At 60.4% G+C, this 228,328-nt stretch carries 202 protein-coding genes, 2 tRNA genes, 2 pseudogenes and 1 riboswitch (1 of these 207 cut by a window edge); of the genes and pseudogenes, 94 read left to right on the forward strand and 112 right to left on the reverse strand.

The window, feature by feature from the left end; translation table 11 throughout:
• Positions 1–229: 229 nt before the first annotated feature.
• Both AEQ67_RS20665 and AEQ67_RS20670 read right to left on the reverse strand, forming a co-directional pair.
• Positions 230–1,723 (reverse strand): CoA-acylating methylmalonate-semialdehyde dehydrogenase, encoded by a 1,494-nt coding sequence (locus tag AEQ67_RS20665; RefSeq protein ID WP_059405687.1) that lies wholly within the window; start codon positions 1,721–1,723, stop codon positions 230–232.
• Between the two features lie 77 nt (positions 1,724–1,800).
• Entirely contained in the window at positions 1,801–3,150 is a 1,350-nt protein-coding gene (locus AEQ67_RS20670) for an aspartate aminotransferase family protein (protein WP_059405688.1), read from the reverse strand.
• Between the two features lie 125 nt (positions 3,151–3,275).
• On the opposite strand from AEQ67_RS20670, the gene AEQ67_RS20675 reads away from it, so the two are divergent.
• From AEQ67_RS20675 to AEQ67_RS20700, 6 genes are all read left to right on the forward strand, one after another.
• The gene (locus AEQ67_RS20675) at positions 3,276–4,196 is read left to right on the forward strand and encodes a LysR family transcriptional regulator (protein ID WP_059405689.1); all 921 of its coding nucleotides are present in this window, start codon (positions 3,276–3,278) and stop codon (positions 4,194–4,196) included.
• Positions 4,197–4,395: 199 nt separating this feature from the next.
• Positions 4,396–5,046: a TetR/AcrR family transcriptional regulator gene (locus AEQ67_RS20680; protein WP_059405690.1), complete on the forward strand. Its 651-nt coding sequence runs from the start codon at positions 4,396–4,398 to the stop codon at positions 5,044–5,046.
• Positions 5,047–5,053: 7 nt separating this feature from the next.
• Positions 5,054–5,635 carry an IMPACT family protein gene (locus tag AEQ67_RS20685; RefSeq protein WP_059405691.1) on the forward strand — a complete coding sequence of 194 codons (582 nt, stop codon included), beginning with the start codon at positions 5,054–5,056 and terminating at the stop codon, positions 5,633–5,635.
• A gap of 601 nt (positions 5,636–6,236) precedes the next feature.
• Entirely contained in the window at positions 6,237–7,802 is a 1,566-nt protein-coding gene (locus AEQ67_RS20690) for an ABC transporter ATP-binding protein (protein ID WP_059405692.1), read from the forward strand.
• A gap of 11 nt (positions 7,803–7,813) precedes the next feature.
• Positions 7,814–8,920, forward strand: coding sequence for an ABC transporter permease (locus tag AEQ67_RS20695; RefSeq protein WP_059405693.1), 1,107 nt, complete (start codon positions 7,814–7,816; stop codon positions 8,918–8,920).
• On the forward strand, positions 8,920–9,846 hold the full coding sequence (locus AEQ67_RS20700; RefSeq protein WP_059405694.1) for an ABC transporter permease: 927 nt from the start codon (positions 8,920–8,922) through the stop codon (positions 9,844–9,846). The genes AEQ67_RS20695 and AEQ67_RS20700 overlap by 1 nt, the downstream gene beginning before the upstream one ends.
• Positions 9,847–9,886: 40 nt before the next feature.
• Here AEQ67_RS20700 and AEQ67_RS20705 read toward each other — a convergent pair.
• Positions 9,887–10,326 (reverse strand): annotated as a pseudogene (locus AEQ67_RS20705) (hypothetical protein).
• A gap of 82 nt (positions 10,327–10,408) precedes the next feature.
• Here AEQ67_RS20705 and AEQ67_RS20710 point away from each other — a divergent pair.
• The 3 genes from AEQ67_RS20710 (at position 10,409) to AEQ67_RS20720 (ending at position 13,087) form a co-directional block, all read left to right on the forward strand.
• Positions 10,409–10,759, forward strand: a complete 351-nt coding sequence (locus tag AEQ67_RS20710; RefSeq protein ID WP_059405883.1) for a MerR family transcriptional regulator — start codon at positions 10,409–10,411, stop codon at positions 10,757–10,759.
• A gap of 25 nt (positions 10,760–10,784) precedes the next feature.
• Entirely contained in the window at positions 10,785–11,471 is a 687-nt protein-coding gene (locus tag AEQ67_RS20715; RefSeq protein WP_059405695.1) for an SDR family oxidoreductase, read from the forward strand.
• A gap of 257 nt (positions 11,472–11,728) precedes the next feature.
• Complete coding sequence (locus tag AEQ67_RS20720) at positions 11,729–13,087, forward strand: 8-oxoguanine deaminase (protein ID WP_059405696.1); 1,359 nt, start codon at positions 11,729–11,731, stop codon at positions 13,085–13,087.
• Between the two features lie 122 nt (positions 13,088–13,209).
• Here the strand turns inward: AEQ67_RS20720 and AEQ67_RS20725 are convergent, their stop codons facing one another.
• A complete protein-coding gene (locus AEQ67_RS20725) occupies positions 13,210–14,298 on the reverse strand; it encodes a calcium:proton antiporter (RefSeq protein ID WP_059405697.1) in 1,089 nt (362 codons plus the stop codon).
• Positions 14,299–14,615: 317 nt separating this feature from the next.
• Here AEQ67_RS20725 and AEQ67_RS20730 point away from each other — a divergent pair, with 317 nt between their 5' ends.
• The 3 genes from AEQ67_RS20730 (at position 14,616) to AEQ67_RS20740 (ending at position 17,837) form a co-directional block, all read left to right on the forward strand.
• Positions 14,616–15,698: a BMP family ABC transporter substrate-binding protein gene (locus tag AEQ67_RS20730; RefSeq protein WP_059405698.1), complete on the forward strand. Its 1,083-nt coding sequence runs from the start codon at positions 14,616–14,618 to the stop codon at positions 15,696–15,698.
• Positions 15,699–15,836: 138 nt separating this feature from the next.
• Positions 15,837–16,802, forward strand: a complete 966-nt coding sequence (locus tag AEQ67_RS20735; protein ID WP_059405699.1) for a 2-oxoglutarate and iron-dependent oxygenase domain-containing protein — start codon at positions 15,837–15,839, stop codon at positions 16,800–16,802.
• A gap of 81 nt (positions 16,803–16,883) precedes the next feature.
• Positions 16,884–17,837 (forward strand): adenosine deaminase, encoded by a 954-nt coding sequence (locus AEQ67_RS20740; protein WP_059405700.1) that lies wholly within the window; start codon positions 16,884–16,886, stop codon positions 17,835–17,837.
• Positions 17,838–17,949: 112 nt separating this feature from the next.
• Here AEQ67_RS20740 and AEQ67_RS20745 read toward each other — a convergent pair whose 3' ends face one another.
• From AEQ67_RS20745 to AEQ67_RS20755, 3 genes are all read right to left on the reverse strand, one after another.
• On the reverse strand, positions 17,950–19,332 hold the full coding sequence (locus tag AEQ67_RS20745; protein ID WP_059405701.1) for an MFS transporter: 1,383 nt from the start codon (positions 19,330–19,332) through the stop codon (positions 17,950–17,952).
• A gap of 129 nt (positions 19,333–19,461) precedes the next feature.
• Positions 19,462–20,196 carry an ArsR/SmtB family transcription factor gene (locus AEQ67_RS20750; RefSeq protein ID WP_059405702.1) on the reverse strand — a complete coding sequence of 245 codons (735 nt, stop codon included), beginning with the start codon at positions 20,194–20,196 and terminating at the stop codon, positions 19,462–19,464.
• Between the two features lie 278 nt (positions 20,197–20,474).
• Positions 20,475–21,404 (reverse strand): LysR family transcriptional regulator, encoded by a 930-nt coding sequence (locus tag AEQ67_RS20755; protein WP_059405703.1) that lies wholly within the window; start codon positions 21,402–21,404, stop codon positions 20,475–20,477.
• Positions 21,405–21,521: 117 nt separating this feature from the next.
• Here AEQ67_RS20755 and AEQ67_RS20760 point away from each other — a divergent pair, with 117 nt between their 5' ends.
• The 3 genes from AEQ67_RS20760 to AEQ67_RS35995 all read left to right on the forward strand — a co-directional run bounded on the left by AEQ67_RS20760 (position 21,522) and on the right by AEQ67_RS35995 (position 23,180).
• On the forward strand, positions 21,522–21,815 hold the full coding sequence (locus AEQ67_RS20760; RefSeq protein WP_059405704.1) for a putative quinol monooxygenase: 294 nt from the start codon (positions 21,522–21,524) through the stop codon (positions 21,813–21,815).
• A 32-nt stretch (positions 21,816–21,847) separates the two neighbouring features.
• A complete protein-coding gene (locus AEQ67_RS20765) occupies positions 21,848–22,861 on the forward strand; it encodes a zinc-binding alcohol dehydrogenase family protein (protein ID WP_059405705.1) in 1,014 nt (337 codons plus the stop codon).
• A gap of 148 nt (positions 22,862–23,009) precedes the next feature.
• Entirely contained in the window at positions 23,010–23,180 is a 171-nt protein-coding gene (locus tag AEQ67_RS35995) for a hypothetical protein (RefSeq protein WP_177333666.1), read from the forward strand.
• An 8-nt stretch (positions 23,181–23,188) separates the two neighbouring features.
• On the opposite strand, the gene AEQ67_RS20770 is transcribed toward AEQ67_RS35995, so the two are convergent.
• Together AEQ67_RS20770 and AEQ67_RS20775 are read right to left on the reverse strand one after the other, a co-directional pair.
• The gene (locus AEQ67_RS20770) at positions 23,189–24,385 is read right to left on the reverse strand and encodes a multidrug effflux MFS transporter (RefSeq protein WP_059405706.1); all 1,197 of its coding nucleotides are present in this window, start codon (positions 24,383–24,385) and stop codon (positions 23,189–23,191) included.
• 212 nt (positions 24,386–24,597) lie between these two features.
• The gene (locus AEQ67_RS20775; RefSeq protein ID WP_059405707.1) at positions 24,598–24,795 is read right to left on the reverse strand and encodes a cation transporter; all 198 of its coding nucleotides are present in this window, start codon (positions 24,793–24,795) and stop codon (positions 24,598–24,600) included.
• 147 nt (positions 24,796–24,942) lie between these two features.
• On the opposite strand from AEQ67_RS20775, the gene AEQ67_RS20780 reads away from it, so the two are divergent.
• The 3 genes from AEQ67_RS20780 (at position 24,943) to cueR (ending at position 28,305) form a co-directional block, all read left to right on the forward strand.
• Positions 24,943–25,326 (forward strand): hypothetical protein, encoded by a 384-nt coding sequence (locus tag AEQ67_RS20780; RefSeq protein WP_059405708.1) that lies wholly within the window; start codon positions 24,943–24,945, stop codon positions 25,324–25,326.
• A 175-nt stretch (positions 25,327–25,501) separates the two neighbouring features.
• Positions 25,502–27,895, forward strand: a complete 2,394-nt coding sequence (locus AEQ67_RS20785) for a heavy metal translocating P-type ATPase (protein WP_059405709.1) — start codon at positions 25,502–25,504, stop codon at positions 27,893–27,895.
• Complete coding sequence (cueR, locus tag AEQ67_RS20790; RefSeq protein WP_059405710.1) at positions 27,892–28,305, forward strand: Cu(I)-responsive transcriptional regulator; 414 nt, start codon at positions 27,892–27,894, stop codon at positions 28,303–28,305. Before AEQ67_RS20785 ends, cueR begins: the two co-directional genes overlap by 4 nt.
• Here the strand turns inward: cueR and AEQ67_RS20795 are convergent.
• Both AEQ67_RS20795 and AEQ67_RS20800 read right to left on the reverse strand, forming a co-directional pair.
• Entirely contained in the window at positions 28,259–29,473 is a 1,215-nt protein-coding gene (locus AEQ67_RS20795; RefSeq protein ID WP_059405711.1) for an MFS transporter, read from the reverse strand. The two genes, cueR and AEQ67_RS20795, sit on opposite strands and share 47 nt — an antisense overlap.
• Positions 29,474–29,657: 184 nt before the next feature.
• Entirely contained in the window at positions 29,658–30,551 is an 894-nt protein-coding gene (locus AEQ67_RS20800) for a PA4780 family RIO1-like protein kinase (RefSeq protein WP_059405712.1), read from the reverse strand.
• 456 nt (positions 30,552–31,007) lie between these two features.
• Between AEQ67_RS20800 and AEQ67_RS36825 the strand changes: the two are divergent.
• Both AEQ67_RS36825 and AEQ67_RS36830 read left to right on the forward strand, forming a co-directional pair.
• A pseudogene (locus tag AEQ67_RS36825) lies at positions 31,008–32,096 on the forward strand (HAMP domain-containing protein); the annotation flags it as partial.
• Between the two features lie 129 nt (positions 32,097–32,225).
• The gene (locus AEQ67_RS36830; RefSeq protein WP_442965663.1) at positions 32,226–32,954 is read left to right on the forward strand and encodes a methyl-accepting chemotaxis protein; all 729 of its coding nucleotides are present in this window, start codon (positions 32,226–32,228) and stop codon (positions 32,952–32,954) included.
• Positions 32,955–33,056: 102 nt separating this feature from the next.
• Here AEQ67_RS36830 and AEQ67_RS20810 read toward each other — a convergent pair whose 3' ends face one another.
• Entirely contained in the window at positions 33,057–33,848 is a 792-nt protein-coding gene (locus tag AEQ67_RS20810; RefSeq protein WP_059405714.1) for an AraC family transcriptional regulator, read from the reverse strand.
• Positions 33,849–33,932: 84 nt separating this feature from the next.
• Between AEQ67_RS20810 and AEQ67_RS20815 the strand changes: the two genes are divergently transcribed.
• Positions 33,933–34,955: a bile acid:sodium symporter family protein gene (locus tag AEQ67_RS20815; RefSeq protein ID WP_059405884.1), complete on the forward strand. Its 1,023-nt coding sequence runs from the start codon at positions 33,933–33,935 to the stop codon at positions 34,953–34,955.
• Here the strand turns inward: AEQ67_RS20815 and AEQ67_RS20820 are convergent.
• On the reverse strand, positions 34,942–36,219 hold the full coding sequence (locus AEQ67_RS20820) for an acetyl-CoA C-acetyltransferase (RefSeq protein ID WP_059405715.1): 1,278 nt from the start codon (positions 36,217–36,219) through the stop codon (positions 34,942–34,944). The genes AEQ67_RS20815 and AEQ67_RS20820 overlap by 14 nt on opposite strands.
• Positions 36,220–36,484: 265 nt before the next feature.
• Here AEQ67_RS20820 and AEQ67_RS20825 point away from each other — a divergent pair, with 265 nt between their 5' ends.
• Complete coding sequence (locus AEQ67_RS20825) at positions 36,485–37,837, forward strand: 3-oxoacyl-ACP reductase (RefSeq protein ID WP_059405716.1); 1,353 nt, start codon at positions 36,485–36,487, stop codon at positions 37,835–37,837.
• Positions 37,838–37,839: 2 nt separating this feature from the next.
• The gene (locus tag AEQ67_RS20830) at positions 37,840–38,694 is read left to right on the forward strand and encodes a MaoC family dehydratase (RefSeq protein ID WP_059405717.1); all 855 of its coding nucleotides are present in this window, start codon (positions 37,840–37,842) and stop codon (positions 38,692–38,694) included.
• A gap of 684 nt (positions 38,695–39,378) precedes the next feature.
• On the opposite strand, the gene AEQ67_RS20835 is transcribed toward AEQ67_RS20830, so the two are convergent.
• From AEQ67_RS20835 to AEQ67_RS20850, 4 genes are read right to left on the reverse strand one after another with little or no spacing between them, the layout of a single operon-like run.
• Positions 39,379–39,936, reverse strand: coding sequence for a DUF4136 domain-containing protein (locus tag AEQ67_RS20835; protein WP_059405718.1), 558 nt, complete (start codon positions 39,934–39,936; stop codon positions 39,379–39,381).
• Positions 39,937–39,990: 54 nt separating this feature from the next.
• Positions 39,991–40,605: a DUF4136 domain-containing protein gene (locus tag AEQ67_RS20840; RefSeq protein ID WP_059405719.1), complete on the reverse strand. Its 615-nt coding sequence runs from the start codon at positions 40,603–40,605 to the stop codon at positions 39,991–39,993.
• Between the two features lie 12 nt (positions 40,606–40,617).
• The gene (locus tag AEQ67_RS20845) at positions 40,618–41,367 is read right to left on the reverse strand and encodes a methyltransferase domain-containing protein (protein ID WP_059405720.1); all 750 of its coding nucleotides are present in this window, start codon (positions 41,365–41,367) and stop codon (positions 40,618–40,620) included.
• A complete protein-coding gene (locus AEQ67_RS20850; RefSeq protein WP_007951009.1) occupies positions 41,367–41,669 on the reverse strand; it encodes a MazG-like family protein in 303 nt (100 codons plus the stop codon). The genes AEQ67_RS20845 and AEQ67_RS20850 overlap by 1 nt, the downstream gene beginning before the upstream one ends.
• Before the next feature lie 298 nt (positions 41,670–41,967).
• On the opposite strand from AEQ67_RS20850, the gene AEQ67_RS20855 reads away from it, so the two are divergent.
• Positions 41,968–42,261 (forward strand): hypothetical protein, encoded by a 294-nt coding sequence (locus tag AEQ67_RS20855; protein ID WP_059405721.1) that lies wholly within the window; start codon positions 41,968–41,970, stop codon positions 42,259–42,261.
• Between the two features lie 71 nt (positions 42,262–42,332).
• Complete coding sequence (locus AEQ67_RS20860) at positions 42,333–43,685, forward strand: MATE family efflux transporter (RefSeq protein ID WP_059405722.1); 1,353 nt, start codon at positions 42,333–42,335, stop codon at positions 43,683–43,685.
• Here the strand turns inward: AEQ67_RS20860 and AEQ67_RS20865 are convergent.
• From AEQ67_RS20865 to AEQ67_RS20895, 7 genes are all read right to left on the reverse strand, one after another.
• The gene (locus AEQ67_RS20865; protein ID WP_059405723.1) at positions 43,679–44,554 is read right to left on the reverse strand and encodes an alpha/beta hydrolase; all 876 of its coding nucleotides are present in this window, start codon (positions 44,552–44,554) and stop codon (positions 43,679–43,681) included. The two genes, AEQ67_RS20860 and AEQ67_RS20865, sit on opposite strands and share 7 nt — an antisense overlap.
• Positions 44,555–44,572: 18 nt before the next feature.
• Complete coding sequence (locus AEQ67_RS20870; protein WP_059405724.1) at positions 44,573–45,355, reverse strand: DUF4123 domain-containing protein; 783 nt, start codon at positions 45,353–45,355, stop codon at positions 44,573–44,575.
• Positions 45,352–46,668, reverse strand: a complete 1,317-nt coding sequence (locus AEQ67_RS20875; RefSeq protein WP_059405725.1) for a contractile injection system protein, VgrG/Pvc8 family — start codon at positions 46,666–46,668, stop codon at positions 45,352–45,354. The genes AEQ67_RS20870 and AEQ67_RS20875 overlap by 4 nt, the downstream gene beginning before the upstream one ends.
• A gap of 233 nt (positions 46,669–46,901) precedes the next feature.
• The gene (gene speA / locus AEQ67_RS20880; RefSeq protein WP_059405726.1) at positions 46,902–48,815 is read right to left on the reverse strand and encodes an arginine decarboxylase; all 1,914 of its coding nucleotides are present in this window, start codon (positions 48,813–48,815) and stop codon (positions 46,902–46,904) included.
• A 214-nt stretch (positions 48,816–49,029) separates the two neighbouring features.
• A complete protein-coding gene (locus AEQ67_RS20885) occupies positions 49,030–49,401 on the reverse strand; it encodes a translation initiation factor Sui1 (RefSeq protein ID WP_059405727.1) in 372 nt (123 codons plus the stop codon).
• Positions 49,402–49,742: 341 nt separating this feature from the next.
• Positions 49,743–50,300: an NUDIX hydrolase gene (locus AEQ67_RS20890; protein ID WP_059405728.1), complete on the reverse strand. Its 558-nt coding sequence runs from the start codon at positions 50,298–50,300 to the stop codon at positions 49,743–49,745.
• 3 nt (positions 50,301–50,303) lie between these two features.
• The gene (locus AEQ67_RS20895; RefSeq protein WP_059405729.1) at positions 50,304–51,371 is read right to left on the reverse strand and encodes a DUF2333 family protein; all 1,068 of its coding nucleotides are present in this window, start codon (positions 51,369–51,371) and stop codon (positions 50,304–50,306) included.
• A gap of 433 nt (positions 51,372–51,804) precedes the next feature.
• Between AEQ67_RS20895 and AEQ67_RS20900 the strand changes: the two genes are divergently transcribed.
• From AEQ67_RS20900 to AEQ67_RS20965, 14 genes are all read left to right on the forward strand, one after another.
• The gene (locus tag AEQ67_RS20900; protein ID WP_059405730.1) at positions 51,805–53,475 is read left to right on the forward strand and encodes a GGDEF domain-containing protein; all 1,671 of its coding nucleotides are present in this window, start codon (positions 51,805–51,807) and stop codon (positions 53,473–53,475) included.
• A 52-nt stretch (positions 53,476–53,527) separates the two neighbouring features.
• Positions 53,528–55,474: a methyl-accepting chemotaxis protein gene (locus tag AEQ67_RS20905; protein WP_059405731.1), complete on the forward strand. Its 1,947-nt coding sequence runs from the start codon at positions 53,528–53,530 to the stop codon at positions 55,472–55,474.
• A gap of 168 nt (positions 55,475–55,642) precedes the next feature.
• Positions 55,643–57,382: a protein-disulfide reductase DsbD gene (locus AEQ67_RS20910; protein ID WP_059405732.1), complete on the forward strand. Its 1,740-nt coding sequence runs from the start codon at positions 55,643–55,645 to the stop codon at positions 57,380–57,382.
• A 131-nt stretch (positions 57,383–57,513) separates the two neighbouring features.
• Positions 57,514–57,966, forward strand: coding sequence for a type II 3-dehydroquinate dehydratase (aroQ, locus tag AEQ67_RS20915; RefSeq protein WP_059405733.1), 453 nt, complete (start codon positions 57,514–57,516; stop codon positions 57,964–57,966).
• Between the two features lie 48 nt (positions 57,967–58,014).
• A complete protein-coding gene (gene accB, locus AEQ67_RS20920; RefSeq protein WP_054044024.1) occupies positions 58,015–58,476 on the forward strand; it encodes an acetyl-CoA carboxylase biotin carboxyl carrier protein in 462 nt (153 codons plus the stop codon).
• Between the two features lie 17 nt (positions 58,477–58,493).
• Positions 58,494–59,852 carry an acetyl-CoA carboxylase biotin carboxylase subunit gene (gene accC / locus AEQ67_RS20925; protein ID WP_017336341.1) on the forward strand — a complete coding sequence of 453 codons (1,359 nt, stop codon included), beginning with the start codon at positions 58,494–58,496 and terminating at the stop codon, positions 59,850–59,852.
• Positions 59,853–60,125: 273 nt separating this feature from the next.
• Complete coding sequence (prmA, locus tag AEQ67_RS20930) at positions 60,126–61,004, forward strand: 50S ribosomal protein L11 methyltransferase (RefSeq protein ID WP_059405734.1); 879 nt, start codon at positions 60,126–60,128, stop codon at positions 61,002–61,004.
• Positions 61,005–61,034: 30 nt separating this feature from the next.
• Entirely contained in the window at positions 61,035–62,240 is a 1,206-nt protein-coding gene (locus AEQ67_RS20935) for a DUF3426 domain-containing protein (protein ID WP_059405735.1), read from the forward strand.
• Between the two features lie 185 nt (positions 62,241–62,425).
• Complete coding sequence (gene dusB, locus AEQ67_RS20940; protein ID WP_059405736.1) at positions 62,426–63,436, forward strand: tRNA dihydrouridine synthase DusB; 1,011 nt, start codon at positions 62,426–62,428, stop codon at positions 63,434–63,436.
• Entirely contained in the window at positions 63,433–63,753 is a 321-nt protein-coding gene (fis, locus tag AEQ67_RS20945; RefSeq protein ID WP_007907419.1) for a DNA-binding transcriptional regulator Fis, read from the forward strand. The genes dusB and fis overlap by 4 nt, the downstream gene beginning before the upstream one ends.
• 81 nt (positions 63,754–63,834) lie before the next feature.
• On the forward strand, positions 63,835–65,442 hold the full coding sequence (purH, locus tag AEQ67_RS20950) for a bifunctional phosphoribosylaminoimidazolecarboxamide formyltransferase/IMP cyclohydrolase (RefSeq protein ID WP_059405737.1): 1,608 nt from the start codon (positions 63,835–63,837) through the stop codon (positions 65,440–65,442).
• Between the two features lie 172 nt (positions 65,443–65,614).
• Positions 65,615–66,910 carry a phosphoribosylamine--glycine ligase gene (gene purD / locus AEQ67_RS20955; RefSeq protein WP_059405738.1) on the forward strand — a complete coding sequence of 432 codons (1,296 nt, stop codon included), beginning with the start codon at positions 65,615–65,617 and terminating at the stop codon, positions 66,908–66,910.
• Between the two features lie 99 nt (positions 66,911–67,009).
• Entirely contained in the window at positions 67,010–69,787 is a 2,778-nt protein-coding gene (locus tag AEQ67_RS20960; protein WP_059405739.1) for a hybrid sensor histidine kinase/response regulator, read from the forward strand.
• Between the two features lie 64 nt (positions 69,788–69,851).
• On the forward strand, positions 69,852–70,448 hold the full coding sequence (locus AEQ67_RS20965; RefSeq protein WP_059405740.1) for a MarC family protein: 597 nt from the start codon (positions 69,852–69,854) through the stop codon (positions 70,446–70,448).
• A 50-nt stretch (positions 70,449–70,498) separates the two neighbouring features.
• Here AEQ67_RS20965 and AEQ67_RS20970 read toward each other — a convergent pair whose 3' ends face one another.
• The 6 genes from AEQ67_RS20970 to AEQ67_RS20995 all read right to left on the reverse strand — a co-directional run bounded on the left by AEQ67_RS20970 (position 70,499) and on the right by AEQ67_RS20995 (position 76,764).
• Positions 70,499–71,338 carry a hypothetical protein gene (locus AEQ67_RS20970; protein WP_152974886.1) on the reverse strand — a complete coding sequence of 280 codons (840 nt, stop codon included), beginning with the start codon at positions 71,336–71,338 and terminating at the stop codon, positions 70,499–70,501.
• Between the two features lie 139 nt (positions 71,339–71,477).
• The gene (gene cobJ / locus AEQ67_RS20975; RefSeq protein ID WP_059405742.1) at positions 71,478–73,175 is read right to left on the reverse strand and encodes a precorrin-3B C(17)-methyltransferase; all 1,698 of its coding nucleotides are present in this window, start codon (positions 73,173–73,175) and stop codon (positions 71,478–71,480) included.
• Positions 73,175–73,906 carry a precorrin-2 C(20)-methyltransferase gene (locus tag AEQ67_RS20980; RefSeq protein ID WP_017336332.1) on the reverse strand — a complete coding sequence of 244 codons (732 nt, stop codon included), beginning with the start codon at positions 73,904–73,906 and terminating at the stop codon, positions 73,175–73,177. Before AEQ67_RS20980 ends, cobJ begins: the two co-directional genes overlap by 1 nt.
• Positions 73,906–74,532 carry a precorrin-8X methylmutase gene (locus AEQ67_RS20985; RefSeq protein ID WP_059405743.1) on the reverse strand — a complete coding sequence of 209 codons (627 nt, stop codon included), beginning with the start codon at positions 74,530–74,532 and terminating at the stop codon, positions 73,906–73,908. Before AEQ67_RS20985 ends, AEQ67_RS20980 begins: the two co-directional genes overlap by 1 nt.
• Positions 74,532–75,932, reverse strand: coding sequence for a precorrin-3B synthase (gene cobG / locus AEQ67_RS20990; protein WP_082377931.1), 1,401 nt, complete (start codon positions 75,930–75,932; stop codon positions 74,532–74,534). Before cobG ends, AEQ67_RS20985 begins: the two co-directional genes overlap by 1 nt.
• 73 nt (positions 75,933–76,005) lie before the next feature.
• Positions 76,006–76,764, reverse strand: coding sequence for a hypothetical protein (locus tag AEQ67_RS20995; RefSeq protein ID WP_059405744.1), 759 nt, complete (start codon positions 76,762–76,764; stop codon positions 76,006–76,008).
• A 266-nt stretch (positions 76,765–77,030) separates the two neighbouring features.
• On the opposite strand from AEQ67_RS20995, the gene AEQ67_RS21000 reads away from it, so the two are divergent.
• From AEQ67_RS21000 to ureC, 18 genes are all read left to right on the forward strand, one after another.
• Positions 77,031–78,242 (forward strand): bifunctional cobalt-precorrin-7 (C(5))-methyltransferase/cobalt-precorrin-6B (C(15))-methyltransferase, encoded by a 1,212-nt coding sequence (locus AEQ67_RS21000; RefSeq protein ID WP_059405745.1) that lies wholly within the window; start codon positions 77,031–77,033, stop codon positions 78,240–78,242.
• Positions 78,235–79,332, forward strand: a complete 1,098-nt coding sequence (locus AEQ67_RS21005) for a cobalt-precorrin-5B (C(1))-methyltransferase (protein ID WP_059405746.1) — start codon at positions 78,235–78,237, stop codon at positions 79,330–79,332. Before AEQ67_RS21000 ends, AEQ67_RS21005 begins: the two co-directional genes overlap by 8 nt.
• Complete coding sequence (locus AEQ67_RS21010; protein ID WP_059405747.1) at positions 79,329–80,063, forward strand: cobalt-precorrin-6A reductase; 735 nt, start codon at positions 79,329–79,331, stop codon at positions 80,061–80,063. The genes AEQ67_RS21005 and AEQ67_RS21010 overlap by 4 nt, the downstream gene beginning before the upstream one ends.
• Before the next feature lie 299 nt (positions 80,064–80,362).
• Positions 80,363–80,761: a DUF2946 domain-containing protein gene (locus AEQ67_RS21015; RefSeq protein ID WP_059405748.1), complete on the forward strand. Its 399-nt coding sequence runs from the start codon at positions 80,363–80,365 to the stop codon at positions 80,759–80,761.
• Between the two features lie 48 nt (positions 80,762–80,809).
• Positions 80,810–81,289, forward strand: coding sequence for a copper chaperone PCu(A)C (locus tag AEQ67_RS21020; protein WP_059405749.1), 480 nt, complete (start codon positions 80,810–80,812; stop codon positions 81,287–81,289).
• A gap of 21 nt (positions 81,290–81,310) precedes the next feature.
• Positions 81,311–81,751 (forward strand): DUF2946 domain-containing protein, encoded by a 441-nt coding sequence (locus tag AEQ67_RS21025; protein WP_059405750.1) that lies wholly within the window; start codon positions 81,311–81,313, stop codon positions 81,749–81,751.
• Positions 81,752–81,875: 124 nt separating this feature from the next.
• Positions 81,876–83,255 carry a PepSY-associated TM helix domain-containing protein gene (locus AEQ67_RS21030; RefSeq protein ID WP_059405751.1) on the forward strand — a complete coding sequence of 460 codons (1,380 nt, stop codon included), beginning with the start codon at positions 81,876–81,878 and terminating at the stop codon, positions 83,253–83,255.
• 452 nt (positions 83,256–83,707) lie between these two features.
• Positions 83,708–84,973, forward strand: a complete 1,266-nt coding sequence (gene urtA, locus AEQ67_RS21035) for an urea ABC transporter substrate-binding protein (RefSeq protein WP_059405752.1) — start codon at positions 83,708–83,710, stop codon at positions 84,971–84,973.
• A gap of 128 nt (positions 84,974–85,101) precedes the next feature.
• Entirely contained in the window at positions 85,102–86,604 is a 1,503-nt protein-coding gene (urtB, locus tag AEQ67_RS21040) for an urea ABC transporter permease subunit UrtB (protein WP_059405753.1), read from the forward strand.
• Positions 86,604–87,683, forward strand: a complete 1,080-nt coding sequence (urtC, locus tag AEQ67_RS21045; RefSeq protein WP_059405754.1) for an urea ABC transporter permease subunit UrtC — start codon at positions 86,604–86,606, stop codon at positions 87,681–87,683. Before urtB ends, urtC begins: the two co-directional genes overlap by 1 nt.
• Positions 87,680–88,549: an urea ABC transporter ATP-binding protein UrtD gene (gene urtD, locus AEQ67_RS21050; protein ID WP_059405755.1), complete on the forward strand. Its 870-nt coding sequence runs from the start codon at positions 87,680–87,682 to the stop codon at positions 88,547–88,549. Before urtC ends, urtD begins: the two co-directional genes overlap by 4 nt.
• Before the next feature lie 105 nt (positions 88,550–88,654).
• Positions 88,655–89,353, forward strand: coding sequence for an urea ABC transporter ATP-binding subunit UrtE (urtE, locus tag AEQ67_RS21055; protein ID WP_059405756.1), 699 nt, complete (start codon positions 88,655–88,657; stop codon positions 89,351–89,353).
• Positions 89,354–89,383: 30 nt separating this feature from the next.
• Complete coding sequence (locus AEQ67_RS21060) at positions 89,384–90,223, forward strand: urease accessory protein UreD (RefSeq protein WP_059405757.1); 840 nt, start codon at positions 89,384–89,386, stop codon at positions 90,221–90,223.
• Positions 90,224–90,351: 128 nt separating this feature from the next.
• Positions 90,352–90,654 carry an urease subunit gamma gene (ureA, locus tag AEQ67_RS21065; protein WP_033055605.1) on the forward strand — a complete coding sequence of 101 codons (303 nt, stop codon included), beginning with the start codon at positions 90,352–90,354 and terminating at the stop codon, positions 90,652–90,654.
• Between the two features lie 9 nt (positions 90,655–90,663).
• Positions 90,664–91,197, forward strand: coding sequence for a GNAT family N-acetyltransferase (locus AEQ67_RS21070; protein ID WP_059405758.1), 534 nt, complete (start codon positions 90,664–90,666; stop codon positions 91,195–91,197).
• Between the two features lie 6 nt (positions 91,198–91,203).
• Positions 91,204–91,737, forward strand: coding sequence for a GNAT family N-acetyltransferase (locus tag AEQ67_RS21075; protein WP_059405759.1), 534 nt, complete (start codon positions 91,204–91,206; stop codon positions 91,735–91,737).
• Positions 91,737–92,042, forward strand: coding sequence for an urease subunit beta (locus AEQ67_RS21080; RefSeq protein WP_059405760.1), 306 nt, complete (start codon positions 91,737–91,739; stop codon positions 92,040–92,042). Before AEQ67_RS21075 ends, AEQ67_RS21080 begins: the two co-directional genes overlap by 1 nt.
• A gap of 129 nt (positions 92,043–92,171) precedes the next feature.
• Complete coding sequence (ureC, locus tag AEQ67_RS21085) at positions 92,172–93,872, forward strand: urease subunit alpha (protein WP_059405761.1); 1,701 nt, start codon at positions 92,172–92,174, stop codon at positions 93,870–93,872.
• Between the two features lie 247 nt (positions 93,873–94,119).
• On the opposite strand, the gene AEQ67_RS21090 is transcribed toward ureC, so the two are convergent.
• Positions 94,120–94,515: a DUF6124 family protein gene (locus tag AEQ67_RS21090; RefSeq protein ID WP_059405762.1), complete on the reverse strand. Its 396-nt coding sequence runs from the start codon at positions 94,513–94,515 to the stop codon at positions 94,120–94,122.
• 502 nt (positions 94,516–95,017) lie between these two features.
• Here AEQ67_RS21090 and AEQ67_RS21095 point away from each other — a divergent pair.
• Positions 95,018–96,148 carry a sensor histidine kinase gene (locus AEQ67_RS21095; RefSeq protein ID WP_059405763.1) on the forward strand — a complete coding sequence of 377 codons (1,131 nt, stop codon included), beginning with the start codon at positions 95,018–95,020 and terminating at the stop codon, positions 96,146–96,148.
• Between the two features lie 242 nt (positions 96,149–96,390).
• Complete coding sequence (locus tag AEQ67_RS21100) at positions 96,391–97,230, forward strand: RHS repeat-associated core domain-containing protein (RefSeq protein WP_059405764.1); 840 nt, start codon at positions 96,391–96,393, stop codon at positions 97,228–97,230.
• Positions 97,231–97,278: 48 nt separating this feature from the next.
• Here the strand turns inward: AEQ67_RS21100 and AEQ67_RS21105 are convergent, their stop codons facing one another.
• The gene (locus tag AEQ67_RS21105; protein ID WP_059405765.1) at positions 97,279–97,584 is read right to left on the reverse strand and encodes a chaperone modulator CbpM; all 306 of its coding nucleotides are present in this window, start codon (positions 97,582–97,584) and stop codon (positions 97,279–97,281) included.
• 23 nt (positions 97,585–97,607) lie between these two features.
• Positions 97,608–98,555 carry a DnaJ C-terminal domain-containing protein gene (locus AEQ67_RS21110; RefSeq protein WP_059405766.1) on the reverse strand — a complete coding sequence of 316 codons (948 nt, stop codon included), beginning with the start codon at positions 98,553–98,555 and terminating at the stop codon, positions 97,608–97,610.
• Positions 98,556–98,851: 296 nt separating this feature from the next.
• On the opposite strand from AEQ67_RS21110, the gene AEQ67_RS21115 reads away from it, so the two are divergent.
• Positions 98,852–100,126: an Hsp70 family protein gene (locus tag AEQ67_RS21115; protein ID WP_059405767.1), complete on the forward strand. Its 1,275-nt coding sequence runs from the start codon at positions 98,852–98,854 to the stop codon at positions 100,124–100,126.
• 142 nt (positions 100,127–100,268) lie between these two features.
• Here AEQ67_RS21115 and AEQ67_RS21120 read toward each other — a convergent pair whose 3' ends face one another.
• The 3 genes from AEQ67_RS21120 to AEQ67_RS21130 all read right to left on the reverse strand — a co-directional run bounded on the left by AEQ67_RS21120 (position 100,269) and on the right by AEQ67_RS21130 (position 102,685).
• Positions 100,269–101,282 carry an AI-2E family transporter gene (locus tag AEQ67_RS21120; protein ID WP_059405768.1) on the reverse strand — a complete coding sequence of 338 codons (1,014 nt, stop codon included), beginning with the start codon at positions 101,280–101,282 and terminating at the stop codon, positions 100,269–100,271.
• Positions 101,283–101,521: 239 nt separating this feature from the next.
• A complete protein-coding gene (locus tag AEQ67_RS21125) occupies positions 101,522–101,827 on the reverse strand; it encodes a PsiF family protein (protein ID WP_059405769.1) in 306 nt (101 codons plus the stop codon).
• A 63-nt stretch (positions 101,828–101,890) separates the two neighbouring features.
• The gene (locus AEQ67_RS21130; protein WP_059405770.1) at positions 101,891–102,685 is read right to left on the reverse strand and encodes an AraC family transcriptional regulator; all 795 of its coding nucleotides are present in this window, start codon (positions 102,683–102,685) and stop codon (positions 101,891–101,893) included.
• Positions 102,686–102,781: 96 nt separating this feature from the next.
• On the opposite strand from AEQ67_RS21130, the gene AEQ67_RS21135 reads away from it, so the two are divergent.
• Complete coding sequence (locus AEQ67_RS21135) at positions 102,782–103,669, forward strand: DMT family transporter (protein WP_059405886.1); 888 nt, start codon at positions 102,782–102,784, stop codon at positions 103,667–103,669.
• Between the two features lie 89 nt (positions 103,670–103,758).
• Here AEQ67_RS21135 and AEQ67_RS21140 read toward each other — a convergent pair whose 3' ends face one another.
• From AEQ67_RS21140 to AEQ67_RS21150, 3 genes are all read right to left on the reverse strand, one after another.
• Complete coding sequence (locus AEQ67_RS21140) at positions 103,759–104,649, reverse strand: esterase/lipase family protein (RefSeq protein WP_059405771.1); 891 nt, start codon at positions 104,647–104,649, stop codon at positions 103,759–103,761.
• Positions 104,650–104,757: 108 nt separating this feature from the next.
• The gene (locus AEQ67_RS21145; RefSeq protein WP_034149667.1) at positions 104,758–105,063 is read right to left on the reverse strand and encodes a DMT family transporter; all 306 of its coding nucleotides are present in this window, start codon (positions 105,061–105,063) and stop codon (positions 104,758–104,760) included.
• Entirely contained in the window at positions 105,064–105,702 is a 639-nt protein-coding gene (locus AEQ67_RS21150; protein WP_059405772.1) for an FMN-dependent NADH-azoreductase, read from the reverse strand.
• A gap of 104 nt (positions 105,703–105,806) precedes the next feature.
• Here AEQ67_RS21150 and AEQ67_RS21155 point away from each other — a divergent pair, with 104 nt between their 5' ends.
• Positions 105,807–106,751 (forward strand): LysR substrate-binding domain-containing protein, encoded by a 945-nt coding sequence (locus AEQ67_RS21155; RefSeq protein WP_161807481.1) that lies wholly within the window; start codon positions 105,807–105,809, stop codon positions 106,749–106,751.
• Positions 106,752–106,886: 135 nt separating this feature from the next.
• Positions 106,887–107,417, forward strand: a complete 531-nt coding sequence (locus AEQ67_RS21160; protein WP_059405774.1) for a ferritin-like domain-containing protein — start codon at positions 106,887–106,889, stop codon at positions 107,415–107,417.
• Positions 107,418–107,519: 102 nt separating this feature from the next.
• Here the strand turns inward: AEQ67_RS21160 and AEQ67_RS21165 are convergent, their stop codons facing one another.
• Positions 107,520–109,595, reverse strand: a complete 2,076-nt coding sequence (locus tag AEQ67_RS21165; protein ID WP_059405775.1) for an AsmA family protein — start codon at positions 109,593–109,595, stop codon at positions 107,520–107,522.
• A gap of 387 nt (positions 109,596–109,982) precedes the next feature.
• On the opposite strand from AEQ67_RS21165, the gene AEQ67_RS21170 reads away from it, so the two are divergent.
• From AEQ67_RS21170 to AEQ67_RS21200, 7 genes are all read left to right on the forward strand, one after another.
• Positions 109,983–110,495 carry a hypothetical protein gene (locus AEQ67_RS21170; protein ID WP_059405776.1) on the forward strand — a complete coding sequence of 171 codons (513 nt, stop codon included), beginning with the start codon at positions 109,983–109,985 and terminating at the stop codon, positions 110,493–110,495.
• A gap of 172 nt (positions 110,496–110,667) precedes the next feature.
• Positions 110,668–111,300 carry a TetR family transcriptional regulator gene (locus AEQ67_RS21175; RefSeq protein WP_059405777.1) on the forward strand — a complete coding sequence of 211 codons (633 nt, stop codon included), beginning with the start codon at positions 110,668–110,670 and terminating at the stop codon, positions 111,298–111,300.
• Positions 111,301–111,600: 300 nt separating this feature from the next.
• A complete protein-coding gene (gene ureE, locus AEQ67_RS21180) occupies positions 111,601–112,101 on the forward strand; it encodes an urease accessory protein UreE (RefSeq protein ID WP_059405778.1) in 501 nt (166 codons plus the stop codon).
• A complete protein-coding gene (locus AEQ67_RS21185; RefSeq protein ID WP_059405779.1) occupies positions 112,098–112,772 on the forward strand; it encodes an urease accessory protein UreF in 675 nt (224 codons plus the stop codon). The genes ureE and AEQ67_RS21185 overlap by 4 nt, the downstream gene beginning before the upstream one ends.
• 37 nt (positions 112,773–112,809) lie before the next feature.
• Positions 112,810–113,424, forward strand: coding sequence for an urease accessory protein UreG (ureG, locus tag AEQ67_RS21190; RefSeq protein ID WP_059405780.1), 615 nt, complete (start codon positions 112,810–112,812; stop codon positions 113,422–113,424).
• 40 nt (positions 113,425–113,464) lie between these two features.
• Complete coding sequence (locus tag AEQ67_RS21195) at positions 113,465–114,037, forward strand: HupE/UreJ family protein (RefSeq protein WP_059405781.1); 573 nt, start codon at positions 113,465–113,467, stop codon at positions 114,035–114,037.
• Positions 114,038–114,217: 180 nt separating this feature from the next.
• Positions 114,218–115,345, forward strand: a complete 1,128-nt coding sequence (locus AEQ67_RS21200) for an AGE family epimerase/isomerase (RefSeq protein ID WP_059405782.1) — start codon at positions 114,218–114,220, stop codon at positions 115,343–115,345.
• Positions 115,346–115,455: 110 nt separating this feature from the next.
• Here AEQ67_RS21200 and AEQ67_RS21205 read toward each other — a convergent pair whose 3' ends face one another.
• The 9 genes from AEQ67_RS21205 to amaB all read right to left on the reverse strand — a co-directional run bounded on the left by AEQ67_RS21205 (position 115,456) and on the right by amaB (position 126,671).
• Positions 115,456–116,361, reverse strand: coding sequence for a cation diffusion facilitator family transporter (locus tag AEQ67_RS21205; protein ID WP_059405783.1), 906 nt, complete (start codon positions 116,359–116,361; stop codon positions 115,456–115,458).
• Positions 116,362–116,536: 175 nt separating this feature from the next.
• Complete coding sequence (locus tag AEQ67_RS21210) at positions 116,537–117,304, reverse strand: SDR family oxidoreductase (protein ID WP_059405784.1); 768 nt, start codon at positions 117,302–117,304, stop codon at positions 116,537–116,539.
• 1,019 nt (positions 117,305–118,323) lie between these two features.
• Positions 118,324–119,040 carry an ABC transporter ATP-binding protein gene (locus tag AEQ67_RS21220; RefSeq protein ID WP_059405786.1) on the reverse strand — a complete coding sequence of 239 codons (717 nt, stop codon included), beginning with the start codon at positions 119,038–119,040 and terminating at the stop codon, positions 118,324–118,326.
• Positions 119,037–119,912, reverse strand: a complete 876-nt coding sequence (locus AEQ67_RS21225) for an ABC transporter ATP-binding protein (RefSeq protein ID WP_059405787.1) — start codon at positions 119,910–119,912, stop codon at positions 119,037–119,039. Before AEQ67_RS21225 ends, AEQ67_RS21220 begins: the two co-directional genes overlap by 4 nt.
• Positions 119,909–121,192, reverse strand: coding sequence for a high-affinity branched-chain amino acid ABC transporter permease LivM (gene livM / locus AEQ67_RS21230; RefSeq protein ID WP_059405788.1), 1,284 nt, complete (start codon positions 121,190–121,192; stop codon positions 119,909–119,911). Before livM ends, AEQ67_RS21225 begins: the two co-directional genes overlap by 4 nt.
• Positions 121,193–121,195: 3 nt before the next feature.
• A complete protein-coding gene (locus AEQ67_RS21235) occupies positions 121,196–122,110 on the reverse strand; it encodes an ABC transporter permease subunit (RefSeq protein ID WP_059405789.1) in 915 nt (304 codons plus the stop codon).
• Between the two features lie 170 nt (positions 122,111–122,280).
• A complete protein-coding gene (locus AEQ67_RS21240) occupies positions 122,281–123,414 on the reverse strand; it encodes a branched-chain amino acid ABC transporter substrate-binding protein (protein ID WP_059405790.1) in 1,134 nt (377 codons plus the stop codon).
• 365 nt (positions 123,415–123,779) lie between these two features.
• Positions 123,780–125,063 carry an L-pipecolate oxidase gene (gene amaA / locus AEQ67_RS21245; protein ID WP_059405791.1) on the reverse strand — a complete coding sequence of 428 codons (1,284 nt, stop codon included), beginning with the start codon at positions 125,061–125,063 and terminating at the stop codon, positions 123,780–123,782.
• 117 nt (positions 125,064–125,180) lie between these two features.
• The gene (gene amaB, locus AEQ67_RS21250) at positions 125,181–126,671 is read right to left on the reverse strand and encodes an L-piperidine-6-carboxylate dehydrogenase (RefSeq protein WP_059405792.1); all 1,491 of its coding nucleotides are present in this window, start codon (positions 126,669–126,671) and stop codon (positions 125,181–125,183) included.
• Positions 126,672–126,854: 183 nt separating this feature from the next.
• Between amaB and AEQ67_RS21255 the strand changes: the two genes are divergently transcribed.
• The 3 genes from AEQ67_RS21255 (at position 126,855) to nadE (ending at position 130,062) form a co-directional block, all read left to right on the forward strand.
• Entirely contained in the window at positions 126,855–127,766 is a 912-nt protein-coding gene (locus AEQ67_RS21255) for a LysR family transcriptional regulator (protein ID WP_059405793.1), read from the forward strand.
• A 228-nt stretch (positions 127,767–127,994) separates the two neighbouring features.
• Positions 127,995–129,230, forward strand: coding sequence for a nicotinate phosphoribosyltransferase (gene pncB / locus AEQ67_RS21260; RefSeq protein WP_059405794.1), 1,236 nt, complete (start codon positions 127,995–127,997; stop codon positions 129,228–129,230).
• Positions 129,231–129,234: 4 nt separating this feature from the next.
• Positions 129,235–130,062: an ammonia-dependent NAD(+) synthetase gene (gene nadE / locus AEQ67_RS21265; RefSeq protein ID WP_059405795.1), complete on the forward strand. Its 828-nt coding sequence runs from the start codon at positions 129,235–129,237 to the stop codon at positions 130,060–130,062.
• Positions 130,063–130,237: 175 nt separating this feature from the next.
• Here nadE and azu read toward each other — a convergent pair whose 3' ends face one another.
• A complete protein-coding gene (azu, locus tag AEQ67_RS21270; protein WP_059405796.1) occupies positions 130,238–130,684 on the reverse strand; it encodes an azurin in 447 nt (148 codons plus the stop codon).
• A 343-nt stretch (positions 130,685–131,027) separates the two neighbouring features.
• On the opposite strand from azu, the gene AEQ67_RS21275 reads away from it, so the two are divergent.
• Together AEQ67_RS21275 and AEQ67_RS21280 are read left to right on the forward strand one after the other, a co-directional pair.
• On the forward strand, positions 131,028–131,615 hold the full coding sequence (locus AEQ67_RS21275; protein ID WP_059405797.1) for a TIGR00730 family Rossman fold protein: 588 nt from the start codon (positions 131,028–131,030) through the stop codon (positions 131,613–131,615).
• 68 nt (positions 131,616–131,683) lie between these two features.
• On the forward strand, positions 131,684–131,872 hold the full coding sequence (locus AEQ67_RS21280) for a hypothetical protein (RefSeq protein ID WP_007947526.1): 189 nt from the start codon (positions 131,684–131,686) through the stop codon (positions 131,870–131,872).
• Positions 131,873–132,090: 218 nt separating this feature from the next.
• On the opposite strand, the gene AEQ67_RS21285 is transcribed toward AEQ67_RS21280, so the two are convergent.
• From AEQ67_RS21285 to rnr, 11 genes are all read right to left on the reverse strand, one after another.
• A complete protein-coding gene (locus AEQ67_RS21285; RefSeq protein ID WP_059405798.1) occupies positions 132,091–132,981 on the reverse strand; it encodes a transglutaminase family protein in 891 nt (296 codons plus the stop codon).
• Positions 132,981–135,467 carry a circularly permuted type 2 ATP-grasp protein gene (locus AEQ67_RS21290; protein ID WP_059405799.1) on the reverse strand — a complete coding sequence of 829 codons (2,487 nt, stop codon included), beginning with the start codon at positions 135,465–135,467 and terminating at the stop codon, positions 132,981–132,983. The genes AEQ67_RS21285 and AEQ67_RS21290 overlap by 1 nt, the downstream gene beginning before the upstream one ends.
• A gap of 88 nt (positions 135,468–135,555) precedes the next feature.
• The gene (locus tag AEQ67_RS21295) at positions 135,556–138,831 is read right to left on the reverse strand and encodes a transglutaminase family protein (RefSeq protein WP_059405800.1); all 3,276 of its coding nucleotides are present in this window, start codon (positions 138,829–138,831) and stop codon (positions 135,556–135,558) included.
• Between the two features lie 900 nt (positions 138,832–139,731).
• Entirely contained in the window at positions 139,732–142,035 is a 2,304-nt protein-coding gene (locus tag AEQ67_RS21305) for a YgiQ family radical SAM protein (protein ID WP_059405802.1), read from the reverse strand.
• A gap of 215 nt (positions 142,036–142,250) precedes the next feature.
• On the reverse strand, positions 142,251–143,645 hold the full coding sequence (dnaB, locus tag AEQ67_RS21310) for a replicative DNA helicase (RefSeq protein ID WP_059405803.1): 1,395 nt from the start codon (positions 143,643–143,645) through the stop codon (positions 142,251–142,253).
• Positions 143,646–143,766: 121 nt separating this feature from the next.
• Positions 143,767–144,213, reverse strand: a complete 447-nt coding sequence (gene rplI, locus AEQ67_RS21315; RefSeq protein WP_003197251.1) for a 50S ribosomal protein L9 — start codon at positions 144,211–144,213, stop codon at positions 143,767–143,769.
• A gap of 19 nt (positions 144,214–144,232) precedes the next feature.
• Positions 144,233–145,126 carry a hypothetical protein gene (locus AEQ67_RS21320; protein WP_059405804.1) on the reverse strand — a complete coding sequence of 298 codons (894 nt, stop codon included), beginning with the start codon at positions 145,124–145,126 and terminating at the stop codon, positions 144,233–144,235.
• 36 nt (positions 145,127–145,162) lie between these two features.
• Positions 145,163–145,393, reverse strand: coding sequence for a 30S ribosomal protein S18 (gene rpsR / locus AEQ67_RS21325; RefSeq protein ID WP_002551829.1), 231 nt, complete (start codon positions 145,391–145,393; stop codon positions 145,163–145,165).
• Positions 145,394–145,421: 28 nt separating this feature from the next.
• Positions 145,422–145,844: a 30S ribosomal protein S6 gene (gene rpsF / locus AEQ67_RS21330; RefSeq protein WP_003217491.1), complete on the reverse strand. Its 423-nt coding sequence runs from the start codon at positions 145,842–145,844 to the stop codon at positions 145,422–145,424.
• A 303-nt stretch (positions 145,845–146,147) separates the two neighbouring features.
• Positions 146,148–146,909, reverse strand: a complete 762-nt coding sequence (gene rlmB / locus AEQ67_RS21335; RefSeq protein ID WP_059405805.1) for a 23S rRNA (guanosine(2251)-2'-O)-methyltransferase RlmB — start codon at positions 146,907–146,909, stop codon at positions 146,148–146,150.
• A complete protein-coding gene (rnr, locus tag AEQ67_RS21340) occupies positions 146,906–149,539 on the reverse strand; it encodes a ribonuclease R (RefSeq protein ID WP_059405806.1) in 2,634 nt (877 codons plus the stop codon). The genes rlmB and rnr overlap by 4 nt, the downstream gene beginning before the upstream one ends.
• A gap of 226 nt (positions 149,540–149,765) precedes the next feature.
• Between rnr and AEQ67_RS21345 the strand changes: the two genes are divergently transcribed.
• The 4 genes from AEQ67_RS21345 (at position 149,766) to AEQ67_RS21360 (ending at position 152,951) form a co-directional block, all read left to right on the forward strand.
• A tRNA-Leu gene (locus tag AEQ67_RS21345) sits at positions 149,766–149,852 on the forward strand.
• 166 nt (positions 149,853–150,018) lie between these two features.
• Positions 150,019–150,105: transfer RNA gene (locus AEQ67_RS21350), tRNA-Leu, on the forward strand.
• 270 nt (positions 150,106–150,375) lie between these two features.
• Complete coding sequence (locus AEQ67_RS21355; protein WP_059405807.1) at positions 150,376–151,386, forward strand: extracellular solute-binding protein; 1,011 nt, start codon at positions 150,376–150,378, stop codon at positions 151,384–151,386.
• Positions 151,386–152,951, forward strand: a complete 1,566-nt coding sequence (locus tag AEQ67_RS21360; protein WP_059405808.1) for an ABC transporter permease — start codon at positions 151,386–151,388, stop codon at positions 152,949–152,951. The genes AEQ67_RS21355 and AEQ67_RS21360 overlap by 1 nt, the downstream gene beginning before the upstream one ends.
• A 119-nt stretch (positions 152,952–153,070) precedes the next feature.
• Here the strand turns inward: AEQ67_RS21360 and AEQ67_RS21365 are convergent, their stop codons facing one another.
• The 12 genes from AEQ67_RS21365 to AEQ67_RS21420 all read right to left on the reverse strand — a co-directional run bounded on the left by AEQ67_RS21365 (position 153,071) and on the right by AEQ67_RS21420 (position 168,073).
• The gene (locus AEQ67_RS21365; protein WP_059405809.1) at positions 153,071–155,005 is read right to left on the reverse strand and encodes a methyl-accepting chemotaxis protein; all 1,935 of its coding nucleotides are present in this window, start codon (positions 155,003–155,005) and stop codon (positions 153,071–153,073) included.
• A 149-nt stretch (positions 155,006–155,154) separates the two neighbouring features.
• Positions 155,155–156,444 carry an adenylosuccinate synthase gene (locus AEQ67_RS21370; RefSeq protein WP_059405810.1) on the reverse strand — a complete coding sequence of 430 codons (1,290 nt, stop codon included), beginning with the start codon at positions 156,442–156,444 and terminating at the stop codon, positions 155,155–155,157.
• A gap of 54 nt (positions 156,445–156,498) precedes the next feature.
• On the reverse strand, positions 156,499–157,686 hold the full coding sequence (locus AEQ67_RS21375; protein WP_059405811.1) for an ATP phosphoribosyltransferase regulatory subunit: 1,188 nt from the start codon (positions 157,684–157,686) through the stop codon (positions 156,499–156,501).
• Positions 157,687–158,001: 315 nt separating this feature from the next.
• The gene (hflC, locus tag AEQ67_RS21380) at positions 158,002–158,871 is read right to left on the reverse strand and encodes a protease modulator HflC (protein WP_059405812.1); all 870 of its coding nucleotides are present in this window, start codon (positions 158,869–158,871) and stop codon (positions 158,002–158,004) included.
• A complete protein-coding gene (gene hflK, locus AEQ67_RS21385) occupies positions 158,871–160,043 on the reverse strand; it encodes an FtsH protease activity modulator HflK (RefSeq protein ID WP_059405813.1) in 1,173 nt (390 codons plus the stop codon). The genes hflC and hflK overlap by 1 nt, the downstream gene beginning before the upstream one ends.
• Before the next feature lie 96 nt (positions 160,044–160,139).
• The gene (gene hflX, locus AEQ67_RS21390) at positions 160,140–161,441 is read right to left on the reverse strand and encodes a ribosome rescue GTPase HflX (protein WP_059405814.1); all 1,302 of its coding nucleotides are present in this window, start codon (positions 161,439–161,441) and stop codon (positions 160,140–160,142) included.
• 12 nt (positions 161,442–161,453) lie between these two features.
• On the reverse strand, positions 161,454–161,714 hold the full coding sequence (hfq, locus tag AEQ67_RS21395) for an RNA chaperone Hfq (protein WP_007902656.1): 261 nt from the start codon (positions 161,712–161,714) through the stop codon (positions 161,454–161,456).
• Positions 161,715–161,809: 95 nt separating this feature from the next.
• Positions 161,810–162,781, reverse strand: a complete 972-nt coding sequence (gene miaA / locus AEQ67_RS21400; RefSeq protein ID WP_059405815.1) for a tRNA (adenosine(37)-N6)-dimethylallyltransferase MiaA — start codon at positions 162,779–162,781, stop codon at positions 161,810–161,812.
• Positions 162,781–164,691, reverse strand: a complete 1,911-nt coding sequence (mutL, locus tag AEQ67_RS21405; RefSeq protein ID WP_059405816.1) for a DNA mismatch repair endonuclease MutL — start codon at positions 164,689–164,691, stop codon at positions 162,781–162,783. The genes miaA and mutL overlap by 1 nt, the downstream gene beginning before the upstream one ends.
• Positions 164,688–166,115 carry an N-acetylmuramoyl-L-alanine amidase gene (locus tag AEQ67_RS21410; RefSeq protein ID WP_059405817.1) on the reverse strand — a complete coding sequence of 476 codons (1,428 nt, stop codon included), beginning with the start codon at positions 166,113–166,115 and terminating at the stop codon, positions 164,688–164,690. The genes mutL and AEQ67_RS21410 overlap by 4 nt, the downstream gene beginning before the upstream one ends.
• The gene (gene tsaE / locus AEQ67_RS21415) at positions 166,116–166,586 is read right to left on the reverse strand and encodes a tRNA (adenosine(37)-N6)-threonylcarbamoyltransferase complex ATPase subunit type 1 TsaE (RefSeq protein WP_059405818.1); all 471 of its coding nucleotides are present in this window, start codon (positions 166,584–166,586) and stop codon (positions 166,116–166,118) included.
• Positions 166,574–168,073, reverse strand: a complete 1,500-nt coding sequence (locus tag AEQ67_RS21420; protein WP_059405819.1) for a bifunctional ADP-dependent NAD(P)H-hydrate dehydratase/NAD(P)H-hydrate epimerase — start codon at positions 168,071–168,073, stop codon at positions 166,574–166,576. Before AEQ67_RS21420 ends, tsaE begins: the two co-directional genes overlap by 13 nt.
• Before the next feature lie 63 nt (positions 168,074–168,136).
• Between AEQ67_RS21420 and queG the strand changes: the two genes are divergently transcribed.
• Entirely contained in the window at positions 168,137–169,225 is a 1,089-nt protein-coding gene (queG, locus tag AEQ67_RS21425; protein ID WP_059405820.1) for a tRNA epoxyqueuosine(34) reductase QueG, read from the forward strand.
• Positions 169,226–169,244: 19 nt separating this feature from the next.
• Here queG and AEQ67_RS21430 read toward each other — a convergent pair whose 3' ends face one another.
• From AEQ67_RS21430 to orn, 3 genes are all read right to left on the reverse strand, one after another.
• Positions 169,245–170,309: a Fic family protein gene (locus AEQ67_RS21430; protein ID WP_059405821.1), complete on the reverse strand. Its 1,065-nt coding sequence runs from the start codon at positions 170,307–170,309 to the stop codon at positions 169,245–169,247.
• 170 nt (positions 170,310–170,479) lie between these two features.
• On the reverse strand, positions 170,480–171,091 hold the full coding sequence (locus AEQ67_RS21435; RefSeq protein WP_059405822.1) for a trimeric intracellular cation channel family protein: 612 nt from the start codon (positions 171,089–171,091) through the stop codon (positions 170,480–170,482).
• Positions 171,092–171,310: 219 nt separating this feature from the next.
• The gene (gene orn, locus AEQ67_RS21440; protein ID WP_059405823.1) at positions 171,311–171,853 is read right to left on the reverse strand and encodes an oligoribonuclease; all 543 of its coding nucleotides are present in this window, start codon (positions 171,851–171,853) and stop codon (positions 171,311–171,313) included.
• Between the two features lie 107 nt (positions 171,854–171,960).
• Between orn and rsgA the strand changes: the two genes are divergently transcribed.
• The gene (gene rsgA / locus AEQ67_RS21445) at positions 171,961–172,992 is read left to right on the forward strand and encodes a small ribosomal subunit biogenesis GTPase RsgA (RefSeq protein ID WP_059405824.1); all 1,032 of its coding nucleotides are present in this window, start codon (positions 171,961–171,963) and stop codon (positions 172,990–172,992) included.
• A 157-nt stretch (positions 172,993–173,149) separates the two neighbouring features.
• On the opposite strand, the gene AEQ67_RS21450 is transcribed toward rsgA, so the two are convergent.
• Positions 173,150–173,419, reverse strand: coding sequence for a hypothetical protein (locus AEQ67_RS21450; protein ID WP_059405825.1), 270 nt, complete (start codon positions 173,417–173,419; stop codon positions 173,150–173,152).
• Between the two features lie 618 nt (positions 173,420–174,037).
• Here AEQ67_RS21450 and AEQ67_RS21455 point away from each other — a divergent pair.
• Positions 174,038–174,460 (forward strand): hypothetical protein, encoded by a 423-nt coding sequence (locus AEQ67_RS21455; protein ID WP_059405826.1) that lies wholly within the window; start codon positions 174,038–174,040, stop codon positions 174,458–174,460.
• Positions 174,461–174,579: 119 nt separating this feature from the next.
• Here the strand turns inward: AEQ67_RS21455 and motB are convergent, their stop codons facing one another.
• Complete coding sequence (gene motB / locus AEQ67_RS21460) at positions 174,580–175,602, reverse strand: flagellar motor protein MotB (protein ID WP_059405827.1); 1,023 nt, start codon at positions 175,600–175,602, stop codon at positions 174,580–174,582.
• A gap of 162 nt (positions 175,603–175,764) precedes the next feature.
• Complete coding sequence (gene motA, locus AEQ67_RS21465) at positions 175,765–176,616, reverse strand: flagellar motor stator protein MotA (protein WP_059405828.1); 852 nt, start codon at positions 176,614–176,616, stop codon at positions 175,765–175,767.
• A 166-nt stretch (positions 176,617–176,782) separates the two neighbouring features.
• Here motA and AEQ67_RS21470 point away from each other — a divergent pair, with 166 nt between their 5' ends.
• From AEQ67_RS21470 to AEQ67_RS21485, 4 genes are all read left to right on the forward strand, one after another.
• On the forward strand, positions 176,783–178,321 hold the full coding sequence (locus AEQ67_RS21470; protein WP_059405829.1) for an HDOD domain-containing protein: 1,539 nt from the start codon (positions 176,783–176,785) through the stop codon (positions 178,319–178,321).
• Between the two features lie 42 nt (positions 178,322–178,363).
• Positions 178,364–179,179 carry a rhodanese-like domain-containing protein gene (locus tag AEQ67_RS21475; protein WP_059405830.1) on the forward strand — a complete coding sequence of 272 codons (816 nt, stop codon included), beginning with the start codon at positions 178,364–178,366 and terminating at the stop codon, positions 179,177–179,179.
• An 18-nt stretch (positions 179,180–179,197) separates the two neighbouring features.
• Entirely contained in the window at positions 179,198–180,058 is an 861-nt protein-coding gene (asd, locus tag AEQ67_RS21480; RefSeq protein WP_027922000.1) for an archaetidylserine decarboxylase, read from the forward strand.
• Positions 180,059–180,266: 208 nt separating this feature from the next.
• A complete protein-coding gene (locus AEQ67_RS21485) occupies positions 180,267–182,033 on the forward strand; it encodes a hypothetical protein (RefSeq protein WP_059405831.1) in 1,767 nt (588 codons plus the stop codon).
• A gap of 145 nt (positions 182,034–182,178) precedes the next feature.
• Here the strand turns inward: AEQ67_RS21485 and serB are convergent, their stop codons facing one another.
• Positions 182,179–183,393, reverse strand: coding sequence for a phosphoserine phosphatase SerB (gene serB / locus AEQ67_RS21490; RefSeq protein WP_059405832.1), 1,215 nt, complete (start codon positions 183,391–183,393; stop codon positions 182,179–182,181).
• Between the two features lie 135 nt (positions 183,394–183,528).
• Between serB and AEQ67_RS21495 the strand changes: the two genes are divergently transcribed.
• Entirely contained in the window at positions 183,529–185,049 is a 1,521-nt protein-coding gene (locus tag AEQ67_RS21495) for an AhpA/YtjB family protein (protein ID WP_059405833.1), read from the forward strand.
• Between the two features lie 391 nt (positions 185,050–185,440).
• Here AEQ67_RS21495 and AEQ67_RS21500 read toward each other — a convergent pair whose 3' ends face one another.
• From AEQ67_RS21500 to AEQ67_RS21540, 9 genes are all read right to left on the reverse strand, one after another.
• A complete protein-coding gene (locus tag AEQ67_RS21500; RefSeq protein WP_059405834.1) occupies positions 185,441–186,154 on the reverse strand; it encodes a PqiC family protein in 714 nt (237 codons plus the stop codon).
• A gap of 176 nt (positions 186,155–186,330) precedes the next feature.
• The gene (gene parC, locus AEQ67_RS21505) at positions 186,331–188,598 is read right to left on the reverse strand and encodes a DNA topoisomerase IV subunit A (protein WP_059405835.1); all 2,268 of its coding nucleotides are present in this window, start codon (positions 188,596–188,598) and stop codon (positions 186,331–186,333) included.
• A 7-nt stretch (positions 188,599–188,605) separates the two neighbouring features.
• On the reverse strand, positions 188,606–189,130 hold the full coding sequence (locus AEQ67_RS21510) for a retropepsin-like aspartic protease family protein (RefSeq protein ID WP_059405836.1): 525 nt from the start codon (positions 189,128–189,130) through the stop codon (positions 188,606–188,608).
• Complete coding sequence (locus AEQ67_RS21515; protein WP_059405837.1) at positions 189,127–190,116, reverse strand: esterase-like activity of phytase family protein; 990 nt, start codon at positions 190,114–190,116, stop codon at positions 189,127–189,129. Before AEQ67_RS21515 ends, AEQ67_RS21510 begins: the two co-directional genes overlap by 4 nt.
• Positions 190,116–192,020, reverse strand: a complete 1,905-nt coding sequence (parE, locus tag AEQ67_RS21520) for a DNA topoisomerase IV subunit B (RefSeq protein ID WP_059405838.1) — start codon at positions 192,018–192,020, stop codon at positions 190,116–190,118. The genes AEQ67_RS21515 and parE overlap by 1 nt, the downstream gene beginning before the upstream one ends.
• A gap of 42 nt (positions 192,021–192,062) precedes the next feature.
• Positions 192,063–192,671, reverse strand: coding sequence for a YqiA/YcfP family alpha/beta fold hydrolase (locus AEQ67_RS21525; protein WP_059405839.1), 609 nt, complete (start codon positions 192,669–192,671; stop codon positions 192,063–192,065).
• Between the two features lie 192 nt (positions 192,672–192,863).
• On the reverse strand, positions 192,864–193,679 hold the full coding sequence (gene cpdA, locus AEQ67_RS21530; protein WP_059405840.1) for a 3',5'-cyclic-AMP phosphodiesterase: 816 nt from the start codon (positions 193,677–193,679) through the stop codon (positions 192,864–192,866).
• Between the two features lie 126 nt (positions 193,680–193,805).
• Positions 193,806–194,258 (reverse strand): DUF1249 domain-containing protein, encoded by a 453-nt coding sequence (locus tag AEQ67_RS21535; RefSeq protein WP_046819863.1) that lies wholly within the window; start codon positions 194,256–194,258, stop codon positions 193,806–193,808.
• A complete protein-coding gene (locus AEQ67_RS21540) occupies positions 194,249–194,866 on the reverse strand; it encodes an NUDIX domain-containing protein (protein ID WP_059405841.1) in 618 nt (205 codons plus the stop codon). Before AEQ67_RS21540 ends, AEQ67_RS21535 begins: the two co-directional genes overlap by 10 nt.
• Positions 194,867–195,079: 213 nt before the next feature.
• Between AEQ67_RS21540 and AEQ67_RS21545 the strand changes: the two genes are divergently transcribed.
• A complete protein-coding gene (locus tag AEQ67_RS21545) occupies positions 195,080–195,826 on the forward strand; it encodes an RsiV family protein (RefSeq protein WP_059405842.1) in 747 nt (248 codons plus the stop codon).
• Here the strand turns inward: AEQ67_RS21545 and cytX are convergent.
• Both cytX and thiC read right to left on the reverse strand, forming a co-directional pair.
• On the reverse strand, positions 195,795–197,087 hold the full coding sequence (gene cytX, locus AEQ67_RS21550; protein WP_059405843.1) for a putative hydroxymethylpyrimidine transporter CytX: 1,293 nt from the start codon (positions 197,085–197,087) through the stop codon (positions 195,795–195,797). The genes AEQ67_RS21545 and cytX overlap by 32 nt on opposite strands.
• A gap of 148 nt (positions 197,088–197,235) precedes the next feature.
• On the reverse strand, positions 197,236–199,125 hold the full coding sequence (gene thiC / locus AEQ67_RS21555) for a phosphomethylpyrimidine synthase ThiC (protein ID WP_059405844.1): 1,890 nt from the start codon (positions 199,123–199,125) through the stop codon (positions 197,236–197,238).
• Between the two features lie 163 nt (positions 199,126–199,288).
• Positions 199,289–199,394, reverse strand: a riboswitch (TPP riboswitch).
• A gap of 193 nt (positions 199,395–199,587) precedes the next feature.
• On the opposite strand from thiC, the gene AEQ67_RS21560 reads away from it, so the two are divergent.
• A complete protein-coding gene (locus AEQ67_RS21560) occupies positions 199,588–201,021 on the forward strand; it encodes a TolC family outer membrane protein (protein WP_059405845.1) in 1,434 nt (477 codons plus the stop codon).
• Between the two features lie 113 nt (positions 201,022–201,134).
• Here AEQ67_RS21560 and waaA read toward each other — a convergent pair whose 3' ends face one another.
• Positions 201,135–202,412: a lipid IV(A) 3-deoxy-D-manno-octulosonic acid transferase gene (gene waaA / locus AEQ67_RS21565; RefSeq protein WP_059405846.1), complete on the reverse strand. Its 1,278-nt coding sequence runs from the start codon at positions 202,410–202,412 to the stop codon at positions 201,135–201,137.
• An 11-nt stretch (positions 202,413–202,423) separates the two neighbouring features.
• Positions 202,424–203,326 carry a LysR family transcriptional regulator gene (locus AEQ67_RS21570; protein ID WP_177333668.1) on the reverse strand — a complete coding sequence of 301 codons (903 nt, stop codon included), beginning with the start codon at positions 203,324–203,326 and terminating at the stop codon, positions 202,424–202,426.
• A 103-nt stretch (positions 203,327–203,429) separates the two neighbouring features.
• Here AEQ67_RS21570 and AEQ67_RS21575 point away from each other — a divergent pair, with 103 nt between their 5' ends.
• The 4 genes from AEQ67_RS21575 (at position 203,430) to AEQ67_RS21590 (ending at position 206,925) form a co-directional block, all read left to right on the forward strand.
• Positions 203,430–203,762, forward strand: coding sequence for a DMT family transporter (locus AEQ67_RS21575; protein WP_008027887.1), 333 nt, complete (start codon positions 203,430–203,432; stop codon positions 203,760–203,762).
• A gap of 177 nt (positions 203,763–203,939) precedes the next feature.
• Positions 203,940–205,115, forward strand: a complete 1,176-nt coding sequence (locus tag AEQ67_RS21580; protein ID WP_059405847.1) for an NAD(P)/FAD-dependent oxidoreductase — start codon at positions 203,940–203,942, stop codon at positions 205,113–205,115.
• Positions 205,112–205,924, forward strand: a complete 813-nt coding sequence (locus tag AEQ67_RS21585; RefSeq protein ID WP_059405848.1) for an aldo/keto reductase — start codon at positions 205,112–205,114, stop codon at positions 205,922–205,924. Before AEQ67_RS21580 ends, AEQ67_RS21585 begins: the two co-directional genes overlap by 4 nt.
• A gap of 32 nt (positions 205,925–205,956) precedes the next feature.
• Positions 205,957–206,925, forward strand: coding sequence for a hypothetical protein (locus AEQ67_RS21590; RefSeq protein WP_059405849.1), 969 nt, complete (start codon positions 205,957–205,959; stop codon positions 206,923–206,925).
• A gap of 102 nt (positions 206,926–207,027) precedes the next feature.
• Here the strand turns inward: AEQ67_RS21590 and hldE are convergent, their stop codons facing one another.
• From hldE to AEQ67_RS21615, 5 genes are all read right to left on the reverse strand, one after another.
• Positions 207,028–208,452, reverse strand: a complete 1,425-nt coding sequence (gene hldE / locus AEQ67_RS21595; RefSeq protein ID WP_059405850.1) for a bifunctional D-glycero-beta-D-manno-heptose-7-phosphate kinase/D-glycero-beta-D-manno-heptose 1-phosphate adenylyltransferase HldE — start codon at positions 208,450–208,452, stop codon at positions 207,028–207,030.
• Between the two features lie 102 nt (positions 208,453–208,554).
• A complete protein-coding gene (cysC, locus tag AEQ67_RS21600; RefSeq protein ID WP_059405851.1) occupies positions 208,555–209,160 on the reverse strand; it encodes an adenylyl-sulfate kinase in 606 nt (201 codons plus the stop codon).
• Positions 209,153–209,857, reverse strand: coding sequence for a sulfotransferase family 2 domain-containing protein (locus AEQ67_RS21605; protein ID WP_059405852.1), 705 nt, complete (start codon positions 209,855–209,857; stop codon positions 209,153–209,155). Before AEQ67_RS21605 ends, cysC begins: the two co-directional genes overlap by 8 nt.
• Before the next feature lie 190 nt (positions 209,858–210,047).
• On the reverse strand, positions 210,048–211,856 hold the full coding sequence (gene msbA / locus AEQ67_RS21610) for a lipid A export permease/ATP-binding protein MsbA (protein ID WP_059405853.1): 1,809 nt from the start codon (positions 211,854–211,856) through the stop codon (positions 210,048–210,050).
• Positions 211,857–211,871: 15 nt separating this feature from the next.
• On the reverse strand, positions 211,872–213,044 hold the full coding sequence (locus AEQ67_RS21615) for an O-antigen ligase family protein (protein ID WP_059405854.1): 1,173 nt from the start codon (positions 213,042–213,044) through the stop codon (positions 211,872–211,874).
• A 151-nt stretch (positions 213,045–213,195) separates the two neighbouring features.
• On the opposite strand from AEQ67_RS21615, the gene AEQ67_RS21620 reads away from it, so the two are divergent.
• Entirely contained in the window at positions 213,196–213,762 is a 567-nt protein-coding gene (locus tag AEQ67_RS21620) for a toluene tolerance protein (protein ID WP_236710389.1), read from the forward strand.
• On the opposite strand, the gene AEQ67_RS21625 is transcribed toward AEQ67_RS21620, so the two are convergent.
• From AEQ67_RS21625 to AEQ67_RS21695, 14 genes are all read right to left on the reverse strand, one after another.
• The gene (locus tag AEQ67_RS21625; protein ID WP_059405856.1) at positions 213,757–214,851 is read right to left on the reverse strand and encodes a glycosyltransferase; all 1,095 of its coding nucleotides are present in this window, start codon (positions 214,849–214,851) and stop codon (positions 213,757–213,759) included. The two genes, AEQ67_RS21620 and AEQ67_RS21625, sit on opposite strands and share 6 nt — an antisense overlap.
• A gap of 48 nt (positions 214,852–214,899) precedes the next feature.
• On the reverse strand, positions 214,900–215,661 hold the full coding sequence (locus tag AEQ67_RS34110) for a hypothetical protein (protein ID WP_082377929.1): 762 nt from the start codon (positions 215,659–215,661) through the stop codon (positions 214,900–214,902).
• 56 nt (positions 215,662–215,717) lie between these two features.
• Positions 215,718–216,674, reverse strand: coding sequence for a glycosyltransferase family protein (locus AEQ67_RS21640; RefSeq protein ID WP_059405859.1), 957 nt, complete (start codon positions 216,672–216,674; stop codon positions 215,718–215,720).
• A complete protein-coding gene (locus AEQ67_RS21645) occupies positions 216,671–218,101 on the reverse strand; it encodes a PIG-L deacetylase family protein (protein ID WP_059405860.1) in 1,431 nt (476 codons plus the stop codon). Before AEQ67_RS21645 ends, AEQ67_RS21640 begins: the two co-directional genes overlap by 4 nt.
• 8 nt (positions 218,102–218,109) lie before the next feature.
• A complete protein-coding gene (locus AEQ67_RS21650; RefSeq protein WP_059405861.1) occupies positions 218,110–219,006 on the reverse strand; it encodes an antimicrobial resistance protein Mig-14 in 897 nt (298 codons plus the stop codon).
• Positions 219,006–220,136, reverse strand: a complete 1,131-nt coding sequence (locus tag AEQ67_RS21655) for a glycosyltransferase (RefSeq protein ID WP_059405862.1) — start codon at positions 220,134–220,136, stop codon at positions 219,006–219,008. Before AEQ67_RS21655 ends, AEQ67_RS21650 begins: the two co-directional genes overlap by 1 nt.
• Entirely contained in the window at positions 220,120–221,877 is a 1,758-nt protein-coding gene (locus AEQ67_RS21660) for a carbamoyltransferase family protein (RefSeq protein WP_059405863.1), read from the reverse strand. The genes AEQ67_RS21655 and AEQ67_RS21660 overlap by 17 nt, the downstream gene beginning before the upstream one ends.
• 227 nt (positions 221,878–222,104) lie before the next feature.
• Positions 222,105–222,983 carry a DUF3800 domain-containing protein gene (locus tag AEQ67_RS21665; RefSeq protein WP_059405864.1) on the reverse strand — a complete coding sequence of 293 codons (879 nt, stop codon included), beginning with the start codon at positions 222,981–222,983 and terminating at the stop codon, positions 222,105–222,107.
• Between the two features lie 70 nt (positions 222,984–223,053).
• Positions 223,054–223,389 carry a YceK/YidQ family lipoprotein gene (locus AEQ67_RS21670; protein WP_059405888.1) on the reverse strand — a complete coding sequence of 112 codons (336 nt, stop codon included), beginning with the start codon at positions 223,387–223,389 and terminating at the stop codon, positions 223,054–223,056.
• Positions 223,390–223,628: 239 nt separating this feature from the next.
• Positions 223,629–225,080, reverse strand: coding sequence for a lipopolysaccharide kinase InaA family protein (locus AEQ67_RS21675; protein ID WP_059405865.1), 1,452 nt, complete (start codon positions 225,078–225,080; stop codon positions 223,629–223,631).
• Complete coding sequence (locus tag AEQ67_RS21680; RefSeq protein ID WP_059405866.1) at positions 225,080–225,832, reverse strand: lipopolysaccharide kinase InaA family protein; 753 nt, start codon at positions 225,830–225,832, stop codon at positions 225,080–225,082. The genes AEQ67_RS21675 and AEQ67_RS21680 overlap by 1 nt, the downstream gene beginning before the upstream one ends.
• On the reverse strand, positions 225,829–226,563 hold the full coding sequence (locus AEQ67_RS21685; RefSeq protein ID WP_059405867.1) for a lipopolysaccharide kinase InaA family protein: 735 nt from the start codon (positions 226,561–226,563) through the stop codon (positions 225,829–225,831). The genes AEQ67_RS21680 and AEQ67_RS21685 overlap by 4 nt, the downstream gene beginning before the upstream one ends.
• Entirely contained in the window at positions 226,563–227,369 is an 807-nt protein-coding gene (gene rfaP / locus AEQ67_RS21690) for a lipopolysaccharide core heptose(I) kinase RfaP (RefSeq protein WP_059405868.1), read from the reverse strand. Before rfaP ends, AEQ67_RS21685 begins: the two co-directional genes overlap by 1 nt.
• Positions 227,369–228,328, reverse strand: the 3' portion of a protein-coding gene (locus AEQ67_RS21695) for a glycosyltransferase family 4 protein (RefSeq protein WP_059405869.1). 162 nt of this gene lie beyond the right edge of the window; 960 of the gene's 1,122 nt are visible here — the last part of the coding sequence; its start codon lies beyond the right edge, outside the window; the stop codon is at positions 227,369–227,371. The genes rfaP and AEQ67_RS21695 overlap by 1 nt, the downstream gene beginning before the upstream one ends.

Below are 228,328 nucleotides of genomic sequence, written 5' to 3' on the forward strand. Positions count from 1 at the left end.
TCTTTCAACTCCTGCCAGGCTTCGATGAACTGAAGCAACCTGCTGCCGAAAACTGCGTAACTCTTTGTTTTCCAAGGAGTTTTCCGTTTCGACTGCGCCGGAAGTGGGGCGAATTATAGACACTCAGAATTTGCCGTCAACACCTAATTTCACAATTCTGTCATATAGGGCAAAAAAGCCCCGAAAACGCGAAGGCCGGCCCCAAGGGGCCGGCCTTCTTCCCTTCTACTTACAAGCTAGGGAATGCGAATTGCGAAGCTTCGTGGCTCGCACGCTGCGGCCAGCGCTGGGTGATGGCCTTGCGCCGGGTGTAGAAACGCACGCCATCCGGACCATACGCATGCAGATCGCCGAACAGCGAACGCTTCCAGCCACCAAAGCTGTGATAAGCCACTGGCACTGGCAGCGGTACGTTAACGCCGACCATGCCGACTTCGATCTCGTCGCAGAACAACCGCGCCGCTTCCCCATCGCGGGTAAAGATGCAGGTGCCGTTGCCATATTCGTGATCGTTGATCAGCTTCATGGCTTCTTCCAGGCTGTTGACCCGAACGACGCACAGCACTGGCCCGAAGATCTCTTCTTTATAGATGCGCATCTCTGGTGTGACGTTATCGAACAGGCAGCCACCCAGGAAGAAACCTTCCTCATGACCCGCCACGCTCAGACCACGACCATCGACCACCAACGATGCACCAGCCGAAACGCCGTCTTCTATATAGCCACTGACCTTGTCACGCGCCTGACCGGAAACCAGTGGCCCCATGTCCAGACCGCAGGTCGTACCGGCACCGATTTTCAACGCCTTGATCTGCGGCGTCAGTTTGGCCACCAACGCATCCGCCACCTGGTCACCGACGCACACCGCCACCGAGATCGCCATGCAACGCTCGCCGCAGGAACCATAGGCCGCGCCCATCAGTGCGCTGACTGCGTTATCCAGATCCGCATCCGGCATCAACACCGCATGGTTCTTCGCCCCGCCCAGCGCCTGGACGCGTTTGCCGCGCTTGGTGCCTTCGGCGTAGATGTATTCGGCAATCGGCGTCGAGCCGACAAAGCTCAGTGCCTTGACTTCCGGCGCTTCAATCAGCGCATCCACCGCAGCCTTGTCGCCGTGCACCACGCTCAACACGCCTTTAGGCAGCCCGGCCTCGATCAACAGCTGAGCGATCAACAGCGTGGAACTTGGATCACGTTCCGACGGTTTGAGGATGAAGCAGTTGCCGCAGACGATCGCCAGTGGATACATCCACAGCGGCACCATGGCCGGGAAGTTGAACGGAGTAATGCCAGCGACCACGCCCAGCGGCTGGAAGTCCGACCAGGCATCAATGTTCGGGCCGACGTTACGGCTGTACTCGCCTTTGAGAATTTCCGGCGCCGCACAGGCGAACTCGACGTTCTCGATACCGCGTTTCAGTTCACCGGCAGCATCTTCCAACGTCTTGCCGTGTTCTTCGCTGATCAGTTGCGCGATGCGCGCTTCGTTCTGCTCCAGCAGTTGCTTGAAGCGGAACATCACCTGCGCACGTTTGGCCGGCGGCGTGTTGCGCCAGGCCGGGAATGCAGTCTTGGCCGAGTCGATGGCTTTCTGGATGGTTTCGCGGCTGGCCAATGGCAGCTTGTGGATGACCTGGCCGGTAGACGGGTTGAACACGTCAGCGGTACGACCTTCTTCGGTCACCAGCTCGCCATTGATCAAATGCGGGATAACGCTCATGCGCAGCTCCTGAAAAATTGTTCACAGGCGCCCGTCAAAGGGCGCCTGTTTTTTATAGAGGGATATAGAAGAAGAAATCAGTCAATCTTGTTCAGCACTTCGCCGACCGCGTCGAACAGGCGATCAAGGTCTTGCGGCTTGCTGTTGAAGGTTGGGCCGAACTGCAGGGTGTCGCCGCCGAAGCGCACGTAGAACCCGGCTTTCCACAGCGCCATGCCCGCCTCGAACGGACGCACGATGGCATCGCCGTCACGCGGTGCGATCTGGATCGCACCGGCCAGGCCGTAGTTACGGATGTCGATGATGTTCTTCGAGCCTTTCAAGCCATGCAGCGCATTTTCGAAATGCGGCGCGACTTCGGCCACGCTCTGCACCAGGTTTTCCTTTTGCAGCAGATCGAGTGCGGCCAGGCCAGCGGCGCAAGCCACCGGGTGCGCGGAATAGGTGTAGCCGTGCGGGAATTCCACCGCGTACTCAGGCGTCGCCTGGTTCATGAAGGTCTGGTAGATCTCGGAGCTGGCAATCACCGCGCCCATCGGGATCGCGCCGTTGGTGACTTGCTTGGCGATGCACATCAGGTCCGGGGTCACGCCGAAGGTATCGGCACCGAACATTTTGCCGGTACGACCGAAACCGGTGATCACTTCGTCGAACACCAGCAGGATGTTGTGCTGATCGCAGATCTCGCGCAGACGCTTGAGGTAACCCTGTGGCGGAACCAGCACGCCAGCGGAACCGGCCAAGGGCTCGACGAACACGGCGGCGATGTTGGACGCGTCATGCAGTTCGATCAACTTCAGCAGTTCATCGGCCAGGGCGATACCACCCAGCTCCGGCATGCCACGCGAATATGCATTGCTCGCCAGCAAGGTGTGCGGCAGGTGATCGACGTCCATCATCGCCTGACCGAAGATTTTGCGGTTGCCGTTCACACCGCCAAGGCTGGTGCCGGCGATGTTCACGCCGTGGTAACCACGGGCGCGGCCGATCATTTTGGTCTTGGTGGCCTGGCCTTTCAGGCGCCAGTAAGCGCGGACCATCTTCACGGCGGTGTCCGCGCACTCGGAACCCGAGTCGGTGAAGAACACGTGATTCAGATTGCCCGGAGTCAGGTCGGTGATTTTCTCGGCCAGCTGGAACGACAGCGGGTGGCCGTACTGGAAGCCCGGCGAGTAATCCAGGGTGCCCAATTGTTTGGCGACCGCTTCCTGGATTTCCTTACGAGTGTGCCCGGCGCCGCAGGTCCACAGACCGGACAGCGAGTCATAGACCTTGCGGCCCTTGTCGTCGATCAGCCAGCTGCCTTCCGCCGCCACAATCAGTCGCGGGTCGCGCTGAAAATTACGGTTGGCGGTGTAAGGCATCCAGTGAGCATCGAGCTTGAGCTGGCTGGCCAGGGAAGACGGGGCGTTTTCGGGCAAGTTCATGGGGCAAAACCTCGCAGGGCAATGAGCGACATGGAGATGAAAAGCGTTCTTGCAGCTAAATTGCCACGGGGATAAAGTCGGTGAAATCCAACTCTTCTAACGTTCAGTCAGGCATTCACTAAACTATGAGCAGCCGTCGACCCGATCCACTGGCGCAAGTCAGCGACTTTGATATCCGCCTGTTGCGGATTTTTCGCAGCGTGGTGGAATGCGGCGGTTTCTCCGCGGCGGAATCGGTGCTGGGGATCGGTCGTTCGGCCATCAGCCAGCAGATGAGCGACCTTGAGCAGCGCCTCGGTTTGCGCCTGTGCCAACGCGGTCGCGCCGGGTTTTCCCTGACTGAAGAAGGTCGCGAGGTCTATCAATCGGCGTTGCAGCTATTGAGTGCGCTGGAAAGTTTTCGCACTGAGGTCAACGGCCTGCACCAGCATTTGCGCGGCGAATTGACCATCGGCCTGACCGACAACCTGGTCACCCTCCCCCACATGCGCATCACCCACGCCTTGGCGCAATTGAAGGAGCGTGGCCCGGACGTGCAAATTCAGATCCGCATGATCGCGCCCAATGAAGTCGAGCAAGGCGTGCTCGATGGTCGCCTGCATGTCGGCGTCGTGCCGCAAGCCAGTGCACTGTCGGGGCTGGAATATCAGCCGCTCTACAGCGAACGCTCGCTGCTGTATTGCGCGGTCGGCCATCCGCTGTTTTATGTCGACGACAAACAACTGGACGACGAGCGCCTCAACAGCCAGGACGCCATCGCCCCGACCTTCCGATTGCCCGCCGAGATTCAAGCGCATTACCAGGCGCTCAATTGCACCGCCAGTGCTTCCGACCGGGAAGGTATGGCGTTCCTGATCCTGACCGGGCGCTACATCGGTTACCTACCGGATCACTACGCCGCCCTTTGGGTGCAGCAGGGCCGACTGCGCGCGCTGAAACCCAAAGCGCGGTTTTATGACCTGAGCCTCGCGTCGGTCACCCGCAAGGGTCGTCGCCCGCATTTGGTGCTGGAAAGTTTCCTCGAGAGCCTGGCCGCTACACGCTGAAAAACTGTAGGAGCCGAGCTTGCTCGCGAAGGCGGCTTAACATTCAACATTAATGGTGACTGACACGCCGCCTTCGCGAGCAAGCTCGGCTCCTACAGGGATTGTGGGAGGCAGGTTTTATTGCGTCAGGACTTGTCTGGAGCCTGTGGGTGCGCTATCAACGCACTGGTTGCACCCACCTACCTGTTCGGAAGTGCCTATGACCTTTGAAGTCCCAGCTCACGGCGGCAAACCTGCCAGTCGCATTCGTCAGAAGAACGAAGAGACCATCATCAAAGCCGCCGAAGACGAGTTCGCCCGTCACGGGTTCAAAGGCACCAGCATGAACACCATCGCCCTGAATGCCGGGTTGCCCAAGGCAAACCTGCATTACTACTTCACCAACAAACTCGGTTTGTACGTGGCGGTGTTGAGCAACATCCTCCAGTTGTGGGACAGCACCTTCAACCCCCTGACCGCCGACGACGATCCGGCCGAAGCATTGACGCGATACATCCGCGCCAAGATGGAATTCTCCCGTCGCCAGCCGCAAGCCTCGCGGGTTTTTGCCATGGAAGTCATCAGCGGTGGCGAATGCCTGACCGAATATTTCAACCAGGACTATCGCGCCTGGTTCCAGGGCCGCGCGGCGGTGTTCCAGGCGTGGATTGATGCCGGCAAAATGGACCCGGTCGACCCGGTCAACCTGATCTTCCTGCTGTGGGGCAGCACCCAGCATTACGCCGATTTCGCCACCCAGATTTGCCGTGTCACCGGGCGCACCAAGTTGACCAAGCAAGACATGGAAGACGCCGGCGACAACCTGATCCGCATCATTCTCAAGGGCTGCGGCCTGACGCCTGCTATCTAAGACTCTTATGCCTTTTACCCTCAGCGGCTTTTGTGAATACCGCGAAGAAATTCGCAAAAGCCGCTTCATCACCTTCGCCGCGCCGATCAGCACACCCGCTGAAGCCCAGGCATTTCTCGAACAGCACAGCGACCTGAATGCCTCGCACAATTGTTGGGCGTGGAAGTTCGGCGATCAATACCGCAGCAACGATGACGGCGAGCCTGGCGGCACGGCGGGCCGGCCTATCCTGGCAGCAATCGAAGCGCAGGACTGCGACCAGGTCGCGGTACTGGTGATTCGTTGGTATGGCGGCATTCAACTGGGCACCGGCGGGCTCGCCCGGGCGTACGGCGGCGGTGCCAATAAATGCCTGCAAGGGGCGCCGAAGGTTGAGTTGATCAGTCGGGTGCCGGTGAGCTGCGCCTGTGCGTTTGGCGAGTTGGCGTTGGTGAAGCTTCGGGTGGCGGAACTGGGTGGGCTGGTTGTGCGAGAGGATTTCACCGCCAACGGGGTTGAACTGCAATTGGCTGTTGGCGAAGGGCTGATTGAAACATTGCAATTGCAGCTGGCGGATTTGAGTCGTGGGCGCATTCTCTTGGAGCGGTAAAAACTAGATCAAAAGATCGCAGCCTCGTTTTACTCGACAGCTCCTACAGGGATTGCAGTTGCCGGAAGCTGCGATCTTTTGGGGCATTAGTGATTTTCTGTGCGCTCCACACTTGCCCACATCTGCTGTGCACCCGGCTGTGGATAACCTGAGCACATACGGCTGTAACCCTTCTGTCATGCGGCTTTGCGGGCTTTGTTCATTTTTCGTCCAATCCACTATCGAAATTGCTAAATCCACGTAAAAACATAGAGTTAGAGCGGTTTATCACCTTTAGAAGATAGCCGCCCAGTGCTTATGCCCGACCTTTGAGCTTGCGCACAAATACTGTGGAGCAATCTGTGGATAACCCGTTCATGGCTGTCGCCGCACCATGTCCGGCATGGCTTTCGAGCGGTTGCTCGTTTTTTGATCAAATCATCACGGGCAAAAACCGAGCCTGATCAACGGCTTTGCTCTCTATTGGTGCCTGACTCCGAATCGACGAGGCGCCAAGCCGCTTGCTCAACGCCTCGGCTGATAAGTCTTTGCAGCTTTCCTGACTCAATGGCCAGGAAATTGCTTTATCCACAGGCATCAACTCAGTCGACTCGAGCCTGTCATGCCCATCTCCGTGCCGATCCCCGATCAAACACCTCGTCTGCAACTGCGCAACATCAGCAAACGCTACCCCGGTTGCCTGGCCAACGACGCCATCGACCTGAGCATTGCCCCCGGTGAAATCCACGCGCTGCTGGGTGAAAACGGCGCGGGCAAAAGCACGCTGATGAAGATTATCTACGGCGTCACCCACGCCGATTCGGGGGAAGTGCTTTGGCAAGGGCAACGCGTGTCCCTGCGCAACCCGGCCCAGGCTCGAAGCCTGGGGATCGGCATGGTGTTCCAGCATTTCTCGCTGTTCGAAACCCTCAGCGTGGCGCAGAACATTGCGCTGGCAATGGGCGCGGCGGCCGGTACGCCGAAACAGCTGGGGCCGAAAATCCGTGAGGTATCCCGGCGCTACGGCATGGCGCTGGAGCCGGAGCGACTTGTCCACAGCCTGTCCATCGGTGAACGCCAGCGGGTAGAAATCATTCGTTGCCTGATGCAAGACATCCGCCTGCTGATTCTCGACGAACCGACCTCGGTGCTGACGCCGCAGGAGGCCGACGAATTGTTCGTCACCCTGCGTCGGCTGGCGGCCGAGGGCTGCAGCATTCTGTTTATCAGCCACAAGCTCGCTGAAGTCCGCGCGCTGTGCCACAGCGCAACGGTATTGCGCGGCGGGCGAGTGGCCGGGCATTGCGTGCCGGCCGAGTGCACGGATCAGCAACTGGCGCGGTTGATGGTCGGTGAAGCGGCCGAGCTGATAGCGGACTATCCGAAGGTCATGGGCGGCGATGCTTTTTTGAACGTGATCGGCTTGTCCTGGCACAACCCGGACCCGTTCGGCTGCTCGCTGAAAGACATCGACCTGGAAGTACGCAGCGGCGAAATCGTCGGCATCGCTGGCGTGGCCGGCAATGGCCAGGATGAATTGCTCGCCTTGCTCAGCGGCGAAGAACGCCTGCACCGCAACGAGGGCAGGACGATCAGTTTCGGCGGCCAACCTGTGGCGCACTTGCGCCCGGATGCTCGACGCAAACTCGGCCTGGCGTTCGTCCCCGCCGAACGTCTGGGGCATGGCGCGGTGCCGGAATTGAGCCTCGCGGACAATGCCTTGCTCACGGCATTTCAACAGGGATTGGTGAGCAAAGGCCTGATCCAGCGAGGCAAGGTTGAAGCCCTGGCCGAACACATCATCCACCGCTTCGGGGTCAAGACACCCGATGCGCAAACACCCGCCCGCAGCTTGTCCGGCGGTAACTTGCAGAAATTCATCCTCGGCCGGGAATTCCTCCAGCAGCCGAAACTGTTGGTAGCCGCGCACCCGACCTGGGGCGTGGACGTCGGTGCCGCCGCGACCATTCACCGCGCGCTGATTGCCTTGCGCGATGCCGGCGCGGCGATCCTGGTGATCTCCGAAGACCTCGACGAACTGTTCCAGATTTGCGATCGACTCGGTGCCTTGAGCAGCGGCCGACTGTCGCCGCTCAAGGCGACAGTCGACACGCGACTGATCGACGTCGGCGGCTGGATGGCCGGCCAGTTCGATGCCCCTCAATTACCCGCGTCCGCAACGGTTTAACGGAGTTACCCATGCTGCTTTCTCTCGAACCCCGTGGCCAGCAATCACGCCTGATGTTGTGGTGCTCGCCGTTGCTGGCGGCGGTCCTGACACTGGGCTGCGGCTCGCTGCTGTTTATCGCTTTGGGCCACGACCCGTTGCTGACCTTACACACGCTACTGATCGCGCCGATCAGCGACGTGTATGGTGTCTCTGAATTGTTGGTCAAAGCGTTGCCGATTCTGCTCTGCGCGCTGGGGCTGGCCGTGGCCTATCAAGCGCGGATCTGGAACATCGGCGCCGAAGGTCAGTTGCTGCTCGGCGCGTTGGCCGGCAGTGCGTTGGCGGTGAATATCATCGACATGCAAAGCCGCTGGGCGTTGGTGTTGATCCTGTTCACCGGCACCCTGGCCGGCGCGGCGTGGGCCGGGTTGACGGCGTGGTTGCGCACGCGCTTCAACGCCAACGAAATCCTCACCAGCATTATGCTCAATTACATCGCCCTGAACCTGCTGCTGTTCTGCGTGCATGGACCGTTGAAGGATCCCGCCGGGTTCAACTTCCCGGAGTCGGCGATGTTTGGCGATGCCAGCCGGTTGCCGTTGTTGATCGAAGATGGTCGGGTTCACGCCGGGGTGTATTTCGCCCTGCTCGCGTTGGTGGCGGTGTGGGTGCTGCTGCAGAAAAGCTTCATCGGCTTCCAGATCAAAGTGCTCGGGCTGGACAAGCGTGCGGCCGGTTTTGTCGGCTTTCGCGAGAAGCGCTTGATTTGGCTGGCGCTGTTGATCAGCGGTGGTTTGGCCGGATTGGCCGGGGTCTGCGAAGTTACCGGACCGATCGGCCAATTGGTGCCGCAGGTTTCACCGGGCTACGGCTATGCGGCGATCACCGTGGCGTTTCTCGGCCGGCTGAATCCCATCGGCATTCTGTTTTCCAGCCTGTTGATGGCGCTGCTGTACATCGGCGGCGAGAGCGCGCAGATGAGCATGAATCTGCCGCAAGCGATCACTCAATTGTTCCAGGGAATGATGCTGTTTTTCCTGCTGGCCAGTGATGTGCTGATTCTCTACCGACCGCGCTTGAACCTGCGCTGGGCGCGCCGTGCGCCAACCACCGCCGTACACGCAGGAGCCCTGTGATGGATATCGATCTGCTGAGCAATATTTTCTACGCCATGGTCCGATGCGGAACGCCGTTGCTGTTGGTCGCGCTCGGTGAATTGATCTGCGAGAAAAGTGGCGTCCTCAATCTGGGGCAGGAAGGCATGATGCTGTTTGGCGCGGTGATCGGTTTTATCGTCGCGCTGAACAGCGGCAACCTGTGGCTCGGGGTGTTGCTGGCGATGTTGGCAGGGATGCTGCTGTCATCGTTGTTTGCGTTGGGCGCGCTGGTGTTCAACGCCAATCAGGTGGCCACCGGGTTGGCGTTGACGCTCTTCGGCGTGGGCCTGTCGACGGTTGGCGGCGCGGCGTGGGTCGGTAAACCGCTGGCGGGCTTCGAGCCGGTGGCGATTCCTTATCTGAGTGAAATCCCGCTGATCGGGCGGATGCTGTTTGCCCAGGATTGGCTGGTGTATCTGTCGTTCGTGGTGTTTGCGCTGGTGGCCTGGGTGATTCTGAAAAGCCGTGTCGGGCTGATGATTCAGGCCGTCGGGGAAAACCCGGACGCGGCAAGCGCGATGGGTTTGCCGGTGTTGGCTGTGCGTACCTTGGCGGTGTTGTTTGGCGGCGCGATGGCTGGATTGGCCGGGGCTTATCTGTCGCTGGCGTACACGCCGATGTGGGCGGAGAACATGAGCGCCGGGCGCGGGTGGATTGCCTTGGCGCTGGTGGTGTTTGCCAGTTGGCGGGTGTGGCGGTTGCTGCTGGGGGCGTATCTGTTCGGGCTCGCCAGCATCCTGCATTTGGTGGCGCAGGGGTTGGGGCTGGCGATTCCGTCGAGCCTGCTGGCGATGCTGCCGTATGTGGCTACGATTGTGGTGTTGGTACTGTTGTCGCGGGATGCGCTGCGGACGCGCTTGTATGCGCCGGTGTCGTTGGGACAGCCGTGGCAGGGCGGGCATTAGGCGGTGGCCGGGCGGGCCTCTTCGCGGGCAAGCCTCGCTCCTACAGGGTTTGCGTCGCTCTTGTAGGAGCGAGGCTTGCCCGCGATGAGGCCCTGACAGGCAACACCTGAACCACGCCCCACGCCAATTCAAAGAACAGGAAAATCACCAACAACGAACTGCCACCATGAACCAAGGCATAGAGTTGCCAAGTGGCAAACAGGAACGCCCCGCCGCGTCATACCGCCCAAACACCAGCTGCGGATCACGAATCCGCAACACCGCCCACACGCACACAATCGATCCCAACAGATTCGCCATCAGCATGTGCATCGGCTCAAACACCGGCAACTCCCCCGGCAGGTTGAAAGCCTGACTCACATTCACCAACAACCCATGCAAGGCCGCAAAACTCCACGGGGTAATAAACGCTGCCGTGACGATTAGGTCATACCACGCGCTGCCGCGCACCAGTTGCCGATATTGCGCAGAAGTCCACATCGCTCTTGCTCCAGAAAATCAGGGAGCAACAAGGCTAAAGCCTGGAGTATGCTCCAGGGTCAAGCCCTCTCGAGACGTCATGATGCGCATCGGTGAATTAGCCTTGGCCAGCGCCGTCAGCCGCGACACGCTGCGCTTCTACGAGCAGCGCGGATTGATCGCGGCGCCACGCAGCGCCAACGGTTATCGCGACTATCCGCCGGACATGGTGCAACTGGTGCTGTACATCAAGACCGCTCAACGGCTGGGCTTTACCCTCGGCGAGATCGGCAACAGCGTCGCCGCGTTGTGGCAGTCGCCCGATTCGGACAGCGCCGTCACGCAATTGCTGCAAGACAAGCTCAAGCTGATTGAAACCCGCATGGACGAACTCGGCGCGCTGCGTCACGAGTTGCAGCAACGCATCGGGCAACGCTGCCCATTGAATCCGTGATCCTCATTTATCAAGGAAGCCACTCATGTCTATGGCAAAAACCGCACTCATCATCGGCGCCTCCCGGGGCTTGGGCCTTGGGCTGGTGAAAACCCTGCTGGCCGACGGCTGGCAAGTCACCGCCACCGTGCGCAACCCGCAGAACGCCGAAGCCTTGCAGGCCCTGGGCAAGGTGCGGATCGAAAAACTCGACATGGATGATCAGCAGGCGGTCATCGCCCTCAGTCAACAGCTCAAGGGTGAAATGTTTGACCTGTTGTTCGTGAATGCCGGGGTCAAGGGGCCGGAGGTTCAGACGCCGGGGGGCGCGACGCTGGCCGAAGTCGGTCAGCTGTTCTTCACCAACGCGGTGGCGCCGATCAACCTGGCCCAGCGTTTTGCCGGGCAGATTCGTCCAGACACTGGCGTGCTGGCGTTCATGAGTTCGGTGCTCGGCAGCGTGACCATGCCGGACGCGCCGGAGCTGGCGTTGTACAAGGCCAGCAAGGCTGCGCTGAACTCGATGACCAACAGTTTCGTCACGCAGTTGGGCGAGCAGAAGCTGACGGTGCTGTCGCTGCATCCAGGTTGGGTGAAGACCGACATGGGCGGTGAAGGCGCGGATATCGATGTGGAGACCAGCACGCGCGGGTTGGTTGATCAGGTGAATGCGTATACCGGCAAGGGTGGGCATCACTTCGTGAACTACCGGGGTGAAACCATTCCCTGGTAACCCCGCAATACCCTGTAGGAGCGAGGCTTGCCCGCGAAGGCGGTGTCTCATGCAACATCGATATCGACTGACACTCCGCCTTCGCGGGCAAGCCTCGCTCCTACAGGTCAGGCGTCGGGTCCGAGAGAGTCGGGCTTGCCCGCGACGCGCTTTTGTTTGAAACTTCGCACCTCGCCTCCCCGGCGACCCTGGATCAGCAGACAGGGTAATCACTGAGCTGGCAACCCTGAACCCAACTTTCAGAGGAGCCGGCCAACATGCCTGCGACCCGTACCTGGTTAAAAAATCCCCTCGCCATTTTCACGGCCAATGCGCTCGATGCCCGTGGCGGCCTGGTGCTGCAAGACGGTTTGATCGTCGAAGTGCTCGCCGCTGGCCAGCAACCTTCCGCGCCCTGTGGACAAATCTTCGATGCCCGCGAGCATGTGATCCTGCCGGGACTGATCAACACCCATCACCATTTCTACCAAACCCTGACCCGCGCCTGGGCGCCGGTGGTCAATCAGCCGTTGTTTCCGTGGCTGAAAACCCTGTACCCGGTCTGGGCACGCCTTACCCCTGAAAAACTCGCCCTCGCCAGCAAAGTCGCGTTAGCCGAATTGCTGCTGTCCGGTTGCACCACGGCGGCCGATCACCATTACCTGTTTCCCGAAGGCCTGGAAAATGCGATCGACGTACAAGTCGAGAGCGTGCGCGAACTGGGCATGCGCGCCATGCTCACGCGCGGCTCGATGAGCCTCGGCGAAAAGGACGGCGGTCTGCCACCGCAGCAGACCGTGCAGGAAGGCGAAGTGATCCTCGCCGACAGCCAACGCCTGATCGCCGAGTACCACGAACGCGGTGATGGTGCGCAAATCCAGATCGCCCTGGCGCCGTGCTCGCCGTTCTCGGTGACGCCGGAAATCATGTCGGCCAGCGCCGATCTGGCGAATAAACTCGACGTGCGCCTGCACACGCATCTGGCGGAAACCCTCGACGAAGAAGATTTCTGCCTGCAACGCTTCGGCCTGCGCACCGTGGATTATCTGGACAGTGTCGGCTGGCTCGGACCGCGCACCTGGCTGGCCCACGGCATCCATTTCAACCCGGACGAAATCGCCCGCCTCGGCGCCGCCGGCACCGGGATCTGCCATTGCCCGAGTTCGAACATGCGCCTGGCTTCCGGCATTTGCCCGACGCTGGATCTGACCGCAGCGGGCGCGTTACTGGGCTTGGGCGTGGACGGCTCGGCGTCCAACGATGCCTCGAACATGATGCTCGAAACCCGCCAGGCGCTTTACATTCAGCGGCTACGTTACGGCGCGGAGAAGATCACCCCGGAGTTGGTCTTGGGTTGGGCGACCAAGGGTTCGGCGAGTTTGTTGGGGCGTAGCGATATCGGTGAGCTGGCGGTGGGCAAGCAAGCGGACCTGGCGTTGTTCAAGCTCGATGAACTGCGTTTCTCCGGCAGTCATGATCCGGTGTCGGCGTTGCTGTTATGCGGCGCGGATCGGGCGGATCGAGTGATGGTCGGTGGCAAATGGCGGGTGATTGATGGGCAGGTCGAGGGGCTGGATCTGAAAGGGTTGATTGCCGATCACAGCCAGGCGGCTCGGCAGTTGATCAGCGGCACCTGACACAACACCAACCAAATGTGGGAGCGGGCTTGCCCGCGATAGCGGTTTGTCAGCCAACAGAGATGTTGAATGTGATGGCCTCATCGCGGGCAAGCCCGCTCCCACAGTGTTATGTGTTGGGTTCAGAGACCGAGCAGCGACAACATGATGAACGTCGCAAACAGCACAAAGTGGGTCATGCCTTCGATGGCGTTGGTTTCGCCATCGTTAAGGTTGATTGCACTAACGATCAAGGTAAGAAAAATCATCACCGTCTGCACCGGAGTCATCGCCATCTGGAACGGCTGACCGGTGTAGAGCGCCATCGCTTCCATCACCGGCACGGTCAGGATCACCGTCGACAGCGACGCGCCCATGGCGATGTTGACCACCGACTGCATGCGATTGGCCAACGCCGCCCGCAACGCGGTCAGAATCTCCGGCGCCGCGGAAATCGCCGCCACCAGGATCGCCGTGATCACCGGCGGTGCGCCCGTCCCTTCCAGCCCCAGATCAAGGGTCTTGGACATCACTTCGGCCAATGCGCCAATCACCACCACACCGAACACCAACGTGCCGATGCTCAGGGCCAGATTGATCGGCGGCGGTTCTTCGGCGGGTTCTTTTTTGCGGCGCTTTTCCGGGTAGCTGTAGCTGAAAAAGTAACTGTGCGGGCCGACTTGCATGCGCAGGAACAAGGTGTAGAGCACGACCATCGCGCCGATGGTGAACGCCGAATACATCTTCCAGTTGGCCTCGGGGATGAACTCCGGCACCACCATGGAAACGCCCATGGCGGTGAGGATCATCACGCTGTAGCTGCGCGCCGAATCATCGTTGTACGACTGTTCGCCGTGCTTGATCCCGCCCATCAACGCAGCCAGGCCGAGGATGCCGTTGATGTCGAGCATCACCGCCGAATAAATCGTGTCACGCACAAGGGTTTTTGAGGCTTCGTTGCTCATCATGATCGCCAGGATCACCACTTCCACCAGCACCGCCGCCAGGGTCAGGATCATCGTGCCGTAGGGGTCACCGACTTTTTCGGCGAGCAGTTCGGCCTGATGGGCGACGCGCATGGAGGCGGCGACGATGAAGGCGATCAGCACCAGCCCGGATACCAGCGCGATGGGCTGGCCATTGCTGAGCATCCAGTGCTCCATCGGATAGGCGACGACGGCAGCGATCAGGGCCAGCAGCAGAAAACTTTCTTGCTTGAGGAGTGTGAGCATTGCGGGCCTTTTTGCCGAGTGGGGCGAAATCAGTGTGGTGAGCTACTGACTGCGGGGCGGCGCTAACGTTTCGTTACACCTTAGCGCACCAGTGGATGGCAGCAGTGCCAGGCCGTGCACTTTTATTGGCCTTGCGGGCCTCTTCGCGGGCAAGCCTCGCTCCTACAGGTCCAGTGCCAGTCTCACGGATTACGCAAAACCTGTAGGAGCGAGGCTTGCCCGCGAAGGCCGTTACACGGTTTCAGCCATTTGTTGTCCTGTTGGTCAGTGATTTGCATTGGCCTTGCCAACCTCACAACAACATGGAGTTCGAATTCATGCACAAACGTCCGTTGAAGAAGCTGCTTGGCGCTGTTGCGGCGGCTATCGGTCTGAGCGCCAGCCTGAGCGCCAGCGCCGCCGACCCGCTGAAAGTCGGCTTCGTTTACATCGGCCCGATCGGTGATCACGGCTGGACGTATCAGCATGAACAGGGGCGCAAAGCGCTGGCGGAAAAATTCGGTTCACAGATCACCACTAATTACGTGGAGAACGTCGCCGAAGGTGCCGACGCCGAACGGGTGATCCGCAACATGGCCAAGGACAAGTACGACTTGATCTTCACCACCTCCTTCGGCTACATGAACCCGACCCTGAAAGTCGCCAAGCAATTTCCCAAGGTGACCTTCGAACACGCCACCGGCTACAAGCAGGACAAGAACCTCGGCACCTACCTGGCGCGCACCTATGAAGGTCGCTATGTCGGCGGTTTCCTCGCGGCGAAAATGACCAGGACCAAGAAGATCGGCTACGTCGCATCCTTCCCGATCCCGGAAGTGATCCGCGACATCAACGCCATTCAACTGGCCCTGAACAAGTACAACCCGGGCACCGAGATCAAGGTGGTGTGGGTCAATTCCTGGTTTGATCCGGGCAAGGAAGCCGATGCCGCCAACGCATTGATCGATCAGGGCGTGGACGTGGTCTTCCAGCACACCGACAGCCCGGCGCCGATTCAGGCGGCCGAACGTCGCGGTGTGTACGCCGTGGGCTACGCTTCCGATATGGCCCACTTCGGGCCGAAAGCGGTGCTGACGTCCATCGTCAACGACTGGGGTCCGCATTACATTCAGGCGACTCAAAGCGTGCTCGACCATGTGTGGAAGTCGCAGGATTACTGGGGTGGTCTGGAGGAGAGTACGGTTGAGCTGCCGATCAGCGACCTGGTGCCGGTTGCGGTGAAAACCGAAGCCGAGCAGATCATCGCCGATATCAAGAGTGGCGCCTTCCACCCGTTCACCGGGCCGATCAAGGATCAGGCGGGCGTCGAGAAAATCCCGGCCGGCGTAAGCGCGACCAATGCGGAACTGGCATCGATGAATTACTACGTCGAAGGCATGAAGGCTGACATTCCGAAGTAATTCCTTCCAACAAAACAATACCTGTGGGAGCGGGCTTGCCCGCGATGACGGCGGCACATCCAGCAATGATGTAACTGACACACCGCTATCGCGGGCAAGCCCGCTCCCACAGGACCTTCAGCGCTTATAGGGTTGAGTATGACCAGTCTGCCAATCATCGACATCGCCCCGCTCTACAGCGATGACCAAACCGCCTGTCAAGCCGTCGCCACACAAATCGACCATGCCTGCCGCGAATGGGGGTTTTTCTATATCAAGGGTCACCCGATCAGCCCATCACGCATCGATGCCGTGCTCGGCAGCGCCAAACGTTTCTTCGCCCTGCCCGCCGCCGAAAAACTCAAGATCGACATCACCCAGTCCCGTCACCACCGCGGCTACGGCGCAATCGCCACCGAGCAACTGGACCCGAGCAAACCCAGCGACCTGAAAGAAACCTTCGACATGGGCCTGCACTTGCCCGCCGACCACCCCGAAGTACTGGCGGAAAAACCGCTGCGTGGCCCTAACCGCCATCCGACGCTGCCGGGCTGGGAACCGCTGATGGAGCAGCACTACATCGACATGCAGGCTCTCGCGCAAACCCTGTTGCGCGCGATGACGCTGGCACTGGGCATCGAGCGCGATTTTTTCGACCCTCGCTTCGTTGAGCCGGTCAGCGTGCTGCGCATGATTCATTCCCCGCCGCGCCACACCGCCAGTTCCACTGAGCAGCAAGGCGCCGGCGCTCACACCGATTACGGCTGCATCACGCTGCTGTATCAAGACGCCGCCGGTGGTCTGCAAGTCCGAAACGTAAAAGGCCAATGGATCGACGCGCCGCCCATCGACGGCACCTTCGTGGTCAACCTCGGCGACATGATGGCGCGCTGGAGCAACGACCGTTACCTGTCGCCGCCGCACCGGGTGATCAGCCCGCGGGGCGTGGACCGTTACTCGATGCCGTTCTTCGCCGAGCCGCATCCCGATACGGCCATCGAATGCCTGCCCGGTTGCCAGGATGAACAACACCCGGCGAAGTATCCGGCCACCACCTGCGCACAATTCCTGCTCTCGCGCTTCGCCGACACTTACGCTTATCGACGGGAGCAGGAAGCCGTGTGATGAACCTGCTGGTCAGGTTTTACCAATTGTTGCGTCGAGCATCTGTAGAATGCCGTCATTGCACCTGATGAGATTTCAACTATGTACGACTGGCTGAACGCCCTGCCCAAGGCAGAACTGCACCTGCACCTGGAAGGCTCGCTGGAGCCCGAGTTGCTGTTCGCCCTGGCGGAACGCAACAAGATCGCCCTGCCGTGGAGCGACGTCGAAACCCTGCGCAAGGCGTACGCCTTCAACAACCTGCAAGAGTTTCTCGACCTGTATTACCAGGGCGCCGACGTGTTGCGCACCTCTCAGGATTTCTACGACCTGACCTGGGCCTACCTGCTGCGTTGCAAGGCGCAGAACGTGATCCACACCGAACCGTTCTTCGACCCGCAGACCCACACCGACCGTGGCATCCCGTTCGAAGTCGTGCTTAACGGCATCGCCGCTGCGTTGAAGGATGGCGAGCAGCAACTGGGCATCACCAGCGGTTTGATCCTGAGCTTCCTGCGCCACTTGAGCGAAGAAGAGGCGGAGAAAACCCTCGACCAGGCGCTGCCATTCCGTGATGCGTTTGTGGCTGTCGGTCTGGACAGTTCCGAGATGGGTCACCCACCAAGCAAGTTCCAGCGTGTGTTTGATCGTGCCCGTCACGAAGGCTTCCTGACCGTCGCCCATGCCGGTGAAGAAGGCCCGCCCGAGTACATCTGGGAAGCCCTCGACCTGCTGAAAATCCAGCGCATTGACCATGGCGTGCGCGCCATCGAAGACGAGCGTTTGATGCAGCGGATCATCGACGAGCAGATCCCGCTGACCGTGTGCCCATTGTCGAACACCAAGCTTTGCGTGTTCGATCACATGTCCCAGCACAACATCCTCGACATGCTTGAACGTGGCGTGAAAGTGACGGTGAATTCGGATGACCCGGCGTACTTCGGTGGGTACGTCACCGAGAACTTCCATGCGCTGTATACCGATCTGGGCATGACCCAGGACCAGGCCAAGCGCTTGGCGCAGAACAGCCTGGATGCGCGGTTGATCAAACCGTAAGACCACCAATGTAGGAGCTGGCTTGCCAGCGAATGCGGTTTCACATTCGACATCAATGTTGAATGTGATGGCCTCTTCGCTGGCAAGCCAGCTCCTACAGGGGGGTTGGTGATCAGGCGATGGGTGTGGCCTCAGACAGTTCTTCCAGCGTCTTACCCCGCGTCTCCATCCCGAACACCCACACCACGCCCGCCGCAATCGCAAAACACATCGCGCCCAGCGCAAACACTCCGCCCTGCCCGGTCATCGGGAACACCAACCCGGTCACCAACGGCCCAAGCAACGAGCCCACGCGACCGATTGCCGAAGCGAAGCCCGAGCCCGTGGCCCGCGCCGACGTCGGGTACAACTCCGGGGTGTAGGTGTAGAGCACCGCCCACATGCCGAACAGGAAAAATTGCATCAACAGCCCCGAGGCGATCAGCAGGCTGACATTGCCGCCAAACACCGCACTCTGACCATAAAGAAACGCCATCACCCCGCCTCCCAGCAGGGTTACCACGCACACCGGTTTACGCCCCCAACGCTCGACCAGCCAGGCCGCCATCAGGAAACCGGGAATCCCGCCAAGGGAAATCAGCACGGTGTAATACACCGACTGGGTCACGGCGAAACCCGACTGTTGCAGCAGCGCACTGAGCCACGACGTCAGGCCGTAGAAACCGAGCAAGGCAAAGAACCAGACACTCCAGATCATCATCGTCCGCTGGCGGTACAGCGGCGACCAGATCTGCTGCAACGCGGAGAAGAAGGTGCCCGGCGTACTCGCCACGTGCGGCAGTCGAATCGGCTCTGGCAAATCCGGGCGTCCCAGCGAAATTCGGACCTTGCTTTCGATACCGAGCAACACCTTGTCCGCCGCGTCATGCCGCCCGGCCTGTTCCAGCCAACGCGGAGATTCCGGAATGAAAAAGCGGATCGCCAGGACAAACACCGCCGGCACCGCCAGGACCAGGAAGATGTCGCGCCAGCCAATCACCGGCAACAGGAAGTACGACAGCAGCCCGGCCGCGACGAAACCCAGCGGCCAGAAACCGTCCATCAACGCGATATAACGACCGCGCCCTTTGGCTGGAATCAGCTCGGACAGCATCGACTGAGCGATGGGAAACTCCATGCCCATGCCGATCCCCAAGAGGATGCGGAACAACGTCAGGGTTTCGACGTTTTGCGCCGTGGAACACAGGTAGCTGGCGATGCCCCACAATACGATGCTCCACTGGAACACTGGTTTGCGTCCAAAGCGGTCGGCCAGCATGCCGGACAATGACGCCCCCACCACCATGCCGAAAAAACTCGAACTGGCCAGCAACCCGGCCTGCGCCGTACTGAGGCCGAATTCGGTTTTAATCGAGCCGAGCAGGAACGTCATCATCGCCAGGTCCATGGAGTCGAAGAAAAACGCCAGGGCAATGATGATGAAAATAATCCGGTGATAACCGCTGATGGGCAGCCGTTCCAATCGTTCTGCCGCGCTGAAGCCTCGTGTTTCCATGCCACATCCCCCCAATCCGAAAGTCCCTGGATCGAGTGTGCGCGATAGCCGCCACGGGCTGTTGCTGGATGCGACCTGGCCACAACCCTGAACGACGCCCGAGCGCTCGGACGTCGATCTTGAAGGTGTCTACAACGCCATTTCCAGCTCGTTTTCCTTGGCAAAACGATTAATTTCACGCTGCCCCGCAGCGGAGGTCTGCAAGGCACGCGAATCGTTGGGCAGGCTCAACCAGCCGGACTGCATGAACAACTGCAGCAACGCCGCCCCCAGTGAGCCGCCCATGTGCGGGCGTCTTTCGCTCCAGTCAGGGCACGCGCAGGCGACCTTGCCGTTGCGATGAGCCAGCGCCTGGATGTACACACCGCGTGCCGCCAGTTGCGTAGCGCCCTTGTGCGTGATCGTGACCCGCTGATCGAACTGCTCGATCCAGCCCGCATCCAGCAGACGCTGGTAGAGATCGGCGGCCAGGGTGCCGCCCAAATGATCGTCACAGAGCCTGGCGCGCAACAATGACGAAGGCGCCGCCGGAGGTTTGGCACTGGGTGCCGTGCGATTGAAAATGTCCGGGAGTTGCCGTGGCGTACTGGCCAGGGTGGCGCTGGCCAGTGCCTCTATTGCGGCGCCGACTTCGGGCGCGGCCAGTCGAAAAAACCGTTTGCGCCCGCGCGCCTCGACTTTCAACAGACCTCCCGCGGACAAACGCCCCAAGTGTGCACTGGCCGAAGAAGGTGACAGGCCGGCCAACAATGCCAGCTCTTCGGTTTGTCGCGCCGAGCCGTCCATCAAGGCCCACATCATTGCGCTGCGCTTTGGGTCAGCCAGCAACGTGGCGACCTGACTGATGCAAGGTGCATGTTCCATGTATTCACTCCCTGTTGAATCGTTTCGTCTACTGCTCAGAGACATCTTGACCAGTAATGTGTCGTCGGCCAAGACGTGCAATCCGCCATAAGCCTGGGCAAAGCCTCTCACTCACACAGGCCATTGCTTCGCAGCTGTGGCGAAGGTCCAGGGTTGCAAGATCGACGGTGCGTACATGAGGCGGGCGCTAGTATAAGCGGGTTAACCGCCGGTTCTTGCCCACGGGAAAACCATTGCTGCTGATAGTTCCTGAGTGAAATTTCGCTTTTTACCTGCGACTAATGATCGATACCCGATAACGGCGGAAATTGACTGCTTAAACGAGCGCATCGGCTGGCAAGCATTTCCCGCAACAGGTTCACCGGCTTACTCAATTGTGCGCGATGGGCGCACAACAAATTCAGCGGTGCGCGCTCACACAGCAACTCCGGCATCAGCACTTTCAAGCGACCGGCCAGTACATCGGCGGCGACATCGAGCCAGGATTTGTAGGCGATCCCTGCACCCGCCACCGCCCACAGACGCACCACATCGGCATCGTCACTGAAACGATCACCGCTGACCGTCAGGCTGACCTCGCGCTTGCCGTCGTGGAAACTCCAGTGATCGTGGACGCGGCTGCCAAGCATGAACAGCAGGCAATTATGCTGGGCCAGTTGCTCCAGTTGCCGCGGCTCGCCCTGCCGGGCCAGGTATTCGGGTGATGCGCAGAGCACGCGACGGTTGTGCGGGGCGATGGGCAACGCCACCAGGCTTGAGTCTTCCGGCTCGCCGTAACGCAGGGCAATGTCCACCGGCTGGCGGAACAGATCGGCGATACGGTCGCCGAGTAGCAAGCGCACGGTGAGTTTCGGATGCTCACGCTGAAACTCGTCCAGCCACGGCAACAGCAGGTTGCGCCCGAAGTCCGAAGGCGCCGACAGCTGCAAAACCCCGCTGACCTGGTCCTGGCCGCTGGCCAACAACCGTCGGCCCTCATCGAGGTTGCTCAGGGCCGCCCGGGCGTACTCGAGAAATCCCTCGCCTTCGGCGGTGAGGCGCAGGCTGCGGGTCGAACGGGCGAGCAAGCGGGCGCCAAGTTGCTGGTCGATACGCTTCAACGCCGCACTGGCCCCCGCCGGCGACATGTCCATGCCACGCGCTGCCGCCGACAGGCTGCCCAGGTCCGCCGCCCGGACAAACAACTGCAAATCATCGAAACGAAGCATCTTCGGCCCTGATTATCAAAAAAATATTGAAAGAGACTGCTCTTTTAGCGGGTTTTATCTTGCGAAGAAATAACCAATCATCTGCTCCATCGAAATCACCCGTTCCCGGAGTCGACCATGTCCCAGCCGTTTACCGCTATTGCCACCCTCATCGCCAAAGACGGCCAGCAAGATGCCCTCGAACAACACCTGCGAGCGCTGCTGGAACCGACCCGCGCCGAAGCCGGTTGCGGTCAATACGACCTGCATCAGGACCTCGCCAACCCTCTGGCCTTCTACATGATCGAAAAGTGGAGCAGCGACGAAGCCCTGCAAGCCCATGACGCCAGCGCACATATCCAGAACTTTCGCGCCAAGGCCGGGGACTTTCTCGAACACTTCGATCTCAAGCGCCTGCGTACCGTGGCCTGATCCTTCCTTTATTACTTTTTCGGAGTTCCCTTATGAAAGCCATTGCCTACTACGCCTCCCTGCCGATCAGCGACGAGAAATCCCTGCAAGACATCGAACTGCCAGAACCGGTGGCCGGTCCGCGTGACCTGCTGGTCGAAGTCAAAGCCATTTCGGTGAACCCGGTGGACACCAAGGTTCGCCAGAACGTCCAGCCCGAAGGGGGCGCGGCGAAAGTGCTGGGCTGGGACGTGGCCGGGGTGGTCAAGTCGGTCGGCAGTGAGGTGACGCTGTTCAAGGCCGGCGACAAAGTGTTCTACGCCGGCTCCATCGCCCGCGCCGGCGGCAACAGCGAACTGCACGTGGTGGATGAGCGGATCGTCGGCCATATGCCGAAAACCCTCGGTTTTGCCGAAGCCGCTGCGCTGCCGTTGACGGCCATCACTGCGTGGGAACTGCTCTTCGAACGCCTGCAAGTGCGCGAAGGCAACACCGATGAAGGCCAGAGCCTGCTGATTGTCGGCGCGGCCGGCGGTGTCGGCTCGATCCTCACGCAACTGGCCCACCAGCTCACCGGGCTGAAAGTCATCGGCACCGCGTCCCGCCCACAAACCCAGAGCTGGGTGCGTGAACTGGGTGCCGACCTGGTGATCGATCACAGCCAGCCGTTGAGCGAAGCGTTGAAACGCGCCGGCCTCGATCAGGTAACCCACGTTGCCAGCCTGACCCAGACTGATCATCACCTGGACCAATTGGTCGAGGCGTTGGCGCCACAAGGCAAGCTGGCCTTGATCGATGATCCGAAGGCGCTGGACGTGACCAAGCTCAAGCGCAAGAGCCTGTCGCTGCACTGGGAGTTCATGTACACCCGCTCGCTGTTCGAAACCGCCGACATGATCGAGCAACACAAATTGCTTAACCGCGTGGCCGGGCTGATCGATGCCGGGACGTTGAAAACCACGGTGGGCGAGCACTTCGGGACCATCAACGCGGCTAACCTGCGGCGTGCTCATGAGCTGCTGGAAAGCGGAAAGTCCAAAGGCAAGATCGTGCTTGAAGGGTTCTGAAATAGATTGAAACAGTGTCGTCCGCCCGGACGACACCGTCAGTCCGAGAGTTGACCGTTGTCACAATGGTGATCGTATTCGGGGTCTACAATCGAAACTCCGCGGCACCATCTTTACAGAACATCTTTTACGAGAGGAGAGCTCAGCAATGAAGATCCTGATAAAAGAAGTGGCAACATCCTGCTGGCAGGTCCGCCTGGACCAACACGCCGTGACGTTCCGTAGCGAAGCCGAAGCGCGTGCCTTCACCCGCACCCTTGAAGCGCGCCTGCAAGCCCCTCATCAAATTCCCGTCCAGCAGCAGCGCGCTGCTGGCTGAGGCCATCCTCAGACCTGGGCTTGTGCCAGTGCCCGGGCATTTTGCAAACGCCGGGTGAGCATCGCGACGCTCACCACCAGAATTCCGCACAGGCTGATGACCATGGCCATCGGCACGGCGCTGCCATCGTGTAAAACCCCCACCAGCGCCGCAGCCCCGGCCGCGACGCTGAATTGCAGGCAACCGAGCATCGCCGACGCGCTGCCGGCCCGGGCGCCCTGCCCGTTCATCGCGCAGGCCGAGGCGTTGGGGAGAATGCAACCCAGGCTGGCGATGCAGACAAACAGCGGAATCAGCAACGGCCATAGCTGCTCGGTGTGCAATGCACTGACCGCGAGCAGCGCCAGGCCGCCACCGACGTAAATCCATACCGTGCGCGCCAACAAAAACGCCGGGCCACGCTTGGCCAGCAGTCGCGCGTTGACTTGCGCCACCAGAATGAACCCCGCCGCGTTGGTGCCGAACAGCCAGCCGAAATGCTCGGCCGGTACGCCGTACAGCTTGATGAAGACGAACGGTGAACCGGCGATGTAGGCAAACATCCCGGCGATGGCGATGCCGCCGGTCAAGGCGTGGCCGAGGTAGATCGGGTCCGACAGCAAGCGACCGTACTGACGCAGCGCCCCCGACAAGGGTTGACGCGGCACATGGGCCGGCAGACTCTCCGGCAGCCCGAACGCCACAGCCAACCCGGCCGCCGCACTGAAACCGGTCAGTACGAGAAAGATCGACTGCCAGCCCGTGGTGTTGACCAACAGTCCGCCGAGCATGGGGGCCAGAATCGGCGCCAGCCCCATCACCAGCATCAATTGCGAGAAGACCTTCGCCGAACCCACCGCATCGCATTTATCGCTGACCACCGCCCGCGAGATCACCATCCCCGCGCAACCACCCAGGGCCTGAACGAAACGCGCGCCGATCAGCCATTCCAGATTCGGCGCAAAGGCGCAGGCCACGGACGCAACGGTGAATAAACCGACGCCGGTCAGCAAGGGAATGCGTCGCCCGAAACGATCCGCCACCGGGCCGTAAGCCAGCTGACCAAGGGACAACCCGAGGAAATACGCCGCCAGGGTCAACTGGACGTGTTTTTCATCGGTGCCGAACGCGAGCGCCATCGCCGGGAACGCTGGCAGATAGAAATCGATCGCCAGCGGACCGAAAGCGCTCAAGGCGCCAAGAATCAGAATGGTACGGAAGTTCATCGGGCATCCCGTTGGACAAAGGTCGGCAGCCCGACAGTCTAGCCGCGCATCGACGCCTTGAACATTCCGATAGGTCGCTAACTAATAAAAAACCCCGGCAAACCACCGAACCTGTAGGAGCCGAGCTTGCTCGCGAAGGCGGCGCAACATTCAACATCGCATTGACTGTTCCACCGCCTTCGCGAGCAAGCCCGGCTCCTACAGAAATCGGCTCAGGCGACTTTGGCGGCGTAGCCTTCTTCGGTGATCGCGGCGATTACCTGCTCAGTGGTCAGCGCACTCTCGACACCGACTTCTTTTGCAGCCAGATCGACCCGCACACTGGCGGCCGGGTCCTTGGCTTGCAGCGCCTGAGTGATGGCTTTGACGCAGTGACCGCAGGACATGCCTTCAACGTTGAACACTTGCATGGGATGACTCCTTGAGTGAGGTTGCCTGCAGTCTCGAGCTTGCCACCATGGCAAGGTCAAGTTCTGCCGCAAACTGCCGGGCTGGCAATCGTCGTCGCGCTCGGCCAAGCTGCGTCCATCAATGACTCGACCTCAGGAGATTCAGCCATGCGCTGGTCAGCTCTCAGCCTGTTTGGCTTCCTCAGCCTTTTCGCCGCCGTGCCCTCGGTCAACGCCGCCGGGGAGGACTATGGCGTGCTGATCATTTCCCGCGAGCGCCTGGAAGTGTCGACCAACTGCGAGATCGGTGTGTACATCCAGGATCAGTTGTCGGCGCGGTTGTTCCAGGAACAGAGCGCGTCGTTCAACCTGCCGCCGGGTAATGTGTCGCTGCGCTTGAAGCTGCTGCCGGGTCAGGCGCCGGGTTGCAATCCGGGCATGCTTGCACCGGGTTCGCAGAACATCCTGCTCAAGGCCGGGGATGTGCTGAAGTTCCGGATTGCGATGACGCAAGAAGGGATGTACCTCAAGCCTGCCGCCCTGGAATATTGAGCCGGTAAAAAGATCGCAGCCTCGTTGCACTCGACAGCTCCTACAGGGGATACGAAACCTTGTAGGAGCTGTCGAGTGCAACGAGGCTGCGATCTTTTGATCTGAATCATGGCGCTTGACCTTGCCCGCATGGCAAGGTTGATCCTGTAGATATCTTCTACAGGGAGCGTGACCGATGTCCGAATCCACCACTTTCGATCTGCCGATTGCCGGCATGACCTGCGCCAGTTGCGCCGGGCGTGTCGAGCGTGCCTTGAGCAAAGTCATCGGCGCCAGTGCTGTCAGCGTCAACCTGGCCACTGAACAGGCCCGGGTCCAGGCGCCCAGCGACAGTCTGCCGGCCTTGATGGACGCCGTGCAGCAAGCCGGCTACAGCGTGCCGCAACAGAGCCTGGAATTGAGCATCGATGGCATGACCTGCGCGTCGTGTGTCGGCCGGGTCGAACGGGCGCTGGCCAAAGTGCCGGGGGTGAAAAGCGTCAGCGTCAACCTGGCCAACGAACGCGCCCACCTCGAACTGCTCGGTCAGATCGATCCGCAAACCTTGATCGCTGCCGTGACCAAGGCCGGTTACAGCGCCAGCGTCTGGGAAGTCGAACACCCGCAAACCGACAATCAACAAGCCCGTCTGCACCGTGAGCGCTGGGTCTTGATCATGGCGATCGCCCTCGCCTTGCCGCTGGTGTTGCCGATGTTGCTACAACCGTTCGGCGTGCACTGGATGCTCCCGGCCTGGGTGCAATTTGCCTTGGCCACACCGGTGCAATTCATCTTCGGTGCGCGCTTTTATGTGGCCGCCTGGAAAGCCGTGCGCGCCGGTGCCGGCAATATGGATTTGCTGGTCGCCCTCGGCACCAGCGCCGGTTACGGCTTGAGTCTTTACCAATGGGCCACCGCCGCCGGGGGCATGCCGCACCTGTATTTCGAAGCCTCTGCGGTGGTCATCGCCTTGGTGCTGCTGGGCAAATACCTGGAAAGCCGCGCCAAGCGCCAGACCGCCAGCGCCATTCGCGCCCTCGAAGCCTTGCGCCCGGAGCGGGCGATTCAAGTGATCGACGGCCGCGAACAGGATGTCGCCATCAGTGCGTTGCGCCTCAACGACCTCGTGATGGTCAAACCCGGTGAACGTTTCCCGGTCGACGGTGAAGTGGTCGAAGGCCAGAGCCACGCCGACGAAGCGCTGATCAGCGGCGAAAGCCTGCCGGTGCCCAAACAACCTGGTGACAAGGTCACCGGCGGCGCGATCAATGGCGAAGGCCGGTTGCTGGTGCGTCCCCAGGCGCTCGGCGCGGAAACCGTGCTGGCGCGCATCATCCGTCTGGTGGAGGACGCTCAAGCCGCAAAAGCGCCCATCCAGAAACTGGTGGATAAAGTCAGCCAGGTCTTCGTACCCGTGGTTCTGCTGCTGGCCTTGGCCACCTTGATCGGCTGGTGGTTGTATGGCGCGCCGATAGAAACGGCATTGATCAACGCCGTCGCGGTGCTGGTGATCGCCTGCCCTTGCGCACTGGGGCTGGCCACGCCGACCGCGATCATGGCCGGCACTGGCGTCGCAGCGCGCTACGGGATTTTGATCAAGGACGCCGAAGCGCTGGAACGTGCGCATGAAGTCAGCGCGGTGGTGTTCGACAAGACCGGTACGCTGACCTCGGGTGCTCCGCGCATCGCGCATCTGAGCGCCATCGACACTGACGAAGCCACCCTGCTGCAAATGGCCGGCGCCCTGCAACGCGGCAGTGAACACCCGCTGGCGAAGGCGGTGCTGGATGCTTGCGCCGAACGCGGTTTGAACGTGGCCGATGTCACCGACAGCCAATCGCTGACCGGGCGCGGCATTGCTGGCTCGTTAAAGGGTCGTCGGTTGGCCTTGGGCAATCGTCGCCTGTTGCAAGAAAGCGGTTTGAGCGCAGGTGAATTGGCTGACTCGGCAACAGCCTGGGAAACCGAAGGCCGGACCCTGTCCTGGCTGATCGAACAAAGCCCCGAGTCGCGAGTGCTGGGCCTGTTTGCCTTTGGCGACACGCTCAAACCCGGCGCCCTGCAAGCCGTTCAACAACTCAGCGCACGGAACATCAGCAGCCACCTGCTAACCGGCGACAACCGTGGCAGTGCCAAAGTGGTGGCCGAGGCACTGGGCATCAGCGATGTCCACGCCGAAGTGCTGCCAGCCGACAAAGCCGCCACCGTCGCCCTACTGAAGAAAACCGGGGTGGTCGCGATGGTCGGCGATGGCATCAACGACGCCCCGGCCCTGGCGGCCGCCGATATCGGCATTGCCATGGGCGGTGGCACCGACGTGGCCATGCACGCGGCCGGGATCACCCTGATGCGCGGCGATCCACGGCTGGTGCCGGCGGCGCTGGAAATCAGCCGCAAGACCTACGCGAAGATTCGCCAGAACCTGTTCTGGGCCTTTGTCTACAACCTGATCGGTATTCCGCTGGCAGCCTTCGGCTTCCTCAATCCGGTGCTGGCCGGCGCTGCCATGGCGTTGTCGAGCGTCAGCGTGGTGAGCAATGCGCTACTGTTGAAAACCTGGAAACCCAAGGATCTGGAGGACACCCAATGAACATCGGCCAAGCGGCCCGCGAAAGCGGCCTGAGCGCAAAGATGATCCGTTATTACGAGTCCATCGGTTTGCTCAAGGCCGCCCATCGCACCGACAGCGGGTATCGGATCTATGGCGACGACGACCTGCACACCCTGGCGTTTATCAAGCGGTCGCGGGATCTGGGTTTCTCACTGGAAGAGGTCGGCAAACTGCTGACCCTCTGGCAGGCCCGCCAGCGCGCCAGTGCCGACGTGAAGGCGTTGGCCCGCCAGCACATTGACGAGCTCAATCAGAAAATCCTCGAACTCGGTCAGTTGCGCGACACCCTGCAGGACCTGGTCGAGCATTGTCATGGCGACCATCGCCCGGACTGCCCGATTCTCAAGAACCTTGAGTCTGGCTGCTGCGCCGCACCCGCTCGCCCCTGATGGCCAACCCCTTCACCACCAGCAACGTGGTGAGGGGAATGCCGTGGAACAGCAGCACCACGGCACCCGGCGTCCACCACGAATAGAACGGCGCGGCGATCAGCATGCCGACGCCGAACCCGGTCATTTGCAGCAGGGTCAGGAAGCTGAAAATCGGCAAGCGCAGGCTGTCCGGCTCACGTTGCAGACGCGACATCAGGCCGACTTCCGAAAAGCCGTCGCCCAATCCCGCCGGCAACGCAAACAGCAGCAAACCGTAGAGCGTGTGCTGCTGGAACATCAGGATGAAGCCGCAGGACATCAGCAACACGCCGAAGAAGAATCGCCGCTCCAGGTTCACGTTGTCCGAGCCTTTCAGGCGGCTGGCGATCCGCGCACCGATGAGTTTGCCGCTGGCCCAGACCGCCAGCATCAGCCCCAGCGTGGTGCTGGCCGACTCGGGTGTCAGCCATTTGGAAATGATCGGGAAACCCACGTTGTGCGCAGCGCTGCCAAGGGTGTCGGCCATGGCGACCGCGAGCATCGCGGCCACCACCGGTGTGCTGCGCAAGCCTTGGCGCAGGGCTGACCACTCTCCCCGCTGATTGGTTGAATCGACACTGGGCGCGGGCTGGGAAAACCGCAGCGGCACAATGAACAGCGCCGCCAGCAGATACGTGACGACGTTCAACGCGAACACCGTTTCAAAGCCGAACGCCGCCACCAACAGCCCTGCCACCAGACTTCCACCGACCATTGCCGCTGAAGACGCCGAGGTGATCCAGGCGTTGGTCTTAAGCAAGTGTTCGCCGTCGATCAAGTGTGGCAACTGGCTGTTGAGGCCAATGGCGAACATCGAATTACCGAACCCCAGGCCGAAGGCGATCACCGGTAGCAGCAGTGCTTGTTGCGCGACTGGCAACACCAGCAACAGACCCAGCAACACAGCACGCAGGATATCGAAGGCAATCAGCGGCAGGCGCCCGGTCCAGCGCCGGTAAAAAGTGGTGCCGATGAGACTGGCAAAAATGCCTCCGCCGACGCGGCTGGCGAGAAAGATGCCGACGCTCATGGCGCTGTTGCTGAGCAAGTAGACGTAAGTGGCCAGGGCGACCATGTTGAGGAAGGCACCGAAGTCCGAGATCAGACGGGCGCAAATGATCAGTTGAGCGTTGCGGGTGGAGTTCACATTCAATCCTTGAGTGTGGGTAGAGGCTGCACTGTAGGAGCGAGCTTGCTCGCGATGGTCGTCAACGATAATGCGGTGAGCCTGACACGGCGCGGTGTTCTCGGGTTTTTCGCGAGCGAGCTCGCTCCTACAGGGTGTGGGGGTTACGAAAAACCCGGCCGAAGCCGGGTTTCTGATTAACCGATCACTGCATCCAGGGCGGAGGCGGTTCTTCGGTTTTGCCTGGGGGCGCGTCATCAGCGGCGCGCACCGCTTGCTTGCGCTCTTCATCGAGGCGTGCAGCCTCGATTTCGCGCATGATCCCGCCAACGTCGGCGATCTCTTCCGGCTCGTCGAACTCGCCGGTCAAGAGGCTGGCCGGGTGCAAGGTGCCGGCTTCGTACAACGCCCACATTTCCTTGGCGTACTTGGTCTTTTTCAACTCCGGCGCAAACCGCCCGAAGTAGGACGCCATGTTGCCCACGTCCCGCTCCAGCATGTTGAACGCGTGGTTGTTGCCCGCCGCGTCGACTGCTTGCGGCAAGTCGATGATCACCGGGCCGGTCGGGGTCAGCAGCACGTTGAACTCGGACAAGTCACCGTGCACCAGGCCGGTACACAACATCAGCACGATCTGCGAGATCAGGAACGCGTGATACTCGCGCGCCTGGTCCGGTTCCAGCACCACGTCGTTGAGACGCGGCGCGGCATCGCCGTACTCGTCGGCCACCAGTTCCATCAGCAACACGCCTTCCAGGAAGTCGTAAGGCTTGGGAACCCGCACGCCAGCACCGGCCAAACGGAACAACGCCGCTACTTCGGCGTTCTGCCAGGCGTCTTCGGTTTCTTTCTTGCCGAACTTGGAACCCTTGGCCATCGCCCGGGCCTGACGGCTGTTGCGTACCTTGCGGCCTTCCTGATATTCGGCCGCCTGGCGGAAACTGCGTTTGTTCGCCTCCTTGTAGACCTTCGCGCAACGTAGCTCGTTACCGCAGCGCACCACATAAACAGCTGCTTCTTTACCACTCATGAGTGGGCGCAGCACCTCGTCGACCAGACCGTCCTCGATCAGGGGTTCAATGCGTTTTGGAGTCTTCATCAGCTTTTATTGTGGGTCCTTTATTACCAAACACGCGAAAGTCATTCGTTATACGGCAATCCACTCATTCGGGGGAGGGGTTGCCGACCTATGAACGCTGCCATGAACATCTAGAAGCACACAATGTGCCGGAAAAACCCGGCAAACCCACCGCCCGTCATCCGCCGTGCAGAATCATAGCTGAGCCTGTGTCACGTGTTGCTGTAGGGCTTTGAGGGCATTTGCGACAGAAGCTGACACCTCAATTCATACCCTTCGTAGGATTTTTCTCAATAAGCCTCAATTTCCGCCTCCAGCAGCCGAAGTCCTCAGTGACAGAGTGATTTGTCCGACAATCGTTTCGACAGAAAACAACGATGGCGCACCAGGGAACCCGGTGATCAAAAACGTTTACGGCTGCCAATAATCCGCGAGTCATCTGCACTGCGTGGGCCTACAAGAAAATCTGGAGCGCGGATGAACATCAAACAGAAGTTGACCTGGGCGTTTGCAATCATCGCCTGCCTGCCGGTGGTGCTGGTCGCTACCCTCGTTGTGCTGAACTTGCGCAGTGATGCCAAGGACGAATTCGTCGACAGCAGCGGCCGCGAAATCCGTCAGGTCAGCAATGCCATGCAGCTGTTCTTCGACGGCATCAGCCAGAACGTCGAATACCTGGCCAAACAACCGCTGATCAAGAACTCGGATGACAGCCTCAAGACTTACATGAGCGCCAACGCCGAGAGCATTCCTCAGGGCGAGATGGACAAAAAGATCTTCGGCTTCCTGCAGGACCTGGGTAACGCCCATCCGTCCTATGCCTACGCCATCATCGGTACTGCCGCCGGCGGTTACGTGTCGTGGCCGGACGATGCCAAGCTGGCCAACTACGATCCGCGCCTGCGCCCCTGGTATAAGGCGGCCCAGGCCAAACCGGGCAAGCCGTTCCGCACCGAGGCTTACTACTGGGCCGAAAATGACACGTCCTACGTCAGCACCGTACGCACCGTCGACAACAAGCTGGGCACCAACGGCGGCGTGGTCAGCATCGACGTGTCGCTCAAACAGATGACCGAACTCGTCAAACAGATCAAGCTGGGTGAAAGCGGTTACCTGATGCTGCTGGAAAACTCCGGCACCGTACTGGTCGATCCGAAGCAACCGGAACACAACTTCAAGGCACTGAGCAGCCTGGGCGAAGGCTATGCACAACTGGCCAAGGCCGGCAAAGGCCTGGTCGAAGTCGAGCTGAACGGTGAGCGCTACATGGCCAACGTCTGGCCGTCGGAGCAATTGGGCTGGACCTTCATCGGCCTGATCAAACAGAACGACGTAATGAGCGCCGCGACCCAACTGACCTGGTTGATCGCGATCATTGCCGCCGTCCTGGCAGCCATCTTCGCCGTTGTGGGTGCCAGTTTCGCCAGCGTCATCGTGCGGCCGATCCGCAGTGTGGCCGATGGCCTGGAAGGCATCGCCCAAGGTGAAGGCGACCTGACCAAGAACCTGCAAATCCGTGGCAGCGACGAAACCGCGCAACTGGCGAACTGGTTCAACCAGTTCCTGGCGGCGATTCGCAACCTGATCCAGAGCATCGGCGGCGCCGCGACCAAGATCCTCGCCACCTCCAAGAGCTCGACCCAGGTCTCCAGCGACATGGCCGAAGCGGCCGGGCGCCAGCGTGAAGCGGTGGACATGGTGTCCACGGCCTTCCACGAGATGGTCGCCACCGCCAACGAAGTCGCACGCTCTTGCAGCCAGGCGGCGGAATCCGCCGACAGTGGCCAACGCCAGGCGCGCGAAGGTCAGCAGCAGATTGATGCGGCAGTGACCAGTGTCGATCGCCTGAGCCAGGAAATCGAACAGTCGGCCCAGTCGATGCAACAACTGGAACGCGACAGCAACGACATCCAGTCGATCCTCGGGACCATCCGCTCGATCGCCGAACAGACCAACCTGCTGGCGCTGAACGCGGCCATCGAAGCCGCGCGGGCCGGTGAGCAAGGTCGCGGTTTTGCGGTGGTGGCGGACGAAGTACGGGCGCTGGCCAAGCGCACGGCGGATTCCACGGCGGAAATCGACGGCCTGCTCGGCAACCTCGCCAAGCGCACCAGCCAGGTGACGCAGCAGATGCATGCGAGCCTGGAAGTGTCCCAGCAATCGGTGACCCGCATCGGCGAAGCGCGCAGCAGCTTTGGCTTGATTCGTGAGTCGGTGGATGTGATTCGCGACATGAACACGCAGATCGCCACGGCGGCGGAACAACAGCATCAGGTGGCCGAAGACATCAATCGGCACATCAGCCAGATTCATGGTGATGCGCAGTTGGTGGCGGAACTGGCGAACTCGGCGCGGCTGGATTCGCAGAGCCTGGCCGGGTTGTCGAATGAGCTGGATGGGTTGGTTCGGCGGTTCAGGACCTGATCCTCAATCCCGGTGGCCGCATCGCGGCCAATCGCGGGCAAGCCCGCTCCCACAGGGTTTTGCACTGTCCTTGTGGGAGCGGGCTTGCCCGCGATGAGGCCGTCACTGTTTGAACAACTCTCCCGGGGTAAACCCGAACAAACTCTTGAACGCCGCAATAAACGCTGACGTCGAGTCATACCCGCAAGACAGCGCGGCATTGGTCACGCTGTCGCCCTCCTCCAGCAAACTCAACGACGACAGCAGCCGCATCCGCTGCCGCCACCCTCGAAAGCTCAAGCCTGTCTCGCGCTGAAACAAGCGCATCAAGGTCTTCTCCGACGTCCCCAACCGCTGCGCCCATTCCTGCAAGGTCACGTTGCGCTCCGGGCTTTCGATCAGTTCGTTGCACAACCCCAGCAACCGCTGATGTCGCGGCAACGGCAGGGAAAAGCCGACCTCCGGCAAACTCGCCAACTGATCCAGCAGCACATTCACCAGCCGCGACTCCTGGCTGTCGCCTTGCGGGTATTCCACGGGCAGCAGGCAAAAACTCTTGATCAGCTCCCGCGCCAACGGCGTCACTTCCAGCACCCGGCAACGCCCGTCCGCCCATGCGCAATCCTCGCGGCGCACATACAGGCTGCGCATCTCGGCGCGCATCGAGGTCACGACCTGATGCTCCAGATCCGCCGGAATCCAGATCCCCCACTGCGGCGGCGCAAAGAAACTGCCCTCGGCCGTGTGCACACCGAGCACGCCGCTGATGGCGTAGGAAAACTGTACCCAGTCGTGACGATGCGGCGGCGTCCACGAACCGGCGTTCAGGCTTTCCGCACGGGCATACAGCGCACGCGGCAACGCCGACAGCGTCGGAATCGTCCGTTCGAGGGAAATTTGTCCGTTAGTCGGCATTGATTGGCCTTATGTCGCAAGACGGCTGACAAGGCCGACGTTAGGCTAAGTCACCATTTCTTACAAATGTATTCGGTGCCTGTCATGCATGCCTTCAAACACCTCAAACGCGTCGTCACCGACTGGTTCTTGTGCGGCATGCTGATCGCCACGCTGCTGTCGTATTTCTTCCCGAGCTTCGGCGCCACCGGCGGTGGCATGCATGCCGAGTACGTGATCAACATCGGTGTGTTCCTGGTGTTCTTCCTGCACGGGGTCAACCTGTCCAGCGAGCAGATCAGCCAGGGTTTGAAAAACTGGAAGCTGCACGTCATGGTCCAGGGTTTCACCTTTGCGGTGTTTCCGCTGATCTGGCTGCTCAGCGACAAGCTGCTCGGTTCGCACATTCCTTCGCTGCTGATGCTTGGTTTCCTGTACCTCTGCGCCCTGCCCTCGACCATTTCATCTTCCGTGGCCCTGACCGGCAGCGCGGGCGGTAACGTGCCGGCGGCGATCCTGAATGCGAGCCTGTCCAGCGTGCTGGGGATTTTCATTACGCCGTTACTGGTGAGCTTCGTGGTCGGCAGCGGGGCGGGTGGCATCGACCTCGGTTCAACCCTGCTCGACCTCTGCGCCATGCTGTTGTTGCCGCTGGTGCTCGGGCCATTGGTGCGGCCGGTTTTCGGCCAGTTTTTCGCCCGGCACCAGCGCTACACCTACGTCGTCGACAAGCTGGTGATCCTGCTGCTGGTGTACGCGGCGTTCTGCAATTCGATGGCGTCGGGGGTGTGGCAGCAACAGGGCGACAGCGTGATTCTCACCGCGCTGATTGGCAGTGCGATGCTGCTGGCGGTGATCCTGTGGATGACCACCCGCACCGCGCGCGCCTTGAAGTTCAGCCAGGCCGATGAGATCGCGGCCGTGTTCTGCGCCAGCAAAAAATCCCTGGCGGCGGGTGCGCCGATGGCGGCGTTGATCTTCGGTGCCAACCCCGGCCTGGGGCTGATCCTGCTGCCGATCATGATCTACCACCCGTTGCAGCTGATCGTCTGCTCGGTGATGGCCGAGAGTTACGCCAACCGCAAACACACCGTGCCGCAGGATGCCGAACTGCTCAGCGCTCGATAATCGCCGTCACGCCCTGGCCACCCGCGGCGCAGATCGAGATCAACCCTCGACCCTTGCCCGCCGCATCAAGCAACTTGGCCAGGTTGGCGACAATGCGCCCACCCGTAGCGGCAAAGGGATGCCCGGCGGCCAGTGAGCTGCCTTTGACATTGAGTTTGCTGCGGTCGATGGAACCCAGCGGCGCGTCGAGGCCAAGGCGGGTTTTGCAATAGTCCGGGTCTTCCCAGGCCTTCAACGTGCAGAGCACCTGTGCGGCGAAGGCTTCGTGGATTTCGTAGTAATCGAAGTCCTGCAAGGTCAGGCCATTGCGCGCCAGCAAGCGTGGCACCGCATACACCGGCGCCATCAACAGGCCCTCGGCGCCGTTGACGAAATCCACCGCCGCCGCTTCGCCATCGCGCAAATACGCGAGGATCGGCAAGCCGCGTTCCTTCGCCCATTCCTCACTGCCCAGCAGCACCAGCGACGCACCGTCGGTGAGCGGCGTGGAGTTGCCGGCGGTCATAGTGCCCTTGGCACTTTTCTCGAAGGCCGGTTTCAGTGACGCAAGCTTTTCCAGGGTCAGGTCCGGGCGCAGGTTGTTGTCGCGGGTCAGGCCGAGGAACGGCGTCATCAAATCGTTGTGCCAGCCCTCGGTGTAAGAGGCGGCGAGCTTTTGATGACTCTCCAGCGCCAGTTGATCCTGCTCGGCGCGCGGAATGTTCCAGGTCTGCGCCATCAACTCGCAGTGTTCACCCATCGAAAGGCCGGTGCGCGGTTCGCCGTTGCGTGGAAATTCCGGGATCAAATGACGCGGGCGTACCTGCAAAAAGGTTTTCAGTTTGTCGGCGGTGGTCTTGGCGCGATTGGCTTGCAGGAGGATTTTGCGCAGGCCTTCGTTGATGCCGATCGGCGCGTCGGACGTGGTGTCGACGCCACCGGCGATGCCGCAATCGATCTGGCCGAGGGCGATTTTATTCGCCACCAACAATGCCGCTTCAAGACCGGTGCCGCAGGCTTGCTGGATGTCGTAGGCCGGAGTGGTCGGCGACAGTCGTGAGCCGAGCACGCATTCTCGGGTCAGGTTGAAGTCCCGCGAATGCTTGAGCACCGCCCCCGCCGCCACTTCGCCCAGGCGCAGGCCGTGCAGGTTGAAGCGTTCGATCAAGCCTTCGAGCGCTGCGGTGAGCATCGCCTGGTTACTGGCGGTGGCGTACGGCCCGTTGGAACGGGCGAAGGGAATACGGTTACCGCCGATAATCGCGACGCGGCGCAGCTGAGTCATGAAAAGCTCCTGATGAACTATCTGAAAGTCGACGCAATCCCTGTGGGAGCGGGCTTGCCCGCGAAAGCGTTGGGTCAATCAACACCGATGTTGGATGTGCCGGCCCCATCGCGGGCAAGCCCGCTCCCACAGTGAATGCATTGCCACACAAATCCACCGATCAAACTAATCTGCTTTGATCAAGCGTAGGCCTAATCTCATGGATCGAACGACTGATCGCCATTCGTGGTCCACACTTTGAACCCCAGCTGCTGGAGCGCGTTCCATGTCTGACCGCTATGTCGACTTCGCCAATTCGTCCATCGGCCATCGTTTGGTCGGGGCCCTGGGTCTGCCGTCGCCGGTTCGGCTGGAGCGCTGGCAAGCCGGCCGGCTGCGTCCCGTCGAAGGGGCGCTGTTGAGCGGCGGCGGCCCGCTGGCGGAGAAAGTCAGCGCCTTCGCCAACCGCCTGACCGACGCGATTTACAGCTACGGCGCCGAGCCTTCACTGGCGACGGCCTGGATTCCCGGCCACGGCCCCAAGCTCAAAGCCGTGGTGTTCGACGCCAGTGACCTGGTGCAGACCGATCAGCTCAAACAGCTGCGCGAGTTCTTCCAGCCGTTGATGAAAAACCTCGATCACAGCGCGCACCTGGTGATTCTCGGGCGTGCGCCGCAGACTTTGAGTGACCCGTTCGCCGCCAGCGCCCAACGCGCACTGGAAGGCTTCAGCCGTTCGCTGGCCAAGGAACTGCGCAGCGGCGGCACCTTGCAGCTGATCCAGGTCGGCGAAGGGGCCGAGGATCAACTGGAAGGCCCGTTGCGGTTTTTCCTCTCGCCGAAAAGCGCGTTCGTCTCCGGACAGGTGATTCGCCTGGAGGCCTGCGACACCCAAGTGACGGACTGGACTCGCCCACTCTCCGGGCGCAAGGCATTGGTCACTGGCGCCGCACGCGGCATCGGTGCCTCCATCGCCGAGACCCTGGCCCGTGACGGTGCCGACGTCATCCTGCTCGACGTGGCACCGGCCAAGACCGACCTCGAAGCCCTCGCCGCACGCCTCGGCGGGCGCAGCATCACCCTCGACATCTGCGCCGAAGACGCTGCCGCACAGCTGATCGAACAGTTGCCCGACGGCATCGACATCGTGGTGCACAACGCCGGCATCACTCGGGACAAAACCCTGGCCAACATGACCCCGGAATTCTGGGACGCGGTGCTCGCGGTCAATCTCAATGCGCCGCAAGTGCTGACCAAGGCCCTGCTCGACAGCGGCACTTTGAGTGACAACGCCCGAGTGATTCTGCTGGCGTCCATCAGCGGTATCGCCGGCAATCGCGGGCAAACCAATTACGCCGCGAGCAAGGCCGGGCTGATCGGTCTCGCCGAGGCCTGGGCGCCGCTGCTCAAGGAGCGCGGCATCAGCATCAACGCGGTCGCGCCGGGCTTCATCGAAACCCAGATGACCGCGCACCTGCCCTTCGGCTTGCGCGAAGCCGGTCGGCGCATGAGTTCGCTGGGCCAGGGCGGCTTGCCGCAAGACGTTGCCGAAGCGGTGGCGTGGCTGGCGCAACCGGGCACAGGCGCGTTCACCGGGCAAGCGCTGCGGGTGTGTGGACAAAGTGTTTTGGGGGCTTAGGCATGATTACCGATTGGCACACACTCAACCGCGAACCGAGCCTGCCACCGCTGTACGCCAGGGCCGCAACGCGCCGCAAAATCACCGGCACTACCCTGCCCGACTCGGGTTTGCGTTGCTGGCTCAACGTCGATCCGCAACGTTTGGCGGCCTATCGCAACGTCTGTGGTTTTGCCGACAACGGTTTGCTGCCGCCGACCTATCCACACATCCTCGCGTTTGCCTTGCAGATGCAATTGCTCACCGCCAAGGAATTCCCGTTCCCGCTGCTGGGGCTGATCCACCTGAGCAATCGCATCCGTGTGCTACGGCCCATGGGCGGTGTCAATCGTGTGCGGGTCAGCGTGCAGGTGCAGAACCTGCAACCCCATGCCAAGGGTGCAACGTTTGATCTGGTGACCACCCTCGATGATCAGTTGGGGCCGCTGTGGGAAGCTGAAAGCCGGATGTTGTGCCGTGGGGTAAAACTCGAGGGCGAGCCGGTCGAAGAAATGCTGGCCTCGACACTGGCAATGACAGAAGTGGCCCACTGGAAAGCGCCGTCAGACATTGGCCGGCAGTACGCCAAAGTGTCCGGCGACTACAACCCGATTCACCTGAGCGCCCTCAGCGCCAAACTCTTCGGATTCCCGACGGCGATTGCCCATGGGTTGTGGAACAAGGCACGCACCCTGTCGGCGCTTGCCGACCATCTGCCGACGGCGAATGTCGAGATTGAAGTGCAATTTCGCAAACCGGTGCGGTTGCCGAGTGAGGTGACGTTGATGGCCAGTGCGGCAGGGTCCAGTGGGGATTTGCAGTTGTTGGGGGCGGGCGACATTGAACATATGGTTGGGCATTGGCGGCCGGTTGCGTGAGTGTTTGGCGGGGGGATTTTGGCGCCTGTCAGGGCGCCTTCGCGAGCAAGCCCGCTCCCACATTTTGAGTGGTGTGTATCATTGAGGGATTGCCAGGATCGAAGGCCATCATCGCGAGCAGGCTCGCTCCCACCTTTGGACCGGGTGTACCCGCGAGAGATTTGCCGGTTCGAATGACGCCATCGCAGGCAAGCCAGCTCCCACAGTTTGAGCGGTGTGCATCTGTGAGGAATTGGTCGGGACGAAGGCCGTCTTCGCGGGCAAGCCTCGCTCCTACGGAAAATCAAAAGCACAGCGCCGTACCGCTTCGCTTCCCACCACTCATCAGGCCGAGCGTTAGCTCGCCTTCAGCTTTTGATTTTGATCCACCCGCCCCTTCGGGAGGCTGAGTGCAGGTGTTCATCTGGGGGCAGGCGCGTAGCGCCGTTCGACGCAGTCGAACACATCGAGAGGAGGTCGTCGCGAAGCAGACCGGAGGCGATGCGCCCAGATGAATACCGGAGCGAAGGAACGCCGAGCCTAAGCGAGGGGCCGGACGCCGGGGCAAGACTTTTTGGTTCCTTTTGTGGCGTCTGACAAAAGGGACTCGCCGTAACGGCGAAACCCTAAGCCGCCGTTACCGCAGCAACGGATATACACCCAAATCACCCAAGAGCCTGGTCGGCCCACAGGCCGCCAAGACACTCACTTAGGAGGATAGTTAGCCAATATCCGCCCGACCGTTTCACGTATCGCCGTGCTGCGATCAGACGGGTTCGGTGTGCGGCTGAGCATCTGCTCGTCACTGCCGCGCCACACCAGTTTGCCGTCCTTGCCGTCGAGCAGGTCAATCTGGATAGTCGCCACCTTGTAGCTGACATTGCGGGTTTCGTTGTACATCGGCGCGCCCCAGTAGCCGTTCCATGGATTGCCCCAACCGCCGCCGTAGTTGGTGGTCACTTGTTGCTGGCGCTCTTCGACGATCAGGTAGGTCTGCACGCTCAAATCGCCTCGGGTGCCGGCAGCGGCAGGACGCAAGCCGCGCTGATCGAGTTGATCGGCAACCGATTGACGGACGCGTTGCTCGGTCAGGTCGCTCTTGATCCGTGGGTCATCGGGGCGATATTGCAGGGCGGGTTCTTTCCAGCTCCAGCTGCGATAGGCGGCGAAGTCGCGGCTGGCGTCAAAGTCATGGTTGACCTGGTTAGCGGCGCAGGCACTGAGCAGCACGGCCACAGCCAGTAAAGCGAGACGGCGGAACATGATTGTTCTCCGATTGAAGACATGAACCTGCACAATGCTTCTCAACTACAGAAGCTAACTAGGAGGATACGCCGACATTGCCTTTTCGACAGCCTCCCTGATGGCATCCATACGCTGACTTTCAGTGCCCCGATTGCTGGTTTCGCCACTGGCGCTCCACACCGGTTGGCCGGTGCCGGCGTCGAACATATTCACCTGCACCACCACGACCTGTTCTTGATAAGTGCGAACGATCGGCACCGTGTTGTACATGCCATAACCGCTGCCGTAACGGTTGTAACCGCCATAACCACCGCCGTAGTAACCGTAGTCGTCCTGAACCTGGCGCAAACGGGTTTCCAGGTGCAAATCGGCGCTGACAAACAGGTCCGCCGGACGGTTGTCGTGCAGCGGGCGCAAGCCGCGTTGATCGAGGGCATTGCTCACCGCTTCGGCGACCTGCGCCGAGTCCGCCCACGCAGTGCCCGGCGGCAGGTGCCCGTTGAGCCAGGCCCAGCTGCGATAGCGCCCATAGTCACGCGGCGGTGCCGGGTAGGCGCTGCGGTCGAAGGTGCTGGCCGCTTGTGGCGGCGCCGGTGGCAATGGGTTGGAGGTCGCCACATAAGGGTTATCGCCCTGGCAGGCCGCCAACCCCAGGCAGATCACCAGTAACCCTGAACGAGTTTTCATTTCACGCTCCAATCAGACCGGCCGACAGATCCAGTGCAAGTAGCGCCCAAGCCCGGCAAAGCTCGGGTGACGACGGTGGGCGAGCTCCATTTCCAGCAAGTCCACCAACTCGGCGCGGGCCTGGAATTCCACCGGCATGTAGTCGTGAAAAACCCGCACCCCACTCTGAGTTTCGACCTGCCACAGGCCTTCAAGTTGCGCCGCCAATTCACGTGGATCGAGGGGCTGCTGCGGGGTCAGGCTCTGCTTCTCGCCGGCCATGTCGTTCTTGCGCATTTTGCGGAAGTGGCCCTTGAGCAGGTTGCGGTAGATCAGCGCATCGCGGTTGTAGAACGCCAGCGACAACCAGCCGTCTTTTTTCGTCAGTTGATGCAAAACCGGCAGGATCGCGTGGGGTTCGGCCAGCCATTCCAGCACGGCATGACACAGCACCAGGTCGTAAGGTTCGGTGAGCTGACCGAGCAAATCCTGCCATGGCGCCTGAATGAACGTAGCGGTCTGCCCGGCGTCGGCAAAGCGCTGGCGAGCGCCCTCAAGCATCGGCTCGGCAGGTTCGGCCAGTGTGACGTCATGACCGCGCTGGGCCAGCCACAACGACATGTGGCCAAGGCCGGCGCCGATGTCGAGTACGCGTAACGGTCGGTCCGGCAGGGTTTCGGCCAGGTCGGCCTGAAGTACCGCCAGGCGGATCGCGCCTTTGGCACCGCCGTAGATTTTTTCGGCGAAGCGGGTCGCCAGTTGATCGAAATGACGGTCGCTCATCAGCTGAACCTCCGTTCGCTGTCCGCGAGTTTGCTGCGCACCACTTCATTCATGTCCAACCCCAACTCGCTGCACAGGAGCAATAGATAAAGCACGATGTCGCCGACTTCCTGCCCGGCGTGGGCGAGTTTGTCCGCCGGTAACTGACGTGACTGGTCTTCGGTCAGCCACTGGAAGATCTCCACCAGCTCGGACATTTCCACGCTGGCGGCCATGGCCAGGTTTTTCGGGCTGTGAAATTGCCGCCAGTCATTGCGGTCACGAATGGCGTGCAGGCGTTCGGTCAGTTCAACAAGGTTCATCGGGCTCTCCTGAAGGCGTATAGCTTCGTGGGGATCCTCAATCAAGGCAAGGTCTATGTAGCAGCTGCCGAAGGCTGCGTTCGGCTGCGTAGCAGTCGCCAATCCGGTATCCCCATTCAACCTGGAAAACCGCGCCGCCTGATTTGACGACTGCTTCGCAGCCGAACGCAGCCTTCGGCAGCTGCTACATGGTTCTTGCGCCATAATCAGAAGATCGCAGCCGTCGGCACCTCCTACCGGGAACTCGACACCGCGACAATGGCCCAATCGCCATCACACTCATCAGGACGATCCTCACATGCAGGTAGAAAGCTTTTTCGAATGGCTCGGCCAGGCGCTCGGTTCGGTCATCCGGTTCATCGTTGATGGCCTCAGCGGCTTGTTCAATCTGCTAAGCCATGCGGGCAGCAACTTTGTCGAAGGGATGTCCCGTGCGCTGGGTATGGACACCTCGATCATCAACATCATCGCGTTGATCCTGGGGTTGATGCTGTTGTGGTCGGCGATTCGGGCGTTCATGAATGCGTCGATCATCATGGGGATCATCTGGTTGCTGTTGGGGCTTTGGCTGTTGAGCTGGATTATTCATTAACAGCACAAACCCCTGAGGGAGCGGCAGAGTTCAAATGTGTCGCTACAATGCCCGCTCCCCAAGGAGCCTGCATGTCCACCAACCTGATTGCCGACTGGCGCGACCGCCCGACCCATCGTCGGGTCTGGGCGCTGGCCGCGCCGATGATTCTCTCGAACATTTCCGTACCGCTGGTGGCGCTGGTCGACAGCACCGTCATCGGTCACCTGCCCCACGCCCATCAGTTGGGTGCTGTCGCAGTCGGCGCCAGTCTGTATACCTTTCTGGCCTGGGCCATGGGTTTTTTGCGCATGGGTTCCACCGGGTTCGCCGCCCAGGCTGCCGGGCGCGGGGATGGTGCGGCGCTGCGGCAGATTTTGCTGCAGGGTCTGTTATTGGCCATGGGCCTGGCCGTTGTGTTGGGAGCGCTGGGTGTACCGTTGAGCGGCGTCGCGCTGCACTTCATGCAACCCTCGGCAGAGCTGGACCAACTGACCCGCGAATTCTTCCACACCCGGCTGTTCGGCCTGCCGGCCGCATTGGCCAGTTACGCATTGGTCGGCTGGTTCCTCGGCACACAGAACGCCCGGGCGCCGCTGGCGATTTTGCTGAGCACCAACCTGGTCAATATCGCGTTGAACCTGTGGTTCGTCCTTGGGCTGGAATGGGGCGTGGTCGGTGCCGCCCGGGCCTCGGTGATCGCCGAATGGACCGGCGCCCTGATCGGCCTGCTGATGACCCGCAAGGCCCTGCGCGCTTACCCCGGCGACATCGCCTGGGCCGCGCTGGCGTTGTGGCAGAGCTGGCGACCGCTGTTGGCGGTCAACCGTGACATCTTCATCCGCAGCCTGGCGCTGCAATCGGTATTTTTCCTGATCACCGTGCAGGGTGCGCGGTTGGGCGATGCCACCGTTGCCGCCAACGCGCTGCTGCTCAACGGCCTGCTGCTGACCGCTCACGCGCTCGATGGTTTGGCCCACGCCGTGGAAGCCTTGTGCGGGCATGCCATCGGCGCGCGTGATCGGGAGGCGCTGCGCCGCTCATTGGTGGTGGCCTGCGGCTGGTCGTTGCTGGCGAGTCTGGGTTTTGCCGTGTTGTTCCTGTTCGCCGGGCATCTGTTTATCGAGATGCAGACCAACATTCAAAGCGTGCGCGACACCGCGTTCATCTACCTGCCCTACCTCGCCGCGCTGCCACTGATTGCGGTCTGGAGTTACCTGCTAGACGGGCTGTTCATCGGCGCCACACGCGCCCGGGAAATGCGCAACGGCATGCTGCTGACGGTGGCTCTGCTGCTACCGTTCGCCTGGGCGCTACAAGGTTTTGGCAACCATGGGCTGTGGATAACGTTCTTGTTGTTCATGTTGCTGCGCAGCCTGACCCTGGGCGCGTTCGCCTGGTTTCTGCGCAAGAACGACGGCTGGTTCGCAGGCCGCGCTCACTGAGTCGGCGTGGTTCTAACGAAGGCCGTGACCTGATCCAGCACCGGCGCCAGACCGCGCATCGGTCGGGACAGCGTCGCCACCAGCGTGGCGTGGCCGGTGCGGGAGAAATACAGGTCCTGTACCGGCACGCCCGCCTCGCGCAACTTGAGTGCCAGCCCACCGGTGTTGCGAGTCGGGTTGACCACATCATCGTCCCTTGAGGCCATCAACAAGGCCGGCGGTGCACCGCGCGTCACATGGTTGATCGGCTGTGACCGGGGCGGTGAATCCGGCCAGAAGAACACCGGGCGAACTTGTGGATTCTGGATCGGCAGAAAGTCATAAGGTCCGGCCAGACCGATCCAGCCGCTGAGGTTGTGCGGCGACATCCCCACCGCGCCCAGTAACCCGGGGTCGAGCGCCAGCATCGCGACGTTGTAGGCGCCGGAACTGTGGCCCATCAGGTACAGGCGCTGCGGGTTGCCGCAATACTGCCGAATGTGTTCATGGGTCCAGGCCACGGCCCGGGCGCCATCCTCGAGAAACAGCGGATAACGCACCTGTGGATACAACCGATAATCCGCCAGCACCGCAACGATTCCCCGGGACGCCAGCGCCTCGCCGACAAAGCCGTAATCGCCGCGTGAACCGCTGTTCCAGCTGCCACCGTAGAAAAACACCACCACGGGAGCGTTTTGCATGGGATGGCGTGGCACATACACATCGAGTTTTTGCCGCGGATCACTGCCATAGGCAATGCCCTCGGTCTTGTCGAAAGTCCCGTCGGGGGTCAGGGCATTGAGCATTTTCAGCGGTGAGCACGCCGTCGTCGCGGCCAGTAAAACGCCGACGATTGCCACGCTGATCAGCCGCTGGAATGTGCTCGCCATCGATGTCGAACCTCGGGCTCAGGGTTGATCGTTCTGCCACCGGTTGCGCAGGCTGTCGAGACGCTCCTGCTGGGTCAGGCCCGCCAATGACCGCACAAGCACAGCGCCGGGGTACTGCAAGCGTAGCCATAACCAGCCGTCGAGCACCGGGCGTTCACTGAAGCCCAGCGCCAGCCCTTCCTGCACATGGGCCCATAGCGTGTTGTAATCGGTCGCGGTGGACAGGCTCCAGCGCCAGGTGTGCTGCTCCAGCAAGCAGGTTTGCAGTTTTTCCAGTTGACGGGGGCTAAGACTTTCTTCGACCGCCAATGGGCTGACGGCAAGCCCCGGGTTGAGCAACTGCTGCCAGCCCTGGCTGCCGATTGCGCGGTCGGCCCAGGTCCCGCCGAACCAGCGCAACTGACTGATCGGCCCCAGCCAGCGACTCAGTTCCCGGGCATCGCAGGCATCGAAAAAGTAACTGGCGGTGTGTGGGTTGTAGTAACTCAGCACGGCCCGGTGATGCAGGCCGAAACTGACCGTGAGCATGCACCGCAAATGCGCCAGCAGCTCCGATGACGAAGCCTCGCTGAGCAGCAACAAGCCACGCCAGATGTGCGCTTCGCTGTGGCATAAGCCGGTCACCGCGGGGCATGTCCGCAGGTCGATCAGGGCTGGCCCGTGTTCGCGCAATACATGCAGCTCCGTGCCTTCGAACAACCAGAACCACCGTGCCTGCGCAAACGCTTGTTGCAGCATCGCACCCGCCTGCGGCGCACCCGGTACATCCAGCAATAGCCATTGCGCAGGCCTGCCGATCATGCCGCACCGCTCCGGCCAAATCCCATTACCGCCCGGCAGGTGCAGTGCGCCTGCGCGCAATGGTTAAAGCTGCCGCCGCCGGGTAACAGACACAGCAACATCAAGGGCTCGCCCGATTGCAGCCATTGCGCCAAGCCATCGACAGCCAGAACCGCCTCGGTCGCGGGCACCTCAGCCTTTTCGACAGACGTCGAACTATGAAAAATGCCGCTGATCAGCGGTTGATCCGGATCACCCTCGACAAAACTCACCACCACCTCCGCTCCCCCGCTCAACGGCGAAACGTGTACCCCTTTGAGTTCCGCGGCCAACGGCAGCCAACAGTGGCTGGGCGTCGCGCCCTCGCCCTGATAGAGCCAGTCAAATTGCACGGCAACCGGTCTGGACGGATCGGGGCGTGATTCATCGACGTCGACCACCCAGGCGCGTTGCAGGCTGTGCATCCTTGGTTTCACCGCCACATGAGGCACAGCGAAAGGCACTTCCCAGTGGATCGCGCGAAGCTGGTTGCTGTAGGGGGTTACCGGGTCGTGGTTGCCTTGATGCTCGACATGGGTCAGCAGCCAGAGATGATTCCACTCGGCGACCGGATGACCGGACAACGGCATCAGCCGGCCACTGCGCAGCGTCGTCAGGTCGGTGCGGCCTTCGGCACTTTGCGCCGTTGCATCAACGCATCCCTGAAGCGAGAACTGACGCACCGCCGGTTGCTCGCTTTCGACCTTGAATACCGCGTTTTCGCCGAGGCGAAAAGTCCCCTGCCCTTCACCGAAGACCACGCAGTGTCCGCGTGCGCCGTGCTCGAAGTGGTAGTGGATTTTCTCCTCGGCGCACAGGCGCTGGAGAAATTGCAGATCCGATTCCCGGTACTGCGTACAGAAATCACGGGGTGGATACTCGCCACTCAATTCAAAGCGCCGCTGCTTGCCGGCAATGCCGTGTTCCCTGAGTACCTGACTGAGGATATCCGGCACTGAGCGGGTGCTGAAGATCCGCTGGCTGAAACGCTGTGAAAGGCACGCCAGCTTCGGGCCCAGCCGCACGTGGCAGAGCCTGTCATTTGGGCCGTGATCGCGCGGGACGAGCGCATGCAATTGTCCGTGGAAGCCGTCTCCCACTGGCCCGATGTGCAAAAAGGCCGAACGGTACAGCAGGCTTGCAAGGTCGAGCGCGGGGTCTTTGATCAACAGATCCACATCGAACACGAACGGTTCGCTGATGGCTTCTCTACCGGTAAAGGCCAGAACCTCAAAGGCGTCGGGCAGACCTGCTACGTCCAGACGAAATGAAGGCTCGTTGACTGGATCGAACATCGGCGATTCTCTACAGGAGGGACGGCCGGGGATTCTCGCTGAGAGACATGGCCGAGTAGAGTGCCGAAGTACAACTTAGGAAATGGCCTACGCGAAAAGAAGACCATATGGCTTGGATCGCCGGGAGCGTAGGGCGTTTCGCTTGGAAAGAGAGAGTCACCGCACCAGGTCATCTGAAATTTCCGCAGCGTGCGGAACATTTTCAGACAACCTGATGGCAGCGACGACTTACCTCAAGAAGACAGGTAAGACGAACGGGTCAGGCCCAGACGCAAGGCATCGAGGAACTGGGTGCGTTCGGCGGCCGTGATGCGGGCGCTGGCGCACTTGTCACGGTAGTGGGTCATCAGCTCTTCCGGCGACAAATGCACGTAACGCAGCATGTCTTCGATGGTGTCGTGGGTTTCGATACCCGCGTGGTACACGCTGCCGTCCGCATTCTGGTAGATGTTCACTGAGTCGGTGTCACCGAACAGGTTGTGCATGTCGCCGAGAATTTCCTGGTAAGCGCCGACCAGGAAGATCCCCAGCAGGTAGTCTTCACCCTCGTTCAGCGCGTGCACCGGCAGACTGGTTTCGATGCTCTGCTCGTCGACGTACTGCTTGATCTTGCCGTCGGAGTCGCAGGTCAAATCCTGCAGCACCGCACGACGCAGCGGCTCTTCGTCGAGACGGTGCAGCGGCAGGATCGGCAGGACCTGGCCGATGGCCCAGGTGTCCGGCAGGCTCTGGAACACCGAGAAGTTGCAGATGTATTTGTCGGCAAGCTTGTCGTTGAGTTCGTCCAGCACCTGGCGGTGGGAACGCTGACGGGCTTTCAACGAGTTGTGCAGGCGACGGCACACGGCGAAGTAGCATTGCTCGGCCAGGGCTTTCTCGGCCAGGGTCAGCTTGCCATCGGCGTATTGGGTCGCCACATCGCTCATGTAGTGAGTGGCGCGCCAGTAGGTCTCGGTGACCATTTCGATGTCGGTCGGACCCAGCAGGTCCACCAGCCACTGCACGGTTTCCGGCAGTGCTTCCTTGTTCTCGATTTGCGGCACGTCGTCGTTGTGCTTCTCGACGTCGGTCACTTGCACCACCAGCATGGCGTGGTGCGCGGTCAGGGAACGGCCGCTCTCGGAGAAAATGTTCGGGTGCGGCAGGCTCTGCGCGTCGCAGAATTCCTTGAGCATCCCGACCACGACACCGGCGTAATCGTCCATGTCGTAGTTGATCGAGCTGGCGTTACGCGAGTGCGTACCGTCGTAGTCCACGCCCAAACCGCCGCCGACGTCGATGTGATCCACCGGCAGGCCGAGGTTGCGCAATTCACCGTAGTAACGGATCGCTTCCTTGAAGCCGTGCTGGTAGTCCGCCAGGTTGGCGATCTGCGAGCCCATGTGGAAGTGCAGCAGGCGAATGCCCTGATCCAGGCCCGCCGCGCGGAAACGCTCGACCACCGACAGCAGTTGCGCCGCCGACAGACCGAACTTGGATTTCTCACCGCCCGTGTCGGCCCACTTGGATGAGGCCAGGGACGACAGGCGCACGCGCAGGCCAACCTGAGGCTTGACCTTCAGCGACGCGGCTTCTTCGATCACCAGCTCAACTTCGGATTCTTTCTCGATCACGATGAACACGTTGTGGCCGAGTTTCTGGCCCATCAGCGCCAGACGAATGAACTCGCGGTCCTTGTAACCGTTGCAAACGATGGTGCCGCCCTTCGGCGCCAACGCCAGCACGGCCAGCAGCTCAGGCTTGGAGCCGGCTTCCAGGCCGATGGACACGTCCTGGGTGGCGATGATGTTTTCGATCACCGCTTCTTGCTGGTTGACCTTGATCGGATACAGCGCGGTGTACTTGCTCTGGTATTCCAGACGCTCGATGTTGGCATCGAACGCACCCGTCAGCTGACGCACGCGGTCCTGCAGGATGTCCGGGAAACGCACCAGCAATGGCAAGGACAAGCCGCTCTTGCGCAGCTGGTCGACTTGCTCGAAGAGATCGATAGGCGAACTGGTCGGACCGTTCGGGCGAACTTCGACGCGACCGGCGTCATTGATCGCGAAATACCCGGCCCCCCAATGGCGGATCCCGTAAACACTGCGGCTGTCCGCAACTGTCCATTGGCTGCCATCGTCTTTACGTGTGCGTCGTACGGACATCGAAGTCCCCTATAAAGAAGTCATAGTGCGTCGCCTGAGTTCAGGCCGGCGCAGTCTAAAGAATGAAAATGACGGTTCGTCAACGAGGGGATAGACCTCGCCGACCGCGGTGAGTTTAGAAACCAGTCAGAACAGGCTCTGTGAAAACCATGTAGACGACGCCAGGCCTGTTGTCAGGACCGGATCAAGCCGAGGGTGGTTTTCACAGAGGCTGCTAGCCGCCGGACTTCTTCGCTTTGAAACCGAGTTTGATCAGCTCGCTCAAGAGTAGCTCGACATGATCGCCCTGGATTTCGATGATTCCGTCTTTCAACGCCCCGCCCGTCCCGCAACGTTTCTTCAACGTCGTGGCCAGGTCCTTGAGCGCGTCTTCGGCCAACGGCACGCCGGTGATGGTGGTCACCGTCTTGCCGCCACGGCCCTTGCTTTCGCGACGCACGCGAGCGATGCCGTCGCCGGCCGGGATAACGGTCTGTTTGCAGATACAGGCGTCCACCGGTTTACTGCAATCCGGGCAATGACGACCTGCGTCGGTGGAAAATACCAGGCCACCAAGGGCGGCGAAGGATGCGGCTTTTTTGGCCACCGGCAATCCTCTTGGGAGGACAAAGACTGGTCGCGGCACTTGGGCAAGTGCCATCGACCGCGAAGCCCCACTCAGGCAGGGGCAGCGCTACTGAACCGTTATACATCGGTGCATGAGCGTAGGAATGTAGGAGCGTAGGAGCTGTCGAGTGCAACGAGGCTGCGATCTTTTGATCTTGCTTTTAAAAACAGAATCAAAAGATCGCAGCCTCGTTGCACTCGACAGCTCCTACGACCCCTACGGCTCCTACATTCCTACAACAAGCAATGCCGGTTCAGTTTGAAAAGGTCGCGCAGTGTAACGGCAAAAAGCCGACTTGCTAAGAGCCAATCGGCGCCAATTTATGCCTCTTTTGCGACGTCTTGCCCACGAGCCCGAAGATAGCGCTTCAACGCAGCCAGAGAGTCCGGGCAGTAAGGCTTTTGCTGGATTTCGAGCATGACCTGGTCGATGGCGATAAAGCGGGCCTCGAGCACTTCTTCCGGTTGCAGGATCAACGGACCATCCCACACCGCCGAAAACGCCGAACACCAGAGGCGATTCCCGGTGTCTTCAAAGAAGAAATGGTCATGGGCGGTCAGTTCCACGCCGCTCACCCCCAACTCTTCCTCAAGCTCACGGGCCGCCGATTCGGCGTAGGTTTCGCTGGCGAGCACCATGCCTCCGGCCGCCACGTCCCAGAAACCGGGATAAATCGCTTTGCTCAGGGTGCGCCGATGTACACAAAGCTCACCGGCCGAATTGAACAGCATTATATAAGTGCCGCGCCCGATCAGCCCACGCTCGCGCAGGTCTGAGCGGACCAGAGCGCCGAGCAGGTTGTCCTGCTCGTCGACCCAGGCGATCTGTTCGGCATCCGAAGCCGCGCGATGGGCGGCTTCTCTGGCGCTATCGACCATGACTCAGCCCTGATTGAGCAGTTGACGCAAATCGATCACCGCGGCGTTGGCCCGGGAAATGTAGTTGGCCATGACCAGCGAGTGGTTGGCCAGCACACCGAAACCGCTGCCGTTGAGGATCATCGGGCTCCACACCGGTTCTTGCGACGCTTCCAGTTCACGAATGATCTGGCGCACGCTGACCGTGGCGTTCTTCTTGGCCAGCACATCGGCGAAGTCGACTTCGATGGCGCGCAGCAGATGAGACAAGGCCCAGGCTTGACCGCGGGCTTCATAGAACACGTTGTCGATCTGCATCCACGGGGTTTCAACGATTTCTTCGTCAACCTGCGGCACCTGACCCGGAGCCACGACTTCAGTTTTCAACGCGGTATTGAGCTTGACCCGGCCAACACTGGCCGACAGCCGTTGCGACAACGACCCCAAACGAGTCCCGACATCGCCCAGCCAGTTGTTCAGGTTGTCGGCGCGAGCATAGAACAGCGCGCTCTTCTGGTTCGGATCGGACAGGCGTGCCTGATAACGACTCAGGGAATTGATGCCTTCTTGATATTCGGACTCACTGGACGGCAGCACCCAGCTTTTATTGTCGAAGTTGAAACGCGGTTCAGCCTTGGCCAAATCAGCGTCTTCGGTGGACTGCGACTGGGAACGGGCGAAGTCTTTACGCAACGCACGGCTCAAATCACGCACCTGGACCAGCACGCCATATTCCCAGCTCGGCGTGTTGTCCATCCACAGGCCTGGCGGGAACCGGTCGTTGGAAATATAGCCACCCGGCTTAGTCAGCAACGTACCGGCAACGGTCTTGAGGGTTTCGACCGTGGTGTAGCCGATGACCATCTGCTTGCCTTCTTTCTCGGCGGCCAGTTGGGCATTTTGCTGAACCGGGAACAAGGCAGGCTCCTGACTCCAGTACCAGCCCAGGGCAATCGCCACCAGCAGATAAAGGCCGATCAGAGTGGCCAGCGCCCGGCTGAACAACAGGCCGCCAAAATAACTGCGGGTGGCCGATTTCGGTTCAGCAGCACGTTCAGGCGCACTGCCCGCGCGGTTCTTCCAGTCCAGCATGGCGATATCCTTTCAATCACTTGAGTTCATCGGTTCGACCACAACCCTACGCCATCGTGCCTCGTTTGCCGCGCATTAATCTGCGCGCAGCAACGAGCCACACAATCGCATCGTCGACGCGACACTATAAATGAAGCGCACACTTTGTAGCAGCTGGCGAAGCCTGCGTTCGGCTGCGAAGCAGTCGTAAACTGAGCGCGAGGTAATCCTGAAAGACCGCATTGCCTGATTTCACGACTGCTTCGCAGCCGAACGCAGGCTTCGCCAGCTGCTACAGGTAGACGCACAGCCCTGCACTATCCGACTGCCTGGTCACAAACTGAATGGCGTCGCATTACAGATTATTGACGTACGACACTCATCCCATACAAAAGAGGTGCTAGCATAGAGCCACCAGTCGACCTCAGCATGCACCCTAACTAGTAGTCAGGATATGACCGAGCCAGAAGACCCCAGCCGTGAGCGCCTCAAGCACCACTTTGCCCAGCGGGTAATTCATCAGGCACGTCAAATTCTTGAGATCTGGCAACGCCTGCAACGCAGTGAGTGGTCCACCACCGACCTATCGGAACTGAGCGAGGCCAACCTGCGCCTGCTGCGTTTTGCCGAGCGCTTCGAACAACCGGAACACACCCAACTGGCGCGCCACATCGGCCAGTCGCTGGAGGCTGTCGACGCCAATCGCGGACGCCTGAGCAGCGGACTGATCACTGACCTCAATCGCTTGATGCAGCGCCTGTCTCGCACCGGGCTGCGTCATGGCGACCAGCTCGAGCAAACCTTCCTGCCGCCACTGCGCAAGCCGATCTACGTGATGCTGCAGGATCACGACCGTGCCGAGCGCCTGGCCAAGCAACTGGAATTCTTCGGGCTCAGCGCCCAGTCCCTGGACAGCGTAGCGGCGTTCCGCTCTTCGATGGTCGAACGCTTGCCAGCGGCGATCGTCATGGACGTGGACTTCAGTGGCACTGGTATCGGCCTGAAACTGGCCGCCGAGGCCCAGATTGGTCTGGATGAACCCTTGCCATTGCTGTTTTTCAGCCTGCACGAAACCGACACACCGACCCGACTCGCCGCCGTGCGTGCCGGTGGCCAGGAGTTTCTGACCGGCACCCTCGAAGCCTCGAGCCTGCTGGAGAAAATCGAAGTCCTGACCTGCGTCGCCCAGTACGAACCTTATAAAGTGCTGATCATCGACGACTCGCGCGCCCAGGCGCTGCACACCGAACGCCTGTTGAACAGCGCCGGAATCGTCCCCCGGACTTGGACCGAGCCGACCCAGGCGATGGCCGAACTGGCGGATTCCCAGCCGGACCGGATCATCCCCGACATGTACATGCCGGCCTGCACCGGTACTGAACGGGCCAAGGTGATCCGCCATAACGACCGATACGTCAGCGTGCCGATCATTTACCTCTCGGCCGAAGACGACCTGGACAAGCAACTCGACGCCATGAGCGAAGGCGGCGACGACTTCCTGACCAAACCGATCAAGCCGCGCCACCTGATCACCACCGTGCGCAACCGCGCGGCACGGGCACGCAATCTCAAGGCACGGATGGTCCGCGACAGCCTCACCGGGCTGTACAACCACACGCACATTCTGCAATTGCTCGAAGACTGCAGCTTCCGCGCTCGCCGCGAAGACAAGCCGTTGAGTTTTGCGATGCTCGACATCGACCATTTCAAACGGGTCAACGACAGCCACGGCCATCCCATGGGCGATCGGGTGATCAAGAGCCTGGCGCTGTTCCTCAAGCAACGCCTGCGCAAGACTGACTTCATTGGCCGTTACGGCGGCGAAGAATTCGCCATCGTCATGCCGGACACGGATCTCGAATCGGCCTATAAAGTCCTGGATGAAATCCGTCAGCGCTTCGCCGAAATTCACTACCCTGCTCAGCCCCAGGACTTGTGGTGCACCTTCAGTGCCGGGGTGGTCGAGTTGTGCGAAAACACCGACGGTCTGATGATGGCCAGCCAGGCAGACGAGGCGCTGTACCGCGCCAAACATGCCGGACGCAATCGCGTGCAAGCCGCGCGAACGTCAAAGCAAAGTGCCACCTTTTCATCGGAAACGACCCTCTCGGTCATAACCCTGTAACACAAACGCAATAACTTCAGGCGCTTACCATTCTGCCGTTGGTAGACCCGCGATGCGCCTGAAGCTGCTGACCAATCTCAATACCCTCCTTTTAGTCGCCGTCTGCGTGGCCCTCGGCGCGACCCTTTGGTGGTCGCAAAAAGCCCTGGAGCGCCCTTATCTGTTGATGGAGCGTTACCTGGGTTTGTCTCAACAATTCCAAAACGAAGTCGCGCGCAACATCGAGGATTACCTCGCCAGCGGCGATGCCCTGCGCCTGAGCAGCGCCAGCCAGGCCATCGACAGTCTGCAAAAGCAACTCGGCGAACTGCCACCGGCATTGGCCGAAAGCCTGCGTCCGAGCCTGACCAACCTCAATGAATTCAGCAAAACCGACCTGCTCGCCGCCGGCAAACTCGCAGGCGACCCGCAGGCATTGCTGCTGCAAGCCGAACGGGAACTGGGCGCCAGCCTCGATCAGCTCAGCCAATACGCCAGCGCCAACGGCGCCTACCTGACGCCATTGCTCGCCGCGTCCCAGCACCTGGGCAAACTGTCTCTGGCCCGGGACAAACTGGTCAGCAGCGGTCGCAGCGAACTGGCCGCCGATGTCGAGCGTGAAGTCGGCAACATCCGCTCCCAGGCTGAGCTACTGGAGGCCTTGCCGTTGCTGGGTGTGACCAGCAGCAGTGAATCGAACACGGATGATTTCGCGGCGATGATGGGCCTGGAGAACACTGAAAAAACCGTCGCCGAAGACGCAGGTGTCGGCCTCAAGCGTGAACTCAACAGCCTCCTCACCCGCTACCCGGCCGAGCTGACGCGCACCCGCGAACAGATCCAGAAACGCGCCGACCTGAGCGCAGCGACTCACCTGAAAATCACCGCCGTGCAGCAGGCCATCGCCGGGCTGGAACCGGTGGTTCGCGCCCAGCACGGGCAGATCCAGAGCGAAGTGCGGCTGATGCAAGGGCTGATGATCGGCCTGATTCTGCTGATCGCGCTGCTCATCGATACCCTGCAACGACGCCTGGCCCGAACCCTGACCAACCTGGCGCCGGCGCTCTCGACCTGGGCCGAAGGCGACTTCAGCCGGGACATTGAATTGGGCAAGACCAATCGCGAACTGCATGATATCCAAGCCTCGCTCAACCGCTTGCGCGCCTATCTGGTGGACCTGGTGGGGACCATTCGCCTCAACGCCGAGCAGGTCGCCGGCAGCAGCCGCACCCTGGCCGAGCTGAGCAACGACCTGCACAGCGGCGCCGAACATCAGGCCGGCGACACCGCACTGATCCGCGATTCCCTCGGCGAACTGGAAGCGACCATCCAGCAAGTCGCCGGTGATGCCAGCCAGGCCGCCGATGCCAGTCGCCATGCCGGGCTGGCGGTGGAGCATGGGCAGAAAGTCATCGGCCTGAGCCTGACCGGCCTGCATGCGCTGGTCGGCGAAGTGCAAGGCAATGCGCAGATGATCGAGCACCTGGCCGAGGAGTCGGCCACCATTGGCGGCGTGTTGACGGTGATTCGTTCGATTGCCGACCAGACCAACCTGCTGGCCCTGAACGCGGCTATCGAAGCGGCCCGCGCCGGGGAAATGGGCCGGGGGTTTGCGGGGGTGGCTGAGGGAGTTCGCTCAGTGGCGCAACGCACCGCCGGCGCCACAGCGGAAATCCAGACCTTGATCGCCGGTCTGCAACCCGCCGCGCGGCAATCGGTGGAAGGCATGCGCGCCCAGGTCGAACATGCCGAGGCCACCGCTAATCAGGCGCAAGCGGCCGACGGCGCGCTGGATAAAATCGTCGGCGCGATCCAGACCATTTCCGACACCGCCGTGCGCATTGCCGATGTCACGGCCCAGCAGAGTGGCGCTGTCAGCGAAATCCGTGATCACAGTGAGCGGATTCACCAATTGGGCGGGGATAACCTGCTGCGCATCGGCCAGGGGCGTGAGCAAGGGGAAAATTTGTTGGTGTTGGGCGGGCGGTTGCATACAGCCGTTCAAGCCTTCCGCGTCTGACAGACCGCCGCAACCCTGTAGGAGCGAGGCTTGCCCGCGAACCAGGCGACGCGGTCTTTCAGGCAAACCGCGTTATCGTTCTTCGCGGGCAAGCCTCGCTCCTACAGTCGGGGGCAATCCGCACGACTGTCCGCTATCATGCCCCCAACTCCGATACGCGAGATTGTCATGCGCCGTTTGCTTTGCCTGCTGCTTTTAATGCTCGCCCTGCCGGCCACCGCCGCCGGGTTGCTGGAGAGTCGGCCCAGTTCCACCCTGGGCTCGATCAACAACAGCGCCGACTTCCTGCCGGTGCGCGAAGCCTTTCAACTGAGCCTGGTAGAAAGCACGCCGCAATCGATCAAGCTGCGTTTCGTCGCAACCGAGGGTTACTACCTCTATCGCCATCGCTTTCAATTTCGCGCCGATCCCGTCGATGTCAGCCTGGGCACGGTGCAACTGCCCAAGGGTGAACAGAAGCACGACGAGTACTTCGGCGACGTCGAGGTTTACCACGGCATTCTCGACGTAGAACTGCCGCGCACCGATCCACGTGCCTTCACCCTCGCCGTGACGTATCAGGGCTGCGCCGACAAAGGCCTGTGCTATCCGCCCGAGACCGAACGCCTGAGTATCGACGGCACCGGCAGCGCCACAACAAGTTGGGGCTGGCGAGAACTCGCACTGTTTTTCCTCGCCGGGATCGGCCTGACGTTCACCCCTTGCGTACTGCCGATGTTGCCAATCCTGTCCGGCGTGGTCTTGCGTGGTCAGGTCGGTGGTTTGCGCGGTTTCAATCTGTCCCTGGCTTACGTGCTGCCGATGGCTGCGTGCTTCGCCCTGCTGGGGGCGTTGATGGGGATGTTCGGCGCGCAGCTCAATCTTCAGGCGCGACTGCAATCAGCCTGGGTGCTGGTGCCGTTCGCCTTGTTTTTTGCGGTGTTTGCCCTGGCGATGTTCGGCGTCTTCGAACTCAAGTTGCCGCACGCCATCAGCAGTCGGCTGGACCGTATCGCCGGCCGCACCGAAGGTGGCTCATTGTGGGGCGCAGCCGTGCTGGGCGTGGTTTCGAGCCTGCTGGTTTCGCCCTGCGTCTCGGCGCCGCTGGCCGGCGCGCTGCTGTACATCAGCGCCAGCGGCGATGCGCTCGGCGGCGGATTGAAACTGTTCATGCTTGGCCTCGGCATGGGTGCGCCGTTATTGCTGGTGGCCACCGGCGGTGCCGCCTGGCTGCCGAAAAGCGGGCCGTGGCTGATCTATGTGAAAAACGCTATTGGCGTGTTGTTGCTGGGGCTGGCGATCGGTCTGCTCAGTCGAATCATGCCGGGCCAGATCACCTTGCTGCTGATCGGCTTGCTGTCCGGTGGAGTCGGGTTGTTCATGGGCGCGCTGGAGTTCGTCTACAAACCGCCGCGAAAACGCCTGGGGCAATTGCTCGGGATGTTCCTGCTGTTTTACGCGCTGGCCTGCTGGTATGGCGCGTTCAGTGGCCAGACCGATCCGCTGAACCCGATTGGCCAGCCGCGCATCGTCACGAGCAGCGGACAATCGCAGGACAGTAGCAACTGGCAAACCATCAGCACGCCCACCGAACTGGATCGCGTCCTCGCCGAAGGCAAAATCTCCGGCATGCCGCTGCTGCTCGACTGGTATGCCGACTGGTGCATCAGCTGCAAAGTCATCGAGCATGAGGTACTAAACGACGCCAAGGTCGTCGAACGCCTCAAGGGCTATCGACTGATCCGCTTCGACATCACCGCCAGCAACGCCGAACAACGCGCTCTGCTCGATCGCTACAAACTGTTCGGCCCTCCGGCATTGATGTTTTTTGGCAAAGACGGCGTCGAACGTGCGGATGTCCGGGTCATTGGCGAGATCAACGCCACGGACTTCGCCGAACGTGTTTCGAAAGCAAATGACCGGATTTAATCGCTCGGTCATATATTTCGCGCAAACATCGGCTATCGTGCTGGCTATTGCATAGAACTGGACAGTCACAAAGGCTTTGCGGCATAGTCGCCGGGTTCTGACAATTGCACACAGATAACAAGGAACAGCAGATGGCGACGCTACTGGTTCTGCACGGACCCAACCTGAACATGCTCGGCACCCGCGAACCGGGCACCTATGGCGCTACGACGCTGGCGCAGATCAACCAGGACCTGGAACGCCGTGCCCGTGAAGCCGGCCACCATCTACTGCACCTGCAAAGCAACGCCGAGTATGAATTGATCGATCGCATCCACGCTGCCAGCAGCGAAGGTGTGGACTTCATTGTGATCAACCCAGCAGCTTTTACGCACACAAGTGTCGCATTACGTGACGCGCTGCTGGCGGTGAGCATCCCATTCATCGAAGTGCATTTGTCTAACGTGCACAAACGCGAACCTTTCCGCCATCACTCTTACTTCTCCGACGTTGCGGTGGGAGTGATCTGCGGCCTTGGCGCCAGCGGTTACCGACTGGCCCTGGAGGCCGCGCTAGAACAGCTTGAAACACAGGCAACGACTTGAACTACAAGCGTTAAACGCCCCTGACCGACCCTTGGGAGTTGATGATTCATGGATATCCGTAAAGTTAAGAAACTGATCGAATTGCTGGAAGAGTCCGGCATCGACGAACTCGAGATCAAGGAAGGCGAAGAGTCCGTACGCATCAGCCGCCACAGCAAGACCCCGGCTCAGCAGTATTACGCACCGGCTCCAATGCATGCTCCGGCGCCAGCGCCTGTTGCTGCTGCCCCGGTTGCCGCTGCCGCGCCTGCTGCTCCGGCCGCGCCAGTGCTGAACGGCACCGTTGCCCGTTCGCCGATGGTCGGTACGTTCTATCGCAAATCCTCGCCGTCCTCGCCGTCCTTCGTTGAAGTGGGCCAGACCGTGAAGAAAGGCGACACCCTGTGCATCGTTGAAGCGATGAAGATGATGAACCACATCGAAGCTGAAACCAGCGGTGTGATCGAATCCATCCTCGTCGAAGACGGCCAGCCGGTTGAGTACGACCAACCGCTGTTCACCATCGTTTGAACCGCGGAGAAACTTTGATGACTGCGAAGTTGGAAAAAGTTCTGATCGCCAACCGCGGTGAGATTGCCCTGCGCATCCTGCGCGCCTGCAAAGAGATGGGCATCAAGACCGTCGCCGTTTACTCAAAGGCTGACAAAGAGCTGATGCACCTGGGCCTGGCAGACGAATCCGTCTGCATCGGTCCGGCCTCGGCCGCCCACTCTTACCTGCACATTCCGGCAATCATCGCGGCCGCTGAAGTGACTGGCGCTACCGCCATTCACCCAGGCTACGGTTTCCTTGCGGAAAACGCCGACTTCGCCGAACAGGTGGAAAACTCCGGCTTCGCGTTCATCGGCCCGAAAGCCGACACCATTCGCCTGATGGGCGACAAGGTATCGGCCAAGCACGCCATGATCGCTGCAGGCGTTCCAACCGTTCCGGGTTCCGACGGCCCGCTGCCGGAAGACGAAGAAACCGCTCTGCGCATTGGTCGCGAAGTCGGTTACCCGGTGATCATCAAAGCCGCTGGCGGCGGCGGTGGTCGCGGCATGCGCGTTGTGCATAAAGAAGAAGACCTGATCTCCTCGGCGAAACTGACCCGCTCCGAAGCGGGCGCGGCGTTCGGCAACCCGATGGTCTATCTGGAAAAATTCCTGACCAACCCACGTCACGTGGAAGTCCAGGTGCTTTCCGATGGCCAGGGTCATGCGATCCATCTGGGAGACCGCGATTGCTCGCTGCAACGTCGTCACCAGAAGGTTCTCGAAGAAGCGCCGGCACCGGGCATCGACGAGAAAGCTCGCGCCGAAGTCCTCGCTCGCTGCGTCAAGGCGTGCATCGACATCAACTACCGTGGCGCAGGCACTTTCGAGTTTCTGTACGAGAACGGCGCGTTCTATTTCATCGAAATGAACACCCGCGTTCAGGTTGAGCACCCGGTTTCGGAAATGGTCACCGGCATCGACATCGTCAAGGAGATGCTCAGCATCGCCGCTGGCAACAAGCTGTCGTACACCCAGGAAGACGTCGTCATCCGCGGTCACGCACTTGAATGCCGGATCAACGCCGAAGACCCGAAAACCTTCATGCCAAGCCCGGGCACGGTCAAGCATTTCCACGCGCCAGGCGGCAACGGCGTTCGCGTCGATTCGCACCTGTACAGCGGTTATGCCGTTCCGCCGAACTACGACTCGTTGATCGGCAAGCTGATCACCTACGGCGCAACCCGTGACGAAGCCCTGGCGCGCATGCGCAATGCGCTGGACGAAATCGTTGTCGACGGGATCAAGACCAACATCCCGCTGCACCGCGACCTGGTCCGCGACGAAGGCTTCTGCAAAGGTGGAATCAACATCCACTACCTGGAACACAAGCTGGCTGGCGACAAGCACTAAGCTTTAGCCCGATCAACAAAGCCGCCTTCGGGCGGCTTTGTTGTTTCTGGACATTTCATATCATCCGCAACAACCCCCTGTAGGAGCGAGGCTTGCCCGCGAACCAGACGCTACGGTTCTGCAGGCTTACCTTGTCATCGTTCTTCGCGGGCAAGCCTCGCTCCTACGAAGAGCATGCATCCGCCTTATCGTCTTCTACCGCGCGCTCGCGTAAACTTGCGCGCTTCTCGCAGCCCGCTAGGCTGCAATCAATATTTTTCAAAGGTGCCCGCCATGCCTTGGCTGCAAGTCCGTCTCGCCATCAGCCCAGAACAAGCCGAAACCTACGAAGACGCTTTCCTTGAAGTGGGCGCCGTATCGGTGACCTTTATGGACGCCGAAGATCAGCCGATTTTCGAACCGGAACTCAATACCACCCCGCTGTGGTCCCACACGCACCTGCTGGCGCTGTTCGAAGGTGGCACCGAGCCCGCCAGCGTGCTGGCCCACCTTGAGTTGCTGACCGGTAGCCCGCTGCCCGAGCATCACAGCGAAGTCATCGAAGACCAGGATTGGGAACGCAGCTGGATGGACGATTTCCAGCCAATGCGCTTCGGTCAACGCCTGTGGATCGTCCCAAGCTGGCACGCCGCCCCTGAACCCGACGCTGTGAACATTCTGCTGGACCCGGGCCTGGCGTTCGGCACCGGCACCCACCCGACCACTGCGCTGTGCCTGGAATGGCTCGACGGTCAGGACCTGAAAGACTGCAACGTCCTGGACTTCGGTTGCGGCTCGGGGATCCTGGCGATTGCCGCCCTGCTGCTGGGTGCGAAGGAAGCCGTCGGCACCGACATTGACGTGCAGGCGCTGGAAGCATCCCGCGACAACGCCGGGCGCAATAACATTGCCGAAGCACTGTTCCCGCTGTATCTGCCGGAAGATCTGCCGCAGGTTCAAGCCGACGTATTGGTCGCCAACATTCTGGCCGGCCCACTGGTTTCCCTGGCGCCGCAATTGTCCAGCCTGGTCAAGCCGGGCGGCCGTCTGGCGCTGTCGGGCATCCTCGCCGAGCAAGGTGAAGACGTCGCCAAGGCCTACGCTCAGGACTTCGATCTGGACCCGATCGCCAATCGCGATGGCTGGGTGCGCATCACTGGCCGTCGGCGCTAGAATGGGCGCCTGCATAAACCGGATCGCCGCATGACCGACAGCTTCGTCACCCAGTGCCCGCATTGCCAAACCAGCTTCCGCGTCAGCCATTCTCAATTGAGCGTGGCCCGTGGAGTGGTTCGTTGCGGCTCGTGCTTGCAGGTGTTCAACGCCGCCAAGCAGTTGCTTGAGCAACGGGTCGGCAAAGATGCGCCCGCGCCGGTGGCCCCGGCCATTGTCGAGCAACCGGAACAGCGCGCCATCAGCCAGAAGCAATGGACCGCCGCCGAACTGGATCTGGACAGCCTCGATCTGGACGAAGAACTCGCCCGTCTCGAACAGCGGGAAATCCAGCCGACCACGGAATTCGGTCGGCACCGCGAAGACAGCCTGAGCGCGCGACGCGATCACGCCGAGACCGAAGAGCCCTGGTCCGACAGCCTCTTCAGTGAATCGGCTGCCGATCGTGCACAGGCGGCTGAAGATGACTTGCCGGAACTGGAGCTTGAACCGAGCAATCACGAGCGCACCGAACCTTCGCTGTCCCTCGAACCGGTGGAACTCGACGATGAGCCGCAGCCACCACAGTTGCGCCTGCACGACCCACTCGACGCCCCGCTGCATCACGAACGCCTATCGGCGACCGACGAGATCGACGACGACCTGCCTTCGATCGAGCCCCTGCGCAAGAAGCGCGAACCGGCTGTCCGCGTGGAAGCGTTGCACGACCTGACCGACGACCCGCTGCAACTCGATTGGCAAAAACGCCGCTCACCCTGGGGTCGCCGGTTTTTCTGGGTGCTGCTGATTGTGCTTGGCGCCGCCGCGCTCGCCGGCCAGTACGTTGCCTACCACTTCGACGAACTGGCGCGTCAGGACCAGTACCGTCCGTGGTTCCAGCAACTGTGCCCGCAAATCGGCTGCACCGTGCCGTCCAAAGTCGACATCGCGAAAATCAAAAGCAGCAACCTGGTGGTCCGCAGCCACCCGGACTTCAGCGGCGCACTGGTGGTCGACGCGATCATCTACAACCGCGCCCCGTTCTCCCAGCCCTTCCCGCTGCTGGAACTGCGCTTCGCCGACCTCAACGGTCACCTGATCGCCAGCCGTCGCTTCAAGCCCGGCGAGTACCTCAACGGCGATCTCGAAGGCATGGCCGAAATGCCACCACAAACGCCGATCCACATCGCACTGGACATTCTCGACCCAGGCGCGAAAGCCGTGAACTACAGCCTGAGCTTCCACTCACCCGAGTGAAACGCTTCAGTGTTACGGCTTTGACGGCACATTTCTGACAGAGACCGCTCAGACCAAACCGCTGGCGATAACAGAATAACTGTTCAGATTTTGTTCAATTCAGCCTTTATCCAGTCATCGAGAGCGGGTATCATGCCAACCCTTTTTCGAACTCTCATGATCCGGCCCCACAACAGGGAAGTCCTATGTCGGCGGTACGCATCGGTCCATACACATTGCACAACGGCTTGATCCTCGCCCCCATGGCGGGCGTCACCGATCAACCCTTTCGTCAGCTGTGCAAGCGATTGGGCGCAGGGCTAGTAGTCTCGGAAATGGTCACCAGCGACATGAGTTTGTGGAACACCCGCAAGTCGCGCATGCGCATGATCCACGAAGGTGATCCCGAGCCACGCTCGGTACAGATCGCCGGTGGTGATGCACAGATGCTGGCGGATGCGGCCCGGGCCAACGTCGAACTGGGCGCACAGATTATTGACATCAACATGGGTTGTCCGGCGAAGAAGGTCTGCAACAAGGCCGCCGGTTCCGCACTGTTGAAGGATGAAGCACTGGTCACCGAGATCCTGCAGGCTGTCGTGGCCGCGGTTGATGTGCCGGTCACCCTGAAGATCCGTACCGGCTGGGACCGGGACAACAAGAACGGCCTGACCGTGGCGAAGATCGCCGAGCAGGCAGGCATTACGGCGCTGGCGGTGCATGGCCGCACCCGTGCCGATCTGTACACCGGTGAAGCCGAGTACGACACCATCGCCGCGATCAAGCAGGCAGTGTCGATGCCGGTCTTCGCCAACGGCGATATCGATTCGCCAGAGAAGGCCCGGTACGTGCTCGACGCGACCGGTGCCGATGGCCTGTTGGTAGGCCGGGCTGCCCAGGGGCGGCCATGGATTTTTCGTGAGATCGACCATTTCCTGCGTACCGGCGAGAAACTCCCGGCGCTGGAGCTGATCGAGGTGGAACGCATTCTGCTAGAGCATCTGGCTGCGCTACACGTTTTCTATGGAGACGTGATGGGCGTACGCATTGCTCGAAAGCATGTGGGCTGGTATCTCGCAACCTTGCCGGGCGCCAGGGAGTTTCGCGCCCACTTCAATCGTTTGGAAGATACGGAAGCACAATGCGCCAACGTTCAGGGCTTCTTCGCCGAACGTTATAAGAGCCTGGCAGGGGACGGAGAGTGGGTGGCCGCATGACGATGATGACCGAGACTTTAGTGAGTGGAACAACACCCGTGAGCGACAACGTGAATTTGAAACAGCACCTCAATACGCCGAGCGAAGAAGGTCAGACCCTTCGCGGGAGTGTCGAGAAGGCGCTGCACAATTATTTCGCCCACCTTGAGGGCGCTGCCGTCACGGATGTGTACAACCTGGTGCTCTCCGAAGTCGAGGCTCCCCTGCTCGAGTGCGTGATGAATTACGTCAAGGGCAACCAGACCAAGGCCAGCGAGCTGCTCGGGCTGAACCGAGGCACGCTGCGCAAGAAACTCAAGCAGTACGATTTGCTGTAAGCATTCAATCAAACCAGAAAGGCGCCCGCGTAAAACCGGTCGCCTTTTTTGCTGACTCCTTTGCTTTTGATGGAAATTGAAATGACCGACCAGACTACCCGCCTGCCGATCCGCCGCGCCTTGATCAGCGTTTCCGACAAGACCGGGATCCTCGAATTCGCCAAAGAGCTTGAAGCCCTGGGCGTCGAGATCCTCTCCACCGGCGGGACGTTCAAGCTGCTGCGCGACAACGGTGTTGCTGCAGTGGAAGTCGCGGACTACACCGGTTTCGCAGAAATGATGGACGGTCGGGTGAAAACCCTGCACCCGAAAATCCACGGCGGGATCCTCGGTCGTCGCGGTATCGACGACGCGATCATGAACGAGCACGGCATCAAGCCGATCGACCTGGTTGCGGTCAACCTCTACCCGTTCGAAGCAACGATCTCCAAACCAGGCTGCGACCTGCCGACCGCTATCGAGAACATCGACATCGGTGGCCCGACCATGGTTCGTTCGGCAGCGAAGAACCACAAAGACGTGGCCATCGTGGTCAATGCCAGCGATTACGCCAATGTGCTGGAAGGCCTCAAGGCCGGCGGCCTGACCTACGCTCAGCGTTTCGACCTGATGCTCAAGGCCTTCGAACACACCGCGGCCTACGACGGCATGATCGCCAACTACATGGGCACCGTGAACCAGGCGGCTGAAACCCTCAGCACCGAAGGCCGCAGCGAGTTCCCGCGCACCTTCAACAGCCAGTTCGTCAAGGCTCAGGAAATGCGCTACGGCGAGAACCCGCACCAAAGCGCGGCGTTCTACGTGGAAGCCAAACCGGCCGAAGTCGGCATCGCCACCGCGACCCAACTGCAAGGCAAAGAGCTGTCGTACAACAACGTGGCCGACACCGACGCCGCGCTGGAATGCGTGAAGAGCTTCGTCAAGCCAGCCTGCGTGATCGTCAAGCACGCCAACCCGTGCGGCGTGGCCGTGAGCCCGGACGCCGAAGGCGGCATCCGCCAGGCCTACGAACTGGCCTACGCCACCGACACCGAATCGGCATTCGGCGGCATCATCGCGTTCAACCGCGAACTGGATGCAGAAACCGCCAAGGCGATCGTCGAGCGTCAGTTCGTCGAAGTGATCATTGCCCCGAGCGTCAGCGAAGAAGCTCGCGCCATCGTCGCTGCCAAAGCCAACGTACGCCTGCTGGCCTGCGGCGAGTGGTCGGCTGATCGCGCTGCTGCCTGGGACTACAAACGCGTCAACGGTGGCCTGCTGGTGCAGAGCCGCGACATCGGCATGATCAGCGCCGATGACCTGAAAGTCGTGACCAAACGCGCCCCGACCGAACAGGAAATCAACGACCTGATCTTCGCCTGGAAAGTCGCCAAGTACGTTAAATCCAACGCCATCGTCTACGCCAAGAACCGCCAGACCATCGGTGTCGGCGCTGGCCAGATGAGCCGCGTGAACTCCGCGCGTATCGCTGCGATCAAGGCTGAACACGCCGGTTTGCAGGTGGCAGGCTCGGTAATGGCCTCCGACGCGTTCTTCCCGTTCCGCGACGGTTTGGACAATGCGGCCAAGGTCGGCATCACTGCAGTGATCCAGCCGGGCGGCTCGATGCGTGACAACGAAGTGATCGCAGCCGCTGACGAAGCCGGCATCGCCATGGTCTTCACCGGCATGCGCCACTTCCGTCACTGATTGTTGCTCTTGTAGGAGCGAGGCTTGCCCGCGAAAGGGCCGCCGCGGTGCATCAATGAAACCGGGGTGATGCCTTCGCGGGCAAGCCTCGCTCCTACAGGTTCGGTGTATGGCAGATGCAGGCACCCCGCGGGGTGCCTTCCAGAATTAGCGTCATCCGAGGTTTTTTGAAATGAATGTTTTGATCATTGGCAGCGGTGGCCGTGAACACGCCCTGGCCTGGAAAGTGGCTCAGGATCCGCGCGTGCAGAAAGTTTTCGTGGCCCCCGGCAACGCCGGCACCGCCATTGAAGCCAAGTGCGAGAACGTCGCCATCGACGTGCTGGCCCTTGAGCAATTGGCCGATTTTGCCGAGAAAAACGTTTCCCTGACCATCGTTGGCCCGGAAGTGCCGCTGGTGGCGGGCGTGGTTGATCTGTTCCGCTCCCGCGGCCTCGATTGCTTCGGCCCGACCGCTGGCGCCGCGCAACTGGAAGGTTCGAAAGCCTTCACCAAGGACTTCCTGGCTCGCCACAAGATTCCGACCGCCGAATACCAGAACTTCACCGAGATCGAGCCAGCCCTGGCTTATCTGCGTGAAAAAGGCGCGCCGATCGTGATCAAGGCCGATGGCCTGGCCGCCGGCAAAGGCGTGATCGTCGCCATGACCCTGGCCGAAGCCGAAGACGCCGTGCGCGATATGCTGGCGGGCAATGCGTTCGGCGAAGCCGGTTCGCGCGTAGTGATCGAAGAGTTCCTCGACGGCGAAGAAGCCAGCTTCATCGTCATGGTCGACGGCAAGAACGTATTGCCGATGGCCACCAGCCAGGACCACAAACGCGTCGGCGATGGCGACACCGGTCCGAACACCGGCGGCATGGGTGCCTACTCCCCGGCGCCAGTCGTCACCAGCGAAGTGCACAAGCGCGTCATGGACCTGGTGATCTGGCCGACCGTGCGCGGCATGGCCGAGGAAGGCAATGTCTACACGGGTTTCCTGTACGCCGGCCTGATGATCGACAAAGCTGGTAACCCAAAAGTTATCGAATTCAACTGCCGTTTCGGCGACCCTGAGACCCAACCGGTGATGCTGCGCTTGCAGTCGAGCCTGGTGTTGCTGGTCGAAGCAGCCTTGGCGCAAGCCCTGGACAAGGTCGAAGCGCAATGGGATCCACGTCCGAGTGTCGGTATCGTGCTGGCCGCAGGCGGCTATCCTGGCGACTACGCTAAAGGCGTGGCCATCAACGGTCTCGATGCTGCCGCGGCACTGGAAGGCAAAGTCTTCCACGCCGGTACTGCGCTCAAGGACGGTCAGGTGGTAACGGCCGGTGGTCGGGTACTGTGCGCCACGGCCATGGGTGCCAGCGTCGATGCTGCCCAGCAGCAGGCTTACAAGCTGGCAGCCAAGATCGACTGGGAAGGCTGTTTCTATCGCAAGGACATTGGCTACCGTGCCATTGCCCGCGAGCGTGGTGAAAATCAGGAATAGACCCGCCATTCGGCGAGGCAAGGGCGTTGGGCCCTTGCCGGACTATTCGGGCGCCGCGCATAGTTATATTCTGGCATCAACCTACGAAGGGATTTCGCCGTGCGCTGGCTCAGGATTGCCATAGGTTTAACCGTCACTCTGCTGACCTTGCTCTGCATGCTCCCGGCCCAGGCCGCGCAAGGCAGTGGCTGGGCGGTATTGCTCGACGAACAGGGCGACCTGCAGCTGAGCGACATCCGTTCTGCTCGCTACACCAATCAATTCAGTCCCATTGACCTCGACCGCCTCACCGCAGCCGAGCCCGAGGGTGCGTTATGGCTGCGTTTCAGGCTAGCGCCCGGCAAGCACGAACAATTGCTGCGGGTATTCGCTCCAGACCTGTCGCACTTCAATCTGTATGTGCTGGACAACGATACGCTGATCGAGCAATTGAACACCGGCACCCAGCAGCCCCAAGGCGAGCGACCACTGCCCAGCAGCGACTTCATGGTGCCGTTGCCGCAAAGCGACAAACCCCTCGACGTTTACCTGCGACTGGTCTCCGATCACCAGTTGAGGCCCTTTATCACCCTGCAATCGGCGGTCACGACCGCAGCCAACCAGAATCAGACGCTGATCTACGGTCTGTTGTTCGGCTGCATCGGCATGCTGATCCTGCACAACCTCATCCGTTACGCCTACACCCGTTCGCGCAGCAGTCTCTGGCTGGCAAGCTGCGAAGCACTGCTGATGCTCAGCCTGGCGCTGCTGCTGAACCTGGTGGGGCCATGGTTGCCGAACTGGCACGCGATACAAACACCCGGCGCTTACCTCGCCTTGCTGATGACCGCACCGTGCGGCCTGATGTTCGCCTATCGTTTCTTCGCACCGCTGGGCCCGCACCCGCTGAACAAAGTGCTGCTGGGTGACATCCTGTTCATCATTGTCTGCGGCCTGCTGCTGCTGTTCGTCAACACGCTGCCGCTGAACATCATTACCTACGCGCTGGTCGCCCTCGCGGGCCTGACCATGTTGTTCGTCAGCGCCTTTCACTGGCAGAAAGGCTATCGCCCGGCGCGGCTGTTCGTGGCGGCCATGGTGGTGTTCAACCTCGGGACGCTGATTATCCTGCCGGCCCTGCTGGGGCTGACCCTGATTGAACCGCATGGCCTGATTACCACCTTGCTGGCGTTCATCTGCATCAGCGGCCTGCTGATGAGCATTGCCCTCAGCGAACGCCAGCGCAGCATCACCGAGGACCGTTTCAGCGTCAGCCGTGACCTCGCGGCCAGCAACGCCGAGATCAACGCCAAGGCCGAATTCCTGGCGAAGATCAGCCACGAAATCCGCACGCCGATGAATGGCGTGCTGGGCATGACCGAGCTGCTGCTCGGCACACCGCTCTCGGTCAAGCAGCGCGACTATGTGCAAACGATCCACAGCGCCGGCAATGAACTGCTGACCCTGATCAACGAGATTCTCGACATCTCCAAGCTTGAATCCGGGCAGATTGAGCTGGACGATGTGCAGTTCGATCTCAATGCACTGATCGAAGATTGCCTGAGCATCTTCCGCGCCAAGGCCGAGCAGCAGAACGTCGAGCTGATCAGCTTTATCCAGCCGCAAGTCCCGCGGGTCATCAGCGGTGACCCGACGCGCTTGCGCCAGACCTTGCTGAGCCTGCTGGAAAACGCCCTGAAGAAAACCGACGAAGGCGAAATCCTGATCGTCGTCGCCCTGGACGAACGCAGCGCCAAGCCGCGCCTGCGCATCGCCGTGCAGGACAGCGGCGAACCCATGGATGCCGAAGAACGCGACGCACTGATGCACGCCGAACTGCACAGCAAAAACTTCCTCTCGGCCACTCGCCTGGGCGGTAATCTGGGGCTGGTGATCGCCCGTCAACTGATTCGCTTGATGCACGGGGAATTCGGCATCAAGAGTGGCAGCAGCCAGGGCAGCACCTTGTGGCTGACCTTGCCGCTGGACCCTGACCGCCTCGAACACCCGACCTCCGACCTCGATGGTCCGCTGCAGGGTGCACGGGTGCTGGTGGTGGACGACAACGACACTTGCCGCAAGGTGCTGGTGCAACAGTGCAGTGCCTGGGGCCTGAACGTCAGTGCCGTAGCGTCCGGCAAAGAAGCGCTCGCGCTGCTGCGCACCAAGGCGCACCTGCGCGACTACTTCGACGTGGTCCTGCTGGACCAGAACATGCCTGGCATGACCGGCATGCAACTGGCGGCCAAGATCAAGGAAGACCCGAGCCTGAACCACGACATCCTGCTGATCATGCTCACCGGCATCAGCAATGCGCCGAGCAAGATCATCGCGCGCAACTCCGGGATCAAACGCATCCTCGCCAAACCGGTGGCCGGCTACACCCTCAAGACCACGTTGGCGGATGAACTGAATCAGCGCAACAAAGGCCTCACCGTGTCGCCGCACCTGCCCACCGGCCCGACCCTGCCGGTGAAGGTCCCCAGCGACTTCCGCATCCTGGTGGCCGAAGACAACAGCATCTCGACCAAGGTTATTCGTGGCATGCTCGGCAAACTCAACCTGCAGCCGGACACCGCCAGCAATGGCGAAGAAGCCTTGCAGGCAATGAAAGCCCAGCGTTACGACCTGGTGCTGATGGATTGCGAAATGCCGATCCTCGACGGCTTCTCGGCGACCCAGCAATTGCGTGCCTGGGAAGTCGGCAACCAGCGGGTTCGCACCCCTGTGGTGGCGCTGACCGCACACATCCTCGCCGAGCATAAAGAACGCGCGCGTCAGGCCGGCATGGACGGGCACATGGCCAAGCCGGTCGAGCTGTCGCAGTTGCGCGATCTGATCGAGCACTGGGTTGCCCAGCGTGATCAGCAGAACCGCGCGGCGACTCAAACGTCCTGAGCCGACAGACCCCGCAGCGCCTGATAGACTCCCCCTCGACTTCCCTCGCCAGTGAGCTTGCACCATGCTCCACGTGTTGTTCAGCGTTTACCTGAAGATGCTGGTGCTCTACAGCCCATTCTTCGTTTTGTCCTGCTTCATCAGCCTTACCCGCGGCTATTCGCGCAAGGAACAACGTCGGCTGGCCTGGAAAGTGGCGACCGCCACGCTGGTCTCCAGCGTCTTGCTGTATTTGTTCGGGCGGGTGATTTTCAGTGTCTTCGGCATCACCGTGGACGCGTTCCGCATCGGTGCCGGCAGCGTGCTGTTTATCTCGGCGCTGGGCATGGCCCAGGGCAAGTCGGCGGTGCAGACCGACAACGTGCAACAGGACGTGACTATCGTCCCGCTCACCATCCCGCTGACGGTCGGCCCCGGCACCATCGGCGCCTTGCTGGTGATGGGCGTGAGCCAGCCGCACTGGGACGACAAGCTCACCGCGATCATCAGTATTGCCCTGGCCAGTTTCACGGTCGGCGTGGTGCTTTACCTGTCCAACCGCATCGAGCGCATTCTCGGCGACCAGGGTTTGCAGATTGTCAGCCGCTTGATGGGGTTGTTCGTCTGCGCACTGGCGGCGCAGATTATTTTCACCGGGGTGAAGGGGTATCTGGTGCCATGACGGCGCCACAAAAAGGCGAGAACTTCGAGCCCCGAAGTTCTCGCAAAGATTTACAGCGGAGTCTTGAAGTACGCCAGCCGGCTCTTGTCGACCTCTGACTGAATAATATCCTTGACCACGTTATAAGCTCGTCGATTCAACGTCCGACGTGTAGCGGCGTTATACAGCCTGATGTCTTCTTTTCGAAACTTGAAAAACAACACTTTGGTAATTATCTCGCGGGACTCCATTTGCATGGCACATGCAATCATCGTAGGCCGGCCTCCCAACGAAACACAGGGAACGGCCTGGAAGTTTGCGGCTTTGTTCTTTTTGCTTTTAAGTTCCACCAACTTGATCGCCCCGTCATTTTTCTCCAGAGCATTAAAGGCTGCAGAGATCAACGGCAGAATTTGCAACTTATCGGCGCCTGCGACCAGCGCGATAATCTTCAGGGCCGCCTCATCCAACGTGAGATCAACTTCCTGACTGACGTACTCCTTGTACGGGTCGTTCACGGTCGGCCAACCGCAATTCGTCACTGCCTTGCTGTACTCGCCATACCACTCACGACGCTGGGTTTCACGATTGAACAGTTTGTCGGCACGGATTTCCGCATAAAGAATCGTGTCATCGAATGCCTGGCGATCATCCTCCGACAATGCTTGATCGTAAGCAGCGACAGTCGAACCCAAAACGGCAGCCGACTCACCGCCGGCTGTTTCAGAAAGACTGCTTAGGTGTGCCATGCGTTTTCTACGCGTTAATACTGTCGGCGCCTCGGTCAACCCAAAATACTTCAGCTGCGCCGCATAGTCGAAAGTTGCATCAATAGTTGCGCTTGCATTCATCTTGATCACTACCCTGTTATTAATAAAGCCTGCTTCATGCAGACCACTAGAACCTAACAACCAGATCTTCCACAGTCAAACCGGTAGAACATCAATGTTATTTAAAATATTTCGCAAAGCCGATAGCGCTCGCCACTAACAAGCCAACAGCAAAGTATTTAATTTGATATGGCCGGCATTGCGCCGGCCACTCATTAATTTACGGCTTGTTGCCATACCAACGCGGCGTGTACACCCACTCCCCACCGTCTGCACGGGGAAACACACACGTGGTCGAGGACCCGATAAGGACCATGGTGCGCATATCCACCTGATCGGGGGTCAATTGCCCCAGGGTGGTGACCCGCATGGTCTGCCCTGGACGACCGATATCGCGGCCCAGCACAACGGGCGTGTGAGGGAGGCGATGCTGCGCGACGATCTCCAGCGCACGACCTAATTGCCAGGGTCGCGAGCGGGAAATCGGATTGTAGAAAGCCAGTGCCAGATCCGCTTCGGCGGCCAGGTCCAGACGCTTCTCGATGATCGACCAGGGCTTGAGGTTGTCCGACAGCGACATTACGCAGAAGTCATGCCCCAGCGGCGCACCGGCCTGGGCAGCCGTCGCCAGTGATGCCGAGACGCCCGGCAAAATCTCCAGATCGACGTTGTGCCAGTTGGCATCCGTGGACTCGTGCAAGGCTTCCAGCACGGCGGCAGCCATGGCAAAAACCCCCGGATCGCCAGACGATACCACCACTACCGACCGCCCTTGGGCCGCCAGTTCAAACGCATGACGGGCTCGCTGCATTTCTTCGCGATTGTCGGTGCAGTGCATCACTTGATCAGCACGGAATGGCCCGGCCATGCGCACATAAGTCTCGTAGCCCAGCACATCATTGGCGCGAGCCAGCTCCGCCTTCACCGCCGGCACCATCAGCTCGGCAGCACCCGGCCCCAGACCAATCACTGCCAGCCGCCCGCGCGGGCGACCGATCGTTAATGGGTCAAGCGGCTGCTCGGCAACCGCGATGGAAATCTCGTCGTCGCCGTAGAAGGCAGCTGGCTGTTCGGTAGCACGGCGAGCCAGCGCCCGAACGCTCTCTGCGCCGGCAGCAAATCGCAACGGCACACCCAACTCCAGCGCGGCTTCACGTAGCCCCGGGCTGGCCAGTTCAGTGTCGGCGGCCAGCAAGCAGGCCACCGATTGCACGGCAATTTTCGCTTGATGCAAAGCTGCTCGAATCGAGCCCGGCAGATTCGCCACGTCACCACTCACCGCGACCAAGACATTGCGCGGGTAGATCATCAATTCGTTGGCCGCCGGCTCACGCTCGGCATGGCCGACATGAACCGTCAGCCGCGCCTGTGGATCTTCAGGCAACTGCGCTTGCGCCAACCACGGCGCCGCACCTTCGATGCGCACCGTTTCACCGGCCAGCAGATCGGAAACGAAACGCTTGCCCAGCTCCAGATCCCCCAAGGCATAACCGCTGGGTGGATTGAGCAGGCAGGTGCCAAAACGCAACTCACCGCTGGTGGTGATGGCGGCAACCACGTCGAGATGGGCGGCAATCTCCCGCGCCAGCACGTTCACGCCACCCAGGCCACCGAGCAGCGGCACCACCGCACTGCCGTCTTCGGCCACCACCAGCACCGGCGGCTCGGCACCTTTCTCCAGCAGCAGTGGCGCCAGCGTGCGAATCACAATCCCGGCCGCGCACAGGGCGATGATCGGCGTGTCCTGCTGATACAGCTCGCGCAGGGTCGCGCCGAACTCGCGATAGACGCGGTCCGCGCCGTCGACCCGCTCTGCCAATCCGTGAATCAGTGAACCGGGGTACACCTGCTGAATTTTGCGCGCAGTGGCAAGGCTGCCGTTACCAAGAATGACAATCGCCGGAGCATTAAGGGCCATCAGCCTTGCCACCTTTCACCCGGAACGATGATCAACGAGAAGTACGGTGAAGACATCGGCTCGACCTGATCCAGCGGCACGATCTTTTGATTGGCCATGGTTGCACGTTCGACGTACAGCGCCCGCTCGGCCAGGCCAAGCTCTTCGAGCACCTGACGAACCTTGGGGAAGTTGCGCCCCAGTTTCATGATCACTGCGGCATCGGCATCCGCCAAACGCCGCTTGAGGTCGTCGTGCGGCAACACACCAGACAACACCGACAGGCTCTGGTTGCGATACACCAGCGGCGCACCGAGTACCGAAGCACCGCCGAGCATCGAGCAAACGCCCGGCACGACTTCGGCTTCATAGCGTTCAGCCAGGCGATCGTGCAGGTACATGTAGGAGCCGTAGAAAAACGGATCACCTTCGCAGATCACCGCCACGTCACGGCCCGCATCGAGATGCGCGGCGAGTTCTTCACCCGCGGCGTCGTAGAAATCGCTGATCACTTGCTCGTAGGACAGCGGAGCCGGCAACGCCTCGGTGGTCACCGGGTAAACCAGCGGCAGCAAGGTTTGCGCGTCCTGCAAATGCGCTTCGATGATGCCGAAGGCATTGCCCTTTTTACCCTTGGCCACGAAGTACGCCACCACCGGCGATTCGCGCAGCAGGCGCAGGGCTTTGACGGTAATCAGTTCCGGATCACCCGGGCCGACGCCGAGGCCGATCAAACGTCCAGGTTGCTGCATCATTCGATCTCCGTGGCGAGGGCATTGACGGCAGCCGCGGCCATGGCGCTACCGCCCAACCGGCCTTGCATGATGACGAAGGGCACGCCGCGACTGTCTGCCGCCAGCATAGCCTTGGACTCTGCAGCGCCGACAAAGCCCACCGGAAAACCGAGGATCAGCGCCGGTTTCGGCGCGCCGGCGTCGAGCATTTCCAGTAGATAAAACAACGCGGTTGGCGCGTTGCCAATCACCACAACGCTGCCTTCCAGATGTGGGCGCCACAGTTCCAGCGCCGCGGCGGAACGGGTGTTGCCCAGCTCACGAGCGAGGTCTGGAACGCTTTCATCACGCAGGGTGCAGATGACCTGATTGTTCGCCGGTAAACGCGTGCGGGTCACGCCTTCGGAGACCATCCGCGCATCACACAAAATCGGCGCACCGGCGGCCAGCGCCTCGCGCCCGGCCTTGCCTGCGCCTTCGGAGAATTGCAGGCCGTCAATCGCATCGACCATGCCGCAGGCATGAATCACGCGCACGGCGAGTTTTTCCAGATCGGCCGGGATGCGCTCGAGGTTGGCCTCGGCGCGAATGATCGCGAAGGAGTTGCGATAGATATCCTGACCGTCGCGGATGTAATCAAGCATCAAAAAGGGCTCCGTGAGCGGGCGTCGAGCAAGGCGCCGACCGCTTCAATAGTAAGGTTGCGTGCGTGCAGGGCGCCGAAACCCGGCTGCCCCGCTTCGCGAAAATAGAGGTCGTAGTGACCGGGACTCACGGCCAGCAGCGTGACGGGCGCGACGTGCGCGGCGGCGCAGGAACGCGGGCAACCGGACAGGTGCACGCTCAGCTCAGTGTCTTTTTGCTGCAGCAATGCGGCCAGTTGCAGCCCATCGTTTTTGGTGTCGGCCCGCGATTTTTCGCAGCCAGCCGAGCCGGTGCAAGCGATGACCCGCGCCAGCGTCTGCGCGGGAGAGCAAAGCCATCCAAGTTGCTGCAAGCGCTCGCAGACGTGCGGCGCATCACGCTCGCACAGGTTGGGCAGCAGCAACCCTTGCCATGGCGTGAATCGCAACGTGCCGTCGCCGTACTCATCGGCCAGGCTGGCGGCACCTCTGAGCATCAGCGGATCGAGCCGACCAAGAGGCGCGACGGTGCCGACATAGACTCGGCCACGAATACGTTGCTGGTGGATACCCAAGTGCAGCGACTGCGTGTCGACACGACGACACCCGTTGCCAACAGCCACCGGCGCAACGCTCAGGCGCTCCGTCAATTGCGCCAGAAAATCAGCCGCCGGGTACTCGGCCAGCAGGTGACGCATGCGTGTCTGGTCGTTGCGGGCCAGGTCGAGGAACAGCTCAAGAATCTTGAATACCAGTTCATGCCCAAGGGCCAGGGGCACGGCGGCCAAGGGCGGGTCGATCGGGCTTCCCGCCAGACCAAACGCCAGCATCATCCGGCCTTCCACCTCGGTCGCGGACAGCCACACGTCATGGTGATGTTCGAGCATCGCCAACGCCTCACCGGCGTCGAGTTGCACGGCAAACTTGGCGGACAATTGATGAAAGCGTTGGTGACTTTGCAAGCTGGCGAGTATTTCCTCGGCCAGCGGACGAATGTCGACCAGCATGTGCCGATCAATCCCGGCACAAGGGCTCAACATCAGGTTGCGCACATCATCGCCGCTGACGGTCGACGATCCCAGTCCGGCGCCCACCAGCCGCTCGACCAGCGCAGCATGTGCCTCGCCGATGCCGCGAATCTGCAGGTTGGCGCGATTGGTCGCTTCGATGACACCGCCGGCGAACTGCTGCGCAGCCTCAGCGACTGCCCTGGCCTGGGCACTGCTGATCGAACCACCGGGCAACTTGATACGACAGATCCCGCCGTCCAACGCCTGGACGACACGAAACAACCCCGGACAAGCCGAGGGGCGCGCAGTCTCTACGAGCGGCGGTACAGAGGGTGATGTGTTCAAGGTGAACCCGTGCAAAGCACTTCCTGGGCGGAGGCCGCGTATTATGCCTGCTTTGCAACGGGGTATGAAAAGCTTGTCGGACGACCAGAGCATTCACTGCCACGGCGCAAGACCCTGCCGAATGAATGCCGGTCCCTCGTCAAATCCGCATGAGATAGTCGCGGCTGCGCTCGGTAATCTTGGCCCGCATCGCGGCGGCCACCTGACCGAAGCGCTTTTTGTCCAGCGTAAACGCCCCATAGTGCTGAACCAGCGTGACCTCGTGATCCAGCCACTTGATGAATAGAAACTGCTCCGGAATCACTTCTGCGTCATACCAGGAGTGCAACAGCATGAGGGTCAGTTGACCCTTGGCATCATAGGCACAGGGCATCGTTTGAAAATGCCGACTGCGCTCCCGCCCACTTTTTTGCGCGAACAGGATGGATGCCTGCAGATTGTCTTTCAACGACTTGAACGCCTCCATCGCAGCGTCGTACACAGGCACGCTGACGTTGGGTTTCAATGTTTCAAGGATCGCACTGGTGATTGGCTCATACAGTACGGTCAGCTGGCTTTCGAGCATGACTGGGCGTTGATGTATCCAGCCGAGATTCCATAGGCCCAGCGTGTAATGCTGCAACCACTCATACCATTGGGTTTCGCGGTTATAGCGCGTGTCGGTGTATTGCTCGAGGTAAAGCGCGCAGTCCAGCACGGCCTGTTCATCGTCTTCGGACACAGGCCCTGCGACGGCGACAATTGAGCTACCCGCCACGGATGCACGAACGTTGGTGGAGGTGCTGGCGGCCAGTGTGCGTGGTGTGGCGTGCGGGCCTCGCGCGTCAGGTGCAGGGAGCAGTCCAAGAAAGGCCAGGCGCTGCTCCAGCATCGGATATTCCATAGAGGTGTCAAACATAAAATTCCTTTTTATATAATTAAACTCAGTATTGGTTACTACATTTTCAAACTAACCAAACATGGCGCCCTACAACACCTTCGATATGGCACAAGATATTTAACGCCGCACAACTTAGTTCACCTTTTACCCGCCATACATCCTCCCAATCCGGCTTCCCGCCAGTACGCGGCATGCGTGAAAAACAGCGCAGGCGCGGTATCATCCCGCGCAGGCCCGAACCCGGTGACAACCCCTGCGGTGGGCGTTTTTTTGAGGAGCACGCAGTGACACCCTGGCTGACGGTAGTAGGCATCGGTGAAGACGGTTTCAAGGGTCTGGGCAAGAACGCCCGGCACGCGCTGCTGCGTGCCTCACGGATCTTCGGTGGCCAACGGCATCTGGATTTGCTGCCGCCGTGCATTCGTGGCGAGCGCCAACGCTGGCCAAGCCCGTTTTCCGTAGAGCCAGTCATGGCTTTGCGTGGCGAACCCGTCTGCGTGCTAGCCAGCGGCGACCCGATGTTTTTCGGCGTGGGCGCCAGTCTTGCGCGGCAATTGTCCTGCGACGAAATGCTGATCCTGCCGGCGCCCTCCTCTTGCTCTCTCGCCGCCGCGCGACTGGGCTGGTCGTTGCAGGAGGTGGTAACGCTTTCGGTGGTCGCCCGCCCCATTGCCGCACTCAACGCGCAATTGTTCAGCGGCGTGCGTTTGCTGGTGCTCTGCAACGACGGCCAAAGCCCGGCCGCGATTGCGGCGCTTTTACGTGAGCGCGGTTTCGGTCCAAGTCGCCTCACGGTGCTGGAGCACTTGGGCGGCGCAGCCGAACGACGCATCGACGGCATCGCCAACGACTGGAGCGATCCGGTCATCGCTGATTTGAATCTGATCGCCATCGAGTGCATCGCCGAACCGAATACGCCGCGCCTGTCACGCCTGGCCGGCCTGCCGGACGTTGCGTTCAGGCACGACGGCCAACTGACCAAACGTGACGTGCGCGCCATCACCCTTGCCCGCCTCGCCCCGACACCCGGTGAACTGCTGTGGGACGTCGGCGCTGGCAGTGGTTCGATCGGCATCGAATGGATGCGCGCGCATCCGAGCTGCCGGGCGTTGGCCATCGAGGCGGATGAAGGGCGACAACAATTGATCGAGCACAACCGCGACGCCCTCGGCGTGCCCGGCCTGCAACTGATTCGCGGCAGCGCGCCGCAAGCCCTCGCCGGGCTCGAACGCCCGGACGCGATTTTCATCGGTGGCGGCGTCACCCGCGACGGTGTGCTGGACGCGTGCTGGGCTGCACTCAAACCGGGTGGCCGGCTGATCGCCAACGCGGTCACGCTGCAAAGTGAAACGACCTTGATGGCCTGGCGTGAGCGGCACGGCGGCGAGCTGACGCGTATTCATATCGCTCAAGCCCAGCCGTTGGGCGACTTCGATACCTGGCGCCAGGCGTTGCCGATTACTGTGCTGGACGTGGTCAAACCCTTCGATGCGTGACGAAACCGCTGAACAACCCGCACCGCTGCGCAGCGGCCTGACCACCGGCAGCTGCGCCACCGCCACCAGCCTTGCGGCCGCTCGACTGTTGCTGTCCGGGACGAGTTCGGACGCCGTGGAAATCGTCCTGCCCAAAGGCAAGCAGGTGCAGATGCGACTGGAGTTCTGTCGGCTGTTGGATGACGGCGCCGAAGCCGGAACCCTCAAGGACGCCGGCGACGATCCGGACGTAACTCACGGTGCCCTGCTCTATTCCCGCGTGCGATTGAGCGACGAGCCGGGCATTCGTTTCAACGCGGGTCGAGGTGTCGGCACAGTCACCCGACCAGGTTTGGTACTGGGCGTCGGCGAACCGGCAATCAATCCGGTGCCGCGCAAGATGATGACGGATCACCTGATGCTGCTGGCCGAAGAGCTCGATTATCGCGGCGGTTTCGAGGTCACGGTGAACGTCGAGGGCGGCGAGGCGCTGGCGTTGAAAACCATGAACCCGCGACTGGGGATCCTCGGCGGACTGTCGATTCTCGGCACCAGCGGCATCGTCCGGCCGTTCTCCTGCGCGGCTTACATTGCCTCGATCCATCAGGGCATCGATGTGGCCAAAACCAACGGTTACCTGCACATCGCTGCGTGCACCGGCAACGCCAGCGAAGACACCATGCGCCAGGTCTACAACCTGCCGGAAATCGCCCTGATCGAAATGGGCGACTTCGTTGGTGCGGTGCTCAAACACCTGCGCAAAGTGCCGGTGGCTAAACTCAGTATTTGTGGTGGCTTCGGCAAGATCAGCAAACTGGCAGCCGGGCATATGGATTTGCACAGCCGGCATTCGAGCATCGACCTGCCGCAACTGGCCGAATGGGCGGCTGCGGTCGGCGCTGATGAGGGGTTGCAACAAAACATCCGCGAAGCCAACACCAGTCAGCAGGCGTTGGCCATGGCCAGCGCCGTCGGGATCGCCCTCGGTGATGCGGTGTGTCAGCACGCGCTCGACTTCGCCCGCAGCGTGGTCCCGGCGCAGGTGCAAGTGGAAGTCTTTGCCATCGATCGCCAAGGCGGGATTGTCGGCCACGCAGGAGCTTTTCAATGAAGCGCATTTTGTTGCTGGGCGGCGTGACTGAGGCCTTGGCCATTGCCAGAACCCTTGGGCCACACCACATCTACAGCCTGGCCGGCGTCGGTCGCGTGCCGACGGACCTGACCTGCGAGGTTCGCGTCGGTGGCTACGGCGGCGCTGAAGGGCTGGCACAGTTCATTCGCGATCAAGGAATCGATCTGCTGCTGGACGCGACTCACCCCTACGCCGCACAAATCAGTCAGAACGCCGCGACAGCCGCGCAATTGACCGACATTCCTTGCTGGGTACTCCGGCGCCCGGCGTGGCAACCCCAGCCCGGGGATGACTGGCGGGAAGTCAGCGACTGGGCGGAACTGATCGACGCCTTGAAACCCTTCCGCCGACCGCTGTTCACCCTGGGCCGCGAACCGTTGCAGCACCTGGATGAAATCCCCCCGGAGCAATTCTGGACCTTGCGCGCATTGGAGGTTTATCCGGGTAACGAGCGTTGTGAAGTGATTGGCGCACGTGGACCGTTTCTGATTGAGGATGAGCGCGAGCTGTTTGAACGGCGGCAGATTGATGTGCTCATCAGCAAGAACAGCGGGAGTACCGCGACCGAGCCGAAGCTGGAAGTGGCGCGGGAGCGTGGGGTGCCGGTGGTGGTGTTGAAGCGGCCGGTGTTGCCGGGGGTTGAGCGGGAGTTTGGCTCGGTCACAGACGTGCTGACTGCCCTGACAGCAGAATCAATACAAAACCTGTAGCAGCTGGCGAAGCCTGCGTCCGGCTGCGCAGCAGTCGTCAATCCGGCTTGCACGGTATGTCTGATGTACCGCGTGTTCTGATTTTACGACTGCTGCGCAGCCGAACGCAGGCTTCGCCAGCTGCTACAAAAATGTGTGGGGCCTGGGCTGGACGGTACTGGCAATCTGGAATTCGCGACTATCATGAAGGCTATGAAAGCCTCGCGCTGCGACACCACACCGCACGCGGTCTTTTTACTTATCGGCACTGATCAGGCTAAATAGCCGCGCCTGATCGCCCACCCACCGGATTTTTGTCTATGTCCCGACAACGGCTCGCAATTGCCTGGATCGCCTGCTTCGCAGTGCTGTTCAATCTGCTCGCCATGCCGATGTCCGGAGCGATGGCGCAGACGGCGAAATCGCCCGCCGAACAATTGTTGTGGGGCAGTTTCTGCTCGTCCAGCGGGACGAAGATGGTGGCGATTTCCCTGGGCGATATCGAGCAGAAAGCGCCGCAGAGCGACGATCATTCCAACATGCAGCATTGCTGGTGCTGCTCCGGCTCCGCACCATTGGTAGCGTTGCCAAATCATGTTCCGCAGTTGTATTTCGCACGTTTCGAAGCCAATCGAAGCCTGCCTCCCACCGCTCTCGATACCCCGACACCGCGCCAGCAATGGCCGAGCCTCAATCCTCGCGCCTCCCCTCTGGTGTGATTTCTTCGCGCAATCGACCTGCGTTTTGAATCGCTCTGGAGAACTGCCATGTTGAACAAACTCATCGTTCTGGCCGCATTGCTGCTGCCTGCCTGCTTAGCCAATGCCCACCAATACAAGGCCGGCGAGCTGCAAATCGCTCACCCCTGGTCGCAAGAGTTGCCGCCCAATGCGCCGACCGTTGCGGCGTACTTCGTGATTCACAACGAAGGCAAAACCGCCGACCGACTGCTCAGTGTCGACTCGCCAATTGCTGACGTTGCCCAGCTGCACGAACACATCATGCAAAACGACCTGATGAAAATGCAGCAGGTGCCCAGCGTGGAAATCCCCGCCGGTGGCGAAGTCACGTTTGCGCCGATGGCCTACCACGTGATGCTGCTAAACCTGAAGGACCGCAGCCTGCTGAGCGACGGCAAGCGCTTCCCGCTGACGATGCATTTCGAGAAGGCCGGTGACGTAACGGTCGAAGTGTCGGTGCAGAAGCAGGCGCCGGACGCCATGCAAGCGCACGTGCACACTCAGTAATCAGCAGAGCTGAATACGCCCATGCGCCCGCTTAGCGCCAGGTCATCCACATACCGTCGTCAGCCATCAAGCCTGACGCGCGGCAGCTGGATCAGCCTGTTCGCCATGTTGATGATCTTTATCGGCCCGCTGATTTCCCAATCGATGCCGATGGATCAACGCGCCTCGGCGCTGATGCAAGTCTCCATGAGCATGGACATGTCGGCACTGGAGCACGCCGAACATGGCGCGCAACCCGACGCCGAGCACTGCCCGCCAACAGCTTCACATCATGCGCTCTGGGAAAAATGCGGTTATTGCAGCCTGCTGTTCAACTGCCCGGCGCTGACCGGTGGTGTGTCGTTCGCTGCCTTCGACACCCCGCCCGCCAACACCTTCACTACCCCATCCCCTCGCCTGGGTCATGCCCGGCAAACCTTCTTCCCCGGTGCCCGCACCCGCGCCCCGCCGATCATCGCGTAAACACTGTTTGCCCCTATTAATGTCGCCTGGCACACCGCATTCGCGAGCAAGCTCGCTCCTACAGGGGTGTGCAGCGACCGTGAACCCATAACTAAAAAATCCGAGCAACAGCGGAGCACACGTGATGAAACAGCCCAAAGTGAATTTCTACAACCTGGCGTGGCGCTGGCATTTCTATGCCGGTCTGTTCGTTGCGCCATTCATGGTGATGCTGGCCCTGACCGGTGTCATTTACCTGTTCAAACCGCAACTCGATCCGTTGATGTACGGCAGCCTGATGAACGTCCCGGCCGGGCATCACAGCCTGCCGGCCGACGACCTGCTGAAACGGGTCAAAGCGGCTTATCCACAAGCAACGATCAAGCAGTACCTGCCGCCGGTCAACGCCGAACGCAGCGCTCAATTTGTCGTGCTCAATGCCGGCAATGAACTGAACGTGTTCATCGATCCGTACCAGGGTGACATCCTCGGCGAGCAAGACGCCAAGAAGAATCTGCAAGCGGTTGCGCGAGCGATTCACGGCGAATTGATGATCGGCACGGTCGGTGATCGGCTGGTAGAACTGGCCGCCGGCTGGGGCGTTGTGCTCGTAGTCTCCGGGGTGTTCTTGTGGTGGCCGCGCGGCCAGGCAGCCGGCATCTTGTGGCCACGTTTGAGCAGTCGCGGTCGAGTGCTCTGGCGTGACCTGCACGCGGTGACCGGGTTCTGGGGCGCGTCGTTGCTGTTGGTGATGTTGCTCAGCGGCATGACCTGGACCGGTTTCTGGGGCAAGCAATACGCGGGCGTCTGGAACGTATTCCCGGATGCGATGTGGAATGACATGCCCAAGTCCGACGTCGAGGCCCGCAGCCTGAACAGCGCCACTCGCCAGACCGTGCCCTGGGCCATGGAAAACACGCCGATGCCGATGTCCGGCGATCACGCCGAACACATGAACCACGGCGGCGCGCCAGCCGGCCCTGCGGCACCGACCATCAGCCTGCAAGACGTGCAAAACATCGCCGAGCGAAGCATGGTCGAACCGGGCTACAGCATCACCTTCCCGACCACCGCGACCGGCGTGTTCACCATCGCAGTATTCGCTGACGATCCGCGCAACGACGCCACCCTGCATATCGATCAGTACACCGGCGACGTTCTCGCCGACGTGCGCTACGAGCAGTACGGCACCGTCGCCCGCGCCACGGAAATCGGCGTGATGCTGCACGAGGGCAAGATGTTCGGGTTGTTCAATCAGATCATCGTGCTGCTGATCTGCCTGATGATTTTGCTCAGCGCCGTCAGCGGTGTGGTGATCTGGTGGAAGCGTCGTCCGCAGGGCAAACTCGGAGTGCCACCGCTGCGCCATGACCTGCCGAAATGGAAAACCGCGATGGTGATCATGTTTGGCTTGGCGGTGGCGTTTCCGTTGGTGGGCGCCTCGCTGGTTGTGGTGTGGTTGCTGGATCGGCTACTGCTGTCGCGTTTCAATCGGCAAACTGAATCGGCCTCAACGTCATTGTGAGTCTGACGAGATGCGCGGGGCTGAAGGAACGGTAAACCTCCCGCGCGTCACACTGGCAACTCAGGTTTCCTTCGGGCAAGCCCGGATCGATCACAACAGTTGTGTACGACATGAATCCTGTAGGAGCTGCCGAGTGAAACGAGGCTGCGATCTTTTGATCTTAAAAAATCAAGATCACAAGATCGCAGCCTCGTTTCACTCGGCAGCTCCTACGGAAAATGCGATCGGGCTCCACCCCCGCGTTGATTGCAACCCTTCGCCCCGATGTGGCGCATCCTGACGCACCACCGCCCCAGCCTCGTCCTCTTATGGTGCGCCCTCTAAACCGCGCAACCGCTCTAATACGACATTTCCCTGCCTTTTGCCGACCAGGCACAGCCCTTGCTAAAGACCCTTCAGTAGTCCGCATCTGCCAACCAAGAAAAACTTCTAACGTTCATGGAGATCGCACAATGAAGCGTCGCAGCTTGATCAAGGCTTTCACACTCACGGCATCCATTGCCGCGATGGGCATGACCTGGACTGTCCAGGCCGCCGAGACCATCAAGGTCGGTATTCTGCATTCGTTGTCCGGCACCATGGCGATCTCCGAAACGTCACTCAAAGACATGGCGTTGATGACCATCGACGAGATCAACGCCAAGGGCGGCGTGAACGGCAAGATGCTCGAACCGGTGGTGGTCGACCCGGCCTCGAACTGGCCGTTGTTCGCCGAGAAAGGTCGTCAGCTGCTGACCCAGGACAAGGTCGCGGTGGTGTTTGGTTGCTGGACGTCGGTGTCGCGTAAATCGGTCTTGCCGGTGTTCGAAGAACTCAACGGTCTGCTGTTCTACCCGGTGCAATATGAAGGCGAAGAGATGTCGCCGAACGTGTTCTACACCGGCGCCGCGCCGAACCAGCAAGCGATTCCGGCGGTGGAATACCTGATGAGCGAAGAAGGCGGCAGCGCCAAGCGTTACTTCCTGCTCGGCACCGATTACGTCTACCCGCGCACCACCAACAAAATCCTGCGCTCGTTCCTGCACTCCAAAGGTGTGGCCGACAAGGACATCGAAGAGGTCTACACCCCGTTCGGTCACAGCGACTATCAAACCATCGTCGCCAACATCAAAAAATTCTCGGCCGGTGGCAAGACCGCGGTCATCTCCACCGTCAACGGCGACTCCAACGTGCCGTTCTATAAAGAGCTGGCCAACCAAGGCCTCAAAGCCACCGACGTGCCGGTCGTGGCGTTCTCGGTGGGCGAAGAAGAACTGCGCGGCATCGACACCAAACCGTTGGTGGGCAACCTCGCGGCGTGGAACTACTTCGAATCGGTCGAGAACCCGGCGAACAAGAAATTCGTCGCCGACTGGAAAGCCTACGCCAAGAAACACAACCTGCCGGGCGCCGACAAAGCGGTGACCAACGACCCGATGGAAGCCACTTACGTCGGCATCCACATGTGGGCGCAAGCGGCAGAAAAAGCCAAGTCCACCGACGTCGACAAAGTCCGCGAAGCCCTCGCCGGCCAGACCTTCGCCGCGCCGTCCGGCTACACCCTGACCATGGACAAGACCAACCACCATTTGCACAAGCCAGTGATGATCGGCGAGATCCAGGCCGACGGTCAGTTCAACGTGGTGTGGCAGACCGAAGGACCGATCCGCGCCCAGCCGTGGAGCCCTTTCATTCCGGGCAACGACAAGAAGCCGGAATATGCGGTGAAGAGCAACTAAAGCCACCTGTTCGCATTCACACAAAACCTGTAGGAGCTGGCTTGCCAGCGAAGGCGTACTGACTGACGCCAAAAGCTTCGCTGGCAAGCCAGCTCCTACAGGGTCCGCGCATGACCAGGACATTTGATATGCCCACTGCCCTTTACCGTCTGATTCTCGCCATCGCGCTGTTGCTGCCGATGGCCGCCCATGCCGGCGATGCCGAAGACTTCGTCGCGGCCAATCCCATGCAGCAAGCCAAACTTCTGGAAGCCTGGGCCGCGCAGCCCGATCCGGCTCGAATCGAGCTGATCAACGCCCTGCAACAAGGCGAGTTGACCGTCGACGGCCAGCCGAAAACCCTGCGCCTGAATAACCGCCTGCGAGGCCTGATCGACACCGCGCTGGCCAGCCACCAACTGCTCGCCGCCGACGCCAAAATCCGTCTGGCCGCCGCGCAGCAATTACAGAAAAGCGCCAAGCCGGCGCAGCTGAAATTCCTCGACCTGCAACTGGCGGGTGAAAAAGATCAAAGCGTTCATGCCGCGCTGAGCCTGGCGCTGGCCCATTTGCAACTGGTGGACAGCGACCCGGCCGTGCGCCTCGCCGCTGTGCGCCTGCTCGGTGAAACCGGCGCCCCGTTGGCTCGCACCCGCCTCGAAAGTCTGCTGGAGCCGGGTGTCGAAATCGATGCCGGTGTGCGCACCGCCGCCGAAACCAGCCTCGCGCAGGTCAAGCGCAAACTGCTGATCGGCGAGATGCTCGGCCAGGCCTTCAGTGGCATGTCCCTCGGCTCGATTCTACTGTTGGCAGCGTTGGGCCTGGCGATCACCTTCGGCCTGCTCGGCGTGATCAACATGGCCCACGGCGAGATGCTGATGCTCGGCGCGTACTCGACGTACGTGGTGCAGCTGATGTTCCAGCGCTTCGCGCCGCAAGCCATCGAGTTCTACCCGCTGATTGCGTTACCGGTGGCGTTTTTTGTCACGGCCGCCATCGGTATGGCGCTGGAACGCACGGTGATCCGTCACCTCTACGGCCGCCCGTTGGAAACCCTGCTCGCCACCTGGGGCATCAGCCTGATGCTGATCCAGTTGGTGCGGCTGGTGTTCGGCGCGCAGAACGTTGAAGTGGCCAACCCGGCGTGGTTGTCGGGCGGGATTCAAGTGCTGCCCAACCTCGTGCTGCCGTACAACCGCATCGTGATCATCGCCTTCGCCCTGTTTGTGGTGGTGTTGACCTGGCTGCTGCTGAACAAGACGCGCCTCGGCTTGAATGTGCGCGCCGTCACCCAGAACCGCAACATGGCCGCCTGCTGCGGCGTGCCTACCGGGCGCGTGGACATGCTCGCCTTCGGCCTCGGCTCGGGCATCGCCGGCCTCGGCGGCGTGGCGCTCAGCCAGATCGGCAACGTCGGCCCGGACCTCGGCCAGAGCTACATCATCGACTCGTTCCTGGTGGTGGTGCTCGGTGGTGTCGGGCAGTTGGCCGGTAGCGTGCTGGCGGCGTTCGGGCTCGGCATCGCCAACAAGATTCTCGAACCGCAGATCGGTGCGGTGCTCGGCAAGATCCTGATCCTCGCGCTGATCATTCTGTTTATCCAGAAACGTCCGCAAGGCCTCTTCGCACTGAAAGGACGGGTGATCGACTGATGAACCAGCCCCTGATGCTCACGGCCACGCAAAAGGCCGGCCCCAAAGTCACGATCGCCGTCGGCGCGGTGATCCTTGTTTTGCTGTTGGCGCTACCGTTGATGTCGCTACTGTCGCCCGTCAGCGTTTTCCACGTCTCGGCTTACACACTGACGTTGGTGGGCAAGATTCTTTGCTACGCCATCGTTGCCCTGGCGCTGGACCTGGTTTGGGGTTACGCCGGTTTGCTGTCTCTCGGCCATGGTCTGTTCTTCGCCCTCGGTGGCTACGCGATGGGCATGTACCTGATGCGCCAGGCCTCGGGCGATGGCTTGCCGGCGTTCATGACGTTCCTGTCGTGGACTGAATTGCCGTGGTACTGGACCGGCACCAGCAGCTTCCTCTGGTCGATGTGCCTGGTGGTGCTGGCGCCGGGATTGCTGGCGCTGGTGTTCGGCTTCTTCGCCTTCCGCTCGCGGATCAAGGGCGTGTATTTCTCGATCATGACCCAGGCCCTGACCTTCGCCGGGATGCTGTTGTTCTTCCGCAACGAAACCGGGTTTGGCGGCAACAACGGCTTCACCAACTTCCGCACCATACTCGGCTTTGGCATCACCGAACCGGGCACTCGCGCGGTGCTGTTTTTCGCCACGGTGGTGTTGCTGGTGGCGAGCCTGTTCATCGGCTGGCGCCTGGCGCAAAGCAAATTCGGCCGGGTGCTGACGGCGCTTCGCGATGCGGAAAACCGCCTGATGTTCTGCGGCTACGACCCGCGTGGCTTCAAGCTGTTTGTCTGGGTGCTGAGTGCGGTGTTGTGCGGTTTGGCCGGTGCGCTGTACGTGCCGCAAGTCGGGATCATCAACCCGAGCGAAATGTCGCCGACCAACTCCATTGAGGCGGCGGTCTGGGTCGCACTGGGCGGGCGCGGCACGCTGATCGGCCCGTTGCTGGGTGCCGGCGTGGTCAACGGCATGAAGAGCTGGTTCACCGTAGCCTTCCCCGAATATTGGCTGTTCTTCCTCGGCGCCCTGTTCATCGTCGTAACCTTGTACCTGCCCAAAGGCGTGATCGGTCTGCTGAAGAAAAGGGGCGAACAATGAGAATCACACCAACGGCGGAATTCATGCTCGAACCAGCCTTTTTCCCAGTGGAACCCAACAAGGACGCCGGCACCAGTCGCGATACGATCGGTCTCGGCCAACGCGCCGGCCCAGGCCTGAACACTCGCCACGGCACGATCCTCACACTTGAAGACATCAGCGTCAGCTTCGACGGTTTCAAGGCGCTGAACAATCTGAACCTGTACATCGGCGTCGGTGAACTGCGTTGCATCATCGGCCCCAACGGCGCGGGCAAAACCACGCTGATGGACGTGATCACCGGCAAGACTCGCCCCAGTCACGGCAAGGCCTGGTTCGGCGAAACCCTGGACCTGACGCAGATGAGCGAAGTGCAAATTGCCCAGGCCGGCATTGGCCGCAAGTTTCAGAAGCCGACGGTGTTTGAAGCGTTGAGCGTGTTTGAAAACCTGGAGCTCGCACAGAAGACCGACAAGTCGGTGTGGGCCAGCCTGCGGGCTCGCCTGACGGGCGAACAACACGATCGCATCGCCGAGGTGTTGGAGACCATTCGCCTGACCACCTCGGTCAATCGCCCGGCAGGGTTGTTGTCTCACGGGCAAAAGCAGTTTCTGGAAATCGGCATGTTGCTGATGCAAGACCCGCAACTGCTGCTGCTCGATGAACCGGTGGCGGGCATGACCGACGCCGAAACCGAATTCACCGCCGAGTTGTTCAAAAGCCTGGCCGGTAAGCATTCGCTGATGGTGGTGGAACACGACATGGGCTTCGTCGGCTCCATCGCCGACCACGTCACCGTGTTGCACCAGGGCAGTGTGTTGGCGGAAGGGTCGCTGGAACAGGTGCAGGACAACGAGCGCGTGATCGAGGTTTATCTCGGAAGATGATTTAGCTCCCGTAGGAGCGAGGCTTGCCCGCGAAGCTTTTGGCGGCCTTGAGGTCCCCTTCGCGGGCAAGCCTCGCTCCTACAAGGGATTGAGGAGATTTTGAAGATGCTGCACGTTGACAAGCTGCACCAGTACTACGGTGGTAGCCACATCCTGCGCGGCCTGACGTTTGAGGTGAAGGTCGGTGAAGTCACTTGCCTGCTCGGGCGCAACGGTGTGGGCAAGACCACCTTGCTCAAATGCCTGATGGGTTTATTGCCAGCGAAAGAAGGCTCGGTGAACTGGGAAGGCAAACCGATCACCACGTTCAAGCCGCACCAACGGGTGCATGCCGGGATCGCCTACGTGCCCCAGGGTCGGGAAATCTTCGGTCGGCTGACGGTGGAAGAAAACCTGCTGATGGGCCTCTCACGATTTCCCGGTGCCGAAGCCAAGGAAGTCCCGGCATTCATCTACGAGCTGTTCCCGGTGTTGCTGCAAATGAAGCAACGACGCGGCGGAGACTTGTCCGGTGGCCAGCAGCAACAACTGGCCATCGGACGAGCGCTGGCCAGTCGACCACGCCTGCTGCTTCTCGACGAGCCCACCGAAGGCATCCAGCCGTCGGTGATCAAGGAGATCGGCGCGGTGATCAAGAAGCTCGCGGCCCGTGGCGACATGGCGATTTTGCTGGTGGAGCAGTTCTACGATTTCGCCGCCGAACTGGCTGATCAATACCTGGTGATGTCCCGGGGTGAGATCGTGCAGCAAGGGCGCGGCGAAAATATGGAAGCCGAGGGTGTGCGCGGACTGGTTACGATCTAATCTGCAGCGTCCTGACGATAATTAGAAACCATGAATCTACCCATTCCCACTGCCCTGTTTACCCCTAGCTGGCACGCCGAGCTGGAACTCGGCTACGCGCGTTTCGGCGACAGCACGCGCCCGGTCCTGCGCCGGCATAAAGGCCCGCTGCGGGTGCAGAAGCACCTGTATGCCGAAGGCCCTGAAGTCTGCCAACACATCATCGTGCATCCGCCGGGCGGGATTGCCGGCGGTGATCGGCTGGACATCTCGGCCAGCGTCGGCTGCGATGCCTGGGCACAAATCACCAGCCCTGGCGCGGCCAAGTGGTATCGCGCCGCCGGCCCCGCTTATCAGCAGCTGACCTTGAAAGTAGCGGCCGGTGCGACACTGGAATGGCTGCCACAAGAGACGATCATTTTCAGTAGCGCCCAGGCTGAACTCAGTACGTCCATCGACCTTGAAGGCGATGCCCGGCTGTTCTATTGGGACGTCGTGGCGCTGGGTCGCCCGGCCAGCGGCGAGCGTTTCGACCTCGGGCATTTCCAGGCGCAACTGAACATCCGCCGCGACGGCCAGTTGCTCTGGCACGAACGCCAGCGCATTGTCGGTGCTGATGGTTTGCTCGATTCGCCGATTGGCCTGGATGGGCAACCGGTGTTTGCGACGTTGCTGATGACCGGGGAGATCGATAGCGATTTGCTGGAAATCTGCCGCTCGCTGCCCAATGACGTGCGCGGGGATTTGACCCAGTTGCCGGGGCTGTTGGTGGCTCGATGCCTGGCCAGTGAGGCGCTTTTGGCACGCGGCTGGCTAATTGATTTATGGCGATTGCTCCGGCCGGCGTTGCTCGGCCGAGGAGCCGTGCCCCCCAGAATATGGAGCACCTGAACACATCCCTCCGTAGGAGCGAGGCTTGCCCGCGAAGCTTTTGGCGGCCTCAAGGTCCCCTTCGCGGGCAAGCCACGCTCCTACACAGGTTGAGTGACCCTTTTAACTGCCGATTATGGATTCCAACGATGGACCTGACCCCACGCGAAAAAGACAAGCTGCTGATCTTCACCGCCGGCCTCGTCGCCGAGCGGCGTTTGGCGCGCGGCGTGAAACTCAATTACCCGGAAGCCATGGCGTACATTTCCGCCGCGCTGCTCGAAGGCGCTCGTGACGGCCGGACCGTCGCCGAGTTGATGCACTTCGGCACCACCCTGCTCAGCCGCGAACAAGTGATGGAAGGTATCCCGGAAATGATCCCGGAGATCCAGGTCGAAGCGACGTTCCCCGACGGCACCAAACTGGTCACCGTTCACCAACCGATCGCCTGAGGCCGCGCCATGACATACGACATTCGCGATGCAGTGCACGCCGACCTGCCGGCGATCCGCGACATCTACAACGACGCCGTGCTCAACACCACGGCAATCTGGAACGAACAGGCCGTGGACCTCGGCAATCGCCAGGCCTGGTTCAGCGCCCGGCAAGCCCAGGGTTATCCGATTCTGGTGATCGTCGACGGCGACAACACTGTGCTGGGCTACGCTTCATTTGGTGACTGGCGGCCGTTCGACGGTTTCCGTCATACCGTCGAGCACTCGGTGTACGTGCGCAGCGACCAGCGCGGCAACGGTCTCGGCCCACAGCTGATGACCGCGCTGATCGAACGCGCCAAACGCTGTGACAAGCACATAATGGTCGCCGCCATTGAAAGCGGTAATGCCGCGTCCATTCGCCTGCATGAACGGGCCGGTTTCGTCACCACCGGGCAGATGCCCCAAGTGGGCACCAAGTTTGGCCGCTGGCTGGACCTGACTTTCATGCAACTGACCCTCAATCCTGGCGCGGCGCCGCCGCCCGCCCACAAGGAGTAACTCTCGATGAACGCCGCCCAACTGCGACGCGTCAATATTGAAAGCTTTGCGCACTATCGTCAGGGTTTGATTGACCTGCTGCTCGACGCCGTCGGCTATGGCGCCAGCGTCGGGTTCATGGCCAATCTGGACGCGACCCAGGCCCGCGCCTATTTCGATGACGTTCAGGACAACCTGAACAAGGGCAACGTGCTGCTGTGGGTGGTGGTCAAGGACGAACAGGTACAGGCCAGCGTGCAACTGACCCTGTGCCAGAAGGCCAACGGCCTGAACCGCGCCGAAGTGCAGAAACTGCTGGTGCGTGAACACGCGCGTCGTCGTGGCCTGGGCCAACAGTTGATGAGTGCTTTGGAACAAGCCGCCCTCCAGCACAAGCGCGGCATGCTCTACCTCGACACCGAGGCCGGCTCCCCCGCCGAAGATTTCTACAAAGCCCTGGGCTACACCAAGGCCGGTGAACTCCCCGACTACGCCTGCGACCCGAGCGGCCAGTACAAACCGACCGCCCTTTACTACAAGATTCTCCAAGGAGCCCATTGATGATTCCCGGTGAATACCAGATCCAGCCCGGCGACATCGAACTCAACGTAGGCCGTCGCACCGTCAGTGTGAAGGTGGCCAACAGCGGCGACCGGCCGATCCAGGTCGGCTCGCATTACCACTTCTTTGAAACCAACGACGCCCTGCCCTCCGCCCGCGCCGCCGGCCGCGGCATGCGCCTGACCATCCCCGCCGGCACCGCCGTGCGCTTCGAACCGGGGCAGAGCCGCGAGGTCGAGCTGGTCGATCTGGCCGGGCATCGCCGGGTGTTTGGCTTTGCCGGGCGGATCATGGGCGACCTGTAATTTATTCGCTGTCTGTACTGGCCTCTTCGCGGGCAAGCCTCGCTCCTACAGGGGAATTCGTCACCTTGTAGGAGCGAGGCTTGCCCGCGAATGCGATCTCAAATCCAAACTAATTCTCAAGGCATGTACATGAAGATTTCCCGTCAAGCCTACGCCGACATGTTCGGCCCCACCGTTGGCGACAAGGTCCGCCTGGCCGACACCGAACTGTGGATCGAAGTCGAAAAAGACTTCACCACCTACGGCGAAGAAGTGAAATTCGGCGGCGGCAAAGTCATCCGCGATGGCCAGGGTCAAAGCCAGTTGCTGGCTGCCGAGGTCGTCGACACCCTGATCACCAACGCCCTGATCATCGACCACTGGGGCATCGTCAAGGCCGACGTCGGCCTCAAGGACGGGCGCATCGCCGCCATCGGCAAGGCCGGTAATCCGGACATCCAGCCCAACGTGACCATCGCGGTCGGCGCCAGCACCGAAGTCATCGCCGGTGAAGGCATGATCCTCACCGCGGGCGGCATCGATACACACATCCACTTCATCTGCCCGCAGCAGATCGAAGAAGCGCTGATGAGCGGCGTCACCACCATGATCGGCGGCGGCACCGGCCCGGCCACCGGCACCAACGCCACCACCTGCACCTCCGGCCCATGGCACCTGGCGCGCATGCTCCAGGCCGCCGACGCGTTTCCGATGAACATCGGCTTCACCGGCAAGGGCAACGCCAGCCTGCCGGAACCGTTGATCGAACAGGTCAAGGCCGGCGCCATCGGCCTCAAGCTGCACGAAGACTGGGGCACCACCCCGGCGAGCATCGACAACTGCCTGACCGTGGCCGATCAGTACGACGTGCAAGTGGCAATTCACACCGACACCCTCAACGAATCCGGCTTCGTCGAAACCACCCTCGCCGCCTTCAAGGGCCGCACCATCCACACCTATCACACCGAAGGCGCGGGCGGCGGGCATGCCCCGGACATCATCAAGGCCTGCGGTTTCGCCAACGTGCTGCCGAGCTCGACCAACCCGACCCGGCCATTCACCCGCAACACCATCGACGAACACCTCGACATGCTGATGGTCTGCCACCACCTGGACCCGAGCATCGCCGAGGACGTGGCGTTTGCCGAAAGCCGCATCCGCCGCGAGACGATTGCCGCCGAAGACATCCTCCACGACCTCGGCGCGTTCTCGATGATCAGCTCCGACAGCCAGGCCATGGGCCGCGTCGGCGAAGTCATCACACGCACCTGGCAAACCGCCGACAAAATGAAAAAACAGCGCGGCCCGCTGCCTCAGGACGGCGAAGGCAACGACAACTTCCGCGCCAAACGCTACATCGCCAAGTACACCATCAACCCGGCAATCACCCACGGCATCAGCCATGAAGTGGGCTCGGTCGAAGTGGGTAAATGGGCTGATCTGGTGCTGTGGCGCCCAGCGTTTTTCGGGGTCAAACCGACGTTGATTCTCAAGGGCGGCGCCATTGCCGCCAGCCTGATGGGCGACGCCAACGCCTCGATTCCAACGCCGCAACCGGTGCATTACCGCCCGATGTTCGCCAGCTACGGCGGCTCGCTGCACGCCACCAGCCTGACGTTTATCAGCCAGGCTGCACAGGAAGCGGGCTTGCCTGAAGCCCTCGGGTTGAAGAAGAAAATAGCCGTGGTCAAAGGCTGCCGCGAGGTGCAGAAAACCGACCTGATCCACAATGATTACCTGCCGAACATCGATGTCGACCCGCAGACCTATCAGGTCAAGGCCGACGGTGTGTTGCTGTGGTGCGAACCGGCGGATGTGTTGCCGATGGCGCAGCGGTACTTCCTGTTCTGAGCTGCGTCCGCCCCTGTAGCAGCTGTCGAGCCTGCGGGGCTGCGTCCGTCTCTGTAGCAGCTGTCGAGCCTGCGAGGCTGCGTTCGGCTGCGAAGCAGTCGTAAAACCTGAGAGCGAGGTGTATCTGAAACACCGCATTGTCTGATTTTACGACTGCTGCGCAGCCGAACGCAGCCTCGCAAGCTCGACAGCTGCTACAGGGCCGGACGCAGGCTTCGACAGCGGCTACAGGGATCGCGTTTCGGCATTACGCCGATCGGGTTTGTTGTTTGGCGAGTATTGCCGCCATTTCCGGTTCATCCAGATGATCCAGCGCCTTATCCACCAACAAATGCACCCCATCAGCCATGCGGCTCAGCGCCAGGGCCACGGAGCGGCTTGAGCCTTGCACATGGTCGGCGAGGTTGGCGGCAATGGCACTGATGGACAGCAGATCTTCCGAAGCGTTGGCCAGCAGTGATTCAGTGTTGACGTCCGTGCAGACGCTGAAGAGCTGGCCTTTGCGTTTCGGTGGTTTCTTTTCGCTGGGCGGGAAGTGATGGTCGAGGGCGCGCTCGGCGGCTTCGTGGAGCTTGTTGGAGTCGAGGGATTCGTAGGGCGAGGCCGGATCGGTGTCCGGTGGATTCGGTGTGTCTTTGAACATAATTGAAACTCCGATGCTATTTGAAAAGGAGCCCTCATCCTCTCGCTACCAAACGAAGGGTGGCGGCCATACGAAGGTTGGTAGACCGGGCATCGTAACCGGCGCCCCCGAAGGGACCCTGCGCATGGCCACCATAAAACACAGCCCCAAGACAGGGCCGAACAAGGTGACGCTACGCGTCGATGCAACAGGTCTACCAAACCCGATCGCTGTTTTTCAGCGACACGGAAACGATATGCCCAGACACAAAGACGCACAAGCCAGCGGATTCTGGCGCAGCTGTAGGCAACGGCACAAGGTTTTGTAGCTTTCATCAAGTAACGTTGAGGCGGTTTAAACAAGCGCCGCCAAATAGCGTTTAATCCGCGAAGATGAACACCTATACACGATGAAACGTTGAAAAAATCGAGGAAGTATCCGACGGCATCAGCGGTCGTGTATTTCTCGCCAAAGGGGCTACTATTCGATTCGCTGTCCTTCGACTCAAGTTCAGGTAACCACCATGCGTCTTTCCGAATTCATCGTGCAACAGGTTGATCGCATCGTCGATGAGTGGGAGCAGTTCGCCAAAACCATCACCCCCGCCGCCGAATCCATGGACCGCGCCGCGCTGCGCGACCACTCAAAATCGATTCTGCTGGCCGCTGCACGGGACATGAGCAAACCCCAGACCGCCAGCGAGCAACTGGCCAAGGCCCGTGGCGAAGGCCCGGAAAAAACCCCGAGCCTGGACGAGGCCGGCGCCAGCCACGGTGAACTGCGCCATACCGTAGGGTTCGACCTGGTGCAGATGACCAGCGAATTCCGTCACCTGCGCGCCTGCGTGATTCGCCTGTGGGTCAACAGCCTCGAATCCCCGGACATGTCCTATTTCCAGGACATGATCCGCTTCAATGAAGCCATCGACGAAGCCCTCGCCGAATCCACCGCCGCCTATGCCGAGCAGGTCAATCGCTCGCGGGACATCTTCCTGGCGATTCTCGGCCACGACCTGCGCGCCCCCCTGCAAGCGGTGAGCATGTCCACTGAAATGCTGATGCGCAAAACCACCCTCGAAGGCGACGCACTGATGTGTGCGAACCACATCAAGCGCGGCACCCGGCACATGGCGATGATGGTCAGCGATTTGCTGGAATTGGTGCGCAGTCGCCTGGGCAAGAGCCTGCCGATCGAACCGGCCCCGATGGACCTGGCCGAGGCGGCCCATGAGGCGATAGCCCGGGCCTGTGCCGGTCAACCGGAATGTGCTCCGACGCTTGATATCCAGGGTGATACTCGGGGGGTGTGGGACCCGCGAAGACTCGATCAGATGCTGCAGAACCTGATCGGCAACGCGTTGCAGCATGGCTCGAGCAAGCGCGAGGTCACCTTGACCCTCATGGGCGATACCGACAGCGTTCGACTGACCGTGCACAACGACGGCATACCGATTCCGGCAGACGCTATCGCGACGATTTTCGATCCGCTGGTGCGCAGCGCCGACGAAGAACTGGGCGAACCCACCACGAGCCTCGGTTTGGGTTTGTTCATCGTCAAGGAAGTGGTCAACGCCCATCAAGGGACGATTGAAGTCAGTTCCAACGAAACCGAAGGCACGATGTTCACAGTGGTGCTGCCCCGCAACGCCCTGTAGGAGCTGTCGAGTGAAACGAGGCTGCGATCTTTTGATCGTGACCTTCATCGGTATCCCTGGCGCCAAACATCAAAAGCCAGATCAAAAGATCGCAGCCTCGTTGCACTCGGCAGCTCCTACAGGACGCGGTGTAGCTGTTTGTCGGTGGTCGACCTATCAGTTCTGATAGTTCCCAATGCTAGGCTGATCGAGTAAAACTGGAGGCCTGATCATTCGAAGAATTCGATAGGGAAGGCCTCGTCATGCCCCGTTCACAGGTTGATGATCGTCACGACTTGCGCCAGTCACGCACCGTATTGCTGGCAACCGATAAACAAAGCTCGGTCATCGCCAAACTCGCGGGGGATAAGCCTGGCGCCATCGCTTACACCGCCTACGGACAGCAGTCTGCGCAGCAGCAGGTTGTGGTTGGGCTGGGATTCAACGGTGAGCTGTGCGAAGCGCGTCTCGGCTGGTATTTGTTGGGCAATGGCTATCGTGCTTACAACCCGACATTGATGCGTTTTCATAGCCCGGACAGTTTGAGTCCGTTTGGGAAGGGGGGATTGAATGCGTATATGTATTGCGCGGGGGATCCGGTGAATTTTTCGGATCCGACAGGACATATGCTCAAGAGCCTAGTAAGCGCTCTTAAAATAAAACCGAACAAAGGTTTAACCAGTTCACCCAGCACGTCGAGCTTAAGCCCTCTCATTCCGAATGCCGCTAAAGCAATTCCATCTAAGACCGCCTACAAAACTATCCAAGCACAGACCAAGGAGGTTCAAAAATACGAGGTTAAGGATATAGGGCCTTGGAAACGCACTGAAACACCTCCGCCAATTCCACCAAAGAAACAGCTGCCTCGTTTTAATGACACAGGAGGACAGGTAAGCATCGCCAGCACAGCTTCCGATCAACCACCTATTGAAATCTGGCATAGCAGACCATTTGTATTCCCTGAACCGCCGCTCCCTGCCTCACGAGAACTTCCGGGTGGCCCTACGCGTTTTTACAGTTTCAGGAATGGCAACTTGAGCAGTGTGGAAAAAATATCAATGAGTGACATCCAAAAAAAAATCGAAGCCGCGAGAAAAAATTAGGAATGTGGTCGTCAGCATTGACGACCGCGGTCCCCGCAAGCCCGATCCCTACTCCACCACCAACCGTCCCAAACGCTGCTTCAACATCCGGTTCTCCGCCCGCAGCTGCTGGACCTCTTCCAACAAGTCCAGCGCCAGCGCCACACCTTCCCACTCCAGTTCCAACTCCCGACGCAGCTTGGCGGCACGCTTGGCCAGCACCAGCTCATAGTCGGTGAACCGCCAATCCTTGGGCTGTGTGCCCTGAGGTTCGAGGATGCCGTGTTCGACGATTTCGATCACGTAGACGTCCGACAGGTCGGTCGCCTCACAGAATTCTGCCATGTCCAGTTGAACGATCAGGGGGTTGCTCATGATGGGCTACTCCGTCTCTGGGATCAGAAGTTTTCTCGCGGGTTGAACGCGGCTTTTTCGGCCAGTTCCTGCCACAGCGCCTTGACCTCATCGCTGCTGGTTTTGGGCATGACGGCCTTCAGTTGCACGAACAGGTAGCCACGCTCGCCGGCCTTGTTCAGCAGGCCGTGGCCCTTGGCGCGCATGCGCTGGCCGTTCTGGCTGCCGGCCGGGACCTTGAGGTTGATCTTGCCGGTGAGGGTCGGCACCGCGACTTCCGTACCCAATGCCAACTCCCAGGGAGCCAGGGGTAAGGTAATGATCAGGTTCTCGCCTTCGACGTCGTATTTCGGATGCGGCGCAAAACGAATGATCAGGTACAAATCGCCATTGGCGCCGCCACCGACACCCGGTGCGCCCTGCCCCTTGAGGCGGATGCGCTCGCCGTCGGCCACGCCGGCCGGGATTTTCACGTTCAGGCTTTTGCTGGTGTTGCTGACATGCTGGCCGGCAGCGTTGTACTGCGGCACCTGGAAGGTGACCTTCTTCGATTCGTTCGAGAGGGTTTCTTCCAGAAAAATTCCGAGTTCCATTTCCACGTCGTGCCCTCGACGTCCGGTGCTGCGACGCGACTCTCCACCCCCAAAACCGGGGCCACGGTTGCCGAAGATCGAACTGAAGAAGTCCGAAAAATCACCTGTGTCCTGACCTCCGCCGAAGCCACCGGCACCACGCCCCTGCCAACCTGGCGGGCCCTGGAACGGTTGGCCGTGCTGGCCGTATTTGCGCAAGTCGTCGTATTCGGCGCGCTTGTCGGCGTTTTTCAACGCTTCATAGGCTTCCGAGGCATCCTTGAACTTGGCTTCGGCGTCCTTTTCCTTGCTGACGTCGGGGTGGTATTTGCGCGCCAGCTTGCGATAGGCGGCCTTGATCGCCTTATCGTCCGCTGTCGGCTCCACGCCGAGAATCTTGTAATAGTCTTTGAAGTCCATCTAAGGATCACCATCCGTTATCGATATCGCGCCACCACCGGCAGCATGCGCTTGTTACCAGCCGCTAGGTTGACCGATCTCAAGGTTGTGACCGGGCAGCGCATCAGAAGTTTATCGGCAGCAGGTGGCGGTTCTTGCGACCGCCGGATGGCTGCCAGGGCCAATGCAGACAAGTTTGGGGCAAAGGATAGTCTTTCAAGGCGCTAATAGCTGAGATTTAGCGGATAGTCGGCCTTCGAATATTCGCCGCACTGACATACACTGCGCGGCCGTTTTTTAACCGGAACTCGATAGACATGAAAAACGCATCTCCAGCCCGTGCCTGTGGTATCGACTTCGGCACGTCCAACTCCACCGTCGGCTGGCTGCGCCCCGGCATGGAAACGCTGATCGCGCTGGAGGACGACAAGATCACGCTGCCCTCGGTGGTCTTTTTCAATATGGAAGAACGCCGCCCGGTGTACGGCCGGCTGGCGCTGCACGAGTACCTGGAAGGCTACGAAGGCCGGCTGATGCGCTCGCTCAAGAGCCTGTTGGGTTCCAAGCTGATCAAGCACGACACCAGTGTCCTCGGCACGGCAATGCCGTTCAAGGACCTGCTCGGGCTGTTTATCGGTCAATTGAAGAAGCGTGCCGAGACTGCCGCCGGTCGAGAGTTCGACGAAGTGGTGCTGGGCCGACCGGTGTTCTTCGTCGATGACGATGAAATGGCCGACCAGGAAGCCGAAAACACCCTGGTGGACGTGGCCCGCGCCATTGGTTTCAAGGACGTGTCGTTCCAGTACGAACCGATTGCGGCGGCGTTCGACTATGAGTCGACCATCGAAAAAGAAGAGCTGGTACTGATCGTCGACATCGGCGGGGGTACGTCCGACTTCTCGCTGGTGCGCCTGTCCCCTGAGCGCCGCACCCACGACAACCGTCACGATGACATCCTCGCCACCGGCGGCGTGCACATCGGCGGGACCGATTTCGACAAGCAATTGAGCCTGCAAGGCCTGATGCCGCTGTTCGGCTACGGCAGCCGCATGAAGAGCGGCGCCTACATGCCGACCAGCCACCACATGAACCTGGCGACCTGGCACACCATCAACTCGGTGTACTCGCAGAAGTCGACCCTGGCACTGGGCAGCATGCGTTACGACATCGAAGACACCGGCGGCATCGATCGCCTGTTCAAGCTGATCGACCAGCGCGCCGGTCACTGGCTGGCCATGGAAGTGGAAGAAACCAAGATCCAGCTGACCCACGCCGACAGCCGTCATGTGCCGCTGGACCGCATCGAGCCGGGGCTGAGCGTGGAGCTGAGCCGGGCGCTGTTCGAATCGGCCATCGACAACCTGCTGGAGCGCGTGCGCAACAGCGTGACCCAGCTGCTGACCGACGCCAATGTGCGGGTCGATCAGGTGGATACGGTGTTCTTCACCGGTGGTTCGAGCGGGATTCCGGCGCTGCGCAACAGCGTCTCGGCGATGTTGCCGAATGCGCGGCATGTGGAAGGGAACATCTTTGGCAGCATCGGCAGCGGGTTGGCGATCGAGGCGATGAAGCGTTACGGCACGATGGATTGACCTGAAACCGAGTCGCCCCCATCGCGGGCAAGCCACGCTCCCACAGGATTTGCGTCGTTCGCCGGCATTGAGTACGGCACAAAACCTGTGGGAGCGGGCTTGCCCGCGATAGCGTCAGATCAGGCGATACCTATCTGCCAGATCAAACCATCCCCACCAGCTTCAACTCACTCTTCAGGTACGCGTAATAAATCGGCCCCGCCACCACCCCCGGCAGGCCGAACGCGGCCTCGAACACCAGCATTGCCAACAGCAACTCCCACGACTTGGCACTGATCTGCCCGCCGACGATGCGCGCGTTGAGGAAGTATTCGAGCTTGTGGATAAAAATCAGGTAACCCAGCGCCGCCACTGCCACCCAGATCGACAGCGACAGGCCGACGATGGTGATCAGGGTGTTCGACATCAGGTTGCCGATCACCGGCAACAAGCCGAGCAGGAAGGTCAGCACGATCAGGGTTTTGGTCAGCGGCAGCTTGATGCCGAACATCGGCAGGACCACCGCCAGGAAGATCCCGGTGAAGAAGGTGTTGAGCAGGGAAATCTTGATCTGCGCGAACACGATGTTGCGAAACGCCTGGACCAGCAGGTGCAGCCGGTCAAACAGCGCGGCGGCCAGCGGCTTGCGCTTGGTCACGTCGGGCACTCGCTGCAAGGCAATGATCGCCCCCAGCACCATGCCGATCAGCAGCGTCACGAACATGTGCGCCGCGTCCTTGCCTACCAGTTGCAAGTCGCTGAGGTGTTTGCTCAGCCAATCGCCGATGGCCACGCGGAATTCGGCGGCACTGGCCGGCAGATAGGCGTCGATGAACGGCGGCAATTGCCCGCGCGCGCGGTCGACCACGTGCATGAACTTGTCGAGCGACGCGCCGGGGTTTTCCGCTTCGTGCAGCAGAAAGCTGATGGCGCCGGCGAAGATCAGTGTCAGCACGCTGACCACTAACGTCCCGAGCAACGCCACCGCCAGCCAGCGCGCACGCCGACCTTCGATCAGCCGCTGCAATTGCGGGGTGAGCATGTTGACCAGTTCGAACACCAGCAGCCCGGCCAGCAGGCTGGGCAGCAGGCGCAGCGGAATCACCAGCAGCAGCCCGCCGAAAATAATGATCCAACTGATTAGCAGCAAAACGTGACGCTGAGAAAACGTTGGCATACAGCCTCAAAACGAACGGCGTAAAAGGATTGGCAGTCTGCCAGCGTTCCGGTGCCAGCACTAGGGATTGTGGTGGTCGACCTTAGTGGGGCTTTTCACCGCTCTCTCGGGCCTCATCGCGGGCAAGCCCGCTCCCACAGGGATCTCGGATGTCTGCACATTTTTTGTTCAGACGGATGCCATGTGGGAGCGGGCTTGCCCGCGATGAGGCCAGTAGGGTCACCGCAAATTTCCCCTACTTATTTGTTCTTCAGGCAATTACTCATGAACGCCTTGCGCTCATCGCCCTTCAAGGCTTTGGTGGCGGCGTCGGCGTTGCAGGTTTTCATCTTCTCTTGCTGCGGGGTCAGGGTTTTCGCGTCATTGGCGGCCGGCGCCGATTTCAGGCACGTGCTCATGAATGTCTTGCGCTCATCGCCCTTGAGGCTTTTTGCGGTAGCGTCGGCGTTGCAGGTGGTCATTTTGTTCTGTTGGGCCGTGGCGGCGAAGCCCTGGGAGCAGAGCAGCAAGCCGATCATCAACAAAGGGACACGCAACATCTTCATGGAGTTTTCTCCTTTTACCGCACCGAGGGGCACGGCCTCGTTGTGCAGTGTAGACAAAGCCTGTTACACCTTCCTGCCCTCAAGGTGGCTGCGGCGATACTGCTCCGGCGTGCACCCGGCCTGACGCTGGAACATCGCGATAAACGCCGAGCCGGTGCTGTAGCCCATGTCGAAGGCGATTTCCTGGATGCTGCGGTGGCTGTCCAGCGCTTCAATCGCCGCGAGAAACCGCAAGCGCTGGCGCCACTCACCAAAACTCATGCCCAACTCGCGCACGAATTGCCGCGCCAGGGTGCGTTCGCTGACATGGATCTGCACCGCCCATGCCGACAAGGGCCGGTTATCCCCAGGCTCGGCCTGCAAGGCTTCGAGTATCCCGAGCAGCCCGGGACTGGTGGCGTAAGGCAAATAACACTCATGCACCGGCGCCTGTTGCAGCTGATCCACCAACACCTGGGCCAGACGTTTGTCCGCGTCCTGCTCGGGAATCTTCACGTCCCGGGCAGCAAAGTCTTTGAGGATCGCTTTGAGGATGTCGCTGATGGCCAGGGTGCAGGCCTGTTGCGGCAGATCGCGGCACAACGGCGGATCCAGACACACCGCGCGGTAGTTGATCGGCTGGTTGCTGTAGAAACTGTGTTCGGTCTGCGGCGGCACCCACACCGCGTATTGCGGCGGCGACATGAAGCGGCTGCCGCCGATTTCCATGTGCAACACGCCGTGGGCCGAATACTCCAGCGTGCCCCACGGATGCCGGTGAGCCGAGGCAAAACGGTGCGCGTCAAAATCGGCATAGCGGAAGTACACCGGGGCCGGCAGTTGGCTGAAATCCAGCAGGTCGATGTGTTTACTGGTCATGCTGTCCGTCATCAGGGGCCGATTGTCTGGATCGAAGTATAGGCTTGTATCCAGACAGGCGATAATCACCCCTCATTAATGTTCTGGTTTTATCCGATGCAATACGCTTATCCCCTGCTGGCCATTTTCATCTGGGCCGGCAATACCGTGATCACCAAAATGTCGGCCGGGGCGATCTTCCCCGCCGAGATCGGTTTCTACCGCTGGCTGCTGGCCGGTGTTTTATTCACGCCCTTTATGCTCAAACCCGTAATCACCCATTGGCCGCTGATCCGCCCGAACCTGGGCAAGATTTTCATCCTCGGCGTGCTGGGCATGGCGGTCTATCAGAGCCTGGCGTATTTCGCCGCGTCCCTGACCTCGGCCACTAACATGGGCATCATTCTGTCGTTGATGCCGTTGATGTCGTTGGCCATGGCGATTATCAGCCTCGGCCAGCGCCTGACTGCCGGCGCATTGGCCGGTGCGGTGCTGTCGTTTGCGGGGGTGCTGGTGGTGGTGTCGTCCGGCAGCCTCGCCACGCTGCTGGAGCACGGGGTGAATCTGGGCGATGCGATGATGCTGATCGCAACCCTGGCCTACGCGATCTACAGCACCCTGCTGAAAAAATGGCAGCTGCGTTTGCCGCCGCTGGTGTTGTTGTATTTGCAGGTGCTGGTGGCGGTGGTAGTGTTGTTTCCGCTGTTTCTGTTCTCACAGAAAACCGGCCTGACCTTGCGCAATATTCCGCTGGTGCTCTATGCCTGCCTGCTGGCTTCGATGATTGCGCCGTTGGCGTGGATGCAAGCGGTGGTGCGCCTTGGGCCGAGCCGGACCACGCTGTTTTTCAATCTGCTGCCGCTGATTACTGCGCTGATTGCGGCGGTGGTGCTGCATGAGCAGTTGGCGCTGTATCACTTGGTGGGTGGGATGTTTACGTTGGGTGGGGTGATTCTTTCTGAGCGCTGGACGACGGTGTTGGGCAGAAAGATAAGTGTTGCCTGATCTGACGCCTTCGCGGGCAAGCCTCGCTCCTACAGGTATTACCAAACCCTGTGGGAGCGTGGCTTGCCCGCGATGAACGATAACGCGGTCTAAACCCCTGCAGCCTTTAACCGCGCCGCATGCTCGACAAACAACCGAATCGGCTCCGCCCCCTTGCCCACCAACCCCAGCGACTGATTGACGATATCGAAGTGATCCATCGGGTACTCATCGCCGATCACCGTCCCCAAGTGCGAGCTGTAACGCCCGACCATCCCGTCGCAATGCCCGGTTTCGCGAACGAAGGTCCTGGCAAACAACCGGCAACTGCGATTAGTCCCGTCGAACAGGTTGCGCCCGCGATCAGTCTTGCCCGGCTGCAACGTCCCGGACCAGGAGTAATAACGCACGCCGTTGACCTCTTCCGGCCCATGCCCGCCCCACGTCTGCGGCAAGCCCTGTGGATAACGCTGGTTGAACAGCGCCACGCCTTCCGTCGTCAGCGAATGATGGGAGGCATGGATATCCACCGGCAGCTTCGGCCCGCGATAGCCGGTTTCCAGCAGGCTCATCAGCGCCGCGATCCAGCGCAGCAAAACGCTCAGGATCCGCCCCATGGCGCTGTCTCCCGGATAGTGTTTGTGCAGGTAATCCGCCAGCTCCGACCCATGATTGGGCCCGGCCACCGAAGTAACCGAGGCGACCCGGTCCGGGCGTTTGGCCGCTGCATAGCGGGCGGTCAACGAGCCTTGGCTGTGGCCAATCAGATTGACCTTCTCGGCCCCGGTTTCCCGGAGGATTTCCTCGATCCGCGCCAGCAGTTGCTCGCCGCGCACTTCGCTGGAATGCAGCGGCGAGACCTGCACCGCGATCACCGTGGCGCCACCCCGACGCAACGCGGCAATGATCCCGTACCAATACGGGTAGAGCAGCAGGCGGATAAACCCGAGCATTCCCGGGACCAACACCAAGGGGTAACGCGTGGCGGAACCTTGCGACATGGGTGAACGTCCTTGTGATCGATGAGGTGACGCAAGGCTGAATGCAAGACACCCGCCAAGCATCGTCACCGAAGATGACAACTCGACGACCAGTTTATGACATCCGCCCTATTTCAGCCCCACCACGCCCGCCACGATCAGCCCGACCGACACCAGTTTGACCGCTGTCAGGCTTTCACCGAGCAGCGCGAAGCCAAGAAACACCGTGCCCAGTGAACCGATGGCGGTCCAGATCGGGTAGGCAATGCTCACCGGCAATTCGCGCATGGCCAGGGTCAGGAAATAAATCCCGCCCACTGCCGCCACGACGGTGATCAGCGACGGCCAGAGCCGGGTGAAGCCTTCGGCGTATTTCATGCCCATGGCGAAGGTGACTTCGAACCCGGCGGCGATCAGCAAAAACAACCAGGCCATCTAGAACTCCCTGGCCAGCGCCAGCAATCGCTGCTCGGCTTCGGCCGCCGAAATCGCGAAGGTGCGCTCGGCGGACTCTTCACCCTCGGCGGCGACCACGGTGACATCGGTGATGCCGATGAATCCCAGCGCGGTGCGTAATAGCGGATCGGCGTGGTTCAGGGCTTCCAGCTCACCTCCTGGCCCGAAACCGGATCCGCCGCGACTGGTGACGATCAGCGCCTTCTTGCCCAGCACCAGTGGCTCGTATTGGGCGACGCCATTGTCGAGGGTGTGATTGAAGGTCAAGCCGAGCCGTACGATCTGATCGATCCAGGCCTTGAGGCCGCTGGGCACGCTGAAGTTGTGCATCGGCGTGGAAATCACCAGCACGTCATGACCGAGCAATTCGCCCACCAGCTCATCACTGAACGCCAGGTCAGCCTGCATCGACAGCGGGCGGGCATCGGGCTCCGGGTAAAACGCGGCGGCGACAAACGCCTCGTTGACCGGCGGAATCAACGCTCGGCCGACTTCGCGACGCGTCAGATGCGACTGAGGATTGAACGTCTGCCACGCCGACAGAAACACTTCGGCCAAACGCCGTGAATGTGAACGGTCGCCACGGGGACTGGCGTGAACGGCAAGAATTCTGCTCATCTGAATCTCCTGAAGGACTAAACTGCTTGTGGCTTGCAGCTTGAAGCTCTTAGCGGCCTGCCTTCAAATGAGTAGAAATCAGTCTGGATGAATCCATTTCATCCATGGAGTGTTCAATGTTTGCTTCGCTGCCACTGACCGCCCTGCGTGCCTTTGAATCCGCCTCGCGCCTGCTGAGCTTCAAGGCTGCCGCTGAAGAACTCGCGGTGACGCCGACGGCGGTGTCCCATCAGATCCGTTCGCTGGAGAGTTGGCTGGGTGTGCCGCTGTTCGAGCGACTGCCCCGGCAAGTGCGCCTCACCGACTGTGGCGAGCGGCTGTTCCGCAGCCTGCACGGTGCTTTTCTGGAAGTGGCGCAAAGCGTCGACACCTTGCGCCCGCAACGCAGCGGCGCGAGCCTGACGATCTCCACCACGGCGGCCTTCGCCGCGTTATGGCTGGTGCCGCGCCTGGGACGGTTCTACGCCCGGCACCCGAACATCAGCCTGCGGCTCGACACCCATTGCGAGGTCATCGATTTGCATCAGGACGCCAGCGTCGATCTGGTGGTGCGCTACAGCCTCGATGACTACCCGAACCTTTATGGGTTGTGCCTGTTCGATGAATCGTTCGGGGTCTATGGCTCGCCGGAGCAAGTGGCGCTGGCCGCCAGTCGGACACCGACGTTGATCAGCGTGCGCTGGCACAACTCCAAACTGTACGCCCACGGCTGGGAAGCCTGGTGTGCGCAGTCCGGCGAGGCTTGGCTGACAGGACAACCGGCCGTGCGTGAATACGACGAAGAGCATTACGCCCTGCAAGCGGCGATTGCCGGGCAAGGCCTGGTGCTGGCGAGCAATATTCTGGTGTCCGAGAGCGTGGCCAGCGGGTTGCTCGTGGCTTATCGGGGTGATGTTCAGGTCGATGGCGCCGGGTACGCCGCGCTGTGTGTACCGGGTCGCGAGCGACATCCGCCCGTCCGCGCATTTTTTGCGTGGTTGCAGGAGGAAGCTCGATTGTCTGGTCTATTGCCAAGATCGCAGCCTTCGGCACAGCACATTCCCCTGTAGGAGCTGGCGCTGCCTGCGATCTTTTCGATTGCCAAAATACTTAAAACTTTTCGCGACGCTCATCACTCACACCTTAAGTAGCGATCACGTCCTCAGAGGCGTGACGCCAACCGGATTAGCCTCCAGGAGATCGAGATGAGCGACATGCATTTGTCTGATGTAACCACCCTCCGCGAACGTGCCCGCAAGAACGTCGAGAATGGCGCCGTGACCGAAAGCTACAGCGCCGACCGTGAAGAAGTGCTGCGCCTGCTCAACGCCTCGCTGGCCACCGAACTGGTCTGCGTGTTGCGCTACAAGCGCCACTACTTCATGGCCAACGGCCTGAAAGCCCAGGTCGCCGCCGACGAATTCCTCGAGCACGCGACCCAGGAAGCCGAACACGCCGACCGTCTGGCCGAGCGTATCGTGCAACTGGGCGGAGAACCGGAGTTCAACCCTGACCTGCTGTCGAAAAACTCCCACGCCCAATACGTGGCCGGCAATTCACTCAAAGAGATGGTCTATGAAGACCTGGTCGCCGAGCGCATTGCCATCGACAGCTACCGCGAGATCATTCAGTACGTGGGCGAAAAAGACCCGACCACCCGGCGCATCTTCGAAGACATCCTGGCCCAGGAAGAAGAGCATGCCGATGACATGGCCGACCTGCTGAGAGATATGTAGCGCCAGATAGACCGCCATCGCGGGCAAGCCTCGCTCCTACAGGTCACTACAAAACCTGTAGGAGCGAGGCTTGCCCGCGAAGAGGCCCTCAAATCCACCCAACTACTTGGTGGGCTTGACGGTCACCGGCGCCTTGCCCGCCTTCATCTGCTCCAACAACGGCGCACACTGATTCGGCTCACCCCCACTCGGCGCCACCAGCGCCAGCAACCCCGCCGCCGGCGCGGCAATCACACCCAACGCCACCATCCCCGCCCCACGCAGCAACAGCGGCACCGCTTTCACACCGGCATCAGGCTTGATGAACTTGCCCCGCACATACAGCGGCGACCGCAGCGAAATCAACCGCCAGCCTTTCGATTCCGGAGTAATGGTCAGGTCCAGCTGCTCGGTGGCCATGTTCGCCGTGCCATCGATATAAATGATCGCGTTCTCGGTATCGAAGACAAACAGCCGTGTGGTCGCCAGACCGGTCTTGATGTCGAAGTCGGCCGCCGCGCAATTGATCTTCACTTCCTTGTCGCCAAAGATCCTGCCGACCACATAGTTGCCAACGTTGAGCCCGGCCAGCTCCATCAACTCTCGGCTGATCGCGCCGTCGTTGATCAGCATTTTCAGATTGCCATTGGCACTGCCCAGCAATTTGGCCACCGAGTTGCCGCGCCCCGTGATGTCGGCATCGCCATTGAGTTCGCCGAAACTGGTTTTCATCGGTTCGAAAGTCGGGAACAGTTGCTTGAGCTTGAACTTGCGCGCGGTCAGTTTGGCCCGGCCTTCCAGTGGTTCGGTGTGACCGTTCAAGCGAATCTGCGCATCCAGCGTGCCGCCGGCCACGCCGAAGCGCAGTGGTTCAAGGCTGAGCACACCGTCAGTCAGTATCAGGTGGGTATAAAGGTCTTTGAACGGCAGCTTTTCGCTATGGACGATGCGCTTGCCGGTGAATTCGACATCGGCGTCCATATCGCGCCAGCGATCAGTCTTGAACTCTTCGACCGGCAACACCTTGTCCGCTGGCTGCTTGCTTTCACCGCCACGGGCCTTTTGCTTAGCGTTGGAGTCGGCGCCGATCAGCGGTGCGAGGTCGGCAAACAGCAGTTGATTGGACACCAGCGAGCCGCTGAGTTTGGGCCGTGGCTGGCTGGCGACGTAGGCCAGGCTGCCATGGATGTCGCTCTCGCCGATCTTGCCATTGAACTCTTCATAGCGAAATTGCGCGCCTCCCGCCTCGTGCAGCTTGGCGATCAGATGACCGTCGGTGGCATACGGCGGCGTGTCCGGCAGGGTTACGCCGGTCAGCGGATATAGATTACCCAGGCTGCTGCCAGCCAGTTTCAGGCGCAAATCCAGAGCACCGAGGTTCAGCGGATCGGTCAGGGTGCCGGCCAGTTCGACGCTGGTATCGGCAATCTTCACCTGGGCCTGGAGCGGAAACGGCTTGGCGGCGTCCTGCAGCGCCAACAGGCCGCCGACCTTGCCGTCGCCAGCCAGTTTCTGACCGTGGTATTGGCCTTTGACCTTAATGGCAAACGCGTAATCCTGCGGCGCGGCGCCCTTCTCCAGCGCGCTTTTCGCCGCTTTGTCGCCCACGATGTCGCTGAACGGAATCGGTTTGCCCAGCGGGTCGATGATCAAGTCGAGCTGAGTCTTCAGGTTCTGGTCGTCGAGGGTGACGTGGCCCTTGTCGAAGCCAATCGCGCCGATGTCCACCACCCACGGTGAAGGCTCGGCGTTCGGGTCTTTCGGGTCGAACTTGAAGGTCCAGTTGGCGCGACCATCGGCCAAACGCTGCAAATCGGCATTGGGTTCGGTGAGATCGATACGCGGGATCACCACGCGCTGGGCCAGCAAGGCCAGGGGCGAGATGCGCAGCTCGACACGCTTGAGGGTGACCATCTGCGGTTGCTTCGACCAGTCAGGGTTGCCCAGGCTCAGGTCTTCGGCCACTACATGCGGCCACGGCACCCAGGCACGCCAGCCGCCTTCATCGAGTTCGCGCCGCCAGACCACCGCCAGGTTGCCATTGATGGCGAACGGACGGTGCAGCTCTTCGGACACTTTGGCATTGAGCGGTGGTTTGATCCGGTTCCAATCGAAGAACACGATGACCAGAACCAGCACGGCCAGCAGGACAACCAGACTGGCAAAGGTCCAGACAGCAATTTTACGAGTGCGCGTCATTGCACAGGGCTCCTGATACGACTGAGCGCCCTGACTGCGACGCACGTGTGAAACGTTAGGCCAGAACCGGCCTGCCATGGAATCTACGACTGAAAAACGGCCCGCAGGTTTAATCGAAACAGCGCTTAACGCTCAAATAATCGGCAGGGAACACCTTGCCCTCCGAATCGAGCGTTACCGCACCCGCACTTTTGCGAGGCGCGAGTGGGTCGAAAATACCCACGTCGGCGCAAAAACCTCCGCCGGAAACGCCCGTTCTAGAGCCTTTCAACGGAACAATCAATTCCGTTGATTATTACCATTGCGTTTATGAACTTTTATATCGACTTATCGAGAGTAGCATTGCCCTCGTACCCACTTTATCGCCCTCCTACGGAGCACCCAATCATGAAACGCCAATTACTGCTTAGCCTTACCCTCTCTCTTCTAGCCAGCTCTGCTTTTGCACTGCCAGCGGCTGACCAGGCAACCCCACAAGTGAAATCCACCCACTCGGTGTTCAGCCAAACCGTCGCCGAAGGTGGTAATGATCGCCTGAAAGAAAAAGGCCTGATCACTCAAGATGGTTCGGACCGCACTCCACAAGGCCAATCGTTGGCTGCCGATGGTTCCGACCGCACTCCACAGGGCCAAACCCTGGCGGCTGACGGTTCCGATCGCACCCCACAAGGCCAAACCCTGGCTGCCGACGGTTCCGACCGCACTCCACAAGGCCAAACCCTGGCTGCCGACGGTTCCGACCGCACTCCACAAGGCCAAACCCTGGCTGCCGACGGTTCCGACCGCACTCCACAAGGCCAAACCCTGGCTGCCGACGGTTCCGACCGCACTCCACAAGGCCAAACCCTGGCTGAAGGTGGTGGTGACCGTGTAATCGAACGCAACAGCGGCCTGAGCTAAGCGTATGGCGGCCTTGAAAAAAAGCCCAATCCCCGGATTGGGCTTTTGACTTTAAAGCGTTTGACCTTGTAGAAGTCGCACTTCCCCGCGTGATCCCCTCGATAGTCGTTCGACGCCGGCAAAGCCGATTTGCTAGAGTGCGCCGCTGTCTTATCCAGAAAACACCTTTGCGATGCTGCCCCGCGCCGAACAGAAACAACAGACCCGCACCGCCTTGATGGACGCTGCTCGCCATTTGATGGAATCCGGCCGAGGATTCGGCAGCTTGAGCCTGCGCGAAGTCGCGAAAACCGCCGGGATCGTACCGACCGGTTTCTACCGCCACTTCGCCGATATGGACGAGTTGGGCCTGGTGCTGGTCAGCGAAGTCGGTCAGACCTTCCGTGAAACCATCCGCCTGGTGCGCCACAACGAGTTCGTCATGGGCGGCATCATCGATGCCTCGGTGCGTATTTTTCTCGACGTGGTGTCAGCCAATCGCTCGCAGTTCCTGTTTCTGGCCCGCGAGCAGTACGGCGGTTCGCTGCCGGTGCGCCTGGCCATCGGCCGCTTGCGCGAAGACATTAGCTCCGACCTCGCGGCCGACCTGTCGCTGATGCCAAAACTGCAACACCTGGACATCGCCGGCCTGAGCGTCATGGCCGACCTGATTGTCAAAAGCGTGTTCGCGACCTTGCCGGACATCATCGATCCGCCGGCTGAAGCGCTGCCTGAGCACCTGACACCTCAGGCAAAAATCACTCAGCAGCTCAGGTTCATATTCATCGGGCTCAAGCATTGGCAAGGCCTGGGCAGCACGGAATAACACGCACAACACCGACCTGTAGGAGCTGGCTTGCCAGCGAAGACGGCCTTTCGGTCGATAAAGATGCCGCCTGACCCACCGCTTTCGCTGGCAAGCCAGCTCCTACAAGGGATTTGCGGCGTTGCGCACAATGTGGAGCACGCCGTGCGCCGTCATTTGGTGCGCCCGCTAATGCCATGCACCGAATTGACGCAACAATCTGAAACACCATCTAAGTTCCTACAGGCATTTCCTACAGATCGCCCGATTGGCAAGCCCCTTGCTCTAGCCTGACTATCGTCCATTGCTGGAAGCCTTCCGATGCTGGTGATTCATCGCAGAATCGACCCTCAACCTGTCTGGGCCGCCGAGTTGCACCTGAACTTCGAAGCCCGGAGCAAAAGCCGTTTGCGCTGTTTCAGTGCCGAGGGGGAAGACGTCGGGTTGTTTTTGGAGCGCGGCCAGCCGCCGTTGTATGCCGGCGAATGCCGGGAGGCCGGGGCCGGCCGCACCGCCCGCGTCTGCCCCCGCCCCGAACAACTGCTGCACGTCACCTGCCCCAATGCCTTCGAACGGACCCGCGCCGCCTATCCCCTGGGCAACCGCCACGTCGCCCTGCAAGTCGGTGACGGCTGGTTGCGCCTGCTCGACGATTACGTGCTCAAGGCAATGCTCGAACACCTGGGCGCCAGCCCCGAGAACATTGAAGCCCCGTTCCAGCCGGAACACGGCGCCTATGGGGGTGGCCATCCCCATTCGCGCCATGGCGAAGAAGATTTCAACTCCCCGCCGAAACTGCACCAGTTCGGCGTACGTTTATGAACCCCGCCTGGGCACTGCTGCGTCTGGCCAGTCCGCAACTGCCGATTGGCGGCTACAGCTATTCCCAAGGTCTGGAAATGGCAGTGGATAACGGCCGGGGGAATGATGCAGGCAGTGCGCGCCGCTGGATCAGCGACCAGTTGCTGCTGAACCTGGCTCGGTTCGAAGCACCGTTGCTGCTCGCCCATTGCGTGGCCGCGTCCGAGGAACACTGGGGCGAACTGCTGCAGCGCTGCGAAGAACACCGCGCCAGTCGGGAAACCCGCGAGCTGCATCAGGAAAGTCGGCAAATGGGCTATTCGTTGCAGCAACTGCTCAACGGTTTGCCGGAACTGGATGCGCCGGCCCGCGCCTTTCTCGAACAACGCCCCGAGCCCCCCCGGGCCCTCGGCGGGGCACTGGCCGCCCGCGCCTGGAATATCAGCCCGCAAGATGCGCTGGCCGCCTGGCTCTGGAGCTGGCTGGAAAACCAATTGGCGGTGTTGATGAAAACCCTGCCGCTGGGCCAGCAAGCCGCACAGCGCCTGACCAGCGAACTGCTGCCGCTGCTGCAACAAGCCCAGCAGGACGCCAGCCGAATCAATCCCGAACACTATGGCAGCGCCGCTTTCGGCCTGTCCCTGGCGTGCATGGCCCATGAGCGCCAGTACAGCCGACTGTTCCGTTCCTAGGGCCTTTTATTTTGGGCCTTTTATTGTGGAGAAGCACATGAACACACAACCTCTGCGCGTCGGCATCGGCGGCCCGGTCGGTTCCGGCAAAACCGCCCTGACCCTGGCCCTGTGCCTGGCCCTGCGCGACCGCTACAACCTGGCCGTCGTGACCAACGACATTTACACCCGCGAAGACGCCGACTTTCTGGTGCGCAACGAAGCCCTGGCGCCGGAGCGGATCATCGGCGTGGAGACAGGTGGCTGCCCGCACACGGCGATCCGCGAAGACGCTTCGATCAACCTCGAAGCCGTGGATCAATTGAACCGGCGCTTTCCGGGTCTGGACCTGATTCTGGTGGAGTCCGGCGGCGACAACCTCTCGGCGACCTTCAGCCCGGAACTCTCCGACCTGACCATCTATGTGATCGATGTCTCGGCCGGCGACAAGCTGCCGCGCAAGGGCGGGCCGGGGATCTGCAAATCCGATTTGCTGGTGATCAATAAAGTCGACCTCGCGCCGCTCGTAGGCGCTTCGCTGGAGATGATGGACAGCGACACCCAGCGCATGCGCAACGGCAAGCCGTTCGTCTTCAGCAACCAGAAAACCGGCCTGGGCCTGGAAGAAATCATCGCGTTCATCGAGCGCCAGGGTTTGCTGACCGCCGCCTGACTCTTTATTAACAAGAAGTTATCAACAAGGAAGCTTATCCATGACACTTAAACGCATTCTGGGCGCCATGGCCCTGCTGCTGACCCCGGCCATCGCCTTCGCCCACCCTGGTCATGGCGATAACGGCTTGATCGCCGGCATCAGTCACCCGATCGGTGGCCTCGACCATTTGCTGGCGATGGTGGCCGTCGGTTTGTGGGCCGCGCAGCAGAAAGGCGCGGCGCGCTGGGCGTTGCCGTGCACTTTTGTCGGCATTATGTTGATCGGCGGAATTCTCGGTTTTGAAGGGCTGAACCTGCCGGCGCTGGAAAGCGGGATAGCGGCGTCGGTACTGGCGTTGGGGCTGGCGGTGGCGTTGGCGGTGCGTCCGCCGTTGAGCTTGGCGGTCGGTGCGACGGCGTTGTTTGCGTTGTTCCATGGCGTGGCGCATGGGTTGGAGCTGCCTGAGATGTCGAGCCCTTGGGCGTATGCCGCAGGGTTTGTCGCGGCGACGGCGCTGTTGCATGCGGCCGGTTATGCGATGGTGCGAGTGCTGCCTCAGGCGGCGGCGCCGTTGGTTAGGTTGGCGGGGGCGGCTTCGGCGGCGACTGGGGTGTGGTTGCTCGCAGGCTGAAAGCTTTATTGGCTTTGATGGCCTCTTCGCGGGCAAGCCTCGCTCCTACAGGGTCAGACGACGGATAACCTGTAGGAGCGAGGCTTGCCCGCGAAGGCGGCCTATCAGGCATCACAGCTCCCAAGCCGTCCTCTCTGCTACCATGTCGCGCAATCGCCCCTGCCGTGACGACGCCAGCCAATGCCGCATGCTTCCCGCTCCGCCTCCCAGCCTGAATTGACCGCCCTGTTCGCCTCGGTGCAACAGCATTTCCAGGACGTGATCGTGCCACTCTGGCAAGTCCCCGGCTGGAATGCCGACATGGCGCTGCCCTTTGAGGCACTGGACGCCGAGCATCAACCGCTGCCGCCTCAACGCTACCGGGCCATGGCCTGCGCGCGGCAGCTGTATGTGTTTTCCAGTCTGATCGGCCAAGTGCCGGCCGCCGAAGAGCGCGCTGCGGCGCTGTTCCGCTCTTTGCAGCAACATTTCCACGATGGCGAACACGGTGGCTGGTTCTACAGCATCGACCCACAGGGCGCGCCGCTGGATCAGCGCAAAGACCTCTACACCCACGCGTTTATCCTGTTCGCCTGTGCCCACTACTGGGACAAAGTGCGCGAACCGCTGGTGGAATCGGTGCTCAACGCCGCACTGGAAGTGGTTGCGCAGCGCTTCGCAACGGGCGACGGCCTGTACGAAGCCAGCCTCGACCGTGATTGGTCATCACTGAACACCGGGCCACTGCAAAATCCACTGATGCACCTGGCGGAAGCCTTCCTTGCCACGCTGTCGGTACGCGAAGACATTGCCGTACAAGGTGCGCTGGTCGAGTTATGCACAGCCATGCAGAAGTGCTTTATCGATCCACAACACGGCGTGTTGATGGAAAAGCCGCTGGGGGCTGTGGATAACTGGTTTGAACCGGGGCATCAGTTCGAGTGGTATTTCCTGCTGGAATCTTCGTCGTTGCTGCGCGGCTCGCCACTGCACGCGTCTCTGGAGCGTGCGTTTGCGTTCACCGAACAGCTGGGCGTCGATTCGCAGACCGGTGCTATTCGGGCGATGCTCGATCTGGATGGCCCTCCCAAAGACGCTACCCAAAGAATCTGGGCCCAGGCCGAATACCTGCGGGCACTGACCTTGCGACCGGATAGCGAGACTTCAGTGCTGCGCCAGTTGCAGGCGTTGCAGCAGCGTTTTCTGCATGCCGGGGGCTGGTATGAGTGTCGGGATGAGCGCGGTGACGTGAGCCGTCGGGACATGCCTTCGACCACGCCTTATCACTTGGCTACGTGCTATCGCGGGTTGGTCGATTATCTAGCTTGATACCGAAAAGATCGCAGCCTGCGGCAGCTCCTACATAGACCGCATTCCCCTGTAGGAGCTGCCGAAGGCTGCGATCTTGGCGATCAAACGCCCACCGGCAATCTCAAGGATCAGGCAATCCACTTCCGGTCCCCGGTAAAACTGATCGTCAGCCATCTCGCCGCATCGGGCTTGCCAAGCTTCGTGGAAATCTCCTCGCGCAGGCGGTCCAACTGCCCGACGCTCTCCAGCCGGTAATCCGCCGGCAACACCACATGAATCTCGATGAAACGCGCGCGCCCGTGCTTCTGCACGTAGGAAACGTAGTCGTCGAAACCATGCTCGATGGTTGCCGCGTCCATTACCTGGCGCACCTTGTCGTCCAGTTGATCCGGCGCAATCCCCAGTACATCGCGCAAGGCCGGGCCGAGGATTTTGAAGGCCGGTGCGAGCATGCTCAGGGCCAATAGAATCAGGATCAGCGGGTCGACATACACCGCCCACTGGCCATAACCCTGTGACTTGAGCAGCAGCGCAGTCAGAAAACTCACCAGCAGGCCCACCGACAGCATCGCGTCCACCAGCCAACTGATGTTGTCGAACTGGATCAGCGTTGATTTGAGCTTGCGATTGCGGTGGCGGACGTAGAAGAAATACGCGAACTCGACAACGGTAAACACCGCCGCGTAGATGATCACCAGTCCGAGCTCGATCTCGCGGCCACCATTGATGATGCCGAACACACCGTTGAGAAAGGCGTAGATGGCGATCAGGAACAGGAAGCTGCCTTCGATCAGCAGCACCATCGGCTCCAGGTGCCAGAAGCCAAACTGGAAGCGCTGGTTACTTTCCTTGGCGATCAGCTTGGCGGTGATCAGCATCAGGACTTTGATAAAGGTCGCGATCAGCGAAAAAAAGCCATCGAACAGGATGGATTGGGCGCCCGAAATAAAACCGGTGACAATCCCGGCGATCGCCACGGCGAGCATCAGGATGGTCGATTGTTTGAGCAGTGACTGCTCACCTCGGTTACTCACGTAGCCTCCTCTGAAAACCTTGAAACCGCTGGGTGCGGTGGGGTCGTTGGGCGAGGAGTTTAGCTTATGAAGTGTTTTGCCTGTGCTGGCCCCTTCGCGGGCAAGCCTCGCTCCTACAGGGGTACGCATTCCTCTGTAGGAGCGAGGCTTGCCCGCGAATAGCCGTTACGCGGTCTTACGGCTTGGCATTGCGCTCAATGGCAAACCCGCTCCAGGTCTGGCTCACCGGCATCAGCTCCAGGCTGTTGATGTTGATGTGCGCCGGGGCGTTGAGCACCCAGAAAATAGTATCGGCAATGTCCTGCGGCTGGATCGGCTCGGCCCCGGCGTAGGTCGCGTTGTAACGCTCCTGGTCACCGGCGAAACGCACCAGCGAGAACTCGCTCTCGCACAAACCTGGCTCGATGTTGCTGACGCGCACGCCAGTCCCTTGCAGGTCGCAGCGCAGGTTCAGCGAGAACTGTTTAACGAACGCCTTGCTCGCGCCATACACATGGCTGCCCGGGTACGGGTAGCTGCCGGCGATGGAACCCAGGTTGACGATACTCGCGCCACGACCATGGGCGATCAGGCGCGGCAACAGCAGACGAGTGCTGTACATCAGGCCTTTGATGTTGGTGTCGACCATCGTGTCCCAATCGTCGAGGTCGCACTTCGGTGCCGGGTCGACGCCCAAAGCCAGGCCGGCGTTGTTGATCAGCCCGCGCAGTTTGGCGAAGGACGGTGGCAGGTTGGCAATCGCTTCCTCCATGGCCTTGCGATCACGCACGTCGAGTACCAGGCCATGGACTTCGGTCTGCTTCGACAACTCCGCGCACAGGGCATTGAGGCGCTCTTCACGACGGCCTGTCAGCACCAGTTTCCAGCCAGCCTCGGCAAAACGACGGGCACAAGCTTCACCAAAACCGGACGTCGCGCCGGTAATAAACAGGGTGTTGGACATCGTGTTCTCCTTGCTTCGGCTGACGGGCAGCCATTGGAATAGAAAATCAGCTGGCAGCATGCCCGGCCCGGCTTCTACCGGCAACTGGCGCTACGCAATTGGACGCCGCCAATTACCTGTAGCAGCTGGCGAAGCCTGCGTCCGGCTGCTCAGCAGTCGTAAAGCCAGAGCACGCGGTTATGCAGTTGAAATGAAGTCGACTGGATTACGACTGCTGCGCAGCCGGACGCAGGCTTCGCCAGCTGCTACAGGGACCTTGTTGCTGTACAAAAAACGATCATATTGTTGGACGCCTTGTTCGCCGTGGCCTGCAGCCATGTACACGCACCTTATCCACAGGCCGGTCCACAGTTTCCGGGGGCAAGTGGAAAAGCTGAAACCCGCTGTGTACAAGGCTTTGCGAGCTATTTTGAAATTTTTTTGCTTGACCCTCAACAGCCTGCTGTGTAGCCCCAAGGCAATTTGCACGATTGAAGGTGAAACCGACGATGGCTCCAAGCCAGTAACTACGGCCTTCAGCCGAGTCTTTCCAGAGTTTAACCACAGACTTATCCACAGGCTGCCGTGACTTATTTCACCTCGCTTTCATCGCCAACAAAAAGGTTGACAAAGCCAGCTCAAGGTTCAGCAAAAACGCCTGATCAAAAAACAACCACATCTCTGGAAGCCACGGTTTAAAAGGCTCTCAGCCAGCTACTCCCACGTTATTCACAGCCAGCTCCACAGCAAACGGGGACAAGTCAAAACCGTGACAAAACAACTATTTGCAGCGGCTTTATGTCGCGGTTTGAGAGCTTGTGAATATTGTTTTCCACAATTTCCCGAAAGCACACCACTCGTCCCTGTAGGAGCGAGCTTGCTCGCGATTGACGTCAACGAAAACGCGAGCATTCTGGATGAATGCGTCGTTCTGGAGACCGTCGCGAGCGAGCTCGCTCCTACAAGGGGATTGTGGTGAATTGGGGGTGTAAAAAAGCCCCGGCGATTGCTCGTCGGGGCTTTTGATTGGAACAGCGAACTCAGTGTCCGCCGAGATAAGCGTTACGCACTTCCTCGTTGACCAGCAGTTCCTTGCCGGTGCCCGTGATGCGGATCTCGCCGTTAACCATCACGTACGCCCGGTCCGACAGCTTCAGGGCGTGGTTAGCGTTCTGCTCCACCAGGAAGATGGTCATGCCGGTTTTCGCCAGTTCCCGCAGGGTCGCGAAGATCTGTTTCACCACGATCGGCGCCAGCCCCAGGCTCGGTTCATCGAGCAGCAGCAATTTGGGTCGGCTCATCAGTGCACGGGCGATGGCGAGCATTTGCTGCTCGCCGCCGGACATGGTCATGGCCCGCTGGGTGCGCCGCTCTTCGAGCCGTGGAAACAGCTCGAACATGCGCTGCATGTCTTCCTTGGCGTACTTGTCGCCAATCGGAATGGTGCCCATCTGCAGGTTTTCCTCGACGGTCATGTCGGGGAACCCCCGCCGGCCTTCCGGCGATTGAGCGATGCTGTGAGACGCGATGTAGTGGGACGACTTGTGGGTGATATCCACACCCTGATAGATGATCTGCCCGTCCGCCGCCCGCGGCTGACCGAAGATCGACATCAGCAGCGTCGACTTGCCGGCGCCGTTTGAGCCGATCAGGCTGACGGTCTCCCCTTCATTGATGTGCAGCGAAACTTTTTTCAGGGCCTGGATCGGCCCGTAAAACACATCCAGTTCCTTGAGTTCGAGGATGGGTTGGCTCATAGCACCACTTCCTCTTCATCAGCGCCCAGATAGGCCGCAATCACTTTCGGATCGTTACGGATTGCATCGGGGCCGCCCTCGGCGATAACGATGCCGTGGTCCAGCACCACGATGTGGTCGGAAATGCTCATTACCATGCCCATGTCGTGTTCGATCAGCACCACGGTCAGATCGTGCTCATCGCGCAGCAGCCGGATCATCGCGCTCAGCGCTTCGGTTTCCTGAGGGTTGAGGCCGGCAGCCGGTTCGTCGAGGCAGATGATCTGCGGACGGGTGCACATGGCCCGGGCAATTTCCAGACGGCGTTGCTGCCCGTAGGACAGTTCACCGGCCAGGCGGTTGGCGCAGTCCACCAGGTCCACCACTTCCAGCCAGTAGAACGCGTGGTCCAGCGCATCGCTTTCGGCCTTGCGGTAACCCTTGGTGTTGAGGATGCCCGCCAGCATGTTGCGGTTGACCCACATGTGCTGGGCCACCAGCAGGTTTTCCAGCACCGACATTTCCTTGAACAGGCGAATGTTCTGGAATGTCCGCGCCAGGCCGGCACGGTTCACCAGATGAGTGCCGCCGAAGGCCTTGTAGAACAGCCGGCTGGCGAAGGATTTCGGCGAGACGAAATCGACCGGTTTGAACGATTCGCCCAGCAGCTTGATGACGTTGGTCTTCTCGCCGCGAATGTTCAGTTCTATCTTGCCGCCGGAGGCCTTGTAGAAACCGGTCAGGCAGTTGAACACCGTGGTCTTGCCGGCGCCGTTGGGGCCGATCAGGGCGAAGATCGAGTTGCGGTGGACTTTCAGGCTGACATCGCTCAACGCCTTGATGCCGCCGAAGTGCATCATCAGTTTCTCGACCGAGAGTACGACTTCGCTCATGGCGCTACTCCTTTACGCGGGGTCACACCGGTACGGCTGATCCGAATCAGGCCGCGCGGTCGCCAGATCATCATCAACACCATCAGGATGCCGAACAGCAGCACGCGGTATTCCGCGAAGCCACGCAGCAGTTCCGGGGCGACGGTCAGTACGAAGGCCGCAATCACCACGCCGATGGTCGAGCCCATGCCGCCGAGTACCACGATGGCGAGGATCAGGGCCGATTCAAAAAAGGTAAACGAGGTCGGGTTGACGAAACCCTGGTAAGTGGCGAAGAACACGCCGGCCAAACCGGCAGTCGATGCACCAATGGTGAACGCCGAAAGCTTGACCAGTACGTGGTTCAGGCCCATGGAACGGCAGGCGATTTCGTCTTCACGCAAGGCTTCCCAGGCACGGCCGACCGGCATGCGGGTCAAGCGATGCTTGATGTACAACACGGCCAATACCACCAGGAACAACACCGCATAGATGAAGTAATACTTCACGTCCGGGTTGTAGGCGATGCCGAAAAACTCATGGAACGGTACACCGCCATCCTTCGCTCTTTTGCCGAACTCAAGGCCGAAGAAGGTTGGCAACGGAGCGGCCATCCCATTCGGGCCACCGGTCAGGGAGAGCCAGTTGTTGAGGATCAAGCGGATGATTTCACCGAAACCCAGGGTCACGATCGCCAGGTAGTCACCGTGCAGGCGCAGCACCGGAAAACCGAGGATGCAACCGGCAAGCCCTGCCGTGATCGCCGCCAGCGGCAGCACCGTCCAGAAACCCAGGCCGAGGTATTGATAACCGAGCGCCAGGCCGTAGGCACCGATGGCGTAGAACGCCACGTAACCCAGGTCGAGCAGGCCGGCCAAACCGACCACGATGTTCAAACCCAGGCCCAGCAACACATAGATCAGCCCGAGGATGACCACGCCCAGCAGGTAGGAGTTGGAGAAGAACGGGAACACCACGGCTATAACGATCACCAGAGGGACGATCCAGCGCAACCGGGATTTGTAATCAGGCGGCAGAACATGAACCCCGGAACCGGTGCTTTCAAAACCCTCGAGAATTCTCAGGCCCTTGGGCGTTTGCAGGAACAGGCTCAGGGCAAAGCGGCCAGCCATGACGATAGCGACAATCCATGCCACGCGAGTCGGCTGCAGGTTGAAGCCATAGCCGTCGAGGACGATGCCGACAATCGGGCCGAACACAATCAGGGCGACCAGGCCGGCGAGAATCGCGTCAACCAGACTTCTTTTGATATCAATGGTTTTTTTAGTGGTTGAAGACATCGCTTACACCTTCGACACAAGAGGACGGCCGAGCAGGCCTTGGGGCCGAAAGACCAGAACGAGAACGAGCAGCGAGAAGCTGAAAACGTCTTTGTAGTCCGAGTTGACCAGACCTGAGAACAGCGATTCGGAGATCCCGAGGATGATCCCGCCGAGCATGGCGCCAGGTAGCGAGCCAATGCCGCCGAGTACCGCGGCAGTGAACGCCTTGATGCCGATGACGAAGCCTGCGTAGAAGTCGAACGTGCCGTAGTTCATGGTGATCAGCACGCCGGCCAGGGCCGCCATCGCTGCACCGATGATGAACACATAGGAAATCACGCGGTCGGTGTTGATCCCCAGGATCGAGGCCATCTTGCGGTCTTGCTGGGTGGCGCGGCACATGCGGCCGAGCTTGGTGTACTTGATGACGTAGGTCAGCAGGGCCATCCCGGCAAACGCTGCGACCAGAATGAAGATCTTGGTGTAGGTGAGCTGGACGAAGCCGGTCCCGACTTCAACTCGCCATGCACCGGTAAGCAGTGTAGGTACACCCTGTTGACGGGCGCCCTGGGCGATCTGTGCATAGTTTTGCAGGATCAGGGAAATACCGATGGCGCTGATCAGCGGAGCCAGTCGGGTGGAGTTACGCAGCGGTTTGTAGGCGACGCGCTCGATGACCCAGCCATACACCGCCGTGACGACGATGGTGAAGACCAGTGTGCCAAGCATCAGCAGAGGGAAGGATTCAATACCGAAGTATGCCAGCAGAGCCAGACTGATCGCCGCGAGGTACGCAGAGATCATGTAAACCTCGCCATGGGCGAAGTTGATCATGCCGATGATGCCATAGACCATTGTGTAGCCGATGGCGATCAGGCCATAGACCGACCCGAGGGTCAGGCCGTTGACCAGTTGCTGCAGGAAAATACCATCCATAACGCAATCTCACACATTTGAGAGACTGCACAGAAGCCGGGTGCGACGGACCGGGGTTCAGCCGCCGGCGCAACACGGTTGTGTGCAGCTCTACGAGAAAAGACAGGTACTGCACGGACATGTTCTTCGAATCCCCGACGCACAAGGCGTCGGGGAATCAACCGCTCATATCACTTCTGTTTTTCCAGTTGGTGGTATTTGCCGTCCTTGTCCCACTGGTAAACCACGTAGTCGGAGATCTTCAGGTCGCCCTTGGCGTCCCAGGTCTTCTCGCCCATCACGGTTTGTACCTTGTTGGCTTTCAGCCATTTGGCAGCGTCTTCGCCCTTGTTGGACTTGGCGCCATTGAAGGCAGCGGCCAGGGTCTGGACCGAGGCGTAGGCGTACAGGGTGTAGCCTTCAGGCTCGGTGCCTTTTTTGCGGAACTCGTCCACGACCGTCTTGCTGTCTGGCAGCAGGCGCGGGTCGGCACCGAAGGTCATCAGCACGCCGTCGACGTATTGCGGGCCGCCAGCGGTGGTCACCAGTTCGTCGGTCACGATGCCGTCATCGGACATGAACTTCACGTCTTTCAGGCCTTCGGTACGCAGTTGTTTAACCAGTGGACCGGCTTCCGGGTGCAGACCGCCGAAGTAGACCACGTCGGCACCGGCCGCACGGATCTTGGTCACTACGGCGCTGAAGTCTTTCTCGCCGCGGGTCAGGCCTTCGTACAGCACCGGCGTCACGCCGCGCTTGACCAGCTGAGCCTTGGTGGCATCCGCCAGGCCTTGGCCGTAGGTGTCCTTGTCGTGCAGCACGGCAACTTTTTTGCCCTTGAGCACATCAACGATGTAGTCGCCGGCGACGATGCCTTGCTGGTCATCACGCCCGCACATACGGAACATGGCGCTCAGGCCGCGTTCGGTAACGGCCGGGTTGGTGGAACCTGGAGTGATGGCGATGATGCCCGCTTCGTCGTAGATCTCGGAGGCCGGGATCGTCGACGAGGAGCAGAAGTGACCGACCACACCGGCAACTTTCTGGTTGGTCAGGTCCTTGGCGACCGTCACAGCCTGTTTCGGTTCGCAGGCGTCATCGCCCTTGACCAGTACGATTTTTTCCCCGTTTACGCCGCCCGCTGCGTTGACCGCATCGGCCGCAGCTTGTGCACCCTTCATGTACTGCTCGCCAAATGCCGCGTTGGCGCCTGTCATCGGGCCCGCCACACCGATTTTCACATCAGCCTGTGCAAACGCAGAAACACCCAACGCAGCTGCCACTGCGAGGGCCAGAAAGCCTTTCTTGTAAAACGTCTGGGACATGAGGTGGTGCTCCAAGGTTTTTTTTTAGTTGGCACTGCGACTTCTCCGAATGCTCAGAGCAAGGGCCGTGCCATCGGTTTTTTATTCTGAAAAAAGTCACTGCTTTATTGTTATTTTGACTGTTTCGAGCCCATTTTCATTGGGCGTGCAACCGTCTAAACCGCGGAAGGTGAAACCATTTATTTTAAAAGGCGCAACCCTCGTGCGCCATCATTGCAACCGCGGCGCCAAACGGCGTGCAACCAGCCTGTAACAGCGTACGTCACCGAAGTGCACACTGCTGGTGCGGAACTGCTACAACCCGCACCTTTTACAGGCTAGTCGCTGCGCCGAAAAGCGCCGCTTCCAGCAACAAATTTCAACAATCAAATAACGATCCGCAAGCACTGGCCTGCGTGATACAGCGAGAACCCGGCTTCGTACAGACAGCTGCGCAATCCTGCGCCAGCCAGTGGCTGCATGGGTGCGAAAGGAATCGGTAGCGCTTGCGGATTTCCGTTACACAAGTAATCGGCAAAGGCTTTCCCCACTACAGTGCCAGTGGTAACGCCCCGCCCGTTATAACCGGTGACTGCCACTAAACCGGGCGCCGGTTCGAACAGGCGCATCAAATGATCGGGGGTGAAGGCGATGCAACCGGTCCAGGTGCATTCCCATTCCACCGGTTTGAGGTAAGGGAAATAGTGCTGCTGAACCCGATCGGCCCAGGCCTTGAGGAACCAGGTGGGTTTCTGATTGCCATTGCCCAGGCTGCCGAGCAACAGACGGCCATCCTTGTCGCGACGAATGCTACTGAGTACCTGACGGGTGTCCCAGGAACCCTGGCCACCGGGAAGGATTTGCTGCGCGGCGTCTTCGGTCAGCGGCACCGACGCCACCTGATAGTAGTAACCGGGGAAGAAATTGCGCCGCAATTCCGTCCAGTCACCTTCGGTGTAAGCGTTGGACGCGATCACCACTTGCTCGGCCAGCACCGAACCCTGAGCGGTTTGTACCGACCAGCGCTGGCCCTGACGCTCAAGTCGGGTCACCGGAGAATGATCGAACAATTGACCGCCGAGGCCGATGGCCGCTTTGGCCAGCCCCGTGGTGTAGGCCATCGGGTTAATCGTGCCGGCACGTCGATCAAGCAGCGCGGCGGCAATTTTCTTGGTGCCCGTCGCTTGCTCGCAGGCATGCCCTGTCAGCAGTTCAACCGGGGCGCCGCGACGTTTCCATTGTGCTTCACGACTGCGCAAGTCGGCTTCGCCGCGGGCGTTGTGCGCCATGTGCAGCGTGCCTTCGCGGCGCAACTGGCAATCGATGTTGTATCTGTCGACCAGGCTGAACACCAGGGACGGTGCTGCGCCCAGCATGCGGTTGAGCTGGCTGCCAACCGCTTCGCCGAAACCGGCTTCGATCTCGTCCGGTGGAATCCACATGCCGGCGTTGACCAGCCCGACATTGCGCCCCGAACCACCATGACCGGCGCGATGCGCTTCCAGCACACACACGCTTTTGCCCTGTTCCAGCAAATGCACCGCCGCCGACAGCCCGGTGAAACCGGCGCCGATGACGCAGACATCCACCTTCACCTCGCCCTTGAGCGCCGAGTTGTCGGGCCTTTGCGGCGTCAGTTTTTCCCACAGACACTCTTCGCGTAACGGCATTGCCAGACTCCAACAGAAACCTAACAAACAACAAAGCAAAAGCTTCGCGGGCAAGCCTCGCTCCTACAGGGATCACATTAAACCTGTAGGAGCGAGGCTTGCCCGCGAAGGGGCCTATCAGTCGAACGTAATGCCCTGAGCCAACGGCAACTCCAGCGAATAGTTCACGGTGTTGGTCTGACGGCGCATGTACCCGCGCCATGCATCCGACCCGGATTCACGACCACCGCCGGTCTCTTTCTCGCCACCAAACGCGCCGCCAATTTCCGCGCCGCTCGGGCCGATGTTGACGTTGGCGATACCGCAATCGCTGCCCACATCCGACATGAACTGTTCGGCTTCACGCACGTCGGTGGTGAAGATGCACGAGGACAGGCCTTGCGGCACCGCGTTGTTCAGACGCAGGGCTTCGGTGAAATCCTTGTAACCGACGACGTACAAGATTGGCGCGAAGGTTTCGTTGCAGACCACGTCGCTCTGCTCAGGCATTTCAACGATGGCCGGCGAGACGTAGTAAGCGTTGGGGTATTTGTCTTCCAGCTGACGCGTGCCGCCGAATACCCGGCCGCCTTCGCTCAAGGCTTGTTCCAGCGCGTCCTGCATGTTTTCGAAGCTGTGCTTGTCGATCAGCGGACCGATCAGATTGCCCTCAAGCGGGTTGCCGATGCGGACCTTGGAGTAGGCAGCCTTGAGGCGGGTGACGATTTCATCCTTCACCGACTCGTGGGCAATCAGGCGACGCAGGGTGGTGCAACGCTGACCGGCCGTGCCGACGGCGCTGAACAGGATGGCGCGAACGGCCATGTCCAGGTCGGCGCTTGGGCCGAGGATCATTGCGTTGTTGCCGCCCAGTTCCAGGATGCTGCGAGCGAAGCGTGCGGCAATTTTCGGTGCCACTTCGCGGCCCATGCGGGTGCTGCCGGTGGCGCTGATCAGCGCGACACGCGGGTCATCGACCAACGCTTCGCCAGCATCGCGACCGCCGATGATGACTTGACTCAGATGCGGAGGGGCATCACTGAAATTCTTCAACACGCGGTCGAACAGCGCCTGGCAAGCCAGTGCGGTCAACGGAGTTTTTTCCGACGGTTTCCAGATCACCGGGTTACCGCAAACCAGCGCCAGCGTGGTGTTCCAGGCCCAGACCGCCACCGGGAAGTTGAACGCGCTGATCACGCCGACGATGCCCAGCGGGTGCCAGGTTTCGCGCATGTGGTGGCCAGGACGCTCGGAAGCGATGGTCAAACCATACAGTTGACGGGACAGACCGGCCGCGAAGTCGCAGATGTCGATCATTTCCTGCACTTCACCCAGGCCTTCCTGAGTGATCTTGCCGGCTGCCCAGGAGACCAGCTCACCGAGGTCGGCCTTGTATTCGCGCAGGATGTCGCCCAGTTGGCGCACCAATTCGCCACGGCGCGGAGCCGGGACCTTGCGCCACAGTTCGAACGCATGATCTGCACGACTGATGTGCTGCTCGACTTCAGCGGCACCTTCCCAGTTCACGGCGGCGATCTGGCTGCCGTCGATAGGCGAATGCACCGGCACTTTGCCGTTCTGGTACAGGGCCGGGTTCACACCAAGACGATCAAGCAATGCGGCAACCATGGGTCACTCCTCGAGCAAAAAACAGAAAACGTCCAGCCGGAAAATCACAGCTGATCAGACCTGTAGTTTTAGCGCCCCTGAGGTTACCCAACAAACGACCTTTAAGAGAGATATCATTCCGTTTATTCATGCTGCGAATCTGCCGGTACAAAAAGCAGAGAGAAATAAGAAAAAGGACCACCCATGCTGAATAAACGCTACTTGCCGTCGATCACCGCGCTGCAGTGTTTCGAGGCTGTTACACGGCATTTGAGCTTCACCCGGGCCGCCGAAGAGCTGAACCTGACCCAGAGCGCCGTCAGCAAACAAGTCGCGCAACTCGAAGAGTTGTTGCAGCACCTGCTGTTTCGCCGGGTGCGTCGACGCCTGCAAATGACCCCGGCCGGCGATTTGTACCTGGTGGAAGTACGAAAAATCCTCACGCAGGTCGAGATGTCGACCCATTACCTGCGCTCCTACGGCGGTGAAACCGAAGTCTTGCGTGTTTCAACGCCCCCGACCTTCGGCGCGCGCTGGCTGGTCCCACGCTTGAAGGGCTGGCGCCTGCGGCATCCGTCGATCCATCTGGACCTGTGCAGCGAGCAAGAGGCCGACGACCTGCTGCAAGGTCGCAGCGACCTGGCGTTCTATTTTGGCCAGGGCTCACGGCCCGGCACCGAATGCCTGAAACTGTTTGGTGAAGAGCTGGTGCCGGTCTGCGCCCCCGGCAGCCTGCCGGACACGCCGTTCACCGACCCGACGCAACTCACCGACCTGGTCCTGCTGCAAAATGCCTCGCGGCCCCAGGCCTGGCACGACTGGTTCGACAATCAGGGCTACCACACCGAACACAGCTACCACGGCCCGCGTTTCGAAACTTTTTATATGTGCATCCGCGCAGCGCAAGTGGGCTGCGGCGTGGCGCTGCTGCCACGGTTTCTGGTGGAAGAGGAATTGGCCGACGGCAAACTGGTCATTCCCTGGCAGCATGCCATGCCCAGTTCCGACGCCTATTACCTGGCGTACCCGGAGCACTCGGCGGAAGTGCCCAAGGTGCGGGATTTTGTGAAGTGGATGCTGGAGCAGGTCGACAGCCCGGACACACCGAAAACTTGAAGCGCCACACACCCCTGTGGGAGCGGGCTTGCCCGCGATAGCGTCAGTAAATCCAACATTTATGTGGCTGACTGATTGCTATCGCGGGCAAGCCCGCTCCCACAGGGGTGTGCTGCGATCTAAAAAAACGCTGGCAATCCCCACCATTGATATGCGCCACTAGCGCCATTCATTGAAACAGCTGCAACGCCGCGGCCACGCGCCGCGACCAGCCTGGAGATACCCGTTATGAGCGAGAGCGTGTTTGGCGATCGCATCGTGCAGAACCTGCTCGACACCGACTTCTACAAACTGACGATGATGCAGGCGGTGCTGCACAACTACCCTAACGTCGAAGTCGAATGGGAGTTTCGTTGCCGTAACAGTGAGGATCTGCGCCCGTACCTCGCGGAGATCCGTTTCCAGATCGAGCGCCTGGCCGAGTTGAGCCTGAGCGCTGACCAGCTGAGTTTCATGGAACGCATCAGCTTCATGAAACCGGACTTCCTGCGTTTTCTCGGGCTGTTCCGCTTCAACCTGCGCTACGTCCACACCGGCATTGAAAACGGCGAGCTGTTCATCCGCCTGCGCGGGCCGTGGCTGCATGTGATTCTGTTCGAAGTGCCGCTGTTGGCGATTGTCAGCGAGGTGCGCAACCGCTATCGCCACCGGGAGGTCGTCCGGGAGCAGGCCCGCGGGCAGCTCTATCGCAAATTCGACGGGCTGACCGCCAATGCCGGCAGCGACGAATTGTCCGAATTGCAGGTAGCCGATTGCGGCACCCGCCGGCGCTTTTCGTACCGCGTGCAGGAAGAAGTGGTGAACGTGCTCAAGCACGACTTCCCCGGGCGTTTCGTCGGCACCAGCAACGTGCACCTTTCCCGCGAATTGGACATGAAACCGTTGGGCACCATGGCCCACGAGTGGATCATGGCTCACCAACAACTCGGCCCGCGACTGATCGACAGCCAGATTGCCGCCCTCGATTGCTGGGTCCGCGAGTACAGAGGCCTGCTGGGGATCGCCCTCACCGACTGCATCACCACCGATGCCTTCCTCGGCGATTTCGATCTGTATTTCGCCAAGCTCTTCGACGGCCTGCGCCACGACTCCGGGGATCCGGTGATCTGGGCCGAAAAAGCCATCGCTCACTACCACAAGCTCGGCATCGATCCGATGAGCAAGACGCTGGTGTTCTCCGACAGCCTGACGCTGCCCAAGTCGCTGGAAATATTTCGCGCATTACGCGGTCGGATCAATGTCAGCTTTGGCATCGGCACCAACCTGACGTGCGATATTCCGGGTGTCGAACCGATGAGCATCGTGCTTAAAATGGCCGCCTGCAACGGCCAACCGGTGGCAAAGATCTCCGATGAGCCTGGCAAGACCCACTGCAAAGACCCGAATTTCGTCGCCTATTTGCGACATGTTTTCAAAGTACCTGCCGCCCTTTCCAGCACATCAAGCATTACTAGCAAGGAGTGAATTCATGCAAGCCGAACAGCGTGAGATTGCTGAGCAGCTCAAGGTTCAACCGCCGTTCGCCGACCAGGCCGCCCTCAAAGCTGAAGTCGCCCGGCGGATTACGTTCATCCAGGATTGCCTGGTCAATTCCGGGCTCAAGACCCTGGTGCTCGGCATCAGCGGCGGCGTCGATTCCCTGACCGCCGGCCTGCTGGCCCAGCGCGCCATGCGCGAACTGCGCGAGCGCACGGGTGACGACAGCTACAAGTTCATCGCCGTGCGCCTGCCGTACGAAACCCAGTTCGATGAACACGACGCCCAGGCGTCGGTGGATTTCATCGCCCCGGACGAGCGCCACACCGTGAACATCGGCCCGGCGGTCAAATCCCTGGCCAGTGAAGTCGTCGCTTTCGAAGGCAAGCAGGCGGTCTCGGTGGATTTCGTGCTCGGCAACACCAAGGCGCGGATGCGCATGGTCGCCCAGTACACCATCGCTGGCGCAGCCAATGGCCTGGTGATCGGCACTGACCACGCGGCGGAAGCGGTGATGGGTTTCTTCACCAAGTTCGGTGACGGCGCCTGCGACCTGGCACCGCTGAGCGGTCTGGTGAAAAACCAGGTTCGGGCCATCGCCCGCAGCTTCGGCGCGCCGGAATCGCTGGTGGAAAAAATCCCGACGGCGGACCTTGAAGACCTCGCGCCGGGCAAACCGGACGAAGCGTCCCACGGCGTGACTTACGCCGAGATCGACGCGTTCCTGCACGGCGAGCCGGTGCGTGAGGAAGCGTTCAAGATCATCTGCAATACGTACAAAAAGACCCATCACAAACGCGTGATGCCGTTTGCGCCTTGATCCATGAGTGAATTAAAAAGCCCGCTGAAGCGTTGAGCTTCTGCGGGCTTTTTCTTTGGCTTAAGCATTTATCGATGCTACCGGCCTCATCGCGGGCAAGCCCGCTCCCACATGGACACCACTGAACCTGTGGGAGCGGGCTTGCCCGCGATGAATGTTAACGCGGTGAACCTGCTTACTTCAGGGTCACAGTGCCTTTCATCATCGAGATGTGGCCAGGGAACGAGCAGAAGAAGCCGTAGGCTTCGCCGGCAGCCAATTTCGACACATCGAAGGTCACCGAATCGGTTTCCTTGGCACCAATGATTTTGGTGTGAGCGATGATGCGCGCGTCACCTTCCGGCAAGTAGTTCTTGTCGATGCCTGCGGCCAGGCCAGCGGTGGCGATCGGCTGCATATCAGCTTCTTTGCTCAGCACCCAGTTATGGCCCATGACGTTTTTCGGCAGGCTGCCGGAATGGGTCAGCTCAACGGTGAAGGTCTTGCAGCTTTTGTCGATTTCGATGGCCTTGGTGTTGAAGGACATCTGATCAGTAGAGTCGACAGTGACCTTGCATTCAGCAGCCATCAATTGACTGCTGGCCAGCGTCAGCAGGGATACCGCAACAAGTTTGGCAAACATGGTGAATCTCCAAGGCAGGGTTAACAAAAGTGCGAATGGACAGAAGACTGCCTGAAAACTTCGCAAGTTCCTATGACCTGAATCAAAAATTGTATACAACTTTCGGGCTATGACACCTATCGAAACAATCTACCAGCCAGACGTCTAGGGCGGCCCTATCATCAGGTCGTCATCACTCATCTGGAGCGCCAGTCATGTCCATCAATAGCCTGTTGTGCAGTTTGCTCGCCGCCTACGCCTGTGGCGCCAGTGGCACCTACGAAACCCCCAAGCGCGAAGTTTAGCCCTTGGAACGCCGCTTGCCTGCCTTTACTCTGTGGCGATACCGACCATGGAGTAAGGCATGTCTTTAGCGTCCGTTTGTGTATTTTGCGGTGCCAGCACCGGCACCAACCCGGCTTATCGTGAAGCGGCTGTCGCCTTGGGGCGAGCATTGGCCGAGCGCAAGCTGACCCTGGTCTATGGCGGCGGCGCCGTCGGCCTGATGGGGGTCGTTGCCGATGCCGCCCTGGCGGCCGGCGGTGAAGTGATCGGGATCATCCCGCAAAGCCTCAAAGACAAGGAAATCGGCCACAGCGGCCTGACCCGCCTGGAAGTCGTCGACGGCATGCATGCGCGCAAGGCGCGAATGGCAGAACTCAGCGACGCGTTTATCGCCCTGCCCGGCGGCCTCGGCACGCTTGAAGAACTGTTCGAAGTCTGGACCTGGGGCCAGCTCGGTTACCACGGCAAACCGCTGGGTTTGCTCGAAGTGAACGGTTTCTACAGCAAACTGACCGGTTTTCTTGATCATATCGTCGGCGAAGGCTTCGTTCGCGAAGCGCACCGTGACATGCTGCAAGTGAGCGAATCGCCGCAAACCCTGCTCGATGCCCTGGACGCCTGGCAGCCGACAGTGGTGCCCAAGTGGACGGAGCAAAAACCCAGCTAACGGCTCGGCACCGATACAGGGCAGAATATGCGCCGCTCAACCTCACCTTCGACCCCAGAGGATCGCCCATGGCTAAACCTAATTATTCCTTCGCCAAACGTCAGAGAGACTTGGCCAAGGAGCAGAAGAAAGAGGAAAAGCTTCAGCGCAAGAAAGCTACAGCTGAAGAAGAAGCAGCAGCACTGAACCCGGATGCCGAAGGCGAAGTGGCTACAGACGAAACTGAAGCACCGAAAGATCAGGCGCCCGACGCCTGAGACCCTCAGGGCCCGATGATCTGATCAGGCCCACCGGATCTGTGTCCAGGGTCAGCAGTTTCGCTGCTGCCCCTCACAGGCCAACCCTGAAAATCCCCACATTCCCCCTGTAGGAGCTGGCTTGCCAGCGATGGTCGTTAACGATAACGCTCCACGCCTGACACCCCGTGGCGCTCTCGGGTTTTTCGCGAGCAAGCTCGCGCCTACAGAAGTTTTAGTTAATCCAGTGGCATTACGGTGACGCGGACTTCCGGGTCGTGGTTGCCGCCGCCCAGGATCACCCCGCGCAATGGCGAGACGTCGGAAAAATCCCGGCCCCAGGCCAGGGTGATGTGTTCCAGCGCCGGTTGTACGTTATTGGTCGGATCGAAATCGACCCAACCCAGCACCGGGCAAAACACCGAGACCCAGGCATGTGACGCATCGGCACCGATCAGCCGAGGCTGGCCGGGCGGTGGCTGGGTCAGCAGGTAGCCGCTGATATACCGGGCAGCCAATCCACGAGAACGCACGCAGGCGAGCATCAAATGAGCGAAGTCCTGGCAAACGCCGCGTCGGCGCTCCAGCACTTCCACCAACGGCGTCGCCACTTGAGTCGCCTCCGCATCGAAGGTGAATTCGCTGAAGATCTTCTCCATCAAGGCCTGAACACCCAGTAACAACGGCCGCCCCGCAGGGAAACAACTTTCCGAGAACTCGACAAAGTTGCGTTTCAAATGCACGTAGGGCGATTCGAACCGGTAGCGGCACGCTTCCAGCAAAGCAGGACTTAGCGGCTGACTGCTGTAGGTCAGCGCGTTGCGGGTGTCTTCCCAGGCCGGTGATTGGTTGAAATCAAGCGTGGGCCGAGCCAGCACTTCGACGGTGAGCCGAGCGTTGACCAGCAACTCATCATGCGGCCGTTCGAACGCCAACCGGGTCAGCGGGTTGCCGAACACATCCAGCTCATCCCGACGCGAGGTCGGGTCGGGGCTGATCTGCAATTGCTGCTCGGTGCAGCGCTGCCAGGCACAGGGGCGCGGCCATAGGTGCGCCAGTTGCTGAGCCAGGGACACCGGGCTGTCGTAGTGGTAGTGGGTATCGTGGAGAATCTGGTAATGGGCGCTCATCAGACGGACACCGTGCGCTGGCTGACATCATCGACATGGGCGAAATGGCGCAAGGCCAGGCGATCCGACACCTGGCCACTGGCATCGGCGATCTCTTGCAGCAGATCAGCCAAGCCTTCGACGGCGGCGCGGACGCTGGTTTCGCCGAACAACGGGTTTTCCAGACAGCCCAGGTCGAAGCGCGCCAGTCGCTCCACCAGGTATGGAAGGCCTGCTTCACGGGGCACGCCAAAGTCGTCGTTCAAGCGTTTGAGCGTGCGGGTCACCAGCTTCAACTGGAACAACACCGCGTGAGGGTTCTGTTCGTCGAGCAACAACAGGTCCAGCACCGGGATCAACTGCGCCACCGCCAGATATCGCGAGCGATAGGTGATGCTGCTGTTGCCCAGCTCCAGCAGCCATTCGAGGCCGGCCTGATCGAAAGCCCCGGCACCACGCAGAAACGCCGCCAGGCTCGCGCTGAGAAACTGCAGGCGTTCGATCCGGCGGCCGATCATCAGGAAACGCCAGCCTTCGTCTCGGGTCATGTCGTCCAGGGCAAAACCGGACAGCGCCGCCAGGGACATCACCAAGCGGTTGAGGAAATCCATCAGCTCGCCAAAATCCGGCTCATCGGTTTCCAGCTCCATGGCCTCGCGCTGCAACTCCACCAACGCCTGCCAGTTTTCCCGTGAGAGCTTGCCGCGCACCTGCGAGGCCGCCCACTGCAAGCGTTGCAGATTGGAGCGCAAGCTGAACGGCCAGTCATCGCCGAGCAACGCCGCCAGCAACCGTTCGGGCAACTCGCCTTCATCAGGCAACAGATTCAGGCGCTCGCCCAGATCGACCGCCGCCAGCAAGGCTTGCGGGTCATCGCCATCGACGTAGCGCGCCAGCATGATCCGCAGCAACCGCGCGCTGTCATCGCAACGCTCGCAATAGCGGCCGAACCAGAACAGGTTTTCCACCACCCGCGACGGCAGATACGGATCACGTCGCACCAGATCATGTACGCCAATCGTGCGCTGGGTTTTCCATTGCTCGCCACTCGGCGGACGATCCCCCAGCACCCAGGTGTCCTTGCTCGCGCCGCCGCGCTGCATCGACACCACTTCAGCGTCAGCTTCGGCGGCTACCCGGGTCAGGCCGCCGGGCAATACCCGATAACCGTCGCGACTGGCCACCGCGTACACGCGCATGCCGATGGCCCGGGGTTGCAGTTGACCGCCCTCGGCTTGCCAGATCGGCGCCTGAGACAATTGCGCGAGTTCTTGCGCGACATAGGCGTAAGGGCGAGCCTGCATGCGCTCGGCCAGGATTTGGCGCTGTTTTTCGCTCAAATCGCGTCCAAACACAGGCGTAAAGCTCTGCGACGGAAAGGCCGGTTTGATCAGCAGTTCCGGAAGTTTTTCCAGCGCCTGCGCCAGTACGGGTTCTTCACCACACCACCAGGTTGCAATGGACGGCAGGATCAGTTCTTCGCCGAACAGGAATTGATTGATCCGGGGCAGGAAACCCAGCAACCCCGGCGACTCCAGCACGCCGCTGCCAAGGGCATTGGCCACCAGCACTCGCCCCTGCCGCACAGCTTCGAGCAGGCCCGGCACGCCAAGGGCCGAGTCGGTGCGCAGTTCCAGCGGGTCGCAAAAGTCATCGTCGAGCCGGCGCATGATCGCGTGAACCCGGCGCAGGCCGCTCAATGTTTTCAGGTAAACCGTGGCGTCCCGGACGGTCAGGTCGCCGCCCTCCACCAGTGGATAACCGAGCTGGCGCGCCAGGTACAAATGCTCGAAATAGCTTTCGTTGAAACGCCCCGGCGTCAGCAACACGATGAGTGGCGCTTCGTCATCGCTCGGCGCCTGACGGGCGAGCGTCTCTTGCAGCGTGCGGAAGAACCCGGCCAGATGCTGCACCTTCAAATCGCGGTACAACTCGGGAAAGGCCCGGGACACGATGGTGCGGTTTTCCAGCGCGTAACCGGCACCGGACGGCGCTTGCGTCCGATCCGCCGTCACCCACCAGCGACCGTCGGGTGTGCGCGCCAGATCCACGGCATACAGATGCAGAAAAGCCCCGTCGGGCGGCGTGATGCCCTGACACGGCCAAAGGAAGTTGTTGTGACCGAACACCAGTTCAGCCGGCAGCAAACCTTCGGCGATCAACCGTTGCGGCCCATACAAGTCCGCCAGCACTGCGTTGAGCAAGCGTGCCCGTTGGGCGATGCCGGCCGACAGGTGCTGCCATTCATCAGCGGCAATCACATGGGGCAGCAGGTCCAGTTCCCACGGCCGATCGGCGCCCTTGGGGTCGGCGTAGACGTTATAGGTCACGCCGTTTTCCTGGATCTGCCGGGTCAGCAGCGCCTGACGCTGCGCCAGTTGCGCTGGCGTGCTGCGTTGCAATTGGTCGAACAGCCGACGCCAGTGCAGGCGCACCGCGCCGCTGTCGTCGAGCAGTTCGTGATAAGTGCCCGCCGTCAGCGGGTAGCGGTCTAGCAGGTCAGGCATGGAAAGCTCGGCAGACAGCAAGGAACGGTCAGACTAACGCAGGCTCATGACGCCCGGATATACGAAAAATCCGAGCGTCGCGTACGGTTTAGAAACGTCGTAAATCGAGAGTGAACGGTAGCTCGTCGTTCATTTCGAGAATCGGTATAGGAAGTTTCCCAGGGGTGTGTCCGATACGGAAGAAACGCGCCATTCGCCGACTCTCGGCCTCATTGGCGTTCACCGGCAGACTGTCGTAGTTGCGCCCGCCCGGATGGGCGACGTGGTACTGACAGCCGCCCAGCGAGCGTCCCATCCAGGTGTCGAGCAGGTCGAACACCAGTGGCGCATGCACCGGTATCGTCGGTTGCAGGCAGTTGGCTGGTTGCCAGGCGCGGAAACGCACACCGGCGACAAATTCGCCGACTCGCCCGGTCGGCTGCAATGGCACCGGAATGCCGTTGCAGGTCAGCAAATAACGCTGCGGCGCCAGGCCGGAGAGTTTGACCTGCAAGCGTTCCAGGGACGAGTCGACGTAACGCACCGTGCCACCGACGGCGCCCTCCTCGCCCAACACGTGCCAAGGCTCGAGCGCCTGACGCACTTCCAGTTCGATGCCGCTGACCGCGTAATCGCCGACCTTGGGAAAACGGAACTCCAGATGCGCCGCAAACCACTCGGCCCGCAGCGGATAACCGGCCGCGTTGAGGTCGACGATGACGTCGGCGAAATCCTGCTCGATAAAGTGCGGCAACAGGAAGCGGTCGTGCAGTTCAGTGCCCCAGCGCGCCAGTTTTGGCGGCGCATAAGGCTCGCGCCAGAAGCGCGCGACCAACGCCCGCAACAACAATTGCTGAGCCAGGCTCATGCGTGCGTGGGGCGGCATCTCGAACGCTCGCAACTCCAGCAATCCAAGGCGCCCGGTGGCGCCATCCGGCGAGTAGAGCTTGTCGATGCAGAACTCGGCGCGGTGCGTGTTGCCGGTGACGTCGATCAGCAGGTTACGCAGCAGCCGATCCACCAGCCATGGCGCGCACTCCTCGCCTGGCTCGGGCATTTGCGCAAAGGCGATTTCCAGCTCGTACAGCGCATCGTTACGCGCTTCATCGACGCGTGGCGCCTGGGACGTCGGGCCGATGAACAGTCCGGAAAACAGGTAGGACAAAGACGGGTGGTTATGCCAGTAACTGATCAGGCTGCGCAGCAGATCGGGACGCCGTAGAAACGGTGAGTCAGCCGGCGTCGCGCCACCCAGTACGAAATGGTTGCCGCCGCCGGTGCCGGTGTGCCGGCCATCGATCATGAATTTCTCGGTGGTCAGTCGTGTCTGGCGCGCTTCTTCGTAGAGAAATTCCGTGCGTTCGACCAGTTCGTCCCACGTCGCGGACGGCTGAACGTTGACCTCGATCACGCCCGGATCAGGCGTGATACGGAAATTGCTCAGGCGCGGATCGCTCGGCGGCTCGTAGCCCTCCAGCAACACCGGGCAATGCAATTCTTCGGCAGTGGCCTCGATCGCGCTGACCAGTTCCAGATAATCCTCGACCCGCTCCAGTGGTGGCATGAACAGGTACAACCGGCCTTCCCGCGCCTCGGCACAGAACGCCGTGCGGGTTAGCCAGTCGGCGGATTCGTCGATCTTCGGTGCACGCTCCTCGGCAACCGCTGCGGCGCCTTGGCTCTGCAGTTGCGCCGTGCCCGGCAGTGCAGGGAACTCCTGATTCGGGTCCACTGGGTGAATGAACGGGTACTCCGCCGCTTTCACCCAAGGCTGCGAGCCGAGCGGCAAGCGATAGCCCAAGGGCGAATCCCCCGGCACCAATCGGCAATGCTCTTCACGCAGATACCAGCGGCCGCTCTGCCATTGATCACCTTTGGCGGTGCGCGCCAGCGGCAAGACCTGGCCGATCACCTTGTCGAGGCCCTGACTGAAGACTTTGCGCAGGCGTGCACGCTCCAGCGGTTCTTCCAGACGCGAGTCTTCGGCGCTGACGTTTTGTGGCAAGGTGCCTTCGCGCCAGAGGTAATAGAAATTGTCTTCGTAGGCCGGGAACACAAACCGCGTGGGAATTTTCAGGCGCTCGGCGACACTCGCCAGAAAACGCCCGGCCAGCTCACCGTTGGCACCGTAGTCTTCGTGCTCATCGGCGATCAGCGCACTGTTGTGCCAGATCGGCACGCCATCGCGGCGCCAGTAGCCATTCAGCGACCAGCGCGGCAGTTGCTCGCCGGGATACCACTTGCCCTGGCCGAAATGCACCAGGCCTTTGGGCGCGTAGTGCTTGCGCATGCGCTGGAACAGTTCGGCGGACAGACGACGTTTGTCCGGTCCGAGGGCTGCGGTGTTCCACTCGGCGCCGTCCGGGTCATCGATGGACACGAACGTCGGCTCGCCGCCCATGGTCAGGCGCACATCGCCTTCCAGCAAGTCGGCATCGATCTGCCGGCCCAAGGCCTGGATCGCCAGCCACTGGTCTTCGGTGTAGGGCTTGGTGACTCGCGGCGCTTCCCAGATCCGCTCCACGGACATTTCGTGGGTGAACTCGCACTCGCACGGTTCCACCAGGCCGCTGATCGGTGCCGCAGAGGACGGATCGGGACTGCACGCCAACGGAATGTGTCCTTCACCGGCAAACAGCCCTGACGTCGCGTCCAGGCCGATCCAGCCTGCGCCGGGCAAATAGACCTCGCACCAGGCGTGCAGGTCGGTGAAGTCCACCTCAGTGCCTGACGGGCCATCGAGGCTTTTGACGTCGGCGGTGAGTTGAATCAGGTAGCCGGAGACGAAACGCGCTGCCAGACCGAGGTTGCGCAGCAATTGCACCAGCAACCACGCCGAATCGCGGCATGAACCGGAGGCATGTTCGAGGGTGTGTTCGGGCGTCTGCACGCCCGGTTCCATACGAATCAGGTAGCCGATGTCTTCGCTCAGGCGCTGATTGAGCGCGACGAGAAAATCCACACTCGGCAGCGGCGTACGGTCGATGCCTTCCAGATACGCCTGGAACTTCGGCGTCAGCGGCAAGGTTTCCAGATACGGCGCCAGCTCTTTGCGCTCATCTGCGGCGTAGGCGAAAGGGATCTTTTCGGCGTAGGGCTCGAGGAAGAAGTCGAACGGATTGAAGACCGCCATCTCCGCCAGCAGATCGACTTCGATCCGCAGTTCAGAAGTTTTCTCCGGGAATACCAGACGCGCCAGGTAGTTGCCCTGGGGGTCTTGCTGCCAGTTGATGAAATGCTGCTCGGGCGAGACTTTCAGCGCATAGGACAAAATCCGCGTGCGACTGTGGGCCGCCGGGCGCAGGCGAACGATCTGCGGACCGAGCTCGACGGCGCGGTCGTAGCGGTAATGCGTGACGTGGTGCAATGCGACATGTATCGACACGGCGTGCCTCCTGCGAGCCTTAAGCGTATTCGAAAGCGCGCAAGACTTATGCCATCCAGCAGGGCTGGCGCTTTCACAGATTTGCTTAGGGCAGTACAGCACCAAAATCGGGCGATGCAGGAATTTGATTTGGGACGATTGCACGAATATGTGGCGAGCGCATGATCTGCCACTGCACAGGCTCCCTGTAGGAGCTGGCTTGCCAGCGAAGCTTTTGGCGGCAAGACGGACGCCTTCGCTGGCAAGCCAGCTCCTACAAAAGCCTGTTCCTTCAATGATGGTCCGCAGAATGCAAAACGCCAACCCGAAGGTTGGCGTGCACGCCCTCCTGTAGGAGCTGGCTTGCCAGCGAAGCTTTTGGCGGCAAGACGGACGCCTTCGCTGGCAAGCCAGCTCCTACAAAAGCAACCTCATCGACCCCGAAATGCAAAACGCCAACCCGAAGGTTGGTGTGCACGCCCTCCTGTAGGAGCTGGCTTGCCAGCGAAGCTTTGGCGGCAGGAAGGACGCCTTCGCTGGCAAGCCAGCGCCTACAAAAGCCTGTGCCTTCATTGATGGTCCGCAGAATGCAAAACGCCAACCCGAAGGTTGGCGCGCACGCCCTCCTGTAGGAGCTGGCTTGCCAGCGAAGCTTTGGCGGCAGGACGGACGCCTTCGCTGGCAAGCCAGCTCCTACAAAAGCCTGTTCCTTCATTGATGGTCCGCAGAATGCAAAACGCCAACCCAAAGTTGGTGTGCACGCCCTCCTGTAGGAGCTGGCTTGCCAGCGAAGCTTTTGGCGGCAGGAAGGATGCCTTCGCTGGCAAGCCAGCTCCTACAAAAGCCTGTGCCTTCATTAATGGTCCGCAGAATGCAGAACGCCAACCCGAAGGTTGGCGTTCTGTTCAGCTCAAGCGAGGCTTAGCGTGGCACGACCGGCTTGCGCGCAGGTTTTGGGCCTTTGCCTTTGGCTGCGTCCTTGCGCTCCTTGGCCGCCTGCTGGTTGCGGGCGAATGCCGCCGCCTTGGCCTGTTCACGCTTGTCCCACGGATTGCCGCCATCACTGGCGCGCGGTGGCAGGCCGGTGTGCTGGGTCAGGATCTTGGTGGTCTTCTCACCGGCCACTTTATGGCTGCCAGCCGGCGTCGAGTTCTTGCGACGGGCGCTCTGGTAGCTGTCAGTCGCCGGCTGATGCAGCGGGATCAACTGGGTCTTGCCCGGCCCGATCAGGTCGGCGCGGCCCATGCGGGTCAGCGCTTCACGCAGCATCGGCCAGCCTTTCGGGTCGTGATAACGCAAGAACGCCTTGTGCAGGCGACGCTGCTCTTCGCTCTTGACGATGGTCACGGCGTCGCTCTTGTAAGTCACCTTACGCAGCGGGTTCTTGCCCGAGTGGTACATCGCGGTGGCGGTGGCCATCGGCGACGGGTAGAACGCCTGCACCTGGTCGGCACGGAAACCATTGCCCTTGAGCCACAGGGCCAGGTTCATCATGTCTTCGTCGGTGGTGCCCGGGTGGGCGGCGATGAAGTACGGAATCAGGTACTGCTCTTTGCCGGCTTCCTTGGAGTATTTCTCGAACATGCGCTTGAACTTGTCATAGCTGCCGATGCCCGGTTTCATCATCTGATTGAGCGGACCTTCCTCGGTGTGTTCCGGGGCGATCTTCAGGTAACCACCGACGTGGTGGGTCACCAGCTCTTTGACGTACTCCGGCGACTCGACCGCGAGGTCGTAGCGCAGGCCGGACGCGATCAGAATCTTCTTCACACCCGGCAAGGCACGGGCGCTGCGATACAACTGGATCAGCGACGAGTGATCGGTGTTCAGGTTCGGGCAGATACCAGGGAACACGCACGAAGGCTTGCGGCACGCGGATTCGATTTCCGGGCTCTTGCAAGCGATGCGGTACATGTTCGCGGTCGGGCCGCCGAGGTCGGAAATGACGCCGGTGAAGCCTGGGACCTTGTCGCGGATCTCTTCGATCTCGCGAATGATCGACTCTTCGGAACGGTTCTGGATGATCCGGCCTTCGTGCTCGGTGATCGAGCAGAAGGTGCAGCCGCCGAAGCAGCCACGCATGATGTTCACCGAGAAACGGATCATGTCGTAGGCCGGAATCTTTTCCTTGCCATACGCCGGGTGCGGAATGCGCGCATAGGGCATGCCGAACACGTAGTCCATTTCTTCGGTGGTCATCGGAATCGGCGGCGGGTTGAACCAGACGTCGACTTCGCCATGCTTCTGTACCAGCGCACGGGCGTTGCCCGGGTTGGTTTCCAGGTGCAGCACGCGGTTGGCGTGGGCATACAGAACGGCGTCGCCACGAACTTTCTCAACCGACGGCAGACGAATCACAGTCTTGTCGCGGGTCATTTTCGGACTGGCCAGAATCTGCACGACCTTGGCTTCGCTCGGGTCTTCAACCGGGCCCTTTTCCTGCTCGATGGCGCAGGCCTGGGTGTCCTGGGTGTTCACGTACGGGTTGATGATCTTGTCGACCTTGCCCGGACGGTCGATACGCGTGGAGTCGACTTCGTACCAGTCTTTGGGCGTGTCACGACGAATGAACGCGGTGCCGCGCACATCGGTGATGTCTTCGATCTTGTGCCCATAGGACAGGCGCTGGGCGACTTCGACGATCGCACGCTCGGCGTTGCCGTAGAGCAAAATGTCGGCGCAGGCGTCGATCAGGATCGAGTTGCGCACCCGGTCCTGCCAGTAATCGTAGTGGGCGATGCGGCGCAGGGAGGCTTCGATGCCACCGAGGACAATCGGCACGTTCTTGTAGGCTTCCTTGCAGCGCTGGCTGTAAACCAGGCTCGCGCGGTCCGGACGTTTGCCCGCCAGGCCACCGGGGGTGTAGGCGTCATCGGAACGGATTTTTTTGTCGGCGGTGTAGCGGTTGATCATCGAGTCCATGTTGCCGGCCGCGACGCCGAAGAACAGGTTCGGCTCACCGAGCTTCATGAAGTCGTCTTTGGACTGCCAGTTTGGCTGGGCAATGATCCCGACGCGGAAGCCTTGCGACTCCAGCAGCCGGCCAATGATTGCCATGCCAAACGATGGGTGGTCGACGTACGCATCACCGGTGACGATGATGATGTCGCATGAATCCCAGCCAAGCTGATCCATCTCCTCCCTGCTCATCGGCAGGAATGGCGCTGGACCGAAACATTCGGCCCAGTACTTGGGATAGTCAAATAACGGCTTGGCTGTTTGCATGACGATGACCGGTGTTGAGATGAAAAATCGCGGGCGCGGAATATAGCACAAAAAATAACCAATTCCGACGGCTATGGTCGGAAATTGGTGGCGACCCCATTCGCGGGCAAGCCTCGCTCCTACAGGTCATGTGTTGTTCGCGCAATCGTGGTTCAACACATGACCTGTAGGAGCGAGGCTTGCCCGCGAAGAGGCCGGCCCAGACGCCGAATAACTTACTCGTCGTCGAAATTGTAGCTACCCGGCGCCAGGTTTTCGAAACGGGTGTACTTACCGATGAACGCCAGTCGCGACGTACCGATCGGGCCGTTCCGCTGCTTGCCGATGATGATCTCGGCGATGCCCTTATGCTCGGTTTCCGGGTGATACACCTCATCCCGGTACACAAACATGATGACGTCAGCATCCTGCTCGATCGCTCCGGATTCCCGGAGGTCGGAGTTGATCGGGCGTTTGTTCGGCCGTTGCTCCAGGGAGCGGTTGAGCTGGGACAGCGCCACCACCGGGCAGTTGAATTCCTTGGCCAGGGCCTTCAAGGAACGGGAGATTTCGGAAATCTCGTTGGTCCGGTTATCGCCGCCAGAACCCGGGATCTGCATCAACTGCAGGTAGTCGATCATGATCAGAGCAATGTCGCCATGCTCACGCACCAGGCGTCGGGTCCGCGCGCGCATTTCCGACGGGCTGATACCCGCCGTATCGTCGATGAACAGCTTGCGGTCGTTGAGCAGGTTGACCGCCGAGGTCAGACGCGGCCAATCGTCGTCGTCGAGGCGACCGGCACGGACCTTGGTCTGGTCGATCCGGCCGAGGGACGACAACATACGCATGATCAGCGATTCGCCTGGCATCTCCAGCGAGTAGACCAGTACGCACTTGTCGCTGCGCAGCACGGCGTTTTCCACCAGGTTCATCGCAAAGGTGGTTTTACCCATGGACGGACGGCCGGCGACGATGATCAGGTCGGACGGTTGCAGGCCACTGGTCATCCCGTCGAGGTCGGTGTAGCCGGTGGACAGGCCGGTAATGGCGTTGTCGGTGTTGAACAAGGTGTCGATGCGATCAATGGCCTTGGTCAGCAGGTCATTCACACTCACCGGGCCGCCGGTTTTTGGCCGGGCCTCGGCGATCTGGAAGATCTGCCGCTCGGCTTCGTCGAGAATCTCTTCCGCGGTGCGGCCTTCAGGGTTGAAGGCGCTGTCGGCGATCTCGGTAGCGATGCCAATCAGTTGCCGCAGGGTCGCCCGCGCGCGAACGATTTGCGCATAAGCCTTGATGTTGGCGACAGACGGCGTGTTTTTCGCCAGTTCACCGAGGTAACCAAGACCACCGACTTGCGAGGTCTGACCTTCTTTGTCCAATTGCTCGGCAAGGGTCACGACGTCGATCGGTGAGTTCCGGTCGGCCAGTTTGGCGATCGCGCGGAAGATCAAACGGTGGTCATGCCGATAGAAATCGCCGTCCGAGACTTGATCGAGCACGCGTTCCCAGGCGTTGTTGTCCAGCATCAGACCACCGAGCACGGCCTGTTCGGCCTCGATGGAATGCGGAGGCACCTTCAGGGAAGCGGTTTGCAGGTCATATTGCTCAGGAGCGGAGATATCGTTCATGGCCACTTGGAATTAGAGGTGAAAATCAGGAACTGCAGAAAGACAAAGGGCACGACCTGTAAACAGGATCGTGCCCGATGTTACCGGCAAGCACCCGAGGGTGCCAGCCGACAAGTGCTGCTTAAGCTGCTACCACGACAACGCGTACGGTGGCTTCAACTTCGGCGTGCAGGTGCACGGCTACGTCGAATTCGCCTACGTTGCGGATGGTGCCGTTCGGCAGACGAACTTCGCTTTTTGCAACTTCAACGCCAGAGGCGGTCAGTGCATCAGCGATGTCGTGAGTACCGATCGAACCGAACAGCTTGCCTTCGTCACCAGCGGTGGCAGTGATAGTCACTTCCAGCTCAGCCAGTTGGGCGGCACGGCTTTCAGCCGAAGTTTTACGATCAGCTGCAGCTTTTTCCAGCTCAGCGCGACGCTCTTCGAACGCAGCCAGGTTGGCAGCGGTCGCAGCGGTAGCTTTGCCGTATGGCAGCAGGTAGTTACGACCGTAACCAGCCTTAACGTTCACTTTGTCACCCAGGTTGCCCAGGTTGGTGACTTTTTCCAGAAGGATCAGTTGCATGTGAAAATCCTCTTAACTTTTAACCTTCACCGTTCGCGCTATCGGCATCTTTCGGTGCCGAACGACCGCGAAAATCAATCAGGCTGTCGACGATGGCCAAGACCACCAGCAACGGATAGATCAGCTGCATAAACAGCAACAGCGTGACGTACAACCCCACCAGCCAGAACCTGGCCAGTCGCTTTTGCGCCACCAGCCCATGAATCAGGGCCAGCCCGGCGAATACCAGCGGTACACTGCACAACGGCGTCAACATGGCCATCTGTGGACCGATATTCGGCCCCAGAAGCATGAACGCCAGCAGCAACATCGCCGGCCCCAGCGGGAATCGGATGGCGCGAAACTCGCGACCAAAACCACCCGGGTTGTACAACAACGCCTGCCAGTAGCGCCCGACAATCAGGCTCAGCACACTGACGATTTGCAACAAGGCCGCAATCAGGCCGGTCAGGACCGGTGCAATCAGGGACGCAAAATGCGCTTGCTCGTCTGCCGACAACTTCTCGTAGACATCACCGAGTAGCGACGGCATGACTTTTATCAACGCCTGCGCCAGCATCTCGATTTGGGGACCAAAAGCCATCCCCAGCACCACTGAAAACACCACTCCCATCGCTATGCTGACCAGCAGCACGCGGTTCCAGGACTCACTTGCGCGCAAAACCAACGCAAGGCTCCAAGACCCCAGCAACACCAGAAGTGAGCGTGGGTCATCGGCGTAAAGCCACCAGATCAATGCCGGCAGCAGTCCCAGAGCAAGAACGCTCGAGGCGTCCTTCAATCCGCGCCGCAGGAGCACGAAGCATCCAGCGGCAGCACCCAACCAATACAACAACGGCAATGCTGCGCATCCAGCCACTACCAGAGTGGCCTGCATACGGCCGCGCATGATGAACTCAGCTAAGGCACGCATGCTTTCAATCCTTTGCTACGTGTCGACTGCCCGGTCTCAGCGGCCGTGGCTGTCGGTGTAGGCCAGCAGGGCCAGGAAGCGGGCGCGCTTGATAGCGGTGGCCAGCTGACGCTGATAACGTGCTTTAGTACCGGTGATACGGCTTGGAACGATTTTGCCGGTCTCGGATACATAGGCTTTCAGAGTGTTGAGATCTTTGTAATCGATCTCTTTCACGTCTTCAGCGGTGAAGCGGCAGAATTTACGACGACGGAAGAAACGTGCCATGTAATAGGCTCCTCAAAAGGTCCGTGGATTACTCGTCAGCGTTATCGCTGTTGTCGCTGTCATCACTATCAGCGCTTTCAGCGCCTTCGTGCTCAGGACGGTCGCGACGCTCACGGCGCTCACTGCGGTTTTCTTCAGCCTTGAGCATCTCGGATTGGCCGGTAACGGCTTCTTCGCGACGGATGACCAGGTTACGGATCACTGCATCGTTGTAGCGGAAGTTGTCTTCCAGCTCGGCCAGGGCCTTGCCAGTGCATTCAACGTTCAGCATCACGTAGTGAGCCTTGTGAACATTGTTGATTGCGTAGGCCAGTTGACGACGGCCCCAATCTTCCAGACGGTGGATTTTGCCGCCGTCTTCTTCGATCAGCTTGGTGTAACGCTCAACCATGCCGCCGACTTGCTCGCTTTGATCCGGGTGGACCAAAAAGATGATTTCGTAATGACGCATGAATGCTCCTTACGGGTTGTAGCCTGCCGCTCAAAAGCGGTCAGACAAGGAGTGAATGACACTTATGGACTTGCTTGCGATAGACACATGCGTGCCTGCCGTCACAGCAAGGGGCGCAATTGTAGAGAAGGGACAGGAGAGGTGCAAGGCAATTGGTGATTATTTGAACAACCACCAATCCTCATCCACACACAAAACACTGTGGGAGCGGGCTTGCTCGCGAAGAGGGCATAACATTCAACATTGATACTGAATGTTAAACCGCCTTCGCTGGCAAGCCAGCTCCTACAGGGAGGTGTTCTATCAGGTTTTTTTGGTGGCGGCTTTGACGCTGCGTTGGCGCTGGGCCTCGAACAGGCACACGCCAGTTGCCACGGAAACATTGAGACTGCTGACGCTGCCGGTCATCGGCAGGTGCACCAGATAGTCGCAAAGGTCGCGAGTCAGGCGGCGCATGCCGCTGCCTTCGGCGCCCATGATCAGGATGGTAGGCCCGGTCATGTCTTGCTGATACAGACTCTGCTCAGCCTCGCCCGCCGTACCGACGACCCACAAGCCACGCTGCTTGAGCTTTTCCAAGGTGCGCGCCAGGTTGGTCACGGCCACCAAGGGAATCACTTCCGCCGCGCCACAGGCCACTTTTCGTACCGTCGGGGTCAGGGTGGCTGACTTGTCCTTCGGCACGATCACCGCCAACGCACCGGCCGCATCGGCCGAACGCAGGCAAGCACCGAGGTTGTGCGGATCGGTCACGCCGTCGAGCACCAGCAGCAGCGGTGCGCCTTCGGTGCGATCGAGCAGCTCATCGAGCATCGCCTCGCCCCAGACCTGGCTCGGACTCACGTCCGCGACCACGCCTTGGTGCACGCCTTCAACCCACGCATCCAGTTCACGACGCTCGGCGTTGCCGACGGCGACGCGATTTTCGTTCGCCAGCGCGATCAGCGTTTGCACGCGAGGATCGCTGCGGCCTTCGGCCAGCCAGATCTGCTTGACGCGCTTAGGGTGATGACGCAGCAACGCCTCTACCGCGTGTACGCCGTAGATTTTTTCCAGATTACTCATGACTTGGCCTTAGGTTTACGCACCCCGCCGCTTTTGGCGGCTGGAGCAGAACCCGCTTTTGGCGGGCCTTTACGGTGTTTGCTCGGTTTTGCTGGCTTGCCGCCGGGAGCCTTGTCAGGCGCCGACCGTCCGGTCTTTCCCCCAGACGCCGCTTTACCGCCGCTTTTCGCTTCAGACAACAACGCCTGCTTCAATTCACGGCTTTTGCGCAGCTCGGCATTTTTCGCCGCCGCATCGCTCGGGCGATAGGCTTCGACAGCTTTTTCCTTGGCAGGACGACGACCGGTTTTCGCCGGTGCCGGCTCTGCGGCTGTTTTTGCAGCAGCAGGTGCAGCGGTTTCAGTCCCGCGTTTCTTACGACCGATCGGCGCGCTGATGGTTTTTTCGGCCATCTCGAAGTCGATCTTGCGCTCGTCGAGGTCAACGCGCATCACGCGCACTTCAACGGTATCGCCAAGACGGAAACTGCGACCGGTACGCTCACCGGCCAGGCGGTGATGCACAGGGTCGAAGTGGTAGTAATCGCCCGGCAGCGCGGTGACGTGCACCAGGCCTTCGACGTAGATATCAGTCAGCTCGACGAACAGGCCAAAACCGGTCACGGCAGTGATCACACCCGGGAACGACTCGCCCACGCGGTCTTTCATGAACTCGCACTTGAGCCAGTTCACGACGTCGCGGGTCGCTTCGTCGGCACGGCGCTCGCTCATCGAGCACTGTTCGCCGAGTTGCTCCAGAGCCGCTTCGTCGTACGGGTAGATGCGCGCTTTCGGAATGGTCATCGCGCCGGCACGACGAACGTGCGGCGTGTCTTGCTTGGAATGGATGACGCTGCGGATCGCCCGGTGCGTGAGCAAGTCCGGGTAGCGGCGGATCGGCGAGGTGAAGTGGGTATAGGCTTCGTAATTCAGGCCGAAGTGGCCCTGGTTATCGGCGCTATAAACCGCTTGGCTCAACGAACGCAGCATGACGGTCTGGATCAGGTGGAAATCCGGACGGTCCTTGATGCTCGCCAGCAATGCCTGGTAATCCTTCGGCGACGGGCCGTCCTTGCCTTTGTGCAGGGACAGGCCGAGCTCACCGAGGAAGGCGCGCAGTTTTTCCAGACGCTCCGGCGGCGGGCCATCGTGGACGCGATACAGCGCAGGGATTTCGTGCTTTTTCAGGAATTCGGCGGTGGCCACGTTGGCCGCCAGCATGCATTCCTCGATCAGCTTGTGCGCATCGTTACGAACGGTCGGACGGATTTCGGCAATCTTGCGCTCGGTGCCGAAGATGATCCGGGTTTCCTGCGTTTCGAAATCGATCGCGCCACGCACATGACGGGCCGCCAGCAGAACCTTGTACAGCGCATAGAGCTGCTTGAGGTGCGGCAGAACGTCGTTGTACTCACCACGAAGCTGACGCGCCTCGGTGAGTTTCGGCGTTTCCAGCATCGCGCTGACTTTGTTGTAGGTCAGGCGGGCGTGGGAGTGAATCACCGCTTCGTAGAAGCAGTAGTCGGTCATCTCGCCGGATTTGGAGATGGTCATCTCGCAAACCATGGCCAGGCGATCGACGTGCGGGTTCAGCGAGCACAGGCCGTTGGACAGTTGCTCAGGCAGCATCGGCACGACGCGCTCGGGGAAGTACACCGAGTTGCCGCGGACCTGGGATTCGTTGTCCAGGGCCGAACCGATCTTCACGTAGCTGGAGACGTCGGCAATGGCCACGTACAACTTCCAGCCGCCGGAGAACAGGCGCAGTTTGCCCGGCTTGGCTTCGCAGTAGACCGCGTCATCGAAGTCGCGAGCGTCTTCACCGTCGATGGTCACGAACGGCAAGTGACGCAGGTCGATGCGTTTCTCTTTGTCTTTCTCTTCGACTTCCGGCTTGAGCTTGGCGGCTTCTTTCAAGACCGCTTCAGGCCAGACGTGAGGAATGTCGTAGGTGCGCAGGGCGACATCGATTTCCATGCCCGGCGCCATGTAGTTACCCACGACTTCAACCACGTCGCCTTGCGGCTGGAAGCGTGGCGTCGGCCAGTGAGTGATCTTCACTTCGACGAATTGACCGATCTGCGCGTTGGCGTTGCGACCCGGCGTCACCAGCACTTCTTGCTGGATCTTCGGATTATCCGCAACGACGAAGCCGATACCGCCTTCTTCGAAGTAGCGGCCGACGATGGTCTCGTGGGCACGGGACACCACTTCGACGATCATGCCTTCGCGGCGACCGCGACGGTCGAGGCCGGAAACACGGGCCAGGGCACGGTCGCCATCGAACACCAGGCGCATTTGCGCCGGGCTCATGAACAGATCGTCACTGCCGTCGTCCGGGACCAGGAAGCCGAAGCCGTCACGGTGACCGCTGATACGGCCCAGGATCAGGTCGAGCTTGTCCACCGGCGCATAGGTGCCGCGACGGGTGTAGATGAGTTGAGCGTCGCGCTCCATGGCGCGCAGGCGGCGGCGCAGGGCTTCGATCTGGTCTTCTGTGGTCAGACCAAACTCTTCGACCAGCTGCTCGCGGTTAGCAGGCGAACCCCGATCAGCAAGGTGCTGAAGGATCAGTTCGCGGCTAGGAATAGGGTTTTCATATTTTTCCGCTTCACGAGCGGCCTCGGGATCGAGGGACTGCCAATCGGCCATTAGAGAGTTTTCACCTTGTCTATATGCGGGTTAGTTTGGCATAGGCGTAATGAAACGGGAAATTTCAGGCTATGACAGCCTGTCTAAAGCCCTTTATCGACACCGCAAAGCTTACTTGAATGCCATTTGTAATATTTTTCAGGTTTTTTTAATGCCAGGGGTTTACAGTTAAAAACACGCTCCGTATAGTGCGCGCCATCGACGACGCACTAGCGCTGCCGATACTGCCCAGATGGTGAAATTGGTAGACACGCCAGCTTCAGGTGCTGGTGACCGCAAGGTCGTGGAAGTTCGAGTCTTCTTCTGGGCACCAATTTCGAGCTTGAGATTAGATCAATTTCAAGGCTCGCACAAAAACCCGCGAAAGCGGGTTTTTTGCATTCTAAGCTTCTGATTTATTAAAACTAAATCAGGGGTTTACAGATCAAAGAGCTCTCCGTATAGTGCGCCACATCAACAGCGGCAACGCTGAAGATTATGCCCAGATGGTGAAATTGGTAGACACGCCAGCTTCAGGTGCTGGTGACCGCAAGGTCGTGGAAGTTCGAGTCTTCTTCTGGGCACCAATTCAAATTTCAGAGTCGATCTGGAATTTCACAAGAACCCGCGAAAGCGGGTTTTTGCGTTTCTGGCATCCAAAAAACAATACACCCCCTGTAGGAGCGAGCTTGCTCGCGAAGAATTTACAGGCGACGCAATCCTCCAGATAACACGCGTAATCGTTCACGCCCATTGCGAGCAAGCTCGCTCCTACAGGTGCGCAAGGCGCACTTGAGAAACAATATCGTTTATCATTGTTGCAAGTTTTTGCAATGCGACAGTGAGGAACCCTGCGAATGATGTTTCGAAATACCCTGCGCCGAGGCCTGACCTTTACCCTCCTCGGCCTGGCTCTCGCCACTCCCCTCACCCAAGCCGCCGACCCGGTTTCCCTGACCCTCTATAACGGCCAACACAAAGAAGTCGGCGATGCCATCGCCAAAGCCTTCGAAGCCAAGACCGGCATTCACGTCAATGTGCGCAAGGGCAGCAGCAACCAGCTCGCCAGCCAGGTCGTCGAAGAAGGCGATCGCTCCCCCGCCGATGTGATCTACACCGAAGAATCGCCACCCCTGAACAAACTCGGCGAGCAGGGTTTGCTGGCGAAAACCGACGACGCCACCCTCGCCGTCCTGCCCAAAGACTATGTCGCCGGCAATGGCACCTGGATCGGCATCACCGCCCGGGTCCGCGTGGTCGCTTTCAACCCGAAACTGATCGATGAAAAAGACCTGCCCACATCGGTGATGGAATTCTCCGATCCCAAATGGCAAAGCAAGGTCGGCTTCGTGCCTACCAGCGGTGCATTCCAGGAACAGGCCGTAGCGATCATCAAGGTGCACGGCATGGACGCAGCCGAAGAATGGCTGACCGGCCTGCGCGCGTTCGGCAAGACTTACAGCAACAACATGGTCGCACTGAAGGCCGTGGAAAACGGCGAAGTCGCCACCGTGCTGGTGAACAATTATTACTGGTTCGCCCTGCAACGCGAAAAAGGCCAGCTCGATTCGAAACTGCATTACTTCACCGGCGGCGACGTCGGCGGGCTGATAACCGTGTCTAGCGCGGCGGGGCCGAAATCCCGCAAGCACCCCAAAGAAGCCCAGCAATTTCTCCCCTACCCGGCCAGCGAAGAAGGTCAGCGCGGGATCACCCAGACCACCGCCGAATACCCGCTGCATAAAGGTATGGAATCGGATCGCGGGCTCAAGCCGTTCAGCGAACTGCAAGCACCGAAGGTCACGCCTGCCGACCTCGGCAACGCCGAAGAAGCCCTGGACCTGGAACGTGACGTTGGCTTGAACTGATGAGCACATCGTTATCCGCCCCCGCCTCACGTGGGGGGTACGTGCCACGGCGCAAGCGGCCATCGATCTGGTTGCTGCTGCCGGTTTTGCTGCTGGTCGTGCTCAGCCTTTTGCCGCTGGCCTACGTCGGACTCAAGGCCTGGCAGGCCGGCTGGGCCGAGGCGATACATCTGTTGTGGCGGCCTTATGTGTTTGGCCTGCTGCGCAACACCCTGGCACTGATGGTCGGCGTGACGCTGGCTTGCGGCGTGATCGGTCTGTCGCTGGCGTGGCTGCTGGAGCGCAGCAATCTGCCGGGGCGGCGGTTGTGGGGCGTGATCCTGTGCCTGCCGTTCGCCGTACCGGCATTTGTCAGCAGTTTTACCTGGGTGTCGCTGAGCGCGCATTTCGAAGGCTTGGGCGGGGCGATCCTGGTGATGACCCTGTCCAAGTACCCGCTGATCTTTTTGCCGGTGGCGGCGACCCTGCGCAATCTCGACCCGTCCCTGGAAGAGTCCGCCCGCACACTGGGGCAGAATCGCTGGGGTGTGTTTTTCAGGATCACCTTGCCCTTGCTCTGGCCGTCTCTGCTCGCCGGCTCGCTGTTGATCGCCCTGCACATGCTAGTGGAGTTCGGCGCGCTGTCGATCATCGGCCTGCAAACGTTCACCACGGCGATCTATCAGCAGTTCGAACTGGAATTCAGTAACGCCAATGCGGCGATGTTGTCGGCGGTGCTGCTGGCGCTGTGCCTGGTGTTGTTATGGCTGGAGCTGCGAGTACGCGGCAAGGGCCGCCACGTGCGCACCGGCCAAGGCGCGGCGCGACACGCCGAACAGGTTCGACTGGGGCCATGGGCGGTCGCCGGACAAGTTTACTGCCTGACACTGGCGATCGTTGGCAGCGGGATTCCGCTGGGCATGCTGGTGTATTGGCTTGCCGTGGGTTCGTCGGCGGCATTCCCGGTGGCGGCGATCAGCGAGGCTTTGCTTTCGTCCCTGGCGCTGTCACTGGGTGGCGCGGCATTGTGCCTGGTGCTGGCGGTGCCGGTGGGGTTGCTGGTGGTGCGCTTTAAAGGTCCATTGGCGATCTGGGCCGAGCGCTTGCCCTATCTGCTGCATGCGCTGCCTGGACTGGTGATTGCGCTGACGCTGGTGTATTTCGCCCTGCACTATGTGCCGGTGCTGTACCAGACGTCGGCATTGCTGTTGATCGCTTATGCGCTGTTGTTTCTGCCACTGGCTCAAGCGCCGATTCGCACAGCGCTGAATAAAGCGGCGCCGCAGCTTGAAGAGGCGGCACGCACGCTGGGCGCGTCGTCGTTCAGCGCGTTTTGTCGGGTGACGTTGCCGATCATTTTCCCGGCGCTGGGTGCGGCGTTTGCGTTGGTGTTTCTGGATGCGATGAAGGAGCTGACGGCGACATTGCTGTTGAGTCCGACCGGGCTTAATACGCTGGCCACGGAGGTGTGGGCGCATACCGCGAACGTGGAGTTTGCGGCGGCGGCGCCTTATGCGGCGTTGTTGAGTCTGGTGTCAGGGTTACCGGTTTATCTGCTGACGACGCGGATGTATTTGAGCCGTTGAGACCGCCATCGCGGGCAAGCCCGCTCCCACATTGTTCTTCTGCGAATACACAATTTGTGTGCAACAGAAAACACTGTGGGAGCGGGCTCGCCCGCGATGGCGTCAGCCCTGACAACACATTACGCCCGGAACTGCCCCAGGCTCGCCTTCAACTGCGCCGCCAACCCATCCAACACTTTGCCGCTGGCCGTGGTTTCCACCACCGCCTGAGCAGCCTTCTCAGCCTGCGCATGAATCGTCTCAACCCGACCCCGCACCGCTTGCGCACCTTGCGCCTGATGCGCCGCTGCCTGCGTCGCCAGACCGATCGCCGCATGCACTTGCTCCACCGATGCCTGCACTGACTGCTGCAACCGCGCACTGTCACGCAACACCAGCAAACCTTCGCTGGCCTGACGCCCGGCCTGCCCAATCGCTGCAACGGCCTCACGCGCGCCTTGCTGCAAGGCGACGATGTACGCCTGGATATCACCGGTGGAGCTCTGCGTCTTGCTCGCCAATGCGCGCACTTCATCCGCTACCACCGCGAACCCACGGCCGGTCTCACCGGCACGCGCCGCTTCGATGGCCGCGTTAAGCGCCAGCAGGTTGGTTTGCTCGGCGATCCCGTGAATCACCGTCAGCACCACTTCAATCTGTTCACTCTGCTGCGCCAGCCGCTCGATGACTTTCGCCCCGGTGTCGACCTGCCCCGCCAATGCTTCGATCAGGCTGCCGACCTTCGCCGAGGTCCGGGTGTTTTCATCAGTGGCCTGACGGATGTCCACCACTTGCTGCAATGCCGCCTGCATGGCGTGGCTTTCAGACTGCGCTTCGTCAGCCATCTGCGACAACGCACGCAGGCTCTCGGCCACTTCATCGCGCTGCATGCCGGCCGCCGCATCGGCCCCGGCATTGCGCAGGGTCATGGCGCCGATTTCCACGCCGGTACGCTGGGCCACATCACCCGCTTCACGCACGATCGGCTGCAACTTATCCACAAAGCGATTGACCGCCGAGGCCATGTCGCCGATTTCGTCCTTGCTGTTGATCTGCACACGCTTGGTCAGGTCACCTTCGCCGGCGGCCAGGTCATCCATGGCGGCAATCAGCATTTTCAAGCGATTGACCACTCGACGACCCAATACCACCGCGAGCAACAGCAGCACACCGCAACCCACCAGCGCCAGGCCCATGCCGATGCGCCAGCGCAAGGTTGCGGCAGCTTCCTGCACGGTGCTGGTGGTGTTGGCTTTCATGTCAGACGCCGTCGACTGCGCCGACTGCAGGCGCGCACCCATTGCCGCAGCACTATCAGCTGCAGCGCCTTTGAGGCTGTCGCCGACCAACTGATCCCTGCTGGCGATCAGCGCCGAGAACCGCTTGTCGAGGGCCGCCAGATCGATTTCCACCGAAGCGGTCGAGACGCCCATCAAGACCTTGCCGATTTCCACGCCGTTGGGGTTGATCGAGGATTCGAGGTAGTAGACCGACGGATCGTTCTTCGCCGCGTCCAGCACCTTGTCCAGCGCCCGCTCGCCCTGGCCTTTCTCCAGCAGCGCCTTGTTGATCGGGTTTTCGCGGTTCAGGTAGCGCGTCAGGTGCTGCCCTGTGGCGTCGTCGTACACCACGAACAACACGTTGGGATTGCGCTGGGCACGGCGGGCGAATTCGGACAGGGTTGGAACGTCGCTGTCCCACATGGCGCGGGGTGCGACCGAAGCCAGGAGCTGCGCCATATCATTGGCGGAATCCTTCAGGTCCTTTTCCAGTGTCGCGCGCAATTGGGCCTGTTCGTCCTTCAATCGCGAGGACAAACCGACCGTGAGGCGCTGACGCGTACTCGCGGAGAGGCTGTCGAGGCTCGACGTGACTTCACGCCCCGCCTGCTCGAGTTCACCGGAGAGCTTTTGGCTGTCGGCACCCAAGCGCGCACCGAGATCGGCTTCCAGTGCGGTCACTGTGCTCCGGGTCAGGGCGACAGCCACCAGCACCTGCACCAAAAGGGCGATACCAAGGGTAACGAACACCGGCCGCAATAAACGGCTTTGTAACAGTGAGAGAATGGCCGACACTTAAAATCCCTCTGCTTGGCGCCATTAAATTGATGGCGCGCTGGAAGCGATGCTTTTAATCAACATCACAGCAAAGGTCGTGCCGTCCGGCAGGCACAAACGACAAAGGCCCCGATTAAGGGGCCTTTGTCTTTTACATCAATGACTTATTAAGCGAACGGGTGACGCAGAACGATGGTTTCGTTGCGGTCCGGGCCCGTCGAAATAATGTCAATCGGCGCACCGATCAGCTCTTCGACGCGCTTGATGTAAGCACGGGCGTTAGCGGGCAGCTCTTCGATGGTTTTGGCACCCCCCGTCGACTCGGTCCAGCCCGGCACTTCTTCGTACACAGGCTGCAGGCCCACGTAGCTGTCAGCATCAGTCGGGGCAACGGCATTGCCTTGCGCATCTTGGTAGCCGACGCAGATGTTGATGGTTTCGAGGCCATCGAGCACGTCGAGCTTGGTCAGGCAGATGCCCGAGATGCTGTTCACATCGATAGCGCGACGCAGGATAACGGCGTCGAACCAGCCGCAACGACGGGCACGGCCGGTGGTAGCGCCGAACTCGTGACCTTGTTTGGCCAGGTGCGCACCCACTTCGTCAAACAGCTCAGTCGGGAATGGACCCGAACCGACGCGAGTGGTGTAAGCCTTGGTGATGCCCAGGATGTAATCCAGGAACATCGGGCCAACGCCCGAACCGGTCGCCACGCCACCTGCGGTGGTGTTGGAGCTGGTCACGTACGGATAGGTACCGTGGTCGATGTCGAGCAACGAACCCTGGGCGCCTTCGAACATGATGTCTTTGCCGGCGCGACGCAGGTCGTGGAGCTCGGCCGTCACGTCCAGCATCAGCGGCTTGAGCAGTTCAGCGTATTCCTTGCACTCGGCCAGGGTTTTTTCGAACTCGATGGCAGGTTCTTTGTAGTAACCCACCAGCATGAAGTTGTGGTAGTCCACCAGTTCACGCAGCTTGTCTTCAAAGCGCGGCATGTTGAGCAGGTCGCCCACACGCAGGCCACGACGTGCAACCTTGTCTTCGTAAGCCGGGCCGATGCCGCGACCGGTCGTACCGATCTTCAGCTCGCCACGGGCCTTTTCACGGGCCTGGTCCAGCGCTACGTGGAAGGACAGGATCAGCGGGCAGGACGGGCTGATACGCAGGCGCTCACGCACCGGTACGCCTTTCTCTTCCAGCTTGATGATTTCCCGCAGCAGAGCGTCGGGTGCAACCACCACGCCGTTGCCGATCAGGCACTGTACGCCTTCGCGCAGCACGCCCGACGGGATCAGGTGCAAGACGGTTTTTTCGCCATCGATCACCAGGGTGTGACCCGCGTTGTGGCCACCTTGGTAGCGCACTACGGCGGCAGCATGTTCGGTCAGCAGATCAACGATCTTGCCTTTGCCCTCATCACCCCATTGGGTGCCCAGGACTACGACATTCTTACCCATAACACTTGTCCTCATTCGCGCAAACTTGGTGCCGGCCGCGGCCGACAGGAAAACTCAAGAAGCCAGTGGCGATACTTGCCAAAGCCCGTTCTGCTGAATCAATTGCCGGTCGCAGTCCGCTTCACGGGCGGCGGCCAAAGGTTGCCCAGGCAACGCCTGAACGACACGCTGACCCTCACTGCGCAACTGGCAAACCTGCTGCCAGAGTGCCGCATCCGTACTGTCTGGCATCCAGATACCGCCAGACGGTAACTCGATCTCAGCACGCCCCAGGGTCACCAGGGTTTTCAAATCGGTAGAGAAGCCGGTTGCCGGACGAGCGCGACCGAAGTCGGCGCCGATGTCGTCGTAACGACCGCCCTGAGCAATGGACTGGCCAACACCCGGCACGAACACCGCGAACACCACACCGGTGTGGTAGTGGTAGCCGCGCAACTCGCCCAGGTCGAAGTAAAGCGGTAATTGCGGGAAACGCGTGGACAGACGCTCGGCAATCGCCAGCAAGTCGTCCAGAGCGGCCAGAACCGGCGCCGGCGCATTCGCCAGACGCTCACGGGCAGCGCTCAATACTTCTCGGCCGCCACACAAGTCGACCAACGCTCGCAGCATGCCCGACAAATCGGCAGGCAAGCCTTCGGTCAAGGTAATGACCTCGTCGATCGCCTTGCGTTGCAATGCATCGAACAACTGTTGCTCAACTTCACCGGACAAACCGGCGGCGCGGGCCAGGCCACGGTAGATGCCGACATGACCGAGGTCCATGTGCACATCCGGCACATCGGCCAGTTGCAGCATGGCCAGCATCAGGCTGATGACTTCCACGTCGCTGCTCGGGCTGGCATCGCCGTACAACTCGGCGCCCAGCTGAATCGGGCTGCGCGAGGACGACAAGGCCCGTGGCTGAGCGTGCAGCACGCTGCCGGCGTAGCACAGACGGCTCGGGCCTTCGCGACGCAGGGTGTGCGCATCGATGCGCGCCACTTGCGGTGTGATGTCGGCACGGAAACCCATCTGCCGACCCGATTGCGGGTCAATGACCTTGAAGGTACGCAGATCGAGGTCCTGGCCCGCGCCGGTCAGCAGGGATTCCAGGTACTCGATATGGGGAGTCACGACAAACTCGTAACCCCAGCTCTGGAACAGATCCAACACCTGGCGACGCGCTACTTCGATGCGCGCCGCTTCTGGTGGCAGTACTTCTTCGATGCCATCTGGCAGCAGCCAGCGGTCTACCGTTGCCATTACGCCATTCCCCTATGATCCGGGCGGCAAGCCGTTGGGCGAGCCTTGAGTGAAGCAGAAAATGATCGGTTCGTGCACAAAACACGCGCAAGAACAACGTGGCGAAAAGCCTGAAACCGGCTTCGCCAACCACTTTCCTCGAAAAACCTGTCGAGTCATTCAACTCGATGTCTTGCCTGACAACCGCAATCAAACGTGCAGACGCAAAAAAGCCGGGAATTTCCCGGCTGCCGCATCATACACACGTTTTCCCAAAGGATCACCCCGCCCGAGGCTTTAGCCGCCAGGCGGGGGATGATTCAGGTCAACGCCGTATCAAGGCTTGGCTTTTTCCAGGTAACGGAAGAAGTCGCTGCTTGGGTCCAGGACCATGACGTCGGATTTGTTCGCGAAGCTTTCACGGTAGGCGCGCAGGCTACGATAGAAACCGTAGAACTCCTGGTCCTGGCCGTAGGCCTTGGAGTAGATCGCAGCGGCCTGGGCATCACCATCACCGCGAACCTCTTCAGATTCACGATAGGCTTCAGCCAGCAGCACGCGGCGTTGACGGTCGGCGTCGGCACGAATGCCTTCTGCCAGCTCGTTACCCTTGGCGCGGTGCTCGCGAGCTTCACGCTCACGCTCGGAACTCATGCGTTCGAACACGCTGCGGTTCACTTCTTTCGGCAGATCGATAGCCTTGACCCGAACATCGACCACTTCGATGCCCAGCTCTTTTTCCGCCATCTTGTTCAACGAAGCGGTGATATCGGTCATCAGCGCATCGCGCTCACCGGACACCACTTCGTGCAGCGTGCGCTTGCCGAACTGGTCACGCAGGCCCGATTCCAGACGACGGGAAAGACGTTCGTCGGCAATCTGCTTGAGGCCGGAAGTCGCGGTGTAGAAGCGCTCGGCATCTTTCACGCGCCACTTGGCGTAGGCATCGACCATGACGGCTTTCTTTTCCAGCGTCAGGAAGCGTTGTGTCGGTGCATCCAGCGTCATCAGGCGTGCGTCGAATTTGCGCACCTGGTTAACGTAAGGCACTTTCACATGCAGGCCCGGCTGAACATCGGCCTGGACCACACGACCGAACTGCAGCAACACCGCACGCTCGGTCTGAGCCACGATGTAGAAGCAGTTCCAGGCAGCGATCGCCACGACGACGCCGACAATAAGGGCGATCAGCGATTTATTGCTCATCAGCGACTCTCCCTGGTACGTGCTGGCTGTTGCTGCAGATCAGCTGCTGCACGTGCATTCGCTTCATTGCTGCTGGCTGCCGCACCGGTCACCGAAGTGCTGGTGTTGCGACCACTTTCGACCATCTTGTCCAGCGGCAAGTAGAGCAGATTGCTCTGGCCATTCTTGTTGCCGGTCACGAGAACCTTGCTGGTGTTGCTGAAGACTTCCTGCATGGTGTCCAGGTACAGACGCTCGCGGGTGACTTCGGGTGCCTTGCGATACTCGGCGACCAGCTTGGTGAAGCGATCAGCCTCACCCTTGGCACGCGAGACGGTTTCGTCACGGTAACCGTTGGCATCTTCGATGATGCGCTGGGCCTGACCACGGGCTTCCGGCACGACGCCGTTGGCATAGGTTTCAGCCTGGTTGCGCGAACGCTGCTCGTCTTCACGGGCGCGGATCACGTCATCGAAGGCTTCCTGCACTTCACGCGGTGCCGCTGCGCTCTGTACGTTGACCTGGGTGACGGTGATACCGGTGCGATAGGTATCCATGAAGCGTTGCAGACGCTCCTTGATTTCGCTGGCCATCAATTCACGACCTTCAGTCAGCACCTGGTCCATCGCGGTGGAACCCACCACATGGCGCAAGGCACTTTCGGTCGCGTGCTGCAGGCTGATTTCCGGCTGGTCGACGCTCAGCACGAAGTCCTGCAGATTGCTGATCTTGTACTGCACGGTCAGCGGCACTTCGACGATGTTCTCGTCTTCAGTCAGCATTTGACCTTGCTTGGTATAGGCACGCTCACGCGTGACGTTTTCCAGGTACTTGCGATCGAGCGGCGGGAAATAGATGTTCAGACCCGGGCCGACAGTTTCGTAGTACTTGCCGAAGCGCAGCACCACGGCTTGCTCCTGCTCGTCGACGACATAAACCGCGCTGTACAGCCAAACGGCCGCCAATACGACGAGAACGACACCAAGAATGCCGCCGAAGCCGCCACTCTTGCCCGAACCACCGCCATCATCACCACGTTTCTTACCACCACCGAACAACCCGTTCAGGCTTTCCTGCAGCTTTCGGAAGGCCTCGTCGAGATCCGGTGGTCCCTTGCGGTCGCCGTTATTGCGGCGCTTGCCACCCCAAGGATCCTGATTATTCGAGTTGCCACCCGGCTCATTCCAAGCCATAGCGCTCTCCATCTGATAAAGCAAAGACGCACCCACGGCGCGCCGACCAATGCTACAGAATGCCTGTCACCACGGCACAACCGCTTTCTCAGGCTTTTATTGCAAAGTGTGTTGCTCGATGAACTCAGTCGGCTGCAGACCTTCGCGGCTCACCAATCGATTCAACTCGATTCGTGGCAAGCGAACGGCCAGCAAGCTGATGCCTTCTTCGTCGTGTTCTTCTTTCTGTACCGCACCGAGTTCGAAAAACTGCGCACGCAGTCGAGCAAAACGTTGCGGCAAGCGCAAGGTGCCGATAAACAACTCACTGCCCAGCAACTCGGCAATGGCTTGCTCAAGCAATTCCAGTCCACTGCCATCACGCGCCGAAAGCCAGACCCGTTGAGGCTTGCCGTTTTCGTCACGCTGGATTTGTGGCTCAACGCCTTCAAGCAAATCGAGTTTGTTATAGACCTCTAGGATCGGCAAGTCCTGGGCACCAATCTCACCCAGCACCACCATCACCTGCTCGATCTGCAACATGCGATCCGGTTCGGCCGCATCGATCACGTGCAACAGCAGGTCGGAGTTGCTCGACTCTTCGAGGGTAGACCGAAATGCCTCGACCAGCTTGTGGGGCAAGTGGCGGATGAAACCCACAGTGTCGGCCAGGACAATCGGCCCCAGGTCGTCCAGTTCCAGACGGCGCAAGGTCGGGTCCAGCGTGGCAAACAACTGGTCAGCCGCGTACACGTCGGATTTCGTCACGTTATTGAAGAGCGTGGATTTACCGGCGTTGGTATACCCCACCAAAGACACGGTAGGTATATCCGCACGCGAACGGCCGCGTCGCGACTGTTCGCGCTGGCTGCGCACTTTTTCCAACCGGCCTTTGATCTGCCGCAAGCGAACCCGCAGCAAACGGCGGTCGGTTTCCAGCTGGGTTTCACCCGGGCCACGCATGCCGATACCGCCACCTTGACGCTCAAGGTGAGTCCAGCCACGAACCAGCCGGGTGCTCATGTGGTCAAGCTGGGCCAGTTCTACCTGGAGCTTGCCTTCATGGGTACGGGCGCGTTGGGCGAAAATATCGAGAATCAGACCGGTGCGGTCGATCACGCGACACTCGAAAACACGTTCGAGGTTACGTTCCTGACTGGGCGTGAGGATGTGATTGAAGATCACCAGATCTGCCTTTTCGGCATGAACCAGGTCGCGTAACTCCTCGACCTTGCCGCTACCGATCAGGAATTTGGCGGTTGGCCGATGACGCGGCACGTTAAAAAACGCAACGGTCTCGGCGCCAGCCGAATTAGCCAATTCCTGAAACTCCTGCGGATCTTCGCGCGCCTCAGGGTCCTGTCCATCCAAGTGAACGAGGATCACTCGCTCACCACCACCGTGGCGCTCAAAGAACAAAGGAGACTCCTATCAGGCGTTACCTGGCTCAGCGTCACCGGCTTCGGATTCGGTTGCGCTAGGCAGACGAATTGGACGAACCGGCACCACTGTAGAGATAGCGTGTTTGTAAACCATTTGGCTGACGGTGTTTTTCAGCAGGATGACGAACTGGTCGAAAGACTCGATCGTACCTTGCAGTTTGATCCCGTTGACCAGGTAGATGGACACCCCAACTTTCTCTTTACGTAAAGTATTCAAGTAAGGGTCTTGTAGCGAATGCCCTTTTGACATGTGCCGCACTCCTTTAAGGATTCAATATAAAAAAATAGGTAAACAGATGGCTTGTGGCCGTCACACCCCCAAGGATAGACGGCAATTGCAAGGACTCAGCTCAATATGGAGATGGTCCCCAGGTATTTCAAGGCGCGCGGCAGATTGTCGCAATCCAGGCTGTCCAACCAGTGTAAATCAGCCCAACTGCGCAGCCAGGTGAACTGGCGCTTCGCCAATTGGCGCGTGGCAATGATTCCACGCTCCTGCATCTCGGCTTGCGTCAGCTTGCCATCCAGGTAGTCCCAGACTTGTCGGTAGCCTACTGCACGTATCGAGGGCAACCCGGCATGCAGGTCACTTCGTTTACGCAGGGCTACGACCTCGTCAATGAATCCCTGTTCCAACATTAACGTGAATCTTTGTTTAATTCGCTCATGCAGTACCTGACGATTTGCCGGAGCAATCGCCAAGTTCGCGACAGTATAGGGCAATTGTTGACGTCCCGAAGCGGCTGCTTCAGTAGTTTGCGCAGATTGTTGCAAACGAAGTGCGGTCATGCTTTGACCGCTGACGCGATAAACTTCCAGTGCTCGACTGAGCCGCTGGGGATCGTTCGGATGAATACGCGCCGCAGATTCCGGGTCGATCACCGCCAATTGCTCGTGCAGGGCCTGCCAGCCAAGGCGTGCAGCTTCTTCTTCGATCTGCGCGCGGACGTCGGGATCGGCTGCCGGCATGTCCGCCAGACCTTCGACCAAAGCCTTGTAATAGAGCATTGTGCCGCCCACCAGCAGCGGAATTTTTCCACGCGCGGTGATCTCGGCCATGGCTTCGAGGGCGTCACGACGGAAATCGGCGGCCGAATAGCTCTCTGCCGGGTCGAGAATATCGATCAGTCGGTGTGGAAATTCGGCCAAAAGCGCTTTCGAAGGCTTGGCGGTGCCTATGTCCATGCCGCGATAGACCAGTGCCGAATCAACGCTGATCAGCTCGCAGGGCAAGACTTTGGTGAGTTCGATGGCCAGGTCGGTTTTGCCGGCAGCCGTCGGCCCCATCAGGAAAATCGCGGGAGGGAGCTGGCTCATCAACGACCGCGCAAGAACAGTTTGTCCAGATCGTCCAGGCCCAGCTGGGTCCAGGTCGGTCGGCCATGGTTGCATTGACCGCTGCGCTCGGTGTTTTCCATATCGCGCAGCAGACCGTTCATTTCCGGGATCGCCAGACGCCGATTCGCACGAATCGCGCCGTGACAAGCCATGGTGCCGAGCAGTTCGTTCAGGTGCGCCTGAATGCGGTCGCTGGTGCCGTATTCCATCAGGTCGGCGAGGACGTCGCTGACCAGTCGATTGGCTTCGGCCTGTTTGAGCAAGGCCGGAATCTGCCGAATCGCCAGGGTTTCCGGGCCCAGGCGCTGCAATTCAAAGCCCAGGCGCTGGAACCACGCAACGTGCTCTTCGGCGCAATCGGCTTCGCGCTGGCTGACCGCCAGGGACTCCGGCACCAGCAGCGGCTGACCGCTCAGGCCTTCGCTGGCCATGGCGATCTTCAGGCGTTCGTACATGATCCGCTCGTGAGCCGCGTGCATGTCCACCAGCACCAGGCCTTGGGCGTTTTCCGAAAGAATGTAGATGCCCTTGAGCTGCGCCAGCGCGTATCCCAGCGGCGGGATGTCGTCCTGTCCGGCCGGCAGCGCCACAGCATTGGCTTCAGGCAACGGCGCAAAGAACTCGCGGTAGGCAGCTTGGGCTTCGGCAACGGGAACGCCGGACTGAGGCCGAGGCGTGTATTGATATTGATAACCCGCGCCAGCGCCCGAACCTGCCGCCGTATTAAAGGATGGTTGTGCCTGTGGCTGTTCAAGCAGCGCATTGGCCGCCAGGCGCATTTCGCCTTGCGGGCCGAATTCGCCAGCGTCGATGCCGGTCGGTCGAACAATGGCCGTCGCCACCGGTGCCGCCAGATGATCTTCGGGACGCACATCGCCCAAGGCGCGGTGCAAGGTGCCATAGAGGAAATCATGGACCATGCGCCCGTCACGGAAGCGTACTTCGTGCTTGGTCGGGTGCACGTTGACGTCGACGCCCGCCGGATCGACTTCGAAAAACAGCACGAACGTCGGGTGCCGGCCGTTGAACAGCACGTCGCGATACGCCTGGCGCACCGCGTGGGCCACCAGTTTGTCGCGCACTGCACGGCCGTTGACGAAGAAATACTGCAAGTCCGCCTGACTGCGGTTGAACGTCGGTAAACCGACCCAACCCCACAGGTGCAGGCCATTACGCTCGATTTCGATTGGCAGCGCTTGCTCAAGGAAGCCCGAGCCACAGATCGCCGCCACTCGCCGGGCGCGGGCCGCGTCATCGTGGGCCTCGTGCAGGCTGAGAATGGTTTTGCCGTTATGGCGCAAGTGGAATGCCACGTCGAAACGTGCCAGGGCCAGGCGCTTGATCACTTCTTGCAGGTGATCGAATTCGGTTTTTTCGGTCTTGAGAAACTTGCGCCGCGCCGGGGTGTTGAAAAACAGGTCGCGCACTTCCACCGAAGTGCCCACCGGATGGGCTGCGGGTTGCACGCGCGGCGCCATGTCCCGGCCTTCGGTCTCGACCTGCCAGGCCTGATCCGCATCTTTGGTGCGCGAGGTCAGGGTCAGGCGCGCCACGGAGCTGATCGACGCCAAGGCTTCACCGCGAAACCCGAGGCTCATGACTTGTTCAAGGTCTTCAAGGTTACGGATCTTGCTGGTGGCGTGTCGCGCCAGGGCCAGTGGCAAGTCATCGGCAGAAATGCCGCTGCCATCGTCGCGTACCCGCAGCAGCTTGACGCCGCCCTGTTCGACGTCGACATCAATACGCCTGGCGCCGGAGTCGAGGCTGTTTTCCAGCAACTCCTTGATCACCGACGCCGGGCGCTCAACCACCTCACCAGCGGCAATCTGGTTCGCCAGCCGTGGGCTGAGCAGCTCGATGCGAGACGTGTTGGTCAGCACCTGGTTCATTCTTTGGCCGCCAGTTCAGTGCCGGGAATGGTCAAGTGCTGACCGACCTTGAGCTCATCATTCGACAGCTTGTTGGCGCTGCGCAGCGTCGCCGGAGACACCTGATAGCGCACGGCAATCATCGCCAGCGTCTCGCCGGGGCTCACCCGATGGTCACGCGGCCCTTGGGCGATCCCACCAGAATCACGCAGCCAGGCGATGTAGGTGCCCGGTGGTGGATTCTGCTGGAAGAACTGGCGCACACCACTGCTGATCGAACGCGCCAGCGCCTGCTGGTGGTTCGACGCAGCGAGCTTCGAGGCTTCGTTGGCGTTGGAGATGAACCCGGTTTCCACCAGGATCGACGGGATGTCCGGCGATTTCAGCACCATGAACCCGGCCTGCTCCACCCGTTGTTTGTGCAGTGGTGTGACCCGGCCAATGTTGGTCAGCACCTTCTGACCAACGTTGAGGCTGGACGTCAGGGAGGCGGTCATCGACAAATCGAGCAGTACGCCTGCCAGCATGCGGTCCTTGTCATCGAGGCTGACGTTGCCGGCACCCCCGATCAAGTCGGAACGGTTTTCGCTGTCGGCCAGCCAACGGGCGGTCTCGGACGTGGCGCCGCGATCGGACAAGGCGAACACCGACGCACCAAACGCAGCGGCGGAAGGCGCGGCGTCGGCGTGGATCGAAACGAACAGGTCGGCGCCTTTCTTGCGAGCGATTTCGGTACGGCCACGCAACGGGATGAAGTAGTCGCCGGTACGGGTCAGTTCGGCGCGGAAGCCTTTCATGCCGTTGACCTGACGCTGCAGTTCGCGGGCGATGGCCAGCACCACGTCTTTCTCGCGCTGGCCACTGGAGCCCGACGCGCCCGGGTCTTCACCGCCGTGACCGGCATCGATTACTACAATGATGTCGCGCTTGCCGGCCGGGGCGGGCGGCAGCTTGACCGCCGGTTCCACCGGCGTGACCGGAACCGGGGCCACCGTCGCAACGTTGGTCGGTGCAGGGATTGGCGCAGCGTCGGCGGCGTTATCGAACAGGTCGACCACCAGGCGATTGCCGTACTGGGCGTTCGGTGCCAGGGTAAAACTTTTCGGCGTGACGGCCTTTTTCAGGTCGATGACCACCCGCAGGTCGGTCGGCGTGCGCTGTGCCGAGCGCATCGCGGTGATCGGGGTGTTCGAGGTGTTGACGTTCAACGGCGCACCGAGGGACGCGCCATTGATGTCGATGACCAGCCGATCGGGAGCACTCAGGGTGAAAACGCTGTGCTGGACGGGGCCGGTCAGGTCAAACACCAGTCGTGTGTTGTCCGGAGCCCGCCACAGGCGAACACTGTTGACCTTCGTCTCGGCCACAGCGTCGACGGTCACCGCCAAAAACAACAATCCTACGGCAGCAACCAACGCGCGAAAGCGCATACCTAACCCCATCATTTAATTGGATTCCAATGCCAAAGCGGCACACCACGACTCGCCACGCGAGCCCTGGGATAAAATTTTCAGCGAACGCCCGCTGTCTTGCGGGCTAATGGTAATGGTCAGGTCGGGCTTTGGCAAAAAGCCTGCACCCTTCTGGGGCCATTCGATCAGGCACAAAGCGTCGTCTTCGAAGTAATCGCGGATGCCGAGGTACTCCAGCTCTTCAGGATCGACCAGACGATAGAGGTCGAAATGGAAGGCCCGGATATCGCCAATCTCGTACGGCTCGACCAGGGTGAAGGTCGGACTTTTTACCGCGCCCACATGCCCCAGACCCCGGATGATGCCGCGGGACAGCGTGGTTTTACCCGCCCCCAGATCGCCCTCGAGAAAAATCAGACCGTGCCCTTCGGTGGTTTGTGCGATGCGTGCGCCAAACGCGGTCATCGCCTCTTCATCAGCCAGGTACAGGGTTACTTCAGACACGGTGCTTGCTCCTCCAACAACTGACGAATGGCTGGGATCAGATCACTGGCCGCCAGTCCACGGCCCGATTTACCTTGTTGCGCGCCGGCATTGGCGTGTAGCCAGACCGCCAGGCTGGCGGCGTCGAATGCCTCCATGCCTTGGGCCAGCAACGCGCCGAGCAGACCGGCCAGCACATCGCCCAGACCGGCGGTGGCCATGGCCGGATGGCCCTGATGACACACCGCCAATCGCCCATCAGGGCTGGCGATCAGACTGCCGGCGCCTTTCAGAATCACCACGGCGGTGTATTTTTTGCTCAACGCGTGTGCGGCCGCGGGACGATCCGCCTGAACCTCGGCCGTCGATATCCCCAGCAACCGCGCCGCTTCGCCCGGATGCGGAGTGATCACACAATCCTTGGGCAAGCTCACGTGTTCCGTGGCCAGGAGATTCAATGCATCGGCGTCCCAGACTTGTGGCAGCGGTGCGTTAGCCGCGGCGGACAACAGACTACGTCCCCACGCCGCCTGACCAAGCCCCGGGCCGACGACCAGCACGCTGACCTTCTCCAGCAGGTCCATCAATTGATTGGCCGAGGAAGTCCCCAGCACCATGGCTTCGGGCACCCGCGCCAATGCAGCGGAAATATGTTCGCTGCGGGTGGCCAGGGACACCATACCGGCTCCACTGCGTAGCGCACTTTGCGCGCTCAGCAGGATCGCGCCACCAAAACCGCGATCACCGCCGATGAGCAAGACATGCCCGAACTTGCCTTTGTGCGAACCGGGCGCGCGGGCCGCCAGGCGCGGCAGGTTGCCGGCGGTCAGGCGACGTGCGCTGAACGTCGCAGCCTCAAACAACTCCGGTGGCGCTTGCAGGTCGTTGAAGACCAGTTCGCCCACCACGTCTGCTGCATCACCGGTGAAAAGCCCCAATTTCAAACCGATGAACGTCACCGTCAGGTCGGCTCGCACCGCATCGCCCAGCATGCGGCCGGTGTCGGCGCACAGCCCTGAAGGGATATCCACCGCCGCGACCGGCAAACCGCTGGCATTGATCGCGGCGATAGCACTGGCGTAAGGCTCACGTACTTCACCGGTCAGGCCAGTGCCGAGCAAGGCATCCAGCACGACGCCGCGCAATTCGGACTGCGCAGACCAGGTTTCAATGGTGACCTTTTCGGAGACAGCCTCGGCATGCGCCAATGCAGCATCGCCCTGCAAACGCTGAGGATCCCCAACGGCCAGCCCCCGAACCGACCATCCACCCCGCCGGGCCATTACCGCCACCAGATAACCGTCCCCGGCGTTATTGCCATGGCCAGCAAGCACCGTCAATTCATTGGCTGTCGGCCACTGACGAACCAACGCCCGCCACGTCGCATGGGCGGCGCGCTGCATCACTTCGAAGCCCGGTGTGCCGGCCGCGATCAGGCTCGCATCGAGCCCGCGGACTTGCGCGGCGCTGTACAGCGCGTCGGGTAATTCATCTTTAGTGTGCGGCATGCGTCTTCGGGCTCCGATGTCTGGCAGAATTATACGCACCTCAGCTCCGGTTTCTCTCGCCTCATGCCCGCAATTACCACAGACCTGCCCGCCCTCGCCCAATCCATCAAGGATTGGGGTCGTGAACTGGGTTTCCAGCAAGTCGGCATCAGCGGCCTCGACCTGGCCGAGCATGAGCAGCACCTGGAGCGCTGGCTCGAAGCCGGCTACCACGGCGAAATGGAGTACATGGGCGCCCACGGCAGCAAACGCTCGCACCCGGAAGAACTGGTGCCGGGTACTTTGCGCGTGGTTTCGTTGCGCATGGACTACCTGTCGGGCGACACCAAAATGGCGCAATTGCTGGCCCAACCGGAAAAAGCCTACGTCTCGCGTTATGCCTTGGGCCGCGATTACCACAAATTAATTCGTAAGCGCGTGCAACATCTGGCCGAAAAGATTCAAGCCGTCATCGGCCCCTTTGGCTACCGCGCCTTTGTCGACAGCGCCCCGGTACTGGAAAAAGCCATCGCGGAAAAAGCCGGCCTGGGCTGGATCGGCAAAAACACCCTGGTCTTGAATCGCAAGGCCGGCAGCTATTTCTTCCTCGCCGAACTGTTCGTCGATTTACCGCTGCCGGTTGACCCGCCGCACGCCACCGAACACTGCGGCCGATGCACCGCGTGCCTCGACATCTGCCCGACCAACGCCTTCGTCGGCCCCTATGTACTGGACGCCCGGCGCTGTATTTCCTACCTGACCATCGAACTCAAAGGCGCCATTCCCGAAGACCTGCGACCGCTGATCGGCAACCGGGTATTCGGCTGCGATGACTGCCAGATCGTCTGCCCATGGAACCGCTTCGCCCGCCCCTCCGGCGAGAGCGACTTCAAGCCACGGCACAACCTCGACAACGCCGAACTGGCTGAACTGTTCATGTGGGACGAAGACAAGTTCCTCAGCAGCACCGAAGGTTCGCCGCTGCGTCGCGCGGGTTATGACAGCTGGCTGCGTAACCTGGCGGTCGGGCTAGGCAATGCGCCTTCAACCATTCCGGTGCTGGAAGCGCTGAAGGCGCGACGCGAGTACCCGTCGGAAATGGTCCGGGAACACGTCGAGTGGGCGTTGAAACAACACGAGCAACGCGCCGGCGACGTTGGATCTCCCCATTAAACGACGCAGCGAAATGGGCTCAAGGTTGCGAATCAACATCCGATGGTTTTATCCATTTGGCGCTGCGTCCCTTTCCAGTCGACTCAATTAGCCCGTCAGCTTTCAATGAGCGCAAGACCATACGCACGGTGTCACGACTCACCCCAGGGCAAGCCTCTTCAAGCTCAGTAATTGAGAAAGGCAAAATGCGCTTCAACGCTTCGATTCGAACTCGATCACTTTTCCCACCATGTCGCTTATCGATGGTGCCTACACGCACCTCAAATTCCTTGTAAGCACGAAGTAGCGCGCCCCAGAAATAGTCGAGCCATGGCTGCACATCGTGTTGGCCTTCGTGCCAACCTTGAGAGCTGATTTCAAGCGTTTCGTAGTAACTTTCTTTTGAGTCCTCGAAGATCCGCTCAAGACTGATAAAACGCCCGACTCGATAATCAAATTGATAAAGCAGCAACAAAGTAATCAGGCGAGCCACGCGACCGTTGCCGTCCGAGAAGGGGTGGATGCAAAGAAAGTCCAGAACAACCAGCGGGACAATGACCAGTGGGTCGGCCAAGTTCTGATCCAGGGCCTTGCGGTATTGCGCGACCATGTCGCCCATGGCCATGGGCGTCAGATGTGCAGCAACCGGTTGGAAGCGGATACGAGAGCTGCCATCAGGATGACGCTCAATGATGTCGTTGTTCGTTGCTTTCCATTCCCCGCCATCCTGTGGCAAATAGCGGTAAAGCATGCCGTGCAACTGTCGAATGACGCCTTCAGAAATTGGCATCCCTTCTGCTGCTTCATGAATCAGCGAAAGCGCATCGCGATAACCCGCAATTTCTTGCTCGGAGCGGCTTTTAGGTTCCGCATTTTTGATGACTAGGGATTTTAACCGGGCAGGTGCCACGACCACCCCTTCAAGCCGGTTTGATGACTCGGTGGACTCAATGACAGCTAGCTGCTTGAGGTCGTTGAGAATCTCTGGAGATTGAGCGACGAATAATTGCTGCTTTCCACGATATTCACCGAGAGCCCGCAAAGTCGCGACCTGCAGTCCGTTGTAACGTAGCGTCGAGAGGAAGTCAGGAGTGAGTGATCGCAAGGCGTCTTACCTGCTAAAGAGGGTAATACAACATTAAATAGGGTAATTAACTAACAAATCACCCTATTTAAGATCTTTTTACCCCATTTAAACCCTGTAGACCACGCGACTTCTTGGTCAGGATATTTCGAAGCTCGCCTCTATCCAGGGCCCCCATCGTGTCGCTGAAATCAGGCTTCGTCGTTGTAGACGAACTTGGGCATTTCCCAGTGGAAACGGATGGCCAGCAGGCGCAGCAGGAAGCCGCCAAACAAGGTGATCAGGATCGCTTGTTCGCCGGGCACTTGCAGGTAGATGCAGAGCATGTAGCACCACGCCGCCGCGAACGAGACGCTGGCGTAGAGCTCACGGCGGAAGATCAGCGGGATGTCGTTGCAGAAGATGTCCCGCAGGATGCCGCCAAACACTCCGGTGATCACGCCGCTGACCGAGGCCACGAGCATGCCGTGGCCCATTTCCAGGGCGGTCATGCAGCCGATCAGCGTGAACGCCACCAGGCCCACGGCGTCGAGCACCAGAAACAGCGAGCGCAGGTGGCGCATCCAGCGTGCAGCAAAGACGGTGAACATCGCCGCGACTGAGGTCAGCACCAGGTATTCCGGGTGTTTGACCCAGGTCAGCGGGTAATGGCCGAGCAATACATCGCGCACCGAGCCGCCACCCAGGGCGGTGACGCAGGCGATCAGCACTACGCCAAACCAGTCCATCCCGCGACGGCCGGCAGACAGGGCACCGGTCATGGCTTCGGCGGTAATGGCGATCAGGTAAAGCATCAGCAACATGGTGGCGGTCCTTGCAGGAAGGCGCGCAGTCTACTCACTTCACCCAGGCACCAAAAGTGGGCGCACGATCAAATGGACCGCGTCGCCTTCTTCGCGGGCAAGCCTCGCTCCTACAAAAGCGGCGCGAACGTGGCTTTTGTAGGAGCCGGCTTGCTGGCGAAGGCGTCTTCGAGGGCCCCTTCGCTGGCGAGCCAGCTCCTACAGGTGCGTATTTCAGGCTTAGAATTTGATGAAATGCTGGCGGTAATGCTGCAGCTCGGCGATCGATTCGCGGATGTCGTCCAGTGCCAGGTGGGTGCTGCCCTTTTTGAAGCTGTCGCGCACGTCCGGTGCCCAGCGTGCGGCCAACTCTTTAAGCGTCGACACGTCGAGGTTGCGGTAGTGGAAGAAGCTTTCCAGGGATTTCATGTGGGTATAAAGGAAGCGACGGTCCTGGCAGATGCTGTTGCCGCAGATCGGCGACTTGCCCTTCGGCACCCATTTTTCCAGGAAGGCGATGGTCTCGGCTTCGGCTTCGGCCATGCTGATGCGGCTGTCGCGAACCCGCTGGGTCAGCCCGGAGCCGCCGTGTTGACGGGTATTCCAATCGTCCATGCCGGCGAGGATTTCATCGCTGTGGTGGATAGCGATCACCGGACCTTCGGCCAAGGTGTTCAAGTCACTGTCGGTGACGATGGTGGCCATCTCGATGATGACGTCGGTATCCGGGTTCAGACCGGTCATTTCCAGGTCGATCCAGATCAGATTCTGTGGGTTTTGCATGTGTCGGCTCCTAGGCAATGCTGCGCAGTTTAGCCTAGGCAAGTGGCCGGGCGTGCTAAACTCGCGGCCGTTTTACCTAATCGCTGCATTCTTGATACGGAACACCCATGGCCAAACGCCAACTCAATCGTCGTCAAAACTGGCGCATCGAAAAGATTCAGGGCGAGCGCGCTGCCCGCGCCGCCAAACGCGAGTCCTCGGCTGTCGAGGCACTTGAGGGTGGCGACCTGGGTCCCGAACAGACGGGCCTGGTGATCGCTCACTTCGGTGTGCAAGTCGAAGTCGAAGCGCTCGATGGCGAGTTGGCCGGCGAGGTGTTCCGCTGTCACTTGCGCGCCAACCTGCCTGCGCTGGTGACCGGCGATCAGGTGGTCTGGCGTGCCGGCAACCAAGGCATCGGCGTAATCGTGGCGCAACTGCCACGTAAAACCGAACTCTGCCGCCCGGACAGCCGTGGTCAACTCAAGCCGGTCGCGGCCAACGTCGACATGATCGTCATTGTCTTCGCCCCGCTGCCCGAGCCCCACGCCAACCTGATCGACCGCTACCTCGTCGCCGCCGAGCATGCGGGCATTCGTCCGTTGCTGCTGCTGAACAAATTCGACCTGATCGACGAGCAGAACGCCCCGGCGCTGAATGCCTTGCTGGCGGTTTACCGCACGCTGGGTTACCCCGTGCTCGAAGTGTCGGCGCATCACGGCAACGGCATGGAGCAACTGCAGGAACAGCTGGACGGACGCATCAGTGTGTTCGTCGGCCAGTCCGGCGTCGGCAAGTCATCGCTGGTCAACAGCTTGCTGCCGGAAGTCGAAACCCGTGTCGGCCCGCTGTCCGAGCTGTCCGGCCAGGGCACCCACACGACGACCACCGCGCGGTTGTTCCACTTCCCCGGTGGCGGCGAGTTGATCGACTCTCCGGGTATCCGCGAATTCGGCCTGGGCCACGTCAGCCGCGCCGACGTCGAAGCCGGTTTCATCGAGTTCAACGACTTGATCGGCACCTGCCGCTTCCGCGACTGCAAACATGACCGCGAACCGGGTTGCGCCTTGCTCAAGGCGCTGGAAGAGGGCCGCGTGCAACAGCAACGGATGAACAGCTACCGCTCGATCATCGCGAGTTTGCCGGAAAGCAGTTACTAGACCGACACGAAACCTGTGGGAGCGAGCTTGCTCGCGAAAGCGGTAGGTCAGTCAACATTGATGTTGAACCTGATGGCCCCTTCGCGAGCAAGCTCGCTCCCACAGGGTTTAAGTGATCCACAAAAAAGCCGCGATCATCTCGCGGCTTTTTTTGTTTTCAGCGTGCGGCTTTTTCCAGCGTCCAGCCCAGTACATCCAAGGCGTCACAGCCGTCCTGGATCAACATGTGTGCAGCGTTGGCGAAATGCTCCAGGTCGTGTCCCTCGGCTTCTTTTACGCACAGGCAGGTGACGCTGTTGAGCAGATTGCGCGCAGCTTTTAGTCGGTGGAGGGCGGTTTCAAGAAGATCGGAAGCGCGTGCTTCGGTGTCGATGTACAGCGTCGGGCCGACGCTGAAGTTGCCTTGGAGCGGGTGGTACTTAGCCATGGGTCAAAACTCCGGATAATTTCGAAAGATTTCATCTGTGGTTCGACTGGCTAAAGTCGATCACCGATTCGTCGGCGACGGACAAACTATAGGCGAGCCTTAAGTGAAGAAAAACCCGGTTTATACGGTTCGGAGACTTCCTACACCTTTCTCGGATATGCCCTCATTCCTTGATTTTTACTCCCGGAAAATCACAGATAACGCAATACCTGTAGGAGCGAGCTTGCTCGCGATGGACCCATAGGCAACGCATTGATCCTGCTTAAACGCCTCATCGTTAACTGAAGTTGTTTGCTTGCAAAACCAATTACTACTTCCCGTCCGATGGCGAAAACACTTTCAACACATACCGACCTATTGCGCGCCCCACGAACATCACTGAAAACCAACAAACACCTCTCTGCTTATCGTCCTTCGATCTAAAAAACTGTCACTTATGACAGTAGATAAAGGGGAACATCTCACCGACTCTATCAGCAGAGGAATGCTGAGAATTTGAGAAGCCTGGATGAATGAATTAACCCGGCTATTCATCGCGTTGCTTCTTCGTTGGCTTACACGCTGGGGCTGCTTGAGTGAAGGCAGCCCGTCTGACCATTTCAATACGGGAAACCCTATATGAACAGAGAAGATCTTGACAAGAAGTTCAATGCAAAGTTACGGAAAGGGGATGTAGCTGCGTCAATGAAACTGAAGCGTTCGGATCGTGAATTCAAATCGTATGAAGTGCATGGCGATGCCATCTCCGAGTTTCGCTACATTAATGCTACATCCGAAGGCGGCTTTTTTATTTTGTTCCTTATCCCGATAGACTGGGGTGTAGACACTTATGATTTGAAATCCCACCCAGAGGTTATTACAGTTGAGCGAGGCCTGACAATGCCACCCGAAACTTCGTGGAAGGCCAAGCGGGGGGAGATATTCATTACAGACAGTAGCAATAACAACTTTACAGGCAAGTTTCATTGTTATGAAGACGAAGAGGATAGGCCTGCATTGCTAGGAGGAACCTTCAAGATCGACTTCACTTCAGCCAAGTAGTCACTTTTTTTGTACAGTCCGCACTCACCCAGGCTGCGCACCCCGCTAACAAAAATGCCCGTATCGCTAGATACGGGCATTTGTCTTTCACGCGAGCTCCATGCCCCTGAATCAGGGCGTCACGGCCGGGCGCCGGGCTCACCCGGTTTCGGTGCCGGGTTATCGAACAGATTCAGACGTTCGCGCAACTCGTGGGCTGGCAAAGGTTCTTTATCCGCCGGCAGCGCATTCGGATCAGCCGGCACTTCACCCGGCCCACCCTGCCCCTGCGTCGGCTCCGGAGCCGGTTCCGCCCCCTGCGAACCTTCGATGGCGCGCTGGGCTTTTTTGGTCAGCACCACGATGTCGATACGACGGTTGACCGGGTTGAACGGGTGCTCGCGATCGAACAACGCCGACGAGGCATAACCGACCACCCGTGCCACCTGCGCATCCGGATAACTGCCGGCCACCAGCGCACGGCGCGCCGCGTTGGCGCGGTTGGCCGAGAGTTCCCAGTTACCAAAATCGCCGGTGCCGGTGTACGGCTTGGCATCGGTGTGGCCGCTGATGCTGATCTTGTTCGGCACCGCTTTGATGGTGTCGGCCATGGCCAGCAGGATGTCTTCGAAATACGGTTTCAGACGCGCACTGCCGGAATCGAACATCGGCCGATTTTCCGCGTCCACGATCTGAATGCGCAAACCGTCCGGGGTGATTTCGAAGAGGATCTGGTCTTTGAATTTCTTCAGTTGCGGGTTCTCTTCGACCTTGTTCTGCAGTTCTTGCAGCAACAGCTCAAGACGTTCTTTCTCGACCTGCTCGGCCATGCCTTCGACCTGTTCGGTGTCGATGGTCACTTTGTCCGGTTGCGGCTGGGATTTCACCTCGGGGTTGAGGGTGTTCTCCGGCGCCAGGGTCGGCGTGCCGCCCAAGTCGATGATGTACGGCGTGCCGCTTTCGGAAAAGCCGACCGGGTCCTTGAAGTAACCGGCGATGGCGATCTTCTGTTCCGGTGTTGCGGTGGACAGCAGCCACAGCACCAGGAAGAACGCCATCATCGCCGTCGCGAAGTCGGCGAAGGCGATTTTCCATGCCCCGCCGTGATGCCCGCCGGCGATGCGCTTGACGCGCTTGATGATTATCGGCTGGTTATTTTCCATAAAGAGTGCTCTGTCTCACAAATACTGTTCCTTTTTGACGGTGCCTGTTGTCGCCATACGGCGTTGCCGCTCCTCGCCATAGCGAGCTATGACTCGTCGCGGCGCCTTGTCTGGCAACAACAGTCACTCGCCAAAAAAGGAACGTATTTGCAAAACAGAGCACTATCGTCCACGAACCGCTTGTTCCAGCTCAGCGAAGCTAGGACGGTGCGCCGGGTACAGCACCTTGCGGCCGAACTCCACCGCCAGCGATGGCGGCATGCCCGAAGCCGAAGCAACCAGCGAGGCCTTGATGGCTTCGTAGACGTTCAGTTCTTCCTTGGCATCGTGGGCCAGGGAATGGGCCAGCGGACCGAAGAAACCGTAGGCTGCGAGAATACCGAAGAACGTACCGACGAGTGCCGCACCGACGTGCAGGCCGATGGATTTCTGGTCGCCTTCACCCAAGGACGCCATGGTCACCACGATACCCAGAACCGCCGCAACAATACCGAAACCGGGCATGGCGTCGGCGATACCGTTCACCGCGTGGGACGGGTGCTCCAGGTCTTCCTTGAGGCTGTAGAGTTCCATGTCGAACAGGCCTTCCAACTCATGAGGAGCCATGTTGCCGGAGGACATGATGCGCAGGTAATCGCAGATGAATGCGGTCATGCGGTCATCTTTCAGAACCGTCGGATACTTGGCGAAAATCGGGCTCGCCGCGGCATCTTCGATATCGCCTTCAATCGCCATCATGCCTTCGCGGCGGCTCTTGTTGAGGATCTCGTAGATCAGGCCCAGCACTTCCAGATAGAACGTGTGGTTGAAGCGCGAACTGAACATGCTCAAGGACTTCTTGAGCACGTGCATGGTCATGTAACCGGGGTTGGCCTGCAGGAATGCGCCGAGCGCCGCGCCACCAATAATCATCACCTCGAAGGGCTGGATCAGGGCGGCAATTTTGCCGTGGGAGAGCACGTATCCGCCGAGCACGCTCGCGAATACGACGATGATGCCGATTATTTTAGCCATAGGTAGGAGAGCACTTACTGAGTCGGGTTCAAGGTCATATTCGGAAGTTAAAAAATCTCTTCTTCTACTTATCGGCAAAACTGCGCCAGACTAAAGCCAGTTCAGGCGAAAAGCCAATTAAGCCCGCTCCGGGCACAGGTAATGCAGACGGTGATCGCGTCCAACCATGGCTAATGAAACGAACGTTCCAACTCCAAAACCGACCACGCTTGAAGGCTGGGTCAAGCTTCTCGATGGCGTGCGCCTGCCGGTTCCGCAAGTCAGTCATGACCGTGTCTGCAAGGCCCTCGCCAACAGTCGCAGCTCGCTGCGGGATATCGCCGAGCTGATGCAGGACAGCCCGGCCCTGGCCTTGAGCGTGATTCGCGAAGCCAACCGGCATACCCACGGCAGCATGACCGAACCGGCGGAAAACCTTGAGGTGGCGATCAATCGCCTCGGTTTGAAACGCACCGAAGAACTGCTTGCCCGCCTGCCCGCCCAGCCTCAGTCCGAGATCCCGGTAGCCCTGCGCCAACTTCAGTTGGTCAGTCAGCACGCGACCCAACAGGCCAACGGTTTTTTCGCCAGTCGCCTGGCGCGGCTGTGGCAGGACATTCATTGGGGCAGCCTGCTGTTTCTTTCGCCGCTCTGGCCGTTGGCATTGACGCATCCGCAATTGCTCGAAGAATGGGAGCTGCGCGTCATCCATAAAGGCGAGTCGGCGCGCAAAGTCGAGAAGCAATTGTTCGGTGCACGCCTGCTGGAAATCGGCCTGGCGCTGGTGGACATCTGGCGCCTGCCGATCTGGGTGCAGCAGGGCTATCGACTGCTGCTCACCGAGCAACGGGAGCTGGTGAAAGTCTTGCGCATCGCGCGCGACAGCGAACATCCGTTGCGCCAGCAAAACCGCCTCGATGACGATCCGACCCTGCGCCGCTGGCTCAATCAACCGGCCAACACCGTGCTGCTGGCCAACGGCCTGGCACTGTCGGCGCAACAGGCCTGGGACTGTCCGCACAGTGAGCGCTGGCAATACCTGACCAGCCTTTACCTGCAAATGCCGATGGACGAGGTGCAGCAGCAGTTACACCAACAAGCCGCGAACAGTGCCCGCCATCACGCCATGCCCGACCTGTGGCACCCGGCGGTGTCGCTGATCTGGCCGTGGGGCGTGAACCGCATCCATGCCGGTTTGCTGCCGGCCCCGGCACCGACCGCCGAAGACCTGGCGAAGTGGCGCAAGCAATGTGCCGAGTTGCTGGTCGAGCCGAGTCGCTTCACCAATGCCATGCACTTGACCACTTCTGCGCGGGACGCTTTGGTCGCGTGCGGCATGCGTCGGGTGATGATTCTGATGGCCGACCGCACTCACGCCAATCTGCGTGTGCACCAGATCGCCGGGCTGCCGAAAGAAACAGCCGGCCTGAATTTCCTGGTCAGCCAGAGCACCGTGCTGCAACGCCTGCTCTCGCAACAGGCACAGGTGCGACTGACACCGGCCAACAATGCGCAATTCTCGGCCCTGTTGCCAGCGAGCCTGCGCTCACAGTTCAGCGGCGAACACCTGCTGTTGCGCTCACTGGTCAATAATGGTCGGGTGATCATGATTGTGGTGGCGGATCAGGGCGGCGGGCCGTTCTCGGAAATCACCGTGCAAGCCTTCGGTAAAACCGCGCAATGCATAGAAAAAGCGCTGCATAGCTTTAGCTCCCGCGGCCAATGAGGCTGCGCTACAATCCTCCCCTTTGTGCTCTGGAGACCTCACATGTCTGACTTCTCTGGCTTGCCGCTGGTCATCGAGCCGAGCGACTTGCTCCCGCGTCTCGACGCCCGCGAACTGATTCTGGTAGACCTGACCAGCAGCGCCCGCTATGCCGAAGGGCATCTTCCCGGTGCGCGCTTTGTCGATCCAAAGCGCACTCAGCTGGGTCAGGCGCCTGCGCCAGGCCTGCTGCCGACCCACGCCGCGCTTGAAACATTGTTCGGCGAGCTGGGGCACAACCCCGATGCGGTCTACGTCGTTTATGACGACGAAGGTGGCGGTTGGGCCGGGCGCTTTATCTGGCTTCTGGATGTCATCGGCCACAGCAAGTACCACTATGTCGACGGTGGCTTGAAGGCCTGGCTGGCAGAAGGCTTGCCCATGTCGATCCAGATCCCGCCAGCAGTCGGCGGCCCGGTCGCCCTGACGTTGCACGACGAGCCCACCGCGACCCGCGAGTACCTGCAATGCCGTCTCGGCGCCGCCGACCTGGCAATCTGGGATGCCCGCGGGCCGCTGGAATACTCCGGCGAGAAAGTCCTGGCCGCCAAGGCCGGACACATCCCGGGCGCCGTGAACTTCGAATGGACCGCAGGCATGGATCAGACGCGCAATTTGCGCATCCGCACCGACATGCCACAAATCCTCGAACAACTCGGCATCACCAAAGACAAAGAAGTGATTACCCACTGCCAGACTCACCATCGTTCTGGCTTCACCTATCTGGTGGCCAAATCCCTCGGTTATCCGCGGGTCAAAGGCTACGCCGGTTCCTGGGGCGAATGGGGCAACCATCCCGATACGCCCGTAGAGATTTAAGGTTTTTAAGGACAGTTAATGAATAAGCGTTTGTTTATCCTCAGCCAATACTTGCTGCCCCATCACCTGCTGTCGCGACTGGCCGGCTGCATTGCCGAATGCCGCGTGCGCTGGTTCAAGAATGCCTTCACCGCCTGGTTCGCCAAGCGTTATCAGGTGGACATGTCCCAGGCGCTGGTCGAAGACCTGACAGCTTACGAGCACTTCAATGCGTTCTTCACCCGCGCACTGAAAGACGGCGCTCGCCCGCTGGACGAAACGCCGGGCGCGATCCTCAGCCCGGCCGACGGTGCAGTCAGCCAGCTCGGTCCGATCGAGCACGGTCGCGTGTTCCAGGCCAAGGGCCACAGCTTCAGCGTGCTGGAACTGCTCGGCGGTGACGCAGCCAATGCCGCGCCGTTCATGGGCGGCGACTTCGCAACTATTTACCTGTCGCCGAAGGATTATCACCGCGTGCACATGCCATTGGCCGGCACCCTGCGCGAGATGGTCTACATCCCCGGCCGGATCTTCTCGGTCAACCAGACCACCGCTGAAAACGTCCCGGAACTGTTTGCCCGCAACGAGCGTGTGGCGTGCATTTTCGACACCGAGCGCGGGCCGATGGCCGTGGTGCTGGTGGGCGCGATGATCGTGGCATCGATCGAAACGGTCTGGGCCGGCTTGGTGACACCGCCGAAACGCGAGCTGAAAACCTTCCGTTACGACGAAGCAGCCCGCGCACCGATCCATCTGGAGAAAGGCGCAGAGCTGGGTCGCTTCAAGCTGGGTTCGACTGCGGTCGTGCTGTTTGGCCCGGATCAGGTCAAGTGGGCTGAAGAACTCGCGGCCGGTTCGCCGGTGCAGATGGGCCAGGGCATGGGTCTGCCAAAAGCCTGATAGACCCTCGATTACCCCTGTAGGAGCGAGCTCGCTCGCGATGAACCAGAGAACTCCGCGGGCCATCAGGCTTGCCGCGTTATCGTTGACGACCATCGCGAGCAAGCTCGCTCCTACAGAGGGCAAATTGCCATGCCCCAGCCCCAGGTCATAGCTGCTACAGTCAGGTCATTCACTGCCCATTTCCCGGTTGGAGTTTGTCCACGGCATGAATGAAACCAGTCCCCACCTGCTGCTACGCGCCCCGCTCCCGACGCAGTTGCGTCTGTCGTTCTGTGAGCCCACCCCGCGCGACCTCAAGCGCTGGATCGCCAATCTGCCCAAAGCCAATATTGGCGAAACCGCTCGCCAGTTGTATCAAGGCTTGAGCGAACTCAATCAATTGCTCACACCCAGCGATAACCGCCTGCAACTGCTCGAACTGCTGCGGCCCGAGGTGTATTACGTCTGCAAACACCTGGAACGGCATTTTCTGCATCAGGCGATTGTCCTCGACGAGCGCTCCCGCAAGATCGCCAACCTCTGCCAGGCGCTGCAAAGTCACTTAGCGATTGGCTACAAGCAGATTGTCGTGCGCATCACCCCGCGCTTCACCAAGGACCGTGCGCCGCTGCTGGCCCAAGCGCTGCAACGGGCGATCCATTGCCTTAACGGCCCGCTGATTCGCGCGACCGAACTCTATTGCCCGGTGCCGGAAGGCCTGTGGCTGGAACTGCATCAGCTGTATCGGATCGCCTGCACGCACCGGCTCCAGCACCTGAGCCTGCGTGACGAACTGGCCAGCCAGACGCAAAACCTGAGCATCGAACAGACTTACGTGGTCGCCTTGTTGCTGGGAGCCTCTCGCTGCAACCAACTGCGCCAGAACCAGATCGCCCGGCTGGCCGAGGTGCTGGAGCCCTGGAGCAAATGGATCAAGCTGCAACCGGGCAAGCCGGCTGATGGACTGTTTGCCGTGGCGCCGGACCTCGATAGCGGGCCGCGTTACCGCACCAAGTTTCGGGCCGAGCAGCAGGAGAGCTTGCTGGGGATCGATCCGCAGCCGCTGGTCGCCGCCATCGAAGCGCATCTGCAAAAAACCGACGATTCTTCGCCACTGCCAGTACCGGCGGGACTGAGCGTGGACACCCTGCAACATCTGCATGCCGCCTGGGGCCAGGCCGCCGAGCGCGGCTTCCAGCGCACCGCCAGTGAAGGCAATTTGACCCTGTGCGTGGGCATGAGCGCGCTGCATTTTTACCTGGGTGGCCAACGTTCGTTCAGCGATATCCTGAAAACCCCCAGCGTGCGCCCCGCGCAGTTCTCGGCGACAGCGCCTGCGGGCCGGGAAAAAGATCAATGGCACCATGCTTTTGACGCTGCGCCCCATGGCAACGTAAGTACGCTGCTGCCCTACGAAGAGATCGAGTACGCGCCGCTTCAGAACGATGACAGCCATGAGGCATCCGATCGCAATCGACACTTTGCAAAGTATGCCCTGCCGGTAATCAATCACAGCCCCGGAGGTTATTGCCTGGCTTGGCCCGGCGCAGTGCCTGCCGAGTTACAGGCAGGCGAGATGGTCGGCATCGAAGATTGCGCCGGTCAGGGCTGGAGCATCGCGGTGGTGCGCTGGATCCGTCAGGTCCGTGGTGGCGGTACGCAAATGGGTATCGAACAGGTCGCGCCTTACGCCGAGCCTTGCGGCCTGCAACGGGTGCGCACCCGTGAAGACCATAGCCATTACCTGCGCGGCCTGTTGCTGCCAGCCATCAGTGCGATCGACCTGCCGGCCACCCTGCTCGCCCCTCGGCTGCCGTTCGAGGAAGGCAACAAGGTGATCATCAACACCAATGGTGAGGAACGCCGGGCCGGGCTGGATCGGCGGGGGGCGAGCACCAACAGCTTCCATCAGTTTGCCCACCGCGAACTCGACAACGCGCGCGGCGCGGCGGGGGCTGAGGATGACGTTGATTCGTTGTGGAAGTCGCTTTGAGGGTGAGTCTTTAAAACCGCGGCGCCCCCTTCCCGGGCAAGCCCGCTCCCACAGTGATCGCTGTGTGTGACAAATAGTGTGCACACCGAAAATCCATGTGGGAGCGGGCTTGCCCGCGATGAGGCCCTCTGAGACAGCCGAGAAATCAGAGCTGCCCGTCGCGATCCCGGAAGCCCAGCAGATACAGCACGCCATCCAGCCCAAGGGTGGAAATCGCCTGCTTCGCCGACTGTTTGACCAGCGGCTTGGCACGGAACGCCACGCCCAGCCCGGCAATCGCCAGCATCGGCAGGTCGTTGGCGCCGTCGCCCACCGCGATGGTCTGCTCCAGACGCAAACCTTCCTTATGGGCCAGTTCCTTCAGCAGATCCGCCTTGCGCTGCGCATCGACAATCGGCTCGACCGCTACGCCCGTCACCTTGCCGTCGACCACTTCCAGTTCGTTGGCGAACACGTAATCGATGCCCAACTTGGCCTGCAATTGCTTGGCGAAGTAGGTGAAGCCGCCGGACAGGATGGCGGTCTTGTAGCCCAGACGCTTGAGTTCGGCGAACAGGGTTTCAGCGCCTTCGGTCAGGCGCAGCGAGGCGCCGATCGAATCCAGCACGCTGACGTCCAGCCCTTTAAGCAAGGCCAGGCGCTCCTTGAAGCTGGCGCGGAAGTCCAGCTCACCGGCCATTGCCCGCTCAGTGATTTCAGACACCTGGTCGCCCACGCCAGCCGCCTTGGCCAGTTCGTCGATGACTTCGGCTTCAATCAGCGTCGAGTCCATGTCGAACACCGCCAGACGGCGGTTACGGCGGAACAGCGAATCTTCCTGGAAGGCGATATCGACGTTCAGTTCCTGCGCAACACTGAGGAATTCGGCCCGCAGCGCCTGCGGGTCAGCCGCCTCGCCCCGCACGGAAAACTCGATGCAGCCCTTGCCTTGATCGGCCGGGGTGTCCAGCGGCATGCGCCCGGACAATCGATCGATATGGTCGATGTTCAGGCCATATTTGGCGGTAATCGAGCTCACGGCCTGCAATTGCCCGGCGGTCACTTTGCGGGTCAGCAGGGTCACGATGTGGCGTTTTTTACCCTGATTGCCGACCCACTGCTGGTAATCCTCTTCGGACACCGGCGTGAAACGCACCTGTTGATCGAGCTTGTACGCCGTAAACAGGATGTCCTTGAGCACCGACTTGCCTTGCTCGGTGTCAGGTATTTCAACCAGGATGCCGAACGACAGCGTGTCGTGGATGACCGCCTGACCGATGTCGAGAATGTTCACACCACCCTGGGCCAGAACGCCGGTAATGGCCGCAGTCAGACCCGGACGGTCGACTCCCGTGATGTTTATCAGGACGATTTCGCGCAAGGCGCACCCCCGCAGGTGGAAAAAAACCGCATTCTACCCACTTTCAGTGACCATCGGGCACCGTGAGCGCTTTGCCGGTCTAGGGCCTGTCGCTATACTGCGCGTCAACTTCACGGACAAAAGAGCCGAGCTCAAGTGAACCGGCCCACGCCAGTAAAAACCGATAACTTCTTTCTGCTGATCTTCCGTGCACTGCGCCACCGCCGTGTACCGATTGCATTACGCATTGCCAGCCATAACGTGATCCTGGTCGCTCTGGCCCTGGTGATCTATGCCTGTGTGATGGGTTTGCAGTTCAAGCAGGCCATGCACGAGCAGGCGGATGCCCTGGGCGAGAGCCTGACCACGCAGACCGCCACGTCGGCCACGGAGCTGTTGGTGTCCAACGACATCCTCAGCCTCAACGTGTTGCTCAACAACCTGACCAAAAACAAGTTGGTGGCCCACGCCGCCATCTATAGCGTGGATAACCGCATCCTCGCCGAAGCCGGTCAGCGCCCCAAGCATAGCCTGCTGGGTGAAGCCGAAGGCATGTACCAGAGCAAGATCACCTTCCAGGACGTGACCGCCGGGCAACTGCGCATCAGCCTGGACATGGATCAGTTCCAGCAGCCGATGACCATCAGCCTGCAAAGCATGGGCATTCTCAGCGCGATTCTGTTGGCCTTGTCGCTGGCCTTGAGCCTGCGCCTGGGTCGGCACATCTCCACGCCGCTGCTGCAATTGCGCGTGTGGCTGCGCAATATCGACGAATACACCCCGGGCACCGAGCGTCAGGATGAGATCGGCGACCTGGCTCGCCAGCTGCACGCCAACTTCGCGCCTGAGCCGGCCGAGCCTGAGCCGGAGCCTGAACCCGAGTTCGAAGACGTCGACGATACCGATCCGGCCTTCGAAGTGCGTAACCTGCGGGATCCGAGCTTCGATGAAAGCAAGCCTGTGGCCGGCCTCAAGCCTGCGCCCCGGCACATTGTCAGCACCGTTGAAGACGATGACGACGATGAAGATCCGTTTGCCGATCTTCGCGATGACTCGGCCGTTACCGCGCCGAAACCGGCCGCCAAACCGGTCGTCTCGAACGTGCCACAGCACAGCGCGGTCCTGGCCGTGCAGCTGGGCGCTCAGGATCAGCTGCGTCGCCTGCCCCGCACGCGCCTGGAAGAACTGCTCAAACGCTATCGCGATTGCCTCGACCAGGCCGCCTCGCTCTACCAAAGTGAGCTGCACACCCTGAACGATGGCAGCACGCTGATGCTGTTCCACACCGAAGACAGTGGCGACGACTACCTGACCAACGCCATTTGCTGCGGCGAGTTACTGCGGGCGCTGGGCCATCAGTTGCAGATCGAAGTCGCCGACAGCGGCATCACCCTGCAATTGCAACTGGGCCTGACCCTGGGCGACGAGTTGTTCGGCCTGAGCCAGATCGATCTGCTGCTGACCGAGGCCGCTCAAGACGCACTGGCGCTGTCGCAACACAGCCGCAACCTGCTGCTGGTGGAGCGCAAGATCGGTGACGACGCGCTGATCCGCCAACGTGCGCGGATCCGCCCGATCGCCAGCCCTGAAGGCGCTTGCTGCGTGGAACGGCTGATGGAGCCTTACCCGTCGATGCTCGAGCGGCAACTGGCGCGGATGCACGAACGCCGGGCGTAATCGCCTCGATATGAAAAAGCCCGCAGACGAGTGATTGTCTGCGGGCTTTTTGTTGCCTGTGCCGATGCCTTCGCTGGCAAGCCAGCTCCTACAGGTTATATGCCATACGTACATCGCCCTGTAGGAGCTGGCTTGCCAGCGAAGAGGCCATCAGCAACGCTAAAGAACCCCAACCCGCAGAAACAACAAAGCCCGCATCAATGCAGGCTTTTTTGATGTCCAGGCCGACGCCTTCGCTGGCAAGCCAGCTCCTACAGGTTATATGCCATACGTACATCGCCCTGTAGGAGCTGGCTTGCCCGCGAAGAGGCCATCAGCAGCGATAAAGGTCTAACCCGCAGAAACAACAAAGCCCGCATCAATGCGGGCTTTGCTTCGATTCAATCCAGGCTTAGAACCTGAACACTTCCATATCGGTCCGGATCGGCGAGGCCATCGGGATCTTCGGTTGCTTTTCTGCTTCCGCTGCCGGCGCTGCCGGTTTGGCTGCCGGTTTACGTGGGGCTTCGGCAATCGGCGGCTGATTCGCCAGTGGCTTCAGCGCCACCGACAATTGCTCGGCCAGACGCTGCAGCAATACACCCTGCGCCTGAACCTGAGCCGCCGTACCGCCAGCGTGTTGTTCCTGCAGATGAATGATGCGGTTATCACGCACCTGGCCACGGCGGTCAATCAGACGCCATTGCGCATCAAGGATCGCCGGTTGCGATTCACCCGAATCCAGCCGCGTGATGGTCAGCAATACCTGAACATCCGGCGTGAAACCCAATGTCGCAGGCGCCAGCACCACTCGTTGGCTGTCCAGATGACCCGCTACCTGACGCAGCAACAGCTGATCGATGTCCGAAGACAGGCTACCCGCCCAACGACCGTCCGTCGACGCTTGCAGGCTGCCATCCGGTTGACGCTGCAACAGCGTTTCACGTTGCAGATAATCGGCTACCGTTACAGGACCCAACAATACCGCCATGCCCGCGCTTTGCGCAGGCTGAACCGGACTTCCGCTGTCCAGTTGATACAGCGACACCGGCTGGTGAACGCTGCAACCCGCCAGGCCAAGTACGCCGGCGAGCATCAAAATAAAAGGAAGGCGCAGAGCAGTCATCGTCCCGTCCAGGTGGTTGCCACAAGGCTAACCACAGTGAAAATACTCAATAAATATGAAGAACGCTCGGCCACGCCGGCGCTTGAAAGGCCATATCATCCGTGAATATGCGTTCCGACTCCAGCGCCAAAGTGTCGATCTACGCGTTAAATCGTAGATCGAGCGCTCTGGGACGCCTAATTGAGGTTTTCGACGAGCAGCGCATCTACCCGCTGAAAGCCACGTGGCAGTTTGTTACCACGACGCCCACGCTCACCTTTGTAGTGTTCGAGGTCGTCTGCTTTCAGTGACAAGGTACGTTTCCCGGCCTGCAGCACCAAAGTGGCACCCTCCGGCAGTACGGCGATGTCCGTGACATATTCTTCGCGACTGGCCACACGTTCACCGTTGATCCCGATGATCTTGTTGCCTTTGCCCTTACCTAATTGTGGCAGATCGCTGATCTTGAAGATCAGCAGGCGACCTTCGGTGGTCACCGAGGCCAGCCAATTGTTCTCACGATCCATGACCGGGCGCGGAAGAATAACCTTCGAGTTGTTCGGCAGGCTCAACAACGCCTTGCCCGCCTTGTTCTTGGCTTGCAGGTCTTCACCCTTGACCACGAAGCCGTAACCGGCGTCGGAGGCGATCACGTACAGCGAATCGTCTTCCGGCATCAGCACGCATTCGAAGCTCGCCCCGGGTGGCGGAGTCAGACGACCGGTCAGCGGCTCGCCCTGGCCACGGGCCGATGGCAGCGTGTGCGCGGCCACCGAGTAGCTGCGACCGGTGGAGTCGATAAACACCGCAAACTGGTTGGAGCGTCCCGCCGACAAGGCCTTGAAACCATCCCCGGCCTTGTAGGACAGACCAGTGGCGTCGATCTCGTGGCCCTTGGCCGAACGAACCCAACCTTTTTCCGACAGAACGACGGTCACTTTCTCGTTAGGCAGCAGATCGTGCTCGGTCAGCGCCTTGGCCTCGGCGCGCTCGACGATTGGCGAGCGACGGTCATCGCCGTAGGTTTCGGCGTCCTTGATCAGCTCGGTGCGCACCAGTTTTTTCAGCTTGGCTTCGCTGCTCAGCAGCGCTTGCAGCTTGGCCTGTTCCTTGAGCAGTTCATCCTGCTCGGCCCGCAGCTTCATTTCTTCCAGTCGCGCCAACTGACGCAAACGGGTGTCGAGAATGTAGTCGGCCTGGATTTCGCTGAGGGCAAAACGCTCGATCAGCGCGGCTTTCGGGTGTTCCTCGGTACGGATGATATGAATCACTTCATCCAGGTTGAGGTAGGCGATCAACAAACCATCCAACAGGTGCAGGCGACGCTCGACCTTGTCCAGACGGAATTGCAGACGACGACGCACGGTCTGAACCCGGAACTCCAGCCATTCCACCAGCAGCGCCCGCAGGTTCTTCAGTTGCGGCTTGCCGTCCAGACCAATGATGTTGATGTTGACCCGGTAGCTCGACTCCAGCTCGGTGCTGGCGAACAGGTGAGTCATCAACGCGTCGTGGTCGAAATTCTTCCGAACGCCCGGAATAATCACGATCCGGCACGGGTTTTCGTGGTCGGATTCGTCGCGCAGGTCAGCGATCTGTGGCGCTTTGGACGGCTTGGCCTGCATCATCGCCGCGATCTGCTCCAGCACCTTGGCCCCGGAGACTTGATGCGGCAACGCGGTGACGATGATGTCGCCGTCTTCGATGTGGTACACGGCGCGCATGCGCACCGAGCCCTTGCCGGTTTCGTACATTTTCAGCAGATCGGCGCGCGGTGTGATGATTTCCGCTTCGGTCGGGTAATCCGGGCCCTGGATGTGTTCACAGAGCTGTTCGACCGTGGCTTTGGGCTCATCGAGCAAGCGCACGCAGGCTGTCGCGACTTCGCGCAGGTTGTGCGGCGGCACGTCGGTGGCCATGCCCACGGCGATACCGGTGGTGCCATTGAGCAGGATGTTCGGCAAACGCGCCGGCAACACCAGCGGCTCGTCGAGTGTGCCGTCGAAGTTAGGGCCCCAGTCCGCCGTGCCCTGACCCAGTTCGCTGAGCAGCACTTCGGAATAACGCGACAGCCGCGCTTCGGTGTAACGCATGGCGGCGAAGGACTTGGGATCATCCGGCGCACCCCAGTTACCCTGGCCGTCGACCAGCGTGTAGCGATAGCTGAACGGTTGGGCCATCAGGACCATGGCTTCGTAGCAGGCCGAATCGCCGTGCGGGTGAAACTTGCCGAGCACGTCACCGACGGTACGCGCCGATTTCTTGTGCTTGGAATCAGCGTCCAGCCCCAACTCGCTCATCGCATAGATGATGCGCCGCTGTACCGGTTTCAGGCCGTCGCCGATATGCGGCAAGGCACGGTCCATGATCACGTACATGGAGTAGTTGAGGTAGGCATTTTCGGTGAAGTCAGCCAGTGACCGGCGCTCTACACCGTCCAGGCTGAGATCAAGGGAGTCGCTCATGCGGGCCTCATTGGTTCGTTGTCTGGCGCAGCAGCATGGTGCCACCGCGCTGGGTAAATTCAAGTTTGTTCAGTGCGCTCATCCCGAGCAGCACCTGATTGCCATTCAAGCCTGGCGCGACGAGGGCGCGGACATCACGCAACACAATGTCGCCCAGTTGCAGCCGGTCGATGCGGGTTCGGTAACCCTGGCTCAGACCGTTGGCCGTGCTCAGGGTCACCCCGAAGCCTTTTTCCAGTTTCAGCCGTTCGGCTATTTCCGCCGGGATCGACACATCGGTCGCCCCGGTATCGAGCATGAAATCCACCGGCTGGCCGTTGATATGGCCACTGGCGACAAAATGACCCTGCGAGTTGCTGGCCAGTTTCACCTCGATAAAACCTTCACCCTGCTCCGAACTGATGACGGTATTGGGGTTCTGCTGACGCGCTTCCCACTGACCGAAAAACCGCGTCGCCAGAAACAGCGCGGCGCACCACGCCAGCACCATGAACACCCGACCGGCGCGCTTGCCAGGTGTTTGCTGACTCACGGCTTGGCACTCCAGCCACCTTCAGGCGCGGCGAAGCGCCAGACGATCGGGCGGACTTCACCATCGGCGCGGGCACCGGTGTTGTTGTCGATACCGATCCAGGCACCGTCGGCGTCCACGACAAGCGCTTCTTCCAGGCCAAAGGCCTGTGGATAACGCCGATTTTCCTGCAGTGCCTCGGCGGCGTATGACCAGCAGCGCTCGACCTTGGCCGTCTGCGCGTCACGGCGGCAAATCTGGTAGACGTTGCGTTCAAGGGTAAACAACTTGCCGTTGAACAATGACAGATCGGCGAAATCCTTGGGCAGTGCCCTGGCCCTGGGAAATTGTGCAGGCTGCATTTCCTTCCCGGCCTCGCTCAGCAGCACGCAGCCGCCATCGCAGTCCCAGACCGTTTGCTGGCGCTTGATCAGCAGCAACCCACGGCTCTCGCGCTCGGCGGCCAGCCATATTTTGTCGCCTTCGGGGTTGATCGCCAGGCCTTCGAACAACGCATTGAAGCGCAGCAACATGCCACTGGCCCGAGCTTCACGAACCATGATCGGCGAGATTTTCAGCCAGGAGGCCGGCCCCGTGGGCGGCACTTTCAGCACCGCCGCATGGGCCTCGCTGACAATGTAGCGATTGCCGGCGCTGTCGCAGGTGATGCCTTCGAAATCCAGATCGCCGCCACGCACGAACGATGCCGCCCAGGCCCGCGAACGCAAACCCCAGGGCAAACCGCTGTCAGGCACTGCAGGCACACCGATGCCCACGGTTTCGGCTTGCCAGACCGTGTCGCGGGTATCGAGGCGGTAGATCTGATCGTCATCGCGATCGGAAACCGTCCACAGGTCCTTGCCACACTGGGCCAGCCCCGACAGGTTGCCGCCGCGCATGCCGTCGACGGGATGCTCGGACAACAGGCGCAGTTCCGGGGCCGGTTCGGCAAACGCCGCAACCGGGGTCAGAAGTAACGCACACGCCAGGGCAAAGCCAACCCGCATCAGCCAAGAACCTCGGCCAGGTTGCCTTTGGATTCGAGCCAGGATTTACGATCGCCGGCGCGTTTCTTCGCCAGCAACATGTCCATCATTTCCGAGGTTGCTTCGAAATCATCCAGCGTCAGTTGCACCAGGCGCCGAGTGTTCGGGTCCATGGTGGTTTCGCGCAATTGCGGCGGGTTCATTTCACCCAGACCTTTGAATCGGGTGGCCTGCGGCTTGCCGCGTTTCTTCTCGGCCACCAGGCGATCGAGGATGCCATCGCGCTCGGCTTCGTCGAGGGCGTAGTAGATTTCTTTGCCGAGGTCGATGCGGTACAGCGGCGGCATCGCGACGTAGACGTGACCGGCATCCACCAACGGGCGGAAATGCTGGACGAACAACGCGCAGAGCAAGGTGGCGATGTGCAGACCGTCGGAGTCGGCGTCGGCGAGGATGCAGATCTTGCCGTAGCGCAGCTGGGCGATGTCCGCCGAGCCCGGATCGACACCGATGGCCACGGCGATGTTGTGCACTTCCTGGCTGGCCAGCACTTCGCTGCCGTCGACTTCCCAAGTGTTCAGAATCTTGCCGCGCAACGGCAGGATCGCCTGGAACTCCTTGTCCCGCGCCTGCTTGGCCGAACCGCCGGCGGAATCACCTTCGACCAGGAACAGCTCGGAACGCATCGGGTCCTGCCCGGCGCAGTCGGCGAGCTTGCCCGGCAACGCAGGACCGGCCGTGATGCGTTTGCGCTCGACTTTCTTACTGGCCTTCAGGCGACGGCCGGCGTTGTTGATCGCCAGTTCCGCCAGCTGCATACCCAATTCAGGGTGAGCGTTGAGCCACAGGCTGAACGCATCCTTGACCACACCGGACACGAAGGCCGCCGCTTCGCGCGAAGACAGGCGTTCCTTGGTCTGGCCGGAGAATTGCGGCTCTTGCATCTTCATCGACAGCACGAAAGCAATGCGTTCCCAGACGTCTTCCGGGGCCAGCTTCACGCCGCGTGGCAGCAGGCTGCGGAATTCGCAGAACTCGCGCATCGCGTCGAGCAAGCCCTGACGCAGACCGTTGACGTGAGTACCGCCCTGCGCGGTCGGGATCAGGTTGACGTAGCTTTCCTGGACACTGTCGCCGCCCTCGGGCAACCACAGCAGCGCCCAATCAACGGCTTCTTTATTACCGGCCAGGCTGCCGCAGAACGGCTCGTCGGGCAGGCGTTCGAATTCGCTGACCGCGTCTACCAGGTAGGAGCGCAAGCCGTCTTCGTAATGCCATTCGACTTTCTCGCCGGTGGCCTTGTCTTCAAAGCTGACCAGCAGCCCCGGGCACAGAACGGCCTTGGCCTTGAGCACGTGCTTGAGGCGGCTGATGGAGAATTTCGGCGAATCGAAGTACTTTGGGTCCGGGGCAAAGAACACGCTGGTGCCGGTGTTGCGCTTGCCGACGGTGCCGATCACTTCCAGTTCGGTTTTCTTGTAACCGTCACCGAAAGTCATCTGGTATTCGTTGCCGTCACGCTTTACGCGCACCCGGACTTCGGTCGACAAGGCGTTGACCACGGAAATACCCACCCCGTGCAAACCGCCGGAGAACTGGTAGTTCTTGTTGGAAAACTTGCCACCCGCGTGCAGTTTGGTGAGGATCAGCTCGACGCCCGAAACGCCCTCTTCCGGGTGAATGTCCACCGGCATGCCACGGCCGTCATCACTGACTTCCAGGGAGTGATCGGCGTGCAGGATGACCTGCACCGAGGTTGCATGCCCGGCCAAGGCTTCGTCGACGCTGTTGTCGATGACTTCCTGGGCGAGGTGGTTCGGCCGACTGGTGTCGGTGTACATGCCGGGGCGTTTGCGCACCGGGTCGAGGCCCGAGAGGACTTCGATGGCGTCTGCGTTATAAGAGCTAGCGCTGGGAGTGGCCATGGGGTCTCGTCGTCAGTGTTCGTTGAAATAGGGGGCGATGAGTCACAGTGCTGTGAAATCGATCGCCTGATACAAATCTGCGCCGATGCCGGCAAAACTCAACATGGCCGGCAATTGTTCGGCAAAGCCCTGGAAACTATGGTCGCCGCCGGCCTGGATGCGCAAGGCACAGGCCCGGTAATACTGCTGGGCGAGGCGGTAATCCAGCGTTTCGTCACCCGTCTGCAACCACACCTGATAGCGCTGCGGGTCCTGGGGCGCCGGCACTTCCAGCTCGGCCAGGGCCGTCACGTGGTCGTGGGTCAATTCCCAGGCTTCATCGGTATACAGGTTTTTCTGCGTCCCCAGATACCCGTCGAACATCCGGTGCGGACTGACGGCAGGATTGACCAACAGGGCCTTGAGGCCATGGCGCTCGGCCAAGTGAGTCGCATAGTAGCCGCCGAGTGAGCTGCCGACCAGCAGCGGCCGCCCCAGCTCCTCAATCGCCCGTTCCAGCTGACCGATGGCCTGTCGAGGATGATGGTGCAAGGCCGGGACACGCAGTTGATCGCCCAAACCCAGCTGCTCCATCACCTGCACCAACAGCGTGGCCTTCTTTGAGGCGGGAGCGCTGTTGAAACCGTGGATATAAAGGATCGAACCGGACATTTGAACTCCCTGCGCGTCGGGTAAAGAGACGGAGTTTACAGGGTGGCGGGGGAATCGGGGATATCCGCGAAATTCATGTCGCCTGAGCGGACGCCATCGCGGGCAAGCCCGCTCCCACAAGGTATGCGCCGTCCCTGTGGGAGCGGGCTTGCCCGCGATGGCCGCGCCTCGGTCAGGGAAATGACAAATAAATCAGTAGCCGTTGGAGCCGTAATCAACCTGAAAGTCGAACCCGGTAACACGCTCCACGCTAGTTTCAATGAGGCCATCCGGCAACAGCCGCAACCAGCGATACCCCGGCGCCTGGTCACTGACCTTGAAATCATCACTGCCCGGCTCGAACTGAATGCAGGTCGAAGGCGAGGCGATCAGACGCACGCCGTTACGCAACTGATCGATTTCCTGATGCACATGCCCCCAAAGCACGGCACGCACCTGCGGAAAACGATCCAGCACTGCAAACAACGCTTCCGGATTACGCAAGCCAATCGGCTCCATCCACGCGCAGCCGATCGACCCCGGATGATGGTGGAACCACACCAGATGATGCCGCTCCGGCGCCTCACTCAACGAGCCAACCAACCCCTGCAACTGCTCATCCTGCAAATCCCCCGGCCCCGACCCCGGCACGGCAGAACCCAGCAACGTCACCCGCCAGTTGCCGACATCCACCACCGATTCCAGCAACGCGCTCTGCACCGCGGCCTCGGCCATGATCTGCGGCTCATCGTGATTGCCGGGAATCCAGCGCGCCGGCGCATCGAGCTGCCCCGTCAGGTCGCGAAACAACTGATAAGACTCCAGCGACCCGTCCTGGGACAAATCACCACTGGCAATGATCAAGTCGATCTGCGGCTGCTGGAGGCGCACCAGTTCGATGACCTTTTGCAGGCTGTCGCGCGTATTCATGCCCAGCAACGTCCCGTCCGTTTCAGCAAACAGATGACTGTCGGAGAGTTGCACCAGCAACGCCGAATCGGCGGTGGTCAAAGTGGATACGCTCGGCAAGGCGTTCTCCCAGGGCTGAATCACGGGATGGATGAGTGCCGCAATTATGCTGGGGGACGATCAAAAGGGGAAACCTGTGAACCTGACGCAGTTCACAACTACCGAACGACTTCGTACTCGCCAAAACTAACGTACGACTTCGTACTCGTGCCCCAACGCCAAGCAATGGCTCAGCCATTCCCCCAGAAACATATTCAGCTGGGCTTTTTCGTCCGGCTGATGCATCGAGGCGTTCGGGTAAGGATAGATGCCGCGAAAGCGTCGTGCATGTTCGGCACTGACCACTTCAGCCATGCAGGCGTCGTGATAGACCTGAACTTCCAGTTGCGGCACCGGCAGCCAGGGCAGGCTGTGTTCCTGGCGCACTTGCAGGGTCGTGGTGTACGGACAGACCTGCAGCACTTCCAGAGCCAGTACACCGAGCATCTGGTCGCCATGGGTCACGGCAATACGCCGCGCGGCCGGCTCATTGCGCATGTCCGGCAGCAGTCGCATCAGGCGCGCGTAGTTCGCCTCGCAGGACGCTTGCAGCCCTACGAGGTCCACCCGATAGCGATCGCGCAGCTTGTTTACGACCATAACCCCCTCACTTCAACGCGGTTCAACGCTAACCATTGCAAGGCAATGATGCTTGCCGCGTTGGCAATACGTCCGTCGCGTACGGCTTGCAAGGCATCTTCAAACGCCCAGACCGTGACGCGGATATCTTCTGCTTCTTCCTCCAGCCCATGCAGGCCGCCGACCCCGGTTGTTTCGCAACGCCCCAGGTACAAATGCACGAATTCATTGCTGCCGCCCGGCGATGGAAAATATTTGGTCATCGGCCAGAGCGCCCCGAACACAAGCCCAGCTTCCTCCTGCGCTTCGCGGTGAGCAACTTCTTCCGGTTGTTCATCTTTGTCGATCAGACCAGCGACCAGTTCGATCAGCCACGGATTGTCAGTCTTGCCCATCGCACCGACGCGAAACTGCTCGATCAGCACCACTTCATCGCGCTGCGGATCGTAGGGCAGCACGCAAACAGCGTCATGGCGAACAAACACTTCACGATGGATTTCGCGGCTCATGCCCCCGGCGAACAATTCGTGACGCAAGTGCACGCGATCGAGCTTGTAGAAGCCCTCGAAGCACTTTTCGCGCCGAACGATATCAACGGCGGTCGGAATGGCGTTGGCAAAATCAGTCATGACAATCCTCGTTCTACAAATCCTGTCCGAGGCTCCAGCCTCGACTTCGCGCCATCCTAACGCGCCCGTGACCTTTGATGCAGCCCCTTTACCGTCAGCGGGATGGACGGTGAGGGTGAAACCAACTCTAATTAGCTTAGTGGCGAACTGACTGCTTCGTTGATAGTCGAAGCGGATAACTTTTCGCCTTTCCCTGTTTTATGAAGGACGCCCATGTCGCTTTTTAAAATCGCCTCCGTGGCCGCAATCGCCCTGACTCTGGGCGCGTGCCAGAGTCTGTTCCAGCCCAACTACCGGGCGCCGCTGGAAACTACCCGCGACGCGACCGAACAGCTGAAGCCGGGCTGCACGACGCCCGATTGCCCGTTGGTGAACATCGATACGCTGCGCTTCCCGGCCGAACCGCAGCTTGACGGCATCATCGAAAAACGCCTGCTGCAAATGACCCGCACCTCGCCCGACGCCCCGGTGGCGCCGACGCTGGCGGCCTATCGCGATGAGTTTTTGCGCACCGCCGGCCCGCGCTACAGCAGCTACTTGCAAGCCAAGGTACGTGAGCAGCATGACGGCTTGGTGATCGTCGAATTTTCCAGTTACCTGGACACCGGCGGCGCCCATGGCACGCCGGGCCGCAGCTTCATCAACTATTCACGCCAGCAACATAAAGTGCTGACGCTGTCGGACATGCTGGTTCCGGGGCAGGAAGAAGCGTTCTGGAAAGCCGCGCAAGTGGCACATAACAGCTGGTTGATCAGCACCAAGCTCGATCAGGAACCGGAGTTCGTCAAGAGTTGGCCGTTCCAGAAAACCCAGAACGTGGCGCTGACCTACGGTGGGGTGATCCTCAAGTACGAAGTGAGCACCATCGCGCCTTACGCGCTGGGCCACGTCGAACTGAAGATCCCTTACCCACGCCTGAACGGCATTCTCAAGCCCGAGCTGTTTCCGGGCCGTAACTGAAGGCCCGGCCCAGCACCAGCTGCAGCAGCCCTGCCAGAATCAACGACGGCAGGGTTGCGCCGATGTCCGGATACAGGTTGGCCAGCAAATGATACGTGCTCACCCCGCCCAACCAGGCGAGCAACGCCGGCCAGCGCAATGCGGCCGACGCCACCTGAGCACTGCGTTTGCGCAGGATAAAGTGATCCACCAGCACCACGCCGAACAGCGGCGCAAACACCGAACCGATCAACAGCAGGAAGTTCTGGTACTGGGCCAAAGGCGCCAGGCAAGCGATCAGCGTGCAGATCACGCCGATGGCCAATGCCAGGTGCTCGACTTTCAAGCGCAACAGAATTCCGCTGGACACCGCTGCCGAGTGAATATCGGCGAACGCGTTTTCCGACTCATCCAGCAAAATCAGCAGCAGCGGAATCCCCAGGCCAGCACCGGCCAACGCCAAGAGCAAGGCATTCACTTCACCGCTCGGCGCGAACGCCAGGGTGTAGGCCACGCCCAGGCTCATCAGCCAGAAGTTACCGATAAAGAAGCCGATGGCGGTGCCACCGAAGACGTTTTTCGCACGCTTGCCGAAACGCGAGTAGTCGGCGATTAGCGGCAGCCACGACAGCGGCATGGCGATGGCAATGTCGAAGCCCACGGCAAACGGCATCGAACCATCACCGGCCTGTGCCCACAACGCCGCCAGATCGGCTTTGGCGAACAGGTTCCAGGTCAACCAGATGCACGCCGCCAGCAGCAGCCAGATGCCCCACTTGCGCAGGATCTGACGCACGAACGTGAGCGGGCCACTGACGGCTAGCAAGGTTGCCAGGCCGCCGAAGAAAACGGTCCAGAGCAGCGGATTCGACAGCAGGCTGCCTTCGCTGAACGCACGCGCACCCAACAGACTGGCGGCGTCGCGCATGACGATGATTTCGAACGAGCCCCAACCGATCAGTTGCAGCAGGTTCAGCACGGCCGGCAGGCTCGCGCCGCGTTTGCCGAGGCTGAGCTTGAGCGCGGCCATCGACGACAGGCCGGTGTCGCTGCCGATCACGCCGACGGCGGCCAGCAGCAGAACGCCAACCAGCGTGCCGAGGAAAATCGCCAGCAGCGAGCCGGACAGGCCCAGGCCTGGCGCGAGCAGAGCGCCGGTCTGCAGCACCATCAGGCCGATGCCTAGGGAAAACCACAGGGAAAACAGATCGCGACCGCCGAAGACACGTTTGTCGGTCGGCACCGCGACATCAGGGGAGTAAGTGCTGGGTTGAATGCTCAAGGGTGTTATCTCAGAGGGACATTTGTTGTTGTGTCGATCGCTATCGCGGGCAAGCCCGCTCCCACAGGATTTGCGAGCGACACAAATCATTGTGGGAGCGGGCTTGCCCGCGATGAGGCCCATTCAGGCCCCACCCTTTCGGATCAGATCAAACCTTCTTGTACAGCTGACTGCCTTCCTGCTTGAACCGCTCAGCCTGTTCCGCCAATCCCTGGGCGACTTCGGCATCGATCGTTTCGATCCGCTGGTTGGCCGCGTATTCGCGGACTTCCTGGGTGATTTTCATCGAGCAGAATTTCGGCCCGCACATGGAGCAGAAGTGCGCGACCTTGGCCGAATCCTTCGGCAGGGTTTCATCGTGATACGAACGGGCGGTGTCCGGATCAAGGCCCAGGTTGAACTGGTCTTCCCAACGGAATTCGAACCGCGCCTTGCTCAACGCATTGTCGCGGATCTGTGCGCCCGGATGCCCCTTCGCCAGATCGGCGGCATGCGCGGCGATCTTGTAAGTGATGATCCCGGTCTTCACGTCATCCTTGTTCGGCAGGCCCAAGTGTTCCTTCGGCGTGACGTAGCAGAGCATCGCGCAACCGAACCAGCCGATCATTGCCGCACCGATACCCGAGGTGATGTGGTCGTAGCCCGGTGCGATGTCCGTGGTCAGCGGGCCGAGGGTGTAGAACGGCGCTTCGTCGCAGCACTCAAGCTGCTTGTCCATGTTCTCTTTGATCAACTGCATCGGCACGTGGCCCGGGCCTTCGATCATGCACTGCACGTCGTGCTTCCAGGCGATCTTGGTCAGCTCGCCGAGGGTTTCCAGCTCACCGAATTGTGCGGCGTCGTTGGCGTCGGCAATCGAGCCAGGACGCAGGCCATCGCCCAGCGAGAAGCTGACGTCGTAGGCCTTCATGATTTCGCAGATGTCTTCGAAATGGGTGTAGAGGAAGTTCTCTTTGTGGTGCGCCAGGCACCACTTGGCCATGATCGAACCACCACGGGAGACGATACCGGTCACGCGTTTGGCGGTCAGCGGCACGTAGCGCAGCAGTACGCCGGCGTGAATGGTGAAGTAGTCGACGCCCTGCTCGGCCTGTTCGATCAGCGTGTCGCGGAACAGCTCCCACGTCAGGTCTTCGGCAGCACCGCCAACTTTTTCCAGGGCCTGGTAAATCGGCACCGTACCAATCGGCACCGGCGAGTTGCGGATGATCCACTCGCGGGTTTCGTGAATGTGCTTGCCGGTGGACAGGTCCATGACCGTGTCCGAACCCCAGCGAATGCCCCAGGTCAGTTTCGCCACTTCTTCTTCGATGGACGAACCCAGTGCGCTGTTGCCGATATTGCCGTTGATCTTCACCAGGAAGTTACGGCCGATGATCATCGGTTCCAGTTCGGTGTGGTTGATGTTGGCCGGAATGATCGCGCGACCGCGAGCGATCTCGTCACGGACGAATTCTGGAGTGATGATTTTCGGCACGCTGGCACCGAAGCTGTGACCGGCGTGTTGCTGGTCCAGCAGGCCAGCGGCGCGCGCCACTTCCAGCTTCATGTTTTCGCGGATGGCGACGTATTCCATCTCGGCGGTGATGATGCCTTTACGGGCGTAGTGCATCTGGCTGACGTTGGCACCGGCCTTGGCGCGGCGCGGGTTGTTGACGTGGGCGAAACGCAGCTTGGTCAGCTCGGCATCGGCGAGGCGTTCCTGGCCGAAGTTCGAACTCAGCCCGGGCAGGCGCTCAGTGTCGCCACGGAATTCGATCCACGGCGAACGCACATCGCCGAGGCCTTTGCGCACGTCGATGATGACGTTGGGATCGGTGTACGGGCCCGAGGTGTCGTACACAACCACTGGCGCGTTGATCTCGCCGCCGAAATCGGTCGGGGTCACGTCGAGGCTGATTTCGCGCATCGGCACGAGGATGTCCGGGCGGGAGCCCTGGACATAGACTTTTTGCGAGCGGGTAAACGGCTGAACCGACTGTTGATCGACTTGTGCCGAATCACTCAGGTTCGTAGTGTTTTTTAGTTTTATCGTCATCACGGGCTCTCCAGACAGCATCCAGGCAGTGGAATTTTGTCGGAGCGAACCTGTAACGAATGGACGCACGTGAGCTGGGAAAACCAGCAGTGCTGTGCTCAGTGCTCGAGGGGTGTTCGATTGTCGAACAACATCCCGGACGAAGCACAAGAGGACTCGCCGGGTGACGAGAAATCTTGTTCCCTACGCAGGCGCTAACCTGATCAGGTTCAACGGGATCCGAAATTATTCGATCTCAGCCTCATAGCAAGGCACCCCGACAAGAACCCGGCCAGTCTAGACACAACTGACAAAGAACGCCAACACCGCGATAAACACCATGATGAATGGCGCAATCAGATGATTGTTGCCGCTCGTGTGCGCAACTACACTCGCAACGGCCATGCTGCGCATTGACGTTGCGGGGTCGGCGCCTTACCTTTGGCGCTCAAATTATCAGCGTAATTTTTTAGGGAACGCCTCATGCTGCGCAAACTCTCACTGGCCGTTGCCGTGTCATGTGCGTCCAATGGAATGGCCTGGGCAGCAGAAGCGCCCTTATCGACCAAAACCGATCTGGTCAGCGTCTATCAGGAAGCGGTGGACAACAACGCCGACCTGGCTGCTGCTATCGCTCAATATGGCGCCCAGAAAGAAGTCGTGCCTCAGGCCCGCGCCGGGCTGCTGCCCAATCTCTCGGGTGGTGCTGAACTGGCCGCTGTGCGCACCGCGATCGATCAGCCATCGGCGACCGCCAACCGTAACGCGCATTCCTATCAGGCGACCCTGGCTCAACCGCTGTTCCGTGCTGATCGCTGGTTCCAGTTCCAGGCCGCCAAAGACGTCAACGAACAGGCCGCCCTGCAGCTCTCGGCGACCCAGCAAAACCTGATCCTGCAGAGTGCCGAAAGCTACTTCAACGTGTTGCGCACCCAGGACAACCTCGCCTCCACCAAGGCTGAAGAAGCCGCCTTCAAACGCCAGCTCGATCAGTCCAACGAGCGCTTCGACGTCGGCCTGTCGGACAAGACCGACGTGCTGCAATCGCAAGCCAGTTATGACACGGCGCGGGCCAACCGGATCGTCGCCCAGCGTCAGGTGGATGATGCGTTCGAAGCCCTGATCACCCTGACCAACCGTCAGTACAACTCGATCTGGGGGGTCGTCCATACCCTGCCGATTTTGCCGCCGGTGCAGAACGACGCCAAAGCCTGGGTCGATACGGCGGCCAGACAGAACCTCAATCTGCTCGCGAGCAACTACGCCGTCAGCGCCGCCGAAGAAACCCTCAAGCAGCGCAAGGCCGGCCATGCACCCACCGTGGATGCCGTGGCGAAATACGAGAAAGGTGACAACGACGCCCTCGGTTTCAGCAACCCGAACGCCTTCGGCCAGCCTTACGGTGGCAACGTCGAGCAAACCACGGTTGGGCTGCAACTGAACATCCCGATCTACAGCGGCGGCCTGATCAATTCCCAGGTGCGCCAATCGTACGCACAACTGGACCAGTCCGAGCAGCAACGCGAATCGCTGCGTCGGCAAATCGTCGAAAGCACCCGCAACCTGCACCGCGCGGTCAACACCGACGTCGAGCAGGTGCAGGCGCGCAAGCAGTCGATCATCTCCAACCAGAGCGCGGTGGAAGCGACCGAAATCGGTTATCAGGTGGGGACGCGAAACATCGTCGACGTGCTGGATGCGCAGCGCCAGCTGTACACCTCGGTGCGCGACTACAACAACACGCGCTACGACTACATCCTCGACAACCTGCGCTTGAAGCAAGCTGCCGGCACGTCGAACCCGGGGGACTTGCAGGATCTGGGGCGTTATCTGAAGGCCGATTACAACCCGGACAAAGACTTCTTGCCGCCGGATCTGGCGAAGGCTGCGGCTGAGCAACTCAAAGCCCGACCTTGACGCAGAATCTGTAGGAGCACGGCTTGCCGGCGAAGGCGATCTCACTAACGCCTTCGCTGGCAAGCCTAGCTCCTACGGATCGCGGGGATGTTCGAAATCAACGGTCCCCACCGTTACCGGTCGATCAACCGTCCCAGCCCATCCAGCAACCGCTGCAACGCGCCCTGATTGGTGCGCATCACCTTCAACCCCGCCTCTGCCATCCGCTGCGCATCGCGTGGCAATTCGAACAGCCGCTGCACGGCCAGCGCCAAACTTTCGGCATCCTCGACTTCCTGCAACGCCCCGGCGCTGCGCAACTGCGTGGCGATTTCGAGGAAGTTGAACAGGTGCGGCCCGCTCAACACCGGTTTGGCCAGCGCGGCCGGTTCCAGCAGATTGTGCCCGCCGTTCGGCACCAGGCTGCCGCCGACGAAGGCGCTGTCGGCCAGCGCATACAGAAACAGCAACTCGCCCATCGTGTCGCCCAACAGCACCGTGGTCTGCGCAGTCACCGGCTCACCCGTGGAACGACGTACTGTGGCGAAACCCTGCTGCCGGCACAATTCGAACACCGGATTGAAACGCTCCGGATGGCGCGGCACCAGAATCAGCAAGGCATCGGGATGGCTGGCGAGCAACTGACGATGAGCCGCCAGCACCACTTCGTCTTCACCTTCGTGCGTACTCGCGGCGATCCACACCGGACGCTCCGGCGCCTGCCATTGCCCCCGCAACTCGGCGGCGCGCTGGAGCAGTTGCGGGTCGATGGTCAGGTCGAACTTGATCGAACCGGTCACGTCGACAGTTTGCGCGCGAGCGCCGAGATCGCGGAAGCGCTGGGCCTCGGCTTCGGTCTGCACCGCGAACAGGCTCATCTCGGCGAGCATCGGTCCGGTCAGTTTGGCAAAGCGGCCATAACCCTTGGCCGAGCGCTCCGACAGTCGCGCATTGGCCAGTGCCACCGGAATCCCGCGCTGGGCGCATTGGTGAATGTGGTTCGGCCAGAGTTCGGTTTCCATGATCACCGCCAGTTTCGGCTGGACCCGATCAAGAAAGCGCTTTGCCGCGCACGGCAGGTCGTACGGCAAATAGCAGTGCTGGATGCGCGGCTCATTGGCGAACAGGGCGTTGATGCGCTCCGAACCGGTCGGCGTCATGCAAGTCACGGTGATTGGCAATGTCGGATAGCGTTGCAGCAAGGCGCGAATCATCGGCGCCGCGGCAATGCTCTCACCCACGGACACTGCGTGCACCCAGATACCGCCAGGCTTCATGGTCGGCAGTCCGAAGGAGAACCGCTCGCCAATGCGCTTGGCATACGCCGGCGCCTTGCGTGCGCGCAGCCACAGCCGAATCGCTACCAATGGCAGCCCCAGGTAAAACAGCGCGGTGTAGAGAGTTCTATTCATGGCGGCGGAGTTTATCGGCTTTTCTCGCCGATCGCCTGCAAGTGCACGGCAAAACGTTCCGCCAACCAACGCGCCGCCGGGCCAAGAGGTTCGTCGCGGCGCCAGACCAGTTCCACCACCAATGCTGGCGGGGGCCATTCGCTGACCAGGCCGGCCATCTGATTCTGATACGTCGGGCACTGCACCCCGTGCCGGGGCAGCCAGGCCCAGCCGAGGCCGCGCACCAGCCATTCGGCCATCACGTAAAAACTGTCGGCACGCCAGACTTGCGGACTGGCAGGTTCGCTGCCGGGATAAACGCTGGACTCGGTGGACATCAGCAACTGGCGATGCCGGGCCAATTGCTGGCAGTCGACTTCGCCCTTGCCCGCCAATGGATGGCTTTTGCCGCACACGGTGACCATTTCGACACTGCCGAGTACCCGTCGCTCAAGCGCTTCGGGGATCTGATCGTGGAAGAACAGCAGCCCCAGATCGGCCCGACGCTCCACCAGTTTGCGCGCGACATCGCCTTGGGCGGCGCTGGTCAGCTGCACTTCAAGGCTGGGAAATTTTTCCGCCAGGGCTTCGAAGCTTTCGATGATCGGCTGATAAGGCATCGCCTCATCCTGCGCCACCCGCAGCCGCGCCTCCTGACCGCGCATCATCGCCAGCGCCCGACCATTGAGGCGCTCGCACTGGCGCAGCACTTCCCGCGCCTCTTCCAGCAAGGCATTGCCAGCCTCGGTGAGTTTCGGCTGACGACCGCTGCTGCGGTCGAACAGGCTCACACCCAAGTCCTCTTCGAGCAACGCAATCGAACTGCTGACCGCCGACTGCGCCTTGCGTTGATCGCGCGCCACGGCCGAAAACGAACGCTGCTCCGCTACGCTGACAAACAGCCGCAACTGCTCCAGATTCCATTGCATGTTCATGAGGCAACCCATCTTCAGAACAGATAGGTAATGACTTTACCGCATCTGGGGAATCACTAGAATGCCGAACTCGCAAAGCAACACTTCATACGAGGATTGACCCATGACCGCTTACTACTACCTGGCCATTGCCATCTGCGCCGAAGTGATTGCCACTGTTTCGATGAAAGCGGTCAAAGGCTTCAGCACGCCACTGCCACTGATTCTGGTGATCGTCGGTTACGGCATTGCCTTCTGGATGCTGACGCTGGTGGTGCGCAGCGTGCCCGTGGGCGTGGCGTACGCGGTGTGGGCCGGCATGGGCATCGTGATGGTCAGCGTCGCGGCGCTGTTTATCTACGGGCAGAAGCTTGATGTGCCAGCGATGCTGGGGATGGCGCTGATCGTATTGGGCGTCGTAGTCATCCAGCTCTTCTCCAAAACCGCCGGGCACTAACAATCTGTAGGAGCCGGCTGGCTGGCCGTAGGAGCCGGCTTGCTGGCGATCAGTCAACGCGGTGCACCAGGCACACCACTTTCGCTGGCAAGCCAGCTCCTACAAGTTGCCCTCCTGCAACAGATCCTGAAGATGCCTTGTATACTGCGCCCTCGTCTTGAACACTGAGGTCGCTGCATGCCATCCGTTATTTCCACCGACGTTCTGATTGTCGGCGCTGGTGTCGCCGGCCTCTGGCTGAATGCGCGTCTGCGCCGCCAAGGGTTTTCGACCGTGCTGGTGGAAAGCGCCAGCCTCGGCGGCGGGCAAAGTGTGAAGTCCCAGGGCATCATCCATGGCGGCGCCAAGTACGCGTTGCATGGCGCCCTGACCGGCGCCTCGGAAGCCATCGCCGACATGCCGCGTCGCTGGCGTGAAGCCCTGGCCGGCGACGGCGAGCTGGACCTGTCCGGTGTACGCCTGCTGTCCGAAGCCCATTACCTCTGGTCCCCCGGCACGATCGCCGGCAACCTCACCAGTTTCTTCGCCAGCAAAGCGGTGCGCGGCCGCGTCGATCAGGTCAAGGGCGATCAGTTGCCGCCCGCCCTGCAAGACAAACGCTTCAAGGGCAAGGTTTACCGATTGGCGGAATTGGTGATCGACGTGCCGAGCCTGGTCCAGCGCCTGGCCGAACTGGCCGGTGATGGTTTGCTCGCCGGGCAGCAGATCGAACCGTTGCTGGAGGGTGGAAAACTCGTCGGCTTGAAAGTTGACGAGCGCGAGATCCGCGCCCAGCGCATCGTCCTCAGCGCCGGTGCCGGTACGGCGGCGTTGCTTGAAACGCTGGGGCTGAGCAAACCGGCCATGCAACGCCGTCCGTTGCACATGATCATCGCCAAAGGCCCGGGCCTTAAACCGCTGTATGCGCATTGCCTGGGCGGCGGCACCAAACCGCGCATGACCGTGACCACCCATCCGGCCGCCGATGGCCAGTGGGTCTGGTACTTGGGCGGCGATATTGCCGAAGCCGAAGGCGTCGCCCGAAACCCCGCCGAGCAAATCGCCACGGCGCAGAAAGAACTCGGCCAGTTACTGCCATGGATCGACCTGAGCACCGCGCAATGGGCGACCCTTCGCGTGGATCGTGCCGAGCCGCTGCAATCGGGCCTGACTCGTCCCGACAACGCGTTCCTCGCCGAAGAAGGCCGCTTGCTGGTGGGTTGGCCAACCAAACTGGCGCTGGCGCCGGACTTCGCCGATCGTGTGATCGCCTCCCTGCAACGCGACGGCATCCAGCCAAGTCATCCTGCCCCGTTGCCCGAATTGCCAAAACCGCCGATGGGCGTTCCTGCCTGGGAGCAACTGTTGCCATGAGCCAACCGACCCTGCACGACCTGCATCGCCCCTTGGGCAGCACCGGCCTGCTGGTTTCGCCCCTGGGCCTGGGCACGGTGAAACTGGGCCGCGATCAAGGGGTGAAGTACCCCAGTGGCTTCCAGATCCCCGACGATGACGAAGCACGCATGCTGCTCAACCTCGCGCGCAACATGGGCATCACCCTGATCGACACCGCCCCGGCTTATGGTCGTAGCGAAGAGCGTCTTGGCCCGTTGTTGCGTGGCCAGCGTCAGGACTGGGTGATCGTCAGCAAGGTCGGCGAAGAGTTTGCCGACGGTCAGTCGAGCCACGATTTCAGCGCCGCGCACACCCGGCTTTCGGTGGAACGCAGCCTGCAACGCCTGGAAACGGATTTTATCGATCTGGTGCTGGTGCATTCCGACGGCAACGATCTGGCGATTCTCAATGACAGCGAAGTTTATGCGACGCTCGCCGAACTGAAGCGCGAAGGCAAGATCCGCGGCTACGGCTTTTCCGGTAAAACCGTCGAAGGCGGTTTGAAGGCTCTGGAACAAGGCGATTGCGCAATGGTCACCTACAATCTGAACGAACAGAACGAGAAGCCCGTCATTGACTATGCTGCTGCTCACGGCAAAGCCATTCTGGTCAAAAAAGCCCTCGCCAGTGGTCACGTGTGCCTGAGCCCAGGTGTCGATCCGGTGCGCGCCAGCTTTGAGTTGTTGTTTGAACATCCGGGCGTTGCCAGTGCTATTGTCGGGACCATTAATCCGCTGCACCTCGCCCACAACGTCGCGACCGTTGCCCAGGTCCTACGTAGAAACTGATGCCGCCCACGCGGCCTTAAGCAGGAGCCGACATGCCGCGTACGCTCATAAGAAAGAACCCGAGCAACTTCAAGACCCTGCCGTTGTACGTCGAAGCGACTCCCGAAGGCTTGAGTTATCAGAGCGTCGGTATGCCGCTGAATTTTTCCCAGACCTTGCAACGTCGCCGCCCGGTAACGGTGGCCGACACCGAGCGTTTTGCTTTGGAACTGGCCAACCTCGGGGTTTCGGTGCGCCTGACCCTGCACTGGCAGAATCGCGATTACTGGGTGTTGGTGCGTCAGCGGCGGCAGGACCGTGGCGATGTGGTGCTCAAGCTGATTTCCGGCTACGTCCCGGCCCATGAGCTGAACCTGCCACTGCACACGGCAATCCAGGAGATTGCCGAAGAGTGCCTGCTGGAAACGCCGGAAGGCTGGTTAGGCGGGCGTTTCAACGACACCTGGCTGCCGGCGCCCTACTCGTCCGCTTTGCATTACCGTGAGGCGCTGCCCTTTCGCCTGACGCCGTTGTCCGGTTCGGCGCGGCCAGTGCGTTGCGCCAAGATGCAGTTGATCGAACGTCCTCGCGCCTATGTGCACTTACCCACTGCGTCGTTACAACTGATTTATGACTTGCGCCTGGATGTGCCCAAGGAAGCTAAATCCCTGAGTCTGTTTCATGTCGACGAGCGACTGGAAGGCGATCAATTGGTGGCCCGGCTCGATCGCAAACGCCCCGATTTGTACCTGATGCCGTTGCACGACGGCCAGCCGATGGCCGAGCTGTATACCTTGAAGAAGGATCAGCTGTACCCGGCGAGCACTCGCGGGTTGTACCTGGCGGAAAGCTTTGCCCGGCAGGAAGGCTGGCTGGTACGCGATGAACGGATTCGTTGGAAGGATTGGGTGCGACAGCAGGGTTTGAGCCCACCGGGGAAGGATTCGGGCCTGGCCCGGCTACGCGGGAAAGCCAAGCAACTGCTGAAGAAAATCGTGCCGCGCAAGAAAGTCAGCTCGTAAAAGCAAAAGATCGCAGCCTCGTTTCACTCGACAGCTCCTCCATTGAAATACGATTCCCTGTAGGAGCTGTCGAGTGAAACGCGGCTGCGATCTTTTATGACGTCACTCGGACTGGCGGATCTGCTCGACAATCGCGGGCGTCGCGCTGTTTGCCACCACCCCCAGCACTTTCACGGTCCCGCCGTAAGCGGTCACGATGTCTGCGCCGACGACTTGCTCGATCCCGTAGTCGCCACCCTTGACCAACACATCCGGCTTGACCGCACTCAGCAGGTTTTCCGGAGTGCCTTCAGGGAAGCTGATCACCCAGTCGACAGCACCCAGACCCGCCAGTACCGCCATGCGCCGATCGACACTGTTGCTCGGACGACCCGGCCCTTTCAGGCGGCTCCCCGGCGCATCGTCGTTGACCGCAACGATCAGGCGCTCGCCTTGGGCCCGCGCCTGTTCGAGGTACGTCACATGACCGGCGTGCAGGATGTCGAAGCAGCCGTTGGTGAATACAATTTTCTCTTTGTGAGCACGGGCATCGTCGACCGCCAGCAACAGCTGCTCAAGACCCAGCACACCGCGCTCGGAACCTTCTTCACGCTGGATGGCGCGACGCAGTTCCGGCGCGCTGATGGCCGCCGTACCGAGTTTGCCGACCACGATGCCCGCCGCCAGGTTGGCCAGGGCCACCGCGTGGGGCAGTTCTTCACCCGCGGCAATCGCTGCCGCCAGGGTGGAAATCACCGTGTCGCCGGCACCGGTCACGTCGAACACTTCACGGGCACGGGCCGGCAAGTGCAGCGCCGGATGATCCGGGCGCAGCAAGGTCATGCCGTGTTCGCCACGGGTCACCAGCAACGCGCCGAGGTCGAGGTCGTGCATCAACTTCGCGCCTTTGCTCACCAGCTCGTGCTCATCCGCGCAACCGCCGACGATGGTTTCGAATTCGCTGAGGTTCGGCGTGATCACGCTCGCACCGCGGTAGATCGAGAAATCCTTGCCCTTGGGGTCGGCCAGCACCGGAATGCCACGGGCGCGGGCGGCCTGGATCAGCACCTGATGGTTTTTCAGCGCGCCTTTGCCATAGTCGGACAGGACCAGCACCTTGATGCCTTCGAGCAATTCGTCGACCTGCTCGCCCAGCGCCAGGGCGTCGGTGGCGAACGGTTCTTCGAAGTCGATACGCAGCAGTTGCTGGTGACGGCTCATGACCCGCAGCTTGACGATGGTCGGCTGGTGCGCGATGCGCTGGAACAACGCCCGTACGCCAGCGCCCTTGAGGCTATTGACCAGGCTGTCGGCAGCTTCATCGTCGCCGGTAACGCCGACCAGCGAGGCCGGGGCACCGAGGGCGGCAATGTTCAACGCAACGTTGGCGGCACCGCCCGGGCGGTCCTCGATTTGCTCGACCTTGACTACCGGCACCGGCGCCTCAGGGGAAATCCGTGAGGTCCCACCATGCCAATAACGGTCGAGCATGACATCGCCGACCACCAAGACAGGGGCTTGATCGAATCGCGGCATGGACAACTTCATGGAGCAACCCACATACAAAATGAACAGGGGCGCGATATTAACACAGGGTTGGCGTGGGCTTGTGCGACAGCTGCATTGGGATGATTCAACAGGTTTTTTTGCTCATTTTTTGATCAGCAATCCCGATAATCGACGGCAGGCCTCCACCATCTCCAGCGCCTGCGTGTCAATTTCACATTCCGCACCCAACGGCGCCTCATAGGGACTGTCGATGCCGGTGAAATCCTTGATCCGTCCGTCCCGGGCCGCCTGGTACAAGCCCTTGGGGTCGCGTTGCGCGCACACGGCGAACGGCGTGCTCACATACACCTCGATGAAATCGCCCTCGGCGAACAACCGACGCGCCGCCTCACGCTCCGCGCGAAACGGTGAGATCGCTGCAACGATCACAATCAGACCCGCATCGACCATCAGACGCGCCACCTCGGCCATGCGCCGGATGTTCTCCCGGCGACATTCTGCGCCCATCCCCAGATCACGGCATAAGCCCGCGCGTAGATTGTCGCCATCGAGGACGAACGTGTGCAGCCCGAGTTGATGGAGTTGCAACTCAAGGGCGTTGGCCAGTGTCGACTTGCCCGCCCCTGATAATCCGGTCATCCAGAGGCAACGTGGCCGCTGCGATTTGAGTGCGGCCCGGTCGCTGCTCGACAGCGATAACTGATAAGGCCTGATCCGCGAGACTGGCATCGACAGCGCTTCATTCATAACCCAGCATCTCGTAATCGCGCTCATACACCCGCCGCACCAGCCGGCGGGTACGCGTGGAACAGAAATCACGGACAGGCATCGGGCTCCTCTGCTGTGTGCTGTTGACGTGGGGCAGTTGCACTGCGTGCCCCAACTGCTCGCAAACAAAACGGAAATCCCTCTCCAGGTGTTCCTGATAGCCGATGAAGTCGAGTGCCAGGTGCCCGAGGGAGTCAGTGAGAAAATCCGTTTGCGCGGCGAAATGCAGTTGCCGGTGGATCGTTTCAGGGTGCAGCCAGCGACTAACGAAATCGTCGAAGTCGCGGTACTGGCTGACCAGTTTCTGCGCAGCCTGATCGCGCTGGCTCAATTCGTTGCCCCGTAGAAAGGCGTAGGCCGAGTACGCCCTTTCCAGAGGATCGCGGACAAAAGCGAACTTGAAACTGCCAGCAAACTGCTTGGGAAATTGCTGCTCGTACCAATACAACGGCACGTGCCCCGGCGTCCAGCCATCGAACAGCGCTGCACACACACTGCTGCCGGCGCATTTGGGAACGTGGATGAACAGACAGGAACGCTGCGCGAAGGCTTGAGGAAAACGCAGGTTGGCCGACATCGACTTGTTTACTACCTGACGGTCCACGACCGACAGCCGCCCCAGCAAGAATTGCCGTTGCGACTTGGGCAACAGCTTCCAGAGATAACGTTGCAACATTGAATTACCCGCGCGAAGGGGATCGCCCCCTCGATTGAAGTCAAAGATTCGTTCAGGAACCTTAACAAGCGCGGTGCAGAGTTTTATTCAGGTTTGGTCAAGACAGGTAAGTATCTGGATACAAAACACCGGACGCATTGCACGCCGGATGTGCGAGAGGGCGAGCCAGGCTCACCCTCTCTCAGCAGTGTCAGGCGATACCGGCGGTGACCGGTTCGTCCAGGCCCATCGCATGCAGTCGCGAGTAGTAGCCGTTTTGCGCCAACAGTTGAGCGTGGGTGCCACGCTCGACGATTTCGCCATGGTCCATGACCAGGATCAGGTCAGCCTTCTCGATGGTCGATAGACGGTGGGCAATCACCAAGGTCGTGCGCCCTTTCATCACCTGATCCAGCGCAGCCTGGATATGCCGCTCGGATTCGGTATCGAGCGCCGAGGTTGCCTCGTCGAGAATCAGCAACGGTGCATTCTTCAACAAGGCCCGGGCAATCGCCAGGCGCTGACGCTGGCCACCGGAGAGCAGCACGCCGTTTTCGCCGACCTGGGTGTCCAGGCCTTCAGGCATTTCCGAGATGAAGTCCATCGCATAAGCATCAGTGGCGGCTTTTTCGATGTCGGCACGGGGGGCACCGGCAAGGTCACCGTAAGCGATGTTGTTGGCAATGGTGTCGTTGAACAGCGTCACGTGCTGCGTCACCTGCGCCACATGCCGACGCAGATTGCGCAGACGATACTCTTCGATTTCCACGTCATCGAGCATGATTTCGCCGATATCGTGGTGGTAGAAGCGTGGGATCAGGCTGGCCAGCGTCGACTTGCCGCTGCCGGAGCGACCGACCAGGGCAATCATCTGCCCCGGCGCTGCGGTGAAGCTGATGTTCTTCAGCACTTCACGCTCGGTCCCCGGGTACGTGAAGCTCAAGTTGCGCACTTCAAGGTGGCCGTTGACACGGTCGCGTTCGACGGTGCCGTTGTCCACTTCAGGCTCGACGTCCAATTGCTCGAAAATGCTTTCGGCACCGGCCACGCCTTTCTGGATGGTCGAACTGACTTCCGACAACTGTCGAATCGGCTTGGGCAGCAGGCCCGCAGCGGTGATGTAGGCCACCAGATCACCGGCGGTCGCGTCGCCGCGCAAGAACAGCACCAGGAACATCAGCACGGCCATGGCGGTGTAGATCACCAGTTGCAGCATCGGCGTGTAGACCGCGCCGGTCTTGGTCATGCGCAATTGCTTGTCGGTGTTGCCCTGGCTGGCGGCGGCAAAGCGCTGCTCTTCATAGCTCTCGCCACCGAAACTGCGCACCACGCGATAGCCCTGGATGGTCTCGGAGGCCACGTGAGTCACGTCACCCATCGCCACCTGGATCTTCTTGCTCTGCTTGCGGAATTTCTTGCTGGTATTACCGACCATGAAGGCGATCAGCGGCAGGATCGCCAGCATCACGATCGTCAGCTTCCAGTTCATCCACAGCAGATAGGCAAAGAGGAACACCACGGTCAGACCTTCACGAATGACCACTTTGATGGCGTCCGTGGCCGCACCGGTGACCATGGTCACGTTGAAGGTGATGCGCGAAATCAGGTGCCCGGAGTTATGGGTATCGAAATAACGGTTGGGCAATACCAGCAACTTGTTGAACAGCTCGACGCGCAGGTCATGCACGAGCCCCAACGAAACTTTAGCCAGGTAGTAGTTACCCAGGAAAGAACCCAGGCCTTGCCACGCCGCGATCAGGATGATCAGCAACGGCACGGCCATCAGCAACTGCAAGTCTTTCAGATAAGGAACATTGGGGAAGAGCACCGCTTCAGGGTTGCTCAGGCCATCGACGAAATATTTGAGAATCCCGGCCAGCATCGGCTGAGTAGACGCAAAGATCACGAAGCCCACAATACTCAGCAGGAATAGACCGACATAGGGTTTTACATAACCCAACAGCCGAAGATAAATTTTCAGGCTGGAATCCTGTCCCGCTTTGGGCGGTGCGTCACTCATCGTAGAGCTCACTTGTTAGGAAGAACGCGAAATTTTATCACAAGCGCCGGAATTGGCCCGCGCCCATACCAACACACTGGCCAGGCCAATGGGTAACCAACTGATGAACCACTCGGCTCTCGGCGTTCCGGTCAGGCTGGCCGCATCGAACTGCATGGCCAGGGATGAAAACAACCATATGCCGATGATGCCCTGGCCATAAATCGTTTCCCGGGCCTTCCAGGCCTCACGCAGGACTGCAAGCCATGTTGCACACCACAACAACAGCCCAGGCAGACCCAATTCGATGGCCACATGGCTGAAGAGGTTATGGGCGTGATCAAAATAAAGGCCCTCTGTGAACACTTTATAGTTGCCGCCAAGACCTAATCCGCGCCATGGGTGTTCGGCGATCATTTGCAGGCTCGCCATCAGGATTTGCGGGCGGTAGGAAACACCGCGCGCCAACACCAAAGGCTCGAAAAACCAGAAAGCCAGCATCGCCACTGCCAACGCAGAGACGGCAATGATGCGACTGCGACGGTCACGGCACCAGATCGGCATGGCGACCAACGTGAAAAACAACGCCAACGCCGCACCACGACTCTGGCTAAGCACCACAAACGCACCAATCAACCCCAGCGCGACGGCCCAGACTGCTTGCATCCAGCGGTCGCGCGGCACCCAATGAACCAGCCACACGGCTGCCAGCCCAATGACGTACCCCCCCAGAATCGGGTGAGACAACTCGCCCAAACCTTCAACGCGCTCGTACCAGGCGTTGCCATTGACCCCGTAGAACTTGACCATCGCAGCCAACGCAGTCAACGCCACCCCTATGCCGCCCCATTGCATGACGCGGATGACCCGCTCGGGCCGGGCATTGGCAAAAATCGGGAAGAACAACAAAAACACACCGATGTACAACAAGCGCTTGGCTTCGCGACCCGGGTCTTCGACGTTGGTCCACGAAAGACTGATCAACGACCAGACCAGCAAACCGAGCATTGGCAGGTAGACCCAGCGCTGCTGACTGCACAGTTCTGCGAGCCTGGCCCGTGCTGGCCAGGCGAACATCAGGGCTGGCAGCCAGAGCAGTGCGAGCAAACCTTGCTGATAGAGTTTGTTGGAGGGCGCAACGGCGATGGCGAGCAAAAACCACAGCAGCCCCGTAGTCATCCATACTTGCGCCCAGCGTGTTTCCTGCATCAATCTGCTCCTTGGTTCGTTCACCCCGCCTAACCCGGCATGGTTAAAACTGAAACTTTTCGGCATCATTGCTCGCCACTGTGCCCCCGCTATTCCAACAAGGCTTTCTACGATGCAATGCTCCCGGCTTCCGCAAGACGCTTTAAATCAAATGATTGAAGGCGCCAGAATACTGGAGGCCGACAGCTTCGGGCCGAAAGTCTACCTGTTGCAGGATGGGAATATCCTCAAACTGTTTCGTCGCAAGCGTATTTTTTCATCCGCGCTATTTCGTCCGTATTCGAAACGCTTCATCGACAATGCCATCGAACTGCAAAAACTGGGTGTGCCGACCTTTCAGGTCCTGCAGTTCTTTCGACTGCAAGCGCCTGGCATGACGGCTGTGCTTTACCAGCCTCTGCCGGGAGAAACCCTGCGCCAGATTGCCAGCAAGGAAGGTTTCAACTGGCAACAGACCTTGCCTGCCCTGGCGAGTCTCATACGCAGTCTTCATACGTCGGGGGTTTATTTTCGCTCACTGCATCTGGGCAACATCGTGATGACTCCGGACAACCGGATGGGCCTGATCGATGTCGCGGATATGCGCTTTCTGCGGGCGCCGCTGCCCAGGCACCTGATCAAGCGCAACCTGCAGCACTTCGCCCGCTATATTGCGCGCGAGAACCTGAACGACAGCTTTCCAATGCAGGCGCTCGAGCAAGCTGTCCTGTCGTCATGAAAGTAATTCGCGGGCGGCTTGCCTGAAGTTCAACCAGGCCTGATCGGGAGCCAGTTCCAGATATTGCTCCGCCGCGACGTCTTTTGCAGAGACGCTGAACGCTCGTACGATGGCGTCGCTCCAGGCACTGACATCATCTACGGCGGCGTACCAGCCCGTATCAGCCAACTGCTCGCGGAACACTGCCAATTCGCTGGACATGACCGGAACACCCGCCATCACCGCCTCTTGCATGATCAATCCCAAACCCTCGCTCACAGATGGGATGGCGACCCAGTCGAATGCGCTGTAAAGCTGCGCTGCATCATTGAGATGGCCTGGCAACGCGACACTGGCAGCCAACCCCAGTTGGTCGATACGGCTTTGCAGGGCTTCTCGGGTCGATCCTTCACCAATGATCACCAATCGCAAATCCGGACGTTGCTTCAATGCCGAAATAAACGCCTCGAGCAGACAAGCAAACCCCTTCTTGTCCTCAAATCGCCCCACCGCACCGAGCACTGGCGTATCGTCCAGCGGCAACCCCAACCGGGCACGGGCATCCTCTCGCGAGAGCACCGCCGAGCGGAAGATGGCGGGGTCGAACGCACTGCGCATCGTCATCACGGGCAATTGGAGGTCGAGGCTTAATTTGGCCGCCAAGGTATTCGACACTGCGACCAACGTGAGCTGGGACGCCTTGAACTGCCCAAAGAGCTCTCGATCTTCGGCACGCAGACGCGTAGAACCATGAAAAACCACCACCGCGCGGATACCTGGCAGTTTTTTGAGAAGAGGCAAAAGCGTGCGCGCAACGCCCAATCCATCGAGTAGCAGAAGGTGCGCCTCACTCTGGATGAGGGCCTTCTGAAAGCCGGCCTGCATCCAGGGCTTCGTCAGCCGCCAGAAGTGCCGTCCTTTCAAGCGCGCAGAGGACAGATTCCATTCCCGGGCGTCGCCAACGTACAGTCCGCACTCGGACACGCTGCCCTGAAGCAGCCACGTCTTCACCGAAGCGGTGGGGCCAGCCTGCGAGAGTATTTGCTGATGAACCTTGTGAATCGATGCGAATGGAGCACCGCCGGACCACATGACGTTCAGGATAGTCATAAAGCAGCAAGCCGATGCATGGAGCCCGGGAGACAAGCGGTGGCGTACTTAATTGATGAACCAGCCAATGCAGACTCCAAGCAATAGTAATAATCCAGACTTCACATGCTCACGTCGACTGCGGCGCGCCTTGCGCTCACGTTCAGCCGAAGTATGCACATGAAGGCCAAACCCGGTATGCCGAACGGCATCCCCTTCAAGCGTCACCGCGGTCAAATCAAGCTCCGCGTAACGCTTGGACAGCGCCTTCTCGCCGCCGTGCTGGGCAAATGGGGCACAGAGTCGATACTCCTTCATTCGACGCAGCCCGGGATTTAGCGAAAAACTTTGCCACTCGGGTTTATCGGAGATTAGCGGGTAACACGGCACGCTGCCGACAACTTCACGAGCGCCCAGATGTATGTAGGGACTGTGAACGCACAGATCGTAAATGTAGCTGCGCAACCACACTTGGAGAATTTGCGGGCGCAACTCAAGAATGGTCATGGAATCTTCCACAAACCCTGGGCGATAGAATTCCCAGTCATCTTCGCAATGAAAGATGTAAGGCGTGGTGACGTGTTCGTACGCGAGATCGATCGACGCCAACTGGCCGAGCTTCGGGCGATTGACGAACACTGTGCAGTGATCTTTCCAATGGGCGGGAATGACCGAGTGCACCTCCTCATCACCTGCATCTTCAGTGATGAAGACTTCGCGAATGGCAGCTGTATTGAACCGGTCAAAACTCTCGAGGGTTATTTTGAGCAGGTCCAGGCGCCCACAGCTGGTGACCACCAATGTGATGTTACTTTCTTTAGAAAATTGCACCTGATCCTCATCTAAAAGTCAAAGTGCCAGCAATATCGACGGCTGACTGACCCTTGTCAAACGCCCAGTTTCAGACGCATTTTTTCCAACAGAGTTAACGGCCCGCGAGGGCGCAATGCAGGTACGAGCTCCTCGACGATACGCTGGCCGATCCGCGCAAAACTGAACTGGTTGACAGCCAGTTCGCGACCGTTGGAAGCGATGCGCTGCGCAAGCTCCGGGTCGGCGCGCAATACGGCCAGCTTCTCCTGGAGCTGCGGGATATCCTGATACAGCACAACATTATGCATATCCTGAAAACCCAGCGCGTTGCTTTCCGCCGAGCCCTGATCGTATGCCAGCAACACGCAACCACACGCCATGGCCTCGAAATTCTTGATCATGAATTCACCCATACCGACATCCGCGCTGACGAAGAAGCGAATACGGTTGAGCGTGTCACAATACTCTTCACCGGATTTGGTACGAGTCACGACCATCGACTCGACACGTCCCAACTCATCGAGCAGTGCTTTGCGGCCACTGTAGGCGACGCTGTTGGTACTTCCGACAAACGCCAACTCGATGTCCCGCTCGCGGCCCTGGTCTCGCAACAGCGACTGGTCGTATCCCTTGGGAACGAACACCGCATCGAAGCCTTCGCCGCGCAGGCGCTCGGCAACCCTGTAACCCGAGCTGATCACCCGAGCCCAGGGCAGCTTGCGGTAATGGGCGCTGAACTTGCCCGTGTATTTGCACGGGATGTAATTCTGGTAGGCATCGTGTTCCAGAATAACCAGATTGGGCAGGGTCTGGATGAACCTCACCTGGCGGATTTCTTTTTTGAAACGCAGGAAAAAAACGATCCGGTCATAGCGGGTCACATCGACATGCTTGCGGAAATACCCACGCAAGTTGTCCTGCTCCTCACTGGTCAATTCGCGCTTGTCGCAGTCGCAATGCTCGGCGATACCGTCATAGAGTCGGTCGAGAATCGCGCGCTGCTCTTTCTGCACCAGAAACAGAACTTTCAATTGGTCTCTCTCTTTCCAGACAGCTCTTGGACCCAGAACAACTCGTGGCGACGCACCGTTTTACGGAAGAACTCGTTTTCGCCGTACACCGGCCAGCGTCGGGATGCCAGGCAACGTTGAATCATCCGGCGCAGCAGGCGCTTGAGGGGAAGCCGGGGCTGAAGGTCGTGCATCATGCCCAACGACATTGCCTTGTGCCATTGCTTTTCCGGCGACAGACCGAGCGCCCAGGGCCGCAACGGTTCATGAGCACCGAGCTGTGGCGGCAGGGCCACGCCCGTGCCGGCATCGCCCATTGGCCAGCGATCGTTATCGTGCAGATGGTTGGCGTAATGCAGCAAGGTTTCGGGCTGCCAGGCGGTAAAGCTCAGCGCCTGCATCACCGCCTGCTGAGAACATAGATGGTCTGGGTGCGGGTCGAAGCGTGGGTGCGGCAAAACGATGACCTGGGGCTGAATGCGCTCGATCAGCTCGATCAGGTCGGCAAGCAGATTGTTCCACGACGGCAGGCCATCGATGTCACTGCCCAAGGCAAACGGGTTGAAGCGTCGGAAATATCGGGTATCGCCCAGCGCTGCCTCTCGGGATGCAACAGCCTCGGCGGGCGCGCTCTGCATGGCGGGCAATTGCAGGCAGAAGTAGCCGAGTTGAATACACCGTTCCTGAGGCACGCCGCCCCACAAGGGCACGCTGACGCTGTCCCAGGCTCGGAGCGAGCCTTTCAGCCGAGACGCTTCGACACCCTTGAGCCCCATTTGCTGATAGTGCTCGGCCTCGATTTCACCGGCGGTCAGGGTCACGATCCAGCTTTGTTCGGCACGGCTGTACAAACCAAATGCGGCCAGTTCCGCATCGTCGGCGTGGGGCGCGATCACCATCACCCGCTGACGGCTGTAATCCGGATGTTCAAACGCCCACAGCACCGGCTCGCCGAGCAATCGGCAGAAACGCCCGCGCAGGCGCAACTCACCCTTGGACAGTACCTGCGCCTGTCCACTGAGGTTGAGATAACGCAGGCCGTCTGCACCACGCTCGAAGGTTTGCCGGTCGGGGTTTTCGCCACCCGACAACTCGACAACCGGGTCGAAAAAGCGGCCCAGCCAGGTGCTTTTAATGCGCAGCGCCAGGATCAGTGTGGCGTCATCGACCAGCATCACGCCGTCGTCCAGACGCAAACGCTCACCGTCCAGGCGAACCTTGGGCTGCTGGGTGTACGGCGGAAAGCTGTATTGGTAATCGTCTTTCGGGGAATAAAACAAATGGTCGGCGAACCAGGCTTCGTGGGCAATCCAGCCCAGTACCGCCAACACCAGCGGCAACCACCAGGCCACCAGCACGCCAGTGGCAATTAACAGCACCAGCGCGACCAGCAGGCCGATGCGTTTGTTGCGCCGATGGCGCTTGAGCAGTTGCTGTTTGCGGCTCATGGGCTGACTCATACGGTGAAGACCGGCACGGGGTTGCACCAGCGATCCTTGTATTCCCGGTCGGCGCGACCGAAGGAGAAGCGCAACGGTTTGTCCAACGCCCGGGCATGCTCCCAGGCGCTTTGAGTATTGAGAAAGCTCAGCACGCTGCCAGGGCTGAAATCGCGGGTTTCGGGATCAACTCCGCCATTGATGTACTCGACGCTGATCCATTCAGGCGTTTCGACGCGGTACACCAGTTGAGTCGCGATCGGCGCATCATTGAGGAAAATCACCGAGCCGATCAGCAACTCGCGCAGCAACTCAATGACCTCGGCCATGCGCTCGGCGCCCGTTGCCGGGAAACCCCAGCGGCGCTGGAACAGGTCGCAATAAATCGCTGCCAGCTCACTGCTGGAAAAATCCGCGACCGGCCGCACGACGCCACCCGCTTCTTCCAGCAAGCGCAATTCGCGGCGCTGGTTGTAGCGAAACTTCTTCGACAGTTCTTCGGGCGTACGGGCCATGGCCAGTTGTTCGGCCTGCAACTTGATGCCGGTAAAGCGGCCTTCATTCAGCGCCGACAGATAGCGCGCACGGTGACGCAACGGTGCTTGTGCATCGGCTGCGGCCGGCAGGATGAGCTCGGCATTGCCTAGGTCGAACAAGCCTTTTTTACCGCGACGCTTAAGCACATCCTTGGACAATGCGAGGTCGCGGCCCCAGGTCGGGATCGCGGCTTTGACTTCACCGTTTTGCTCCCAGGCCAGGTAGCGCACCGGGATGTCGGCCAACCGGGCCAACCGCTCGACCACCATTGGATGAGTCGCGACGCCGCCGCCATAACGTTGCCAGGCATCGGCATAGGTCGAGGCGTCGGCTACCGCCCAGCCGCGTTCGCGCCAGCCTTGAAGTCGGTTGAGCATCAGCCCCTCGGCGCCAGTTCGGTAACGTGTGGCAAACGCCAGAAAGCTTCGCGCACCGCGCGGTCGGAGAAGCGCTCACGCAAGCGGTCGAGCATCAGCTCGGCGCACTGGTGACGCTGCTGCTCGTCCATCGCGGCCAGGTGTTGCAGCCCTTTAGCCAAATGTTCGACATCGCCCAGCGGGAACAGAATGCCCCCACCTTCGACCCCTGCCCGGGCCCCGCCACACGCGGTGGCGAGCAACGGCACACCGGCGGCCATGGCCTCCAGCAGCACCATGCCGAACGGCTCGTGATCGGAACTCAGGGCAAACACATCAAAGGCCCGGAAATAGCGTCGAGCGTCGGGCACCTGGCCGAGAAACAGCACGCGATCACCGATACCCAGCTCGCGGGCCTGGGCCTTGAGGTCATCCTCAAGCCGCCCCGAACCGAGAATCACCAATTGGCTGTTGGCCGGCAAACCCGGTAGCGCCGCGGCAAAACCGAGCAGCAAGGTGGACTGGTCCTTATCCGGGTGCAGCCGCCCGACGTTACCGACAACCCAGGCATCCATCGACAAGCCGAGGGTTTCCCGGGCTTCGCGAACGGACTCCTGACTGTCTTGCAGGTCTTGCACGTCGATACGGTTGTACAGCGTCTGGATCCGCGCGGCCGGCCACTTCGGCAGGCAACGACGCATGTCGTCGCGCACCGCATCGGAAACCCCGAGCAGGCTCAGGCGCTTGCGGAAAAAATTGGCAAACAGTTTGCGCGTGCCGCGCTGGTAATCGCCGAAGGCGTGATGCACGCCAATCACCGGCAGCGATGTGCCGAGCAAGGCGATGTAGATCGGTTTGAACCGGTGAGCAATACAGAAACTGAAATTGCGCGAGGCGGCGATCTTGCGCAGATCGCCGATGGCGCCCAGCTTCAGGCCACGAATGGCCTTGGAGCTGTATTCCATGAACAGCACTTCGTCGGACGCGCAGTTCGCGGCAACACCGGCATCGGCGGCCCCGGTCAGAAACACCGTGGTCACGCGATAACCGGTCCCCGCAAACAGGCTGGCGTACTGCCGGGCGCAGTCCAAAAACGGCCCGTCATAGCCGTGGCAGAACTGCAGCACATGGCGTTCAGCCGAGCGTGTCATATGCGTCCGCGCCCTCTTTGACCACCAGGATGTCTTCCATGATCAGGTACTGCAGATCGGAACCGAAGAACATGTTCAGGGCATCCGTCGGCGAGCAGATCATCGGTTCGCCACGGCGGTTGAGCGAGGTGTTCAGCGACACGCCGTTGCCGGTCAGCACTTCCAGCGCCTTCATCATGTCGTAGTAGCGCGGGTTGTATTCGCGCTTGAGCACCTGGGCCCGGGACGTGCCATCTTCGTGGACGACTTCCGGCACCCGGGTCTTCCACTCTTCCGCCACTTCAAAAGTGAACGTCATGAACGGCGCCGGGTGATCGATCTTGATCATCTGCGGGGCAACGGTGTCGAGCATCGACGGGCAGAAAGGCCTCCAGCGCTCGCGGAACTTGATCTGGTGGTTGATCCGGTCAGCCACGCCAGTGGCGCTCGGGCAACCAATGATCGAACGACCACCCAGTGCGCGCGGACCAAACTCCATGCGCCCCTGGAACCAGGCCACCGGGTTGCCATCGACCATGATCTTGGCGATGTTTTCCGGCATGTTCGCAAGCTTGCGCCATACCGGCTTGCTCGGGTGACGAGCGCACGCAGCCAGCACATCTTCGTTGGTGTACGACGGGCCGAGGTAGACGTGTTCCATCTTCTCGACCGGCACGCCACGGGCGTGAGACACATAAGCTGCCGCACCTACCGCAGTGCCGGCATCGCCGGACGCCGGCTGGACGAACAGTTCCTTGACGTCATCGCGAGCGATGATTTTCTGGTTGAGCTTGACGTTCAACGCACAGCCGCCGGCGTAAGCCAGCTTGCCGGTTTCCTTGAGCACGTCGCCCAGGTAGTAGTCGATCATCTGCAACGAAATTTTTTCGAACAGTGCTTGAATACTGGCGGCGTAGTGGATGTAAGGTTCGTCGGCAATGTCGCCTTCGCGCTTGGGGCCCAACCACTCGATCAGCTTCGGCGAGAAGTAGTAACCCTTGCCCTTCTCTTTATAGCGACGCAGACCGATGACGTTGGCGTAGTCGGTGTTGATCACCAGCTCGCCGTTCTCGAAAGAGGCCAGGCGCGAGAAATCGTATTTGCTGGCGTCGCCGTACGGCGCCATGCCCATGACCTTGAACTCACCGTCGAGCATATCGAAACCGAGGAACTCGGTGATCGCGCCGTACAGGCCGCCGAGGGAGTCCGGATCGAAGAATTCCTTGATCTTGTGGATCTTGCCGTTTTCGCCGTAACCGAAGAAGGTCGTGGCGTACTCACCCTTGCCATCGATCCCCAGGATCGCGGTTTTCTCTTTGAAACCGGAGCAGTGGTAAGCGCTGGAGGCGTGGGCCAGGTGGTGCTCGACCGGCTCGATCTTGATCTTCTTCGGATCGAAGCCCAGTTGCTCCAAGCACCAGACGATCTTGTTGCGATAGCGCTTGTAGCGACGGTTGCCCATCAGGATCGCGTCGAGTGCACGGTCCGGGGCGTACCAGTAACGCTTGGCGTACTGCCAGCGAGCCTTGCCGAACAGGCTGATCGGGGCGAATGGAATCGCAACGACGTCAACGTCGGACGGCTTGATGCCTGCCTGTTCAAGGCAGAACTTCGCCGACTCGTATGGCATGCGGTTCTTTGCGTGTTTATCGCGCACAAAGCGCTCTTCTTCAGCCGCAGCGACCAGCTTGCCGTCGATGTATAAGGCTGCGGAAGGATCATGGCTAAGGGCGCCGGACAGGCCAAGAATCGTCAATGCCACAGGGGTCTAGCCTCTTTAGTCTGCATGCAGGCGCAAGGCGCCTCAAAAATTAATGTGCCCTCGCAAGCGGCGAGAGACAGCTAAAGGGCGGGATTATAGCTTAAAAGCTCCGGCAAACCTCTAGCGGGAAGTGGCGAGGTTGCGCGTTGACAGTCGAAGATCCTCGACATAGACTCCTGCGCAAATGGACTGGGGGATCCCGGTCGGCGTTGCGGCCTCGGTGAGTTTCACCGGGGCTTTTCGCTTTCTGAGAGAGGGAAAATCTTTAAACCCCAATTTTCGAAACCCTCTCCCACATTATTACATCCACCACTGCAGTAAAACTTACGTTTGAGTACGTCAAAGGCACGATTTTCTTGCCCTGACCGCAAAACGCTCATACCGATGGGTCTTGCAACAAGGTCCGCTAGCTGTAACCCCGTGGAATTCACTTGTTTGGTTGCAAAGACGATGTCGAACGGCAATTGAATGCCCAATCGGTTCGCGCCATCGCACATGCGACGAAACTCCAGCTCTAGCTCATTATCCTCACGCTTCCCTCGACGCTCGAAAATCACATGTGTCAAAGCGCACTGTTGATTCTTCTCCTGTAAATATTCATAAAGAGTTTCCAGACAGAAGCCGAGAGCGACGTGATAAGGATTGTGAACAGGACCTTGTTTTTCGCGAAGAGCGGCTTTGTCGATCACGCAACTGATCAGGACGAAATTGCTGGCTTCGATGATGCCCGTCAACTCATCGAGGAAGGCGTGTTTGTGCTGCCTGGACACGAATAGACTAGAGAACGCTCCCTTTTCTTTTCGGATCTCCAACTCATGCAGACCTATCAGGTCATGCCCCATATGATTGAATTTAAACTTCTGAAGGGCAGGAATAACCTTCTCGCAGTAATGCCTTTTATGAAACACGCAAAAGGCCAGCACAAACACTGGATAGTTTTGATCTAACGTTTGCATCCCATGATCGCCGCTCTCATCGACATAAATTATAAAGTCGCTGTACTTCCCGCTCGGAGGTAAAGGCTTTTTTGCCTCAACATCAGGTTCACTTTCGCTTTCGTTTTCAAAAAGAAAAAACTGTTGAGAGGGGAAAATAGGGATCGACACGAACTATTCATCCTTTGTTATTCGAGCCAGCTACTTAGGTGTATCACTGACACGCCTGAATACAAAAGAATTAGCCGCGGCCTGCCCGCCAGTAAATGCCGATATTGCCATCGACCCCCTGCCGATAAAGGGTGTACGGCAAAACTGCCGTGTCCAGGAGGCCCGACAAGGCCAGATCCAGTAGAACGAACGGCACGAGAATGCCGGTGGGGTCCGGCGGCGCATTCAATACGCAGAAGTCGTAGGCCAAACCGCTGTAAACGCGAGGGATGGACTGACAATAGGTTTTTTGTTTTCGCAGCCCCTGCGCCGCGGCGGCGTCATCCTGCAACACCGTAGAGACGGTTCCGCAGCCTGCCAAAACCAGTGATAAAGCGCCCAACGTCATTGCCATTTGTATAGTCAAGACCAGCCCTCCGAGAACGTCTCGGCAAGCTAGCATCGTGGCTATTCAGGGCACAGTTCATGGCTTCTCAAGATCATGTAGGACGGTTCATAAGAACGTGTCCCCTATTCTCGGCCAACTGTTCCGGCCTCATCGCGGGCAAGCCCGCTCCCACAGGGATGTGTGTCGCACACCGGATTTATGTACAACCAAAACCACTGTGGGAGCGGGCTTGCCCGCGATAGGACCGAAGGTCCGATTCAGGCGGCGCTAGAGATGTCTTTGGGAAGTCGCTGATCGATCACTTGATACAACGCGCTATTCTCAGGCCAGTTACGCATGAACCGCGCCCGATCCCGCGCATACGCCGGGGCGAAGCTGCTGAGTGAGCCGTGCTGACACATCGAATCCAGATCGATCAGCGCCCAGCGATCATCCTGCCAGAACAGGTTGTGGCCCTTGAAATCGCCATGACTGATCCGCTCGCCAATCAGTTCCGCAAACAAATGGTCCAGCGCCAGCAATTCAGCCTCGGGCGCGGCGCCGCTCTCAACGTACGGCGCAAAGCGCTCGATGATGTCCGGCCCCGTCAGGTGCTCGGTGATCAGGTAAGCCCGACTGCGCAGCCACAGAAAACGCTTCTCCAGCAACGCCAGGGGCTTGGGCGTGGCGATACCGAGGAACGCCAGACGATTGCCTTCGCGCCAGGAATGCCAGGCACGGCTCGGACGCCAGAAGCGTTTGAGCCAGTGGGCGAACCCTTTGATGTTGTAGCGTTTGATCACCAGCGTACGGCCGCCCACCTCGACCTTGCCGACGCTGGCTGCGCCGCCGGTCTTGTACAGGTGGCCCTGATCGAGCAAGGCATCGGCCTGTTCCAGCACCGGCAGCATCGCCGCTGCTTCCTCGCGGCGAATCGCCCGCAAGCCGAACGCGCCGCGCTGGACGCTGAACAGCGTGCATTCGCGGCCGATCTTGATCAGGTAGTCCTTGAGACGCCAGCTGCGGACCTTGTTGATCTGCTTCTGCAACGCTTCCATCGGCAAGGCATGTTCGCCGTTGCTCAGCAGGTAATACACCAGCAATTCTTCGGTGAACGGTTCCAGCGATTTGGGTAACTGGGCAAAAAACACCCCGAGGTTTTCCAGGACTTTCTGCCGCGACAGCGGCTGGCCGGGGGTTTCGGAGCAGACGCCGCCGCCATCGATCAGATACAACCGACCGCGCTGGCGCAAGAGGTTGTCCAGGTGCAGGTCTTCCTGCCAGAGCCCCTTGCGATGCATTTGGCCGATAGCGCCCAGCGCCTCGGCCAGCACAGCCCCTTGCATATCCGCCAGCACCGGCAAATGCTCGACCCGTTTCCAGGTTTCACCGAGGCTTTCGGCGCCCTCGATGAACTCGAACAGCAACCAGCCGCCCTCGCCGTCCTTCAGGCCGTCGGCCAACAGCTGTGGCGTGGTCAGGCCCTGATCGGCGAGCAAGTGCACACCGTTGCGCTCGCGCTGGAAATGCCGCGCCGCTTTGCTGCCGACCAATAATTTGGCCAGCACCGGCCGGCCGCGCCAGACGCCGGCACCGACGTAACGCTGGCCGGGCAATACCCGCAACAGACTGAGCAGCTGCAACTCGGCAGGCCCGGCGGCATCGGCCAGGGAAATGCTCAGTGGCAGGCTCGGGCTGCGGCCCGCGTTTTTAAGCTCCGACAAACGCATCAGCGCGTCTCCTTGTGACTGCGCCGAGCGGTCAGTCGCACCAGCCAGCTGTCGATCAGCGAACTGTCCGGCGATTGATCGAGATACGTGGCCAACAACTCACGCAGCTGCGCTTCGCTCCACTCGGGCGAGCGACGCAGCAGCGGTTCCAGATCCTTGACCCGGTCACGCTGACCGAACAGCAATGGCCGGGTCTTTTCCAGGTCGATCAGCTGGGCCAGGTAACCGTCGCCGGTGGCCTGAAGAAAAATATGCTTGGGGTAGAAGCAGCCGTGAACCTGACGCGCGCCGTGCAGGCGTCGAGCCAGTTGGCCACAGGCCTTGAGAACCGCCGAATGCTGCGCCGCGCTCAGCTCCGACCAGCGCTGCAACAACGAATCGAGGTCATCCCAGCCATCCAGGGCTCGGGTCAGCAGGATAGCCCTGACTTCGCCGTCGACCTTGCGCTCGCCAAAGAACGCAGCCTTCAGCGCTGGAATGCCGAGCTTTTCATAGCGACTGATGTTGCGAAATTCGCGGGCAAAACTGGGCTCGCCAAACGGCGCGTGCAAGGTGCGCATCTGGTAATTACTTTGGCGCTTGAGGTAGTAGCCATGACCTTCCAGCACCAGCCGGAACACACTGCTCCAGCCACCGCGCCCCGTGTTGGGCTCATCCACAGCGTCGAGCTGCTTGGCCCAGAGTGCGTCGAAAGTGCCGAGGCCGTGACGCTCAAGCAGCGCACGGTCTTCAGCCGCCAGAAAATCAGTCATTCACGTCCCTCGAAAAATCTCACCACGTGCCGAATGCGTTTTTTGTCGGCCGCATTGAGCCGGGTCCGCTGGCGATATTGCAGGTAGAAGCGCAACCGCTGGGTAGCCGACAAGTGATACTTGGCGACCTTGTCGAGGCACGCCAGGTCCTTGGTGATGCGGTACTTGAGCCAGAAGCCGCGCCAGAAATCGCCGTTGGGGCAGTCGATCAGGAACAACCGCGCCTCATCGTCAATCAGCAGGTTGCGCCACTTCAAATCGTTATGGGTGAAGCGGTGGTCGTGCATGGTCCGGGTGTAGCCGGCCAGTTGTCGACTGATGGTGTCGACCCAGGCGCGGTCCGCCAGTTTCGGATCATGCCGTTCGGCCAGGACCGCCAAGTCTTCGGTACGCGGCAATTCACGGGTGATCATCGCCCCGCGATCATAAGCCGCGCCGCGCCGCTCCAACCCCCAAGCCACCACTTCAGCCGTGGGAATGCCCCACTTGGCAAAGCGCTTGAGGTTTTGCCATTCCATTTTTACCCGCGGCTTGCCGAGGTAACGGCGCAGGCCTTTGCCGGCGCCGACGTAGCGTTTCACGTAATAGTTGACGCCATTGCGCTCGACGCGAATGACCTCGGACAACGGGTCACGGGTCAGGCGCTCGCCTTGAAGCGCAAACACTGCTTCAAGGCTGCCGAAATCTTCTGCCAGCTCGCTGTAAGCAGGCTCAAGTCTCCAACCCGGCATTAGAGCGCGTCCCCGTATCGCTGTTTACGATCGTAGAGCTTGTTGGCCTTGCCTTCGAGCCAGGCCAGCAGCGCCGCTTCTTCAGCCAGGATCTGGCGCAGCGGCTGCTGGAAGTAATCCTTGAGGAAGCGCAGTTTGTCGCGACGGGTCAGGCCAATGTCCAGCGCCGAAAAATACAGCGCCGCCAGGTCCTTGTTGCGCCAGCGCTGAGTGATCGCCGGGCGGGTCTGGGCACGGTGCAGGTCGATCACCGAGAGCTTGAAGTCGTCGGCCGTCACCGGTTTGTCGGTGTGCAGCAGGAAGTGGCAGATGTAGCAATCACGATGGTTGACCCCGGCGCGGTGCATCATGCCGGTCATGCGGGCGACTTCGGCGATCAAGGCGCGCTTGAGCTTGGGCTCGGGCGGTTGCTTGACCCAGTCGATGCTGAAGTCTTCGAGGCTGACGGTAGGTGCCAGTTCTTCGGTGACGATGAACGAGTGCTGGTCTGCCGGGTTGCTGCCTTTTTCACCGTACGCCACGGCGGTCATGGTGGGCACGCCGACTTCTTGCAGGCGCTGAATGGCCTTCCACTCCTGACCCGCGCCGAGCACCGGCAGCTTGGCGGTGAGCAGGTTCTTGAAGATTTCGCTCCAGCCGACGCCACGGTGGATCTTCACGAAGAAACCATTGCCGTTCACTTCAGTGCGCAACGTGCGGCGCGCTTCCAGTTCACGGTACACCTCGCCCTTGAGGCCCTCGACTTCGGCGAACGGGTCGCGTCCGGCCCAGAGGCTCTTGAACGGTTCAGCCAGCATCAACTTCATTAAGCGTGCTCCGCCAGAATCACATCCGCCGCGTGCTGCGGCATGCTATAGAGGTCGGCCGTCTCGGCAAAAGCCAGACCGTTGCGGCTCCAGGCCGCCCGTGCTTGAGCGTCGTTCAACATGCCGGTCAGGTATTGCGTCAGTTGCGCCTGATCGAAAGGTTCGTCCAGCACCAGGCCGGCGTCGGCCTCGGCGATGTAATGGGCGTAACCACAGACCGCGCTCACCAGCACCGGCAACCCGGCCACCAGCGCTTCGAGCAACACGGTCCCGGTGTTTTCGTTGTACGCCGGATGGATCAACAGGTCGGCGCCAAGCAGGAAACGCGGGATATCGCTGCGGCCCTTGAGGAACGTCACGTTGTCGCCGAGGCCCAATGTGGCGCTCTGCATCTGGAATAATTTGGGGTCGTCCTGGCCAATTACAAATAGCCGGGTGCGTTTCTTCAGATCGGCGGGCAATGCGGCCAATGCCTTGAGGCTGCGATCCACGCCCTTGGTCTTGAACCCGGAGCCGATTTGCACCAGCAACAGCTCATCGTCCTTCAGCTTGAATTCACGGCGGAATTTGGCGCGAATCTCGGCGGCATTCGGCGGCGCGCGACGGTCCTGAGAGATGCCCGGCGGCAACAGATGAAAGCGCTCCAGCGGGGTGTCGTAATGCTTGATGAACAGCGGCTGCTGGACTTCGGAAATCATCAGCACTTCGGTCTTGGCGTCCTTGGCGAACACCGCGCGCTCGTACTCGGCGAAGTGCCGGTAGCGGCCCCAGCGTCGGTACAGCGAATTGCGCAGGTTCTGCGCCTTGTCTTCGAAGCAGCCATCCGCGGCGTAGTAGACGTCCAGGCCTGGCATCTTGTTGAAGCCGATCAAGCGGTCAACGGGACGCTTGGCCAGGTCAGCCTCCATCCACTCGCTGAGTTTCTCGTTGCGCCGATGGTTGAAGAACGCTTTGACCGG

Origin of the sequence: Pseudomonas sp. RIT-PI-q, assembly GCF_001297125.1 — a bacterium.
GTDB lineage: Bacteria > Pseudomonadota > Gammaproteobacteria > Pseudomonadales > Pseudomonadaceae > Aquipseudomonas.

What these genes read in the sequence shown, in the direction of transcription:
- AEQ67_RS20665 (WP_059405687.1), bottom strand. Translation starts at nt 1,723, where the DNA reads ATGAGCGTTATCCCGCATTTGATCAATGGCGAGCTGGTGACCGAAGAA.
- AEQ67_RS20670 (WP_059405688.1), bottom strand. Translation starts at nt 3,150, where the DNA reads ATGAACTTGCCCGAAAACGCCCCGTCTTCCCTGGCCAGCCAGCTCAAG.
- AEQ67_RS20675 (WP_059405689.1), top strand. Translation starts at nt 3,276, where the DNA reads ATGAGCAGCCGTCGACCCGATCCACTGGCGCAAGTCAGCGACTTTGAT.
- AEQ67_RS20680 (WP_059405690.1), top strand. Translation starts at nt 4,396, where the DNA reads ATGACCTTTGAAGTCCCAGCTCACGGCGGCAAACCTGCCAGTCGCATT.
- AEQ67_RS20685 (WP_059405691.1), top strand. Translation starts at nt 5,054, where the DNA reads ATGCCTTTTACCCTCAGCGGCTTTTGTGAATACCGCGAAGAAATTCGC.
- AEQ67_RS20690 (WP_059405692.1), top strand. Translation starts at nt 6,237, where the DNA reads ATGCCCATCTCCGTGCCGATCCCCGATCAAACACCTCGTCTGCAACTG.
- AEQ67_RS20695 (WP_059405693.1), top strand. Translation starts at nt 7,814, where the DNA reads ATGCTGCTTTCTCTCGAACCCCGTGGCCAGCAATCACGCCTGATGTTG.
- AEQ67_RS20700 (WP_059405694.1), top strand. Translation starts at nt 8,920, where the DNA reads ATGGATATCGATCTGCTGAGCAATATTTTCTACGCCATGGTCCGATGC.
- AEQ67_RS20710 (WP_059405883.1), top strand. Translation starts at nt 10,409, where the DNA reads ATGCGCATCGGTGAATTAGCCTTGGCCAGCGCCGTCAGCCGCGACACG.
- AEQ67_RS20715 (WP_059405695.1), top strand. Translation starts at nt 10,785, where the DNA reads ATGTCTATGGCAAAAACCGCACTCATCATCGGCGCCTCCCGGGGCTTG.
- AEQ67_RS20720 (WP_059405696.1), top strand. Translation starts at nt 11,729, where the DNA reads ATGCCTGCGACCCGTACCTGGTTAAAAAATCCCCTCGCCATTTTCACG.
- AEQ67_RS20725 (WP_059405697.1), bottom strand. Translation starts at nt 14,298, where the DNA reads ATGCTCACACTCCTCAAGCAAGAAAGTTTTCTGCTGCTGGCCCTGATC.
- AEQ67_RS20730 (WP_059405698.1), top strand. Translation starts at nt 14,616, where the DNA reads ATGCACAAACGTCCGTTGAAGAAGCTGCTTGGCGCTGTTGCGGCGGCT.
- AEQ67_RS20735 (WP_059405699.1), top strand. Translation starts at nt 15,837, where the DNA reads ATGACCAGTCTGCCAATCATCGACATCGCCCCGCTCTACAGCGATGAC.
- AEQ67_RS20740 (WP_059405700.1), top strand. Translation starts at nt 16,884, where the DNA reads ATGTACGACTGGCTGAACGCCCTGCCCAAGGCAGAACTGCACCTGCAC.
- AEQ67_RS20745 (WP_059405701.1), bottom strand. Translation starts at nt 19,332, where the DNA reads ATGGAAACACGAGGCTTCAGCGCGGCAGAACGATTGGAACGGCTGCCC.
- AEQ67_RS20750 (WP_059405702.1), bottom strand. Translation starts at nt 20,196, where the DNA reads ATGGAACATGCACCTTGCATCAGTCAGGTCGCCACGTTGCTGGCTGAC.
- AEQ67_RS20755 (WP_059405703.1), bottom strand. Translation starts at nt 21,404, where the DNA reads ATGCTTCGTTTCGATGATTTGCAGTTGTTTGTCCGGGCGGCGGACCTG.
- AEQ67_RS20760 (WP_059405704.1), top strand. Translation starts at nt 21,522, where the DNA reads ATGTCCCAGCCGTTTACCGCTATTGCCACCCTCATCGCCAAAGACGGC.
- AEQ67_RS20765 (WP_059405705.1), top strand. Translation starts at nt 21,848, where the DNA reads ATGAAAGCCATTGCCTACTACGCCTCCCTGCCGATCAGCGACGAGAAA.
- AEQ67_RS35995 (WP_177333666.1), top strand. Translation starts at nt 23,010, where the DNA reads ATGAAGATCCTGATAAAAGAAGTGGCAACATCCTGCTGGCAGGTCCGC.
- AEQ67_RS20770 (WP_059405706.1), bottom strand. Translation starts at nt 24,385, where the DNA reads ATGAACTTCCGTACCATTCTGATTCTTGGCGCCTTGAGCGCTTTCGGT.
- AEQ67_RS20775 (WP_059405707.1), bottom strand. Translation starts at nt 24,795, where the DNA reads ATGCAAGTGTTCAACGTTGAAGGCATGTCCTGCGGTCACTGCGTCAAA.
- AEQ67_RS20780 (WP_059405708.1), top strand. Translation starts at nt 24,943, where the DNA reads ATGCGCTGGTCAGCTCTCAGCCTGTTTGGCTTCCTCAGCCTTTTCGCC.
- AEQ67_RS20785 (WP_059405709.1), top strand. Translation starts at nt 25,502, where the DNA reads ATGTCCGAATCCACCACTTTCGATCTGCCGATTGCCGGCATGACCTGC.
- cueR (WP_059405710.1), top strand. Translation starts at nt 27,892, where the DNA reads ATGAACATCGGCCAAGCGGCCCGCGAAAGCGGCCTGAGCGCAAAGATG.
- AEQ67_RS20800 (WP_059405712.1), bottom strand. Translation starts at nt 30,551, where the DNA reads ATGAAGACTCCAAAACGCATTGAACCCCTGATCGAGGACGGTCTGGTC.
- AEQ67_RS36830 (WP_442965663.1), top strand. Translation starts at nt 32,226, where the DNA reads ATGGTGTCCACGGCCTTCCACGAGATGGTCGCCACCGCCAACGAAGTC.
- AEQ67_RS20810 (WP_059405714.1), bottom strand. Translation starts at nt 33,848, where the DNA reads ATGCCGACTAACGGACAAATTTCCCTCGAACGGACGATTCCGACGCTG.
- AEQ67_RS20815 (WP_059405884.1), top strand. Translation starts at nt 33,933, where the DNA reads ATGCATGCCTTCAAACACCTCAAACGCGTCGTCACCGACTGGTTCTTG.
- AEQ67_RS20820 (WP_059405715.1), bottom strand. Translation starts at nt 36,219, where the DNA reads ATGACTCAGCTGCGCCGCGTCGCGATTATCGGCGGTAACCGTATTCCC.
- AEQ67_RS20825 (WP_059405716.1), top strand. Translation starts at nt 36,485, where the DNA reads ATGTCTGACCGCTATGTCGACTTCGCCAATTCGTCCATCGGCCATCGT.
- AEQ67_RS20830 (WP_059405717.1), top strand. Translation starts at nt 37,840, where the DNA reads ATGATTACCGATTGGCACACACTCAACCGCGAACCGAGCCTGCCACCG.
- AEQ67_RS20835 (WP_059405718.1), bottom strand. Translation starts at nt 39,936, where the DNA reads ATGTTCCGCCGTCTCGCTTTACTGGCTGTGGCCGTGCTGCTCAGTGCC.
- AEQ67_RS20840 (WP_059405719.1), bottom strand. Translation starts at nt 40,605, where the DNA reads ATGAAAACTCGTTCAGGGTTACTGGTGATCTGCCTGGGGTTGGCGGCC.
- AEQ67_RS20845 (WP_059405720.1), bottom strand. Translation starts at nt 41,367, where the DNA reads ATGAGCGACCGTCATTTCGATCAACTGGCGACCCGCTTCGCCGAAAAA.
- AEQ67_RS20850 (WP_007951009.1), bottom strand. Translation starts at nt 41,669, where the DNA reads ATGAACCTTGTTGAACTGACCGAACGCCTGCACGCCATTCGTGACCGC.
- AEQ67_RS20855 (WP_059405721.1), top strand. Translation starts at nt 41,968, where the DNA reads ATGCAGGTAGAAAGCTTTTTCGAATGGCTCGGCCAGGCGCTCGGTTCG.
- AEQ67_RS20860 (WP_059405722.1), top strand. Translation starts at nt 42,333, where the DNA reads ATGTCCACCAACCTGATTGCCGACTGGCGCGACCGCCCGACCCATCGT.
- AEQ67_RS20865 (WP_059405723.1), bottom strand. Translation starts at nt 44,554, where the DNA reads ATGGCGAGCACATTCCAGCGGCTGATCAGCGTGGCAATCGTCGGCGTT.
- AEQ67_RS20870 (WP_059405724.1), bottom strand. Translation starts at nt 45,355, where the DNA reads ATGATCGGCAGGCCTGCGCAATGGCTATTGCTGGATGTACCGGGTGCG.
- AEQ67_RS20875 (WP_059405725.1), bottom strand. Translation starts at nt 46,668, where the DNA reads ATGTTCGATCCAGTCAACGAGCCTTCATTTCGTCTGGACGTAGCAGGT.
- speA (WP_059405726.1), bottom strand. Translation starts at nt 48,815, where the DNA reads ATGTCCGTACGACGCACACGTAAAGACGATGGCAGCCAATGGACAGTT.
- AEQ67_RS20890 (WP_059405728.1), bottom strand. Translation starts at nt 50,300, where the DNA reads ATGGTCGATAGCGCCAGAGAAGCCGCCCATCGCGCGGCTTCGGATGCC.
- AEQ67_RS20895 (WP_059405729.1), bottom strand. Translation starts at nt 51,371, where the DNA reads ATGCTGGACTGGAAGAACCGCGCGGGCAGTGCGCCTGAACGTGCTGCT.
- AEQ67_RS20900 (WP_059405730.1), top strand. Translation starts at nt 51,805, where the DNA reads ATGACCGAGCCAGAAGACCCCAGCCGTGAGCGCCTCAAGCACCACTTT.
- AEQ67_RS20905 (WP_059405731.1), top strand. Translation starts at nt 53,528, where the DNA reads ATGCGCCTGAAGCTGCTGACCAATCTCAATACCCTCCTTTTAGTCGCC.
- AEQ67_RS20910 (WP_059405732.1), top strand. Translation starts at nt 55,643, where the DNA reads ATGCGCCGTTTGCTTTGCCTGCTGCTTTTAATGCTCGCCCTGCCGGCC.
- aroQ (WP_059405733.1), top strand. Translation starts at nt 57,514, where the DNA reads ATGGCGACGCTACTGGTTCTGCACGGACCCAACCTGAACATGCTCGGC.
- accB (WP_054044024.1), top strand. Translation starts at nt 58,015, where the DNA reads ATGGATATCCGTAAAGTTAAGAAACTGATCGAATTGCTGGAAGAGTCC.
- accC (WP_017336341.1), top strand. Translation starts at nt 58,494, where the DNA reads ATGACTGCGAAGTTGGAAAAAGTTCTGATCGCCAACCGCGGTGAGATT.
- prmA (WP_059405734.1), top strand. Translation starts at nt 60,126, where the DNA reads ATGCCTTGGCTGCAAGTCCGTCTCGCCATCAGCCCAGAACAAGCCGAA.
- AEQ67_RS20935 (WP_059405735.1), top strand. Translation starts at nt 61,035, where the DNA reads ATGACCGACAGCTTCGTCACCCAGTGCCCGCATTGCCAAACCAGCTTC.
- dusB (WP_059405736.1), top strand. Translation starts at nt 62,426, where the DNA reads ATGTCGGCGGTACGCATCGGTCCATACACATTGCACAACGGCTTGATC.
- fis (WP_007907419.1), top strand. Translation starts at nt 63,433, where the DNA reads ATGACGATGATGACCGAGACTTTAGTGAGTGGAACAACACCCGTGAGC.
- purH (WP_059405737.1), top strand. Translation starts at nt 63,835, where the DNA reads ATGACCGACCAGACTACCCGCCTGCCGATCCGCCGCGCCTTGATCAGC.
- purD (WP_059405738.1), top strand. Translation starts at nt 65,615, where the DNA reads ATGAATGTTTTGATCATTGGCAGCGGTGGCCGTGAACACGCCCTGGCC.
- AEQ67_RS20965 (WP_059405740.1), top strand. Translation starts at nt 69,852, where the DNA reads ATGCTCCACGTGTTGTTCAGCGTTTACCTGAAGATGCTGGTGCTCTAC.
- cobJ (WP_059405742.1), bottom strand. Translation starts at nt 73,175, where the DNA reads ATGGCCCTTAATGCTCCGGCGATTGTCATTCTTGGTAACGGCAGCCTT.
- AEQ67_RS20980 (WP_017336332.1), bottom strand. Translation starts at nt 73,906, where the DNA reads ATGCAGCAACCTGGACGTTTGATCGGCCTCGGCGTCGGCCCGGGTGAT.
- AEQ67_RS20985 (WP_059405743.1), bottom strand. Translation starts at nt 74,532, where the DNA reads ATGCTTGATTACATCCGCGACGGTCAGGATATCTATCGCAACTCCTTC.
- AEQ67_RS20995 (WP_059405744.1), bottom strand. Translation starts at nt 76,764, where the DNA reads ATGTTTGACACCTCTATGGAATATCCGATGCTGGAGCAGCGCCTGGCC.
- AEQ67_RS21005 (WP_059405746.1), top strand. Translation starts at nt 78,235, where the DNA reads ATGCGTGACGAAACCGCTGAACAACCCGCACCGCTGCGCAGCGGCCTG.
- AEQ67_RS21010 (WP_059405747.1), top strand. Translation starts at nt 79,329, where the DNA reads ATGAAGCGCATTTTGTTGCTGGGCGGCGTGACTGAGGCCTTGGCCATT.
- AEQ67_RS21015 (WP_059405748.1), top strand. Translation starts at nt 80,363, where the DNA reads ATGTCCCGACAACGGCTCGCAATTGCCTGGATCGCCTGCTTCGCAGTG.
- AEQ67_RS21020 (WP_059405749.1), top strand. Translation starts at nt 80,810, where the DNA reads ATGTTGAACAAACTCATCGTTCTGGCCGCATTGCTGCTGCCTGCCTGC.
- AEQ67_RS21025 (WP_059405750.1), top strand. Translation starts at nt 81,311, where the DNA reads ATGCGCCCGCTTAGCGCCAGGTCATCCACATACCGTCGTCAGCCATCA.
- AEQ67_RS21030 (WP_059405751.1), top strand. Translation starts at nt 81,876, where the DNA reads ATGAAACAGCCCAAAGTGAATTTCTACAACCTGGCGTGGCGCTGGCAT.
- urtA (WP_059405752.1), top strand. Translation starts at nt 83,708, where the DNA reads ATGAAGCGTCGCAGCTTGATCAAGGCTTTCACACTCACGGCATCCATT.
- urtB (WP_059405753.1), top strand. Translation starts at nt 85,102, where the DNA reads ATGCCCACTGCCCTTTACCGTCTGATTCTCGCCATCGCGCTGTTGCTG.
- urtC (WP_059405754.1), top strand. Translation starts at nt 86,604, where the DNA reads ATGAACCAGCCCCTGATGCTCACGGCCACGCAAAAGGCCGGCCCCAAA.
- urtD (WP_059405755.1), top strand. Translation starts at nt 87,680, where the DNA reads ATGAGAATCACACCAACGGCGGAATTCATGCTCGAACCAGCCTTTTTC.
- urtE (WP_059405756.1), top strand. Translation starts at nt 88,655, where the DNA reads ATGCTGCACGTTGACAAGCTGCACCAGTACTACGGTGGTAGCCACATC.
- AEQ67_RS21060 (WP_059405757.1), top strand. Translation starts at nt 89,384, where the DNA reads ATGAATCTACCCATTCCCACTGCCCTGTTTACCCCTAGCTGGCACGCC.
- ureA (WP_033055605.1), top strand. Translation starts at nt 90,352, where the DNA reads ATGGACCTGACCCCACGCGAAAAAGACAAGCTGCTGATCTTCACCGCC.
- AEQ67_RS21070 (WP_059405758.1), top strand. Translation starts at nt 90,664, where the DNA reads ATGACATACGACATTCGCGATGCAGTGCACGCCGACCTGCCGGCGATC.
- AEQ67_RS21075 (WP_059405759.1), top strand. Translation starts at nt 91,204, where the DNA reads ATGAACGCCGCCCAACTGCGACGCGTCAATATTGAAAGCTTTGCGCAC.
- AEQ67_RS21080 (WP_059405760.1), top strand. Translation starts at nt 91,737, where the DNA reads ATGATTCCCGGTGAATACCAGATCCAGCCCGGCGACATCGAACTCAAC.
- ureC (WP_059405761.1), top strand. Translation starts at nt 92,172, where the DNA reads ATGAAGATTTCCCGTCAAGCCTACGCCGACATGTTCGGCCCCACCGTT.
- AEQ67_RS21090 (WP_059405762.1), bottom strand. Translation starts at nt 94,515, where the DNA reads ATGTTCAAAGACACACCGAATCCACCGGACACCGATCCGGCCTCGCCC.
- AEQ67_RS21095 (WP_059405763.1), top strand. Translation starts at nt 95,018, where the DNA reads ATGCGTCTTTCCGAATTCATCGTGCAACAGGTTGATCGCATCGTCGAT.
- AEQ67_RS21100 (WP_059405764.1), top strand. Translation starts at nt 96,391, where the DNA reads ATGCCCCGTTCACAGGTTGATGATCGTCACGACTTGCGCCAGTCACGC.
- AEQ67_RS21105 (WP_059405765.1), bottom strand. Translation starts at nt 97,584, where the DNA reads ATGAGCAACCCCCTGATCGTTCAACTGGACATGGCAGAATTCTGTGAG.
- AEQ67_RS21110 (WP_059405766.1), bottom strand. Translation starts at nt 98,555, where the DNA reads ATGGACTTCAAAGACTATTACAAGATTCTCGGCGTGGAGCCGACAGCG.
- AEQ67_RS21115 (WP_059405767.1), top strand. Translation starts at nt 98,852, where the DNA reads ATGAAAAACGCATCTCCAGCCCGTGCCTGTGGTATCGACTTCGGCACG.
- AEQ67_RS21120 (WP_059405768.1), bottom strand. Translation starts at nt 101,282, where the DNA reads ATGCCAACGTTTTCTCAGCGTCACGTTTTGCTGCTAATCAGTTGGATC.
- AEQ67_RS21125 (WP_059405769.1), bottom strand. Translation starts at nt 101,827, where the DNA reads ATGAAGATGTTGCGTGTCCCTTTGTTGATGATCGGCTTGCTGCTCTGC.
- AEQ67_RS21130 (WP_059405770.1), bottom strand. Translation starts at nt 102,685, where the DNA reads ATGACCAGTAAACACATCGACCTGCTGGATTTCAGCCAACTGCCGGCC.
- AEQ67_RS21135 (WP_059405886.1), top strand. Translation starts at nt 102,782, where the DNA reads ATGCAATACGCTTATCCCCTGCTGGCCATTTTCATCTGGGCCGGCAAT.
- AEQ67_RS21140 (WP_059405771.1), bottom strand. Translation starts at nt 104,649, where the DNA reads ATGTCGCAAGGTTCCGCCACGCGTTACCCCTTGGTGTTGGTCCCGGGA.
- AEQ67_RS21145 (WP_034149667.1), bottom strand. Translation starts at nt 105,063, where the DNA reads ATGGCCTGGTTGTTTTTGCTGATCGCCGCCGGGTTCGAAGTCACCTTC.
- AEQ67_RS21150 (WP_059405772.1), bottom strand. Translation starts at nt 105,702, where the DNA reads ATGAGCAGAATTCTTGCCGTTCACGCCAGTCCCCGTGGCGACCGTTCA.
- AEQ67_RS21155 (WP_161807481.1), top strand. Translation starts at nt 105,807, where the DNA reads ATGGAGTGTTCAATGTTTGCTTCGCTGCCACTGACCGCCCTGCGTGCC.
- AEQ67_RS21160 (WP_059405774.1), top strand. Translation starts at nt 106,887, where the DNA reads ATGAGCGACATGCATTTGTCTGATGTAACCACCCTCCGCGAACGTGCC.
- AEQ67_RS21165 (WP_059405775.1), bottom strand. Translation starts at nt 109,595, where the DNA reads ATGACGCGCACTCGTAAAATTGCTGTCTGGACCTTTGCCAGTCTGGTT.
- AEQ67_RS21170 (WP_059405776.1), top strand. Translation starts at nt 109,983, where the DNA reads ATGAAACGCCAATTACTGCTTAGCCTTACCCTCTCTCTTCTAGCCAGC.
- AEQ67_RS21175 (WP_059405777.1), top strand. Translation starts at nt 110,668, where the DNA reads ATGCTGCCCCGCGCCGAACAGAAACAACAGACCCGCACCGCCTTGATG.
- ureE (WP_059405778.1), top strand. Translation starts at nt 111,601, where the DNA reads ATGCTGGTGATTCATCGCAGAATCGACCCTCAACCTGTCTGGGCCGCC.
- AEQ67_RS21185 (WP_059405779.1), top strand. Translation starts at nt 112,098, where the DNA reads ATGAACCCCGCCTGGGCACTGCTGCGTCTGGCCAGTCCGCAACTGCCG.
- ureG (WP_059405780.1), top strand. Translation starts at nt 112,810, where the DNA reads ATGAACACACAACCTCTGCGCGTCGGCATCGGCGGCCCGGTCGGTTCC.
- AEQ67_RS21195 (WP_059405781.1), top strand. Translation starts at nt 113,465, where the DNA reads ATGACACTTAAACGCATTCTGGGCGCCATGGCCCTGCTGCTGACCCCG.
- AEQ67_RS21200 (WP_059405782.1), top strand. Translation starts at nt 114,218, where the DNA reads ATGCCGCATGCTTCCCGCTCCGCCTCCCAGCCTGAATTGACCGCCCTG.
- AEQ67_RS21210 (WP_059405784.1), bottom strand. Translation starts at nt 117,304, where the DNA reads ATGTCCAACACCCTGTTTATTACCGGCGCGACGTCCGGTTTTGGTGAA.
- AEQ67_RS21220 (WP_059405786.1), bottom strand. Translation starts at nt 119,040, where the DNA reads ATGAGCCAACCCATCCTCGAACTCAAGGAACTGGATGTGTTTTACGGG.
- AEQ67_RS21225 (WP_059405787.1), bottom strand. Translation starts at nt 119,912, where the DNA reads ATGAGCGAAGTCGTACTCTCGGTCGAGAAACTGATGATGCACTTCGGC.
- livM (WP_059405788.1), bottom strand. Translation starts at nt 121,192, where the DNA reads ATGTCTTCAACCACTAAAAAAACCATTGATATCAAAAGAAGTCTGGTT.
- AEQ67_RS21235 (WP_059405789.1), bottom strand. Translation starts at nt 122,110, where the DNA reads ATGGATGGTATTTTCCTGCAGCAACTGGTCAACGGCCTGACCCTCGGG.
- AEQ67_RS21240 (WP_059405790.1), bottom strand. Translation starts at nt 123,414, where the DNA reads ATGTCCCAGACGTTTTACAAGAAAGGCTTTCTGGCCCTCGCAGTGGCA.
- amaA (WP_059405791.1), bottom strand. Translation starts at nt 125,063, where the DNA reads ATGCCGTTACGCGAAGAGTGTCTGTGGGAAAAACTGACGCCGCAAAGG.
- amaB (WP_059405792.1), bottom strand. Translation starts at nt 126,671, where the DNA reads ATGGTTGCCGCATTGCTTGATCGTCTTGGTGTGAACCCGGCCCTGTAC.
- AEQ67_RS21255 (WP_059405793.1), top strand. Translation starts at nt 126,855, where the DNA reads ATGCTGAATAAACGCTACTTGCCGTCGATCACCGCGCTGCAGTGTTTC.
- pncB (WP_059405794.1), top strand. Translation starts at nt 127,995, where the DNA reads ATGAGCGAGAGCGTGTTTGGCGATCGCATCGTGCAGAACCTGCTCGAC.
- nadE (WP_059405795.1), top strand. Translation starts at nt 129,235, where the DNA reads ATGCAAGCCGAACAGCGTGAGATTGCTGAGCAGCTCAAGGTTCAACCG.
- azu (WP_059405796.1), bottom strand. Translation starts at nt 130,684, where the DNA reads ATGTTTGCCAAACTTGTTGCGGTATCCCTGCTGACGCTGGCCAGCAGT.
- AEQ67_RS21275 (WP_059405797.1), top strand. Translation starts at nt 131,028, where the DNA reads ATGTCTTTAGCGTCCGTTTGTGTATTTTGCGGTGCCAGCACCGGCACC.
- AEQ67_RS21280 (WP_007947526.1), top strand. Translation starts at nt 131,684, where the DNA reads ATGGCTAAACCTAATTATTCCTTCGCCAAACGTCAGAGAGACTTGGCC.
- AEQ67_RS21285 (WP_059405798.1), bottom strand. Translation starts at nt 132,981, where the DNA reads ATGAGCGCCCATTACCAGATTCTCCACGATACCCACTACCACTACGAC.
- AEQ67_RS21290 (WP_059405799.1), bottom strand. Translation starts at nt 135,467, where the DNA reads ATGCCTGACCTGCTAGACCGCTACCCGCTGACGGCGGGCACTTATCAC.
- AEQ67_RS21305 (WP_059405802.1), bottom strand. Translation starts at nt 142,035, where the DNA reads ATGCAAACAGCCAAGCCGTTATTTGACTATCCCAAGTACTGGGCCGAA.
- dnaB (WP_059405803.1), bottom strand. Translation starts at nt 143,645, where the DNA reads ATGAACGATATCTCCGCTCCTGAGCAATATGACCTGCAAACCGCTTCC.
- rplI (WP_003197251.1), bottom strand. Translation starts at nt 144,213, where the DNA reads ATGCAACTGATCCTTCTGGAAAAAGTCACCAACCTGGGCAACCTGGGT.
- AEQ67_RS21320 (WP_059405804.1), bottom strand. Translation starts at nt 145,126, where the DNA reads ATGCGTGCCTTAGCTGAGTTCATCATGCGCGGCCGTATGCAGGCCACT.
- rpsR (WP_002551829.1), bottom strand. Translation starts at nt 145,393, where the DNA reads ATGGCACGTTTCTTCCGTCGTCGTAAATTCTGCCGCTTCACCGCTGAA.
- rpsF (WP_003217491.1), bottom strand. Translation starts at nt 145,844, where the DNA reads ATGCGTCATTACGAAATCATCTTTTTGGTCCACCCGGATCAAAGCGAG.
- rlmB (WP_059405805.1), bottom strand. Translation starts at nt 146,909, where the DNA reads ATGAGTAATCTGGAAAAAATCTACGGCGTACACGCGGTAGAGGCGTTG.
- rnr (WP_059405806.1), bottom strand. Translation starts at nt 149,539, where the DNA reads ATGGCCGATTGGCAGTCCCTCGATCCCGAGGCCGCTCGTGAAGCGGAA.
- AEQ67_RS21355 (WP_059405807.1), top strand. Translation starts at nt 150,376, where the DNA reads ATGATGTTTCGAAATACCCTGCGCCGAGGCCTGACCTTTACCCTCCTC.
- AEQ67_RS21360 (WP_059405808.1), top strand. Translation starts at nt 151,386, where the DNA reads ATGAGCACATCGTTATCCGCCCCCGCCTCACGTGGGGGGTACGTGCCA.
- AEQ67_RS21370 (WP_059405810.1), bottom strand. Translation starts at nt 156,444, where the DNA reads ATGGGTAAGAATGTCGTAGTCCTGGGCACCCAATGGGGTGATGAGGGC.
- AEQ67_RS21375 (WP_059405811.1), bottom strand. Translation starts at nt 157,686, where the DNA reads ATGGCAACGGTAGACCGCTGGCTGCTGCCAGATGGCATCGAAGAAGTA.
- hflC (WP_059405812.1), bottom strand. Translation starts at nt 158,871, where the DNA reads ATGAGCAATAAATCGCTGATCGCCCTTATTGTCGGCGTCGTCGTGGCG.
- hflK (WP_059405813.1), bottom strand. Translation starts at nt 160,043, where the DNA reads ATGGCTTGGAATGAGCCGGGTGGCAACTCGAATAATCAGGATCCTTGG.
- hfq (WP_007902656.1), bottom strand. Translation starts at nt 161,714, where the DNA reads ATGTCAAAAGGGCATTCGCTACAAGACCCTTACTTGAATACTTTACGT.
- miaA (WP_059405815.1), bottom strand. Translation starts at nt 162,781, where the DNA reads ATGAGCCAGCTCCCTCCCGCGATTTTCCTGATGGGGCCGACGGCTGCC.
- mutL (WP_059405816.1), bottom strand. Translation starts at nt 164,691, where the DNA reads ATGAACCAGGTGCTGACCAACACGTCTCGCATCGAGCTGCTCAGCCCA.
- AEQ67_RS21410 (WP_059405817.1), bottom strand. Translation starts at nt 166,115, where the DNA reads ATGATGGGGTTAGGTATGCGCTTTCGCGCGTTGGTTGCTGCCGTAGGA.
- AEQ67_RS21420 (WP_059405819.1), bottom strand. Translation starts at nt 168,073, where the DNA reads ATGCCGCACACTAAAGATGAATTACCCGACGCGCTGTACAGCGCCGCG.
- queG (WP_059405820.1), top strand. Translation starts at nt 168,137, where the DNA reads ATGCCCGCAATTACCACAGACCTGCCCGCCCTCGCCCAATCCATCAAG.
- AEQ67_RS21435 (WP_059405822.1), bottom strand. Translation starts at nt 171,091, where the DNA reads ATGTTGCTGATGCTTTACCTGATCGCCATTACCGCCGAAGCCATGACC.
- orn (WP_059405823.1), bottom strand. Translation starts at nt 171,853, where the DNA reads ATGCAAAACCCACAGAATCTGATCTGGATCGACCTGGAAATGACCGGT.
- rsgA (WP_059405824.1), top strand. Translation starts at nt 171,961, where the DNA reads ATGGCCAAACGCCAACTCAATCGTCGTCAAAACTGGCGCATCGAAAAG.
- AEQ67_RS21450 (WP_059405825.1), bottom strand. Translation starts at nt 173,419, where the DNA reads ATGGCTAAGTACCACCCGCTCCAAGGCAACTTCAGCGTCGGCCCGACG.
- AEQ67_RS21455 (WP_059405826.1), top strand. Translation starts at nt 174,038, where the DNA reads ATGAACAGAGAAGATCTTGACAAGAAGTTCAATGCAAAGTTACGGAAA.
- motB (WP_059405827.1), bottom strand. Translation starts at nt 175,602, where the DNA reads ATGGAAAATAACCAGCCGATAATCATCAAGCGCGTCAAGCGCATCGCC.
- motA (WP_059405828.1), bottom strand. Translation starts at nt 176,616, where the DNA reads ATGGCTAAAATAATCGGCATCATCGTCGTATTCGCGAGCGTGCTCGGC.
- AEQ67_RS21470 (WP_059405829.1), top strand. Translation starts at nt 176,783, where the DNA reads ATGGCTAATGAAACGAACGTTCCAACTCCAAAACCGACCACGCTTGAA.
- AEQ67_RS21475 (WP_059405830.1), top strand. Translation starts at nt 178,364, where the DNA reads ATGTCTGACTTCTCTGGCTTGCCGCTGGTCATCGAGCCGAGCGACTTG.
- asd (WP_027922000.1), top strand. Translation starts at nt 179,198, where the DNA reads ATGAATAAGCGTTTGTTTATCCTCAGCCAATACTTGCTGCCCCATCAC.
- AEQ67_RS21485 (WP_059405831.1), top strand. Translation starts at nt 180,267, where the DNA reads ATGAATGAAACCAGTCCCCACCTGCTGCTACGCGCCCCGCTCCCGACG.
- AEQ67_RS21500 (WP_059405834.1), bottom strand. Translation starts at nt 186,154, where the DNA reads ATGACTGCTCTGCGCCTTCCTTTTATTTTGATGCTCGCCGGCGTACTT.
- parC (WP_059405835.1), bottom strand. Translation starts at nt 188,598, where the DNA reads ATGAGCGACTCCCTTGATCTCAGCCTGGACGGTGTAGAGCGCCGGTCA.
- AEQ67_RS21515 (WP_059405837.1), bottom strand. Translation starts at nt 190,116, where the DNA reads ATGCGGGTTGGCTTTGCCCTGGCGTGTGCGTTACTTCTGACCCCGGTT.
- parE (WP_059405838.1), bottom strand. Translation starts at nt 192,020, where the DNA reads ATGGCCACTCCCAGCGCTAGCTCTTATAACGCAGACGCCATCGAAGTC.
- AEQ67_RS21525 (WP_059405839.1), bottom strand. Translation starts at nt 192,671, where the DNA reads ATGTCCGGTTCGATCCTTTATATCCACGGTTTCAACAGCGCTCCCGCC.
- AEQ67_RS21535 (WP_046819863.1), bottom strand. Translation starts at nt 194,258, where the DNA reads ATGGTCGTAAACAAGCTGCGCGATCGCTATCGGGTGGACCTCGTAGGG.
- AEQ67_RS21540 (WP_059405841.1), bottom strand. Translation starts at nt 194,866, where the DNA reads ATGACTGATTTTGCCAACGCCATTCCGACCGCCGTTGATATCGTTCGG.
- AEQ67_RS21545 (WP_059405842.1), top strand. Translation starts at nt 195,080, where the DNA reads ATGTCGCTTTTTAAAATCGCCTCCGTGGCCGCAATCGCCCTGACTCTG.
- thiC (WP_059405844.1), bottom strand. Translation starts at nt 199,125, where the DNA reads ATGACGATAAAACTAAAAAACACTACGAACCTGAGTGATTCGGCACAA.
- AEQ67_RS21560 (WP_059405845.1), top strand. Translation starts at nt 199,588, where the DNA reads ATGCTGCGCAAACTCTCACTGGCCGTTGCCGTGTCATGTGCGTCCAAT.
- waaA (WP_059405846.1), bottom strand. Translation starts at nt 202,412, where the DNA reads ATGAATAGAACTCTCTACACCGCGCTGTTTTACCTGGGGCTGCCATTG.
- AEQ67_RS21570 (WP_177333668.1), bottom strand. Translation starts at nt 203,326, where the DNA reads ATGAACATGCAATGGAATCTGGAGCAGTTGCGGCTGTTTGTCAGCGTA.
- AEQ67_RS21575 (WP_008027887.1), top strand. Translation starts at nt 203,430, where the DNA reads ATGACCGCTTACTACTACCTGGCCATTGCCATCTGCGCCGAAGTGATT.
- AEQ67_RS21580 (WP_059405847.1), top strand. Translation starts at nt 203,940, where the DNA reads ATGCCATCCGTTATTTCCACCGACGTTCTGATTGTCGGCGCTGGTGTC.
- AEQ67_RS21585 (WP_059405848.1), top strand. Translation starts at nt 205,112, where the DNA reads ATGAGCCAACCGACCCTGCACGACCTGCATCGCCCCTTGGGCAGCACC.
- AEQ67_RS21590 (WP_059405849.1), top strand. Translation starts at nt 205,957, where the DNA reads ATGCCGCGTACGCTCATAAGAAAGAACCCGAGCAACTTCAAGACCCTG.
- hldE (WP_059405850.1), bottom strand. Translation starts at nt 208,452, where the DNA reads ATGAAGTTGTCCATGCCGCGATTCGATCAAGCCCCTGTCTTGGTGGTC.
- cysC (WP_059405851.1), bottom strand. Translation starts at nt 209,160, where the DNA reads ATGAATGAAGCGCTGTCGATGCCAGTCTCGCGGATCAGGCCTTATCAG.
- AEQ67_RS21605 (WP_059405852.1), bottom strand. Translation starts at nt 209,857, where the DNA reads ATGTTGCAACGTTATCTCTGGAAGCTGTTGCCCAAGTCGCAACGGCAA.
- msbA (WP_059405853.1), bottom strand. Translation starts at nt 211,856, where the DNA reads ATGAGTGACGCACCGCCCAAAGCGGGACAGGATTCCAGCCTGAAAATT.
- AEQ67_RS21615 (WP_059405854.1), bottom strand. Translation starts at nt 213,044, where the DNA reads ATGCAGGAAACACGCTGGGCGCAAGTATGGATGACTACGGGGCTGCTG.
- AEQ67_RS21620 (WP_236710389.1), top strand. Translation starts at nt 213,196, where the DNA reads ATGATTGAAGGCGCCAGAATACTGGAGGCCGACAGCTTCGGGCCGAAA.
- AEQ67_RS21625 (WP_059405856.1), bottom strand. Translation starts at nt 214,851, where the DNA reads ATGACTATCCTGAACGTCATGTGGTCCGGCGGTGCTCCATTCGCATCG.
- AEQ67_RS21645 (WP_059405860.1), bottom strand. Translation starts at nt 218,101, where the DNA reads ATGAGCCGCAAACAGCAACTGCTCAAGCGCCATCGGCGCAACAAACGC.
- AEQ67_RS21650 (WP_059405861.1), bottom strand. Translation starts at nt 219,006, where the DNA reads ATGCTCAACCGACTTCAAGGCTGGCGCGAACGCGGCTGGGCGGTAGCC.
- AEQ67_RS21655 (WP_059405862.1), bottom strand. Translation starts at nt 220,136, where the DNA reads ATGACACGCTCGGCTGAACGCCATGTGCTGCAGTTCTGCCACGGCTAT.
- AEQ67_RS21675 (WP_059405865.1), bottom strand. Translation starts at nt 225,080, where the DNA reads ATGCGTTTGTCGGAGCTTAAAAACGCGGGCCGCAGCCCGAGCCTGCCA.
- AEQ67_RS21680 (WP_059405866.1), bottom strand. Translation starts at nt 225,832, where the DNA reads ATGACTGATTTTCTGGCGGCTGAAGACCGTGCGCTGCTTGAGCGTCAC.
- AEQ67_RS21685 (WP_059405867.1), bottom strand. Translation starts at nt 226,563, where the DNA reads ATGCCGGGTTGGAGACTTGAGCCTGCTTACAGCGAGCTGGCAGAAGAT.
- rfaP (WP_059405868.1), bottom strand. Translation starts at nt 227,369, where the DNA reads ATGAAGTTGATGCTGGCTGAACCGTTCAAGAGCCTCTGGGCCGGACGC.